This is a genomic window from Glycomyces arizonensis DSM 44726, assembly GCF_000482705.1.
Taxonomy (GTDB): domain Bacteria; phylum Actinomycetota; class Actinomycetes; order Mycobacteriales; family Micromonosporaceae; genus Glycomyces; species Glycomyces arizonensis.
Genome location: NZ_AXWO01000002.1, coordinates 113,106 through 340,137, shown reverse-complemented (window position 1 = coordinate 340,137; position 227,032 = coordinate 113,106). Strand labels below are relative to the sequence as shown.

Annotated in this window: 215 protein-coding genes, 3 tRNA genes, 1 other RNA gene, 2 pseudogenes and 1 riboswitch (2 of these 222 only partly in view); of the genes and pseudogenes, 69 read left to right on the top strand and 152 right to left on the bottom strand. The window is 70.2% G+C overall.

The genetic code is table 11. The features are described 5' to 3' along the window. Positions 1 to 714, bottom strand: partial view of a nitrite reductase large subunit NirB gene (nirB, locus tag H613_RS0104320; RefSeq protein ID WP_026922841.1) — the start only. Its footprint begins 1,773 nt before the window's first position; only the first 714 of its 2,487 coding nucleotides appear in the window; it begins with the start codon at positions 712 to 714; its stop codon lies beyond the left edge, outside the window. Then, positions 711 to 2,132: an FAD-dependent oxidoreductase gene (locus H613_RS24330; protein ID WP_084546336.1), complete on the bottom strand. Its 1,422-nt coding sequence runs from the start codon at positions 2,130 to 2,132 to the stop codon at positions 711 to 713. Before H613_RS24330 ends, nirB begins: the two co-directional genes overlap by 4 nt. Before the next feature lie 332 nt (positions 2,133 to 2,464). Between H613_RS24330 and H613_RS24325 the strand changes: the two genes are divergently transcribed. Next, positions 2,465 to 4,654 carry a terpene synthase family protein gene (locus tag H613_RS24325; RefSeq protein WP_211234694.1) on the top strand — a complete coding sequence of 730 codons (2,190 nt, stop codon included), beginning with the start codon at positions 2,465 to 2,467 and terminating at the stop codon, positions 4,652 to 4,654. Here the strand turns inward: H613_RS24325 and H613_RS30635 are convergent. Further along, a complete protein-coding gene (locus H613_RS30635) occupies positions 4,608 to 5,189 on the bottom strand; it encodes a hypothetical protein (protein ID WP_156925812.1) in 582 nt (193 codons plus the stop codon). The two genes, H613_RS24325 and H613_RS30635, sit on opposite strands and share 47 nt — an antisense overlap. A gap of 36 nt (positions 5,190 to 5,225) precedes the next feature. On the opposite strand from H613_RS30635, the gene H613_RS0104300 reads away from it, so the two are divergent. From H613_RS0104300 to H613_RS0104275, 6 genes are all read left to right on the top strand, one after another. Beyond that, complete coding sequence (locus tag H613_RS0104300; protein ID WP_084546334.1) at positions 5,226 to 6,011, top strand: bestrophin-like domain; 786 nt, start codon at positions 5,226 to 5,228, stop codon at positions 6,009 to 6,011. Positions 6,012 to 6,101: 90 nt separating this feature from the next. Next, positions 6,102 to 7,520, top strand: coding sequence for a family 2B encapsulin nanocompartment shell protein (locus H613_RS0104295; RefSeq protein ID WP_026922839.1), 1,419 nt, complete (start codon positions 6,102 to 6,104; stop codon positions 7,518 to 7,520). A gap of 128 nt (positions 7,521 to 7,648) precedes the next feature. Next, positions 7,649 to 8,662, top strand: a complete 1,014-nt coding sequence (locus tag H613_RS31935; protein ID WP_051392926.1) for a polyprenyl synthetase family protein — start codon at positions 7,649 to 7,651, stop codon at positions 8,660 to 8,662. After that, entirely contained in the window at positions 8,659 to 9,627 is a 969-nt protein-coding gene (gene ispH / locus H613_RS30625) for a 4-hydroxy-3-methylbut-2-enyl diphosphate reductase (protein ID WP_051392925.1), read from the top strand. Before H613_RS31935 ends, ispH begins: the two co-directional genes overlap by 4 nt. 23 nt (positions 9,628 to 9,650) lie before the next feature. After that, a complete protein-coding gene (locus H613_RS0104280) occupies positions 9,651 to 9,884 on the top strand; it encodes a hypothetical protein (protein ID WP_026922838.1) in 234 nt (77 codons plus the stop codon). Then, positions 9,884 to 10,285 (top strand): TA system VapC family ribonuclease toxin, encoded by a 402-nt coding sequence (locus H613_RS0104275; RefSeq protein ID WP_026922837.1) that lies wholly within the window; start codon positions 9,884 to 9,886, stop codon positions 10,283 to 10,285. Before H613_RS0104280 ends, H613_RS0104275 begins: the two co-directional genes overlap by 1 nt. A 149-nt stretch (positions 10,286 to 10,434) precedes the next feature. On the opposite strand, the gene H613_RS0104270 is transcribed toward H613_RS0104275, so the two are convergent. The 3 genes from H613_RS0104270 to H613_RS0104260 all read right to left on the bottom strand — a co-directional run bounded on the left by H613_RS0104270 (position 10,435) and on the right by H613_RS0104260 (position 15,268). After that, positions 10,435 to 11,565, bottom strand: a complete 1,131-nt coding sequence (locus H613_RS0104270; RefSeq protein WP_051392924.1) for an alpha/beta hydrolase family protein — start codon at positions 11,563 to 11,565, stop codon at positions 10,435 to 10,437. A 188-nt stretch (positions 11,566 to 11,753) separates the two neighbouring features. Next, positions 11,754 to 13,817, bottom strand: a complete 2,064-nt coding sequence (locus H613_RS0104265; RefSeq protein ID WP_026922835.1) for a molybdopterin oxidoreductase family protein — start codon at positions 13,815 to 13,817, stop codon at positions 11,754 to 11,756. 98 nt (positions 13,818 to 13,915) lie between these two features. Beyond that, positions 13,916 to 15,268, bottom strand: coding sequence for an MFS transporter (locus tag H613_RS0104260; protein ID WP_035735986.1), 1,353 nt, complete (start codon positions 15,266 to 15,268; stop codon positions 13,916 to 13,918). A 180-nt stretch (positions 15,269 to 15,448) separates the two neighbouring features. On the opposite strand from H613_RS0104260, the gene H613_RS0104255 reads away from it, so the two are divergent. The 4 genes from H613_RS0104255 to H613_RS31285 all read left to right on the top strand — a co-directional run bounded on the left by H613_RS0104255 (position 15,449) and on the right by H613_RS31285 (position 18,179). Continuing rightward, complete coding sequence (locus H613_RS0104255) at positions 15,449 to 16,366, top strand: ABC transporter ATP-binding protein (RefSeq protein WP_051392923.1); 918 nt, start codon at positions 15,449 to 15,451, stop codon at positions 16,364 to 16,366. Further along, positions 16,363 to 17,457: an ABC transporter permease gene (locus H613_RS0104250; RefSeq protein ID WP_084546333.1), complete on the top strand. Its 1,095-nt coding sequence runs from the start codon at positions 16,363 to 16,365 to the stop codon at positions 17,455 to 17,457. Before H613_RS0104255 ends, H613_RS0104250 begins: the two co-directional genes overlap by 4 nt. Positions 17,458 to 17,526: 69 nt before the next feature. Continuing rightward, the gene (locus H613_RS31290; protein WP_169731945.1) at positions 17,527 to 17,775 is read left to right on the top strand and encodes a hypothetical protein; all 249 of its coding nucleotides are present in this window, start codon (positions 17,527 to 17,529) and stop codon (positions 17,773 to 17,775) included. Beyond that, on the top strand, positions 17,772 to 18,179 hold the full coding sequence (locus H613_RS31285; RefSeq protein WP_026922830.1) for a type II toxin-antitoxin system VapC family toxin: 408 nt from the start codon (positions 17,772 to 17,774) through the stop codon (positions 18,177 to 18,179). Before H613_RS31290 ends, H613_RS31285 begins: the two co-directional genes overlap by 4 nt. Here the strand turns inward: H613_RS31285 and rsmI are convergent, their stop codons facing one another. Continuing rightward, a complete protein-coding gene (gene rsmI, locus H613_RS0104235) occupies positions 18,180 to 19,103 on the bottom strand; it encodes a 16S rRNA (cytidine(1402)-2'-O)-methyltransferase (protein ID WP_084546330.1) in 924 nt (307 codons plus the stop codon). Positions 19,104 to 19,242: 139 nt separating this feature from the next. Here rsmI and H613_RS0104230 point away from each other — a divergent pair, with 139 nt between their 5' ends. After that, positions 19,243 to 19,890 carry a restriction endonuclease gene (locus H613_RS0104230; protein ID WP_245598464.1) on the top strand — a complete coding sequence of 216 codons (648 nt, stop codon included), beginning with the start codon at positions 19,243 to 19,245 and terminating at the stop codon, positions 19,888 to 19,890. Between the two features lie 58 nt (positions 19,891 to 19,948). Here the strand turns inward: H613_RS0104230 and H613_RS0104225 are convergent, their stop codons facing one another. From H613_RS0104225 to H613_RS0104215, 3 genes are read right to left on the bottom strand one after another with little or no spacing between them, the layout of a single operon-like run. Continuing rightward, positions 19,949 to 21,430, bottom strand: a complete 1,482-nt coding sequence (locus H613_RS0104225) for a trypsin-like peptidase domain-containing protein (RefSeq protein ID WP_026922827.1) — start codon at positions 21,428 to 21,430, stop codon at positions 19,949 to 19,951. Between the two features lie 56 nt (positions 21,431 to 21,486). Further along, on the bottom strand, positions 21,487 to 23,007 hold the full coding sequence (locus H613_RS24305) for a sensor histidine kinase (protein WP_051392920.1): 1,521 nt from the start codon (positions 23,005 to 23,007) through the stop codon (positions 21,487 to 21,489). Continuing rightward, positions 23,004 to 23,711, bottom strand: coding sequence for a response regulator (locus tag H613_RS0104215; protein WP_035736174.1), 708 nt, complete (start codon positions 23,709 to 23,711; stop codon positions 23,004 to 23,006). The genes H613_RS24305 and H613_RS0104215 overlap by 4 nt, the downstream gene beginning before the upstream one ends. A 352-nt stretch (positions 23,712 to 24,063) precedes the next feature. Between H613_RS0104215 and H613_RS24300 the strand changes: the two genes are divergently transcribed. From H613_RS24300 to H613_RS0104190, 5 genes are all read left to right on the top strand, one after another. Then, positions 24,064 to 24,423 (top strand): STAS domain-containing protein, encoded by a 360-nt coding sequence (locus tag H613_RS24300; protein ID WP_051392919.1) that lies wholly within the window; start codon positions 24,064 to 24,066, stop codon positions 24,421 to 24,423. A gap of 384 nt (positions 24,424 to 24,807) precedes the next feature. Beyond that, a complete protein-coding gene (locus H613_RS0104205; RefSeq protein ID WP_026922825.1) occupies positions 24,808 to 28,533 on the top strand; it encodes a multifunctional oxoglutarate decarboxylase/oxoglutarate dehydrogenase thiamine pyrophosphate-binding subunit/dihydrolipoyllysine-residue succinyltransferase subunit in 3,726 nt (1,241 codons plus the stop codon). A gap of 280 nt (positions 28,534 to 28,813) precedes the next feature. Then, positions 28,814 to 30,136, top strand: a complete 1,323-nt coding sequence (locus H613_RS0104200) for an extracellular solute-binding protein (RefSeq protein WP_035735984.1) — start codon at positions 28,814 to 28,816, stop codon at positions 30,134 to 30,136. A 22-nt stretch (positions 30,137 to 30,158) separates the two neighbouring features. Continuing rightward, on the top strand, positions 30,159 to 31,100 hold the full coding sequence (locus H613_RS24295; RefSeq protein ID WP_084546327.1) for a carbohydrate ABC transporter permease: 942 nt from the start codon (positions 30,159 to 30,161) through the stop codon (positions 31,098 to 31,100). 1 nt (position 31,101) lies between these two features. Continuing rightward, entirely contained in the window at positions 31,102 to 31,992 is an 891-nt protein-coding gene (locus H613_RS0104190; RefSeq protein WP_026922823.1) for a carbohydrate ABC transporter permease, read from the top strand. A gap of 117 nt (positions 31,993 to 32,109) precedes the next feature. Here the strand turns inward: H613_RS0104190 and H613_RS0104185 are convergent, their stop codons facing one another. Together H613_RS0104185 and H613_RS0104180 are read right to left on the bottom strand one after the other, a co-directional pair. Further along, entirely contained in the window at positions 32,110 to 32,595 is a 486-nt protein-coding gene (locus H613_RS0104185) for a hypothetical protein (RefSeq protein WP_156925811.1), read from the bottom strand. Positions 32,596 to 32,746: 151 nt separating this feature from the next. After that, positions 32,747 to 33,709, bottom strand: a complete 963-nt coding sequence (locus H613_RS0104180; protein ID WP_026922821.1) for a zinc-binding dehydrogenase — start codon at positions 33,707 to 33,709, stop codon at positions 32,747 to 32,749. A 191-nt stretch (positions 33,710 to 33,900) separates the two neighbouring features. Here H613_RS0104180 and sodN point away from each other — a divergent pair, with 191 nt between their 5' ends. Both sodN and H613_RS24290 read left to right on the top strand, forming a co-directional pair. Further along, positions 33,901 to 34,311 (top strand): superoxide dismutase, Ni, encoded by a 411-nt coding sequence (gene sodN, locus H613_RS0104175; RefSeq protein WP_035697133.1) that lies wholly within the window; start codon positions 33,901 to 33,903, stop codon positions 34,309 to 34,311. Positions 34,312 to 34,576: 265 nt separating this feature from the next. Further along, positions 34,577 to 35,020: an ATP-binding protein gene (locus tag H613_RS24290; RefSeq protein ID WP_156925810.1), complete on the top strand. Its 444-nt coding sequence runs from the start codon at positions 34,577 to 34,579 to the stop codon at positions 35,018 to 35,020. A gap of 290 nt (positions 35,021 to 35,310) precedes the next feature. Here H613_RS24290 and H613_RS0104165 read toward each other — a convergent pair whose 3' ends face one another. The 17 genes from H613_RS0104165 to proS form a co-directional block, all read right to left on the bottom strand. Then, on the bottom strand, positions 35,311 to 35,577 hold the full coding sequence (locus H613_RS0104165) for a WhiB family transcriptional regulator (RefSeq protein WP_026922819.1): 267 nt from the start codon (positions 35,575 to 35,577) through the stop codon (positions 35,311 to 35,313). A gap of 828 nt (positions 35,578 to 36,405) precedes the next feature. After that, a complete protein-coding gene (locus H613_RS0104160; RefSeq protein ID WP_035735981.1) occupies positions 36,406 to 37,362 on the bottom strand; it encodes a diacylglycerol/lipid kinase family protein in 957 nt (318 codons plus the stop codon). A 473-nt stretch (positions 37,363 to 37,835) separates the two neighbouring features. Next, positions 37,836 to 38,510: a sirohydrochlorin chelatase gene (locus H613_RS0104155; protein WP_026922817.1), complete on the bottom strand. Its 675-nt coding sequence runs from the start codon at positions 38,508 to 38,510 to the stop codon at positions 37,836 to 37,838. Beyond that, complete coding sequence (locus H613_RS0104150; protein WP_026922816.1) at positions 38,503 to 39,210, bottom strand: phosphoadenylyl-sulfate reductase; 708 nt, start codon at positions 39,208 to 39,210, stop codon at positions 38,503 to 38,505. The genes H613_RS0104155 and H613_RS0104150 overlap by 8 nt, the downstream gene beginning before the upstream one ends. A gap of 3 nt (positions 39,211 to 39,213) precedes the next feature. Next, positions 39,214 to 39,459, bottom strand: a complete 246-nt coding sequence (locus tag H613_RS29820; RefSeq protein WP_084546326.1) for a hypothetical protein — start codon at positions 39,457 to 39,459, stop codon at positions 39,214 to 39,216. Continuing rightward, positions 39,456 to 41,117 (bottom strand): nitrite/sulfite reductase, encoded by a 1,662-nt coding sequence (locus tag H613_RS0104145; RefSeq protein ID WP_281171168.1) that lies wholly within the window; start codon positions 41,115 to 41,117, stop codon positions 39,456 to 39,458. Before H613_RS0104145 ends, H613_RS29820 begins: the two co-directional genes overlap by 4 nt. A gap of 548 nt (positions 41,118 to 41,665) precedes the next feature. Next, positions 41,666 to 43,147, bottom strand: a complete 1,482-nt coding sequence (locus tag H613_RS0104140; RefSeq protein ID WP_026922814.1) for a sensor histidine kinase — start codon at positions 43,145 to 43,147, stop codon at positions 41,666 to 41,668. Between the two features lie 206 nt (positions 43,148 to 43,353). After that, positions 43,354 to 43,656, bottom strand: a complete 303-nt coding sequence (locus H613_RS0104135) for a DUF2469 domain-containing protein (RefSeq protein WP_026922813.1) — start codon at positions 43,654 to 43,656, stop codon at positions 43,354 to 43,356. A gap of 230 nt (positions 43,657 to 43,886) precedes the next feature. Next, positions 43,887 to 44,528: a ribonuclease HII gene (locus tag H613_RS24285; protein WP_439330236.1), complete on the bottom strand. Its 642-nt coding sequence runs from the start codon at positions 44,526 to 44,528 to the stop codon at positions 43,887 to 43,889. A 5-nt stretch (positions 44,529 to 44,533) separates the two neighbouring features. Then, the gene (gene lepB, locus H613_RS0104125; protein WP_026922812.1) at positions 44,534 to 45,232 is read right to left on the bottom strand and encodes a signal peptidase I; all 699 of its coding nucleotides are present in this window, start codon (positions 45,230 to 45,232) and stop codon (positions 44,534 to 44,536) included. Beyond that, a complete protein-coding gene (gene lepB, locus H613_RS24280; RefSeq protein ID WP_245598454.1) occupies positions 45,229 to 46,638 on the bottom strand; it encodes a signal peptidase I in 1,410 nt (469 codons plus the stop codon). The genes lepB (H613_RS0104125) and lepB (H613_RS24280) overlap by 4 nt, the downstream gene beginning before the upstream one ends. Positions 46,639 to 46,719: 81 nt before the next feature. Further along, positions 46,720 to 47,070, bottom strand: coding sequence for a 50S ribosomal protein L19 (gene rplS, locus H613_RS0104115; RefSeq protein WP_026922811.1), 351 nt, complete (start codon positions 47,068 to 47,070; stop codon positions 46,720 to 46,722). Between the two features lie 88 nt (positions 47,071 to 47,158). Then, positions 47,159 to 47,944: a tRNA (guanosine(37)-N1)-methyltransferase TrmD gene (gene trmD / locus H613_RS0104110; protein ID WP_026922810.1), complete on the bottom strand. Its 786-nt coding sequence runs from the start codon at positions 47,942 to 47,944 to the stop codon at positions 47,159 to 47,161. After that, on the bottom strand, positions 47,944 to 48,444 hold the full coding sequence (gene rimM, locus H613_RS0104105) for a ribosome maturation factor RimM (protein ID WP_026922809.1): 501 nt from the start codon (positions 48,442 to 48,444) through the stop codon (positions 47,944 to 47,946). Before rimM ends, trmD begins: the two co-directional genes overlap by 1 nt. A gap of 90 nt (positions 48,445 to 48,534) precedes the next feature. Then, a complete protein-coding gene (locus tag H613_RS0104100) occupies positions 48,535 to 48,765 on the bottom strand; it encodes an RNA-binding protein (RefSeq protein WP_026922808.1) in 231 nt (76 codons plus the stop codon). A gap of 2 nt (positions 48,766 to 48,767) precedes the next feature. After that, on the bottom strand, positions 48,768 to 49,301 hold the full coding sequence (rpsP, locus tag H613_RS0104095) for a 30S ribosomal protein S16 (RefSeq protein WP_026922807.1): 534 nt from the start codon (positions 49,299 to 49,301) through the stop codon (positions 48,768 to 48,770). Positions 49,302 to 49,461: 160 nt separating this feature from the next. Then, positions 49,462 to 50,868, bottom strand: a complete 1,407-nt coding sequence (gene proS / locus H613_RS0104090; RefSeq protein WP_026922806.1) for a proline--tRNA ligase — start codon at positions 50,866 to 50,868, stop codon at positions 49,462 to 49,464. Positions 50,869 to 51,445: 577 nt separating this feature from the next. Between proS and H613_RS32525 the strand changes: the two are divergent. From H613_RS32525 to H613_RS28895, 4 genes and pseudogenes are all read left to right on the top strand, one after another. Further along, positions 51,446 to 51,751 (top strand): annotated as a pseudogene (locus H613_RS32525) (transposase); the annotation flags it as partial. A 161-nt stretch (positions 51,752 to 51,912) separates the two neighbouring features. Then, entirely contained in the window at positions 51,913 to 52,296 is a 384-nt protein-coding gene (locus tag H613_RS32520; protein WP_342673005.1) for a zinc ribbon domain-containing protein, read from the top strand. Between the two features lie 157 nt (positions 52,297 to 52,453). After that, entirely contained in the window at positions 52,454 to 54,817 is a 2,364-nt protein-coding gene (locus H613_RS0104080; protein ID WP_026922805.1) for an HAD-IC family P-type ATPase, read from the top strand. A gap of 376 nt (positions 54,818 to 55,193) precedes the next feature. Continuing rightward, positions 55,194 to 55,595, top strand: a complete 402-nt coding sequence (locus H613_RS28895) for a hypothetical protein (protein WP_026922804.1) — start codon at positions 55,194 to 55,196, stop codon at positions 55,593 to 55,595. A gap of 71 nt (positions 55,596 to 55,666) precedes the next feature. Here the strand turns inward: H613_RS28895 and dapC are convergent, their stop codons facing one another. Both dapC and fdxA read right to left on the bottom strand, forming a co-directional pair. Beyond that, complete coding sequence (gene dapC, locus H613_RS0104070) at positions 55,667 to 56,815, bottom strand: succinyldiaminopimelate transaminase (protein ID WP_026922803.1); 1,149 nt, start codon at positions 56,813 to 56,815, stop codon at positions 55,667 to 55,669. A gap of 5 nt (positions 56,816 to 56,820) precedes the next feature. Then, positions 56,821 to 57,141 carry a ferredoxin gene (gene fdxA, locus H613_RS0104065; RefSeq protein ID WP_026922802.1) on the bottom strand — a complete coding sequence of 107 codons (321 nt, stop codon included), beginning with the start codon at positions 57,139 to 57,141 and terminating at the stop codon, positions 56,821 to 56,823. 97 nt (positions 57,142 to 57,238) lie between these two features. Between fdxA and H613_RS0104060 the strand changes: the two genes are divergently transcribed. Then, positions 57,239 to 58,189 (top strand): GNAT family N-acetyltransferase, encoded by a 951-nt coding sequence (locus H613_RS0104060; protein WP_156925809.1) that lies wholly within the window; start codon positions 57,239 to 57,241, stop codon positions 58,187 to 58,189. A gap of 6 nt (positions 58,190 to 58,195) precedes the next feature. Here H613_RS0104060 and H613_RS0104055 read toward each other — a convergent pair whose 3' ends face one another. Both H613_RS0104055 and H613_RS0104050 read right to left on the bottom strand, forming a co-directional pair. Continuing rightward, positions 58,196 to 58,681: a hypothetical protein gene (locus tag H613_RS0104055; RefSeq protein ID WP_026922800.1), complete on the bottom strand. Its 486-nt coding sequence runs from the start codon at positions 58,679 to 58,681 to the stop codon at positions 58,196 to 58,198. Then, positions 58,678 to 59,097, bottom strand: a complete 420-nt coding sequence (locus tag H613_RS0104050) for a hypothetical protein (RefSeq protein WP_026922799.1) — start codon at positions 59,095 to 59,097, stop codon at positions 58,678 to 58,680. Before H613_RS0104050 ends, H613_RS0104055 begins: the two co-directional genes overlap by 4 nt. A gap of 108 nt (positions 59,098 to 59,205) precedes the next feature. Between H613_RS0104050 and H613_RS0104045 the strand changes: the two genes are divergently transcribed. Beyond that, positions 59,206 to 60,930 (top strand): SulP family inorganic anion transporter, encoded by a 1,725-nt coding sequence (locus H613_RS0104045; RefSeq protein ID WP_035735973.1) that lies wholly within the window; start codon positions 59,206 to 59,208, stop codon positions 60,928 to 60,930. On the opposite strand, the gene H613_RS24265 is transcribed toward H613_RS0104045, so the two are convergent. Then, positions 60,877 to 62,415 (bottom strand): heparinase II/III domain-containing protein, encoded by a 1,539-nt coding sequence (locus tag H613_RS24265; RefSeq protein ID WP_051392914.1) that lies wholly within the window; start codon positions 62,413 to 62,415, stop codon positions 60,877 to 60,879. The two genes, H613_RS0104045 and H613_RS24265, sit on opposite strands and share 54 nt — an antisense overlap. A 103-nt stretch (positions 62,416 to 62,518) precedes the next feature. On the opposite strand from H613_RS24265, the gene H613_RS24260 reads away from it, so the two are divergent. The 3 genes from H613_RS24260 to H613_RS28890 all read left to right on the top strand — a co-directional run bounded on the left by H613_RS24260 (position 62,519) and on the right by H613_RS28890 (position 65,434). After that, positions 62,519 to 63,181 carry a MerR family transcriptional regulator gene (locus H613_RS24260; RefSeq protein ID WP_035736151.1) on the top strand — a complete coding sequence of 221 codons (663 nt, stop codon included), beginning with the start codon at positions 62,519 to 62,521 and terminating at the stop codon, positions 63,179 to 63,181. A gap of 34 nt (positions 63,182 to 63,215) precedes the next feature. Continuing rightward, positions 63,216 to 64,025, top strand: a complete 810-nt coding sequence (locus H613_RS0104030; RefSeq protein ID WP_026922797.1) for a spermidine synthase — start codon at positions 63,216 to 63,218, stop codon at positions 64,023 to 64,025. 225 nt (positions 64,026 to 64,250) lie between these two features. Then, positions 64,251 to 64,432: riboswitch (cyclic di-AMP (ydaO/yuaA leader) on the top strand. A 6-nt stretch (positions 64,433 to 64,438) separates the two neighbouring features. Beyond that, the gene (locus tag H613_RS28890) at positions 64,439 to 65,434 is read left to right on the top strand and encodes a C40 family peptidase (protein ID WP_051392913.1); all 996 of its coding nucleotides are present in this window, start codon (positions 64,439 to 64,441) and stop codon (positions 65,432 to 65,434) included. Between the two features lie 199 nt (positions 65,435 to 65,633). Here the strand turns inward: H613_RS28890 and H613_RS0104020 are convergent, their stop codons facing one another. Then, positions 65,634 to 66,590, bottom strand: coding sequence for a sigma-70 family RNA polymerase sigma factor (locus tag H613_RS0104020; protein ID WP_026922796.1), 957 nt, complete (start codon positions 66,588 to 66,590; stop codon positions 65,634 to 65,636). Positions 66,591 to 67,217: 627 nt separating this feature from the next. Between H613_RS0104020 and orn the strand changes: the two genes are divergently transcribed. The 3 genes from orn to H613_RS0104005 all read left to right on the top strand — a co-directional run bounded on the left by orn (position 67,218) and on the right by H613_RS0104005 (position 68,686). Continuing rightward, on the top strand, positions 67,218 to 67,832 hold the full coding sequence (gene orn, locus H613_RS0104015) for an oligoribonuclease (protein WP_084546317.1): 615 nt from the start codon (positions 67,218 to 67,220) through the stop codon (positions 67,830 to 67,832). Positions 67,833 to 67,930: 98 nt separating this feature from the next. Continuing rightward, positions 67,931 to 68,006, top strand: a tRNA-His gene (locus H613_RS0104010). 260 nt (positions 68,007 to 68,266) lie between these two features. Continuing rightward, positions 68,267 to 68,686 (top strand): VOC family protein, encoded by a 420-nt coding sequence (locus tag H613_RS0104005; RefSeq protein WP_026922794.1) that lies wholly within the window; start codon positions 68,267 to 68,269, stop codon positions 68,684 to 68,686. A gap of 58 nt (positions 68,687 to 68,744) precedes the next feature. Here H613_RS0104005 and H613_RS32760 read toward each other — a convergent pair whose 3' ends face one another. The 14 genes from H613_RS32760 to H613_RS0103940 form a co-directional block, all read right to left on the bottom strand. Continuing rightward, positions 68,745 to 68,840: a ribbon-helix-helix protein, CopG family gene (locus tag H613_RS32760; RefSeq protein WP_084546350.1), complete on the bottom strand. Its 96-nt coding sequence runs from the start codon at positions 68,838 to 68,840 to the stop codon at positions 68,745 to 68,747. A gap of 105 nt (positions 68,841 to 68,945) precedes the next feature. Next, positions 68,946 to 69,419 carry a DUF1707 SHOCT-like domain-containing protein gene (locus H613_RS28885; protein WP_026922793.1) on the bottom strand — a complete coding sequence of 158 codons (474 nt, stop codon included), beginning with the start codon at positions 69,417 to 69,419 and terminating at the stop codon, positions 68,946 to 68,948. Positions 69,420 to 69,448: 29 nt separating this feature from the next. Next, the gene (locus tag H613_RS28880) at positions 69,449 to 69,922 is read right to left on the bottom strand and encodes a DUF1707 SHOCT-like domain-containing protein (RefSeq protein WP_026922792.1); all 474 of its coding nucleotides are present in this window, start codon (positions 69,920 to 69,922) and stop codon (positions 69,449 to 69,451) included. A gap of 26 nt (positions 69,923 to 69,948) precedes the next feature. Continuing rightward, positions 69,949 to 70,440, bottom strand: a complete 492-nt coding sequence (locus H613_RS28875) for a DUF1707 SHOCT-like domain-containing protein (RefSeq protein ID WP_026922791.1) — start codon at positions 70,438 to 70,440, stop codon at positions 69,949 to 69,951. Between the two features lie 23 nt (positions 70,441 to 70,463). Continuing rightward, complete coding sequence (gene map / locus H613_RS0103985) at positions 70,464 to 71,303, bottom strand: type I methionyl aminopeptidase (RefSeq protein ID WP_026922790.1); 840 nt, start codon at positions 71,301 to 71,303, stop codon at positions 70,464 to 70,466. Positions 71,304 to 71,308: 5 nt separating this feature from the next. Beyond that, positions 71,309 to 71,950 carry an adenylate kinase gene (locus tag H613_RS0103980; RefSeq protein WP_026922789.1) on the bottom strand — a complete coding sequence of 214 codons (642 nt, stop codon included), beginning with the start codon at positions 71,948 to 71,950 and terminating at the stop codon, positions 71,309 to 71,311. Between the two features lie 37 nt (positions 71,951 to 71,987). Next, positions 71,988 to 73,325, bottom strand: a complete 1,338-nt coding sequence (gene secY / locus H613_RS0103975) for a preprotein translocase subunit SecY (RefSeq protein ID WP_026922788.1) — start codon at positions 73,323 to 73,325, stop codon at positions 71,988 to 71,990. Between the two features lie 291 nt (positions 73,326 to 73,616). After that, on the bottom strand, positions 73,617 to 74,090 hold the full coding sequence (rplO, locus tag H613_RS0103970) for a 50S ribosomal protein L15 (RefSeq protein ID WP_026922787.1): 474 nt from the start codon (positions 74,088 to 74,090) through the stop codon (positions 73,617 to 73,619). A 2-nt stretch (positions 74,091 to 74,092) separates the two neighbouring features. After that, positions 74,093 to 74,275 (bottom strand): 50S ribosomal protein L30, encoded by a 183-nt coding sequence (rpmD, locus tag H613_RS0103965; RefSeq protein ID WP_026922786.1) that lies wholly within the window; start codon positions 74,273 to 74,275, stop codon positions 74,093 to 74,095. Between the two features lie 16 nt (positions 74,276 to 74,291). Beyond that, positions 74,292 to 74,927, bottom strand: coding sequence for a 30S ribosomal protein S5 (rpsE, locus tag H613_RS0103960; protein WP_026922785.1), 636 nt, complete (start codon positions 74,925 to 74,927; stop codon positions 74,292 to 74,294). Positions 74,928 to 75,425: 498 nt separating this feature from the next. After that, entirely contained in the window at positions 75,426 to 76,322 is an 897-nt protein-coding gene (locus tag H613_RS24235) for a carbohydrate ABC transporter permease (protein WP_051392912.1), read from the bottom strand. 11 nt (positions 76,323 to 76,333) lie between these two features. Next, positions 76,334 to 77,257 carry a carbohydrate ABC transporter permease gene (locus tag H613_RS0103950; RefSeq protein ID WP_026922784.1) on the bottom strand — a complete coding sequence of 308 codons (924 nt, stop codon included), beginning with the start codon at positions 77,255 to 77,257 and terminating at the stop codon, positions 76,334 to 76,336. Between the two features lie 29 nt (positions 77,258 to 77,286). After that, entirely contained in the window at positions 77,287 to 78,687 is a 1,401-nt protein-coding gene (gene ngcE / locus H613_RS0103945) for an N-acetylglucosamine/diacetylchitobiose ABC transporter substrate-binding protein (RefSeq protein ID WP_026922783.1), read from the bottom strand. 67 nt (positions 78,688 to 78,754) lie between these two features. Continuing rightward, entirely contained in the window at positions 78,755 to 79,684 is a 930-nt protein-coding gene (locus H613_RS0103940; protein ID WP_026922782.1) for a MurR/RpiR family transcriptional regulator, read from the bottom strand. 134 nt (positions 79,685 to 79,818) lie between these two features. Here H613_RS0103940 and H613_RS0103935 point away from each other — a divergent pair, with 134 nt between their 5' ends. Next, positions 79,819 to 80,775, top strand: a complete 957-nt coding sequence (locus H613_RS0103935; protein WP_035736132.1) for an N-acetylglucosamine kinase — start codon at positions 79,819 to 79,821, stop codon at positions 80,773 to 80,775. Between the two features lie 76 nt (positions 80,776 to 80,851). Here H613_RS0103935 and murQ read toward each other — a convergent pair whose 3' ends face one another. Next, a complete protein-coding gene (gene murQ / locus H613_RS24230; RefSeq protein ID WP_084546314.1) occupies positions 80,852 to 81,802 on the bottom strand; it encodes an N-acetylmuramic acid 6-phosphate etherase in 951 nt (316 codons plus the stop codon). Positions 81,803 to 81,858: 56 nt separating this feature from the next. Between murQ and H613_RS0103925 the strand changes: the two genes are divergently transcribed. Further along, a complete protein-coding gene (locus H613_RS0103925; protein ID WP_439330235.1) occupies positions 81,859 to 82,779 on the top strand; it encodes a MurR/RpiR family transcriptional regulator in 921 nt (306 codons plus the stop codon). Between the two features lie 42 nt (positions 82,780 to 82,821). Here the strand turns inward: H613_RS0103925 and H613_RS0103920 are convergent, their stop codons facing one another. The 38 genes from H613_RS0103920 to H613_RS24215 form a co-directional block, all read right to left on the bottom strand. Next, complete coding sequence (locus H613_RS0103920; RefSeq protein ID WP_026922779.1) at positions 82,822 to 83,598, bottom strand: GH25 family lysozyme; 777 nt, start codon at positions 83,596 to 83,598, stop codon at positions 82,822 to 82,824. Positions 83,599 to 83,748: 150 nt separating this feature from the next. Further along, positions 83,749 to 85,584 (bottom strand): glycoside hydrolase family 3 protein, encoded by a 1,836-nt coding sequence (locus tag H613_RS24225; RefSeq protein WP_035735967.1) that lies wholly within the window; start codon positions 85,582 to 85,584, stop codon positions 83,749 to 83,751. Between the two features lie 115 nt (positions 85,585 to 85,699). Beyond that, complete coding sequence (gene rplR, locus H613_RS0103910) at positions 85,700 to 86,095, bottom strand: 50S ribosomal protein L18 (RefSeq protein WP_026922778.1); 396 nt, start codon at positions 86,093 to 86,095, stop codon at positions 85,700 to 85,702. After that, on the bottom strand, positions 86,095 to 86,634 hold the full coding sequence (rplF, locus tag H613_RS0103905) for a 50S ribosomal protein L6 (RefSeq protein ID WP_026922777.1): 540 nt from the start codon (positions 86,632 to 86,634) through the stop codon (positions 86,095 to 86,097). Before rplF ends, rplR begins: the two co-directional genes overlap by 1 nt. A gap of 18 nt (positions 86,635 to 86,652) precedes the next feature. Then, complete coding sequence (rpsH, locus tag H613_RS0103900; RefSeq protein WP_026922776.1) at positions 86,653 to 87,060, bottom strand: 30S ribosomal protein S8; 408 nt, start codon at positions 87,058 to 87,060, stop codon at positions 86,653 to 86,655. 220 nt (positions 87,061 to 87,280) lie between these two features. Then, positions 87,281 to 87,466: a type Z 30S ribosomal protein S14 gene (locus H613_RS0103895; protein ID WP_026922775.1), complete on the bottom strand. Its 186-nt coding sequence runs from the start codon at positions 87,464 to 87,466 to the stop codon at positions 87,281 to 87,283. After that, on the bottom strand, positions 87,466 to 88,035 hold the full coding sequence (gene rplE, locus H613_RS0103890; RefSeq protein ID WP_026922774.1) for a 50S ribosomal protein L5: 570 nt from the start codon (positions 88,033 to 88,035) through the stop codon (positions 87,466 to 87,468). The genes H613_RS0103895 and rplE overlap by 1 nt, the downstream gene beginning before the upstream one ends. Next, complete coding sequence (gene rplX / locus H613_RS0103885) at positions 88,035 to 88,349, bottom strand: 50S ribosomal protein L24 (protein ID WP_026922773.1); 315 nt, start codon at positions 88,347 to 88,349, stop codon at positions 88,035 to 88,037. Before rplX ends, rplE begins: the two co-directional genes overlap by 1 nt. A 2-nt stretch (positions 88,350 to 88,351) precedes the next feature. Beyond that, a complete protein-coding gene (gene rplN / locus H613_RS0103880) occupies positions 88,352 to 88,717 on the bottom strand; it encodes a 50S ribosomal protein L14 (protein ID WP_026922772.1) in 366 nt (121 codons plus the stop codon). Positions 88,718 to 88,729: 12 nt separating this feature from the next. Then, positions 88,730 to 89,002, bottom strand: a complete 273-nt coding sequence (rpsQ, locus tag H613_RS0103875) for a 30S ribosomal protein S17 (RefSeq protein WP_026922771.1) — start codon at positions 89,000 to 89,002, stop codon at positions 88,730 to 88,732. After that, positions 88,999 to 89,232, bottom strand: coding sequence for a 50S ribosomal protein L29 (rpmC, locus tag H613_RS0103870; RefSeq protein WP_026922770.1), 234 nt, complete (start codon positions 89,230 to 89,232; stop codon positions 88,999 to 89,001). Before rpmC ends, rpsQ begins: the two co-directional genes overlap by 4 nt. Before the next feature lie 2 nt (positions 89,233 to 89,234). Next, positions 89,235 to 89,660, bottom strand: coding sequence for a 50S ribosomal protein L16 (gene rplP / locus H613_RS0103865; protein WP_026922769.1), 426 nt, complete (start codon positions 89,658 to 89,660; stop codon positions 89,235 to 89,237). Positions 89,661 to 89,665: 5 nt separating this feature from the next. Next, the gene (gene rpsC / locus H613_RS0103860) at positions 89,666 to 90,499 is read right to left on the bottom strand and encodes a 30S ribosomal protein S3 (protein WP_026922768.1); all 834 of its coding nucleotides are present in this window, start codon (positions 90,497 to 90,499) and stop codon (positions 89,666 to 89,668) included. Then, positions 90,499 to 90,984: a 50S ribosomal protein L22 gene (gene rplV, locus H613_RS0103855; RefSeq protein WP_026922767.1), complete on the bottom strand. Its 486-nt coding sequence runs from the start codon at positions 90,982 to 90,984 to the stop codon at positions 90,499 to 90,501. The genes rpsC and rplV overlap by 1 nt, the downstream gene beginning before the upstream one ends. Before the next feature lie 36 nt (positions 90,985 to 91,020). Then, positions 91,021 to 91,302, bottom strand: coding sequence for a 30S ribosomal protein S19 (gene rpsS / locus H613_RS0103850; protein ID WP_026922766.1), 282 nt, complete (start codon positions 91,300 to 91,302; stop codon positions 91,021 to 91,023). 3 nt (positions 91,303 to 91,305) lie between these two features. Continuing rightward, complete coding sequence (gene rplB, locus H613_RS0103845; protein WP_026922765.1) at positions 91,306 to 92,148, bottom strand: 50S ribosomal protein L2; 843 nt, start codon at positions 92,146 to 92,148, stop codon at positions 91,306 to 91,308. Between the two features lie 17 nt (positions 92,149 to 92,165). Further along, positions 92,166 to 92,480: a 50S ribosomal protein L23 gene (gene rplW, locus H613_RS0103840; RefSeq protein ID WP_026922764.1), complete on the bottom strand. Its 315-nt coding sequence runs from the start codon at positions 92,478 to 92,480 to the stop codon at positions 92,166 to 92,168. Continuing rightward, positions 92,477 to 93,127, bottom strand: coding sequence for a 50S ribosomal protein L4 (gene rplD, locus H613_RS0103835; RefSeq protein ID WP_026922763.1), 651 nt, complete (start codon positions 93,125 to 93,127; stop codon positions 92,477 to 92,479). The genes rplW and rplD overlap by 4 nt, the downstream gene beginning before the upstream one ends. Next, positions 93,124 to 93,777 carry a 50S ribosomal protein L3 gene (rplC, locus tag H613_RS0103830; protein WP_026922762.1) on the bottom strand — a complete coding sequence of 218 codons (654 nt, stop codon included), beginning with the start codon at positions 93,775 to 93,777 and terminating at the stop codon, positions 93,124 to 93,126. Before rplC ends, rplD begins: the two co-directional genes overlap by 4 nt. An 8-nt stretch (positions 93,778 to 93,785) precedes the next feature. Further along, on the bottom strand, positions 93,786 to 94,094 hold the full coding sequence (gene rpsJ, locus H613_RS0103825) for a 30S ribosomal protein S10 (RefSeq protein WP_026922761.1): 309 nt from the start codon (positions 94,092 to 94,094) through the stop codon (positions 93,786 to 93,788). A 448-nt stretch (positions 94,095 to 94,542) separates the two neighbouring features. Next, positions 94,543 to 95,736 (bottom strand): elongation factor Tu, encoded by a 1,194-nt coding sequence (gene tuf, locus H613_RS0103820; RefSeq protein WP_026922760.1) that lies wholly within the window; start codon positions 95,734 to 95,736, stop codon positions 94,543 to 94,545. Positions 95,737 to 95,855: 119 nt separating this feature from the next. After that, positions 95,856 to 97,961 carry an elongation factor G gene (gene fusA / locus H613_RS0103815; protein WP_026922759.1) on the bottom strand — a complete coding sequence of 702 codons (2,106 nt, stop codon included), beginning with the start codon at positions 97,959 to 97,961 and terminating at the stop codon, positions 95,856 to 95,858. 21 nt (positions 97,962 to 97,982) lie between these two features. After that, positions 97,983 to 98,453, bottom strand: a complete 471-nt coding sequence (rpsG, locus tag H613_RS0103810) for a 30S ribosomal protein S7 (protein ID WP_026922758.1) — start codon at positions 98,451 to 98,453, stop codon at positions 97,983 to 97,985. A 2-nt stretch (positions 98,454 to 98,455) separates the two neighbouring features. Then, positions 98,456 to 98,827, bottom strand: coding sequence for a 30S ribosomal protein S12 (rpsL, locus tag H613_RS0103805; protein WP_026922757.1), 372 nt, complete (start codon positions 98,825 to 98,827; stop codon positions 98,456 to 98,458). Positions 98,828 to 99,419: 592 nt separating this feature from the next. Beyond that, positions 99,420 to 99,791: a hypothetical protein gene (locus tag H613_RS0103800; protein ID WP_026922756.1), complete on the bottom strand. Its 372-nt coding sequence runs from the start codon at positions 99,789 to 99,791 to the stop codon at positions 99,420 to 99,422. A 9-nt stretch (positions 99,792 to 99,800) separates the two neighbouring features. Then, positions 99,801 to 99,968, bottom strand: coding sequence for a hypothetical protein (locus tag H613_RS30620; RefSeq protein ID WP_156925807.1), 168 nt, complete (start codon positions 99,966 to 99,968; stop codon positions 99,801 to 99,803). A 69-nt stretch (positions 99,969 to 100,037) separates the two neighbouring features. After that, positions 100,038 to 100,334 (bottom strand): hypothetical protein, encoded by a 297-nt coding sequence (locus tag H613_RS29810; protein ID WP_211234692.1) that lies wholly within the window; start codon positions 100,332 to 100,334, stop codon positions 100,038 to 100,040. Beyond that, the gene (locus tag H613_RS0103790) at positions 100,334 to 100,684 is read right to left on the bottom strand and encodes an AbrB/MazE/SpoVT family DNA-binding domain-containing protein (RefSeq protein WP_211234691.1); all 351 of its coding nucleotides are present in this window, start codon (positions 100,682 to 100,684) and stop codon (positions 100,334 to 100,336) included. The genes H613_RS29810 and H613_RS0103790 overlap by 1 nt, the downstream gene beginning before the upstream one ends. A gap of 39 nt (positions 100,685 to 100,723) precedes the next feature. Further along, the gene (locus H613_RS30615) at positions 100,724 to 100,912 is read right to left on the bottom strand and encodes a hypothetical protein (RefSeq protein WP_156925806.1); all 189 of its coding nucleotides are present in this window, start codon (positions 100,910 to 100,912) and stop codon (positions 100,724 to 100,726) included. Between the two features lie 121 nt (positions 100,913 to 101,033). Then, positions 101,034 to 104,918: a DNA-directed RNA polymerase subunit beta' gene (locus H613_RS0103785; protein ID WP_026922753.1), complete on the bottom strand. Its 3,885-nt coding sequence runs from the start codon at positions 104,916 to 104,918 to the stop codon at positions 101,034 to 101,036. Between the two features lie 135 nt (positions 104,919 to 105,053). After that, positions 105,054 to 108,485, bottom strand: coding sequence for a DNA-directed RNA polymerase subunit beta (gene rpoB / locus H613_RS0103780; RefSeq protein WP_026922752.1), 3,432 nt, complete (start codon positions 108,483 to 108,485; stop codon positions 105,054 to 105,056). Between the two features lie 1,891 nt (positions 108,486 to 110,376). Next, entirely contained in the window at positions 110,377 to 110,760 is a 384-nt protein-coding gene (rplL, locus tag H613_RS0103775) for a 50S ribosomal protein L7/L12 (protein ID WP_026922751.1), read from the bottom strand. A gap of 34 nt (positions 110,761 to 110,794) precedes the next feature. Further along, on the bottom strand, positions 110,795 to 111,334 hold the full coding sequence (gene rplJ, locus H613_RS0103770) for a 50S ribosomal protein L10 (RefSeq protein WP_026922750.1): 540 nt from the start codon (positions 111,332 to 111,334) through the stop codon (positions 110,795 to 110,797). A 251-nt stretch (positions 111,335 to 111,585) separates the two neighbouring features. Beyond that, positions 111,586 to 112,284 carry a 50S ribosomal protein L1 gene (rplA, locus tag H613_RS0103765; RefSeq protein ID WP_026922749.1) on the bottom strand — a complete coding sequence of 233 codons (699 nt, stop codon included), beginning with the start codon at positions 112,282 to 112,284 and terminating at the stop codon, positions 111,586 to 111,588. Positions 112,285 to 112,373: 89 nt separating this feature from the next. Beyond that, positions 112,374 to 112,802, bottom strand: a complete 429-nt coding sequence (rplK, locus tag H613_RS0103760; protein ID WP_026922748.1) for a 50S ribosomal protein L11 — start codon at positions 112,800 to 112,802, stop codon at positions 112,374 to 112,376. 413 nt (positions 112,803 to 113,215) lie between these two features. Next, positions 113,216 to 113,989, bottom strand: a complete 774-nt coding sequence (gene nusG, locus H613_RS0103755) for a transcription termination/antitermination protein NusG (protein ID WP_026922747.1) — start codon at positions 113,987 to 113,989, stop codon at positions 113,216 to 113,218. A gap of 237 nt (positions 113,990 to 114,226) precedes the next feature. Continuing rightward, on the bottom strand, positions 114,227 to 114,511 hold the full coding sequence (gene secE / locus H613_RS24220; protein ID WP_051392910.1) for a preprotein translocase subunit SecE: 285 nt from the start codon (positions 114,509 to 114,511) through the stop codon (positions 114,227 to 114,229). A 76-nt stretch (positions 114,512 to 114,587) separates the two neighbouring features. Next, positions 114,588 to 115,127: a GbsR/MarR family transcriptional regulator gene (locus H613_RS24215; RefSeq protein WP_211234690.1), complete on the bottom strand. Its 540-nt coding sequence runs from the start codon at positions 115,125 to 115,127 to the stop codon at positions 114,588 to 114,590. 87 nt (positions 115,128 to 115,214) lie between these two features. On the opposite strand from H613_RS24215, the gene H613_RS0103740 reads away from it, so the two are divergent. From H613_RS0103740 to H613_RS0103710, 7 genes are all read left to right on the top strand, one after another. Continuing rightward, a complete protein-coding gene (locus H613_RS0103740) occupies positions 115,215 to 116,135 on the top strand; it encodes an ABC transporter ATP-binding protein (protein WP_026922746.1) in 921 nt (306 codons plus the stop codon). Between the two features lie 2 nt (positions 116,136 to 116,137). Further along, positions 116,138 to 117,784 carry an ABC transporter permease gene (locus H613_RS0103735; protein ID WP_035735959.1) on the top strand — a complete coding sequence of 549 codons (1,647 nt, stop codon included), beginning with the start codon at positions 116,138 to 116,140 and terminating at the stop codon, positions 117,782 to 117,784. Between the two features lie 46 nt (positions 117,785 to 117,830). After that, positions 117,831 to 120,932: an ATP-dependent helicase gene (locus H613_RS0103730; RefSeq protein ID WP_084546306.1), complete on the top strand. Its 3,102-nt coding sequence runs from the start codon at positions 117,831 to 117,833 to the stop codon at positions 120,930 to 120,932. Continuing rightward, positions 120,925 to 123,963 carry an ATP-dependent helicase gene (locus H613_RS24210; protein ID WP_051392909.1) on the top strand — a complete coding sequence of 1,013 codons (3,039 nt, stop codon included), beginning with the start codon at positions 120,925 to 120,927 and terminating at the stop codon, positions 123,961 to 123,963. The genes H613_RS0103730 and H613_RS24210 overlap by 8 nt, the downstream gene beginning before the upstream one ends. 231 nt (positions 123,964 to 124,194) lie before the next feature. Further along, complete coding sequence (locus tag H613_RS0103720) at positions 124,195 to 124,689, top strand: Rv0361 family membrane protein (protein ID WP_026922743.1); 495 nt, start codon at positions 124,195 to 124,197, stop codon at positions 124,687 to 124,689. A 138-nt stretch (positions 124,690 to 124,827) separates the two neighbouring features. Next, positions 124,828 to 125,019: a ribbon-helix-helix protein, CopG family gene (locus H613_RS0103715; RefSeq protein WP_211234689.1), complete on the top strand. Its 192-nt coding sequence runs from the start codon at positions 124,828 to 124,830 to the stop codon at positions 125,017 to 125,019. Next, complete coding sequence (locus H613_RS0103710) at positions 125,016 to 125,402, top strand: type II toxin-antitoxin system death-on-curing family toxin (protein WP_211234688.1); 387 nt, start codon at positions 125,016 to 125,018, stop codon at positions 125,400 to 125,402. Before H613_RS0103715 ends, H613_RS0103710 begins: the two co-directional genes overlap by 4 nt. Positions 125,403 to 125,460: 58 nt before the next feature. Here the strand turns inward: H613_RS0103710 and ileS are convergent, their stop codons facing one another. Next, entirely contained in the window at positions 125,461 to 128,607 is a 3,147-nt protein-coding gene (gene ileS / locus H613_RS0103705) for an isoleucine--tRNA ligase (RefSeq protein WP_026922740.1), read from the bottom strand. A 484-nt stretch (positions 128,608 to 129,091) separates the two neighbouring features. On the opposite strand from ileS, the gene H613_RS0103700 reads away from it, so the two are divergent. The 3 genes from H613_RS0103700 to H613_RS0103690 are packed head-to-tail and all read left to right on the top strand — an operon-like array spanning position 129,092 to position 132,088. Then, on the top strand, positions 129,092 to 131,218 hold the full coding sequence (locus H613_RS0103700; protein WP_026922739.1) for an anthranilate synthase component I: 2,127 nt from the start codon (positions 129,092 to 129,094) through the stop codon (positions 131,216 to 131,218). Between the two features lie 46 nt (positions 131,219 to 131,264). Further along, a complete protein-coding gene (locus H613_RS0103695) occupies positions 131,265 to 131,738 on the top strand; it encodes a hypothetical protein (RefSeq protein WP_026922738.1) in 474 nt (157 codons plus the stop codon). Next, a complete protein-coding gene (locus H613_RS0103690) occupies positions 131,735 to 132,088 on the top strand; it encodes a hypothetical protein (protein WP_026922737.1) in 354 nt (117 codons plus the stop codon). The genes H613_RS0103695 and H613_RS0103690 overlap by 4 nt, the downstream gene beginning before the upstream one ends. Positions 132,089 to 132,105: 17 nt before the next feature. Here the strand turns inward: H613_RS0103690 and H613_RS24205 are convergent, their stop codons facing one another. Then, positions 132,106 to 132,714, bottom strand: coding sequence for a PadR family transcriptional regulator (locus H613_RS24205; protein WP_084546303.1), 609 nt, complete (start codon positions 132,712 to 132,714; stop codon positions 132,106 to 132,108). Positions 132,715 to 132,851: 137 nt separating this feature from the next. Here H613_RS24205 and H613_RS0103680 point away from each other — a divergent pair, with 137 nt between their 5' ends. The 4 genes from H613_RS0103680 to H613_RS0103665 all read left to right on the top strand — a co-directional run bounded on the left by H613_RS0103680 (position 132,852) and on the right by H613_RS0103665 (position 136,257). Then, positions 132,852 to 133,724 (top strand): SDR family NAD(P)-dependent oxidoreductase, encoded by an 873-nt coding sequence (locus H613_RS0103680; protein ID WP_026922736.1) that lies wholly within the window; start codon positions 132,852 to 132,854, stop codon positions 133,722 to 133,724. Between the two features lie 93 nt (positions 133,725 to 133,817). Next, positions 133,818 to 134,396, top strand: a complete 579-nt coding sequence (locus H613_RS0103675; RefSeq protein ID WP_026922735.1) for a dihydrofolate reductase family protein — start codon at positions 133,818 to 133,820, stop codon at positions 134,394 to 134,396. 67 nt (positions 134,397 to 134,463) lie between these two features. After that, positions 134,464 to 135,369 (top strand): 2-hydroxyacid dehydrogenase, encoded by a 906-nt coding sequence (locus H613_RS0103670; RefSeq protein ID WP_026922734.1) that lies wholly within the window; start codon positions 134,464 to 134,466, stop codon positions 135,367 to 135,369. Positions 135,370 to 135,408: 39 nt separating this feature from the next. Beyond that, positions 135,409 to 136,257: a hypothetical protein gene (locus H613_RS0103665; protein ID WP_026922733.1), complete on the top strand. Its 849-nt coding sequence runs from the start codon at positions 135,409 to 135,411 to the stop codon at positions 136,255 to 136,257. A gap of 6 nt (positions 136,258 to 136,263) precedes the next feature. Here the strand turns inward: H613_RS0103665 and H613_RS0103660 are convergent, their stop codons facing one another. Together H613_RS0103660 and ndk are read right to left on the bottom strand one after the other, a co-directional pair. Beyond that, positions 136,264 to 136,629 carry a tRNA-binding protein gene (locus H613_RS0103660; protein ID WP_051392938.1) on the bottom strand — a complete coding sequence of 122 codons (366 nt, stop codon included), beginning with the start codon at positions 136,627 to 136,629 and terminating at the stop codon, positions 136,264 to 136,266. Positions 136,630 to 136,950: 321 nt separating this feature from the next. After that, positions 136,951 to 137,358 carry a nucleoside-diphosphate kinase gene (gene ndk, locus H613_RS0103655; protein ID WP_026922731.1) on the bottom strand — a complete coding sequence of 136 codons (408 nt, stop codon included), beginning with the start codon at positions 137,356 to 137,358 and terminating at the stop codon, positions 136,951 to 136,953. Between the two features lie 192 nt (positions 137,359 to 137,550). On the opposite strand from ndk, the gene H613_RS28870 reads away from it, so the two are divergent. Continuing rightward, complete coding sequence (locus tag H613_RS28870) at positions 137,551 to 138,816, top strand: VOC family protein (RefSeq protein ID WP_156925804.1); 1,266 nt, start codon at positions 137,551 to 137,553, stop codon at positions 138,814 to 138,816. Between the two features lie 22 nt (positions 138,817 to 138,838). On the opposite strand, the gene H613_RS0103645 is transcribed toward H613_RS28870, so the two are convergent. The 7 genes from H613_RS0103645 to H613_RS24190 all read right to left on the bottom strand — a co-directional run bounded on the left by H613_RS0103645 (position 138,839) and on the right by H613_RS24190 (position 147,103). After that, entirely contained in the window at positions 138,839 to 139,360 is a 522-nt protein-coding gene (locus tag H613_RS0103645) for a GNAT family N-acetyltransferase (protein WP_026922729.1), read from the bottom strand. Next, positions 139,357 to 139,719: a DUF4233 domain-containing protein gene (locus tag H613_RS0103640; protein WP_026922728.1), complete on the bottom strand. Its 363-nt coding sequence runs from the start codon at positions 139,717 to 139,719 to the stop codon at positions 139,357 to 139,359. Before H613_RS0103640 ends, H613_RS0103645 begins: the two co-directional genes overlap by 4 nt. Then, positions 139,712 to 141,049, bottom strand: a complete 1,338-nt coding sequence (locus H613_RS0103635) for a bifunctional folylpolyglutamate synthase/dihydrofolate synthase (protein ID WP_026922727.1) — start codon at positions 141,047 to 141,049, stop codon at positions 139,712 to 139,714. Before H613_RS0103635 ends, H613_RS0103640 begins: the two co-directional genes overlap by 8 nt. A gap of 52 nt (positions 141,050 to 141,101) precedes the next feature. Further along, positions 141,102 to 143,720 carry a valine--tRNA ligase gene (locus tag H613_RS0103630; RefSeq protein WP_051392907.1) on the bottom strand — a complete coding sequence of 873 codons (2,619 nt, stop codon included), beginning with the start codon at positions 143,718 to 143,720 and terminating at the stop codon, positions 141,102 to 141,104. 3 nt (positions 143,721 to 143,723) lie between these two features. Continuing rightward, entirely contained in the window at positions 143,724 to 144,683 is a 960-nt protein-coding gene (gene meaB / locus H613_RS24195) for a methylmalonyl Co-A mutase-associated GTPase MeaB (RefSeq protein WP_051392906.1), read from the bottom strand. After that, entirely contained in the window at positions 144,683 to 145,840 is a 1,158-nt protein-coding gene (locus H613_RS0103620; protein ID WP_026922725.1) for an acetyl-CoA C-acyltransferase, read from the bottom strand. Before H613_RS0103620 ends, meaB begins: the two co-directional genes overlap by 1 nt. Positions 145,841 to 145,954: 114 nt before the next feature. Then, positions 145,955 to 147,103, bottom strand: a complete 1,149-nt coding sequence (locus H613_RS24190) for an RNA-guided endonuclease InsQ/TnpB family protein (RefSeq protein WP_051392905.1) — start codon at positions 147,101 to 147,103, stop codon at positions 145,955 to 145,957. Positions 147,104 to 147,166: 63 nt separating this feature from the next. On the opposite strand from H613_RS24190, the gene mce reads away from it, so the two are divergent. The 3 genes from mce to H613_RS0103600 all read left to right on the top strand — a co-directional run bounded on the left by mce (position 147,167) and on the right by H613_RS0103600 (position 151,062). Continuing rightward, on the top strand, positions 147,167 to 147,610 hold the full coding sequence (gene mce, locus H613_RS0103610; RefSeq protein ID WP_026922724.1) for a methylmalonyl-CoA epimerase: 444 nt from the start codon (positions 147,167 to 147,169) through the stop codon (positions 147,608 to 147,610). A 185-nt stretch (positions 147,611 to 147,795) separates the two neighbouring features. After that, complete coding sequence (locus H613_RS0103605) at positions 147,796 to 149,007, top strand: coiled-coil domain-containing protein (RefSeq protein ID WP_026922723.1); 1,212 nt, start codon at positions 147,796 to 147,798, stop codon at positions 149,005 to 149,007. Between the two features lie 159 nt (positions 149,008 to 149,166). Beyond that, positions 149,167 to 151,062 (top strand): hypothetical protein, encoded by a 1,896-nt coding sequence (locus H613_RS0103600; RefSeq protein WP_026922722.1) that lies wholly within the window; start codon positions 149,167 to 149,169, stop codon positions 151,060 to 151,062. Positions 151,063 to 151,155: 93 nt separating this feature from the next. On the opposite strand, the gene mmsB is transcribed toward H613_RS0103600, so the two are convergent. From mmsB to chvE, 3 genes are all read right to left on the bottom strand, one after another. Then, on the bottom strand, positions 151,156 to 152,478 hold the full coding sequence (gene mmsB, locus H613_RS24185; RefSeq protein ID WP_051392904.1) for a multiple monosaccharide ABC transporter permease: 1,323 nt from the start codon (positions 152,476 to 152,478) through the stop codon (positions 151,156 to 151,158). Further along, on the bottom strand, positions 152,475 to 154,028 hold the full coding sequence (gene mmsA / locus H613_RS0103590) for a multiple monosaccharide ABC transporter ATP-binding protein (RefSeq protein ID WP_026922721.1): 1,554 nt from the start codon (positions 154,026 to 154,028) through the stop codon (positions 152,475 to 152,477). Before mmsA ends, mmsB begins: the two co-directional genes overlap by 4 nt. 107 nt (positions 154,029 to 154,135) lie before the next feature. Further along, entirely contained in the window at positions 154,136 to 155,224 is a 1,089-nt protein-coding gene (gene chvE / locus H613_RS0103585; RefSeq protein ID WP_035735954.1) for a multiple monosaccharide ABC transporter substrate-binding protein, read from the bottom strand. A 353-nt stretch (positions 155,225 to 155,577) separates the two neighbouring features. Here chvE and H613_RS0103580 point away from each other — a divergent pair, with 353 nt between their 5' ends. Further along, entirely contained in the window at positions 155,578 to 156,879 is a 1,302-nt protein-coding gene (locus H613_RS0103580) for a protein kinase domain-containing protein (RefSeq protein WP_026922719.1), read from the top strand. Here the strand turns inward: H613_RS0103580 and H613_RS0103575 are convergent. The 5 genes and pseudogenes from H613_RS0103575 to ilvA form a co-directional block, all read right to left on the bottom strand. Further along, positions 156,868 to 157,673 (bottom strand): annotated as a pseudogene (locus H613_RS0103575) (alpha/beta hydrolase); the annotation flags it as partial. The gene H613_RS0103580 and the pseudogene H613_RS0103575 overlap by 12 nt on opposite strands. Before the next feature lie 121 nt (positions 157,674 to 157,794). Then, the gene (locus tag H613_RS0103570; protein WP_026922717.1) at positions 157,795 to 158,076 is read right to left on the bottom strand and encodes an Rv1322 family protein; all 282 of its coding nucleotides are present in this window, start codon (positions 158,074 to 158,076) and stop codon (positions 157,795 to 157,797) included. A 12-nt stretch (positions 158,077 to 158,088) separates the two neighbouring features. Further along, positions 158,089 to 158,310 carry a hypothetical protein gene (locus H613_RS24180; RefSeq protein WP_051392903.1) on the bottom strand — a complete coding sequence of 74 codons (222 nt, stop codon included), beginning with the start codon at positions 158,308 to 158,310 and terminating at the stop codon, positions 158,089 to 158,091. Positions 158,311 to 158,333: 23 nt separating this feature from the next. After that, on the bottom strand, positions 158,334 to 159,020 hold the full coding sequence (locus tag H613_RS0103560) for a uracil-DNA glycosylase (RefSeq protein WP_026922716.1): 687 nt from the start codon (positions 159,018 to 159,020) through the stop codon (positions 158,334 to 158,336). 3 nt (positions 159,021 to 159,023) lie between these two features. Further along, the gene (gene ilvA / locus H613_RS0103555) at positions 159,024 to 160,238 is read right to left on the bottom strand and encodes a threonine ammonia-lyase (protein ID WP_026922715.1); all 1,215 of its coding nucleotides are present in this window, start codon (positions 160,236 to 160,238) and stop codon (positions 159,024 to 159,026) included. Positions 160,239 to 160,704: 466 nt separating this feature from the next. On the opposite strand from ilvA, the gene H613_RS0103550 reads away from it, so the two are divergent. Then, a complete protein-coding gene (locus tag H613_RS0103550; RefSeq protein ID WP_026922714.1) occupies positions 160,705 to 161,982 on the top strand; it encodes an ABC transporter ATP-binding protein in 1,278 nt (425 codons plus the stop codon). Between the two features lie 149 nt (positions 161,983 to 162,131). On the opposite strand, the gene greA is transcribed toward H613_RS0103550, so the two are convergent. Both greA and H613_RS0103540 read right to left on the bottom strand, forming a co-directional pair. Beyond that, complete coding sequence (gene greA, locus H613_RS0103545; protein ID WP_026922713.1) at positions 162,132 to 162,626, bottom strand: transcription elongation factor GreA; 495 nt, start codon at positions 162,624 to 162,626, stop codon at positions 162,132 to 162,134. Between the two features lie 120 nt (positions 162,627 to 162,746). Then, positions 162,747 to 163,190 (bottom strand): DUF4307 domain-containing protein, encoded by a 444-nt coding sequence (locus H613_RS0103540; RefSeq protein WP_026922712.1) that lies wholly within the window; start codon positions 163,188 to 163,190, stop codon positions 162,747 to 162,749. Positions 163,191 to 163,376: 186 nt separating this feature from the next. Here H613_RS0103540 and mca point away from each other — a divergent pair, with 186 nt between their 5' ends. Next, positions 163,377 to 164,231 carry a mycothiol conjugate amidase Mca gene (gene mca / locus H613_RS0103535; protein ID WP_035736104.1) on the top strand — a complete coding sequence of 285 codons (855 nt, stop codon included), beginning with the start codon at positions 163,377 to 163,379 and terminating at the stop codon, positions 164,229 to 164,231. 289 nt (positions 164,232 to 164,520) lie between these two features. Then, positions 164,521 to 165,105, top strand: coding sequence for a YqgE/AlgH family protein (locus tag H613_RS0103530; RefSeq protein WP_026922710.1), 585 nt, complete (start codon positions 164,521 to 164,523; stop codon positions 165,103 to 165,105). A gap of 5 nt (positions 165,106 to 165,110) precedes the next feature. On the opposite strand, the gene H613_RS0103525 is transcribed toward H613_RS0103530, so the two are convergent. From H613_RS0103525 to H613_RS0103480, 9 genes are all read right to left on the bottom strand, one after another. Then, the gene (locus H613_RS0103525; protein WP_026922709.1) at positions 165,111 to 165,554 is read right to left on the bottom strand and encodes a DUF2269 family protein; all 444 of its coding nucleotides are present in this window, start codon (positions 165,552 to 165,554) and stop codon (positions 165,111 to 165,113) included. 230 nt (positions 165,555 to 165,784) lie between these two features. Then, positions 165,785 to 167,656 carry an MFS transporter gene (locus H613_RS31615; protein WP_084546301.1) on the bottom strand — a complete coding sequence of 624 codons (1,872 nt, stop codon included), beginning with the start codon at positions 167,654 to 167,656 and terminating at the stop codon, positions 165,785 to 165,787. Positions 167,657 to 167,752: 96 nt separating this feature from the next. Beyond that, a complete protein-coding gene (locus H613_RS0103510; protein WP_026922708.1) occupies positions 167,753 to 168,412 on the bottom strand; it encodes a response regulator in 660 nt (219 codons plus the stop codon). Further along, on the bottom strand, positions 168,409 to 169,557 hold the full coding sequence (locus H613_RS0103505) for a sensor histidine kinase (protein WP_035735949.1): 1,149 nt from the start codon (positions 169,555 to 169,557) through the stop codon (positions 168,409 to 168,411). Before H613_RS0103505 ends, H613_RS0103510 begins: the two co-directional genes overlap by 4 nt. Next, on the bottom strand, positions 169,554 to 170,387 hold the full coding sequence (locus H613_RS0103500; protein ID WP_026922706.1) for a CPBP family intramembrane glutamic endopeptidase: 834 nt from the start codon (positions 170,385 to 170,387) through the stop codon (positions 169,554 to 169,556). The genes H613_RS0103505 and H613_RS0103500 overlap by 4 nt, the downstream gene beginning before the upstream one ends. 172 nt (positions 170,388 to 170,559) lie before the next feature. Next, the gene (locus tag H613_RS28865) at positions 170,560 to 171,876 is read right to left on the bottom strand and encodes a pectin acetylesterase-family hydrolase (RefSeq protein ID WP_051392901.1); all 1,317 of its coding nucleotides are present in this window, start codon (positions 171,874 to 171,876) and stop codon (positions 170,560 to 170,562) included. A 52-nt stretch (positions 171,877 to 171,928) separates the two neighbouring features. Then, positions 171,929 to 172,951 (bottom strand): ABC-2 membrane transporter-related protein, encoded by a 1,023-nt coding sequence (locus H613_RS0103490; protein ID WP_026922705.1) that lies wholly within the window; start codon positions 172,949 to 172,951, stop codon positions 171,929 to 171,931. Next, a complete protein-coding gene (locus H613_RS0103485; RefSeq protein WP_026922704.1) occupies positions 172,948 to 173,847 on the bottom strand; it encodes an ABC transporter ATP-binding protein in 900 nt (299 codons plus the stop codon). The genes H613_RS0103490 and H613_RS0103485 overlap by 4 nt, the downstream gene beginning before the upstream one ends. Beyond that, positions 173,844 to 174,236: a GntR family transcriptional regulator gene (locus tag H613_RS0103480; RefSeq protein WP_026922703.1), complete on the bottom strand. Its 393-nt coding sequence runs from the start codon at positions 174,234 to 174,236 to the stop codon at positions 173,844 to 173,846. The genes H613_RS0103485 and H613_RS0103480 overlap by 4 nt, the downstream gene beginning before the upstream one ends. 217 nt (positions 174,237 to 174,453) lie before the next feature. Between H613_RS0103480 and H613_RS0103470 the strand changes: the two genes are divergently transcribed. Next, entirely contained in the window at positions 174,454 to 176,403 is a 1,950-nt protein-coding gene (locus H613_RS0103470) for a hypothetical protein (RefSeq protein ID WP_026922702.1), read from the top strand. A 67-nt stretch (positions 176,404 to 176,470) separates the two neighbouring features. Here the strand turns inward: H613_RS0103470 and H613_RS32855 are convergent, their stop codons facing one another. Beyond that, positions 176,471 to 176,665: an excalibur calcium-binding domain-containing protein gene (locus tag H613_RS32855; protein WP_439330234.1), complete on the bottom strand. Its 195-nt coding sequence runs from the start codon at positions 176,663 to 176,665 to the stop codon at positions 176,471 to 176,473. On the opposite strand from H613_RS32855, the gene H613_RS0103465 reads away from it, so the two are divergent. The 3 genes from H613_RS0103465 to H613_RS0103455 all read left to right on the top strand — a co-directional run bounded on the left by H613_RS0103465 (position 176,664) and on the right by H613_RS0103455 (position 181,003). Beyond that, positions 176,664 to 177,494, top strand: a complete 831-nt coding sequence (locus tag H613_RS0103465) for a Rossmann-fold NAD(P)-binding domain-containing protein (RefSeq protein ID WP_026922701.1) — start codon at positions 176,664 to 176,666, stop codon at positions 177,492 to 177,494. The two genes, H613_RS32855 and H613_RS0103465, sit on opposite strands and share 2 nt — an antisense overlap. A 288-nt stretch (positions 177,495 to 177,782) precedes the next feature. Then, a complete protein-coding gene (locus H613_RS24165; RefSeq protein ID WP_051392900.1) occupies positions 177,783 to 178,250 on the top strand; it encodes a hypothetical protein in 468 nt (155 codons plus the stop codon). After that, a complete protein-coding gene (locus H613_RS0103455; RefSeq protein ID WP_026922700.1) occupies positions 178,247 to 181,003 on the top strand; it encodes a M48 family metalloprotease in 2,757 nt (918 codons plus the stop codon). Before H613_RS24165 ends, H613_RS0103455 begins: the two co-directional genes overlap by 4 nt. An 86-nt stretch (positions 181,004 to 181,089) precedes the next feature. On the opposite strand, the gene H613_RS24160 is transcribed toward H613_RS0103455, so the two are convergent. After that, positions 181,090 to 183,597 (bottom strand): ABC transporter permease, encoded by a 2,508-nt coding sequence (locus tag H613_RS24160; RefSeq protein WP_035735945.1) that lies wholly within the window; start codon positions 183,595 to 183,597, stop codon positions 181,090 to 181,092. Beyond that, positions 183,594 to 184,355 carry an ABC transporter ATP-binding protein gene (locus H613_RS0103445; protein ID WP_051392899.1) on the bottom strand — a complete coding sequence of 254 codons (762 nt, stop codon included), beginning with the start codon at positions 184,353 to 184,355 and terminating at the stop codon, positions 183,594 to 183,596. Before H613_RS0103445 ends, H613_RS24160 begins: the two co-directional genes overlap by 4 nt. Before the next feature lie 138 nt (positions 184,356 to 184,493). Here H613_RS0103445 and H613_RS0103440 point away from each other — a divergent pair, with 138 nt between their 5' ends. After that, positions 184,494 to 185,780, top strand: a complete 1,287-nt coding sequence (locus H613_RS0103440; RefSeq protein WP_084546297.1) for a sensor histidine kinase — start codon at positions 184,494 to 184,496, stop codon at positions 185,778 to 185,780. Beyond that, a complete protein-coding gene (locus H613_RS0103435; RefSeq protein ID WP_156925803.1) occupies positions 185,768 to 186,427 on the top strand; it encodes a response regulator transcription factor in 660 nt (219 codons plus the stop codon). Before H613_RS0103440 ends, H613_RS0103435 begins: the two co-directional genes overlap by 13 nt. Before the next feature lie 140 nt (positions 186,428 to 186,567). Here the strand turns inward: H613_RS0103435 and ssrA are convergent. From ssrA to H613_RS28855, 8 genes are all read right to left on the bottom strand, one after another. After that, positions 186,568 to 186,939, bottom strand: a transfer-messenger RNA (tmRNA) gene (gene ssrA, locus H613_RS29795). Positions 186,940 to 187,067: 128 nt separating this feature from the next. Continuing rightward, the gene (smpB, locus tag H613_RS0103430; RefSeq protein ID WP_051392898.1) at positions 187,068 to 187,571 is read right to left on the bottom strand and encodes an SsrA-binding protein SmpB; all 504 of its coding nucleotides are present in this window, start codon (positions 187,569 to 187,571) and stop codon (positions 187,068 to 187,070) included. Between the two features lie 140 nt (positions 187,572 to 187,711). Next, positions 187,712 to 188,953 (bottom strand): M23 family metallopeptidase, encoded by a 1,242-nt coding sequence (locus H613_RS28860; protein WP_051392897.1) that lies wholly within the window; start codon positions 188,951 to 188,953, stop codon positions 187,712 to 187,714. Between the two features lie 136 nt (positions 188,954 to 189,089). Continuing rightward, positions 189,090 to 189,965, bottom strand: a complete 876-nt coding sequence (gene ftsX / locus H613_RS0103420) for a permease-like cell division protein FtsX (protein ID WP_026922695.1) — start codon at positions 189,963 to 189,965, stop codon at positions 189,090 to 189,092. A gap of 23 nt (positions 189,966 to 189,988) precedes the next feature. Beyond that, positions 189,989 to 190,669: a cell division ATP-binding protein FtsE gene (gene ftsE, locus H613_RS0103415; protein ID WP_026922694.1), complete on the bottom strand. Its 681-nt coding sequence runs from the start codon at positions 190,667 to 190,669 to the stop codon at positions 189,989 to 189,991. 196 nt (positions 190,670 to 190,865) lie between these two features. Further along, positions 190,866 to 191,978: a peptide chain release factor 2 gene (prfB, locus tag H613_RS0103410; protein ID WP_026922693.1), complete on the bottom strand. Its 1,113-nt coding sequence runs from the start codon at positions 191,976 to 191,978 to the stop codon at positions 190,866 to 190,868. 129 nt (positions 191,979 to 192,107) lie between these two features. Then, positions 192,108 to 192,617, bottom strand: a complete 510-nt coding sequence (locus H613_RS0103405) for a PadR family transcriptional regulator (protein ID WP_026922692.1) — start codon at positions 192,615 to 192,617, stop codon at positions 192,108 to 192,110. Between the two features lie 252 nt (positions 192,618 to 192,869). Further along, positions 192,870 to 194,195, bottom strand: coding sequence for a serine/threonine-protein kinase (locus H613_RS28855; protein WP_051392896.1), 1,326 nt, complete (start codon positions 194,193 to 194,195; stop codon positions 192,870 to 192,872). A 261-nt stretch (positions 194,196 to 194,456) separates the two neighbouring features. Between H613_RS28855 and H613_RS24145 the strand changes: the two genes are divergently transcribed. After that, the gene (locus tag H613_RS24145; protein ID WP_051392895.1) at positions 194,457 to 195,266 is read left to right on the top strand and encodes a PP2C family protein-serine/threonine phosphatase; all 810 of its coding nucleotides are present in this window, start codon (positions 194,457 to 194,459) and stop codon (positions 195,264 to 195,266) included. Between the two features lie 56 nt (positions 195,267 to 195,322). Here the strand turns inward: H613_RS24145 and H613_RS24140 are convergent, their stop codons facing one another. After that, the gene (locus H613_RS24140) at positions 195,323 to 195,844 is read right to left on the bottom strand and encodes a hypothetical protein (protein WP_035735940.1); all 522 of its coding nucleotides are present in this window, start codon (positions 195,842 to 195,844) and stop codon (positions 195,323 to 195,325) included. Positions 195,845 to 195,926: 82 nt separating this feature from the next. After that, complete coding sequence (locus tag H613_RS0103385) at positions 195,927 to 196,616, bottom strand: TetR/AcrR family transcriptional regulator (protein ID WP_026922691.1); 690 nt, start codon at positions 196,614 to 196,616, stop codon at positions 195,927 to 195,929. A gap of 123 nt (positions 196,617 to 196,739) precedes the next feature. Between H613_RS0103385 and H613_RS24135 the strand changes: the two genes are divergently transcribed. Then, complete coding sequence (locus H613_RS24135) at positions 196,740 to 197,402, top strand: hypothetical protein (RefSeq protein WP_051392894.1); 663 nt, start codon at positions 196,740 to 196,742, stop codon at positions 197,400 to 197,402. 60 nt (positions 197,403 to 197,462) lie between these two features. Here the strand turns inward: H613_RS24135 and H613_RS0103375 are convergent, their stop codons facing one another. The 4 genes from H613_RS0103375 to eno form a co-directional block, all read right to left on the bottom strand. Then, a complete protein-coding gene (locus tag H613_RS0103375; protein WP_035735937.1) occupies positions 197,463 to 198,380 on the bottom strand; it encodes a Ppx/GppA phosphatase family protein in 918 nt (305 codons plus the stop codon). After that, on the bottom strand, positions 198,377 to 198,907 hold the full coding sequence (locus H613_RS0103370) for a DUF501 domain-containing protein (RefSeq protein WP_026922689.1): 531 nt from the start codon (positions 198,905 to 198,907) through the stop codon (positions 198,377 to 198,379). Before H613_RS0103370 ends, H613_RS0103375 begins: the two co-directional genes overlap by 4 nt. Then, positions 198,904 to 199,422 carry an FtsB family cell division protein gene (locus tag H613_RS24130; protein WP_051392893.1) on the bottom strand — a complete coding sequence of 173 codons (519 nt, stop codon included), beginning with the start codon at positions 199,420 to 199,422 and terminating at the stop codon, positions 198,904 to 198,906. Before H613_RS24130 ends, H613_RS0103370 begins: the two co-directional genes overlap by 4 nt. A gap of 161 nt (positions 199,423 to 199,583) precedes the next feature. Continuing rightward, complete coding sequence (gene eno, locus H613_RS0103360) at positions 199,584 to 200,870, bottom strand: phosphopyruvate hydratase (RefSeq protein ID WP_026922688.1); 1,287 nt, start codon at positions 200,868 to 200,870, stop codon at positions 199,584 to 199,586. A 238-nt stretch (positions 200,871 to 201,108) separates the two neighbouring features. Between eno and H613_RS0103355 the strand changes: the two genes are divergently transcribed. Both H613_RS0103355 and H613_RS0103350 read left to right on the top strand, forming a co-directional pair. Beyond that, the gene (locus tag H613_RS0103355) at positions 201,109 to 201,741 is read left to right on the top strand and encodes a hypothetical protein (RefSeq protein ID WP_156925802.1); all 633 of its coding nucleotides are present in this window, start codon (positions 201,109 to 201,111) and stop codon (positions 201,739 to 201,741) included. A 200-nt stretch (positions 201,742 to 201,941) separates the two neighbouring features. Beyond that, positions 201,942 to 202,014: transfer RNA gene (locus H613_RS0103350), tRNA-Glu, on the top strand. A gap of 57 nt (positions 202,015 to 202,071) precedes the next feature. Here the strand turns inward: H613_RS0103350 and H613_RS24125 are convergent. From H613_RS24125 to cobA, 12 genes are all read right to left on the bottom strand, one after another. Beyond that, entirely contained in the window at positions 202,072 to 203,337 is a 1,266-nt protein-coding gene (locus H613_RS24125) for an endonuclease Q family protein (RefSeq protein ID WP_035735932.1), read from the bottom strand. Between the two features lie 43 nt (positions 203,338 to 203,380). Then, positions 203,381 to 203,794, bottom strand: a complete 414-nt coding sequence (locus tag H613_RS0103340) for a hypothetical protein (protein WP_051392892.1) — start codon at positions 203,792 to 203,794, stop codon at positions 203,381 to 203,383. An 83-nt stretch (positions 203,795 to 203,877) separates the two neighbouring features. Beyond that, the gene (locus H613_RS30605; RefSeq protein ID WP_156925801.1) at positions 203,878 to 204,402 is read right to left on the bottom strand and encodes a hypothetical protein; all 525 of its coding nucleotides are present in this window, start codon (positions 204,400 to 204,402) and stop codon (positions 203,878 to 203,880) included. A gap of 9 nt (positions 204,403 to 204,411) precedes the next feature. Further along, positions 204,412 to 204,627, bottom strand: coding sequence for a DivIVA domain-containing protein (locus H613_RS0103330; RefSeq protein WP_026922684.1), 216 nt, complete (start codon positions 204,625 to 204,627; stop codon positions 204,412 to 204,414). 92 nt (positions 204,628 to 204,719) lie between these two features. Further along, positions 204,720 to 206,852, bottom strand: a complete 2,133-nt coding sequence (locus tag H613_RS24120) for a transglutaminase TgpA family protein (protein ID WP_051392891.1) — start codon at positions 206,850 to 206,852, stop codon at positions 204,720 to 204,722. After that, a complete protein-coding gene (locus tag H613_RS0103320; RefSeq protein ID WP_035735929.1) occupies positions 206,849 to 208,057 on the bottom strand; it encodes a DUF58 domain-containing protein in 1,209 nt (402 codons plus the stop codon). Before H613_RS0103320 ends, H613_RS24120 begins: the two co-directional genes overlap by 4 nt. Continuing rightward, complete coding sequence (locus H613_RS0103315; protein ID WP_026922682.1) at positions 208,054 to 209,034, bottom strand: AAA family ATPase; 981 nt, start codon at positions 209,032 to 209,034, stop codon at positions 208,054 to 208,056. The genes H613_RS0103320 and H613_RS0103315 overlap by 4 nt, the downstream gene beginning before the upstream one ends. A 53-nt stretch (positions 209,035 to 209,087) precedes the next feature. After that, positions 209,088 to 211,727, bottom strand: coding sequence for a fibronectin type III domain-containing protein (locus H613_RS24115; protein WP_051392890.1), 2,640 nt, complete (start codon positions 211,725 to 211,727; stop codon positions 209,088 to 209,090). A gap of 229 nt (positions 211,728 to 211,956) precedes the next feature. Beyond that, positions 211,957 to 212,376: a type II toxin-antitoxin system VapC family toxin gene (locus H613_RS0103305; RefSeq protein WP_026922681.1), complete on the bottom strand. Its 420-nt coding sequence runs from the start codon at positions 212,374 to 212,376 to the stop codon at positions 211,957 to 211,959. Next, entirely contained in the window at positions 212,369 to 212,638 is a 270-nt protein-coding gene (locus H613_RS24110; RefSeq protein ID WP_035735926.1) for a type II toxin-antitoxin system Phd/YefM family antitoxin, read from the bottom strand. The genes H613_RS0103305 and H613_RS24110 overlap by 8 nt, the downstream gene beginning before the upstream one ends. Positions 212,639 to 212,724: 86 nt before the next feature. Further along, positions 212,725 to 213,813: a hypothetical protein gene (locus H613_RS24105; protein WP_051392889.1), complete on the bottom strand. Its 1,089-nt coding sequence runs from the start codon at positions 213,811 to 213,813 to the stop codon at positions 212,725 to 212,727. A 228-nt stretch (positions 213,814 to 214,041) separates the two neighbouring features. Further along, positions 214,042 to 215,238 carry a uroporphyrinogen-III C-methyltransferase gene (gene cobA, locus H613_RS0103290; RefSeq protein WP_026922680.1) on the bottom strand — a complete coding sequence of 399 codons (1,197 nt, stop codon included), beginning with the start codon at positions 215,236 to 215,238 and terminating at the stop codon, positions 214,042 to 214,044. Positions 215,239 to 215,455: 217 nt separating this feature from the next. Here cobA and H613_RS24100 point away from each other — a divergent pair, with 217 nt between their 5' ends. Next, entirely contained in the window at positions 215,456 to 217,639 is a 2,184-nt protein-coding gene (locus tag H613_RS24100) for a transglycosylase domain-containing protein (RefSeq protein WP_245598450.1), read from the top strand. On the opposite strand, the gene H613_RS24095 is transcribed toward H613_RS24100, so the two are convergent. Continuing rightward, entirely contained in the window at positions 217,599 to 218,417 is an 819-nt protein-coding gene (locus H613_RS24095; RefSeq protein ID WP_084546294.1) for an SURF1 family cytochrome oxidase biogenesis protein, read from the bottom strand. The genes H613_RS24100 and H613_RS24095 overlap by 41 nt on opposite strands. A gap of 36 nt (positions 218,418 to 218,453) precedes the next feature. Between H613_RS24095 and H613_RS0103275 the strand changes: the two genes are divergently transcribed. After that, a complete protein-coding gene (locus H613_RS0103275; RefSeq protein ID WP_035735923.1) occupies positions 218,454 to 219,794 on the top strand; it encodes a dipeptidase in 1,341 nt (446 codons plus the stop codon). 44 nt (positions 219,795 to 219,838) lie between these two features. Here H613_RS0103275 and H613_RS24090 read toward each other — a convergent pair whose 3' ends face one another. Continuing rightward, positions 219,839 to 220,849 carry a M48 family metallopeptidase gene (locus H613_RS24090; RefSeq protein ID WP_051392886.1) on the bottom strand — a complete coding sequence of 337 codons (1,011 nt, stop codon included), beginning with the start codon at positions 220,847 to 220,849 and terminating at the stop codon, positions 219,839 to 219,841. A gap of 387 nt (positions 220,850 to 221,236) precedes the next feature. Here H613_RS24090 and H613_RS0103265 point away from each other — a divergent pair. Beyond that, positions 221,237 to 221,313: transfer RNA gene (locus H613_RS0103265), tRNA-Arg, on the top strand. 236 nt (positions 221,314 to 221,549) lie between these two features. Next, entirely contained in the window at positions 221,550 to 223,658 is a 2,109-nt protein-coding gene (locus H613_RS0103260) for a catalase (protein WP_026922678.1), read from the top strand. Between the two features lie 56 nt (positions 223,659 to 223,714). On the opposite strand, the gene H613_RS0103255 is transcribed toward H613_RS0103260, so the two are convergent. The 3 genes from H613_RS0103255 to mshB form a co-directional block, all read right to left on the bottom strand. Next, positions 223,715 to 224,380 carry an MgtC/SapB family protein gene (locus tag H613_RS0103255; RefSeq protein ID WP_026922677.1) on the bottom strand — a complete coding sequence of 222 codons (666 nt, stop codon included), beginning with the start codon at positions 224,378 to 224,380 and terminating at the stop codon, positions 223,715 to 223,717. 52 nt (positions 224,381 to 224,432) lie between these two features. Then, positions 224,433 to 226,223, bottom strand: a complete 1,791-nt coding sequence (locus H613_RS0103250) for a thiamine pyrophosphate-requiring protein (RefSeq protein WP_026922676.1) — start codon at positions 226,221 to 226,223, stop codon at positions 224,433 to 224,435. Between the two features lie 72 nt (positions 226,224 to 226,295). Next, positions 226,296 to 227,032: the 3' portion of an N-acetyl-1-D-myo-inositol-2-amino-2-deoxy-alpha-D-glucopyranoside deacetylase gene (gene mshB / locus H613_RS0103245; protein ID WP_026922675.1), read on the bottom strand. 145 nt of this gene lie beyond the right edge of the window; only the last 737 of its 882 coding nucleotides appear in the window; its start codon lies beyond the right edge, outside the window; the stop codon is at positions 226,296 to 226,298.

Genomic DNA, 227,032 nt, shown 5'->3' with positions numbered 1-227,032 from the left:
GCGGGGGCGCACGCCCGCGGCGAAGACGATGAGGTCGGTGTCGAAGGCGAGTCCTTCGACGTTGGTCTCCATGAGCAGGCGGTCGCCCGCCTGCTCGATCCTGGTGCCGCCGGTGGAGCAGGCGACGTCGATGCCGAGCTTCTCGATGTGCTGCTTGAGGACGCCGCCGCCGGCCTCGTCGAGCTGGCGGGCCATGAGCCAGGGCGCGAACTCGACGATCTGGGTCTCCAGGCCGAGCAGGCGCAGCGCGTTGGCGGCTTCGAGGCCGAGGAGGCCGCCGCCGATGACGACGCCGTGGCGGCGGCCCTCGGCTCGGGCCTTGATGGCTTCGAGGTCCTCGATGGTGCGGTAGACGAACACGCCGTCGAGGCCGGCGCCTTCGACGGGCGGGACGAACGCGGCCGAGCCGGTGGCGAGCACGAGCTTGTCGTAGGCGTATTCGCCGCGCTCGGTGCGGACGGCGCGGGCGGCGCGGTCGATCGCGGTCGCCGGTTCGCTCAGGCGGACGTCGACGCCGGGCAGCTCGGTGGCGAGGGAGAGCTCCTCGGCGCTGACGCCGTCGAAGAACGCCGAGAGGCGCACCCGGTCGTAGGCGGGCCGGGGCTCCTCGGCGAGGACGGTGACGTCCCAGGACGGGTCGCGCTCGGCGATCGCCTCCAGGAACCGGCGGCCGACCATGCCGTCGCCGACCACTACCAATCGCTTGTCGCTCATGCTGGCACCTCTTTCAAGATCGCGGCGGCCTCACCGAGGCCGGCGACGGTTCCACTCAGCCATTTGCACACGCTCGCGACGTCGTCGACGCAGGTGCCGCAGCCGGTCGACGCCTGGGTGGCGTCGGACAGCGCTTCGGGGGTGCGCGCTCCGGACCGGAACGCGTCGGTCAATGCCTTCTTGGTGACGTTGTTGCACCGGCACACCACAGCCGCCTCGGGCATGGACTCGGGTGTGGCGGGGGCGACGGACACCGATTCGCCGGGTCGTCCCATCAGGAGGGTGCGGCGGTCGTGCGGGACGGGATCGCCGGTGTCGAACAGCTGCACCACCTGGCCGACCATGGGGTTGTCGCCGAGCATGACGGCCCCGGCAAGGCGACCCTCCTCGTCGATGACGAGGCGGGCGTAGGTGCCGCGGCCGGGGTCGGCGAAGGAGACCACCTCGTCGCCGTCGACCTCGCCCATCGCGGCGAGGTCGATGCCGGTGGCCTTGAGGCGGGTGACGAGCCGCGAGCCGGTGTAGGCGGCGCCGGGGTCGGCTCCGGAGAGGAGGTCGGCGACGACGTCGGCCTGCTCCCAGGCGGGTCCGACGAGGCCGTAGGGGATGCCGCGGTGCTCGGCGCAGTCGCCGACGGCGAACACGTCGGGGTGGGAGGTGCGGCACTGGTCGTCGATGACGACGCCGCGGCCCACGTCGAGGCCCATGGCGCGGGCGAGGCCGGTCTCGGGGCGGATGCCGCAGGAGACGACCATGAGCTGGCCGGTGACGGTGCGGCCGTCGGCGAGGACGAGGCTCAGGCCGTCGTCGCCGTGGATGACGCGGGTGGTCTGGGCGTCGGTGACCGAGCGGACGCCGAGTTCGGCGTAGGTGGCGGCGAGGACCTGGGAGCCGAGCGGGTCGAGCTGGCGCTCCATGAGGTGGCCGGCGGCGTGGACGACGGTGACGTCGAGGCCGCGCCCGGCGAGGCCGCGGGCGGCTTCGAGGCCGAGGAGGCCGCCGCCGAGGACGACGGCGCTGGCGCGGTTCTCGGTCTCGGTGAGGATGCGGCGGGCGTCGTCGATGGTGCGGAGCACATAAGCGCCGGTGGGGAGCGGCAGGAGCCCGGGAATGGGCGGGACGAAGGCGTCGGCGCCGGTGGCGAGCACGAGCTTGTCGAAGGCGGTGCCGCCCACGGTCTTGGCACTGAGGTCGACGGCTTCGACGGCCTCGCCGAGGCGCAGTTCGACGTGGTCGGGGGGCGCGGGCAGGGCGATCTCGGCTTCGGACTGCTTTCCGGCGATCATGCTGGAGAGCAGGATGCGGTTGTAGGCGGCGCTGGACTCGGCGCCGAACACGGTGACCTCGAGGCCGCGGCGCCCGAGTTCTCGGGCTATGCGGGCCCCGGCCATGCCGTAGCCGACGATGGCGACCTTCACGCGCTGGACCTCCCCGGTTGTCGGCGGGTGTTGCTGGCGGCGCGGCTCGGGGCCGCGCTGTCGTGGCGACCGCGCTGTCCGGCCTCGACGGAACTCCAGGGTTGCCCGGTGCTGTTACACAGTGGCGCGGCCTTTGTTTCGCGCGTGCTAAGTAGTGCTCACTCCGGACTTTCAGGGCGCGGACAGGTGACGCGTCGGACGGGGGTGTGCGATTCGCACACAGGGTGTCTAGACGCTTTCTGCACGTGACGGTCTCGGGGGTGGCGGCGGGCGACTTCGGCTCTTACAGTGTTATTCGACGTAATCCGAAGGTTTCACCCATTTGGAGTACTATGTCTGCTGACGACCCGTTCGATCTGCCCGTGTTCTACCTGCCGTACCCGGCCCGGCTCAACCCCAACGTCGAGGGGGCCCGCACCCACGCCCGCATATGGGCCAAGGAGATGGGGATGCTCGACGCCCCGGCCGCGGACGGCGGCGTCATCTGGGACGAGGCCGAGCTGGAGCGCCACGACTACGGGCTGCTGTGCGCGTACACGCACCCCGACTGCGGCGCCGAGGCGCTCGATCTGATCACCGACTGGTACGTGTGGGTGTTCTTCTTCGACGACCACTTCCTCGACGCGTTCAAGCGCACGCGGGACACCGCCGGGGCGAAGGCGTACCTCGACCGGATCGGGCTGTTCATGCCGATCGACATGAGCGAGACTCCCGAGCCGACGAATCCGATCGAACGGGGGCTGGCGGACCTGTGGGAGCGCACCGCGCCGTCGATGTCCGTCGGGTGGCGGCGCCGCTTCACCGTCAGCACCGAGGGGCTGCTCATGGAGTCGCTGTGGGAGCTGGCGAACATCGCCGCCGACCGGGTGGCGAACCCGATCGAGTACATCGCGATGCGGCGCAAGGTCGGCGGGGCGCCGTGGTCGGCGGGTCTGGTGGAGTACGCCGTCGGCGCCGAGGTGCCGGACGCGATCGCCGCCGAGCGGCCGCTGAAGGTGCTGAGGGACACGTTCGCCGACGGCGTGCACCTGCGCAACGACCTGTTCTCGTACCGGCGGGAGGTCACCGAGGAGGGCGAGAACGCCAACGCGGTGCTCGTCTTCGAGCGCTTCCTCGGCTGCGCGACGCAGCGCGCCGCCGAGCTGGTCAACGACGTGCTGACCTCGCGGCTGCACCAGTTCGAGAGCACCGCGCTCACCGAGATGCCGCTGCTGTGCGCCGAGCGGGGCGTCACGCCGCCCGAGCAGCTGGCGGTCGCCCTGTACGCCAAGGGGCTCCAGGACTGGCAGGCGGGCGGACACGAGTGGCACATGCGTTCGAGCCGCTACATGAACGACGCGGCCGACCGGGTGCTGGGCGGGCCGAACGGCCTGGGGACCGGGGCGGCCCGCGTCGCGGTCTCGGGGCCGCGGCAGCACTCGCGGGCGCCGTTCCGGCGGGTGGGGCCGACGCGGCTGCCCGAGATCTACATGCCGTTTCCGCTCAAGCTCAGTCCGCACACCGACGCGGGGCGGCGGCACTGCTGCGAGTGGACGGCCAGGATGGGCATGACCGAGCGCGACCCGCTGGTGCCCGGCTCGGGCCTGTGGACGGCACAGCAGCTGGCGTCGTTCGACTTCCCGCTGTGTTCGGCGGGCATCGACCCGGACGGCACGGTCGAGGAGATCGAGCTGTCCTCGGACTGGTTGGCGTGGGGCACCTACGGCGACGACTACTACCCGGTGATGTTCGGGCGGTCGCGGAACCTCGCGGCGGCCGTGGCGCAGAACCGGCGGCTCGGGCGGTGCATGCCGCTCGACATGGGCCCGGTGCCCGAGGCGGCGGGTCCGCTGGAGGCGGGCCTGGCGGACCTGTGGGAGCGGACGGCGAGCGGCCTGGAGGAGACCGGGCGGGCGGAGCTCAGGCGGGCGGTGGAGGTGATGCTCGAAGGCTGGCTGTGGGAGCTGCACACCGCGGCGCAGAACCGCATCCCCGACCCGGTGGACTACGTCGAGATGCGCCGGGCGACGTTCGGCTCGGACATGACGATGAGCCTGGCGCGGCTCACCACGGGGCGGCTGGTGCCCGACGAGGTGTACGCGTCCAGGCCGGTGCGGGAGTTGGAGAACAGCGCCGTGGACGCGGCGTGCCTCATCAACGACGTCTTCTCGTATCAGAAGGAGATCGAGTTCGAGGGCGAGCTGATCAACAGCGTGGTGGTCGTCGAGGAGTTCCTCGAATGCCCCAAGGACGAGGCCGTCGCGGTGGTGTGCGACCTGATCCGCGCCAGGATCGAGCAGTTCGAGCTGATCGCGCAGGCCGAGATCCCGGTGGTGGCCGAGGAGTGCGGACTGGAGGCGGAGGCGCGTGCGGCCTTGGACGCCTATGTCGAGGAGCTGCGCAACTGGGTGCCGGCGATCCTCAACTGGCACTTCGAGACGAGCCGCTACCGCGAGGAGGAGCTCAGGCGGCTGCCGGACGTGGGCCCGGGGTCGGTCAGCGCCGGCGCCCGGCCACCGCTCCCGCTCCAGAGGCGACGGTGAACGCGAGCATGACGACCATCATGCGGCGCTTGGTCTCGACGGTGTCGTCCGCGTCGGACACCGCGACGGGGGCGGGGTCGTCGATCGCGAGGTGCTCCGGCAGTGGGCCGGGGAGGGTCGGCGACGGCGTCGGTGAGGGGGACGGGGACTCGGGCGTCGGTCCGGGTTGTGTGGGTTCCGGTTGCGGCGGCGCGGAGGAGGCCGGTTCGGTCGGCTCCGGGGCCGCCGGTGACGGGGTGGGCGATGGAGTCGGCGTCGGGGTCGGGGTCGGTGAGGGGCTCGGCGACGGCGAGGGGGACGGCGACGGGCTGGCGGAGTGCGGCGGCTCGGAGGAGGGGGGCGCGCTCGGCGTCGGCTCTGGGGACGGGCACGGCAGCAGCGGAGGGAGCAGCGGCAGGTCGAGGCACAGGCGGATCTCGATGTCGATGACGGGTCCGGCCTGCGCGGGCGCGGCGCTGGGGAAGGCCAGCGCGGCCGCGGCCGTCACGGAGGCCGCGGCGAGCACGAGCGCGATCGGGGCATATATCTGCTTCATGACTGAGATTCTGTTTTACGAACTTTAGGGCTGTCAATGGCAATCTGGTGGGAAAGTCTGGCATTCACTCTCGCGGTGGTGGCGGTGGTCAGCGTGCTCGTCGCGCTGCTCCAGCGGTTCGCCCCGCCGACCGGGCGCGAGCGCAACAACGAGATCGGCACGACGCTGTTCGAGCTGCTCACGGTGCTGTACGCGGTCGTGCTCGCCTTCGTGCTCATCACCGCCTGGGAGAACCGAAACGAGGCCGGGCACGTCACGTACCAGGAGGCCGGCGCGCTGGTCGAGGTGTACTGGGCGGCCGGGGTGCTGCCGCCGGAGGGGCGCGACGAGGTGCGGGACGCGGTGCGCGACTACACCGCGCTGGTCGTCGGCGACGAGTGGGAGGCCATGGACGAGCTGGACCCGCTCGGCTCGGAGGGACTGCTGCTCATCGACCGGATGCGAGCCCCGTTCGCGGCGGTCCCCGACGCGGACGAGGCACTCCAGGCGCAGCTCGACGACGCCAGGGACCAGGCGAGGGCGCTCGCCGAGTACCGCACCGACCGGACCCTCCAGGCGCAGCGGGGGCTGTCGGGGCCGATGTGGGCGGTGCTGCTGGCGGGGGCGCTGCTGGTGCTCGTCGTCTCGCTGACGCTCGGCACGCCGACGCGGCGGTTCCAGTTCGTCCTGGTGGGGCTGATCTCGGGCATGGTCGCGCTCATGCTGTTCGCCACCTACCAGCTGGAATACCCGTTCAGCCGGGGCGAGGCCGTGCGGGCCGACGCCTACCACAGCGCGATGGACCGCTACGACGAGATCGACGCGCATTATACGGACCTATGAGCATATTGAGGGTTGATATTTCTTTTATAGCCATATAGAACCTATAACAACTGAAGCGAACTATACGCCCTAGCGTGAGGAATCATCACCATGTCCGATTCGGTTCTCAACGACCCGACGCCGCCGACGCAGACCGACAACGGCCAGGAGCAGACGAGCCTCTCCACGGCCGCGGCCCGCAACCTCGCCTCCACCACCAAGTCGGCCCCGCAGATGCAGGAGATCACCTCCCGGTGGCTGCTGCGGATCCTGCCGTGGGTCCAGACCACCGGCGGCACCTACCGCGTCAACCGGCGGCTCACCTACACCGTGGGCGACGGACGCGTCCAGTTCACCACCGAGGGCGCAGCGGTCCGCGTCATCCCGTCCGAGCTCGGCGAGATCGCGCAGCTGCGCGGCCTCGGCGACGAGGCCGCGTTCGAGGCCATCGCCGACCGCTTCGAGCAGCGCGAGCTCTCGCCCGGCGAGCGCCTCGCCACGAGCGGCGAGCCCGTCGACGGGCTCCACCTGATCGCCCACGGGCGCGTCGACCAGCTCGTCTCGGGGCCCTACGGCGAACAGGCCACCGTGGACGTGCTCGTCGACGGCGACCACTTCGGCGCCCAGGCCCTGACCGAGGACGGGCCCGTGTGGGACGGCGACGCCGTGGCCTCCGTGCCGACCACGGTGCTCACGCTGTCGTCCGACGCGATCGCCGAGCTCACCGAGCGGATCCCGGCCCTGGCCGAGCACCTCGAGCACTACCGCTCCGAGTCGTCGGCCAGGTCCAACAAGTACGGCGAGGCCGCCATCGACATCGCCGCGGGGCACTCGGGCGAGCCCGACCTGCCGCGGACCTTCGTCGACTACGAGCGCTCGCCGAGGGAGTACGAGCTGTCGGTGGCGCAGACCGTGCTGCGGGTCCACACGCGGGTCGCCGACCTCTACAACAAGCCGATGAACCAGATGGAGCAGCAGCTCCGGCTCACCGTCGAGGCCCTCCGCGAGCAGCAGGAGGAGCAGATGGTCAACAACCGCGAGTTCGGGCTGCTGCACAACGCCGCGCTGGAGCAGCGCATCCCGACCCGCACCGGGCCGCCGACGCCGGACGACCTCGACGAGCTGATCAGCCGCCGCCGCAAGCCCGAGTACCTGCTCGCCCACCCGAAGGCGATCGCCGCGATCGGGCGCGAGTGCAACAAGCGGGGCCTCTACCCGTCGACGGTCGAGTTCGGCGGCCACCACCTCCCGGCGTGGCGGGGTCTGCCGATCCTGCCGTGCAACAAGCTCCCGATCTCGGCCAACCGCACCACCTCGATCCTGTGCATGCGGACCGGCGAGGACGAGCAGGGCGTGGTCGGCCTGCACCAGACCGGCCTGCCCGACGAGTACGAGCCGGGCCTGTCGGTCCGGTTCATGGGCATCGACGACAAAGCCGTCACGTCCTACCTGGTCAGCGCCTACTATTCGGCGGCGGTGCTGGTGCCGGACGCGCTCGGCATCCTCGAGAACGTCGAGATCGGCCGGTAGCGGAGCACCCGGGTGCCCGCGGGGTACCCGGGACTTCGCGAACCGAGCCGCGCCAGCGCCGGGCGCCCGCGGGGCACTCCCCCGGGCGCCCGGCGACCCGATCCCGAACAGCTGACCTGGGAGGCCACATGACCGTGCTGACCGACCGCTACGCCGCCGAACGCGAGGCCATCGACACCGGACTGCGGTCCGCCGTCGAGCGGCTCCCCGCCGCTGCGGCCCGCGTCGCCGCCTACCACTTCGGATGGACCGATCCCGCCGGCCGACCGGCCGCGGGCGAATCCGGCAAGGCCGTGCGGCCGCTGCTGACGCTCCTGGCGGCCAAGGCCGTCGCGGGCCAGTGGCGGTCCGCCGTCCCCGCGGCGGTGGCCGTGGAGCTGGTCCACAACTTCTCGCTCGTCCACGACGACATCATCGACCGCGACACCATGCGGCGGCACCGCCCGACCGTGTGGAAGGTCTTCGGCACGACCGACGCGATCCTCCTCGGCGACGCCATGCACGCCTTGGCGTTCGAGGTCCTCGCCGACGCGGGCGGCGCGTGGGCCGCCGAGGCCGTCGGCCGACTGGCCTCGACCGTCCGGTCGCTCATCGAGGGCCAGCTGGCCGACACCGGGTTCGAGGACCGCGAGCAGGTGGGCCTGGCCGAGTGCACCGCCATGTCCGAGGCCAAGACCGCCTCGCTCATGGGCTGCGCCACCGGCCTGGGGGCGCTGTACGCGGGCGGGAGCGCCGCGCAAGTGGCGGTGCTGCGCGACTTCGGGCTCCGGATCGGGCTGGCGTTCCAGCACGTCGACGACCTGCTGGGCATCTGGGGCGACCCGGAGGCCACCGGCAAGTCGGTGTACTCGGACCTGCGCAACCGCAAGAAGTCGCTGCCGGTGGCGGCCGCGCTCGGCTCGGACCGCCCGGAGGCGGCCGAGCTGGCGGGGCTGTACCGGCGCCCCGCGCCGCTGGAAGAGGCCGAGCTGCGCCGCGCCGCCGAACTGGTGGAGGCCTGCGGCGGCAGGCAGGCCAGCGAGTTGGCGGCGGCGACGCTGACGGCGGCGGCCTCGGCGGGGCTCGCTGGCGCACAGCTGCGCCCGGAGGCGGTCGTGGAGCTGAACGACCTGGCGGCGAGCACGGTCGGGAGGACGAGGTGAACGGACCGAGGCGGGTCCTGCTGCCGTCGCCGCGCTCGTTCTGCGCGGGTGTGGAGCGGGCGATCGACATCGTGGAGCGGCTGCTGGAGCGGCACGGGCCGCCGGTGTACGTGCGCAACCAGATCGTCCACAACGCGCAGGTGGTGGGCGACCTCGAATCTCGCGGGGCGGTGTTCGTCGGCGAGCTCGATGAGGTGCCCAAGGACGCGCTCGTGGTGTTCTCGGCGCACGGCGTGGCCCCGGCAGTGGAGGCCGAGGCGGCGCTGCGCGGGCTGGACGCGGTCGACGCGACGTGCCCGCTCGTCTCCAAGGTGCACATGGAGGCGAGGCGGGCATCGGGGGCGGGTGACACCGTGGTCCTCATCGGGCACGCCGGCCACGAGGAGGTCGTGGGCACCATGGGCGTCGCTCCGGAGCGGACGGTGCTGGTGGAGGGGGTCGAGGACGTCGAGAGGCTGGACGTCCCCGACCCCGGCCGGCTCACGTACCTGGCGCAGACGACGCTCGCGGTGGCCGAGGTCGAGCGGATCGCGGCGGCGCTGCGGCGGCGGTTCCCCGGCATCAAGGCGCCGAAGACCGACGACGTCTGCTATGCCACCACGAACCGGCAGAACGCGCTGGCGGCCGTGGTGGAGGAGGCGGACGTGGTGGTCGTGATCGGCTCGGTGAACTCCTCGAACTCGAACCGGCTCGTGGAGCTGGCGCGGAACGCGGGCACCGAGGCGCACCTGATCGACGGGGCGGGCGAGATCGAGCGGGCGTGGATCGAGGCGGCGGGGACGGTGGCGGTGACGGCGGGGGCCTCGGCGCCTCCGGCGCTGGTGGACGAGGTGGTGGAGGCGATCGCGGCGTTCGGCCCGATCGAGGTGATCGAGCGGAGCGTCGCCGAGGAGCACCTGGAGTTCCTGCTCCCCCAGCGGCTCCGCGGCCCTGGACAAAACGTGAAAAGTGAGAAATCATCATGATGCACAGATGATATGATGTATCCATGCGTACTACCGTCGATCTACCCGCCGACCTGCATCAGCAGGCACTCGCCATCGCACGGGACACCGGGACGACGCTCAGCGACGTCGTCGCCAAACTCATGCGCGAGGGGCTGGGTCGCCACACCGAACCGAACGGCACCATCTCTCACGACGAGTTGACCGGCTTCCCGCAGTTCTTCACGGGTCGAGTAATCACCTCCGAGGACGTGCGCAGTCTGGAGGATGAGGAATAGTGGCGGCGCTGCTGGACCTGAACGTGCTCATTGCGCTGGCCTTTCCCGAGCATGTTCACAACAAGGACGCCAGTGAATGGCTCACCTCGAACAAGGAGGACGGATTCGCCGTCTGCCCTATCACCGAGGGCGGCCTGGTTCGGTTCCTCCTGCGTCAAGGAGCCTCGGCGGCTATCGCGCGCCAGGGCTTGAGCGATATCTCGGCGGTCCCCGGCTATGAGTTCTGGCCGGACGACCTGCCTTACAGCGCGGTCTCGCTCACCGGAGTCGTCGGGCACCGGCAGGTGACCGACGCGTACCTGGCCGGCCTCGCCCGAGCGAGGAACGGGAAGCTCGCGACCTTCGACTCGGGGTTGTCGAGCCTGCACAGCGATGTGGCGGTGCTCATCCCAAAAGGTTGAGCAGCCGCCGCCGACCGCGCGCCGCCGGTGCCGGCAGCAGCGGCCGAAACGACGGCTCCGAACAGATCGAGGAGATCCCGGCCCGACCAGACCAGTGACCATCGCCGGCCCGCCGACGCTTTTCGTCGGCGGGCCGGCGTCTTGCGGCGCTACGGGTTGTGGAACTCGACTTCGGGCCAGTCCTCGTTCTCGCCGTCGAGGATCGGCTCGTCCTCGCCGCGCAGGTGCTCGTCGGCGAACGCGGTGACGTAGGCGCGGGTCAGCCGGTCGGCATAGAACCCGTCCAAGTCCTGGATCGGCATGCCCGCCTGGACGCCGAGCGGGGCGAAGTCGGTGAAGGAGCTGTGCGTGGTGTCCTCGACGGTGACCCAGCGCTTCCAGCCGTCCAGGTGCTTCCAGGCCTTCGTCCAGGTCTTGTCCTCGCCGGGCTGGCCGTGCTCGGCCGCGCCGACCATCATGAACGGCCGGTCGAGCTTGTGCCGGTCGAGCCCGAAGAAGGTGCCGTCGAGGTTGAACCCGGCGTCGAAGCGGTCGTCGGCGAGCATGACTCGGTGGCTGCTCGCGCCGCCGATCGAGTGGCCGCCGACCATGACGCGGTCGGCGTCGACGATTCCCGCGTCCTCCCAGGCGGCGTCGTCGCCGGTCAGTTCGTCGAGCACGAACGACAGGTCCTCGGCCCGGTTCGGGACGATCGCGTCGTAGTCGTCGGTCGTGCAGGCGAGGCATTCGGTGGTGCGGTCGGGGAAGGTGATCGGGGCCTCGTAGTTGTGGCCGACGGCCGCGACGGCGTACCCCTGGCTGGCGAGTTCCTCGGCGAGGCCGGTGAGCGTGGCGCGCGGGAAGGAGAAGCCCGGCGAGAGCACCACCAGCGGCAGCGAGCCGTCGTCGGCGAGCGGCTCGGCGCCCGGCACCGAGTTCGTCTCGACGCTCGCGAGCAGGTCCGGCGGGATTTCGAGCTGCACGGCGAACAGGGCCGACTCCTCGGCGGTCATGTACGGCGCGCTCTCGCCCTCTTCCTCAGTGGGGTACCACATCGTCACCATGAGCTCGCGATCCTCTTCGGGCGCCCACGGGTCCGCGCGGCCCTCGTCGACGAGGTGGAGCGCGGTGGTGCCGGTGGCGAAGGGGCCGGAGGGCTCGGGGATCGCGAGGGCGGGCGGGTGGATCGGCTCGGCGTCGGCGGTCTCGGCGTTGGCGCCGGTGAGCGCGAAGGCGCCGGTGGTGGCGGCCACCGCGACGGCGGTGGTCCCGAGCAGCGCCCGTTTGACGTTGCGTTTCAAGGTCGTGCTCCCATTCGGATGGAGTGTGGTCGGCCCGGCCCGTGTCAGAACCGGGCCGCACTGCCAATCTATGAGCGCACTGGGGTTGCCTCCCTGGGTAATTCGACCATTTCGCCTCCGTCTTTCTACCGAGCTGTCGGCGGCTGGGGTGATCTCGACGGCGCGGGCCCCGCCGCTCTGGCGGCGTCTCAACCCCCAGGGACCGGGGCGATCTTGACGGCGCAGACCTTGAACTCGGGCATGCGCGAGATCGGGTCGAGCACGTCGGAGACGGCGGCGTTGGCGTTGGCCGCGCCGGGGAAGTGGAACGGGGAGAACACCGTGTCCGGCCTGATGTCGGCGCTCAGGCGGGCCGGGGCGGTGTAGGAGCCGCGGCGGGAGGTCACGCGGACCTGGTCGCCGTCGGCGATGCCGTGGCGCACGGCCGTGTCCGGGTGGATCTGGAGGAACGGCTCGCCATCGAGGGAGGCGATCAGGCGGGTCTGGGCGCCGGTCTGGTACTGGGTGAGGACGCGGCCGGTCGTCAGGTACAGCGGATAGACGTCGTCGCGGCGTTCGGCGGGGTGCCGGTGGTCGACGGCGATGAATCTGGCCCGGCCGTCGGGGGTGGGGAACTTGCCGTCGGCGAACATGCGGGGCGTGCCGTCGTGGTCCGGGGAGGGCACGGGCCACTGGAAGGTCCGCTCGTCGAGCCGGTCGTAGGTGAGGCCGGAGTAGTCGGCCCGGCCACCGGCCGAGGCGCGGCCGAGCTCTTCGAAGACCGCCTGGGGGTCGGCCGAGTAGGCGCCGGGTGCGTCGAGTCGGTCGGCGAGTGCCTTGAGGACCCACAGGTCGGAGCGGGCGAGGCCGGGCGCCGGGCGCAGCGCGCGGCGCCGGATGACACGGCCTTCGAGATCGGTCATGGTGCCGTCCTCCTCGGCCCACTGCGCGACCGGGAGGACGACCTCGGCGAGCGCGGCGGTCTCGGACATGACGAAGTCGAACGAGACGAGCGAGTCGAGGGCCCGCAGGCGGTCCGAGACGCGGGCCGCGCGCGGGGCGGAGACGGCCGGGTTCGAGCCGAGCACGAACAGCATCTTGACCTCGTCGCCGCATTTGCGCAGCAGCTCGACGGCCGAGACGCCCGCGCCGGGCAGCGTGCCGGGGTCGACGCCCCAGACGGCGGCGACGTGCTCGCGATCGGCCGGGTCGTCGATCGAGCGGTAGCCGGGGAGCTGGTCGGCCTTCTGGCCGTGCTCGCGCCCGCCCTGGCCGTTGCCCTGGCCGGTGATGCAGCCGTAGCCCGAGGAGGGCTTGCCGGGCAGGCCGAGGGCGAGCGCGAGGTTGATCCAGGCGGTGACGGTGTCGACGCCCTTGGCGTGCTGCTCGGAGCCACGGGCGGTCAGGATCGCGGTCTTGGCGGGGGCCTTCGCGTCGCCGATGCGCCCGGCGAGGAGGCGGGCGGCGGCGTACAGGTCGGGGACGCCGACGCCGGTGATGCGCTCGACGAACGCGGGCCAGTAGCCCGCGGCGGTCTGGCGGACCTCGTCGAAGCCGGTGGTGTGAGCGTCGATGTAAGCGTGGTCGAGGTAGCCCTGCTCGATGCAGATGTGCAGCAGGCCGTTGGCCAGCGCGAGGTCGGTGCCGGGCTGGGGCTGGAGGTGGAGCTGGGCGGCCTCGGCGGTGGCGGTGCGGCGGGGGTCGACGACGACGAGCTCGGCGTTCTGGAGGTGGCGCATGAACGGCGGCATGGTCTCGGCGGGGTTGGCGCCGACCAGGAGCACGACGTCGGCCTCCCTGAGGTCGGCGGCGGGGAAGGGCAGGCCGCGGTCGACGCCGAGGGAGCGGTTCAGCGCGGCGGCGGCCGAGGACATGCAGAAGCGGCCGTTGTAGTCGATGTGCCTGCTGCCGAGGGCGAGGCGGGTCCACTTGCCGAGCTGGTAGGCCTTCTCGTTGGTGAGCCCGCCGCCGCCGATGGCGCCGACGGCGTCCTTGCCGTGCTCGGCCTGGACGGCGCGGATCCGGTCGGCGACGTGGTCGAGCGCGGTCGCCCAGGAGACTGGTTCGCCCCTGAGCAGCGGGGTGGTGATCCGGTCGGGGTGGTCGAGGAGCTCGGGGGCCGTCCAGCCCTTCTTGCACATGCCGCCGCCGCGCGGCGAGGCGGTGACCTCGCCGGACTCGTCCTCTTCGAGCCGCATGCCGCACTGGAGGGCGCAGTAGGGGCAGTGGGTGTCGGCGGCGCGGACCACGGGGAGGCGGGTGCGAACGGTCATGCGGCGAGTGTGCCGGGGCGCCGTTACATCGCCACGAGCCGGATGTTTCGGGGAGGCTAAGCGGCCCGCAACGCGCCGATCCGGCGATTGCCGGACGGTCAGACTTTCGCGTGGGCGAGGCTGGGGATCCGCTCGGCGAACACGGTCCGCTGGTAGCACCACCAGTTCAAGGCGAGGAGGACCGCATAGGCGGCGAGGAAGGCGACCATAGCGGCGACGACCGATCCGGTGGCCTCGTTCGCGATGCGGAAGCCCTGGTTGATGAGGAAGCCGCCGAACGCGCCGACGGCGGAGATCCAGCCGAGCGCGGCGGCGGTGAGCCGCTTGGCGCCCAGGATGTCGGCCTCGGTGGGGCGGCCGCCCGCCGCGGCGGCGGCCTCGGCTTGGAAGATCGCGGGGATCGACCGGTACGTGGAGCCGTTGGCGATCCCGCTCATGAGGAACAGGACCATGAAGGAGGCGAAGAACAGCCCGAAGGAGCCGGTGCCGATCCCGGCGACCGCGCCGGTCGCGCCGAGGCCCATGGCGCAGAGCGCCAGGCTCGTGATGGGGGCGCCGGAACGCCGGTCGGCCAGGCGGCCGCCGAGCGGCCTCGCCAGCGAGCCGACGAGCGGGCCGAGGGCGGCGAGCCACAGCGCGTCGAACGCGGGGAACTCGATCTTGATGACCAGCGGGAACGCGAACGAGTAGCCGATGAACGAGCCGAACGTGCCGACGTAGAGGGCGCTCATGATCCACGTGTGCCCGCTGGCCAGGGCGGGCAGCTGCCGCCGGAGCGGGGTGCGCGCGACGGCGAGGTCGTCCATGCCGCGCCAGGCCATGACGGCGGCGAACAGGCCGAGGACGAGCCACAGCAGCGGGATGTTGTGGAGATGGAGGGCCTCGCCTTGGGAGGCGCCGAGGCCGATCACGAGCGGGCCGGTGAACTGCATGGCCGGGACGCCGATGTTGCCTCCGGCGGCGTTGACGCCGAGCGCGGCGCCGCGGTGGCGTTCGGGAAAGAAGTAGGAGATGTTGGCCATCGAGGAGGCGAAGTTGCCGCCGCCGAACCCGGCGGCCGCTCCGGCGAGGACGAACATCCAGTAGGGCGTGCCGGGCGTCGTCAGGCAGTGGGCGAGCAGGGCGGTGGGGACGACCAGCAGCGCGGCGGAGACGGCGGTCCAGGTGCGGCCGCCGAGGAGGGCGACGGCGGCGGTGTAGGGGATGCGCAGGAGCGAGCCGACGAGGTTGGGGACGGCGGTGAGCCAGAACAGCTGGCCGACGGTGAAGTCGAATCCGGCCGCGGCGAGGTAGGGCGTGACGATGCTGAACATCACCCACACCGAGAAGCCGAGGTGTTCGACGACGACCGACCAGAGCAGATTGCGTCTGGCGGTCCTGCGGCCGGTCGAGCGCCAGAAGGCCTCGTCGTCGGGGCGCCAGTCGGTGATCCAGCCGTTCTTCGTCGTCATGTCCGCCACGATCGCCCGGCGGGGTTGCCGACGCGTGCGGCGGCCGTGCCGGTGCGGTGAAGTCCGGCGCACGGCGCCGATGAGCGGAAGGTGCGGGGCTCCGCCGGGAGGCGTACCGGTCCGCTACACCCGCAAGGCGAGAAGCCGGTCACATCGGCCGATGGCATAGCGTTGACCGTTATGGACGCCGCCATCGAGGTCAACGACCTCCAGAAGACCTACCGCGGCCGCAGGACCGGGGAGGTCCGCGCCGTCGACGGGGTGAGCTTCCGCGTCGAGGCGGGCGAGTTCTTCGGCATCCTCGGCCCCAACGGAGCCGGGAAGACGACGACGCTGGAGATCGTGGAGGGCCTGCGCAGGCCCGACGGCGGCGAGGTGCGCCTGCTCGGGCAGTCGCCGTGGCCGCATTCGCCGGCGCTGTCGCAGCGCATGGGCGTGCAGTTGCAGGCGTCGTCGTTCTTCGAGTTCCTGACGGTGCGCGAGCAGATCGAGACGTTCGCCGAGCTCTACGGCGCGAGCAGGGCCCGCGCGGCCGAGATGCTCGAGCAGGTCGGGTTGAGCGACAAGGCCCGCACGCGGTGCCAGAAGCTCTCGGGCGGGCAGCAGCAGCGCCTGTCGATCGCGTGCGCGCTGGTCGGCGACCCGGAGCTGGTGTTCCTCGACGAGCCGACCGCGGCGCTCGACCCGCAGGCGCGGCGGAACCTGTGGGACCTGATGCGCTCGATCAACGACGAGGGCCGCACCGTGGTGCTGACGACGCACTACATGGAGGAGGCCGAGGCGCTGTGCGACCGGGTGGCGATCATGGACGCCGGGAGGATCCTCGCCGTGGACTCCCCCGCCGAGCTCATCCGCGGCTTGGACGCGCCGACGCGCGTCACGGTGGCGGCCGGGCAGTTGAGCGAGGAGCGGGCCAAGGAGCTCGCCGAGGGCGAGACGGCGGCCTCCGATGACGAGGCGGTCGTGTTCGAGACGCGCGACCCGCAGCGACTGCTGACGGCGCTGGCCGCCGAGGGGGCCCTGGACGGCTTGGCGGTGCGCACGGCGAACCTCGAAGACGTGTTCTTGAACGTGACCGGACGGGAGTGGCGGGAATGAGCGTGGAGGCGCCGGTGCGGGCCGAGACCGGGACGCGCCGCCCGCGCGCGTTCGCCAGCCTGGTGAAGGCGCTGGGGATCAGCTGGGTGCGGGACCGCTCGCAGGTGTTCTTCAACCTGATCCTGCCGGGGATGTTCCTGGTGCTGCTGGTGAGCGTGTACGGCTCGAACGAGACGCCGGTGCCGAGCGTGCTCGAAGTGGGCGACGTGCCGGTGCTCGAACGGGCCGAGCCGGGCGACTTCGAGGTGAGCGGCGCGGCGGACCTGGACGCGGCGCTGGAGGCGTTGGAGGAGGGCGACGCCGACGCGGCGATCGTCCAGGACGGCGAGGCGGTGACGGTCTACTACTCGCAGACGAACGCCACGACCGGCGTGATCGCACTCGAGCAGCTGTCGGCGCTGGTCGACGACGTCAACGTCGCGGTCCTCTCCGAAGCGGCACCGGACACGCCGGTCCTGGAGCTGGAGACCGACGCCGCCGAGGACAACTCGCTGGAGCCGGTCCAGTACCTGGCTCCGGGCATCCTGGCGTGGGGTATCGCGATCTCGGGCGTGTTCGGCGCGGCCGGGACGCTCGTGGACTGGAAGCGCGACAAACTCATCCGGCGACTGCACCTGACTCCGGCGTCGGCGGGGACGTTCGTGGGCGCGCGCATCACCGTGAGCCTCTTGGTGGCGCTGCTGCAGACGGCGCTGTTCCTGGCGGTGGCGGTGGCGATGGGCATGGAGCTGTCGGCGTGGACGTGGTTCGCGGTGCCGCTGGTGCTGCTGGGCACGGCGGCGTTCCTGGCGATCGGCGTGGTGATCGGCGGCATCGCCAAGACCGGGCCTGGCGCGGCGGGCCTGAGCAACATGGTCACGATGCCGATGGCGTTCATCTCGGGGGCGTTCTTCCCGCTGACGGCCGCCCCGCAGTGGGTCCAGTGGCTGTCGGTCATCTCCCCGATGCGGTATTTGAACGACGGCCTCCAGGCGGTGGTCGTCCAGGGCGCGTCCCCGGCGGCGGTGCTCCCGGAAATAGCCTTCATGGCGGTCTTCGCCGCCGTGGTGGCCGTATTCGCATGGAAGACCTTCAAGTTCGACGAGTTGTAGGCGTGTCGCCGTCAAAACATGAACAGCATTGAAAGCTAAAATGCTTGCATGCAGAGTTACCATGATTGCATGCCGAATGTACTGATCCGTTCGATCTCGGAAGAAGAGCTCTCCCAGCTCCGGGCGATGGCCGAAGCCCGCAGCCAGTCGCTTCAGGCCTTCATGACGGACATGGTCCGCAAAACGCTCTCGGCCGATCACAACCGGAAGAAGCTGGCCGAGATCGAGGCCCGTCTCAAGAGCATGCCGTCCGCGACTTACACCACGGAAGACCTGATGGCGGCCAAGGACGCTCCCCGCCATGGAGTCGCCACGTGATCACCGTCGACGCCAGTGCCCTCATTCGCGCGCTCACCGATGATCGCGAGCTCGGCAACAAGGCCCGCGGTGCCTTGTCGATGCATGAGCAGTGGGTGGCTCCAGGACACCTCACCGCCGAGTTCTGCCATGGCCTCCGGGGCATGGTCATGGGGAACAAGATCGATCAGGAGCGCGCGGAATGGGCGCTTCGCGAGTACTTCGACCTCGATCTGCAGCTCATCATCCCCGACGCCTCCGCGGTGGAATGCGTTTGGAAGCTGCGCCACAACCTCAGCGCGTATGACGCGCTCTATGTCGCGGTGGCGGAGCAGCTCGGCACGCCGTTGCTGACCGCAGATGCCCGGATCGAGAGGTCGGGCATGGCGCAGTGCGAGGTCACGACGCTCCGGTCAGGCGAGTGATCAGTCGGTCGTATTGATCAGCGCGTTGTAGACGGTTCGGCGGGGCACGCCGAAGCGGGTCGCCACCTCCTTCATCGCGGCTTTGCGATCCGTGCCGCCGCTCGTCAGGGCGGTCACGGCCGCCGCGAGCGCCCCGGGGGTGGCGTCCTGCGGATCCGGACCAGGCCAGCCTTCGACCACGAGGGTGATCTCGCCGCGCGGCGGGTCGGTTTCGGCTTCGGCAGCGAGTTCGCCGAGGCCGCCGCGGCGGACCTCCTCGTGGGTCTTCGTCAGCTCCCGGCACAGCGCCGCGGGGCGGCTTTCGCCGAAGGTCTCGGCCATGGCGCGCAGCGTGCTCTCGACGCGCCGGGGGGATTCGAAGAAGACCATCGTGCGTCGCTCCTCGGCCAGGGAGGCGAACAGGCGGCGCCGCTCGCCGTTCTTGCGCGGCGCGAAGCCTTCGAAGCAGAACCGGTCGCACGGCAGCCCCGACAGCGCCAGCGCGGTCGTCACCGCGCTCGCCCCGGGGGCCGCGGTCACCGCGATGCCCGCGTCGATCGCCGCGCGCACCAGGCGGTATCCGGGGTCCGAGACCGACGGCATGCCGCCGTCGGTGATGACGGCGATCCGCTTGCCGTCGTACAATTGTTCGATAAGTGGCTCGGTCTTCCCCACCTCGTTGCCTTCGAAGTAGGACGTGATCGACGCCGCCGACGACACGCCGAGTTCGCTCAGCAGCCGCTGGAGCCGCCGGGTATCCTCTGCGGCGATGACGTCGGCGCGCGCCAGCTCCGACGCCACGCGAGGTGAGGCGTCCTCTGGATTTCCCAGTGGCGCACCGAGAAGCACGAGAACGCCGGTCGATGATGTTGACACACGGCCAGTATCCACTACCGTAGGCGAGGGCAACCGGGCTCGGTGAGCATGCGGCGACACGGCGCACATGCATGCTGCGGAGCCATGTTGTCGGGTACCGGACAGTGCCCTTACATATGAGCGAAGGGTAACGGATACTCGGTGTAACACCACAGGCGACATAACGCAGCTGAACGCCCTCTCGAACACAGTGGAGGCCGCCTTGTCCGTGATCCTAAGAGTGGGAGCGGGACTCGCCGTTCTCATCATCGGTTACCTCGCCATCGGTTTCGTCGCCGAATACTGGGCCTGGTTCGCGTCAGCAGCGATCCTGTTGGGGGGCACGGCACTCGCAACCTGGGTACTGCTGCGCAGCCGCGGTCACCACGACCACCTCGACCGCGTCACCACCGCCGAGCGCCAGCAGCTGCTGCGGGGCATCGACAAGATGAACATCCCGACCTACGACGCGATGGTCGCCCAGCTCCTCGTGCGCCTCGACGCCAAGCGCGTCAAGAAGTTCGGGCACCGCCAGAACGACCTCGGGTGCAACTTCGTGGTGACGTTCAACAACGGCAAGCGCATCATCGTGCGCGCCAAGAAGGACGACCACGCCATGAAGCGCCAGAACGGCACCCGCCACGTGCAGATCCTCGGCGGGGAGATCAAGGCGCGCTGGGACTGCGACGCGGGCGTGCTCATCACCAACGCCAACCTGCACTGGATGCACCACGCCGCCCGCAACGAGGCCGTGGCCGCCCAGCTCGGCGTCCTCATCGTCGACCGCGAGCACCTCGCCGAGTGGATCGACACCGGCGAGCCGCCCGCCGAACTGCGCCCGGTGCGCGCGGCGCTCCAGAGCACCGCGAACCAGTAGCGCCCTCGGAGCGTCGGAGCCCCGGCGCGTCGCGCGCCGGGGCTCCGCATTCGCGTGCTCACCTCGTGGCGAGGGTGGCCTCGGTGTCGTGCTCCGAGTTGTCCCGCACGTACGTGATGCCGATCGTGTCGCCGCTGGCCTTGCTCTGCACCGCCGCGACCACCTCGGAGGCGCTCGCGACCTGGGTGCCGTCGACCGCGGTGATGACGTCGCCCTCCTGGAGTCCGGCCTCGTCGGCCGGGGAGCCGGCCTCGACGGCGAGGACCATCGCCCCGTTGCCCTGCGTGTCGGTGACCGACACGCCGAGGTAGCCCTGCTCGACCGAGCCGTGCTCGATGAGCTGCTCGACCACGTCCTTGACGGTGTTGGACGGGATCGCGAAGCCGAGGCCGACGTTGCCCGACTCCGGGGAGAGGATCGCGGTGTTGATGCCGATCAGCTCGCCGTTGCCGTTGACGAGCGCGCCGCCGGAGTTGCCCATGTTGATCGCGGCGTCGGTCTGGATCAGGCCGCTGAGGGTGTGGCCGGACGACTGGCCCATGCTCTGCTCCTCGTTGCTGACGGACATGGAGCGGTTGAGCGCCGAGACGATGCCGGTCGTGACGGTGCCTTCCAGGCCCAGCGGGGAGCCGATGGCGACCGTGGCGTCGCCGACCTGGAGCGCGTCGGAGTCGCCGAAGGCGATCGGCTGGAGATCGTCGACGCCGGAGACCTGGACGACGGCGAGGTCCTGCGTGGGGTCGGTGGCGAGGACCTCGGCGTCGGCGACGGTGCCGTCGGGGAAGCGGACCTGCACGGCGCTGGCGCCCTCGACGACGTGGTTGTTGGTGACGATGTAACCGTCCTCGGAGTAGACCACGCCCGAGCCTTCGGCCGAGTCGGTCACGATGGTGACCACCGAGGGGCTCACGTCGTCGACGATCTCGGTGTAGGTCATGCCGCCGCCCGCGTCCATCGACACGGACTCGACGACCGTGGTCGAGGGCTCGTCGTCCGACAGGTACCACCCGACGAGGCCTCCGGCGCCGCCCGCGAGGAGGGCGAGGATCACCGCGCCCGCGAGGATCACGCCCCAGCCGCGCTTCGGCCGCCGCTGCGGGCCGGGCCCGTGCGGCCCGTAGTGGGGCGGCCGGCCGGGCGGGACGGCGCCTCCGGGGACCCAGCCGGGCGGGGCCTCGTGCGGGGCCGTCATATGCGGCGCGGCGTGGTGCTGGCCGGGCGGGAGGACCCGCGTCGGCTGCTCGTGGGAGGGCTGCTGGGCTTGGCTCGGCCGGGGCGCGTGCTCGGGCTGGGAGCCGTGGTTCGGCTCGGGCGGGAGGGCGCTGCCGGGCTGGGAGGCACTGCCGGGCTCGGGCGGGCCGGAGGGGGCCTCGGACGCGGACTGGGCCGGCCCGGGCGCGGGCGGAGTCGTCTCGGGCTGGGCGGTGGGCTCGACGCCGGGGGTCTGGGGTTTCGGATCGGCGTCCGGGGTCGTTCGAACCCGCTCCGGGCTCGGCTCCGGTCCGCCTTCGGAACGCGGGTTGCTCTCAATATTGCTCATGATTGCAGCATGCAGCCCGCAGCTCTCGCTTCGCTGCAAAAACGCCTTAAAACCCTTTAAGGATCCGAACGGCGTTCAGGGGGCGTCTCGGCAGCTAGTCGCACCGTGAAGACGGTGCCTTCGCCGGGCGCGGAGCGGACCGAGACGGTGCCGCCCTGGGCCTTGACGATCGTGGAGACGATCGCCAGGCCGAGCCCCGATCCGGGGTGATTCGCGCTGTCGGAGCGGAAGAAGCGCTCGAAGACCCGCTCGGTCGTCTCCGCGTCCATGCCGGGGCCGTCGTCGGCGACCCGCAGGACCACGCAGTCGGCGTCGGAGAGGAGCTCGACCGTGACGCGGGTGCCCGGCGGGGTGTGCCTGACGGCGTTGGACAGCAGGTTGTCGAGGACCTGCCGCATCCGGGCGCGGTCGGCCACGACCACGGTCGAGGCGCCGGGCACGGCCTTGAACTCGAATTCGTAGTCCTCGGCGACGACGGCGTGGGCCGCGACGGCCTCGTGTCCGAGAACGGCCAGGTCGACCGGTTCGACCTCGACGGGCCGCTCCTGGTCGAGCCGGGCGAGGTGGAGCAGGTCCCCCACGAGCAGGCCCATCCGCTTGGCGGCCTCCTCGATCAGTCCGATGTAGTGCTGCCGGTCGGCCTCGGGCATGCCGGGGTTGGCCCGGACCAGTTCGGCGTAGCCCCTGACGCTGGTCAGCGGGGTGCGCAGCTCGTGGGAGGCGTCGGCGATGAACTCCCGCATGCGCCGCTCGGAGTCGTGGGCGCGCTCCTCCGAGTACTCCCTGGCGCGGATCGAGCTCTCGATCTTGCCGAGCATCATGTTGATGGCGTAGCCGACGCGGCCGACCTCGGTGACGCGGTCGGGATCGGGCACGCGCTTGGCATAGCTCCCGGCCGCGATCATGGCCGCGGTGTTCTCGATCTGGCGCAGCGGCGAGAGGCTGGCGCGCACGAGGCCGACACCGAGCGCGGCGAGCCCGGCGAGGACGCCCGCACCGATGAAGATGTCGACCCACACCAGACCCGCGACGGTCTTGTCGAAGTGGGAGAGCTTATAGGACAGCGCGTAGTAGGCGGCCCGGTTGCCTGCCTCGGCCTCGGAATCGGGGTCGGGGTCGAAGTCGGGGTTCTCGGTGCCGACCTCGGTCCCGGGCAGGGCGAGGACCCGCCAGCGGGTGGTGCCGTCGGCGGCCAGCGCGGTGAAGGCCTCGCCGCCCGCCTCGCGGAGCTGCTCGAGGGTGAACACCGGCGCGTACGAGCGGTCGGGCACGTCGAAGCGGTTCCCGTTGTCGTAGACCAGGCTGAAGACGTACTGGTTGGGCCGCACACCGAGGTCGGCCGTGCCCTCGTCGTCGGGCACGGCGTTGAACGAGGCGGGGTCGCCCTTGAGGAGCACGTCCCTGAGTTCGTCGTCCACTGTGCCGAGGAAGTAGGAGTGCAGCGCGAGGATCGTGGAGACGCTGATGAGGATGAGCGATCCGGCGACGAGCGCGAGCACGGCGGAGGTCAGCCTGACCCGCAGCGGGGTCCGGTCCCATCGCCTCCTGGCGACCTCGACGAAGTGGGGCGCGCTCAACGATTCTGCTCCCGCAGGACGTAACCGATCCCGCGCAGCGTCTGGATGAGCTTGGGGTCGCCGGTGTCGACCTTGCGGCGCAGGTAGGAGACGTAGGACTCGACGATGCCGTCGTCGCCGCGGAAGTCGTAGCGCCACACGTGGTCGAGGATCTGGGCCTTGGAGAGCACCCGCCCGGCGTTGATCATGAAGTAGCGCAGCAGCTTGAACTCGGTGGGCGAGAGCTGCACGGCCTCCCCGGCGCGCCAGACCTCGTGGGTCTCCTCGTCGAGTTCGAGGTCGGCGTACTTGAGGCGCGAGGGCCTGGGGAGTTCGCCCGCGGAGCGGCGCAGGACGGCGTGGATGCGGGCGACGACCTCTTCGAGCGCGAAGGGTTTGGTGATGTAGTCGTCGCCGCCCGCGGACAGGCCGGTGACGGCGTCGGCGGTGCCGTCGCGGGCGGTGAGGAAGAGCACGGGGGTGTGGTCGGAGCCCGAGCGCAGGCGCCGCACGACTTCGAAGCCGTCGAGGTCGGGGAGGTTGACGTCGAGGACGACCAGGTCGGGGCGGTGGCGCGCGACCGAGCGCAGCGCCTCGTCGCCGGTGCCGACGGCGTGGACGGCGAAGCCCGCGTAGCGCAGGGAGGTCGCGAGCAGCTCGCAGATGTTCTCGTCGTCTTCGACGACGAGCAGTGTGGCCTCGGACTCGGTGTTCGGCTGGGGCATGGACCTCATCTTCACATGATCGTCGAGACGCGGCCGACAAGCCCTCATGGCGCGGCTTGCCCGCGGCGGTGCGGTCTCGCCGTCGGCGCGGCGCTGGTCGAGGGGTGGTGCTGTGGCGAGAATACGTCGAGGCGGCGGGCGCGCCAAGATCCCGGGATCGATCCCGGGCTCCGCAGCGATAGTGACGATTCCGATGCGGTCGGTCACAGTGGGAACGGTCACCTCCGCGCTTTCGCGGGTTGGCGGCGTGCGCGCCCTGTTTTCGGTCGCCGTAGTCGGATAGACTTTGTCTCGCAGCCGAGTACGGCAGGTGCTCGGGCCGTGACGCCCTACCAGTCTGTTAGGTGAGTTCATGACGCTGTCAATCGAGACCGGCACGACCGAGAACGGGATCGTCACCGTCGAGTTGGCCGGCGAGGTCGACTACGCGACGGCTCCGCAGATCCGCGAGACCATCACCAACGCCCTCGAGGCCGGCGGTGCCACCGCCATCCGCGTGGACGTCGCCAAGGTGACGGTGCTGGACTCGACGGGTATCGGCACGATCGTGGTGGCCTATCGCATCGCCCGCGAGATGGGCGTCGAGCTGGCCGTGGTCAACCCGAACCGGTTCATCACCCGCCTGTTCACCGTGGTCGGGGCCGAGGAACTGCTCGAAGAGCCGACGGAGACCTTCTCCGCGCAGGAGCGCAGCGCGACCCACACCGCCTAGGGAGGCCGTTCGGGCGGGCGAGGCCCGCCGATGCTCTCACCGAGCGCGGCAAGCGCGCACCGAACGCATGGACCCGGTGACGCCGACCGGGCGGGTTCGATTCCGTCCGGTCCGTGAGACGGCCTGAGCGTCGCAGCCGAGGGCCCGACGGCGCAGCGGCGCCCGGATCGGGTGGCGGTCAACGGGGCGGCGGGGCGGATAGCGCCCGCCCGGCGCTCATGGAAAGGCCCGAGGGTGGGCCACGACGCACGGGATCGACCCGGTCGGGTGACCGGCCCCGCAACGGCCTTGCCGGTACTGCACATTCCACGCCCCACGGTTACCCTTGACCGGGGGCTACTGCCTCCATCCACGCAGCGTCTGCAAAGAAGAGGCGATTAAGCTGTGTCGAGTTCGACTCAGGGCAGTCCGTTGACCGATTTCGGAGCCAATGAGTGGCTGGTCAACGAGATGTACGAGCGTTACCGCGAAAATCCCGACAGCGTCAGCGCCGGATGGCGCGAATTCTTCGGCGGCGACTCGGTGAGCGCCGCCGACGGCGAGGCCGGGGGGACCCCCGCGGCGGACGCGTCGGCGAAGGCGGCGACCGCGATCGAGGCCGAGACCACCGCGGCGGGCAAGCCCGCGGCGCAGGCGGAGAAGCCCAAGGTGGTGACCAAGCCGCCCGTCGAGGCGGCGACGAAGCCCGCAGCGCCCGCCCCCGAACCGTCCCAGAAGGCGAACCCCACCGTGAACGAGTCCGACTCCGCCGAGGCCGTCGAGGCGAAACCGCTCAAGGGCGTGGCGGCCAAGGTCGCCCAGAACATGGAGGCGTCGCTGGAGATCCCGACGGCGACCTCCGTACGGGCCGTGCCCGCGAAGCTCCTGTTCGACAACCGCGTGGTCATCAACAACCACCTCAAGCGCAGCCAGGGCGGCAAGGTCTCCTTCACGCACCTCATCGGCTACGCCCTGGTGCAGGCGATCAAGGCCCACCCGAGCATGAACGCCTCGTACAAGCTCGTCGACGGCAAGCCGCAGCTGGTCGCCCCCGAGCACGTCAACCTCGGGCTGGCGATCGACCTCGCGAAGCCGGACGGCTCGCGCACCTTGGTGGTGCCCTCGATCAAGCACACCGAGTCGATGGACTTCCGGGAGTTCTGGCACGCCTACGAGGACCTCGTCCGCAAGGCGCGCACCGGGAAGCTCACGATGGAGGACCACGCTGGGGCGACGCTGACGCTGACCAACCCCGGCGGCATCGGCACCGTCCACTCCGTGCCGCGGCTGATGAAGGGCCAGGGCCTCATCGTCGGCGTCGGCGCGATGGAGGTGCCCGCCGAGTTCGCCGGGGCCTCGGACGAGACCCTCGCCGACCTGGGCGTCTCGAAGATCATGACGGTCACCTCGACGTACGACCACCGCATCATCCAGGGCGCGGAGTCCGGCGAGTTCCTGGCGACGCTGCACCGGCTGCTGCTCGGCGGCGAGTTCTTCGACTCGGTCTTCCGCAGCCTGCTCATCCCCTACGAGCCGGTGCGCTGGGTCAGGGACGTCGCGAAGACCCACGAGGGCCAGATCGACAAGAACGCCCGCGTCATCGAGCTGATCCACGCCTACCGGGTGCGCGGCCACCTCATGGCCGACACGAACCCGCTGCACTACGAGATCCGCCACCACCCCGACCTCGACGTCCTCTCGCACGGCCTGACGCTGTGGGACCTGGACCGGACGTTCCCGGTCGGCGGCTTCGCGGGTCAGCAGCGCATGCGCCTGCGCGACATCCTCGGGGTGCTGCGCGACTCGTACTGCCGCCGCATGGGCGTGGAGTACATGCACATCCAGGACCCGGAGGAGCGGGAGTGGCTCCAGCGGCGCATCGAGGTGCCGTTCGCGAAGCCGAAGGTCGAGGCGCAGAAGCACATCCTCGGGCGCCTGAACGCCGCCGAGGCGTTCGAGACGTTCCTGCAGACCAAGTTCGTGGGGCAGAAGCGCTTCAGCCTCGAAGGCGGCGAGTCGCTCATCCCGCTGCTGGACCAGGTGCTGCACTCGGCGGCCGACGCCGAGCTCGACGAGGTCGTCATCGGCATGCCGCACCGCGGGCGCCTGAACGTGCTGGCCAACATCGTCGGCAAGAAGCTCTCGAAGATCTTCACCGAGTTCGAGGGGCACATCGACCCCAAGACCATCGGCGGCTCCGGCGACGTCAAGTACCACCTGGGCATGACCGGGCAGTTCACCACGCCGGACGGCAAGGGCGAGACGGTCGTGTCGGTGACGGCGAACCCGTCGCACCTCGAAGCGGTCAATCCGGTGCTGGAGGGCATCGTCCGGGCCAAGCAGGACCGGCTGAACCTCGGCGAGGACGGCTTCACGGTCCTGCCGGTGGCGATCCACGGCGACGCCGCGTTCGCGGGCCAGGGCGTGGTGGCCGAGACGCTGAACCTGTCGCAGCTGCGCGGCTACCGCACCGGCGGCACCGTGCACGTGGTGGTCAACAACCAGGTCGGCTTCACCACGGCTCCGGCCTACTCGCGTTCGAGCCTGTACTGCACGGACGTGGCCCGTATGATCCAGGCGCCGATCTTCCACGTCAACGGCGACGACCCCGAGGCGGTCTGCGAGGTCGCGAAGCTGGCCTTCGCCTACCGGCAGCAGTTCCGCAAGGACGTCGTCATCGACATGGTGTGCTACCGCAGGCGCGGGCACAACGAGGGCGACGACCCGAAGATGACCAACCCGCAGATGTACCAGGTGATCGACGCCAAGCAGTCGGTCCGCAAGCTCTACACGCGGGCGCTGATCGGGCGCGGCGACATCACCATGGAGGACGCCGAGGAGGCCCTCGCCGACTACCAGTCGCAGCTGGAGCGGGTCTTCCGCGAGACGAAGGAGGCCCTGGCGGGGCAGACGGGGCCGATGCCGTGGCGCCACCAGCCCGAGCCGGTGGCCGACATCGACACCTCGGTGGACGCCGAGACGATCGCGATGATCGGCAAGGCCCACACCACGCTCCCGGAGGGCTTCCGGCCGCACAAGGCGGTCCGCAGGGTCCTGGAGAAGCGCAGCGAGATGTCGACGTCGGGCAACATCGACTGGGCGTTCGCCGAGACGCTCGCGTTCGGGTCGCTGCTGATGCAGAACAAGGCGATCCGCCTGGCGGGGCAGGACTCGCGGCGCGGGACGTTCGTGCAGCGCCACGCCGTCGTCATCGACCAGGACTCGGGCGAGGAGTACACGCCGCTGGCCCACCTGGGGCAGCACACCGAGCGGTTCTTCGTCTACGACTCGCTGCTCTCGGAGTTCGCCGCCATGGGCTTCGAGTACGGCTACTCGGTGGAGAACCCGGGGATGCTCGTGGCGTGGGAGGCGCAGTTCGGGGACTTCGCCGACGGCGCCCAGACGATCGTCGACGAGTTCATCTCCTCGGGCGAGGCCAAGTGGGGCCAGCACTCCAGTCTGGCGCTGCTGCTGCCGCACGGCCACGAGGGCGCGGGCCCCGACCACACCTCGGGCCGCATCGAGCGGTTCCTGCAGCTGTGCGCGGACGAGAACATGCGCATCGTGAACTCCACGAGCCCGGCGAACTACTTCCACCTGCTGCGGCGCCAGGCGCTGGATCCGGTGAAGAAGCCGCTGGTCGTGTTCACGCCGAAGTCGCTGCTGCGGCACAAGGCGGCCGTGAGCCAGCTCGACGAGTTCACCAGCGGCCGGTTCCAGCCGGTCATGCCGGACCCGGCGATCGCCTCGGGGCAGATCCGCGCCGAGGACGTGCGCAAGGTGCTGCTGTGCTCGGGCAAGGTGTACTACGACCTGGCCGCGGCGCGGGACCAGCGGGGCGTCACCGACATCGCGATCCTGCGGGTCGAGCAGCTCTACCCGCTGCCGGCCGAGGAGCTGCGCGCGGCGCTGGGCGCGTTCGGGGCCGCCGAGGACATCGCGTGGGTGCAGGAGGAGCCGGCGAACCAGGGCGCCTGGTCGCACATCGCGCTCAACCTGCTCGAGGAGCTCGGCGGGGTGCACCTGCGGCGCATCTCGCGTCCGGCGGCCGCGGCGCCCTCGACGGGCTCGCCGAAGGTCCACGAGGTCGAGCAGCAGGCGCTCATCGACGTGGCCGTGCCGCGTCCGTAGGGGCGCGGCCCGCGCTGAGGAGCGCGACGCCGGATACGCCGCCTGCGGGCGGACGGTTCGGGCGCGCCTGAGGAGCGCGCTTCAGCATCGAAGGGGGAGGCCGTACGGCCTCCCCCTTTTTCTCGTGCATCACTTTCGCACCATGCGAATCAATCGAATCATGGATTGACAACTATAAGCGCGGACTCTCTTGACGGCTCGCGCGTTAGCGATAACAATGTTGTCATGGTCACGCGAGTAGCGCGGCCGCGACATCACATCACATTGGAGTGACACATCGATGATGAACAATCCCTCACCCCCGGGAGTCCTCCCCCGGCGGACACTCCTCGCGGGCTCGGCAGCGCTCGCGGGCCTGGGCCTGGCCGGCTGCGGCGCGGCCTCGGAAGCCTTCGGCGGCAAGACCACCGTGAAGCAGTGGAACCTCCTGGCCGGCTCCGACGGCGCGGTCATGACCGCGATGCACGAGGAGTTCACGGCCGAGACCGGCATCGACCTCCAGGCCACCACCTTCGCCTGGGGCACGCCGTTCTACACGAAGCTGGTCATGGGCGCCTCGGGCGGCAACGCCGCCGACGTCGCCACCGCCCACCTCTCACGGCTCGAAAGCCTCTCGCCGTGGACCCTGATGGAGCCCTACGGGCTCGACGAGATCGCCGAGTTCGGCCTCAAACCCGAGGACTTCCCCGCCGACGTCTGGGAGAAGTGCTTCTCCCACGACGAGCTCTACGCGCTGCCGCTCGACACCCACGCGCTGATCAACTTCTACAACCGCACCGTCTGCGAGCAGGCGGGCGTCCTCAATCCCGACCGGACGCTCCTGGAGACCCACGGCGTCGAGGAGTATTTCGACCTGCTGCGGGCCGTCAAGGAGGTCACCGGCGAATACGGCACCTCCCTGGACACCAACGCCGGCTGGCGCCAGTTCTGGGCCTGGTACCGCCAGCAGGACGGCGAGTGGATCTTCCACGAGGACGGCTACGAGCTCGACGACGACAAGGCGCTGGCGGCCATCGACGTCATGTACCGCATGGCCGACGAGGGCCTGTGCCCGCGCATCGCCGACGGCGCGCAGTGCGCGGCCAACTTCGAGAACGGCTCCGGCGGGCTCGTCCAGGTGGGGAACTGGGAGGTCACCCGCTTCCGGGCCTTCAACGAGGCGCAGGGCCTCGACTTCTCGGCCACCGAGATGCCCGACTTCTTCGGCAACCGCCGCACGCAGGGCGACAGCCACTCCTTCGTGCTGCCCCGCCACAACACCTGGTCCGCCGAGAGCCGGGCCGCCACCATCCAGTACGCCGCCTGGATGATCAAGCACAGCCTCGAATGGGGGGCCGGAGGCGGCCACACCCCGGCCTACCTGCCGGTGACGCAGAGCCAGGAGTACCAGGAGCTCGAGCCGAACGCCGAGTACTCCGGCGTGGTCGACAACGTCCAGTTCGACCCGGCGGTCTGGTTCTCCGGATCGGCGGCGCGGCTGGCCAATGAGGTCTCCCTGGTCCTCGCCGGCGTCTACGGCGGCCGCACCACCCCCGAGCAGGCGCTCGAAGACATCAAGGGGCGGACGCAGACGCTGGTCGAACTCCCCAACCCGATCGATTGAAACGATTTAAGGGACCTCTCCGATGACTACTGACATCAAGGCGCCCGACCAGGCGCCCACGGCGGAGCAGCCGCCGTCCCGCACAACGGCCCGCGCGCCGAAACGCCGCTCCTGGACCGGACTCTGGTTCGTCCTGCCGTTCACCGCCGTCTACGCGGTCTTCCTGCTGTGGCCGATGGTGCTCGGCCTCTACTACTCCTTCACCGACAAGAGCCTCACCGGCCGCCCCGTCTCCTGGATCGGCCTGGCGAACTGGGCCGAGGCCTTCGCCGACGAGAAGGCCTGGGACTCGCTGTGGAACACGGCGTGGTTCACCATCCTCAGCACCCCGCCGCTGGTGATCCTCGGCCTCGTGTTCGCCCTCCTGGCGCACCGCGCCCGCAAGATGGGCTGGTTCCTGCGCCTGTCGTTCTTCGCGCCGTTCGTCATCCCCGTGTCCGTCGTGACCATGATCTGGGTCTGGATGTACCAGCCCGACGGCGGCCTGATCAACCACTACCTCGCCGAATGGGGCCTGGGCGGCGACCGCCTGTGGATCTTCCAGGAGGACGCGATGGGCTCGGTCGTCATCACCACGGTGTGGTGGACGATGGGCTTCAACTTCCTGCTGTACCTGGCCGCGCTCCAGACCATCCCGCCCGAGGTCTACGAGGCGGCCGACATCGACGGCGCGAACTGGCTCCAGAAGCTGTGGAGCATCACGCTCCCGCTGCTCAGGCGGACCACCGTGCTGGTGATCGTGCTCCAGATGATCGCCTCGCTGCGGATCTTCGACCAGTACTACCTCATGGCCGGCGGCGGCATGAACCTCTCGCCGGAGAACGTCTTCATCCAGTACATGTACAACTCCGGCTTCGTGGGGTTCCGGGTCGGCTACGCCTCGGCCCTGTCGTACATCCTGTTCGTCTTCATCCTCCTCATCGCCTTCGTCCAACTCCGACTGCTGTCGAGAAAGGAGGACTGACGTGACCACCGTGCAGGAGAGGCCGCCGGCCTCCGAGAGCAAGCCCCGCACCATCGCCAGGAAGCGCGGGCGGATCACCGCCGGGGGCGCCCTGGTCTACTTCGCCGCCTTCTTCCTGGCCCTGCTGTGGCTCGTGCCGTTCCTGTGGGCCCTGTCGACCTCGTTCAAGGCCGAGACCGAGGCCAGCCTCGGCCAGCCGATCCACTGGCTGCCCCAGGACTGGTCCCTGGAGGGCTACCGGGTCCTGTTCGAACGCGGCGACCACGTCACGTGGATGCTCAACTCCACCGTGGTCTCCACGATCGTCACCGTCCTGACCCTGGCGCTGTGCGTCCTGGCCGCCTACGGCTTCTCGCGCCTGGACTTCCCGGGCAAGAAGGTCGTCTACGGCGTGATCGTGGCCGGGATCATGATCCCGCCGCAGGCCCTGATCATCCCGCTGTTCGACGTCGTCAGCGACCTGAAGATGGTCGACACCTACTGGGGCCTGGCGCTGCCGCAGGTCGTCGCGCCGGTGATGATCTTCATCCTCAAGCGCTTCTTCGACGCCATCCCGCGCGACTACGAGGAGGCCGCCACGCTCGACGGCGCGAACCACCTGCGCATCCTGTGGAGCGTCATCCTGCCGCTGTCCGGCCCCATCCTGGCCGCCGTCGGCATCTTCACCTTCATCGGCTCGTGGAACAACTTCCTGTGGCCGCTGCTGGTCGGCAACGATCCCTCGATCATGACCCTGCCCGTCGGGCTCGGCGTCGTGGCCGGGGGCTACGGCCTGCTCTACGCCCAGAACATGGCCGCCGCCGTCCTCGGCGCGCTGCCGCTGCTCATCGTGTTCATGCTGTTCCAGAAGCAGATCGTCAAGGGCGTCGCGGGCGTCGGCCTCAGCCGCTGACACCGACCGACGCTGTCGCGCCGGTGCGGGAGCGGGGCGTCCCGCTTCCGCACCGGCCGCAGCGTCCAGTGCCGCCGAACCGCGCCGCGCCTCCGTCCGCTCCGCCTCCGCACCGGCTCACAGCTCGCCGAGCCGCTCGAAGCACGAGACCGGACTCCAGCCCAGAGTGGTCCCCGAGCGGACCCTGATCCACTCGTGCTCCCACGACAGGCCCGAGCATCCGATCGTGTCGCCGCCGTCGTAGGCGAAGCAGGAGCCGGAGAGCTCGTCGCCCTCGTCCATGCGCGCCAGGAGCCCCGCGCTCATCTGCCGGTCGGTGAAGATCGAGACCCCGAAGGTCGCGTGGACCTCGTAGTGGCACTGCATCGCCTGCTCGCGGGCCCGCTCGACGGGCAGCACCGCCGGGATCACCTCGATGAGGTGCGGCTGGTACACGTCGGCCTCCGATCCGGGCGGTTCGGAGGCGGCGCCTTCGCCGTGCCCGATCACCGCCACGGTCAGGACCACGATCGCCGCCGCTATCGCGAGCCTGGCCACGGCCCGCTTCACGGCCGACCACGCGCTGCGGGCGCCGAATCGCACCCCGTCTCTGCACCGTCCCATGGCCCTCCCCCTCCGGACGCCTCGGACCTCGGCGCTCACGGCCGTGAGCCCGACTCATCTCCAGAGTGCGGGCCCGCGGTCCGGCCGGCGGGGAAACGGGCGACAAAGTGCGGGCCGGCGAGGGGAATCGGCGGCGATTCCGTCGTCCTGCTTACGACGCTGTGACCACGACCTTGCCGAAGGCCTCCCCCGAGGCCAGGCGCCGCAGCGCCGCCTCGACGTCGGCCAGCTCGTGGCTCGAGTCGATGACCGGCCGTATGTCGTGTTCCTCGCAGAACGCGATGAGTTCGGCCAGCTCGTCCCTGGTGCCCATGGTCGAGCCGATGATCTCCAGTTGCCTGAAGAACACGTGCCGCAGGTCGCCCTTCGGCACATGGCCGCCGGTGGTGCCGCAGATGACCAGGCGTCCGCCGGGCTTGAGGGACCGGATCGAGTGCTCCATGACCGGCTCGCCGACCGAGTCGACCACGACGTCGACGCGCTCGGGCAGGCGCGCGCCCGCCTCGACGGCCTCGGCGCCGAGCGCGGCGGCCTTCTCGCGGCGGTCGGCGGCCCGGCCGGTGGCGTAGACGCGGGCGCCCAGGGCCTTCGCCAGCACGATCGCGGCGGTGGCGACGCCGCCGCCGGTGCCTTGGACGAGGACCGCGCCGCCTTCGGGGAGGCGGCCGCGGGTGGTGAGCATCCGCCAGGCGGTCAGGTAGGCGGTGGGCAGGCAGGCGGCCTCGGCGGCGCTCCAGCCCTTCGGCTTGGGCAGGAGGTTGCGGGCCGGGACGGCGACGGTTTGCGCGAGCGTGCCGGGGTAGTACTCCGACAGGAGGGTGCGCTTCGGGTCGAGGGTCTCGTCGTCGAGGGAGGGATCGGCGATGACGGGGTAGACGACGACCTCCTCGCCGTCGGCGGTGGTGCCGACGGCGTCGGTGCCGAGGATCATCGGGCACTGGTCGGCGCGGAGACCGACCCCGGCGAGCGACCACAGTTCGTGGTGGTTGACCGAGGCGGCGGTGAGCGAGATCCTCGCCCAGTCCTCGGGGACCTCGGGCGGGTCCGTCTCGCCCACGGTGAGCGCCGAGAATGGATCGTCTGGATTCACGTTGCGGGCGTAAGCGGCGAGCATCGGGTATCGACCTCCGTCTTGGCGGATCCGGCCTGCCGCAACGCGGCTCGGGCCGGTGAACACGCTGTCCATCATGGTTGTCAGAGTGGTTGGTGTTGCGTCTCTAACTGTAGGGGTACCCACGGAATGGGCCCTGCGAGAGGTAGGGTCGGCGTTGGAATCACACCCACTGGAAAGAAGCTGGAGGGGCAATGTTGAAGCCTCTGTTCAAGCGGCTGCTGCCGCAGATCTCGGCTTCGGCTCACTGCGACCTGCCGTGCGGGGTCTACGACCCGGCCCAGGCGCGCATTGAAGCGGAGTCGGTCAAGGCGATCTGCGAGAAGTACCAGGCAAGCGATGACCCTGAATTCCGCACTCGCGCACTCATCATCAAAGAGCAGCGCGCCCAGCTGGTGAAGGAACACCTCTGGGTGCTGTGGACGGACTACTTCAAGCCGCCGCACTTCGAGAAGTACCCGCAGCTGCACACGCTGGTCAACGAGGCGACGAAGCTCGCCGGCGGTGGCGGCGGCTCCAAGGCGAGCACCGACCCGAAGGTGGCCGAGGAGCTCCTGGCGAAGATCGACCAGATCGCCGAGATCTTCTGGGAGACCAAGAAGTAGGGCGCCCACCGGTTCACCGCCAGCGCGCGTCGGCGACGCGCGCTCGCGAAACGGTGGACCGCCGGGTCCCATCCGACACGACGGAGCGCCCGTCCGGCCTGGACATCACCAGCGCGGACGGGCGCTCCGTCGTGTGCGGCGATGACGGCGGCCGGAAGGGGCCAATCGGACGGGGCGGTCCCCGTTCGTGGGACGCTCCCACTATTCTTTGCACCTGGAGGCGGATCAAGCGGTCTGCACAACGTCACAGGGAGCGGCTATGCCGGTGAGCGAAGAACGCGAGGACGTGCTGCTGCTCGATGTCCCGACGGCGGGCGACTACCTCTCGGTGCTGCCCACCGCCACCGCCGCGGTGGCGACCCGCCTCGGCTTCTCGCTCGACGCGATCGAGGACCTTCGAGCGGCGGTCAATGCCGCCGTGACCCTGCTGCTGCCCGAGTCGGGCCGCGGGCGGGCGCCGCGCAGGCGCGCGGGCGAGGACTCGCTGCACTGCCGTCTGGAGGTGCGCGATGAGGTCCTCCAGATCGTGCTCAGCCGCCCGAAGGGCGATCCGCTCCCCGAACAGGGCAACTACCAGTGGCAGGTGCTCAGGGCGCTGACCGACGAGGTGGAATCGGACATCGAGGGCGCGCTGTCGACGATCAGGATCCGCCAGCGGCGCCCGTCCTCGGAGACGGACGCCGAGACGGAGGCCTACCGCATCCGCTGAACCCGCGAACGGCGCCGTGTCCTTCCCGGCCCCGGCCGCTTCCTGCTCGCACCGCGCCACCGAAGCCCCGCCGACCTGATCGCCGGGTTCGCGACGTCTCGGGCGATATGCGTCACGCTCTCGGAGCGGCAATGCGGACCATTGCAATGACCGTTCGAGCGGCATTCGGGGTGCGCATTGCTCCCCGGACAGCTTGAAGGCCCGGCTCATGGCCGGGCCTGTCAAGCTTTTCCGTGTTCAATTCGAGGGATGGTCTGGCTTCAAGGGACTGCGAGCCGGGCGGCCCGGTGCTAGCCGGCGGCCGCCTGGGCGACCAGCGGGCGCAGGGCCCCCGAGCGGCGCTTGAGCTCGCGGCGCTCCAGCTCGCTCATTCCACCCCATACGCCGGCGTCCTGACCGGTCTCGAGCGCCCACCGCAGGCACTCCTCGGTCACAGGGCAGCGCCGGCAGACGTTCTTGGCCTGCTCGATCTGCGTCAAAGCCGGGCCGGTGTCCCCGATCGGGAAGAACAGTTCGGGGTCCTCGTCACGGCAAATGGCCTCGTGGCGCCAATCCATCAAAACTTCTCCTTGCTGAACTCAAAGCGGTTGCTTACACGGTGTTATGAACAGTTTGCGGTTCGAGTGAAATGCGGCTCGATCGCCAACGCGCGCAATCTCGTCCTGCAATGCACTGAGGACGGTTGCACCCTCGCGCGCGATCGCGTCGACCCTTCGCGGTGAGTGCCGGGAACCCGACTGGGGAACCGTTGTCACCGCGAGTGCGCGGCTGCGCTCTTGGCATCAGCGTCATTGCCAACGCCTGGGCACAGGTGGAGAGCATCCGCCGTGCACTGGGTCGGCCGGTCGACAATCGACGGCCCGCACTTTGACCCGACTACCTTGTGAATACTTTCACAAGGATGGGATTTGTCAAGAGTTCGACTCCGGAAATCAGCTCGAAGTGAGTGAACTCACCGCGCTACCTCGACGAAGACTCAACACCGTGAGCCGTGAGTGGTCGAGTTCCACCTTCCGGACGCCGCCGGGATCCCTACCGCGGATCCGCGGGGCGGCTCCCATTGCGCCTCTCAGCTCTGGCGCGGCTTGCGGGCCTGGCCGTTGACTGGGGGGCGATGACAGCGAGTCGAACCGGTTTGACACACTGGTACTCAGACTGGACGGAATCATGGCCCGCAAGCGGCGCCAAGAGTGAGCACTCGGCAAAAAGCACTCGTCCGATGTCCGGTCAGAACGCACCGAAAACACAATATTCGTTTGTGAAGTCTCACGCTACCTTCCTCGGCGAAGCCCGCGAGCCATAAATTGGCCGGGTAAGGCGGCGAAATCAACCTTGCCCGCTCCGCGTCGACTTGTCAACACCCGCGCTCAGGTTTTCCCAAGTTGTTAGCAGGCCACCCGCAATGCTCCGGGAACCGAAGTCAATTCGAGTTCCGTTCGCTCTCCGAGATAGTCGCCGTCGAGCTGGAACGCCTGCGGGAGCGATGCGCGCAGACGAATCCAAGAGAGATCGTGATGCGTGATCGCGTGCTTACCGTCCGGACCTTCCCGGCCCACTAGGAGCGAGGCGGCGGTTCGGGCTGCAGCCGACAACCCAAGTTTACGCAGAACCAGGACGTCAAGTCCAGCATTAAAGGACGCCCGCGAGTTGAGATTCACCGGAAGGGTGCCGAGATAGGTCCACGGCGCGCAGTTCTGGACCACGACCATGCCGGTCGAGGAGTCGACCTCACCCGAGGACAACTCGACTTCCATCGACTCGCCTTCCACGCCATGCTCGTTCACCTCGGCCATGACGGCCCTGGCGTAATGCGCCCCGATGTTGCGGCCGTTGCGGCGGTACGACTCGACCCGCTTGATGACCGAGGCGTCCCAGCCGAGTCCGGCGCAGAAGGTGAACAATCGCTCCTCCTTCTCGTCGGCGACGCGCCCGAGGCTCACCGTCCGGGGGCGGCGGGTCCGCAGCGCCTCGACGATCTCCTTGACGGCCTTGCGGCGGTCCCAGGGCAGTCCCAGGGCCCTGGCGAAGACGTTGGTGGACCCGCCGGGGATGGGGACGAAGACGGGCGCCTCGGCGGCGGTGCGGCCGTCGGCGAGCAGGCCGTTCACGACCTCGTTGACCGTGCCGTCGCCACCGAGGCTCAAGACCACCTCGAAGCCCTCGTCGGCGCCGCGTCTGGCGAGTTCCTCGGCGTGGCCGCGCGAGTCGGTCTTCCGGACCGTCACCTCGAGCACTTCTTCGAGCTTCTTCACAACGCGTTTGAGCCGGCGTCGAGACGTGCTCGATGCCTTCGGATTCGCTATGACCAATCCACGCTGTGGCGCCGGTTGCAGGGCGTGCATAAGCGCAGCGTAGCCCGGGATACGGTTGATGTGTGAACGAATCCGACGCGGACATGGGCGCCGTCACCGAAACGCCGGGCGACGACTACCGGCCTTGGACTGCGGTCGCGGCCGCGGGACTGTTCTGGCTCCTCGCAACCGCACTGGTGGCGGCCGGTGCCTGGGGGATCGCGCAAGTGGTCACCGGCGGGGTCGACTCGGCAAGAGCGGCAATCGGGGTGTCGGTGGTCGCCTGGCTCCTGGCCGCGTACTACTGGCTCATCGGACGGCGGTTCCTTCAGAGTCGCAACGTGATCGCCCAAGCGGTGTTCCAGTCGCTGCTGTGGCTGCCGGTCGGGTACTACTTGCGGGAGGCCGCGCATCCGGCCATGGGGCTGGCCGCGTGGGGACTGGCCGCGGTGATGCTGGCCATGATTCTGGCGCCGCCGACGCGCCGGGCCGTCGGCTTCGGTGAGGGACGCCCGTTCGGCGGGTTAGACCTCAGTGATCCTGGCCGCTATGGAGGCGAGCAGTTCGGGTGCGACACCGAGCGGATCACCCACATGGACGACACCGGCCGAGCGGGCCGAGCCGACCGCCGCGTCGCAGAGCTTGCCCGGGGCGATGAAGTAGCAGACTGCGGCGATGCGTTCGCCGCCCGCGGCCCGGAGTTCGGCCACGGCTTCGGCGCCGCTGCGTCCGGGCCCGGACGCGAAACCCGCGCGGGCGGGGACGCCGAGGCGCCTGCCGGCCTCGGCGGCGACGGCCTCGACATGGGCGCGCCCGGCGTCGACGCGGGTGCCCGCCGCGAGGACGGCGAGGCCGTCGACGCCGCCCGGAAGACCGCGGAGGAGCGCCGCCGCCAGCGACTCGTCGCCGACGGGCCGGGCCACGTCCACCGTCAGGCCGGGGCGAGCCGCGGCGGCGCGCCCGGCGACCTCGGGCAGATCGGTCCGGGAGTGGTAGGCGTCGGTCAGCAGCAGCGGCAGCGCCACGGCCCGCGTGGCGCCCTCGTCGGCCAGAGCGCACAGGACGTCGACCGGGTGGGGGTCGTTGAACTCGAGGAAGCCGACGCGGGCGCCGGCGGCCTCGGCGATCGCGCGCACGGCCGCCGCCGATCGGGGATCGGGGCTGCCATGCGCGACCAGGACCACGGCCTGGTCAGACATGCAGTCCGCACTCGGTCTTGTCGAACGCGGCCCAACGGCCCGCCCGCGGGTCCTCCCCCGGGGCGGTGCGCCGCGTGCACGGCCAGCAGCCGACGGAGCGGTAGCCGTCCTTCAGCAGCGGGTTGACCGGGATGTCGTAGCGCTCGATGTAGGCGAGCTGGTCGGCCTCGGTCCACCTGGCGATCGGGGAGACCTTGACCTTCCTGCGGGTCACGTCGAAGTCGACGACGCGGGTGCTCGCCCGGGTCGGACCCTCGTCGCGCCGCAGGCCGGTGGCCCAGGCGTCGTAGTCGGCCAGCGCGGTGTTCAGCGGCAGCACCTTGCGCAGCGCGCAGCACTCGTCGGGGGCGCGCTCGAACAGCCTGGGTCCGAACTCGCCGTCCTGGGACAGCACCGACTGGTCGGGCTGGATCGAGCGCACGTTGACGTCCATGGTCGAGGCCACGAAGTCGCGGACCTGGAGGGTCTCGGGGAAGTGCAGCCCGGTGTCGAGGAAGACCACGTCGATGCCGGGGGCGACTTTCGAGGCGAGGTGGACGACGGCGGCGTCGGCCATCGACGAGGTCACACAGAAGCGCTCGCCGAACTCGCCGACGGCCCATTCGAGAATGTCGGTCGCTGAGGCGTCTTCGAGCCGCTTGCCCGCGTCGGTGGCGAGGTCGCGGAGCTCAAAGGGGTCCCGGTTCGTCGTAACAGTCATGCTTTACTCCGGTTCGGGGTCGGGCGGCTGGTGGCCGCCTGGGTGGTGCGGGTCGGTCGCGGAGGGCGATGGCGGCGCTGCCATGGCCCGCGGTGCGGCCATTCCGCGGTATTCGAGCGTGAAGACGCGGGTGCAGCCCCGGCAGTGCCAGGCGCCGCTTACGACGTCTTCATCGCCCTCTGGTTCGTAAGGCCTGAGGTCTTCCTCGCCGCAGTAGGGGCACTGGTAGGGGACGACCCGGCCGCTCATTTCAGTTCCGCTTCTTCAGCTCGATTGGCCCAGTGCGCGAACGTCTCGCCTTCGGTCCTCCCTGCGAGGAAACGGCGGGTGATGCGCTCGATGTACTCGCCGAGGTCGGCGGAGGCCACCTTGAGGCCGCGGGGCTTGCGTCCCAGGGCCGCGTCGACGGCGTGCCCGCCGCCGAGGTGGACCTGGAAGCCCTCGACCTGGCGGCCGTCGACCATGACCAGCTGGCCCTTGAGGCCGATGTCACCGGTCTGGGTGCGGGCGCAGGCGTTGGGGCAGCCGTTGAAGTGGACCGAGATCGGCACGTCGAGTTCGGGGACGCGCTTCTCGAGCTCGGCGACGAGCTCCCGCGAGCGCTCCTTGGTGTCGACGATGGCCAGTTTGCAGAACTGGATGCCGGTGCAGGCCATGGTGGACTGGCGCCAGGGCGACGGGTTGGCGGTCAGCCCGATGCCGTCGAGGTCGGCCACGGCCTCGTCGACGCGGTCGGCGGGCACGTCGAGCAGCAGGAGCTTCTGCAGCGACGTGGTGCCGATGCGGTCGGAGCCGTACTTCTCGGCGATGTCGGCGAACTGCCCGAGGAGGGTGCCGCTGACGCGCCCGACGACCGGGGCGGTGCCGATGTAGTAGTTGCCGTCGCGCTGCTTGTGGACGCCGATGTGGTCGATGAGCTTCTCGGGCAGCGGCGGGGCGTCGAGGTCGGGGAGCTTGCGTCCGAGGTAGGCCTCGGACTCGAGGACCTCACGGAACTTCTCCACGCCCCAGTCCTGGACGAGGAACTTCAGGCGGGCGCGGTTGCGCATGCGCCGGTAGCCCCAGTCGCGGAAGATGCTCGTGACCCCGAGCCAGACGTCGACGATGTCCTCTTGCGCGACCCACACGCCGAGACGCTGGGCGAAGATCGGGTTGGTCGACAGGCCGCCGCCGACCCACAGGTCGAAGCCCGGCCCATGCTCGGGATGGTGGGCGCCGACCAGCGAGAAGTCGTTGGTCTCGTAAGGGTTGTCCGGCAGCCAGGAGATCGAGGTCTTGTACTTGCGCGGCAGGTTCGCCAGGCTCTTGTCGCCGATGTAGCGGTCGTGGAGCTCGCGGATCTGCTCGGTCGGGTCGATGACCTCGTCGGCCGAGACCCCCGCTACGGGAGAACCGATGATGACGCGCGGGCAGTCGCCGCAGGCCTCCTGGGTGTCCAGGCCGACCGCTTCGAGGCGGCGCCAGATCTCAGGGACGTCCTCGATGCGGACCCAGTGGAACTGGATGTTCTGGCGGTTGGTGAGGTCGGCGGTGTCGCGAGCGAACTCCTGGGAGATCCCGGCGATGACGCGCAGCTGCTCGGCGGTGAGCTGGCCGCCGTCGATGCGCACGCGCATCATGAAGTAGCGGTCTTCGAGCTCCTCGTCTTCGAGCATGGCGGTCCTGCCGCCCTCGATGCCGGGACGGCGCTGCGTGTACAGGCCCCACCAGCGGAAGCGGCCGCGCATGTCGGCCGGGTCGATCGAGTCGAAGCCGCCGTGTGCGTAGATGCCCTCGATGCGCTGCCGCACGTTGAGCGGGTGGTCGTCCTTTTTGGACTGCTCATTCTTGTTGAGCGGCTCCCGGTGGCCCATGGCCCATTGGCCCTGGCCTTTCGGGCGGCTGGGTTTGCGCGTTGAGGTTGGCACAGTACTCCTGAATGCAGACACGGGTGTGGCACGGTTCGACGGCGGAAAGCCGGAAGCGGTTTAAGCGCGCATCAGACAGGCGGCGCTGAACACACGGCAGAAGTCGACGTGGCGACGTGCCACCAGTCGGAGTCCGTGTGCGCGAGACATGCCTGCAAGCATGACATAGTTCCCGGCGAAGAGCACCCGCTGTCCCGGTTACTGGACACGGCGCGACGAACGGGCACCGGGCTTGTGTCCGAGGACACGCCGGTCGCGAGCACTGCGGACGCCGTGCAGTGGATAGAGAGCCGTCGATCTTGGCGTGGTGAGCTCAGCGAAGGGTGCCGCACCCGCCGCGATCTTCCCCGGGAGGGCACGGCGCCCCGATTCGTTCTTCGCCGCTGGAGGGCACTGTGCCCTCCGCTCCTCCGTCACTGGAGAGCGCCGCGCCCTCTGCTTCGCCCTCCGCTCCTTCGCCACTGGAGAGCACTGCGCCCTCTGCTTCGCCCTCCGCTCCTTCGCCACTGGAGAGCACTGCGCCCTCTGCTTCGCCCTCCGCTCCTCCGTCACTGGAGAGCGAAGTCGACGACGGCCTCAGTGCCGCCGCCGTCCGCCCTCGGATGCATGTCGATGGTGCCGCGCAACTCCCCCGTGACGAGGGTGTGGACGATCTGGAGGCCGAGGCGGTTCGAGCCCGCGATCCTGAAGCCTTCGGGCAGGCCTTTACCCTGGTCGGAGACGGTGACGCGGAAGCGGTCGCCGTCGCGGGCGACGCCGATGACGACCTCGCCCTCCTGCCCGGGCGGGTAGGCGTGCTCGACGGCGTTCTGGATGAGCTCGTTGACGACCATGACCAGCGGCGTGGCGTACTCGCTCGGCAGCACCCCGAAGGTGCCCTCGCGCCGGAGCGTGACCTTCGACTCGGCGACGGAGACCTCGACGGCCATGGACGCGACGCGGTCGACGATCTGGTCGAAGCCGACCGACTCATCGGAGGACTGGGCGAGCGTCTCGTGGACCAGTGCGATCGAGGCGACGCGGCGTACCGACTCCTCAAGGGAGACGCGCGCCTGCGGCGAGCCGACGCGGCGCGCCTGGAGGCGCAGCAGCGCGGCGACGGTCTGGAGGTTGTTCTTGACGCGGTGGTGGATCTCGCGGATCGTGGCGTCCTTGGTGACCAGCTCGCGGTCGAGGCGCCGGACCTCGGTGATGTCGCGCACGAGGACGAGCGCCCCGGCGGCCTTGCCGCCGGGGCGCAGCGGCAGGGCGCGCATGAGCACCGTCGCGCCTTTGGCCTCGATCTCCTTGCGGCGGGGCGTGCCGCCCGCGAGGGCGCCCGCGATGCGGCGGGCCGCATCCGCACCGGCCTCGGGGTCGGCCGGGAGGCTGCGGGTGAGCTCGGCGAGGTCGCGGTCCCTCAGGTGACCGGTGACGCCCATGCGGCGATACGCCGAGAGGGCGTTCGGGGAGGCGTAGCGGACCAGGCCGTCGGCGCCGATGCGGACCAGGCCGTCGCCGATGCGCGGCGCCGTGGTCGGCTCGCCGGGCAGGAGCGGCGGCGGGAAGCCGCCGTCGGTGAGCATCTGGACGAGGTAGTCGGCGGTCTTGAGGTAGTTGAGTTCGAGGTGGGAGGGGCTGCGCGTGTCGGAGAGGTTGGTGTCGCGGGCGGCGACGGCGATGATCTGGCTGCGGTCGCGGCGGCGGACCGGGATGGCCTCGTGGCGGGCGGCGACGTCGCCGCGCCAGACCGGGTCGCCTTCGCGGAAGATGCGGCCTTCGGTGAAGGCGACGTTCAGGTGCGCCGCGTCCTCGCCTTCGAGGAGGCGGCCGACCTGGTCCTCCTCGTAGGCGGTGGGGCCCGTGGTGGGCCGGACCTGGGCGAGGCAGACGAACCGGCCCGGGTGGTCCTTGACCGCGCCCCACAGCAGGAAGTCCGCGAAGGAGAGGTCGGCGAGCAGCTGCCATTCGGCCACGAGCCGCTGGAGGTGGGCGGCGGAGTTCGACGACAGGTCGGTGTGGGCACTGACGACATCACGGAGTGTTGACACCGGACAATATTAGCCGCGCACCCGGCCGAGGCCCGTAGACGGTTTTCGCCGCCGAAACGGCGCACTCCAGGAGATTATAGGATATATTTTATAATCTATAAGTTCATTCTCGCTATATCTTATAGAATATAGAGTATGTCCTATAATTATGAGTGCGATAGATATTTCCTATACAATATATCCTATAGGATTTGAAGCAGGCGCTGTTAAGGCAGCGTCATGTCCGGTTTGTCGAGTTCTTCGACGTTGACGTCCTTGAAGGTCAGGACGCGCACGTGCTTGACGAAACGGGCCGGGCGGTACATGTCCCACACCCACGCGTCGGTCATCTCGACCTCGAAGTAGGTCTCGGCGTCCGCGCCCCTGACGTTGACCTCCACCGCGTTGGCCAGGTAGAACCGCCGCTCGGTCTCGACGACGTAGGTGAACTGCCGCACGATGTCGCGGTACTCGCGGTACAGCTGGAGTTCCATGTCGGTCTCGTACTTCTCGAGGTCCTCGGCGCTCAACACTGCTCCTTCGTCTCAACGGCCATTCCCACGATAGTGCGAGCGGGAAAGCCTGTCCCCGCAGGCGTCGACATGACGGCCAAGGCATGTCCCCACGTGCGGCGACGGGCCGGCGAACGCGGGTGTCCGCAGACGGCGCCTCGGTGGTCGATGCGGGCGCGGCGACCACCTCGTTCGCGCCGCCGCCTCCGGCAACGGCCTCATTGGGCGCCGCGGTCTCGATCCGCCTCTCACGCCGCACGGTGCGCCGCCACGTTCGCATACGACATCCGGTGCTGCTCGCACGGGCCCCACCGGCGCAGCGCCGCCTCGTGCGCGGCCGTCCCGTAACCCTTGTGCACGGCGAAACCGTAGCGGGGATAACGCTCGTCCAACTCCCCCATGAGGCGATCGCGAGTGACCTTCGCGACCACCCCCGCGGCGGCGACGCACGCGGCGGTCCGGTCGCCCTTCACCACGCCGAGGCCGGCGGCGGGCATCCCGGCGACGGGGAAGCCGTCAGTGAGGACGTAACCGGGCCTCGTAGCGAGCCTCGCGACGGCCAGGCGCATCCCTTCGAGGTTGCACACCCCGACGCCGCGCCGGTCGATCTCGTCCGGGCCGTAGGCGACGACGGCGGTCTCGGCGCGGCTGCGGCGCAGCCGCTCGAAGACGCGCTCGCGGGCGGCCTCGGTCAGCAGCTTGGAATCGCCGAGCTCGGCGAGGCGCGCGTTCGGCGGCAGGCGCACCGCGGCCACCACGAGCGGGCCGGCGCAGGCGCCGCGCCCGGCCTCGTCGACGCCGGCGACGGGTCCGAGGCCGCGCCGTTCCAGGGCCGCCTCGAGCGCGTACAGGTCGCCGTCGCGGCGCATCGGGGAAGCGGTGGGGCGCAGCACGGTCAGGACGGGTCGGGGACGTCCTCGAAGGTCTCGGGGATCGTGAACCAGTTGCCGTGGTCGAACGGCCAGAACAGCAGGAAGGCCTTGCCGATCACGGCGTCCACCGAGATCGTGGAGGCCTCGACGTCGCCGCCGGTGCGGATGTAGCGCTCGCGCGAGTCCCCGGAGGCCTGCCGGTGGTCCCCCATGACCCACAGGCGCCCTTCGGGCACCACGACGTCGAAGGCGTCCTTCGAGGGCACGTCCTGCTCGCCGGTCAGCGGATTGACGTAGATGTAGCCGTCCTCGTCGAGCGGCTCGCCGTTGACGGTGATCCTTCCGGAGTCGTCGCAGCACACTATGTGATCGCCGCCGGTGGCGATGACCCGCTTGATGAACTCGTCCTCGTCGGGATCGGAGCGCCAGGACTCGGGGGCGGTGAACACGATGATCTCACCGCGCTCGGGCTCCGAGAAGTCGTAGACGAGCTTGTTGACCAGCACCCGGTCGTCGAGATCGAGCGTGGTCTCCATCGAACCCGAAGGGATGTAATAGGTCTGGATGACGAACGTCCGCACCACGACGGCCACCAGGATGGCCACGCCGAGCAGGATCGGCAGTTCTTTCCAGAACGATCCCTTCTTCTGGTCGGGCTGCTGTTCGGATGAGTCCTCGGCGTCACCGCTGTCCGCGCCGGGTGCTTGCCCTTCTTCGATCACGGTGCGAGTCTACGCGGTCGCACTGCGGCCGCCCGGACGCCCACGCGCGGTGAGACTTTCCTGCGCCGGGCCAGGACGGCCGCGGGCGTCGAGCGGTCCTGGAGCCCCAGGCCGGGCCAGTGGTCGAACGCCACGTCCGCCGCTTCGTTCCCCGTGGACTCACCGCCCCCGCCGGGGTCCTGCCCGGTGGTGCCCTGCACCGGATCGAATGACGAGGGAATCTCGAGTTCCCTTGCGCGGTCGGTCGGCCACACCAGGGCGATCGCCCTACCGATGATGTTCTCGATCGGGACCGGCCCCTGGCAGCGCGAGTCCTGCGAATTGCCGCGGTGGTCGCCCATGACCCACACGTGTCCTTCGGGGATGGTCACCGGATCGAAGCGCCTGGAATGGCAGTTGCCGGGCTCGACGTCGAGCGGCGCGTTGTCGTAGACGTACTCCTCCTCGTGCAGGGAGACGCCGTTCACCTGGACGTTGCCGTCGGCGTCGCAGCAGGAGACGGTGTCGCCGCCGATCGCGATGACCCGCTTGATGAAGTCCTTCTCGTCGGGTTCGGCCAGGCCGATCAGGTCGAGCACGGCGGTGCCGAAGTCGGACAGGAACGTGCCGCCGCTCTTGGGCCGGTACTCGGGGTCCCACTCGTCGGTGCCGCGGAAGACGACGATCTCGCCGCGCTGCGGGGTCCGCAGCGAGGCGGTGAGCTTGAGGACGAGGACCTTGTCGCCGACGTTGAGGGTGTGCTCCATCGAGCCCGAGGGGATGTAGAACGGCTGGACGGCGAAGGTGCGCAGCAGGACCGCCGCGGAGAAGGCGACCACCAGCAGCAGCGGCAGCTCGACCCACAGCGACAGGTAGTGGCGCTTGTGCGGCTGCGACAGGCGGCTCTCGGGCTCGCCGTCCTTGCCGGTGCGGCGCTTCCCGGACCGGCGCGCCGAGGCCGGGTCGACCTGCTCGTGGGCGCCGGTCACGCTGTTGTAGGCGCCGGTCACCTGCGGGTGGGAGCCGGTGCGGCCAGCTTCGGCGACGCTTGCGAGCCGTCCATTGGCACTGCCGGCGCGTGGCATGCCTCCGCGCGGGGGCGTCTCGGGGCGCTGGCCACTGTCGCGTTGCCGAGACCGTCTCGGGATGCCGCCGGAGGGCGTCGAGGCGCGTCGGGGACGGCCTCCGGCCGACGGGGCGCCGCGCCGCGGGATGCCGCCCGACGGGGTGGCGTCCCGCCTGGGGATGCCGCCGGAGGGCGTCGAGGGGCGGCCGGGCGTGCCTTCGGGCGGCGTGTCGGGGCCGCGCCGCGGGCGGCTCTGCGAGGACAGGGGCTCGTCCGAACCGTTGCCTGGACCGGGGAGTCGGCTCCAATCGATGCGACGAGGCCCTTTGGACCCGCGGTCGTCGGGGGAACCAGGACTCATGCAGCCGAGCCTAACCGAAAAGGGGAGGAAAGCGGAAGCCCCGGACCGGATCGGTCCGGGGCTGAAAGCTCTTGGCGCCGACTAGATGTCGCGCTTCTCCTTGATCTTGGTGGCCCGCTTGCCCTTGCGCTCGCGCAGGTAGTACAGCTTCGCGCGGCGGACCTTGCCTCGGGAGGCGACCTCGATCTTGTCGACCATCGGGCCGTGGACCGGGAAGGTGCGCTCGACGCCGACGCCGAAGCTCAGCTTGCGGACGGTGAAGGTCTCGCCGAGGCCCGCGCCGTGGCGGCGGATCACGACGCCCTGGAACACCTGGACGCGCGACCGGGCGCCTTCCTGCACGCGCACGTGGACGCGGACGGTGTCGCCGGGGCGGAAGTCGGGCACGTCGGCCCGCATGGAAGCAGCGTTCAGCTCATCCAGAACGTTCATGGTCTACAACCTCGTTGAATAACAGTGCTCAGCGGCTTTTCGCCGGGAGAGGTACCGGTTGAACGGACGGCACATCACGGCAACTTCACTACTCTGCCACATCTTCGTCGGGCAGTGCGACGCCGGCCTCGCGAAGTAGGCGCCGGTCACGTTCGTCGAGGTTATCGCGGCCCTCGGGCCCGAGCAAATCGGGACGGGTGCGCGCGGTGCGCAGGAGCGCCTGGTCACGGCGCCAGCGCTCGACTCTGCCGTGGTCGCCCGAAAGGAGGACCGGCGGGACGTCGTGGCCGCGCCAGGAGGCGGGCTTGGTGTACGCCGGGGCCTCCAGGAGGCCGTCGTTGTGGGACTCGTCGGCGAGCGAGGCGGCGTTGCCGAGCACGCCGGGGAGCAGTCGCGCGACGGCCTCGACGATCGCCAGGACGGCCACTTCGCCGCCGAAGAGGACGTAGTCGCCGATGGAGACCTCGGTGACCTCCATGCGCTCGGCGGCGTAGTCGACCACGCGCTGGTCGATGCCCTCGTAGCGGCCGCAGGCGAACATCAGCCACGGCTCGGCCGCGAGCTCGTGGGCCATCGCCTGCGTGAACGGCTTCCCGGCGGGGCTGGTCACCAGCAGGCGCGGCTTCGCCTCGCCCGGTCCCTGCTTGTCGAACACCAGTTCGTCGAAGCACTCGCCCCAGGGCTGTGGCTTCATGACCATGCCCGCGCCGCCCCCGGCCGGGCTGTCGTCGACGGAGTGGTGCACGTCGTGGGTCCAGCGGCGCAGGTCGTGCACGTCGAGGTCGAGCAGGCCGCGAGCGCGGGCCCGGCCGATCAGGGACAGCTCGAGGGGCTGGAGGTACTCGGGGAAGACGGTGACGATGTCGATGCGCATCACAGCTCCAACAGGCCCGAGGGCGGGTCGACGGTGATCGTCTCGGCGTCGAGGTCGACGCCCGCGATCATCTCGTCGACGAACGGGATCAGCAGCGGGTGCGTGCCGCGCCGCTTGACCACGATCGACTCGTAGGCCGGGCCGTGGTCGACCGCCGTGACCGTCCCGACCGGCTCGCCGTCAGCGGTGACGACCGCCAGGCCGATCAGGTCGGTGTCGTGGAACTCGTCGGAGTCGAGTTCCTCCTCGGGGTCCACGTCGAGGCTCAGCAGGGTGCCGCGCAGCGCCTCGGCGGCGTCGCGGCCGCGCACCCCTGCGAAGGTGAGCATGGGGCGGCCCTGGTGCCAGCGCACCGTCTCGGCGCGCAGCGCGCCTTTCGGCGTGTCGTATTCGGTGCCGGGCTGGAACCGCTCGTCGGGGTCGTCGGTGCGGACCTCGACGATCACCTCGCCGCGCACGCCGTGCGGGCGCACGATCCGGCCGACCACGACCTGTACCAATGGAACTCCCTCTCGAGTGGGGCGCGCGGAGCCGCCCGCGGCGGGCAACGCAACGGCCCCGAGGCGAACCCCGGGGCCGTGCCGTTGAACCTAATAGGAATCGACGACCTCAACGCGGATGCCGCGGCCACCGATCGAGCCGATGACCTGCCGCAGGGCGTTGACGGTCCGACCACCCCGGCCGATGACCGTCCCGAGGTCGTCGGGATTGACCCGGACCTCGAGCCGTTTACCGCGACGGGAGTCGACCAGACGGACCCGGACGTCGTCGGGGTGGTCGACGATGCCCTTCACAAGGTGTTCAAGCGCTGGCCGCAACACGGTTACTCCCCTTTGTCTTCAGAAGCGGGGGCCTCGGTGCCCTCCGCCGCGGCGGGAGCCTCGGCGGTCTCCTCGGCCTTGACCTCTTCAGTCTTAGCCGACTCGTCCTTCTTCTCGGCGGACTTCTTGGACTTCGAGGCCGTCTTCTTCGCGGACTTCTTGGCCTCGGCCTCCTCGGCGGCCTTCGCCGGGTCGATCCCGGCCTCCTTGAGCGCGCCGTTGTAGAGGTCGGCCTTGTCGGCGCGGCCCTCGGCGGTCTTCAGCGGCGCGGGGGCCGGCAGGCCCTTGAACTGCTGCCAGTCACCGGTCTTGCACAGCAGGCGCTTGACCGGCTCGGAGGGCTGGGCGCCGACCGAGAGCCAGTGCTGGACGCGCTCCGACTTGACCTCGATGCGGGACGGGTTCTCCTTCGGGTGGTAGATCCCGACGTTCTCGATGACCTTGCCGTCGCGCTTGACGCGCGAGTCGGCGACGACGATGCGGTACTGGGGGGTACGAATCTTCCCCATCCGCGTGAGTCGAATCTTTACTGCCACGTTCTTGTAACTCCTGTTGTAAGGATCACGTCGGCGCAGCCGCGTTCCAAGTGGAGAAGCTGGATTGCTGCGGCGCCAAAACCTGGCTTTGCGTCACGGTTGTTGAGAGGGCACCCGTCCCAAAGCTCATTACAGCGTCGAAGTGTATCGCACCGGGCGTTCAGTACGACCGGGCGAGGTAGGCGATGAGACCGTCCTCATCCAGCGAGTCCGGCACGGAGCCGTCGGCGCGCTGGAGGGCGCGGACCGTCACGCCCGACTCGGCGGCCTTCGTCTCGCCCTCGACGCCGCAGGCGTCCCACGGCAGGCGCCCGTAGCCGGTCTGGGCGGCCTCGACGGCCTCCTCGACGCTCGCGACGTCGGCGATGCGCTCCTCGCGGTGCCGGAGCGCCTCGTCCCACAGCTCCTGCTGGGCCGCTTCGAGCGCGGTGGCGACGGCCTCGGCGAGCATCCCGAGCGGGACGGTCTCCTTGGTGCCCTCGACGCGGCTGACGAGCGTGGCCTCGCCGTTCTTGAGGTCGCGGGGACCGATCTCGATGCGGACGGGGTAGCCCTTGAGCTCGGCGTCGACCGCGCGGCGCCCGAAGGCCACGTCGCCGCGGTGGTCGAGCTTGACGCGCAGGCCGTCGGCCTTGAGCTCCTCGTAGACCTTCCTGGCGGCGGACTGGACCTCGTCGGTGTCCTTGACGACCATGACGCAGACCTGCACGGGCGCGAGGTTCGGCGGGACGCGGAGCCCGGCGTCGTCGCCGTGGCCCATGATGAGGCCGCCGACCATGCGGGTCGAGACGCCCCACGAGGTGGTCCAGCCGAACTGCTGCTTGCCGTCCTTGCCCTGGAACTGGATGTCGAAGGCCTTGGCGAAGTTCTGGCCCAGCTCGTGCGAGGTGCCCATCTGGAGGGCCTTGCCGTCGCGCATGAGCGCTTCGCACGTGTACGTGTTCAGCGCGCCCGCGAAGCGCTCGGCCTCGGTCTTGATGCCGCGCAGGACCGGCAGGGCCAGTACGTTCTCCATGAAGTCGGCGTAGACGTCGTGGAGGATGCGCAGCGTGAACGCGTGGGCGTCCTCATAGGTCTCGTGGACGGTGTGGCCCTCCTGCCACAGGAACTCCGAGGAGCGCAGGAACAGGCGGGTGCGCAGCTCGTAGCGCAGGACGTTGCACCACTGGTTGAGCAGCAGCGGCAGGTCCCGGTAGGAGTTGACCCACTTCGACATGTACTCGCCGATGACGGTCTCGGAGGTGGGGCGGACCGCGAGGGGCTCCTCGAGCTCCTTGCCGCCGCCGTGGGTGACCATCCACAGCTCGGGGGCGAAGCCCTCGACGTGGTTGGCCTCCCGCTGGAAGTAGGACTCGGGGATGAGCAGGGGGAAGGAGGCGTTCTCGGTGCCGGTCTCCTTGATGCGCGCGTCGAGCTCGTCGACCATGCGCTCCCACAGCGCGTACCCGGACGGTCGGATCACCTGCGAGCCCTTCGCCGGGCCGTTCTCGGCCAGCTGGGCCTTGGTGATGACGTCCTGATACCAGCGAGGGAAGTCCTCGCTCTGCGGTGTGAGTACTTTGGCCATGTTCAGCAGTTTCCCACAGGATTCTCGGGGCTTTGGTTTCGGGAGGAACGCAGGCCGAGTGCTCACTCACGTCCCCAAGGAACGGACCGCGAACTGCAAGTGGTGCCTATCACTTCGGCTAGCCGGAGTCCAAGCCGAAGTTCTTGTCATACCGTGCCTCTAGCGTTGGAATCGCGGGCAAGCAGACCGTGCAGGTGAAGCTGCTACCGACGCCGGATCAGGCGCGGGCATTGGCAGCGACGCTTCGCTGCGCCAACGAAGCGGCGAACTGGGCTCATATGTCGCTTTCACTCACGAGATACCGCGTGAGTATGCGTTGCGTCAGCACACCTACACCGAGCTGAAGGACCGCGGTCTGGGCTCTCAGGTCGCGCAGCTGCTCATCAAGAAGACCTGCCATGCCTACGCCACTCTCGCCGGCCTGGTCAAGGCCGGACGACCGCAAGGCGAACGCGCAGCGAAGGCGACGGCGAAACCGGTGGTCTTCCGGCCTGATGCGGCGCAGGCATTCGACGACCGGTGCCTGTCCTGGCAGCACGACGCGGGCACGGTCTCGATCTGGACCGTCACCGGTCGTATGCGGAATCTCGCCTTCACCGGCCACCGTGACCACCTCAAGGTCGTGGAGCAGTACCGCCAGGGCGAATCCGACCTGGTCTTCCGCGACGGGAACTGGTATCTCATGGCGACCGTCGAAGTCGCCGACGCCGAGGCCAACACCGACTCGGTCGATTTTCTCGGTGTGGACATGGGCATCGTGAACATCGCCACCAGCTCCGATGGCGACAACTACTCCGGCGCCAGCCTGCGCCGCTACCGCAAACGCATGGCCAAGGTCCGTGCCGAACTCCAGGCCAAAGCCACGAAATCAGCGAAGAGGAAACTCAAGGCCCGCGCTCGCCGGGAGGCGCGTGCGGTTGAAGACGTCAACCACCGCATATCGAAACAGCCCGTCACACAGGCTGAACGCCCCCGCCCGTCTCCCACCGCCACCCGAACCGGAGGCCGCTGCGCGGCCGCAAGCCATGTGAGCGCGGCATCGGCATGGAAGACCTTGCCGGTATCCGCGACCGGGTACGGCTCCCAGCCGCCCGGCGAGGCGAGCTCAACGCATGGTCCTTCCACCAACTCCAGGCGTTCATCGCCTGCAAGGCGAAGCGGGCCGGCGTGCCGGTGGCGACCATCGATGCCCGGTACACGTCGCGGCGGTGCTCGCGGTGCGGGCGCACTGCGAAGGCCAATCGGCCCGCTCGTGATCACTTCGCCTGTGTCGGCTGCGGACTCGCTGGGCCCGCCGACCAGGTGGCCGCGGTCAACGTTCGTGCCCGCGCACGCATGATCTGGGCTGTCGCCAACCAGCCTATTGTCGCCGATACACCGCAGCCGGCGGCGGACACGAGCGACAAACCGCCGGCTGAACGCCGGTAGTAGTTGACGGATTCTACGGGCTGCCCGGCGGGGGTTTCCATGCGGTTTTCCCGGCAATTCGGCCGGGTCGAACTCGTCCGGCCGAAGGAGAGGCGACACCGCCGAACCGGTCTTACGGCGGAACTCCGGATGGGCCGCCATCGCATAAGCTGGCGGCGTGACAACACCCATGCTCGCCGGTAACCGCGGCCTGACCGCCGCCGAGGTGGCCGAGCGCGTCGAAGCAGGAGCCGTGAACCAGGCCAAGCGGCACACCAGCCGGCCGCTGTCGGCGATCCTGCGCGCGAACTTCTTCACGCCCGTCAACGGACTCATCGGCGTGCTCGCGGTCATCGCCCTCACCTTCAGCGACTTGAAGCAGACGCTGTTCGCGGGGGTCATCCTCGCGAACATCGCGATCGGGACCGTCCAGGAGCTGCGCGCCAAGCGCACCCTCGACAAGCTGTCGCTGGTCAACCAGGCGAACGCGAGGGTCATCCGCGACGGCGAGACGATCGAGATCGACCCGGCCCAGATCGTGCGCGACGACCTGGTCGCGGTCGTGCCCGGCGACCGCATCGTCGTCGACGGGCCCGTGGTGGAGTCCAGGAACCTGGAGATCGACGAGTCGCTCCTGACCGGCGAGGCCGACCCGGTGGCGAAGGCGACGGGCGACGAGGTGCAGTCGGGCTCGTTCGTCGTCGCCGGGACCGGCGTGTTCCGGGCCGACCAGATCGGCGCCGACTCCTACGCCGCCAGGCTCGTGGAGGAGGCCAGCCGGTTCAAGCGGACGAACTCGCAGCTCCAGACGGCCATCAACCGCTTCATCAAGCTCATCTCGTGGCTGATCGTCCCCGTCGCCGCCCTGCTCATCGTCAGCCAGCTGGCCGACAACGAGAACTGGCAGGACTCGATCGTCTCGACCGTGGCCGGGATCGTGCCGATGATCCCCGAGGGCCTGGTCCTGCTCACCTCCGTCGCGTTCGCCGTCGGCATCATCCGGCTCGGGCGGCGGCAGTGCCTCGTCCAGGAGCTGCCCGCCATCGAGGGCCTGGCCCGCACCGACGTGCTGTGCCTGGACAAGACCGGGACGCTCACCGAGGGCGGAATGGACGTCGAGGAGATCCGGCCGCTGAGCGAGGACGCCCACGACGCGCTCGCGGCGCTCGCCGCGGCCGACGACAGCCCGAACCCGACGATGCAGGCCGTGGCCGACCACCTCGCCGAGCGCGGCGGGGGCGACCCGGGGTGGCGGGTCATCGAGTCGATGCCGTTCTCCTCGGCCCGCAAGTGGAGCGGGGTGCGGTTCACCGACCACGGCACGTGGCTGCTGGGCGCGCCGGACGTCCTGCTCGCCTCGGAGGACCCGGTGGCGCTGGAGGCGGACATGCTCGCGGCGCAGGGCCTGCGGGTGCTGGTGCTGGCGACGGCCGAGTCCGCGTCGACGACCGGCGGCGCCGAGGGCATCGAACCGAAGGCGCTCGTGGTGCTGCGGCAGCGGCTGCGCTCGACCGCGGCGGCGACGCTGGAGTACTTCAAGGAGCAGGGCGTCGCGATCAAGATCATCTCCGGCGACTCCCCCGCCGCGGTGGGCGCGGTGGCGGCGCAGCTGGGCGTCGAGGGCGCCGGCGACACGGTCGACGCGAGGCGGCTGCCCGACGACCCGGACGCGCTCGCCGAGGTCCTGGAGAACAACACGATCTTCGGGCGGGTCAAGCCGCACCAGAAGCGGGACTTCGTCAAGGCGCTCCAGGCTCGGGGCCGCACGGTCGCGATGACCGGCGACGGCGTCAACGACGTCCTGGCGCTCAAGGACGCCGACCTCGGCATCGCGATGGGCTCGGGCTCGCCGGCGGCGCGCTCGGTGGCGCAGGTGGTGCTGCTCGACGACGAGTTCGCGACGCTGCCGCACGTGGTGGCGGAGGGCCGGCGCGTGCTGGGGAACATCGAGCGGGTCTCGAACCTGTTCTTGACCAAGACGGTGTACGCGATCTCGCTGGCGCTGCTGGTGGCCGTCGGCGCGATCATCGCGTGGATCGCCGGGGGCGACCCGCTGCCGTACCCGTTCAACCCGCTGCACCAGAGCCTGCTGAACATGTTCACGATCGGCATTCCCGCGTTCTTCCTGGCGCTGGCGCCGACGTTCGACCGGGCCAGGCCGGGCTTCATCAACCGGGTGCTGCATTTCGCGGTCCCCGCAGGGTTGGCGTGCGCGATTCCGACGTTCATCGTCTACCTCTTGTCGCTGAGCCACGGCGGGCCGCACATCGACACGCAGACGACGGCGGGGATCACGCTGTTCTCGATCGCCCTGGCGGCGCTGGCGATCGTGGCGAAGCCGTACACGCTGTGGAAGTTCGCACTGGTGGTGGCCTGCGGGGTCGCGTTCGTGACGGTCCTGTCCGTGCCGATCCTGGCCGATTTCTACGACCTGCGCCTGCCGGGCGTGTGGAACACGACCGCGGCGCTCATCGCGATCGCCTCGGGCATAGCGGCCCTGATCCTGTGGCTGGTGGTCCGCCCCAAGCGCCACGCCGTCTGAGGCGGTGTCCCCGCACCCGGTTTCGCCGCCGACCTCACGGCCGCCGCGGGCGTCCAAGCGCCACGCCGTCTGAGGCGGGGCGTTCCCGCACCGGCGGACGAGAGCCGGTGACCGAGCGGAGGCGACCTCGGCGCTCGAGCCACCGTCCGGTTTGCAACTCGGTGTCACGTATGGCGTGATAGAGCCTTAACGGGTGGTACACGCCGTATTACCCCGAGTCGTTTCGGTGAATCTCCACACGGGCCTGAGGCGGTGCATATAGTCCAGTCGGAGGAGACACCTCGGCAATGCTCGGGCGGCCGGGCCGCACGCCGCGGCCCGCACACACACGGCCGCCCCTGCGCCGGGACACCGAACACACACGGGGGAAGTCCGAATGACACAGTCCACAACGAGCAAGTCACGAAAGATCCGGCGAATCGTCCTCGCGGCGGCGGCCGCCGTCCCGATCGCGCTCGCCGCCTCTCCGGCCGTGGGGGCGGCCGAGGCGGCACCGGCCGCGAGCGCCGAGCAGCTGCCGCCCGCGCCGGGCGCTCCTGACCCGACCGCGCTGCTGGACCTCCAGACGTGCCTGACGGAGGTCCAGGAACTCGTGGGCACTCCCGCGCCCGTTCCGGGCACGCCGCCGGCTCCCGCGAGCGAGACCGAGCAGGCGCCACCGGCACCGCCGACGCAGGTGCCGGACGTCAACGCGCTGCTCGACACGTGCGAGTCGATCCTGGCCACCTTGCAGGGCACGGCACCGCCCGCACCGGGGACCCCGGCACCGGCCGGATAGACGAGACGCCGTCGCAGGCGCGCGACGGATCGGAAGGGCCCGCGGCTACGGCCGCGGGCTTTTCGCTGCGCTCAGGAGAGGCGTTTGGCGGCGCCCGCCACGGCTTCGTCGGTGGCCGTCAGCGCCACACGCACGTGCTCGGCGCCCTTCGCACCGTAGAACTCGCCCGGGGCGGCCAGGATGCCGCGCTCGGCCAGCCACGCGACCGTCGCCCAGCAGTCCTCGCCTCTGGTGGCCCACAGGTACAGGCCCGCGTGGGAGTCGTCGATGCGGAACCCGGCGGCCTCGAGCGCCCCGCGCAGGACCGCGCGCCGCGCCTCGTAGCGCGCCCGCTGTTCGATCGCGTGCTCCTCGTCCTGGAGGGCCGCGATCGTGGCCAGCTGGACCGCCCAGGGGACCATGAAGCCCGCGTGGCGGCGGATCTCGAGCAGGTCGGCGATGATCGCGGGGTCACCGGCGAGGAACGCCGAGCGGTACCCGGCGAGGTTCGACCGCTTCGAGAGCGAATGCGCGGCGAGCAGCCCGGTGAGGTCGCCGTCGTTGACCGCGGGGTCGAGGATCGACACCGGCGGGCGGGCCTGGTCCCAGCCGAGCGTGTGGTAGCACTCGTCGGAGGCGAGCACGACGCTGTTCTCACGGGCCCAGCGCACCAGGCCGCGCAGGTGCCGGGCGGTGGCGACCGCGCCGGTGGGGTTGGCCGGGTAGTTGATCCAGGCCAGGCGCAGACGGCCTGACCGCGTCGTCCCGTTCGCGAGCTTCACCGGGTCGGCGGCGTCGCGCGGGTCGGCCACCGGCAGCGCCTCGGCCCGCACCAGCAGTGCGCCGATCTCGTACGTCGGGTAGGCGATCTCGGGGAACGAGACCGCGTCGCCGGGGCCGACGCCGAGCTGGGCGGGCAGGTTCGCGACGAGCTCCTTGGAGCCGACGGTGGGCAGGACCGCCACCTCGGGGCCGACGCCGGTGTGGCGGTGCAGCCACGACCGGATCGCCTCGCGCAGTTCGGGCGGGCCCGCCACGGTCGGGTAGCCGGGCCGGGCCGCCGCCTCGCACAGCGCCCGCCGGATGGCGGGCGCGACCTCGTCGACGGGCGCGCCGACCGACAGGTCGACCAGGCCGTCGGCGCAGGCCGCCGCGCGTTCCTTGAACGGGGCCAGCCGGTCCCACGGGAACTCGGGGAGGCGCCTCGCCGGGGAGGCGCTGTGGAGACGGCGGTAGGCCAAAGCGGCTAGCCCTCGTTCTTCGGCTGCTTGGCCACGAATGGGTCGTCGCGGTCGATCTTGCCGACCTTGGAGGCCCCGCCGGGGCTGCCGAGCTCGTCGAAGAAGTCGTAGTTGGCCTTGGTGTAGCCGTCCCATTCGCTGGGGACGTCGTCTTCGTAGAAGATCGCCTCCACCGGGCACACCGGCTCGCACGCCCCGCAGTCGACGCACTCGTCGGGGTGGATGTAGAGCATCCGGTTGCCTTCGTAGATGCAGTCGACGGGGCATTCTTCGATGCAGGCCCTGTCGAGCACGTCCACGCACGGCTCAGCGATGATGTAAGTCACGAGTCGTCCTTCCTACGGCGCGCAATCGGGCGGACTGCGCTGCGATGAGCGTAAAGCGTATTCGTTGTAGTAAACCCGAAGGTAAGGGGTGCGCCAGATGCTGGGACCAGAACACGTGGGTCGTCGGGTGGTGGTCAGGGTGCGCCTGGCTGACGCCGCTCCCGGTCGCCGGTTCCGCGATGTCATCGGCGAGCTTATCGACGTCGGCGGGAACCGGCTGCGGGTGCTGCCTCCCGAGGGGACTGTCGTCACCGTGGACGCCGCGGACGTCGTGGCGGCGCGGGCCGTCGGGCCGAGGCCCACCCCCTTCTCCCAGATCCTGGAACTGGAGCGGCTGCTGGCCGCCACCTGGCCCGCCGTGGAGACGGCGGAGGCGGGCGGCTGGCTCCTACGGTACTCCGAGGGGTACTCCCGGCGCGCGAACTCGGCTCTGCCGATTTACGGCTCCGCAAGCGTCGCCGTGGGCGCTTTGACGCAGCCCGACGCGGGGCTGGACGCGGCGCTTGCCCGGGTCGAGCGCTGGTACGCCGAGCGAGGCGCCAGGGCGCTGGTATCGGTGGCGCTGCCGCTGTCCAGGCGGCTCGACAAGGCGCTCGCCGCGCGCGGCTGGAAGGCCGAGGGCGAGACCGCGGTGCTCACCAAGGACGCCGAAGGCGGCGACTACACGAGCGACGCAGTCATCACACATATCATAAGTGATGACCTGTTGGAGCAGATGGGGCGCGGGCGACCGGACGTGGCGGCGAAGGTCCTCGGCTCGGGACCGAATCGGGCATACGCCGAGATCAGGCGAGACGGCGCCTTGGTCGCACGCGGCAGGGCCGCGATCGAGGGCGGCACCGCGGCGGTCACGGGGATCGGCACGCTTCCGGCCTACCGGCGCCGCGGACTGGGCGGAGAGGTCTTGGAGGCGCTGACGGCGTGGGCCGCGGATGCGGGGGCGAGGCGGATCGCCTTGCAGGTCGAGACCGACAACGCCGCCGCGCTCGCCCTGTATGCGCGGCTCGGCTTCACCGAGCGCTACCGGTACCACTACCGCGGTCGGTGAGCCCGGTCAGGCGCGAGCGGGGTTCGCCTTCTTCTCAAAGGCGATCTTCGTGGCCTTGAGCTCGCGGCCGTAGTGGTCGACGCCGAGGGCCATGACGATGAGGTAGCCGACGAACGCGCCGACGATGAGCGACACGAAGTAGAGCAGCACCTGCGAGAAGACCGCGTCGAGCGTGGGGTAGTCGTCACGGGCGATGACCGGGTTGACCAGCACCGAGAACAGCGTGGTGGCCACGAAGACCGGCAGCAGCTCGGGCACGATCTCCTGGCGGCGGCGGCGCACGCCCCACCAGATGCCGGCCGCCAGCGCCACGGCGACCATCGACAGGTACGTGGCCGTCGCGACGAGGTCGAAGGCGTCGGTCACCACTTCGGCCTCGTCGTAGATCCGCACCGCGATGATGCGGCCGACGAGGTTCGCGGCGATGAGCGCCAGCGCGAAGCCGTAGATCGAGGGCCAGTGCGGGATGAGGAGCCGTTTGAAGAGGTTCACGGCCGGGTCTCCTTCGCGGGTTCGTCAGGGGTGTACGCCTTTGCCCGTACCGGACGAAAATACCGCCACAGCGAGACCGCGATACCGGCGGTCCCCGCCAGCAGCAGCGCGTAGCCGTTCGTGCTGCTGACGATCACCAGCGATCCGCCGTCGGAGGGCATCGAGGCGGTCAGCACGACGGCGAACCAGGCGAACGCGGTCAGCAGCACCGCCGAGCGGGCCCGCACCCACCACACGGCCAGCGCGGCCAGCGCCCAGTTGAGGGCGAAGGCGAGCGCTCCGGCGAGCGGTACGGCGGTGGCGCCGATGTAGAAGGGCACCAGGAACGACTCGATGACGGCGGCGAGCACCGCCGCGGCGACGGCGACGATCGCGCCGCCGACGCGGATGGCCGTCTCGGCTCCTCGCTCTCGCACGGATGCGATCCTACGGCAGCGCCACTCGGGCGAGCGGCGGCGGCATTGGTCGCCGCGGGCGGCGCGGCAGAGCGGGGTTCGGCCGCTCCGGCTTGGGACAATACGCCCATGACTGCGGTGCGGGCAACAACGACGGCGAGGATACGACATATAAGACAGCTGCTGCCGGACCGGGCCGACTTCGCGCCCGCGCGGCGCCACTGGCACACCGACCTGCTCGCCGGGGCCACGGTCGCGGTCGTGGCGCTGCCGCTGGCGCTCGGCTTCGGCATGGCGTCGGGACTCGGCGCCGCCGCCGGGCTCGTCTCGTCCATCGTGGCCGGCGCGCTCGCGGCGATCCTCGGCGGCTCGAACCTCCAGATCACGGGCCCGACCGGGACGATGGCGGTGGTGCTGGTGCCGGTGGCGGCCGCCCACAGCCCGGGCGCCGTCCTCATCGTCGGCTTCCTCGCCGGGATCGGACTGGTCGCGCTCGCGGTCACGGGCGCGGGCCGGTACGTGCGGTACGTGCCGGTGCCGGTGGTCGAGGGCTTCACCGCCGGAGTCGCGGTGGTGATGATCCTCCAGCAGGTCCCGGCGGTGCTCGGCGTGCACGTCTCGGGCGGGCGGGTCGTCGGCGGCGCGTGGGAGGCCGTCCGCGGCTTCGCCGCCGACCCCGACTGGGCCGCGGTCGGCGTCTCGACGGGCGTGGCGGCGGTGATCCTGCTCGGGTTCCGGCTGCGGCCGGTCATCCCGCTGCCGCTCATCGCCGTCACGATCGCCACGTTCGCGACCTGGTACCTGAGCGCGGGCGTCGACGTCATCGGGGCCCTGCCGTCGACTCCGCCCGCACCCAGCCTCGATTTCCTGGACCTGGGCGAGGTGCCGGACCTCGCGGCCGCCGCGGTGGCGATCTGCGCGCTGTGCGCGCTCGAGTCGCTCCTGTCGGCCACGGTCGCCGACAACATGACCGTCGACCAGCACCACCACCCGGACCGGGAGCTCTTCGGGCAGGGCGTGGCGAACCTGGTGGCGCCGATGGTCGGGGCGATGCCCGCCTCGGGGGCGCTGGCGCGCACCGCCGTGAACGTGCGGGCCGGGGCGGCCGGACGCCTCGCCTCCCTGTCGCACGCGGCGATCCTGGCGCTCATCATGCTCACGCTCGCGCCGGTCGTCGCCCACGTGCCGCTGGCCGCGCTGGCCGGGGTGCTCATCGCGACCTCGGTGCGCATGATCGAGGTCAGCTCGCTCTTGGCGCTGGCCCGCTCGACGAGGGCCGACGCGGCGGTCATGGCCATCACCTTGGCCGCGGCGGTGCTGTTCAACCTGGTGTGGGCCGTCGCGGTGGGCATCGCCCTGGCGGGCATGCTCGCGCTCGGGCGCATCTCCAGGGCCACCAGCGTCGAACGCGAGCCGATCGACACCGGCGACCACCACGACGAGGAGGCGGCGCTGCTGCACGAGCACATCGTGGCCTACCGGCTGGAGGGGCCGCTGTTCTTCGCGGCGGCGCACCGGTTCCTGCTCCAGCTGCTGGAGGTGGCGGACGTGCGGGTGGTGGTGCTGCGGATGAGCCGGGTGTCGACGTTGGACGCGTCGGGGGCGCTGGTGCTGGCCGACGCGATCAAGCGGCTGGAGCACCGCGGCATCGCCGTCTACCTCTCGGGCCTGGAGCCGATCCACGCCAGGCCGCTGAAGGCCCTCGGCGTGCTGGAGCCGCTGTGGCAGCAGGGCCGGCTGTTCGAGCACACCGGCGAGGCCATCGAGGCCGCGCGGCAGCGGCTCAAGGCGGACGGGCTGCTAGAGCAGCTCGAAGCGGAGCGCGCCGCCCAAGGGGAAGCGGAGCGCCCATAGCCGGTCGGGCGCGCCGTCGTGAGCGGCGGCGTCGACGTGCTCGACCGTCGCGGCCGCGGCGTCGACGCCGTGGAGGACGACGGTGCCGCGCTCGCCGGTCCAGACGGCCCTGTCGCCGTCGATCTCGGGCCTGAGGCGGCTGACGAAGGACTCGGTGATCTCCGGCCCCGAGTCGTCCAGGGCGATGCCGCCGTCGGTCCAGGTGAAGGCGCGGCCGAGCGCGCCGTCGCCGTAGGCGTCGATGGCGACCGCGACGCCGTCGCCGGTGTCGGTCAGCTCGGCCCGCGAGTCCTCCCCCGGCTGCTGCTCGGCGCCTTCGAGGACGGGCACCGAGTGCCAGGCGGCCGACGGGTGGGTCTGCTCGTAGCGCTCGGGCCCGAAGTAGGCGGCGGTGTACTCCCCCGCGCCCGGGTCGCACAGCAGCTGCTCGCCGTCGACGGCGATGATGAACGAGCCGAGGTCGAGGTGGTTGTGCGGCTCCTCGTTGTAGCCGCCCTTGACGGCGAGGGCCCACATGCGGCCGTCGATCCGGCGGCGCTCGACGAACCAGCCGACATCGGGCAGGAGGGTGCGGCCGGGTGCGATCCGCCCGCCGAGCTCCCGTCCCCATTCGAGGGTGCGGGTGAGGTGGGCCCAGCGCGCGGTGTGGTCGTCGGCGAAGGACGGCGTGCGTTCGATCGCGGGCAGCGCCACGCCGAGCCGGTCGGCCAGGCGGGCCAGGAGCCCGGGCGGGAGCACCGGGTCGGGGCCGGAGTCGCCGAAGGTCGCGAAGGAGCCCGGCGCCAGCTGGACGGCGGCCGGGAACGACGCGATCGCCTCGTTGCCGGCCAGGAGGTCCTCGCCGGTGGCGTCGCGCCAGGCCTCGGCGAAGTAGGTGAAGTAGCCGAAGCCGTAGACCCAGTAGTCGACGCCTTCGACGCAGCCGCCGTCGGGCCCGAAGGAGAACAGGTAGCTCTGGAGGGCCGGGATGATGCGGGCGCGGATCCGGTCGTGGTCGACGCCGAGGGCGAGCGCGGCCGTCCCGGCGGCGCCGGCGCACACGGCCGTCCAGTTCGAGATGCGCTCCTCCCACCAGAACGGGGACTCGGAATCGAACAGCGGCGCGATGACGCGGCCCTCGATCTCGGCGCGGACGTTGTCGCCTTCGGTGATGTCGTGGCGCAGTGCGAGGATCTCGGCGAGGGTCTGGGCGGTCTCGCAGGCGAACAGGTCGACGCAGCGCAGCGGGTCGTCTTCGCCCCAGTGGGCGGGCAGCGCCCAGGAGCGCTCGTCGCAGACTGCGGTGAGGACCTCGTCGAGGGCGCGGGCGTCCCCGGCGATGGCGACCGCCGCGAGGTGGCGGCGGCGCGCGAAGTACTGGGTCTCGTAGGGCAGGCGGCGGCCGGTGGCGGCGAAGTCGTCGGCGAGGGCGGGGTCGAAGTCGGGCAGGGGCCCGGCGGCGAGCTCGCGCAGTTCGCCCATCAATGCGATCCGGGGGTCGGTCATGGACCTGCGCCTTTCCGCGTCGGGGCCAGTGGTGGGGCGGATGGGGCATCCTGCCGTGGCTCAACGGTAACGCGCGGGCCCATTCCGTCCTAGACTCCGTCTTATGCGAATCGGGGAACTGGCGGAGCGGACGGGCGTACCTGCCGCCACGATCAAGTTCTACCTGCGCGAGCGCCTGCTCCCGCCGGGCGAGCACGGCGAGGGCAACGTCGTGGAGTACGGGCCGCTGCACGTCCACCGGCTCATGCTCATCCGCGCGCTCTCAGAGACGGCGGGCCTGTCGGTGGCCCAGATCGGCGAGGTCCTCACCGTCCTGTCGCGACACTCCGAGTCGGCGTTCCAGGCGATGGGCGCCACGCTGGCCGCCACGCACCGGGAGCCGAAGTTCTCGCTGGCCAGCGAGGACGCCGTCGAGCGGGCGGAGCGGGCCGTCGACCGGCTGCTCGCCGCCTACGACTGGGCCGAGGTCACGCCGCCCATGTACCGCGACGCGCTCATCACGTCGCTGACGGCCTACTTCCGGCTCGGGAACTCCGATCTGGGCGAGGTGCTGACCCACTGGGCCGACGCGGCCACGCAGCTCGCGTCGGCGGACATGGAGTCGATCGTCGAGGCCGCCGGAGACGGCGGCGTCGACGTCGAGCAGACCGTGGTCACCACGCTCCTGGGAGAGACCGTGGTCGCGACGCTGCGGCGCATCGCGCACATCGCCGCCTCCGCGCGGTTCCAGGCCGAGCGGGGGCCGTCGGGCACAATAGGGCCGTGAAATCCGCACTCCCCCGAACCGGGACGGCCTAGCCGTGCCGGACGCGATCCGCTTCGACGCCGACCCCGACCGCCCGAGCCTGCTGCACCTGGTGGCCGACGAGGTCGTCCAGGCCACCATCGACCTCGACGACCCCTCGCACCTCGACGCCGAGTACATGCAGCGCATCTCCTACCTCGTCGACGCGGCCGCCGAGCCGAGACGGCCGCTGCGGGTGCTGCACTTGGGGGCCGGCGCTCTGGCGATGGCCCGCTACGTCGCCGCGACGCGACCCGGGTCGTACCAGCAGGCGGTGGAGACCAACACCGAGCTGGTGGCGCTCGTGCGCGCCGAGGCGCCGCTGCCGCGGCGCGTGAAGGTCAAGATCCGCCACGCCGACGCCCGGGAGGCGCTCGAGGCCGCGCCCGATGGGAGCTACGAGCTCATCGTCACCGACGTCTACGACCGGGCCCGCGTGCCCGCGCACGTCACGACCGTCGAGTTCCTCGGCCACGCGCGGCGGGTGCTGCGCGCGGGCGGGCACTACGCGGTGAACCTGTGCGACGGGGGCCGGATGCGGTTCCTCAAGCCCGCACTGGCGGCGATGGGCTCGGTGTGGGACCACGTCGCGGTCATGGCCGAGCCCGCGGTGCTGCGCGGGCGCCGCTTCGGCAACGTCGTGGCGGTGGCGGCCGACGTGGAGCTGCCGGTCGACCGGCTGCGCCGCCGCTGCGCGGGGGCGCCGTTCCCGTGCCGCGTCCTCGAAGGCTCCGAACTCGAGGAGTACATCGGGGGCGCCGTGCCCGCCACCGACGCGAAGGCGAGCGCCTCGCCGCCGCCTCCGGCGTCGCTGCGCAGTTTCTGACCGCACCGGCCTCGCACACGGAACCGCAGGATAGAGACCCTATCCGCCAGGGCGTCCTCGCTGTCCGTTACCGGTTTATGGAACATTTCACAGGGCGCTTGGCAGTGGTGGCGCGGTCGGCTAGCGTCGTGGCCGTTCCGGACGGGACGTCAGGGCCTCCCCCAGAGGCCCACCCGACCGGACCGCCGAACTGCGCGCACGTGAGCGTCGAGCCTGCTCCCTCCGGTTCCGTCCTCGCCACTGCGCAGACCGGGAACCCACCGCGTCCGGGGGCGCGCATGACGCCGCCCCCTTCCTTCCTCTCGACGCCGGGGTGAATCCCGCCCAGGGCCCTGTCCTGGACGGGTAGGGCGCCCTTCCCAGCCCGAACCCGACAGCTAACCCGGTAGGCGGCCGAGGAAGAAAGGCCACTCGTGCATCGAGCGTGCTCAGCAATTGAACAACCTTCACGCACAAGCGCTGTCATCCGCCGCACCGCCGTCTACGCGGGCGTCAGTGTCGTCACGGCCGGAGCCGCGGCCGTCTTCGCGGCCTCACCCGCGGAGGCGGCCGAGACGGACGACATCGACCTCGACGAGGCGACCTCGGCTGAGATCGAGGACCACGTCGAGGAGCTCGAGTCCGAGCGCGACGACACCGCCGACCGCCTCGCGGTGCTCGAGCGGCGGCTCGTCTCCGCGCAGGCGGTCGTCGACGCGGCAGAGACCGAGTACGGCTCCACCGACGCGCAGCTCGACCAGGTGACCTTGGTCGTCGACGCGGCCGAGGAGAACCTGGGGGCGAAGATGTCGTCGCTGGTCGGCTTCGCCAGAGAGCAGTCCGAGTCCTTCGACCGGGCGCAGGCGGCCTCCGCGGAGGCCGAGGCGCTCGGGACCGAGATCGACGCCGCCGAGGCGGACATCGCCGAGCTCGACGAGCGGATCGGCGAGGCCGAGGACGCGGCGCAGGAGGCCGCCGAGGAAGAGGAGGCCGCCGCGGCGGCTGCCGCGGAGGCGGAGGCCGAGGCGGAAACGGATTCGAGCGGCTCCAGTGGGTCCGGCGGCTCCGCGACCGCGAACTACAGCTCCGACGCGGCCACTGCGGCCGTCGAGTTCGCCTACGACCAGCTCGGCGAGTCGTACGTCTTCGGCGCGGCGGGCCCCGACACGTGGGACTGCTCGGGCCTGGTCCAGGGCGCCTACGCCGTCTCGGGGGTGTCGGTGACCCACTCGACGTCGGCGATCTGGAGCGAGACCGCCGAGATCGGCCGCGACGACCTGCGCCCCGGCGACCTGGTGTTCTACGCCGGAATCGGCCACGTGGCCATCTACATAGGCGAGGGCCAGGTCATCCACGCCCCGCACACCGGCGACGTCGTGAAGATCTCCGACATCGACATGATGTCCATAGACGGCTACCGCAGGGTTTGACCGAGCCATATATTCTATAACTTATATCATATAATCTACAAGCAGGTATATTTTATATCCTATAAGATATACTCTACACACTTCCCCCCTTATAGGATATATAATATAAGATTGTCGCGGCACGGCGGCACGCGAACGGCGGGCCGGGGCTTTCGCCCCGGCCCGCCGTTCGCGTTTGTCGTCCCTATCGCCTACGCAGTCAAGCCGCTTCCGCCATGACTTGGTCGTTGGCCAGCTCCTTCAGGCGAGCCAGCGCCTGGATCTCCAGCTGCCGGATGCGTTCGCGCGACAGGTGGAACCGGTGGGCGACCTCGGTCAGCGAGTGCTCGCGGCCGTCTTCGAGCCCGTATCGGGCCTTGACGATCCCCGCCGAGCGCTCGTCGAGGTGGTTGAGCATCATCTCGATGCGCTGACGCTCCATACCGGCGAGCACGACGTCCTCAGGGCTCGGCTCGTCGGAATCGGCGACCAGGTCGCCGAGGTTGGTGTCGCCGTCGTCGCCGATCGGCGTGTCGAGAGAGACCGTGTCCTGGCTCCATCGGATGAGCTCGTTGACCCGCTCGACGGTGACGCCGAGTGCCTTCGCAACTTGATCGGGCTCGGGGTCGCCGCCCAGCTCACGGGTGAGCTGACGGGTGACGTTGCGCATCCGGTTGACGTCCTCGACCAGGTGGACCGGCAGGCGGACCGTCCGCTCCTGCTGCGCGATCGCGCGGCTGATGGCTTGGCGGATCCACCAGGTCGCATAGGTCGAGAACTTGAATCCGCGCTGGTAGTCGAATTTCTCGACGGCGCGGACCAGGCCGGTGTTGCCCTCCTGGATCAGGTCCAGCATGGGCATCCCGGAGCGGACGTAGCGGCGGGCGATCGACACGACCAGGCGCAGGTTCGCTTTGATGAACTGCTCCTTGGCTCGTGCGCCGTCCTCCACCAGGCGCTTCAGATCCTTCTCGCTCGCCCCCGAAATGGTCTCGCCTTCGCCGAGCAGGTGCTTGGCGAACAGGCCGGCCTCGACGGCCTTGGCCAGGTCGACCTCTGCGGCCGCGTCAAGCAACGGCGTCTTCGAGATCTCGTGCAGGTACACACCTACCAGATCTCGCTCCTCAGCGACCTCTTCGGTGGTGAGGGTGGGTGTAGTCGTAGTCTCCACGCTCAAGGTCTCCTCCAGCTTCCTCGTCCCCCGACACCGCGTGAACGGTGTACCAGTTACAACGACCGCTTCGTTGCGTGGAATTCCGTGTCCAAGTGTTCGATACACCACGGTTACAAAACCGATGCTCGCCGGAGGCCCTTGGAGGGCCGCCGCACCGACCCGGTAACCTGGCCCTCCTCAGAAGGTCTCGTTCACGGCTCCTGTTCCCGATACGGGGGTACGGACCGTTCATGATGCCTGTGAGACGCGGATCACTTTGCCTCAGGTGAGGCCGTATGGCCCTTGGCCCTGGTCACGGTATTTCCCGGCCTGCTTCATCGCAAACCTTCAATCTATAGGGGTACACGCGCGTTACCTGGAAAACGTTGAGAGATAATCTCAATGCGGTCCCTATCACTGCGATGTCGACCGCACAGGCGACGACGCTCTGATGCCTGCACCATAGCGGACCGTAGCCGTGACGAGCAACACCTTTTCGGGCCACCAGGGGTCGGATGTCCGGCACAGAGCGTTCTCCATTCGTCGCTACGAGTGTTCGACTCGTGATCCGGACACGGACCCCATGCGGGCCGGTGGGCCCCGTCTCGACGAAGATCACTATCCGGGTCGGTTGCGCGTAGAGTTGTCCTGGTGACTGGAGAACGCCTAGTGTGGGTCGACTGCGAAATGACCGGCCTCGACCCGGAGACCGAAGCCCTCATCGAAATCGCCGCACTCGTCACCGAGCCGGACCTCACCCCTCTGGACGGCGGGCTCGACATCGTCATCGGCTGCGATCCGGCCCTGCTCGACGCCATGGGACCCGTGGTGACCGACATGCACGCCAAGTCCGGGCTCACCGAAGAGGTCAGGGCCTCGAAGACGACGCTGGAGCAGGCCGAGGACGCGGTGCTGGAGTACGTCAAGCAGTATGTGCCCGAGGCGCGCACGGCACCGCTGTGCGGGAACTCGATCGCGACCGACCGGACGTTCATCACCAAGTACATGCCGCGGCTGGACGACCACCTGCACTACCGGATGATCGACGTCTCCTCGATCAAGGAGCTGGCCCGGCGGTGGTACCCGCGCGTGTACTACAACCAGCCGCCGAAGGGCCTCGCGCACCGGGCGCTGGCGGACATCAAGGAGAGCATCGGGGAACTCGAGTACTACCGCCGGACGGTGTTCGTACCGCTGCCCGGCCCGTCATCGGACGAGGCGAAGCAGGCCGCGGCGGACATCGGCGATGTCGGCGACGCGGCATAGCGGCTGAGACGGCGAACACCGAACCCGGTTGACGGAATGGGCCCGGCTCTGGCTATGATTGTCGGCGGTTGAAGGAGATTGCCTTCAGAACCGACATGGTGGTCGTAGCTCAGCTGGTAGAGCGCTTGGTTGTGGTCCAGGAGGTCGCGGGTTCAAGCCCCGTCGATCACCCCAGTGAAGGAAGCCCCGCAGGAGACTGCGGGGTTTTCTGCGTCTCCAAGCGCCTGACCGTGGTCCAGGAGGTCGCCGCGCGAAGCGCCCTTGGCAGGGCAAGCCCCGTCGACCACCCCAGTCCTCAAGGCCCCAGGGGACTCCCGTGGGCCTTCTGCATTTCCAGGCGTCCGGCGTTGAGGTCCGTTGAGCCGGCCGACCTGTCTTGTCGGAGGCGGGCAATAGTGTTGGACGCGCGACAACGCACCACTTCAAGGAGAACCATGCTGCACGGTTTCACGACCACTACGCTCATCGCCGCCGACGTGCCCGCCGCCAAGGCGTGGTACACCGAGGTCCTCGGTACCGAGCCGTACTTCGATCGCGACGGCGTCTATGTCGAGTTCCGCTTCGGCGACTACCAGCACGAGCTGGGCATCCTCGACGCCAGGTTCGCACCGCAGCTCGGTCTCGACCCCTCCCCCGACAGCCCGCCTTCCGGCCCGATCGTCTACTGCCACGTCGACGACGTCGAAGCCGCCTTCGAGCGGCTGCTCGCCTTGGGCGCGAAGGAACTCCACGCGCCGCGCGACTTCGGCGAGGGCTTCGTCGGCGCCGCCGTCCGCGACCCGTTCGGGAACGCCCTCGGCGTCATGCGCAACCCGCACTACGCCGAGGTGCTGGCTGGGCTTCGGCCCGCATAGGACTCAACACCCGTTGAGAGCCGGCGGTCGCCCGATGCGGGATCGGGCGACCGCCGATTCATTCGGCGCCCTTGGCGCCCCTATGCCTTTCGGTGTAACGGGCGATGGCCTCGCGCACGAATGCCGAACGGCTCTTGCCCGTACGAGTCGCCAGCCTCTCGGAGCGCGGCGTCGAGCTCGTCCGGTAGGTACATGCCGATCTTCTTCATGAAAGGAGCTTCATGCTCCGCTTACGGTCCGGGCCGGTGCGATCCACGGGTCACCGGCGGTACCTTTGGCGCTGCCTGCGCTCGCGGCGGCGCTTCTCTTCGGCCGGGCGCATGATCGTGCGCTCCGCCACGGTCAGCGATCCAGCGACCACCAGCAGCGGCACGATGACCCACACCGGCCAGAAGTACACCGGCCCCACGGTCCCCAGCAGGATCAGCCACACGCCGAGGTTGATGCCGATCGGGATCGAGATGCCGAACCACAGCCACTTGACCCACGGCGGCGTGCCGAGCGAATCGGGCTCGTTGGCGTCGAGGATCTGCTGGTAGGTCGGCAGGTCGTCGAGCACCTCCTCGGCGTCGCCGAGGGTCTTGGCCTCCATGAGGACGCCGACGCGCTTCTCGTACTCCTCAAGGGTCAGATAGCCGCGGTCGACGGAGGACCTGAGCAGCTCGGACAGCGCGGTGCGTTCGGCGTCGCCGATCCGCAGGCTGCGATCGCCGTAACGCTCCAGAGCGGACATGTGGGCTCCTAATTCGGGATGGGTGTCGGTCAATCGCGGCTGATGCGGTCGGACAGCCAGGAGGCGATCGTGATGGCGAGGAGGATGCCGATCGGGAACGCGGGCCAGAAGTTGCCCCATTCCGGGTCGTCGGAGGTGAGGTTCGAGACGACGTAGACCGTCATGGTGATGGTGCCGACCCAGATCAGCCAGTGGGCGATGGCCGGTGCGCCGTGTCGCTGCCCGTCGGCTTCGCGCTCCTCCGCGCTCCGCTCACCGGTGTAGGCGGCGGGCTGGGCGGCCGCCTGGGTGCGCTCCAGCGTCCGGCCGAGATCCCGGGTCACCGGGAGGTCCTCGAAGATCAGGTCGAGCTCGGCGTTGGTCTTCGCCTCGTATACCGCCTGCGAGCGGCTGTCGAACTCGGACAGATCGAGGCGTCCTTCGTCGAGGGCCTGCTTGAGGAGGGCAACCGCTTCGTCCCGATCGGCGTTCGAGATCCGAAGCTTTCCTTGGTCTTCACTCACGGAATCAGTATGTCATTCGCACTCGATCAGTAGCGGCGGCGATCCCGGCGGCGATCTCGGCGGCGGTCCCGACGTCGGGGGCGCCCGTCGTCGCCGGTCAGTCTCCGGGCCATCGTGACCCCTCCGAGGGTCAGCAGCGGCCACAGCGGCCAGAATCCCTGCGTCTCGCCCGTTTCGATCATGACGTACAACCAGACCGGGATGGTCGTGCAGGCGACCCAGATCATGGCGCGCGACAGACCGGATATGCGGTGGTCGTCGTCCTCTTCGGCGGACGCGGTGCCATCGGCGGGGGCCGGCTCGGCCTGCTGGACGGCCTTGCCGTCGTCGCGGCCGACCGGGAGGTCCTCGAAGATCAGGTCGAGTTCGGCGTTGGTCTTCGCCTCATAGGCCGTCTTGGAGCGCTCGTCGAATTCGGCGAGGTCGATGCGCCCCTCGTCGAGTGCGCTCTGGAGCTGCTCGATCGCGTTGTCGCGGTCGTCGTTCGAGATCCGCAGCCTGCCCCGGTCGTCATTCATGACGTCATTATGGCATCGTGCCGTCAACCATTGCGAGCCGCGCTCGCGGCCAGCTCACCGAGCTGCTCCACGCCGCCGTCGGGCGCCGTCAGAACCCACACGCCGTCCTCGCACAGCGCGATCGTGTGCTCAGTGTGGGCCGCGGCCGAGCCGTCGTCGGTGACGATGGTCCAGCCGTCCTCGAGTTCGGCGGTGTCCGGCTCGCCGAGGGTGATCATCGGCTCGATGGCCAGGGCCATGCCCGCGCGGAGCTTCGGCCCCTCGTTCGGGGGCCCGTAGTTGAGGATGTGCGGATCCTGGTGCATCTCGGTGCCGATGCCGTGCCCGCCGAAGCCGGTGACGATTCCGTACTCCCCCGCGGCGTCGACGGCGCGCTCGATGGCGTTGGAGACGCCGCCGAGGCGCCGGACGGTGGCCGCGGCGCGGATCCCCGCCCACATCGACGCCTCGCAGGCCTCACGGAGAGCGGTGCGTTCGGGGGCCACCTGGCCGACCTCGATGGTGATGGCCGCGTCGCCGTGCCAGCCGTCGACGATGGCGCCGACGTCCACCGAGATCAGGTCGCCTTCGGCGAGGACGGCGTCCTCGCTGGGGATGGCGTGGACGACCTGCTCGTTGACCGAGGAGCAGATCGAGGCCGGGTAGGGGCCGAAGCCGATGTCGTAGCCCTTGAACGAGGGGACCGCGCCCGAGGAGCGGATGACGTCCTCGGCGATCCGGTCGAGTTCCGCCGTCGACACCCCGGCCTTCGCGGCCTCGCGCATGGCCTGGTGGACCGCGGCGACGACCAGACCCGCCTCGCGCATCTTGGCGATCTGCTCGGGGGTCTTGTACTGGATGCTCTGGCGGCGACGGCGGAACACGGCGGCTACTCGGCGGTGCGGTCGCGGATGGCGGCCATGGCCCGATCGGTGACCGAGCCGACCTCGCCGACGGCGTCGATGCGCACGAGCTTGCCCTGCGCCTCGTAGTGGCCGATGATCGGCTCGGTCTGCTCGGCGTAGACCTTGAGGCGGTTCTTGATCGTCTCGGGCTGGTCGTCCGAGCGCTGGTACAGGTCCGGCGATTCGGGATCTTCGGGCGGGTCGAATTCGAGGTGGTAGACCTTGCCGGTGGACTTGGAGACGCGGCGGCCCGAGAGGCGGCGGACGACCTCGTCGTCGGCGACGGTCAGCTCGAGGGCGAGGTCGAGTGCGTGCCCCTGCTCGGCGAGCAGGCGGTCGAGGACTTCGGCCTGCTCGGTGTTGCGGGGGTAGCCGTCGAGCAGGAAGCCGCCCTGGGCGTCGTCCTGGGCCAGGCGGTCGGCGACCATCCTGTTGGTGACCTCGTCGGGCACGAGGTCGCCGGCGTCCATGTAGCGCTTGGCCTCCAGGCCGAGCGGCGTGCCGCCGGAGACGTTGGCGCGGAAGATGTCGCCGGTGGAGATCTTCGGGACGCCGAGCTCGTCGGCGATGACCTCCGCCTGGGTTCCCTTACCGGCCCCGGGCGGGCCAACCAGTACCAGTCGCAAGTGTGCTCCTCAGTGTTTCGCAGAGGCACTGCCCGCGTCAGCGCAGGAAGCCCTCGTAATGGCGCTGCATCAGCTGGGACTCGATCTGCTTGACCGACTCCAGTCCGACTCCGACCATGATCAGCACGGAGGTGCCGCCCAGTGGGAACTGGGCGAACAGCTGTGTGTTGCCGAACGCGATGATGGCCAGGTTGGGAAGGATAGCGATCGTGGCGAGGTAGAGCGAGCCCGGGAAGGTCAGGCGTGACAGGACTCGCGCCAGGTAGGTGGCGGTGGGCTTGCCCGGGCGCACGCCGGGGATGAAGCCGCCGGCCTTCTTCATGTTCTCGGCGACGTCGTCGACCTTGAAGGTGATCGACACGTAGAAGTAGGTGAAGAAGATGATGAGCGTGGCGTAGACGAGGATGTAGACCCACGAGCCCTGGTTGATCAGGTACCGGTCGACGAACTGCGCCCACCACGAGTCGGTGTTCTGGTTGAGCTGGAGGAACAGCGTCGGGATGTACAGCAGCGACGAGCCGAAGATGACCGGGATGATGCCGGCCTGGTTGACCTTGAGCGGGATGTAGGTGGAGGTGCCGCCGTAGGAGCGGCGCCCGATCATCTTCTTGGCGTACTGGACGGGGATGCGCCGCTGGGACTGCTCGATGAAGATGACCGCGACCATGATCGCCAGGCCGACCGCGAGGATCGCGACGAACATGAACCAGCCTTCGGACTCCTTCAGGGCCCAGAACTGGCCGGGCATCTGCGCGGCGATCGAGGCGAAGATCAGCAGGCTCATGCCGTTGCCGACGCCGTGCTCGGTGATCTGCTCGCCGAACCACATGATCATGGCGGTGCCCGCGACCATGACGGCCACGACGGTGACGACCGAGAGCCAGTACGGCGCCCCGGCCTCGCCGGTGGACAGGTCGGGCAGGATCGGCTGGGGGCATTCGGTGTTGAACAGGATGCCCGAGCGGGCGAGCGCGATGTACCCGGAGGCCTGGAGCAGCGCCAGGCCGAGCGTCAGGTAGCGGGTGTACTGGGTGATCTTGACCTGGCCGGGCTGGCCTTCCTTGCGCAACTGCTCCAGGCGCGGGATCACGACCGTCAGCAGCTGCATGATGATCGAGGCGGTGATGTAGGGCATCACGCCGAGGGCGAAGACCGACAGCTGTAGGAGCGCTCCACCGGTGAACAGGTTCAACAGGCCGAACACGCCCGAGCTGTCGTCGGGGGCGGCGTTCAGGCAGCTCTGCACCGCGGCGTAGTCGACACCGGGACTCGGCATCTGCGCACCCAGACGATACAGCGCGATGATCATCAAGGTGAACAGGATCTTCTTGCGCAGATCGGGGGTCCGAAACGCGCTTATGAAGGCGGAGAGCAAAGCAGTTCCTCCTGAACAAGCCCCTTGGAGGGGCCTCCCGGCAGGACCGCTGGAGGCGGGACCTGACGTGGTTACCAGTGGGCGTGTTGAGTTCCAAGCGAGGGTCACACGCCGAGGTAGACGGTGATCCCCGCTACGGGAGCCTAGCAGGCGGGCACGGACGCTGAGTATTCGGCATTCACCATGACGAAGCGGGCCGGAGTTCCCTCCGGCCCGCTTCACCGATCGCGTGTTCGGTCCCGATCGTATTGACCGACGTCACTGGGGCCGTATGCTCGGTCCCAGCGCAGGCTACTCGCCGAGCGCCTCACCGGTCTTCTTGTCCACGACCGTGGTCGTGCCGCCGGCGGCGGTGACCTTGGTGGTGGCCGAGGCGGAGAACGCGTGGGCCTTGAGGTCGAATTTGACCCCTTCGACCTCGCCGGAGCCGAGGACCTTGATGAGCTCCTTCTTGTTGAGCACACCGGCCTCGATGAGCCGCTCCGGGCCGATCTCGCCGCCGTCGGGGAAGAGCTCGACGAGACGGTCGAGGTTCACCACCTGGTAGACGGTCCGGTTGTGCGGCTTGAAGCCCTTGAGCTTCGGCAGTCGCACCTGGAGCGGCATCTGGCCGCCCTCGAAGCCGGGCTTGACGTTCTTGCGGGCCTTGGTGCCCTTGGTGCCGCGCCCGGCGGTCTTGCCCTTGGAGCCTTCACCGCGACCGACGCGGGTCTTGGCCTTCTTGGCGCCGGGGGCGGGCTGCAGGTCATGAATGCGGATCGCCATGACTACTCGACCTCCTCGACTTCGACCAGGTGGCGGACACTGTGGACCATGCCGCGGAACTCCGGGCGGTCGTCCTTGACGACCGTCTGGCGGATCTTGCGCAGACCGAGCGTCTGCATGGTGGCCCGGTGCTTCGGCTTGGCGCCGATCACCGACTTCACCTGGGTGATCTTCAAACGTGCCATGAGTCTTCGATCCCCCTTACGCCTGCGCGGCCTGAGCGGCCTCGGCGCGGGCGCGCAGCAGGCCCTGGGGAGCGATGTCCTCCAGCGGCATGCCGCGGCGGGCCGCGACGGCCTCCGGGCTCTCGAGCTGCTTGAGCGCGGCCACCGTCGCGTGGACGATGTTGATCGCGTTCGACGAGCCGAGCGACTTCGACAGGACGTCGTGCACGCCGGCGCACTCGAGGACGGCGCGGACGGGGCCGCCCGCGATGACGCCGGTACCGGCGGAGGCGGGCTTGAGGAGCACCTGGCCCGCGGCGTCCTCGCCGAGGACCTCGTGCGGGATGGTCCCGCCGATGCGCGGGACCTCGAAGAAGGCCTTCTTGGCCTCTTCGACGCCCTTGGCGATCGCCGCGGGGACTTCCTTGGCCTTGCCGTAGCCGACGCCGACCTTGCCTTCGCCGTCGCCGACGACGACGAGCGCGGTGAACGCGAAGCGGCGGCCGCCCTTGACGACCTTGGCCACGCGGTTGATGGTGACGACGCGCTCGATGTGCGGCGACTTCTCCGCGCGGTCGCGACCGCGACCGTCACGGCCACCGCGACCGCCGCGACCGCCACGTCCGCCGCGGTCACCGCCGTCCCTGCCGCCTTGTTGCTGTTGATCAGCCACGAGACTGATTCCTTTCACTGCTCAACGCCGGCCGCTTGGGGCCGACTCGCTTTGCATGCCCGGGTCTGAGCCCGGCAGAACGCTGCGCCTGGGCGCAACCTCTCGATTATGCCTGCTAGTGCCCGGTGCGCCCAACGGCGGGGTGGAGGTGAGGCAGCGGACACAGCGAATCGCCGCAGCGCGCGTGCGGCGAATACACGAGGCGGTGGCCGCTGCACACGGTCGAACGCTCCTGGCGGCGGCGCGCCGTCGGGCGCACGGAGGAGACCGACGGCGACTTCGATTTCGGCGCCGCGATCCCGCCGCGCGACCGGACGCGCGGAGCATGCGCACGAGCGGCGGCCACCGGCTGGCGGCCGCCGCTCATTCAGGTCGGTGACCTGAACCTTATAGGATATAGAATATAAAATATATGTTATAAGTTATATTTTATCCAGTATAGATTATATGATATAAGCTATATGCTATAGCGAGTACTTGGTTTTCATGCCGCGCGACTCACTTGATGGCTCCGGCGGTCAGTCCCGCCTGGATCTGGCGCTGGAAGATGACGTAGGCGATGAAGATCGGCACCATCGCCAGCACCGTCCCGGCGAACAGGGCTCCCTGATCGCCCTCGTAGCCCTGGCGCAGTGCCAGGTTCGCCAGGCCCTGGGAGATCACCGCGTCCTCGGGGTCGCTCATCAGCACCAGCGGCAGCAGGAACTGGTTCCACTGGCCGATGATGTTGAAGATGGTGATCGCGATCAGGCCGGGTTTGGCCATAGGCAGCATGACCTGGAAGAACAGCCGGTAGTGCCCGGCGCCGTCGATGAGGGCGGCCTCGGCCACGCCGGTGGGGAGCGTCCGGAAGAACGCGGTCAGGAAGAACACCGTGAACGGCAGCGAATAGGCGATGTAGACGAGGATCAGGCCCGGGTAGGTGTTGAGCATGCCGACGTTGTCGAGGATCTTGAACAGCGGGAACAGCGCCAGGAAGACCGGGAACATCATGCCGCCGGCGAAGGCGAAGTAGACGAGCCGGTTGCCGCGGAACTCGTAGCGCGCCAGGACGTAGGCGGCCATCGCGCCCAGCAGCATCGTGCCGCTGATGGAGAACACCATGACCTGGAGCGTGTTGATGAAGTAGGTGCCGATGTTGCCGTTCGTCCAGGCGCTGGCGTAGTTGTCCCACTGCGGCGCCGCGGGCAGGCCGAGCGGGTCGCCGGCGATCTCCCGGGTCGTCTTGAACGAGCTCAGGACGATCCACACGACGGGGATGATGACCATCAGCCCCCACAGCCACAGGAAGGCGTGGGAGAAGACGTTCATGACCGCGCCCTCGCGGCGGGGCTCGCGGGTCGGCGCGGCCGGAGCGGGGGGCTTCCGGGTCTCGATGGAGGTCTGGGTGGCCATGGGGTCGCTCCTCAGAATTCGATCCGCTCGCGGCGCCCGAACCGCAGCGAGACGACGGCCAGGGACAGGGCGGCGAAGAACAGGACGACGCCGAGCGCCGAGGCGAAGGCCTGCTCGCCGTGGGTGAACGCGTACTTCCAGATGACGCCGCCGACGACCTCGCTGGCGCCGTCGGGGCCGCCCTTCCCGGGCGTCATCATGTAGACCAGGACGAACACGTCGAGCGCGATGATCGACAGGTAGATCCAGGCGGTCTGGACCGACTCCCACAGCAGCGGCAGGGTGATCCTGAAGAACGTCTGGAAGCGCCCGGCGCCGTCGACGATGCCCGCCTCGTAGAGGTCCCTCGGGATGGAGGCCATCGCCGAGGAGAAGAACACGAGGTAGAAGCCGACGGCGCTCCACACCAGGACGGCGATGACGCTGGCGAGGACGAAGCGCTTGTCCGCCAGGAAGCCGTTGACCGGCGAGGGCAGCCCGAACGCCTCGAGCCCGCCGGTGATGAGTCCGCCGAAGTTCTCGGGCGCGTACACCTGCTTCCAGAGGATGCCGATGATCGCCAGCGACAGCACCTGCGGGAAGAAGAAGACGATCTTGTGGAAGCGCGAGCCGCGCACGCCCTCGATGCGGCCCTGCCGCGAGCGCCCGCCGATGTTGAGCATGAACGCGAAGAACAGGCCCAGCGCGATGGTGACGACCGGCAGCACCACCAGGATGATCCCGGTGTTGCGCAGGGCCGGCAGGACGAGGCGGTCGTCCTTGAACAGATTGACGTAGTTGTCGAACCCGATGTACTCGAACTGGTTCGACGATCCGCTCCAGTCGGTGAACGAGATCTGGAAGGCCTGGGCGAACGGCAGCAGCACCAGCCAGGCGTACAGCCCGACCGGCAGTGCCAGAAAGCTCAGGATGAACGGGTACTTGCCGTGTCTCATGATCGGTCCGCTCTCCTCAGGCCCTCCTCCTACGCGTCGTGGTGGAACTTCTCGATGCTGTCGTCGGCGGCGGTCTCGTCCGCGACGGTCTGCATCCGCTCGATGAACTCCTCGGGGGTGTTCTCACCGGACATGAGCGCCCCAAGCGCGGGCCGCACCTCATCGTTCATCTTCGTGTACCAGAAGCGGAACCGCGGCTGGAACAGGTCCTCGGGGTTGGAGACGAGCTCGTCGGTCATCTTCGCCGCCGGGTTGTCGAGCTCGACGCCCTTGACCACGGTCGCGGCCTGCACGGTGTCGCCGAAGATCTGCGCGCCCTCCTGGGAGAGCATGATGCGCAGGTACTCGTAGGCGCCGGGCTTGTTGGCGGCCTTCTCGGGCACCACGAACGGCTCGTCGCCGCCGGCGCTGATGAGCCCGGGCTGCGCGCTGCCTTCGAGGTAGGGCACGCCCATCGGCGCGTACTCGAAGCCGTCGGGCGCGATGCCCTTCTGCTCGTTGGGGAGCCAGGAGCCGACGGGGATGAACGCGGCCTCGTGGTTGTTGAACGCCGTCTGCGACTGGATGTGGTCGATGCCCGGCGTGCCGTCGAGGATGTAGCCGGCCTCCCAGAGCCCGTACATGGCCTCGGCGGCGGCCACGACCGAGGCGTTGTGCCACGCGTCGGGCTTGAGTTCGTCGATGTCCTTGAGGACCTGGACGCCTCCGTGGCGCCCGGCGAGCATGAGGAACATGTCGTAGAGGTACACCGGGTGCTGCCCGGCGTAGGTCCACGGCGCGATGCCCTCGGCCTGGATGTCGGGGCACAGGGCGAGCATCTGGTCCCACGTCTCGGGCGGGGTCCATCCCTTCTCGCGGAACAGGGCCGCGTCGTACCAGATCGTCCACGCGGAGAACACGTAGTTGAGCGCGTAGACCTTGCCGTTGAAGGTGCCGGCGGTCAAAACGCCGTCGCGGAGGGTGTCGAGGACGGTGACGTTCGGGTCGTCATAGGAGGGGGCCTCCAGCAGCGGGGTGAGCTCGGCGAGCTCGCCGTCGGTGACGAGGGCGTCCATCGGGATCTGCTGGGCGCCGGAGTTGTCGAGCACGTCGCAGGGCTCGCCCTGGGAGAAGCGCGGCTGCTGGGTCTCGGCGATGGCCTGCGTGGCCGTGTGCTTGATCTCGGCGTCGGGGAAGGCGCGGTTGTAGATCTCCTCGTGCTGGACGGCGTACTCGTTGCCGAAGCCGCCGTCGAAGATGACGACTTCGAGCGGTGCCGAGCCGTCGACGCCGAAGGGGTTCTCGGCGTCGTCGCCGACGCTGACGTCCTCGGTGTCGTCGTCGCCACCGCTGGTGGCGCAGGCGCCGAGCGAGGTCGCCGCCAGTCCGGCCGCGGTGGTCCCCAGGAGGCGGCGGCGGCTGACGTTGGGGGTTGTGGGTGGCTTCCTCATGGGATCTTGCTCCTCGGGCTCTCTTGTGGATCGGTGTGGTCCTGCGGAACGGCGGATCCGTGTTCCGTCAGGTTCGTGGCGCGGGCCGGTGGCCCACGACCGCCCTGGCGCGTGATTCCAGCGCCTCCATCGTCTCGGGGAACCGCAGCTGCGCGACGGCGATGTGGACCAGGTCGGCGACGAGCAGCTGCGAGTGCCGGGTGGCGAGCATGTCGGCGCGGAACCCGGTGCGGCGGGCGGCCGAGAGCAGTTCGACGTCGGCGACCTCGGCGATGGGCGAGTCGGGGCAGGCGGTGACGGCGACGGTCAAGGCGCCGCGGCTGGCGGCCTCGGTGAGCATCTCGATCGTCTCGGCGGTGGCCCCGGAGTGCGAGACGGCGATGGCGACGTCGTCGCCGCCGAGCAGGGCGGCGCTGGCGAGGGCGTCGTGGACCTCGGTCCAGGCCCAGGCGGCGACGCCGGTGCGGTAGAAGCCCATCTGGAGTTCGCGGGCGACGATGGCGCTCGAGCCGACGCCGTAGACGTCGACGCGCCGGGCCGATGCGACCTTGGCGGCGACGCGTTCGACGGCGTCGAGGTCGAGGGTGTCGACGGTGTCGCGCAGCATGGCGGCGTCGACGGTGACGAGCTGCTTGAGGACGCGGTCGAGGGAGTCGCCGGGGGCGATCTCCTGGCCGATGTTGACGTCCCAGCCGGTCTCTGAGCGGGCGGAGGCGCGGCCGGTCTCGGTGGCGATGGCGACGCGCAGGGCCGCGTAGCCGTCGTAGCCGAGGTGGCGGCAGAAGCGGGTGATGGTGCCCGGTGAGGTGCCGGAGAGTTCGGCGAGGTCCATGATGGTGGCGTGCGCCGCGGCCTCGGGGTCGGCGAGGACCTGCTCGGCGACTCTGGACAGGGCCTCGGAGAACTCGCCGGCCTGGCTGCGGATGCGGTCGAGCACACCGGCGGCCGACGGCACGAGGACGGCGTCGTCGGGCGTGTCGGCGATGCTTCGGCTCATGTGTGGTCTCCCTCACGAAGGGTATGAACAAAAACTATTATTCGAAAGACGAGAATGTCAAGGTCTCAAGAATTATTTTTACAGGCGGCCGGGCCGCGCACTCCGGCACGCCGCTCTTGGAGAGAATGGCCCCCATGCATTCACCTCTGTTCCTCGGCATCGACGCCGGAGGCACGCGCACGCGCGCGCTGCTCGCCGACTCCGGCGGCGCGGTCCTCGGCACCGGCGAGTCCGGCCCGGCCAACATGGTCGGCGTGGAGTCCGACACGGCGCTGCGGCGCATGGCCGATGCGGCCGCGGCCGCGCTCGGCCCGGTCGGGCCCGAGGCGGTCGGCGCGGTCTGCGCGGGGGCGGCCGGGATGCTGTCGATGCCCGGCGCCGCCGAGCACTTCGGCGGCGAACTGCGGGCCGCGCTCGGCGTCGGGGCGCCGGTGTCGTTCGTCTCAGACGCCGTGACCGCCTTCGCGGCGGGCACGGACGAGGCCGACGGCGCGGTCGTCGTCGCCGGGACCGGCGCGGTCGCGCTGGCGGTGCGCGGGCACACCGAGATCGCCGGGCGGTCGGACGGCTACGGGTGGCTGCTGGGCGACGAGGGCTCGGGCTTCTGGCTCGGGCGCGAGGCGGTGGCGGCGACGCTGCGGCACTTGGACGGAAACGGGCCGGGCGGCTGGATGGCGCAGGCCGTCATCGCCGCGATCGGGGCGCCGAACCGCACGTCGGCGGCGGTCATCGGGCGCTGCATGGCCGAGTCGCCGGTCCGCTTGGCGCGGTTCGCCCCGGTGGTGTGCGAGGCGGCCGAGGGCGGGGACGCGCTCGCGCGGGACATCGTGGACCGGGCGGTCGGGCACCTGGCGGCGACGGCCGGGGCCGTGGCCGAGCGGGGCCGCCCGATCGTGCTGGCCGGGAGCCTCTTGATCGAGGCGACGCCGGTGGCGCTGGGCCTGCGGGAGCGCTTGGCCGAGGACCTCCCCGGCACGCCGGTCGCGCCAGCGGCCGAGCCGGTGTGCGGCGCGGCGTGGCTGGCCGGGCGCGGCTTCGCCCGCGACGCGGCGGCGAGGCGGGAGCTGCACCGGCGGCTCACCGGCGCTTGAGCCTTGGAATCTATAGCATATAAATTATAGATATAAGTTATAGGATATAACCTCGTCAGTGTAGATGTGTGGCCGCTCAGGCGCTGTGCCGCTGCACCGAGTCGGCGGTCAGCGCGGCGGCGAGGCGGCCGTCGGCCTCGGTCAGGCGCCGGTCGGCCTCGGCCGCGTCGACGCCGAGCTCGATCATGACCACGGCGGTCTTGATGCGGTTCCCGGCCGACGCGAGCGCCGCCTGGGCGGCGGGGCGGTCGGCGCCGGTGATCTCGCCGATCATGCGCACGGCGCGGTCGGCGAGCTTGGAGTTGAGCACCCGCATGTCCACCATGTAGTTGCGGTAGACCTTGCCGAGCCTGACCATGGTGATCGTCGAGATCATGTTGAGCACGAGCTTCTGGGCCGTCCCGGACTTGAGCCGGGTCGACCCGGCGACGACCTCCGTGCCGACCCGGACCTCGATCGCGTGCTCGGCCTCGGCCGACAGGACGGTCCCCGCGTTGCACGACAGGCCGACGGTGAGGGCGCCGCGGCGGCGGGCCTCGCGGACGGCGGCCACGACGAACGGGGTGCGGCCGCTGGCGGCCAGGCCGACGACGACGTCGGCGGGCCCGATGCCGTCGGCCGCGATCGCGGCGGCCCCGGCCTCGGCGTCGTCCTCGGTGCCCTCGACGGCGCCGCCCTCGGCGGCCCTGCCGCCGGCGAGGATGGCCGCCACGAGCTCGGGCGGAGTGGAGAACGTCGGCGGGCACTCGGCGGCGTCCATGACCGCGACCCTCCCGGCGGTGCCCGCGCCGACGTAGCGCAGGCGCCCGCCGGAGGCGAGGCGCTCGACGACGGCGTCGATCGCGTCGGCCAGTTCGGGGAGGACGGCGGCGACCGCGTCGGGCACGGTAGCGTCGGCCTCGTTCATGGTCCGCGCCAATTCCAGGGTCCCGAGCCGGTCGATCGCGGCGTACCTGGGGTCGGCTCGTTCGGTCGACAGCGTCGCCAATGCGGCGTGCGCGTCGCGGTCCTCGCTCGTCTCACTCACAGTTGCGAGCCTAGCTCGGTGAAGATAAATTTCATCGCAGTCATGATTTGTGAAGAATTGTACCGTTGCTTCGGGTGTACCGTGAGCACATGCCTGCCAGCCGCACCGACACGCCGAACCTCCTGGTGCTCATCAAATCCCTCCTCCCCTCGCTGTCGAAGGCCGAGACGAAGGTCGCCCAGGAGATCATCCGCGAACCCGAGGCAACCGCGACGCGCACCATCACCGAGCTGGCGCGCGCCGCCGGGACCTCGGAGGCCACCGTCGTCCGGTTCTGCCGCTCCCTCGGGCTGGCCGGTCACCGCGAGCTGCGGATGCGGGCCGCGCAGGCCGTCATCTCGACCGACGAGGGCCCCGACCGGGAGATCGCCGGGGGCGACATCCCCACCGGCGCCGACATGGCCCGCGTCATCGCCACCGTCAGCTACGCCGACGTCGGCGCCATCACCGACACCGCCGACGCGCTCGACACCGACGCCTGCGAAGCGGCCGTCGCCGCGCTCGCCGCGGCCGGGCGCGTCGACGTCTTCGGCGTCGAGGCCTCCGGGATCGTGGGCGCGGACCTGACCAAGAAGCTCCACCGCATCGGCTGCACCGCGTTCTGCTGGCCCGACGTCCACTCGGCGCTCGTGGCCACGGCGCTCGCGGGAAGCCACGACGCGGCCGTGGGGATCTCGCACTCGGGGGCGACGACGGAGACCGTCGAGTTCCTGGAGGCGGCGCGGGCCCGCGGCTCGGCGACGGTGGCGATCACCAACCACGCCCGCTCGCCGCTGGCCTCGGTGGCCGACCACGTGCTCACCACCGCCGCGCGCGAGACGACGTACCGCTCGGGGGCGACGGTGAGCCGCATCGCCCAGCTCATGGTGGTCGACTGCCTGTTCGTCGGCGTCGCCGCGCGGCTGCGGCGGCGCAGCGTCAAGGCGCTGGCCGCCACCGCCGCGGCCGTCTCCGGCCGCCAGCGGGCGGCGCAGTAGCCGGAGACCGGACCGCGGCGGGCCCGGCCTCCGGGACGGGGACTACGTGTTGTTCGCCAGGGCCAGCAGGCGCGCCTGCGAGCCGTTGAAGTGGTCGCGGTCGACGTTGCCGGCGATGCCCGAGACCGATCCGCTCGAGGTGTACTGCCAGAACGTCCAGGTGGTGTTGCTCCAGCCGGCGGGGAGGGCCGGACTGGAGGCGCCCCAGTGGGCCACCCACAGCGGGCTCTTGGCGGCCATGCCGGTCCATGAGCCGGTACAGGAGTTCCACCATGAGGCGGTGGTGTAGATGACGACGTCGCGGCCGGTCCGGGACTTGTACGTGTTGTAGAAGTCGGAGATCCAGTTGCGCATCTGGGTGGTGGAGAGGCCGTAGCACCGCGCGCCCGAGGGCGGGGCCTCGAGGTCGACGGCGCCGGGGAGGGTCAGGTTGTCGGCCGACCAGGCCCCGCCGTTGGAGGCGAAGAAGTTCGCCTGCGTCGAGCCGGACGAGTACGAGGGCCGGGCGAAGTGGTAGGCGCCGCGGATGACGCCCGCGTAGTAGGCGCCCGGATAGTTGTCGTCGAATCGGGGGTCCCGATAGGAGGTGCCCTCGGTGGCCTTGATGTAGGCGAAGTCGATCCCGGCGTTCTTGACCGAGGTCCAGTTGATCGAGCCCTGCCAGTTCGAGACGTCGACGCCGGTCGGGCTGGACTGGGCCGAGGCCGGGCTCGCCACGGCCATGAGCGCCGCGGTGAGCGCCGCCGAGGCGAGCAGGCCGATGAGCGCCTTGAGGCCGCGGCGTCTTGGGCGGATTTCGTCGCTTGAGAAGTGGTTCACACGAGACTCCCTGCTTGTAAGGAGATCTACCGATTGGGGGAGAGTGCGAGGTATCGCACTCGGACCCAGTATGGAGAGAAGTTCCATACGGCGTCAAGCGTGTGAAAATAACTTTCTTCGACTTCTCGGGAAAATCGGGATGACCCGGCGCTACCAGCCCGAACCGGAACCGAACTCGAACAGGACGTTGCCGGAGCCGTCACCTGCGGGAACGTCCACCGGGAGGCGGCCCTGCGGCGTGATCTCACCGCGGACGGCCTCCGCCAGCGACCGCAGCGCGCCATCGGTGTAGGAGTACGTCGCCAGGTACGCGTTGACGCCGGTGAGGTGCGCGATGTCGTAGGGAGTGCCGACCGCCGCCGCGACCACCGGGACGCCCGAGTCCAAAAGGGCGTCGACGAGGTCGATCTGCGGCGAGCCCGCGGCGACCGAGAACGTCGACACCACGACGAGGTCCTTGCCGCCAGCCGCGGACACCGCCGAGGCGATGGCGTCGCCGCCCGGCTCGTCGCCGGTCAGGAGCACCTCGGCCTGGGCGCCGAGGCGGTTCAGCTCGTCGGCGATGACGGCGGTCGTGTTCTCGCCCCAGCCGGTCACGAGCACCGACGCGCCGTCGGCCGCGAGCGGGAGCACGCCGTCGTTCTGCAGCAGCGTGATGGCGCGGTCCGAGATGTCGTCGGCCGCCGCGAGGTGCTCGTCGGTGCCGACGACGTCGGGCGCGGCGCCCGCGTCGGTCATCGGACCGGTGACGATGCCGCGCCGGTACTTGAGCTCCAGGAGCCGCCGCACCGAGGCGTCGACGCGGTCCTCGGTCAGCTCGCCGGATTCGACCGCCGCCAGCACCGCGTCGCGGGCCAGCACGAAGTCCGGCGGCATGAGCAGCATGTCGACCCCGGCCAGGAGCGCCATGACCGGCACGCGCTCGTCGCCGAACTCGGTGCGCACGCCCTCCATCTCCAGGGAGTCGGTGATGACCACGCCGTCGAAGCCGAGCTCGTCGCGCAGCAGGCCGGTGAGGATCGGCTTCGAGAGCGTCGCGGGCTTGAGGGAGTCGTCGAGCGCGGGGAACTGGAGGTGCGCCGACATGATCATGTCGACGCCGGCCTCGATCGCGGCCTTGAACGGCGGCGCGTCGATCTCGGCCCACTCGTCGGCGGAGTGGGTGATCACCGGCAGGCCGACGTGGCTGTCGACGTCGGTGTCGCCGTGGCCGGGGAAGTGCTTCGCCGAGGCCGCGACGCCGCCGGTCTGGTAGCCGGTGACCTGCGCGGCCGTCAGCTCGGCGGTGAGCGCGGGGTCGGAGGAGAACGAGCGGACGCCGATGACCGGGTTCGCGGGGTTGACGTTGACGTCGGCGTCGGGGGCGAAGTTCAGGTTCAGGCCCATGGCCCGCAGCTCGGCTCCGGCGATCTCGGCGGCCCGCGAGGCGGCCTCGGCGTCCCGGGTGGCCCCGAGCGGCATGGCGCCGGGGAACTGCGTGGCGGGCTCGCCGATGCGGGCGACGACGCCGTACTCCTGGTCGACGGCGACGAACAGCGGCACGCCGTCGCCCGCGGCCTCCTGGAGGCCGTTGGAGAGTTTCGCGGTCTGCTCGGGATCGTCGACGTTGCCCGCCCACGTGAAGTAGATGATCCCGCCGGGCCGGTGGGCCTCGATGAGCTGCGCGGCGTTGTCGACGCCGAAGCGGTCCTGGTTGGCGGCGACGTCGTCGGGATCATCGGTGTCGGCGCTGGAGCCGTTGACGTACACCATGAACAGCTGGCCGACCTTCTCCTCGATGGTCATGGACGCCAGCCGGTCGGTCGCGTACTCCTTCGCTTCGTCGATGGCCTCATCCTGCCCGGTGCTCGGATCGGTCGGGTCATCGGATCCGGACTCGTCCTTGGAGCATCCGGCGGCCGCCAGGGAGGCGGCCACGCCGGAGGCGAGCACCGCCTTGCGGGTCATCTTCGGGGATCGCACCGGACCAGTCTTCCTTACGCCCATCGGGCGTTCAAGGCAGGTCGGCCGTGTCGTTCACCATCCACACCGAACCCCGGCACGAACGGAAGAGCCGGGAAGGAGCAAGGCTCCCTCCCGGCTTTCGAGCCGTGCTATGCGGTTAGAACTTCAGGCCGTTGTCGCGGGCGGCGTCGGCCAGGGCCGCGATGCGGCCGTGGTACTGGAGTCCGCCGCGGTCGAACACGACCGCTTCGACGCCGGCTTCCTTCGCGCGCTCGGCGACGAGCTTGCCGACCTCCTTGGCCTTCGCGGTCTTGTCGCCCTCGAAGGCGCGCAGGTCGGGCTCGACCGTCGACGCGGCGGCCAGCGTGTGGCCCTTCACGTCGTCGATGACCTGGGCCACGATGTGCTTCGAGGAGCGGAACACCGCCAGGCGCGGCTGCTCGGCCGTGCCGGTGACCTTCTTGCGGCCACGGAAGTGGCGCCGGTTCTTCGCGATCCGACGGCGCTGGGAGACCGACCCTGACGGGCGACGGCGCTCGAGTTTGCTCGCCATTACTTACCTGCCTTCCCGGCCTTGCGGCGGATGCGCTCGTCGACGTACTTCACGCCCTTGCCCTTGTAGGGCTCCGGCGGACGCAGTCGGCGGATGTTCGACGCGACCTGACCGACGAGCTGCTTGTCGATGCCCTCGACGTGCAGCAGGGTCGGCCGCTCGACCTGGAACGAGATGCCCTCCGGCGCGTCGACCTGGATGGTGTGGGAGAAGCCGAGGCTCATCTCCACGCCCTTGCCCTTGGCCTGCGCGCGGTAACCGGTGCCGTTGATCTCCAGGGACTTCTTGTACCCCTCGGAGACGCCGACGACCATGTTGTTGACGAGGCTGCGCGCCAGGCCGTGCAGGGCCCGCGACTTGCGCTCGTCGTTCGGGCGGGTCACCTGGAGCGAACCGTCCTCGTTCTTCTCGATGCCGATGGGCTCGGGCAGCTCGCGGACGAGCTGGCCCTTGGGGCCCTTCACGGTGACCGTCGCGCCGTCGATCTTCACGTCGACGCCGGAGGGCACCTGGATCGGCTGCTTCCCAATGCGGGACATGCTTCATACCCTCCTTGACTACCAGACGTAGGCGATGACTTCGCCGCCCACGCCGCGCTTGCGAGCCTGGCGGTCGGTCAGCAGGCCGTGGGAGGTGGACACGATGGCCACACCCAGACCGCCGAGCACGCGCGGCAGCTCAGTGGACTTGGCGTAGACCCGCAGGCCCGGCTTCGAGACACGGCGCACGCCCGCCAGGGACCGCTCGCGGTGCTCGCCGAACTTCAGGTCGACGACGAGTTTCTTGCCGACTTTGCCTTCCTCGGGGTCCTCGACGCGCCAGTCGGCGATGTAGCCCTCCTGCTTGAGGACCTCGGCGATGGAGGCCTTCATCTTGGAGTGCGGCATCGACGTGGTGTCGTGGTAGGCCTGGTTGGCGTTCCGCAGACGCGTCAGCATGTCTGCGATCGGGTCGGTCATTGTCATGCTCTTGATGTACCTTTCTCACCCCGGTTCCCCCGCGATGGAAGGGGGCCTGTGGCGATCGATATGGATTTTGAAGCCCGGCTCCAACAGCTGGTGGCTGGAGCCGTTCCAGGGCGAATCTGACAAGGTTCTCGCAGGAGCTAGTCCTTAGGCGGAGCGCCAGCGGAGCGGACTTGCGACGAGAGAACCGCAGCTCAGATTCGTTCTGGGGCGGCTCCAGTTACCAGCTGGCCTTGTGGACGCCTGGGAGTTCGCCGGCGTGGGCCATCTCGCGCACGCACACACGGCAGAGCCCGAACTTGCGGTAGACCGCCCGGGGGCGACCGCACTTCTGGCAGCGGCTGTAGGCCTGCACTGCGAACTTCGGCTTGCTCTTGGCCTTCGCGATGAGCGCTTTCTTCGCCATTAGTCGTTCTCCTTGAACGGGAAGCCGAGGTGCTTGAGCAGCGCCCGACCTTCGTCGTCGGTCTTCGCGGTGGTCACCACCGTGATGTCCATGCCGCGCACCCGGTCGATCTTGTCCTGGTCGATCTCGGGGAACACCGCCTGCTCGGTCAGGCCGAACGTGTAGTTGCCGTTCCCGTCGAACTGCCGGTCCGACAGGCCGCGGAAGTCGCGGATGCGGGGCAGCGCGATCGACAGCAGCCGGTCGAGGAACTCCCACATGCGGTCGCCGCGGAGGGTCACCTTCGCGCCGATGGCCTGGCCCTCGCGCAGCTTGAACTGCGCGATCGACTTCTTGGCGCGACGCACGATGGGCTTCTGCCCGGTGATCGTCGCCAGGTCCTCCAGAGCGCCGTTGATGAGCTTGGAGTCGCGAGCGGCCTCGCCCACACCCATGTTCACCACGATCTTCGTCAGACCGGGGACCTGGTGGAGGTTCACGTACTTGAACTCGTCGGTCAGCTTCGGCCTGATGTCGGACTTGTAGGTCTCCTTCAGGCGCGGAGCGATCTTCTCTGCAACGTCAGTCATCACAGGTCCTTACCCGTCCGCCTCGAGACGCGGACCTTGCGGCCGTCGTCGCCGACCCGGTAGCCCACGCGGGTGGGCTGGTTGTCGGCGTCGAGCACCATCACGTTGGACACGTGGATCGACGACTCCTGGGTGACGATCCCGCCGGTGCGCGAACCGCGCGCCGTCTGTCCGGCCTTGGTGTGCTTGGTGATCCGGTTGACGCCCTCCACGAGCACGCGCTCGCGGGTCGGGTACGCCTCCAGCACCAGGCCCTCGGCTCCCTTGTCCTTGCCCGCGATGACGCGGACGCGGTCGCCTTTCTTCACCTTCATCTCTACAACACCTCCGGTGCGAGGGAGATGATCTTCATGTACTGCTTGTCGCGCAGTTCACGGGCGACCGGCCCGAAGATGCGGGTCCCTCGCGGTTCGCCGTCCTTGACGAGGACCGCGGCGTTCTCGTCGAACTTGATGTACGAGCCGTCCGGGCGGCGGCGCTCCTTGACGGTGCGCACGATGACGGCCTTGACGACATCGCCCTTCTTGACACCGGCACCCGGGATGGCGTCCTTGACGGAGGCCACGATCGTGTCGCCGATACCGGCATAGCGTCGGCCCGAGCCGCCCAGCACCCGGATGCACAGGATCTCCCGCGCACCGGTGTTGTCGGCGACCTTCAGCCGCGACTCTTGCTGAATCACGTCCCGATCTCCCTACTTGGCCTTCTCAAGGATCTCCACGACGCGCCAGCGCTTCGTCTTCGACAGCGGCCGGGTCTCCATGATGGAGACGCGGTCGCCGACGCCGCACTGGTTGTTCTCGTCGTGGGCCTTGTACTTCTTGGTGGACCGGAGCACCTTGCCGTACAGCGGGTGCTTCTTGCGGTCCTCGACTTCGACCACAGCGGTCTTGTCCATCTTGTCGCCGACGATGACGCCCTCGAGCACCTTGCGCCGGCCGCGAGTCTCTACAGTCTCCTCGCTCATTCCTCATCCCCTTCCGGCGTGGCGCTGAGGCCCAACCGGCGCTCGTTCATGACGGTGTAGATCCGCGCGATCTCCTTGCGGACCAGGCCGAGCATGTGGTTGTTCTCCAGCTGCCCGGTGGCACCCCGGACGCGCAGGTTGAACAGCTCTTCCTTCTTGTCCAGGAGTTTCGCCTGGAGCTCCTTGTCGCTGAGCTCGCGGAGCTCACCGGCGTCGATACCAGTCGCCATCACTACTCACCTGCGCCTTCACGCGTCACGATGCGGCACTTCATGGGCAGCTTGTGGATCGCCCGCATGAGCGCCTCGTGGGCGATGGTCTCGGTCGGGAACGACAGTTCGAACATCACCCGGCCGGGCTTGACGTTGGCCACCCAAAACTCGGGCGAGCCCTTGCCGGAGCCCTGACGGGTCTCGGCCGGCTTCTTCGTGATGGCGCGGTCGGGGAAGATGTTGATCCAGACCTTGCCGCCACGCTTGATGTGGCGGGTCATCGCGATACGGGCCGCCTCGATCTGGCGGTTGGTCACATAGCTGTGCTCCAGCGCCTGGATGCCGTACTCGCCGAACGTCACTCGGGTGCCGCGAGTCGCCTTGCCCTTGCGCCCCGGCACGTGTGGCTTGCGGTAGCCGCGCGGCGGTTTCCGTGGCATGAGCATGTCGCTTAGCCCTCCTGCTTCTTCGTCTCGACGGGGCCGGCGGCACCGACGTCGGTCGCCGGAGCGGCCGACTCGCCCGAAGGCTGGGCGCCCTGCGGCGTGCCCGTGTTCGCGGTGCGGCCCCGGTTCCCGCGGCCACCGCGGCTGCGGCCGGGACGGCCCCCGCGGTCGCCGGTGTCGCGGCGGCGCTGCACCTGCTCGGCCTGCTCCTTGAGCGTGGCCTCGCCCTTGTAGATCCACACCTTCACGCCGATGCGGCCGAAGGTCGTGTGGGCCTCGAACAGGCCGTAGTCGATGTTCGCGCGGAGCGTGTGCAGCGGGACCTGGCCCTCGCGGTACTGCTCCGAACGGCTCATCTCGGCGCCGCCGAGGCGGCCGGCGCACTGGACCTTGATGCCCTTGACCGTCGGATTGCGCATGGCCGACTGGATGGCCTTGCGCATGGCACGGCGGAAGTTGACGCGGCTGGCGAGCTGCTCGGCCACGCCCTGGGCGACGAGCTGGGCGTCGACGTCGGGGTTCTTGACCTCGATGATGTTCAGCTGGACCTGCTTGCCGGTCAGCTTCTCCAGGCGTCCGCGAAGCCGGTCCGCCTCGGCGCCCTTGCGGCCGATGACGATGCCCGGGCGGGCGGTGTGGATGTCGACGCGGACCCGCTCGCGGGTGCGCTCGATGTCGACCTTGCTGATGCCGGCGCGCTCGAGACCCTCGGTCATGAGCTTGCGGATCTTCACGTCCTCACCGACGTAGTCGGCGTATTCCTTGTCGGCGTACCAGCGCGACGTCCAGTCACTGCTGATGCCGAGGCGGTACCCGTGCGGGTGAACCTTTTGACCCATTACTCGGTCTCCTCCTTTTCAGCGGACTCGGACTTCTCGTCGGTCTGGGCCGGCTGCTCGGTCTTGGGCTCCGCCTTGGGGGCGGCGGCCTTGGGCCGGCGGATCGAACCCGCGTCGACCGGGGCGGCCTGCACGGACTCCACCACCACGGTGATGTGGCTGGTGCGCTTGTTGATCCGGTAGGCGCGGCCGTGAGCCCGAGGGCGGTAGCGGCGCATCGTCGGGCCTTCGTCGACCTTGATCTCGGCGATCAAGAGCGACTCGGGGTCCAGACCCAGGTTGTTCTCCGCGTTGGCCGAGGCCGACGCGATGACCTTGTACACGACCTCGGCCGCGCTGTAGGGCGCGAACTCGAGGGTCGTCAGGGCCTCGTCCACGGGCAGGCCACGCACGAGGTCGACGACGCGGCGCGCCTTGCGCGGAGCGACGCGGACGTACCGCGCCACCGCGCGCGCCTGCGGAGCCTCCTGCTCCAGTGTTGCCATCGTTCTATTCCTTCGTTCGTTCTTGAAGCCCGTGGCCTAGCGGCGACGGCTCTTGCGGTCGTCCTTCTCGTGGCCGCGGAACGTGCGGGTGGGCGCGAACTCGCCGAGTTTGTGCCCCACCATGTTCTCGGTGACGTACACCGGAACGTGCTTCCGCCCGTCGTGGACCCCGAAGGTCAGCCCGATGAAGTCGGGCGTGATCGTGGAGCGACGCGACCAGGTCTTGATGACGGTCTTGGACTTGGACTCGATCGAGGCGTCCACCTTCTTCTGGAGGTGGTCGTCGACGAAGGGCCCCTTCTTCAGGCTGCGACCCATGGCTTACTTACCCCGCTTCCGGCTGGCCTTGCGACGACGGACGATGAGCCTGTCGTTCGGGTGGTTCTTCTTCCGGGTGCGACCCTCGGGCTTGCCCTGCGGGTTCACCGGGTGGCGACCACCGGAGGTCCGGCCCTCGCCGCCGCCGTGCGGGTGGTCGACCGGGTTCATGACGACACCGCGGACGGTCGGGCGCCAGCCCTTCCAGCGCATGCGGCCGGCCTTGCCCCAGTTGATGTTGCCCTGCTCGGCGTTGCCGACCTCGCCGACGGTGGCGCGGCAGGTCACCTGGACCAGGCGGATCTCACCGGAGGGCATGCGCAGGTGCGCGTACTTGCCTTCGCGGGCGAGCAGCTGGATCGAGGCGCCGGCACTGCGGCCGAGGGCCGCGCCGCCGCCGGGCTTGAGCTCCACGGCGTGGACGGTGGTACCGACCGGGATGTGGCGCAGCTCCAGCGAGTTGCCCGGCTTGATGTCGGCCTCGGGGCCGTTCTCGATCCGGTCGCCCTGCTTGACGCCCTTCGGCGCGAGGATGTAGCGCTTCTCGCCATCGGCGTAGTGCAGCAGCGCGATGTTCGCGGTGCGGTTCGGGTCGTACTCGATCTCCGCGACCTTCGCCGGCACGCCGTCCTTGTCGTGGCGGCGGAAGTCGATCACGCGGTAACGGCGCTTGTGGCCGCCGCCGCGGTGACGGGTCGAGATCTTGCCCGAGTTGTTGCGGCCGCCGGTCTTGGTGATCGGGCGGACCAGCGACTTCTCTGGCGTGGAGCGCGTGATCTCGGAGAAATCGGAGACGCTGGAACCGCGACGCCCGGGCGTCGTCGGCTTGTATTTGCGAATGGCCATTGTTACTCCCTGCGTCCCTACGAGATCTGTCCGCCGAAGATCTCACCGAGACGACCGGGGTCGCCCTCGACGGTGACGATCGCGTGCTTGACGCTCTTGCGCTGTCCCCAGCCGTCACGGGTGCGCTTGCGCTTGCCGTCCCGGTTGAGGGTGTTGACGCTCTTGACGTCCACACCGAAGATCTGCTTGACGGCGATCTTGATGTGGCTCTTGTTGGCGCGCGGGTCGACCTCGAAGGTGTACTTGCCCTCGCCGAGGAGGGTGTAGGTCTTCTCCGAGATGACCGGCTTGATGATGATGTCGCGCGGGTCGGCGACGGTCACTTCGCTCATGCCGCGACCTCCTGCTCCGTCCGGTCGGCGATGAACGCCTCGAGGGCGGCCTCGCTGAACACGATGTCCTCGTTGTTGAGCACGTCGTAGGTGTTGACCTGGCCCCAGTCGAGGATGTGGACCTGGGGGAGGTTGCGGAGGCTGAGCTTCGCGGTCTCCTCCTCGCGGGACAGCACCACGAGGACCTTGGCGGACTCGGTGGTGGCCGCGAGGGCGGTCTTGGCGTCCTTCGTCTTCGGGGTCTCCCCGTCGACGATGGCGCTGACGACGTGCAGGTTGCCGCCCCGCACCCGGTCGGTGAGGGCGCCGGCCAGGGCCGCGGCCTTCATCTTCCGGGGGGTGCGCTCGGCGAACGACCGCGGCTTGGGGCCGTGGACGACGCCGCCGCCGTTGAACTGCGGCGCGCGGATCGAGCCCTGGCGGGCGCGGCCGGTGCCCTTCTGGCGGTACGGCTTCTTGCCGCCGCCGCGGACCTCGCCGCGGGTCTTGGTGCTCGCCGTGCCGCTGCGCGCGGCGGCGAGCTGCGCGGTCACGACCTGGTGCATGAGCGGGATGTTCGGCTCGACGTCGAAGATCGACGCCGGGAGCTCGATGGTCTTCCCGGTCTCCTTGCCAGCGGCGTCTTTGACTTTGATCTCAAGGCTCATTTGGTAGCCACCTGCTTCACTGCGCTGCGGACGAGCACCAGGCCGTTCTTGGGGCCGGGGATGGCGCCGACGATGAGCAGGAGCCCGCGCTCGGCGTCGACCGCCTGGATGCGCAGGTTCTGCGTCGTGTGGCGGTTGCCGCCCATGCGGCCGGCCATGCGCATGCCCTTGAAGACGCGGCCCGGCGTGGCGCAGCCGCCGATCGAACCGGGGGCGCGGTGGACCTTGTGCGCACCGTGGCTGGCGCCGAGGCCGCCGAAGCCGTGGCGCTTCATGACGCCGGCGAAGCCCTTGCCCTTGGTCGTGCCGGTGACGTCGACGATGTCGCCGGCCTCGAAGGCCGTGGCCTCCACGGTCTGGCCGAGCTCGTAGTCGGCGGCGTCGGAAGTGCGCAGTTCGACCAGGTGGCGACGCGGAGCGACGCCGGCCTTCTCGAAGTGGCCCTGAATCGGCTTGGTGACGTTCTTGAGTTTGACGTCGCCGAAGCCCAGCTGCACGGCCGAGTAGCCGTCGACGTCCGGTTTACGAATCTGGGAGACGACGCACGGGCCGGCCTGCACCACGGTGACGGGCACGGCGCGGCCGTTCTCGTCCCAAACCTGGGTCATGCCGAGCTTGGTGCCCAGGATTCCCTTGATCTGCCTGTCCATTGGTGCCCCTACAGCTTGATCTCGATGTCGACGCCGGCCGGCAGGTCGAGGCGCATCAGCGAGTCGACCGTCTTCGGGGTCGGGTCGAGGATGTCGATGAGTCGCTTGTGCGTGCGCATCTCGAAGTGCTCGCGCGAGTCCTTGTACTTGTGCGGCGACCGGATAACACAGAAACGGTTGATCTCGGTCGGCAGCGGCACCGGCCCGGAGATGGCAGCACCGGTACGGGTGACCGTCTCCACGATCTTGCGGGCCGAGGAGTCCACGACCTCGTGGTCGTAGGCTTTCAGCCTAATGCGGATCTTCTGTCCCGCCATGTTTCCTTACCTTACGTAAATTGGCTGTTCAGACCGCTCCACGCGGTCGGGCGTGTCGCGAGCTTCAGGTACATGTGGACACAGTCGTGACCGTGCCTCGATGTCTTTTGGCTCGCCCGCCTGCCCGCCGTGAACGGTCCCTCTCGGCGCCTGGTGGTGCCTACTTGGGCCCGCGGGCCGGGCGTGAGCATCGGCGGCGCCGAGCCGCCGGGCGGCTCGCGGGCTTCACCTGGGGCGAAGGCGCGCTGATGCGAACGCAACCTGCATATTATGCCGGACCCCATGTTTCGCCAGCAAGCGGGGGCCGGGCGGCAGTGGGGCAGGTTACGCGTATGGAGCTGTCGTACCGTCCGCGGCGCGGGCGGCAGAAAAACCGGGGCGATCCCTCGGCTGTGCCAATGCAAGGCTCGCAAGCTTCACCTTGGAAGGATCGCCCCGGTGTGCGGTCTTACTTGATGACCTTGGTGACGCGGCCGGAGCCGACCGTGCGGCCACCCTCGCGGATCGCGAAGAGCAGGCCGTCGTCCATGGCGACCGGCTGGATGAGCTCGACCTTCATGGAGGTGTTGTCACCGGGCATGACCATCTCGGTGCCCTCGGGGAGGGTCACGACGCCGGTCACGTCCGTGGTGCGGAAGTAGAACTGCGGACGGTAGTTGTTGAAGAACGGCGTGTGGCGGCCACCCTCGTCCTTGGACAGGATGTACACCTCGGCCTCGAACTCCGTGTGCGGGGTGGTGGTGCCGGGCTTGGTCACGACCATGCCGCGCTCCACCTCCTCGCGCTTGGTGCCGCGGAGCAGCAGGCCGACGTTCTCACCGGCGCGCGCGTCGTCGAGGGTCTTGCGGAACATCTCGATGGCGGTGACCTTGGTGTTGATCGAGCCCTCGCGGATGCCGACGATCTCGACGTCCTCGTTGGGCAGGAGCACACCGCGCTCGACGCGGCCGGTCACGACGGTGCCGCGGCCGGTGATCGTGAAGACGTCCTCGACGGGCATGAGGAACGGCTTGTCGATCTCGCGCTCGGGCTCGGGGATCGAGTCGTCGACGGCCTGCATGAGCTCGGCGACGGCGTCGACCCACTTCTCCTCGCCCTCCAGGGCGCCGAGAGCGGAGACCTTCACGACCGGGGCGTCGTCGCCCGGGAAGTTCTGGTCGGACAGCAGCTCGCGGACCTCCATCTCGACGAGCTCGAGGATCTCCTCGTCGTCGACCATGTCGGCCTTGTTGAGCGCCACGACGATGTACGGGACACCGACCTGGCGGGCGAGCAGGACGTGCTCACGGGTCTGCGGCATCGGGCCGTCGGCGGCCGACACGACCAGGATCGCGCCGTCCATCTGGGCCGCGCCGGTGATCATGTTCTTGATGTAGTCGGCGTGGCCGGGGCAGTCGACGTGCGCGTAGTGCCGGTCCTCGGTCTGGTACTCGACGTGGGAGATCGAGATGGTGATGCCGCGCTGCTTCTCTTCGGGCGCGTTGTCGATCTCGTCGAACGGCGTGTACGGGTTGAGGTCCGGGTGCTTGTCGTGCAGCACCTTGGTGATGGCGGCCGTGAGCGTGGTCTTGCCGTGGTCGACGTGACCGAGCGTGCCGATGTTGACGTGAGGCTTAGTCCGCTCGAACTTTTCCTTAGCCACTTCGTCCTCCTGTGGACTGAATAAATCTGGTTTGACTTAACTGACCCATTGCGTCGCGGAGACCCCGCGGCAACAGGTGGGTTCACGGGCGGGAGGGCAGGCTTGCCCTCCCGGTCCGATTACTCGCCTGTCGCCTTGGCGATGATCTCCTTGGCGACGTTCGCCGGGACTTCGGCGTAGGTGTCGAACTGCATTGAGTAGTTCGCGCGGCCGGCCGTCTTCGACCTGAGGTCGCCGACGTAGCCGAACATCTCCGACAGCGGCACCTGGGCCTTGACCGTCCGGTCGTTGCCCCGCTCGCCCATCTCCTGGACGAGACCGCGCCGAGAGTTGATGTCGCCGATGACATCGCCCATGTTCTCTTCAGGGCAGATGACCTCGACGGCCATCATCGGCTCGAGCAGCACTGGCTTCGCCCGCTTCGCGGCCTCCTTCAGCACCATCTTGCCTGCGATCTTGAAGGCCATCTCCGAGGAGTCGACCTCGTGGTACTGACCGTCGGTCAGCTCCAGCTTGACGCCCACCAGCGGGTAGCCCGCCAGGACGCCGTCCGGCATCGCGTCCTCCGCGCCGGCCTTGACCGACGGGATGTACTCGCGCGGGATGCGGCCACCGGTGATCTGGTCGTCGAACTCGAAGATCGGGCTCTCGTTCGACTCCATCGGGAGCGGCTCGACGTTGACGATGACCCGCGCGAACTGACCGGAACCACCGGTCTGCTTCTTGTGCAGGTACTCGATCTTCTCGACCCGCTGGGTGATGGTCTCGCGGAACGCCACCTGCGGCTTGCCGATGTTGGCCTCGACGTTGAACTCCCGCTTCATGCGGTCGACCAGGATGTCGAGGTGCAATTCGCCCATGCCGGAGATGATCGTCTGGCCGGAGTCCTCGTCGGTCTGGACCCGGAAGGTCGGGTCCTCCTCGGCGAGGCGCTGGATCGCGGTGGCCAGCTTGTCCTGGTCGGCCTTCGACTTGGGCTCGATGGCCACGTCGATGACCGGCTCGGGGAAGATCATCGACTCCAGGATCACCTGGTTGTTCGAGTCGGTCAGCGTGTCACCCGTGGTGGTCTGCTTCAGACCCTGGATCGCGATGATGTCGCCGGCCTGGGCGTCCTTGCGCTCCTCGCGCTTGTTGGCGTGCATCTGGTAGATCTTGCCGATGCGCTCCTTGCGGCTCTTGGTCGAGTTCATGACCTGAGTGCCGGTCTCGATGGTGCCCGAGTAGATGCGGGCGTAGGTGAGACGTCCGAGGTGCTTGTCGGTCTGGATCTTGAACGCCAGGGCGCTGAAGGGCTCTTCGACGTCCGCGTGGCGCTCGGCGTGGGTCTCGTTGTCGAGCAGCGTCCCCTGAATCGCCTGGATGTCCAGCGGAGAAGGCAGGTAGTCGACCACCGCGTCGAGCAGCGGCTGCACGCCCTTGTTCTTGAAGGCCGTGCCGCACAGCACCGGGTTGATCTGGTTCGCGATGGTGCCCTTGCGGATCGCGGCCTTGACCTCGGCGGCGGTGATCTCCTCGCCCTCGAGGTACTTCTCGGCGAAGTCGTCGTCGACGTCCGCGAGGGTCTCCAGGAGCTTCTCGCGGTACTCCCCGGCCTGGTCGGCCAGGTCCGCGGGGATCTCCTCGGTCTCGTACTCCTCGCCGAGGCCGGTCTCGCCGCGCCATACCTTGGCGTTCATCTCGACCAGGTCGACGACGCCGATGAAGTCGGATTCGGCCCCGATCGGGAGCTGCAGCACCGCGGTGTTGGAGTTGAGGCGATCCTGCATCATGTCCACGCAGCGGAAGAAGTTCGCGCCGGTGCGGTCGAGCTTGTTGACGAAGCACATGCGCGGAACGCTGTACTTGTCGGCCTGGCGCCAGACGTTCTCGGTCTGGGGCTCCACGCCCGCGACACCGTCGTAGACGGCGATCGCCGAGTCCAGAACACGCAGGGACCGCTCGACCTCGACGGTGAAGTCGACGTGGCCGGGCGTGTCGATGATCTGGATGACGTGGCCGTCCCACTCGCACTTGGTGGCGGCGGAGGTGATGGTGATGCCCCGCTCCTGCTCCTGCTCCATCCAGTCCATGGTCGCGGCGCCGTCGTGGACCTCACCGATCTTGTGCGACACGCCCGTGTAGTACAGGATGCGCTCGGTGGTGGTGGTCTTGCCAGCGTCGATGTGGGCCATGATGCCGATGTTGCGGAGCTTGGCCAGGGCCTCGTTCGCTTTGTTAGCCACGTTTGCCTTCTCTTGAGGTCACTACCAGCGGTAGTGGGCGAATGCCTTGTTGGAATCGGCCATCTTGTGAGTGTCCTCGCGCTTCTTGACCGCGGCGCCGAGGCCGTTGGAGGCGTCGAGGATCTCGTTGGTGAGCCGCTCGACCATGGTCTTCTCGCGGCGGTCGCGCGCGAAGCCGACCAGCCAGCGCAGACCCAGCGTGGTGGCCCGCTGCGGACGGACGTCGACCGGCACCTGGTAGGTCGCGCCGCCGACGCGGCGGGAGCGGACCTCGAGGGTGGGCTTGACGTTGTCCAGGGCGCGCTTGAGGACGACCACCGGGTCCTGGTCGGCCTTCTGGCGGCAGTTCTCGAGGGCCTCGTAGACGATGCGCTCGGCGAGGCGGCGCTTGCCGTCCTTGAGGACCTTGTTGATCAGCTGGGTGACGAGCACCGAGTTGTAGACCGGATCGGCAGTCAGCGGCCGGCGCGGTGCGGGACCTTTACGCGGCATGTCTACTTCTCCTTCTTCGCGCCGTAGCGGCTGCGGGCCTGCTTGCGGTCGCGGACACCCTGGGTGTCGAGCGCGCCGCGGATGATCTTGTAACGGACGCCGGGCAGGTCGCGGACACGACCGCCGCGGACCAGCACGATGGAGTGCTCCTGCAGGTTGTGGCCCACACCAGGGATGTAGGCGGTGACCTCGGTGCCGTTCATGAGCCGGACGCGGGCGACCTTGCGCATGGCCGAGTTCGGCTTCTTGGGCGTCGTGGTGTACACGCGCGTGCAGACGCCGCGGGCCTGCGGGCTGCCCTTCAGCGCGGGCGTCTTGTTCTTGTTGGTCCTGGCCTTGCGGCCTTTGCGGACCAGCTGCTGGATGGTTGGCACTGAGCCGAACCCCTCTCAACACGATGGCTGGTTGCGTATTCCTGTCTTGGCGGCGTCATCTGAAAGTCCTGCTCAAAAGAGCCGGATCCCGTCCCCCGCGTTCGGGCGTGTCGCGCCTCTCCGGACCCATGCCAGCCATGCGCGCGGCGCGAAGTGCGCCGCTCAGGCTGGTTCAGACGCGTTCGTGAGTGATCTCAAGCGAGACTGACTATGCGAGTCAATATTCACGAAGCCCCCAGTACGAGGGTGTGCGTGCCGATGACGCCCGGAGACTCGGCCTAATGAGGGCCTCGCCGCCTTGCAGGCACGCAACCTGGCCTGGCTCTCACGGGGACCGAGCTGCCGGAGTAGACAGGGCCACCATGCCGCTCAAAGCGGTGTCCAGGCGCAAGGGAAAAGCCTACCTAGCCTAACGAACGGCGTCAAAGCCGTATTCGGCCCGCAAGGCGCCCGTGTTCGGAATCACGGGAAGACGGGCGGGGCGAAGGGCATTGGCGTTGTTCGCGCGGTGCGGTAGACACACCGTGGCCTATCTTATCTCGCCGAACGCAGGTCGCACGGGCGGGCCGCCGATTGGCGGGCGTATCCCGCCTCACGTCCCGAGCAGGGCGAGGGCGACGTCGCCGTCGTAGCTCGGCTCTCCTGCCGAGCGGGCCATGGAGACGACCCACACCAGCAGGAGCGCGACGACGACCGCGGCGGCGATCCCGATGGCGATCCAGGACAGGCGCCTGATCCGGGGCAGCTTCCCGGCGCCGAGGAGGAAGCCCTCGGAGGCGCGGATGTCGGCCTCGGCCTGGCGGGCGAGCATGAGCGCGACGAGCGCGGGGATGGCGCCGCCGACGAAGGGCGAGAACACGACGGCGAGGACCGCGAGGGTCAGCGCGGCCACCACCTTGGTCGACTCGACCGGATCCGGATCATCGGGATGCCGCACCCCGCCCCCCTGCTGCGCCTCGATCACGGGCCCATCCTATTCATCCGGTGCCGACGGCTCCTCCCCGGCAACCGGACGTTCACGGTTCAGGTACGCGAGGAACTCATCGGTGCTGTAGAAGATCCGCCTCGGTTCAAGACCTGCGATCTCATGCGTGACGCCGTCCGATGAACGCTGCCGCTCTGCCTGCTCATTTTCCGCCATCCGCTCATCTTATGAGCCGGACAGGACTACCGACCGATTCGACACGCCATGCTCAGCGACTTGTGGCGGTCACGGGTTCTTGAAGATGCCGTGCGTGCCGACCCGGCGCCATATCACGTGCGGTTCGCCATCGCGTCGTTCATCACCGTACTCCCATGTCGCGCGCCCATCGGGAGCCCAGGTCATCTCGTAGACGCCATCGATTCCCTGGACTCCTTTGACACGGAGACCCGGGCGCGGCTGCCGTTTTTCCCGCAAGTCCTCGATGAAGTCCTTGACCGCGCTCCGAAAGCGGGCATTCTGGTCTTCATCGAGCTTTGCAAAGTCGCGTTTGAACTTGTCGGTTCGGTCGTAGGTCGGTGACATCAGGCAGAGTTCTCACGGTCCAGGTCATCGAACATCTCGTCGATGTCGTGGTAGCGCTTGACTCTTCCGGCGGCGATGTCTTCAGACGCCTCTCGTTCACCGGCCTGCCACTCGGGAGTCCAGAACCATCGCTGGTCGGTTGGAACCACCATGAGTCCTTCCATGGTGACTCGGCCGTCCTTGTAGACGTTGAACTGGATCTGATCACCTTCTTTGACATGCAACGCTTCTTGAACTTCCTTCGGGAGCGTGATCTGCCCCTTCTGGCGGATTCGAGCCGTGTAGGAAGCGATCACCTTCCGCTCCTCATCGTGATCTTCGACCATGGACACCCTTCCCAGGATTTTCATACTTTATGATTGTACCATATTTATAATAGACGATGATTCTCACCCTGCTCCGTTCTCCTCGTCCGCCGAATCGAGCCGCTTCCGCGGTTCCGAGTTCCTTCCCCGCTGCGCCGCTTCCTTCAGCAGTGCCAGCAGGGAGGAGTGCATGGATTCGCCGCGCTCCCTCGCGGCGGCGACGAGCTCGGCCCAGGTTTCCTGCGGAACATCGCAAATATGAATGGTCGACATGACTGTGTTCTACTGTGCGGGCCGCCGCATAGCCGATGCGACACGCAGAAGAGGGGCCGGGCGCTGCGCGCCCGGCCCCTCTTCTCGTACAGCCGTCGGGAATCGGCTTGGTGTTCAGCTTCTAGTAGGTGCCCAGGTCGTAGGAGTCCTCGAGGCTCACGGCCGGGCCGGTTCCGTAGGAGAACGTCGGCGTGGCCGTGTCCTCGTAACCGCCCAGCGAGTACACCGCGGCCTTCGCCTCCTCGGTGGGCTCCACCGAGACGTTCCGGTACTTCGCGATGCCCGTGCCCGCCGGGATCAGCTTGCCGAGGATCACGTTCTCCTTCAGGCCGACGAGGCTGTCGGACTTGCCGGAGATGGCGGCCTCGGTGAGCACCCGGGTGGTCTCCTGGAAGGAGGCCGCCGAGAGCCACGACTCGGTCGCCAGACTCGCCTTCGTGATGCCCATCAGCTGCGGGCGGCCCGAGGCCGGCTCGCCGCCGTCGGCGATGATCTTGCGGTTCACCTCTTCGAACTCCAGGCGGTCCACCAGCGAACCGGGCAGGAACTCCGCCGTGCCCGAGTCGATGATCGTGATCCGCTTGAGCATCTGGCGCACGATGATCTCGATGTGCTTGTCGTGGATCATCACGCCCTGCGAGCGGTACACGTCCTGGACCTCGCCGACCAGGTGCCGCTGCACCTTCCGCGGGCCCAGCACGCGCAGCAGCTCGTGCGGGTCGATCGTGCCCTCGACGAGCTTCTCGCCGACCTCGACGTGCTCGCCGTCGACCGCCCGCAGGCGCAGACGCCTGGGCACCTTGTCGACCACGATCTCCTCGGAGCCGTCGTCCGGCGTGATGATGATCTTCCGGCTCTTCTCGGCGTCCTCGATGCGGACGGTGCCGCTCGCCTCGGCGATCGGCGCCTTCCCCTTCGGGATGCGGGCCTCGAAGACCTCCTGCACGCGCGGCAGGCCCTGCGTGATGTCGTCCCCCGCCACACCGCCGGTGTGGAAGGTCCGCATCGTCAGCTGGGTGCCGGGCTCGCCGATCGACTGGGCCGCGATGATGCCCACCGCCTCGCCCAGGTCGACCTTCTCGCCGGTCGGCATCGAGCGCCCGTAGCAGGCCGCGCACACGCCCTGGCGGGACTCGCACGTCAGCACCGAGCGGACCTTCACGGTCGTGACGCCCGCGGCGATGAGCGCGGCGATGTTGTCCGAGTTCAGCGCCGTGTTCCGCTCGAGGATGACCTTGCCGTCGACCTCGACGTCGTCGCCGAGGGTCCGGGCGTCGACCGCGGTCTCGACGATGTCGGACTCGACGAGCCGGCCGTCGATCTCGATCGCGATCGGGTAGTCCAGCGCCCGGTCGGTGCCGCAGTCCTCCTCGCGGATGATGACGTCCTGCGACACGTCCACCAGGCGCCGGGTCAGGTAACCCGAGTCGGCGGTGCGCAGCGCGGTGTCGGCCAGGCCCTTGCGGGAGCCGTGCGTGGAGATGAAGTACTCCAGCACCGTCAGGCCCTCGCGCAGCGAGGACTTGATCGGGCGCGGGATGATCTCGCCCTTCGGGTTGGCGACCAGGCCGCGCATGCCGGCGATCTGCCGGAGCTGGAGCATGTTGCCCCGCGCGCCGGAGTTGATCATCTGCCACAGCGGGTTATCCGGCTGGAGGGTGTCGTTCAGGTCCTCCATGACCTCGGCGGTGGCCTTGGTCCAGATGTCGGTCAGCTCGCCGCGGCGCTCCTCGGCGGTCATGAGGCCGCGCGCGTACTGCTTGTCGATCTTGGACGAGTCGGACTCGTACTTCTCGAGGATCTCGGCCTTGTGCGCCGGCTCGATGACGTCCTCGATGCCGATCGTGACGCCCGACCAGCCGGCCCACTTGAAGCCGGCGGACTTCAAGGCGTCCAGGCAGGCGCCCAGCTGCACCTTCGAGTGGTGCTCGGACAGGTCGTGGATGATGTCCGAGAGCTGGCCCTTGCGGACCTCGTAGTTGACGTACGGGAAGTCCGGCGGCAGGCACTCGTTGAAGAACACCCGGCCCAGCGTCGTGGAGACGAGCAGCGGCTGCCCGGGCTCCCACTCCTCGGGGGCCTCCCAGGCGTCGCCGGGGCCGTTGTCGACCGACGTGACGTCGTCGAGGCGGATCCGGATCGGCGCCTGGAGGTTGAGCTCGCGGCGGTCGTAGGCCATGATGGCCTCGCCGACGTCGGCGAACGCCCGTCCCTCGCCCGGCAGCCCGTCCTTGGTGTGGGTCAGGTAGTACAGGCCGATGATCTGGTCCTGCGTGGGCAGGGCCACCGGCTTGCCGTCGGAGGGCTTGAGGATGTTGTTCGACGCCAGCATCAGGATGCGGGCCTCGGCCTGGGCCTCGGCCGACAGCGGCACGTGGACCGCCATCTGGTCGCCGTCGAAGTCGGCGTTGAACGCGGTGCACACCAGCGGGTGCAGCTGGATGGCCTTGCCCTCGACCAGCTGCGGCTCGAACGCCTGGATGCCGAGGCGGTGCAGCGTCGGCGCGCGGTTGAGCAGCACCGGGTGCTCGGAGATGACCTCTTCGAGCACGTCCCACACCACCGGCCGGGCGCGTTCGACCATGCGCTTGGCCGACTTGATGTTCTGCGCGTGGTTGAGATCGACCAGGCGCTTCATCACGAACGGCTTGAACAGCTCCAGCGCCATCTGCTTGGGCAGGCCGCACTGGTGGAGCTTCAGGCGCGGGCCGACGACGATGACCGAGCGGCCCGAGTAGTCGACGCGCTTGCCCAGCAGGTTCTGGCGGAACCGGCCCTGCTTGCCCTTGAGCATGTCGGACAGGCTCTTGAGCGGGCGGTTGCCGGGCCCGGTGACCGGGCGGCCGCGGCGGCCGTTGTCGAACAGCGCGTCCACCGACTCCTGGAGCATCCGCTTCTCGTTGGCGACGATGATCTCGGGCGCGCCGAGGTCCATGAGCCGCTTGAGGCGGTTGTTGCGGTTGATGACGCGGCGGTACAGGTCGTTGAGGTCCGAGGTGGCGAACCGGCCGCCGTCGAGCTGCACCATCGGGCGCAGTTCCGGCGGGATGACCGGGACGCAGTCGAGGACCATGCCCAGCGGCGAGTTGCCGGTGGCCTGGAACGCGGCGACGACCTTCAGGCGCTTGAGGGCGCGCAGCTTCTTCTGGCCCTTGCCGGTGGCGATGATCTCGCGCAGGTTGATCGCCTCGGCGTCGAGGTCGAGGCCCTCGAGCAGGTTCTTGATGGCCTCGGCGCCCATGCCGCCGGTGAAGTACTCGCCGAAGCGCTGCTGGAGCTCCCGGTAGAGCATCTCGTCGCCGATGAGCTGGCGCACCTCGAGCTTGCGGAAGGTGTCCATGACCTCGTCGAGGCGGTCGATCTCCCGCTGGGCCTTGTCGCGGATCTGGCGCATCTCGCGCTCGCCGCCGTCCTTGACCTTGCGGCGGACGTCGGCGCGGGCGCCTTCGGCCTCCAGTTCGGCCAGGTCGCCTTCGAGCTTGGAGGCGCGGTCCTCGATCGCGGCGTCGCGCTGCTGCTCGAGCGTGCGCTTCTCGGCGACGATCTCGTTCTCCAGCGTCGGGATGTCCCGCTGGCGGGTCTCCTCGTCGACGCCGGTGATGACGTAGGCGGCGAAGTAGATGACCTTCTCCAGGTCCTTCGGCGCCAGGTCGAGCAGGTAGCCCAGGCGCGAGGGCACGCCCTTGAAGTACCAGATGTGCGTGACCGGGGCGGCCAGCTCGATGTGGCCCATTCGCTCGCGGCGGACCTTCGAGCGGGTCACCTCGACGCCGCAGCGCTCACAGATGATGCCCTTGAAGCGGATGCGCTTGTACTTGCCGCAGTAGCACTCCCAGTCCCGGGTCGGGCCGAAGATCTTCTCGCAGAAGAGGCCGTCCTTCTCGGGCTTGAGGGTGCGGTAGTTGATGGTCTCGGGCTTCTTCACTTCCCCGTGCGACCACTGCCGGATGTCCTCGGCGGTGGCGAGGCCGATCTTCAACTTGTCGAAGAAGTTGACGTCGAGCACTGAACTCTTCCCCTTGGATTTTCTTTAAGCTTTGGCTCATGTACGGCTCCGCAGGCGTCGCCGTCGTGGGTTGAGACGTTGGGGAGGGCGGGCGGCCGTGCGAATGCACGATATGATGCCCGCCCTCGCTCGACGTCAGGCGCTTTCGAAGTCGACGCTGTTGGGCTCCTCGTGAGACAGGTCGATCCCCAGCTCCTCGGCCGCCCGGAACACCTCGTCGTCGGTCTCGGTCATCTGGATGGCCTGCCCGTCGGCGGACAGCACCTCCACGTTGAGACACAGCGACTGGAGCTCCTTGAGCAGCACCTTGAACGATTCCGGAATGCCCGGCTCGGGGACGTTCTCGCCCTTGACGATGGCCTCGTAGACCTTCACGCGGCCGACCACGTCGTCGGACTTGATCGTCAGCAGCTCCTGCAGCGCGTAGGCCGCGCCGTAGGCCTGCATGGCCCAGCACTCCATCTCACCGAAGCGCTGGCCGCCGAACTGGGCCTTGCCGCCGAGCGGCTGCTGGGTGATCATCGAGTACGGACCGGTGGAGCGGGCGTGGATCTTGTCGTCCACCATGTGGTTCAGCTTCAGGATGTACATGTAGCCGACGCTGATCGGGTCCGGGAACGGCTCCCCGGTGCGCCCGTCGAACAGCTGGGCCTTGCCGGTGGGGGCGACCATGCGCTCCCCGTCGCGGTTCGGCAGCGCGTTCGCGAGCACGCCCTGGACCTCCTCGGGGTGGGCGCCGTCGAACACCGGCGTCCCGACCTTCGAGTCGGCCGGGGCCTGGTCGGCCCCGATATCGCGGAGCGCCTGCGCCCAGGCCTCGTCGAAGTTCTCGATCTTCCAACCGGACTTCGCCGCCCAGCCGAGGTGGACCTCGAGGACCTGGCCGATGTTCATGCGCCCGGGCACGCCCATCGGGTTGAGCAGCACGTCGATCGGCGTGCCGTCGGGCAGGAACGGCATGTCCTCCTGCGGCACGACCTTCGAGATGACGCCCTTGTTGCCGTGGCGGCCGGCGAGCTTGTCGCCCACGCCGATCTTGCGCTTCTGCGCGATGTAGACGCGGACCAGCTCGTTGACGCCCGGCGACAGCTCGTCGCCGTCCTCGCGGCTGAAGGTCCGGACGCCGATGACGGTGCCGGCCTCGCCGTGCGGGACCTTGAGCGAGGTGTCGCGGACTTCGCGGGCCTTCTCGCCGAAGATCGCCCGCAGCAGGCGCTCCTCGGGGGTCAGCTCGGTCTCGCCCTTCGGGGTGACCTTGCCGACCAGGATGTCGCCGTCCTCGACCTCGGCGCCGATGCGGATGATGCCGCGGTCGTCGAGGTCGGAGAGCATCTCCTCGCCGACGTTCGGGATGTCCCGGGTGATCTCCTCGGGGCCGAGCTTCGTGTCGCGGGCGTCCACTTCGTGCTCGTCGATGTGGATCGAGGTGAGCACGTCGTTCTCGACCAGGCGCGAGGACAGGATGATCGCGTCCTCGAAGTTCTGGCCCTCCCACGAGGTGAAGGCGACGAGCAGGTTCTTGCCCAGGGCCATCTCGCCCTTGTCGGTCGAGGGGCCGTCGGCGATCGGCTGGCCGGCCTCGACGCGCTCGCCCTCGGTGACCAGCGGCACCTGGTTGGTGCACGAGCCGGCGTTGGAGCGGCGGAACTTGTGCAGCAGGTAGGTGCGGCGCATGCCGTCGTCCTGGGCGATGGTGATGTAGTCGGCGCTGGCGTCCTCGACGAGGCCGTCGGCCTCGGCGATGACGACGTCGCCGGCGTCGACCGCGGAGCGGTACTCCATGCCGGTGCCCACCAGCGGCGAGTCGGGCTTGATGAGCGGCACGGCCTGACGCTGCATGTTCGCGCCCATGAGGGCGCGGTTGGCGTCGTCGTGCTCCAGGAACGGCACGAGCGCGGTGGCCACGGAGGTCATCTGGCGCGGCGAGACGTCCATGTAGTCGATCTGGCCGCCGGGCACCAGCTCGGCCTCGCCGCCCCGGCCTCGGGCCAGGACCTGCGAGTCGGTGAAGGTGCCGTCGGGGTCGAGCTTCGCGTTCGCCTGGGCGATCGTGAACTTGTCCTCTTCATCGGCGGTCAGGTAGTCGAGATCGTCGGTGGCCCGGCCGTCGACGACCTTGCGGTACGGCGTCTCGATGAAGCCGAACGGGTTGACGCGCGCGAAGGTCGACATGCAGCCGATGAGGCCGATGTTCGGTCCTTCGGGCGTCTCGATCGGGCACATGCGGCCGTAGTGCGAGGTGTGGACGTCGCGGACGTCCATGGCGGCGCGGTCGCGCGAGAGGCCGCCCGGGCCGAGCGCCGAGAGGCGGCGACGGTGGGTCATGCCGGCGACCGGGTTGACCTGGTCCATGAACTGCGACAGCTGGGAGGTTCCGAAGAACTCCTTGATCGCGGCCACGACCGGGCGGATGTTGATCAGCGTCTGCGGCGTGATCGCCTCGACGTCCTGCGTGGTCATGCGCTCGCGGACGACGCGCTCCATGCGGGACAGGCCCACCCGGATCTGGTTCTGGATGAGCTCGCCGACGGTGCGCACGCGGCGGTTGCCGAAGTGGTCGATGTCGTCGGGCTGGTAGCCGGGCTCGGCCGAGTGCAGGCGGAGCATGTACTCGATCGTGGCGGCCAGGTCGTCCTCGGTGAGGATGCCGGTCGAGATCGGCGAGTCGAGGTCGAACTTCTTGTTGACCTTGTAGCGGCCGACCTTGGCCAGGTCGTAGCGCTTCGGGTTGAAGAACAGGTTCTCCAGGAGCGTCTGCGCGTTGTCCTTGGTCGGCGGCTCGCCGGGACGGAGCTTGCGGTAGATGTCGAGCAGCGCCTCGTCCTGCGAGTTGATGGTGTCCTTCTCGAGGGTCGCCATCATGAGCTCGGACCAGCCGAAGCGCTCGCGGATCCGATCGGCGTCCCAGCCGATGGCCTTGAGCAGGACCGTGACGGCCTGGCGGCGCTTGCGGTCGACGCGGACGCCGACGGTCTCGCGCTTGTCGACGTCGAACTCGAGCCAGGCGCCGCGGCCGGGAATGACCTTGGCGCTGGTGAGGTCGCGGTCCGAGGTCTTGTCGGGCTGCTTGTCGAAGTAGACGCCCGGCGAGCGGACGAGCTGCGAGACGACGACGCGCTCGGTCCCGTTGATGATGAACGTGCCCTTGGAGGTCATCATCGGGAAGTCGCCCATGAACACCGTCTGGCTCTTGATCTCGCCGGTGGTGTGGTTGATGAACTCCGCGGTGACGAACAGCGGGGCGCAGTAGGTGAGGTCCTTCTCCCGGCACTCCTCGATCGGGGCCTTGACCTCGTCGAAGCGCGGGTTGGAGAAGGAGAGGCTCATGGTGCCCGAGAAGTCTTCGATCGGGCTGATCTCTTCGAGGATCTCGTCCAGACCGCACTTGGCGCCCTCACCGACTCGACTCTTGTGGGCCTCGTTGCCGATGAGCCAGTCGAAGGAGTCCGTCTGGAGCGCGAGTAGGTTCGGGACTTCCAGTATTTCTTCGATCCTGCCGAACGAGGTCCGGCTGGGTGCGTGCTTGCTCTTGCTGGAGCTGGTCTTGCCAGTGCGGGAAGCTGCCAAGATTCGTCCTTCCGAGGACCTGAGTGTTACGACGGCCGGCGCATGCCAGGGTCACGACCCGAGCGGATCGGCGAGGGCGGCCGGAGGCAGGCTTCGGAGAACATGTTCGTGCCGAGCACGAGATGTTCGAGCGTTGATAGCCTTGAATCCCCACCGTCCACGCCCCTCACCGCGTCAAGAAGGCGTGAAGGAGGCAGCGCAAATTAATAGCTTAGTGTAAGCTTCGGCAACTGTCAACCCCCCGCCGGGTCAGCGGGGTAAGTGGTGACGACGATCTCCTTGGCTGCCGAAGCCCCTCCCAACTCAGGGTCGAATCTCACCGGGCCGCCGAGGCCCGGGCCTGCCTTGCGCCGCGTCGCACCGGCGGTGTGCCGTCACCCCGCCGATGAACGTTGCGCGCGCCACGTTGTGGCGCTTGAGCCCCTAGTTTGCAGGATGAAGTCACACTTCGTCAAGTCAACCGACGCATGCGGTGGGGTGCGAACCTTCGCACCGCCATTCCCGCGGTGGGCGGAACGGCCCCGCACGGCGGGTTCGCGGTCGAGGCGAAGCGGCGATCGCCGGGCCGGTCGTGGCGGCTGACCGGCGGACCGCCGCGGGCGTGCCGGGTGCCATGGTCGAGACCCCCGCTTCCGACGATCCGGCGGGTGGACTCCCCCGGTCCGCACAGCGAGGCCGGGACCGACCGCGACCACCGTGGGCGAGCGCCGGGCCCGCACCTGCCGTCCCGCTCGTTCGGCGCCGTGTCGGCCCGTCATCGCCGCCTGCGGCGGTGCGCGGCCGTTCATGGAGTTGTGCGTGGAAAGGCCCAGCGCGTCGGGATCGCGCCGGACCGGCGTCGCCGGACTCGTGCGCGTCCCGAACCGCCCGCGCTGATACCGATGGCTTGGCATTTGCGGACGGGGGCCGTGCGCCGTCGCCCTCGAAACGGCGCGGGCTCCATGCGCTGGGTCGGCCGATGGGTATCCCGGGCGGTGAAGCGCCAAACATCGCCGTACAGGGCTGCGGTGCCGCGGCGCGGCGAGCCGTCCCCTCCTCGGCTCGCCGCGCCGCGGCAGCGCTGGGAAACCGCGCGCCGGCGTGGCCGGTGCGGTGGGCTTGTGGCACGGCCGCGGCCTGAAAGTCGTTGAGGCCTCCGGGACACGTGCGTGTCCCGGAGGCGCTCGCGAGCCTGGGCTGCTCGCGGGCGCAGTGCACCCGGGCCGACTCCGAACGCGGGGACGGGCGCCGTTGCGTCGCCAAGTTGCCTTGCGGCGCCGCGCCTTCCGCGCATCGGGCCGACCTGCGGCCGCGGCCTGCGCCGCGGACCGGATCGCTCCGCACCTCCGGCGACCACCGGGATGGCCGCCTCACCGAGTACAACGAGTCCGCGCGATGAAGGTGACGCGGGCTCAGGCGACTTTTTCACGCGGCCTCGGCGGTTTAGCGGTGCTGCCGCCATCGCCTGCGGCGGGTGCCCGCCGCTGTGGAGCGCCGGTCGGGTGATGAAGTGCCCGGGCCGCGCCCCATCTGCGCGGCCCGGGCGGTTTCCCCATGCGGTCAAGTCTCAGACGCCGTTCGGGGGCGAGGCACGCTCCGGCCGGGCGCGCGCTTCGAGCGCGGCGCGGGCGTCGACGTGGATCTCCTCGCGCGAGTCTCCTACCCAAAGACGCTGCGGGCGTTCGGAACGGTTGCCCGCGCGCGGCGGTTTTATCCCTAGGGCGGATACGGCGAAACCGGGGCCGCACCGCCTTTCGGCGGCGCGGCCCCGGTCGTACAGGGCTGGGAGTCCCCACTGTGCTTCATGCAGGACTCGCAGGCTTCACCCGTGCTCATGCAGGACTCGCAAGCTTCGTCCTGTTGTCGCTCATCCGAGGCCCGCGGAGCGCGCCTCGTGTCGCTGAGCGGTCCCTTACTTCAGGGAGACGGTGGCGCCGGCGCCTTCGAGGGCCTCCTTGGCCTTCTCGGCGTCATCCTTGTTCACGCCTTCGAGGACGGCCTTGGGCGCGCCTTCGACGAGCTCCTTGGCTTCCTTCAGACCGAGGCTGGTGATGCCGCGGACTTCCTTGATGACCTTGATCTTCGAGTCACCGGCGGACTCGATGACCACGTCGAAGGTGTCCTTCTCGGCCTCGGCCTCGCCACCGGCGGCCGGAGCACCGGCAGCGGCGACGGCGACCGGGGCGGCGGCGGTGACGTCGAACTCTTCCTCGAACGCCTTCACGAACTCGGAGACCTCGAGGAGGGTCATCTCCTTGAAAGCGTCGAGCAGCTCGGCAGTGGACAGCTTAGCCATGGTGTTTCCTTTCTAAAGTCTTCGGGCCGCGGGGCTACTCCCCACTGGCCGCCTTCTTGTCCTGCAGTGCCGCGCCGAGCCGGGCCACCTGCGCGGCAGGGGCGGCGAGGACGGCGGCGGTCTTCTGCGCGTTGGCCTTGAGCGCACCGGCCAGCTTCGCGAGGAGCACTTCGCGCGACTCGAGGTCGGCGAGCCTGGTGATCTCTTCGACGGAGAGGGACTTGCCCTCCATGAATCCGCCCTTGATCACCAGGGCTTCGTGGTCCTTGGCGAAGTTGCGCAGGCCCTTGGCGGCTTCCACCGGGTCGCCTTCGATGAAGGTGATCGCGGTGGGGCCGGTGAACAGGTCGTCCAGACCGGTGACACCGGCCTGGCTCGCGGCGCGCTTGGCGAGGGTGTTCTTGGCGACGCGGTAGCGCGCCCCCTCGCCGAGGGAACGCCGGAGCTCACGCAGCTCCTCGACGGTCAGACCGCGGTACTCGGTGAGCACGGCGGCCGACGAGTTCGAGAAGCTCTCGGTCAGCTCGGCGATGGCGGACTGCTTGTCCGCCGGGAATTCCGTTCGTTCAGCCATGTTTCCCTCCTTTCTCGGCTGATGCATCCTCAACCGTCTGGAGGCGACAGAAAAGGCGCCCTCGCGGACGCCTCAAAGGAAATTCGACACCATGGTCGTTTCGAGTCGCCCTACGTTGGTCCCGGATGGTTTACAACCGCTCAAGGCGGTGACCGACGGTCTTCGGGTTGTGGAAAACGAATGAATTCTAGCAGGTGGAAAAGGACGAGCCCCGGCGCAGGAGCCTGCGTCGGGGCTACGTCACACGTGTCCTACTTGGCGGCCTTCACGGCCGAGGGGTCGACCGGGATGCCCGGGCCCATCGTCGTGGTCAGCGTGATCTTCTTGATGTAGATGCCCTTGGAGCTGGACGGCTTGAGCCGCTGCACCTCGTCGAGGGCGGCGGCGTAGTTCTCGGCGAGCTGCTCGGCCGAGAAGCTCGTCTTGCCGATCACCAGGTGCAGGTTGGCGTGCTTGTCGACGCGGAAGGCGATCTTGCCGCCCTTGATCTCCGTGACGGCCTTGGCGACGTCCGGGGTGACCGTGCCCGTCTTCGGGTTCGGCATCAGGCCGCGCGGGCCCAGAATCCGCGCGATCCGGCCGATCTTGGCCATCTGGTCGGGCGTGGCGACGGCGGCGTCGAAGTCGAGCCAGCCTTCGGAGATCCGCTTCACGAGCTCGTCGGAGCCGACCTCGTCGGCGCCGGCCGCGATGGCGGCCTCGGCCTTGTCGCCCTCGGCGAAGGCGATGACGCGGACGGTCTTGCCGGTGCCGTTGGGGAGCGAGACGGTGCCGCGGACGAGCTGGTCGGCCTGGCGCGGGTCGACGCCGAGGCGCATGGCGACCTCAACGGTGGCGTCGAACTTCGCCGGCGAGGTCTCCTTGGCGAGCTCGGCCGCCTGCAGCGGCCCGTACAGCTGCGTCCGGTCGACCTTCTTCTGAAGGTCGGAGTATTTCTTGCTGCGCTTCATGGTCCATCCTTCGGATGTCGTGGTGAGGACGAGCGCTCGCCCTTCCACAGGGTTGGTCGGTTCTGCTGTGCCGCTACTCGGCTGTCCCGCTACTCGACAGTGATGCCCATGGAGCGGGCGGTGCCGGCGACGATCTTCGCGGCGGCGTCGAGGTCGTTGGCGTTGAGGTCGGGGAGCTTCTTCTCCGCGATCTCGCGCACCTGGGCCTCGGTGACCTTGCCGACCTTGTCGCGGTGCGGCTCACCGGAGCCCTTGGCGACACCGGCGGCCTTGAGCAGCAGCTTGGCCGCGGGCGGGGTCTTGAGGACGAACGTGAACGAACGGTCCTCGTACACCGTGATCTCAGCGGGGAGGATCTCGCCGCGCTGCGACTCGGTGGCCGCGTTGTAGGCCTTGCAGAACTCCATGATGTTGACGCCGTGCTGGCCGAGGGCGGGACCCACCGGCGGAGCCGGGGTGGCCTGGCCACCCGCGAGTTCCAGCTTGAACGTCACAACGGCCTTCTTGTTAGGAGCCATCGTGTCCTTCTCTTCCTGGGCTGATTCGCAGCTCGCAGGCTTCGCTGCGGCTGGCTTGCGACGGGGCGGACCGCCCCGTTCCTTACATGGTCCGCGCCCGCGTTCCCGGCAGCGCCGGTGAGCCGCCGAGCGGCTCGGGAGCGGGCACGCAACTTCTCCACGATACTCGTCGGCGAAGCGAGCACTGCAAGCGAGGTGTGTGAGCTGGGCCAAGTCGCCGGACCATCGGAGGTACCCGCACCGGCGGCGCTTCGCGCCGTCCGCGGAGCCGTGCCGATCGGTCCGGGCCTGCGCGTGCGTCGCCTGGGGGCCGTGTTCGCGAAGAGCCGCTGCGGAGCGGTGCCCGCGACGAGCGGGCCGAGTCGTGAGTCCGGTGACGCTCCTTCAGGCGGCCCCGCCGGCCCGGAGCCTCACTACAGCTTCGAGACCTGGTTGAAGTTCAACTCCACCGGGGTCTCGCGTCCGAAGATGGAGACGAGGACCTTGAGCTTCTGCTGCTCGGCGTTGATCTCGGCGATCGTGGCGGGCATCGAGGCGAAGGCGCCGTCGACGACGGTCACGGACTCGCCTTCGGCGAAGTCGACCTTGATCTCGGGCTCGGCCGCGGCGGACTCCTCGGCGGCGGCCTCGGTGGCGGACTTCTGCTCGGGCGGCAGCAGCCACTGGATGACCTCGTCGAGCGGGAGCGGGCTGGGCCGGTCGGTGCGGTCGACCACGCCCACGAAGCCGGTCACGCCGGGCGTGTTGCGCACGACCGAGTAGGACTCGGGGGTCATCTCCATGCGGACCAGCACGTAGCTGGGGAAGACCTTCGCCTCGACCTTGGACCGCTTGCCGTTCTTGATCTCGACTTCGGTGTGGGTGGGGACCTCGATCTGGTAGATGTAGTCCTCCTGGTCGAAGGACTGGATCCGGTTCTCCAGGTTCGAGCGCACCCGGTTCTCGAAGCCGGCGTAGGAGTGCAGCACGTACCATTCGCCGGGCGCGAAGCGCAGCTTGGCGCGCAGCGCCTCGGCCGGGTCGACCTCGGGCTCCTCGGGCTCCTCGTTCTCGGGGTCCGCGGCCTCGACCTCGGCGGTCATGGTCTCGACGGCCTCGAGGTCGGTCTCCTCGTCGGCACCCGCGCCCTTCGCCGCGGCCGCCCGGGCCTCGGCGTCGTTCTTGAAGGCTTCGTCGAACTCAGACACGCTTAGCTCACATTCCGGCTCGTCCCCGCACGGCGGGGATCCACATTTCTCTCTTGGCTGCGGTGGAACTCTCCGCAGATGGTACGACTCGGGCGGCGTCGCCGCGGGCCCGTAACAGGCACGCGCCGGCAGGACCGGCGCGCGTTATACCCCTAGGGTAACCGGTTGTCCGGTGGAGACACCTCAGGCACCTCGGAACAGGCGCAGGTCACGTGTGCGGTGCGGCGCGGGCCGCCCCTAGGCGCCGTCGGCGCCGAAGGCGCGGCGGACCAGGTCGCCGAAGAGCAGGTCGAGCCCGCCGATGAAGGCCATCATGATGGCCACGAAGACCATCACCACGATGCTGTAGGTGATCAGCTGGCGGCGCGTGGGGTAGACGACCTTGCGGAGCTGCTCGACGACCTCGCGCAGGAAGCGGCCGAGTTTCTTGAAGGGGTTGCGCTCGGACTTACCCTCGCCGCGCTTGGGCGTGGGACGACCTTTGCCCGCGGTCGTGTCGGAGCGGCTGGTGTCGTCGGCCACGTCGGCTTCCTCCAGGGTTCGTCAGCTGAGTGAATTCCAGCGGTTTCTGAACGGGGGGCTCAGACCTGCAGCATACCTAGAAGGTGTCCCGCGGGCCAGACCGGGCGTTATCCGACGCGTCCGCGGCGCCGCGCTCTTCGCGCAGTCGCCGACGGTGCTCGTTCCAGCGCTCGCGCGAGGCCGCCAGCTCGGTCTTGATGAACTCCATGTAGTCGGCGGTCTGCCGGAGGCGCTCGCGGCCCGCGCCCGCGGGGAGGGCGCGGACGCCGTCGAGGGCCACGTCTCGGTAGCGGTCGAGGATCGGGCTGCGATCGAGCATGATCGAGCCCCAGATGTCGTCGTCGTTGAGCTGGTAGACGTCGGCGCGGGTGCCGGGGCGGCGGCCCTTGAACAGCAGGCCGATGCCGGTGAGCTCCCGGACGGCGCCGGAGATGGCGGCGAGGCTGACGTCGAGGCCGTCGGCGAGTTCGGCGGCGGTGTAGGTGACGGCGTCGTCGATGAGGATGTAGCTGAAGACGCGGGCGGACATCCGCTGCATGCCGCTGGCGACGAGGATCTCGGCGAACCGCTCGACGTAATCCCGCAGATCGGCGCGGTCTCTCAGGCGGTCCGGCATCGTGTTCCCCCTCGTTAGCGGCCTCAATGGTATGCCAACCGATCATACATTTTACAAATTTATGAAAACTGTGATAGTTTTTATGCCATGACCGCTGTCATCCGAACCGAGAAACTGGTCAAGCGCTTCGGTCACGTGACCGCGCTCGACGAACTCGACCTCGAGGTCGTCGAAGGCCAGACGCACGGCTTCCTCGGCCCGAACGGGGCCGGCAAGTCCACCACCATCCGCGTCCTGCTCGGGATGCTCCGCGCCGACGGCGGCACCGCCCGACTCTTCGGCGCCGACCCCTGGAGCGAGGCCGCCGAGCTCCACCGGCGCCTCGCCTACGTGCCCGGCGACGTCGCCCTCTGGCCCGGCCTGACCGGCGGGGAGACCATCGACGTCCTCGGGCGCCTGCGGGGCGGGATCGACAAGCGCAAACGCGACGAGCTGCTCGAGCGCTTCGACCTCGACCCGCGCAAGAAGGGCCGCTCCTACTCCAAGGGCAACCGCCAGAAGGTCGCCCTCGTGGCCGCCTTCGCCGCCGACGTCGACCTGCTCCTGCTCGACGAGCCCACCTCCGGGCTCGACCCGCTCATGGCCGCCGTGTTCAACGAGTGCGTCCGCGAGGTCGCCGCCCAGGGCAGGACCGTGCTGCTGTCCAGCCACGTCATGAGCGAGGTCGAGCAGCTGTGCGACCGCGTCAGCATCATCCGCAAGGGCGTCATCGCCGAGACCGGGACGCTCGCCGAGATGCGCCACTTCACCCGCTCGCAGGTCCACGCGGTCCTCAAGAACCCCGTCAGGGGCCTGGGCGACCACGAGGGCGTCCACGACCTCAAGACCGACGGCCTGGAGGTCCGCTTCCAGGTCGACGGCACCGCGCTCGACGACGTGCTCGCGCAGCTGGCCGTCGCCGGGATCGCCAGCCTGACGTGCGAGCCGCCGTCGCTGGAGCAGATGTTCCTGCGCTACTACGGCGACGAGCTGGCCGCCAAGGGCGTCGACAACGGCGGCGAGGAGTAGCCATGGCAACCGCAACCGCCGCCCCGGCAGTGCGGGAGGACGGCCTCGGCACGCTCGCCGGGACCGGGAAGCTCCTGCGCTTCCACGCCAGGCGCACCCGCGTCTACCTGATCGGCTGGTTCGCCGGCATGGTGGGCGGGACGCTGGCGATCGCCGCCTCGTTCCCCGAGCTGTACGCGACCCCCGACGAGCGCGCCCAGTTCGCCACCACGATGGACACTCCGGCGATGCGGTCCATGACCGGTCCCGGCGAGTACATCGACGCCTACGCCGGCAGCGGCTCGGCGATGTTCGCCCACCAGATGATCCTGTGGTCGACCCTCGTCGTCGCCGTCATGTACATCCTGCTCATCACGCGCCTGACGCGGGCCGACGAGGAGACCTCGCGGCTCGAGGTGATCAGGTCCGAGCCGGTGGGGCGGCGCGCCGACCTGGCCGCCGCGCTGCTGCTGGCGTGCCTCTCGGCCGTGGCGCTCGGTGTGCTCATCGGGCTGAGCACCCTGGTCATGGGGGACGCCGACGTCGCCGGCGCGATGCTCTACGGCCTGCTGCACACCGCCGTCGCCGTCGCCTTCGCCGCGATCACCGCGGTGACCGCCCAGATCGCCGGCTACAGCTCGACTGCGAACGCGTTCGCCTTCGGCGTCCTGGCCTTCGGGGTGCTGATGAGCATGGTCGGCAACGCGCAGGAGAACGCCGCGCTCTGGCTCTCCCCGTTCGGCTGGGCTCAGGCGACCTTCGTGTTCACGCCCGAGCAGAACTGGGTCCCGATCGGCGTCGCCGCCATCGTCTCGGCGCTGTTGATCTGGCTGGCGTTCGCCTTGGTCGCCCGCCGGGACTTCGGGCAGGGGCTCATGGCCGCCCGCCCGGGGCCTTCGAGTGCGGGGGCCGGGCTGCGCTCGATCGGCTCGCTGACCTTCCGCCTCAGCCGCGGCCTGCTGTGGGCCGGGATCGTCACCATGGTCCTGCTCGGCGCCGCGTACGGCTCGGTCGTCGGCGGCGCCGACGACATATTCGACACGCTCTCGGACACGCAGCGCGAGATCTTCACGCAGCAGGGCGCCTCCATCACCGAGGGCTTCGTGGTGACCATCTCGCTGATCGACGCGTTCACCGCCACCATCTTCGGGCTGCTCGTGATCGGGCGGGCCCGGAAGGAGGAAACCGGGGGGCGCGGCGAGCTGCTCGCCGCCGCGCCCATCCCGCGGTCGGGATGGCCCGGCTCGTACCTGCCGATGGCGCTCGCCTCGGCCACCGTCGCCACCGTCTGCGGCGCGGTCTTCCTGGCGCTGACGGGGGCTGGCTCGGTCGGCGACTGGTCGTTCTTCGACGACATGCTCGTCGGCGGGCTGGTCCACCTGCCCGCGATCTGGATCATGGTGGCGCTCGCGTTCGCCTGCTTCGGCTGGCTGCCGCGGGCCGGGTGGCTGCGCTGGCTGCCGTGGGCGTACGTGTTCATCGCGGGGTACTTCGGGCCCATCCTGGAGCTTCCGGACGTGATGGTGAACCTCTCGCCGTACGAGCACGTACCGTCCTATCCGGTCGCCGACCTGGACTGGCTGCCGCTGATCGTGTTGACCGCCATAGCCGCCGCGCTCTGCGCCCTCGGCTACCTGGGGGTGCGGCGCAGGAATCTCCAATTCGCCTAGCGGCCTGCTAGCGGTCTGTCAGGCCCCTGTGATTGGGTAGGGACCCATGAGGGGAGCAGCCGAGCTTCGATACGAACTGATCGATCCGCCCGCTGCGCTCGCCGAGCCGGTGCTCGACGAGGCGCAGCGGGCGGTCGTCGCTCACACCGCCGGGCCGCTGCTGGTCCGCGGCGGGCCCGGCACCGGCAAGACCGAGGCCCTCATCCGCAGCGCCGCAGCGAAAGTCGAGGACGGCGCCGACCCGGCCTCGATCCTGGTGCTGGGGCTGCGCCGCCCCGACACCGCGTATCTGCGCGACCGGATCAACGCGCTCACGGCTCCGCACTCCGCTGCCGAGGTCGGCGTGTTCACCTTCGCGGCGCTCGCGTTCGCGGTGCTGCGCGCCGCGGCGGTGGCCGACGGCCGCGACGAGCCGCGGCTGCTCACCGGCCCCGAGGCGGACGCGCTCATCCGGTCCATGCTCGCCGCCGAGGACTTCTCGTGGCCCGAGGGCCTGTCGGAGGCGTTGGGCACCTACGCGTTCACGCAGCAGCTCCAGGACCTCATCATGCGCTGCGGTGAGCGCGGGATCACCGAGAGGGACCTGGCGCGGCTCGGCCGCGAGCACGACCGTCCCGAGTGGATAGCCGCGGCGCGGTTCTACGACCGCTACGTCACCACCCTCGCCGTCCAGTCCATGGCCAGTGGCCTGTACGACGCGGCCGAGCTCATCCGCGCCGCCTCGGCCGAACTGCGCGCCTGGCCCGATCTGGTGCCGCGCCCGGCGTGGGTGTTCGTCGACGACCTCCAGGACGCCACGCCCGCCCACGTCGAACTGCTCGAGCTCCTGGCGGGCGAGGGCGGGAACCTCGTCGCCGCCGGGTGCCCCGACGAGGCCGTGTTCGCCTACCGGGGCGGCGATCCGGAGTCCGTGCGCGACTTCCCCGACCGGTTCGCCGCGACGGGCGGCGAGGACGCGCCGACCGTGCGGCTTTCGAACACGCACACCGTCGCCCTCGCGCCGCTGTCGGCCACCATTCGGCTCTCGGGGCGGCTGCGGGGCCCCGACCGGGACCGTAGGAGGGGCACCGACTCCGAAGCGGACGGTTCGGCCGCGGTCGTGCACCTGCCCTCGCCCACCCGCGAGGCCGTCCACATCGCCGACACGCTCCGCCGCGCCCACCTGCTCGAGGGCACCCCCTACGCCGACATGGCCGTCGTCGTCAAGTCCGCCTCGGCCATCCCGCAGCTGCGCCGCGCCATGCAGCACGCGGGCGTCCCGACGCATCAGGCCTCCGACGACGTGCCGCTCCCGGCCCACCCGACCGTCCGCGACCTGCTCCGCATCGTCCTGATCGGACGGCACATGGACCGGCTCGACGAGACCACCGCCGCCGGTCTCCTGCACTCCGCGTTCGGCGGCGCCGACCCGTTCGCCGAACGGCGGCTGCGCCAGGAGCTGCGCCGCATCGCCATCGCCGCCGACGACTTCTCCCCCACCGCCGACCTCCTCGTCCAGGCCCTCGCCGACCCCGGCGAGATCGCCTCCCTGCCAGACGAGGAGTGGGCCGCGCCCGCGCGGCGGCTCTCGGCCCTGTTCGAGGCGGCCAGGGGCCCCGGCGGCATCGGCGACGTCCTGTGGCGGGTGTGGGAGACCTCCGGCATGGGCGAGCGCCTCAAGCGCCGCGCCCTGTCGGCCGACCGGCGCGCGCAGCGGGCCGACGCCGAGCTCGACGCCGTCATCGCCCTGTTCGACGTCGCCGCCGACTACGAGCGCAAGCAGCCGGGCGCCCTGGTCGACGTGTTCGCCGAGCACGTCCTCCACCAGCAGCTGCCCGGCGCCTACCGGTCGCAGGCGGCCGACGTCGGCGACGCGGTCACCCTCACCACCGCCCACGCCGCCCACGGCCGGCAGTGGGACTTCGTCGTCGTCGCCGGGGCGCAGGAGGGCCTGTGGCCGAACCTGCGCCCGCGCGGTTCGGTCATGGGCGCCGAGGCCCTGGTCGACCTCCTCGAAGGCCGCGCCGACGTCGACGCCGTCGCGCAGCTGCTCGACGAGGACCGCCGCCTGTTCTACGTCGCCTGCACCAGGGCCCGCACGCGCCTGCTGGTCACCACCGTCGACTCCGACGACCTGCAGCCCAGCCGGTTCTGCGCCGAACTCGGCATCGAGGCGAGCAGCCCGCCGCGCGGCGTGCGGCCCCTGAGCCTGGCGGCGCTGGTGGCCCGGCTGCGGGAGATCGTCGTCGACGCCGGGCATCCGGGCCGGGCCGCCGCCGCGGCGCAGTTGCAGCGGCTCGCCTCGGCCGTCGTGCCCGGCGCGAGCCCGGCCGCGTGGTGGGGCCTGGCCGAGCTGTCCGACGAGCGCGCCCTCGCGCTCGCGGGCGAGACCGTGAAGATCTCGCCCTCGCAAGTGGAGAAGACCCAGCAGTGCGGCCTGCGGTGGGTCCTCGAATCCCACGGCGGCGACTCGAGCGAGCCGCTCCCCCGCCACATGGGCACGCTGCTGCACGCCGCCGCCGAGGCCGTCGCCGAGACGCCCGACGCCGACCCCGCCGAGGTCATGCGCCACGTCGTCGACCAGCACTTCGACCGCCTCCCGTTCGAGGCGCCCTGGCAGGCCGAGCAGGAGCGGCGGCGCATCGCCGGGGCGGTGGAGCGGTTCGCCGCCTGGCTGCGGGCCAACAAGCGCGAACTGCTCGGCGCCGAGCGCTCCTTCCGCGTCAAGCTCGAACTCGGCCCGCCCGGCGTCGAGGTCGTCATGTCCGGGCAGGTCGACCGGCTCGAACGCGACGAGGACGGCCGCCTCTACGTCGTCGACCTCAAGACCGGCAAGCACACGCCCAGCCAGAGAGACGCCGAGCAGCACTCGCAGATGGGCGCCTACCAGCTCGCCGTCACCCAGGGCGCCTTCGAGGAGGGCACCGAGGCGGGCGGGGCCGAACTGGTCTACCCGAGCGTGGAGAACAAGACGAAGACGAAGGCGCTCACGCAGGGGCCGCTCGGCGACGCCGCGAACCCCGAGTGGGCCGCCGACCTGGTCGACGACACCGCCCGCCAGATGGGCGCGGCCGCGTTCGAGGCCAGGCACTCGGGCAAGTGCGCCACCTGCTCGGTCAGGAACTGCTGTCCCATCGCCGATGAGGGACGGCAGGTCACCGATGAGTGAGGGCGTCTACAGCGCGGTCGGCCTCGCGAACCGGCTCGGCGAGCACACCCCCACCGAGGAGCAGCGGGCCGTCATCGAGGCGGGGACGGCGCCGCTCCTCGTCGTGGCCGGGGCCGGGTCGGGCAAGACCACCACGATGGCCGACCGGGTGGTGTGGCTCATCGCCAACCGCGTCGTGCGGCCCGAGCGCATCCTCGGGCTCACCTTCACCCGCAAGGCCGCCGCCGAACTGGCCGCGCGGGTGCGCGAGAAGCTCCGCAAGCTCGCCGAGAGCATCCCCGAACTGTCCAAGATGCACGGCGAGCCGACCGTGTCCACCTACAACGCGTACGCCGCGAGCCTGGTCACCGAGCACGGCATCCGCATCGGCGTCGAGCCGAGCACGCGCGTGGTCACCGAGACCGGCCGCTGGCAGCTCGCCCGCGACGTGGTGACGGCCTGGGACGGGGAGATGACCGAGTTCGACGTCGGCATCGACAAGGTCACCGAGCTGGTCCTGCGCCTCGCCGGCGAACTGGCCGAGCACCTGCGCGGCGGCGAGGACCTGCGCGGCTTCGGCCGCGGCCTGGCCGCCGAGCTCGCCGAACGGCAGGCGGCGAAGGACAACGAGGACTACCGCTCGTTCGTCGGCCTGCTGCGCAAGCACCGGCAGCTGCTGCCGCTGGTCGAGGCGTGGGAGCGGCGCAAGCGCGAGCTCGGCGTCATGGACTTCGCCGACCAGCTCTCGCTCGCGGCCGACCTCGTCGCCGCCTCGCCCGAGATCGTGCGCACCGAGCGCGACCGGTGGCGGGCCGTCCTGCTCGACGAATACCAGGACACCTCGCATTCGCAGGTGACGCTGCTGCGCGACCTGTTCGGCGCCGGACACCCCGTGACGGCCGTGGGCGACCCGAACCAGTCGATCTACTCCTGGCGCGGGGCCTCGGCGGGCACCTTGCAGCGCTTCCCCGCCGACTTCCCCGGCCCCGGCGGCGAGGCGGCGTCCACGGTGTACCTCACCACGTCGTGGCGCAACCGGACCCGGATCCTCGACGTCGCCAACGCGGTCTCGGCGCCGCTGCGCGCCGGGACCGTGCCGCCCTTGACCGCGGGCGTCGACGGCGGCGGCCGCGTCGAGGCGGCCATGCACCTGACCGCCGACGACGAGGCCGAGTGGATCGCCTCTCGCCTGGTCGAGACGTGGGACCCCGAGGGCGAGGCGACCGCGGCGGTGCTCGTGCGCAAGCGGCGCCAGATCCCCGCCCTCCACCGGGCCTTGACGGCCGCCGGGCTGCCGGTGCAGGTCGTCGGCTCGCTCGGGCTGCTGTACTACCCGGAGGTCGCCGAGGTCGTGGCGATGCTGCGGGCCGCCGCCGACCCGACGAACGGCCCGGCGCTCATGCGGCTGCTCACCGGCACGCGGTGGCGCATCGGCCCCAGGGACATCGGGGCGCTGTGGAACCGGGCCAAGGAGATGGCCCCGGGCGTGCGCGGTTTCGAGCCCGACGCGGGCGTCGAGGCCGAGGCGTCCCTGGCCGACGCGCTGGCCGACCCGGGCGACGCCGAGCAGTACTCGGCGCTGGGGCTGCTGCGCTTCGCCCAGCTGCACGAGGAGCTCACGTGGATCAGGAGCCGCCTGGGCCAGAGCCTGCCCGACATCGTCGGCGACGTCATCGGCTACACCGGCCTGGACGTGGAGGTCATGCTCCACCGCGGGGACCTGGCGAACCTGGACGAGTTCACCGACATCGCCGCCTCGTACGAGAACGACACGAGCGGCGCGAGCGTCCCCGGGTTCCTGTCCTACCTGGAGTCGGCGGCCGAACGCGAACGGGGCCTGGTCATCGAGGGCGCGAAGGCCGCCGGCGGGGTGGTGCAGCTGATGACGGTGCACGCCGCGAAGGGCCTGGAATGGGACACGGTGGCCGTGCCGGGGCTGTGCGAGGGCATCCTGCCGAGCGGCGGCGCGGCCTCGACGTGGGTGACCGATCCGTCCCGGCTGCCGTACCCGCTGCGGGGCGACGCCGCGAACCTGCCCGTGCTGTACCTGGACGAGGCCCGCACGCCCGCCGAGGTCAAAAAGGCCCTGACCGCCTTCAAGGCGGACGACAAGGAGGCCCGGCTCGACGAGGAGCGGCGACTGGCCTATGTGGCGTTGACGCGGGCGAAGCACCTGCTGCTGGCGGGCGGCTACTGGTGGGACGCCGACTCCAGCCGGGCCAGGAAGCCCGCCCCGTACCTGGAGGAGGCGCGCCTCGCCGGAGCCGAGGCCGCCGTCTGGACCGAGTCGGGGCCGTCCAACCCGCTCGAGGAGCAGGGGCGCACGGCCCAGTGGCCGAAGGCCGCGCCGCTGGGGTCGCGGCAGGACTCGTTCGCCGAGGCGGCCGAGCTCGTCGCCGCCTCGGGCGAGCTGAGCGACGCCCCGGCGGCCAGGCGCTGGGCCGAGGAGGCCGCGCTGCTGCTGGCCGAGCGGGACGAGCGCGAATCCGGCGTGGTCAAGCTGCCGCGCCCGCGTCGCCTCTCGACGTCCCAGCTGATGGCGATGCGGGCGGACGAGGCGGCGTTCGCCGCCGAGCGGCGGCGCCCGATGCCGCGGCCGCCGCATCAGGCGACGCGGCGGGGCACCGAGTTCCACGCGTGGGTCGAGGAGTTCTTCGGCGGCGGGACCCTGTTCGACCCGGACGACCTGCCGGGCGCGGCCGACGAGGCGGTCGGCGACGAGGAGCTGGACCGGCTCAAGGACGCCTTCAAGCGCTCGGAGTGGGCGGGGCGCGCCGTCGTCGCCCAGGAGGTGCCGTTCGTGATCGAGTACGAGGGCACGCTGGTGCGGGGCCGGATCGACGCGGTGTTCGCCGCCGAGGACGGCGGCTTCGACCTCGTCGACTGGAAGACCGGCCGCCCGCCCGAAGGCGAGGCGGCCCAGAACGCCGCGCTGCAGCTGCGCGTCTACCGCAAGGCGTGGGCGAAGCTGCGGGGCGTCCCCGAATCGCGGGTGCGGGCCGCGTTCTACTACGTGGGCGCCGACCGCACGTGGTGGCCCGACCTGGACTGAGCAGCCCCCCGCCGCCCGCCGCGCCCGGCTCGCGCCCGAGTGGGGCCGTGCGCGCCGGACGACGCCACCGCCACAAGCATCCCGACCAGCGGCGGAGCGGGTCCCGAGCAAACAAGAGTGTGGTCCTGTGGTGCTAATGTCACGGCGGGCCTTGAAGCCGGCCGAGAACGACTGCCGGTCCGCTTCTACCCGACGGGCCCGATCCGATGCTTCCCAATTCGATTGGAACTCATGATGCACAGCAAGCTGACCCCTGTCCGCCGGGCGGCGGCCGTGGCCGGCGGCGCCCTCGCCACCGCGCTGGTACTCGCCGCCTGCGGCGGCGGCGCGGACACCCCCGAAGCGGCGGTGGAGAACTTCTACGACAACGGCGCCGAGGACTTCCTGGGCGCCTTCGCCGAGGGGGACTTCGACAAGGTCGCCGAGGTCGGCGCCGACTACTTCTGCGAGGAGGACGTCACGGACATCCAGTCGACCGCCGACGAGATGAAGTCGATGTCGGACGAGGAGATCGACGCGATGATGGGCTCGATGCCCGACTTCAGCGAGGTCGACTTCGAGTACGACATCCTCGAGACCACCGAGGACGGCGACACCGCCACCGTCGAGGTCGAGGTGACCGGCCCGGACTTCGCGACCGGCGAGGAGTCGACCGAGACCTCGACGATGAACCTGGTCAAGGAAGAAGACGAATGGAAGATCTGCGGCGGCGACTTCCTCTCCTGACCCGCAACACCATCTGACACAAGGGGCCCGGCGGCTGGCGCCGCCGGGCCTCGGCACTACGCCTGAAACGGCACGCCAGCGAACAGGCGAAATAAGTCAATACCAAGGAATATCACGCGGTATCATTACCGTATGGCCATGACGTTGAGACTCTCAGAAGAAGACGACCGCATGCTCACCGAGCGGGCCGCCAAGGAGCACCGCTCCAAGCACGAGCTCGCGGTGGAGGCCATCCACGGCTTCCTGACCGAGCGGCAGCGCCGGTTCGACGACCTGCTCGCGCGCAGCTTGGAAGAAGACAGCGAGCTGCTGGATCGGCTCGCCAAGTGATCTACTACCTCGATCTCGATGACCTGATCAAGATCGCCAAAGTGGTCACCGGAACCGAACGGCCCCCAGTGCGCGACTGGGGTCTGCTCGAGTCGGCTCTCGCCCGGCCCCGGGCCGCAGCGTTCGGTGTGGAGGCGTACACGGAACTGCACGAGAAGGCCGCCGCACTGCTGCATTCGCTCGCGCGGAACCACGCGATGGTGGACGGCAACAAGCGTCTCGCGTATCTGGGGACCAAGCTGATGTTCGGCATGAACGGGCTCCACCTCAAGGTCCCCTCGCCCGAAGAAGGCGATGACTTCATACGTGCCGTGGCTCAAGGCGACCACGAGGTCCCCGAGATCGCCAAGGTGCTCGCGGGTTGGACCGCTCCGCTCGAATAGCACGAACCCACAGCGAGGGCCCGGCGGCTGGCGCCGCCGGGCCCTCGCTGTGTCGGTCCTACCGTTTGCGGACGGCGGCCTTGACCGTTCGGCCGTCTCCGGCGTCGCCGGTGGTGGCCTCGGGCGGGAGGTCCGCGAAGGACAGCTCCAGGGCGAGCGTCTCGCCCTTCACGAAGTCGGCGTGGGTCTCCACGGCGGCGCGCACGTCGGCGTCGGCGTCGACGGTGACCGCGACGCGGTCGCTGACGTCCAGGTCGGCGTCCTTGCGGGCCTGCTGGACGACGCGGACCACGTCGCGGGCCAGGCCTTCGGCGGCCAGCTCCGGGGTGACCTCGGTGTCGAGCACCAGGACGCCGGTGTCGTTCGGCAGCGCCTCGGTGTGCTCGGCGTCGACCGCCACCAGGGTCAGCTCGTACTCGCCGTCCTCCAGGACCACGCCTCCGGCGGTGACGACGCCGTCCTCGGCGGTCCAGTCGCCGGTCTTGACGGCCTTGATGACCCGCTGCACGTCCTTGCCGAGCCGGGGCCCGAGGACCCTGGGCACGAGCTTGAGGTCCGCCTTGCAGTAGGCGTCGACGTCCGAGTCGAACTCGACGGCCTTGACGTTCAGCTCGTCCCGCAGCAGCCCCGCGAACGGTTCGAGGCGTTCGGCGTGGCCGGTGGCGACGGTGACCTTGGCCAGCGGCAGGCGCACGCGCAGTTTGCGGGCCTTGCGCATGAACAGACCGACCGAGGCGATCTCGCGCACCGCGTCCATGCCCTCGACAAGGGCGCGGTCGGAGGGCAGGTCGTCGGCCGAGGGCCAGTCGACCAGGTGCACCGAGCGCCCGCCGGTCAGGCCGCGCCAGATGTCCTCGGTGATGAGCGGCAGCAGCGGCGCGGCCACCTCGCACGCGGTCTTGAGGGCCGTGGCGAGGGTGGCGAAGCCGTCGGTGTCGCCCTCCCAGAAGCGGTCGCGGGAGCGGCGCACGTACCAGTTCGTGAGCGACTCCAGGTAGGCGCGGAACGCGGCCGTCGCACCGGCGAGGTCGTAGGCGTCCATGGCCTCGGTGGCGGTCTCGACGAGCTCGCGGGTCTTCGCGAGCAGGTACTTGTCGAGCCGGTGCTCGCTGGCGAGCGCGGCGGCGCGGGCCTGGTCGGGCGTGGCCTCGTAGCCGGCGGCGCCGGCGTAGAGCGTGTAGAAGTACCACACGTTCCACAGCGGCAGGACGACCTGGCGCACCGCGTCGCGGAAGCCGGACTCGGTGACGGGCATGTCGCCGCCGCGCAGCACCGGCGAGGCCACGAGGAACCAGCGCATCGCGTCGGAGCCGTACTCCTCGAACGACTCGCGCACGTCCGGGTAGTTCCGCAGCGACTTGGACATCTTCTGGCCGTCGGCGCCGAGCAGCGTCCCGTGGACCAGGGCGGTGCGGAACGCGGGCCGGTCGAACAGGGCGGTCGCCAGGACGTGCAGCAGGTAGAACCAGCCGCGGGTCTGGGCGGTGTACTCGACGATGAAGTCGCCCGGGTAGTGGTCCTCGAACCAGTCGGCGTTCTCGAACGGGTAGTGGACCTGCGCGAACGGCATGGAGCCGGACTCGAACCAGCAGTCGAGGACCTCGGGGACGCGGCGCATGGTCGACTTCCCGGTCGGGTCGTCCGGGTTCGGCCGGGTCAGCTCGTCGATCGCGGGCCGGTGCAGGTCGGTGACCTCGACTCCGAAGTCGCGTTCGAGTTCGGCGAGGGACCCGTAGACGTCGACGCGCGGATGGGCGGGGTCGTCGGAGACCCACACCGGGATCGGCGCGCCCCAGAAGCGGTTGCGGCTGATGTTCCAGTCGCGGGCATTGGCGAGCCACTTGCCGAACTGGCCGTCCTTGATGTGCGAGGGGGTCCAGTCGATCTCCTGGTTGAGCTCGACCATGCGGTCGCGGAACTGCGTGACGGCCACGAACCACGCCGAGAGGGCGCGCTGGATCAGCGGCGAGCCGCAGCGCCAGCAGTGCGGGTAGTTGTGGTTGTAGGTGTCGTGGCGCAGCAGGCGCTCGGTGGCCTTGAGGTCCTTGATGATCGCCTTGTTGGCGTCGAAGACGTGCATGCCGGCGTAGGGCGGGACCTCCTCGGTGAAACGGCCGGATTCGTCGACGGGCACGACCGGTTCGATCCCGGCGGCGTCGGTGACGAGCTTGTCCTCCTCGCCGAAGGCGGGGGCGATGTGGACGACGCCGGTGCCGTCCTCGGTGGTGACGTAGTCGGCGGCGAGGACGCGGTGGGCGCCTTCGCGGCCGGTGAAGAAGTCGAACGGCGGGTGGTAGCGCAGGCCGACGAGGTCGGCGCCCTTGTGGCGGCTGAGGACCTGCGGCTCGTCGCCGAGTTCGCGGGCGTAGGCGGCGAGGCGCGCCTCGGCGAGGAGGTAGCGGGCGCCTTCGGCCTCGACCACGACGTAGTCCACCTCGGGGTGGACGGCGGCGGCGAGGTTCGAGGGCAGCGTCCAGGGCGTGGTGGTCCACACCAGGAGCTTGACGCCGCCCAGCGGGCCGTCGTCTGCGACGTCGATGCCGACGGTGACGGCCGGGTCCTGCCGGTCCTTGTAGGTGTCGTCCATCTTGGTCTCGGTGGCGGCCAGCGGCGTCTCGCAGCGCCAGCAGTACCACAGGACGCGGTAGCCCTCGTAGACCAGGCCCTTGTCGTACAGGGACTTGAAGGCCCACATGACGCTCTCCATGTAGGGGAGGTCGAGGGTCTTGTAGTCGTTGCCGAAGTCGACCCAGCGGGCCTGGCGGGTGACGTAGTCCTCCCACTCGCCGGTGAACTGGAGCACCGAGGCGCGCGCGGCGGCGTTGAAGCGGTCGACGCCGTACTCCTCGATGTCGGCCTTGGACTTGAGGCCGAGCTCGCGCTCGGTGGTGACCTCGACGGGCATGCCGTGGGTGTCCCAGCCGAAGCGGCGTTCGACGCGGCGCCCGCGCATGGTCTGGTAGCGCGGCACGATGTCCTTGACGTAGCCGGTGAGGAGGTGCCCGTAGTGGGGCAGGCCGTTGGCGAACGGCGGGCCGTCGTAGAAGACGAACTCGCCCGCTCCTTTGTCGCCGGCCTCGCGGCGCTCGATGGAGGCGTTGAAGGTGTCGTCTTTGGCCCAGAAGTCGAGGACGCGGCGTTCGACCTCGGGCAGGTTCGGGCTCGCCGGCACGCCCCGTCGGGGGTCGTCGAGTGGATAGGCCATGGGCTCGGTGTCTCCGTCTCCTCGTCACACCTGATGGTTATGCGGTGTGCGAGGACGAACGCCGTGCCCGGTGAGGGCAGTGGTCCGCGGTACCACCTCGCTTGGCGCGCCGCAGGGGCGCGCCCGCTCGATTCGGCGGCGGTGACGGGCCGCGTCCGTCCGGGTCTAGTGGGGCTCCGCCAATGTACGGCTTCGCGTGCTCCGCCGTGGTGGGCCTGTTCTTCCGGAAGCTCGCCGGTGATGGCCGGGTCGGTGCTTTGCGTCCAAGTGTAACGCCGCTCGAAAGGAGGCTCCCACCGGTTTTCGCCCCGCCCTGGGGGCATGTAAGATCGGCCACGTGAATATTCACGTGCGTAGCTGGTGGTGGCGTCGCTGAGGCGGCGTCGGTGCTCCTGCGTGCAGTAAGCAAGCGACCGCCTCGATGGCGGTCGCTTCGTCGTATCCGGGGTCGGCCGCCGCGGGGCCCGAATGAGATCGAGGCCGAATGAACACCTTTGAGACCCCTTGCGGGGTGGCGATCCGGCGGTCCGTGGAGGATCTGGCCGACGGGGACCTGACCGAGGTCGTGGAGCGGGTCGAGACCCGCCGCGGCGGGGTCCTGTCCTCGGGCATGGAGTACCCGGGCCGGTATTCGCGGTTCCACCTGGCCTATGTCGACCCGCCGGTCGAGGTCGTCGCGCGCGGGCGCGACGTGGAGGTGCGCTCGCTGAACGAGCGCGGCTCGGTGCTGGTGGAGGCGCTGGGGCGGGCGCTGCGCGAGGCCGAGATCGGGGACGTGTCCGGCGGGGGCGACGCCGTGCGCGTCCGGGTACCCGAGCCCGTCGGGCGGGTGCCGGAGGAGCGGCGGTCGAAGCAGCCGACGGCGTTCACCGCGCTGCGGGTGCTACTGCGGGCGCTGGCCTGCGACGACCCGTACCTCGGGCTGTGGGGCGCGTTCGGCTACGACCTGGCCTACCAGTTCGAGCCGGTCGAGCCGGCGAAGGACCGCCCGGCCGACCAGCGGGACCTGGTGTTGCATCTGGCCGACGAGGTGTACGTCGTCGACCGGAAGCGCGAGACCGCGCAGGTGTACCGGTACGAGTTCGACTTCGGGGGCAGGTCCACCGACGAGCTGGGCAGGGAGACCGAGAAGCGCGCGTATGTGGCGGCCGGGGAGGTCCCCGCGGGGCCGGTGCCGGGCGTGTACGCGGACACGGTGCGGCGCGCGAAGCGGGAGTTCAAGGCGGGGAACCTGTTCGAGGTGGTGCCGGGCCACGAGATGTACGCGGCGTGCGATTCGCCGACGGCGTTCTACGAGCGGCTGCGGGCGGCGAATCCGGCGCCGTACGAGTTCATCTTCAATCTCGGCGAGGGCGAGTACCTGGTGGGGGCGTCGCCGGAGATGTTCGTGCGGGTGCGGGGGGACCGGGTGGAGACGTGCCCGATCTCGGGGACGGTCGCGCGCGGGGACGATCCGCTGCACGACGCGTCGCAGATCGCGGAGTTGATCGGCTCGCCGAAGGAGGAGTCGGAGCTGACGATGTGCACCGACGTGGACCGGAACGACAAGGCGCGGGTGTGCGTGCCGGGTTCGGTGAAGGTGCTGGGGCGGCGGCAGATCGAGATGTACTCGCGGCTGATCCACACGGTGGACCACGTGGAGGGGCGGCTGCGCGAGGACATGGACGCCCTGGACGCGTTCTTGACGCACATGTGGTCGGTGACGGTGACCGGGGCGCCCAAGACGTGGGCGATGCGGTTCATCGAGGAGCAGGAGACGACGCCGCGGCGCTGGTACGGGGGGGCGGTCGGGTTCGTCGGGTTCGACGGTTCGATGAACACGGGGCTGACGCTGCGCACGGCGCAGATCCGCGACGGGGTGGCGTGCGTGCGGGCGGGGGCGACGCTGCTGTACGACTCCGACCCGGACGCGGAGGAGGCCGAGACGCATCTGAAGGCGCGGGCGCTGCTGGAGACGGCCGAGGGCGGTCTGGGGGCGGCGGCGCCGGTCCCGGAGCCGATCGAGGTGGCGGGCGGTCCGGCGGGGGTCGGCCGGAAGGTGCTGCTGGTGGACCACGAGGACTCGTTCGTGAACACGCTCGGGGACTACTTCCGGCAGCACGGCTGCGAGGTGACGACGCTGCGGTTCGGGTTCGACGTCGGCGAGGTGCTCGACGAGCTCGCGCCCGACCTGGTGGTGCTGTCGCCGGGGCCGGGGCGGCCGGGCGATTTCGGGACGGCCGGGCTGCTCGACGAGGTCGAGCGGCGGGGCCTGGCGGCGTTCGGGGTGTGCCTGGGGCTCCAGGCGATGGTCGAGCACGCGGGGGGCGAGCTGTCGCTGCTGCCGGAGCCGAGCCACGGGAAGCCGGGACGGGTGAAGGTCGGCGGAGGCGGCCTGTTCGCGGGGCTGCCCGATGAGGTGACGGCGGCGCGGTACCACTCGCTGTACGCCACGGCCGACCAGGTGCGGGGCGATTTCGCGCCGACGTCGGCGATCGGCGAGGTGGTGATGTCGATCGAGGCGCCGGGGAAGCGCTGGTTCGGCGTCCAGTTCCACCCGGAGTCGATCCTGACGGCGGCCGGGGCGCACGGCCACCGGATCATCGGCAACGTGCTGCGCTTGACGGCCTGAGCGGCATCCCTGGCGCGCGGGCGTACTTCCACGGTAGTGTGGAGGTATGTCCGCGCAGTATGCCGAGATGCCGTTCTCGGAGTTCCTCCACAAGCCGGCGGCCACCGCCGAGCGCCTGAGCACGCTCGGTGCGATCAGGCTTCGCCGCCGGGGCAGTGACGACTTGACGCTGTCGCGGGCCGATCAGGCCGAGCGCGATGCGACCGTCATCGACTTCACCTCCCGGTTGCTGGCCGGACTGGCACGGTCGGGGGCGACGGACGCCATCCGCGAGGTCGTCCCCGAGGCGCTCCCATGGTCGACGTTCCTGCCCGAAGAGGACATCGACCGGATGCTCGCCGAGCTCATCGAGGTGGCGCAGGGAGCCGCGTCGCTGCGCAATCTCGCGCCGATGGCGACCTTGCTCGAACAGTGGAGGCATTCGGCCGAGATCTACGCGGACGCCGACCTGCACGCCCGGTTGACCGCCGAGCCGGAAGGCGACCTCGGCTCCGTTCGGGCGCCGGAGGAGCGGACTTGAGCCCGAAACGCGGCGACCGTGTCGCGCCGCCGCCGACCGCCGACGAGTTCGACCTCCGTTTCTCCGACACCGCGGCGATCAAGGGCTGGGAGGAGTTGGAGCGGCAGGCGGCGGGGAATCTTCGCCGCGCATGGGAGGATCTGCGCTCGGACCCGCGTTCCAAGAAGCACCCCGGTCGGCAGCACCGGCTCAAGGGGACGCTGGGGCAGGCGGAGTGGAAGGGTGCCGTGTTCGAGCGCTGGCAGTGCGAGGTCACCGGCGGCGGCCGGATCTGGTACCTCGTCGATGACGAGCGCAGGACGGTCTGGCTCGTCTACGCGGGGACCGGTCATCCCAAAGCGACCGAGTAGGCGATTCGCGGCCGCGTTCAATCGGTTCCGAACCCCTTGAGGAGTTCATCGGTTCGCGATGCGAACGGCTCTCCCGCGTCGACGCGGGGCATCTCGCAGGAACGGCCGGACGAGGCGGTCTCGGCCCATTCGGCCCAGTCGGCGAGGGCTTCGTAGAGCCGGATGCCCGCCTCGACGGTGATCCGCATGGATTTGACGTGGGGGGCGTCGCCGTAGTCGCCGCGGTCTTTGGCGGCGGCGACCTGCTTGAAGACCTCGGCCTGCTCGCGGTAGTAGGCGGCCTCGCGCTCCAGGTGCCTTTCGAGGTCGTCGGGTTCCATCAGCCAGTAGAACAGCGAGCGGAGTATCGGCTCGATCCGCATGGTGTGGTCGACCGGCTCCTCGGTGAGCCAGCGGCGCATCTCGGCGCGGCCGGCGTCGGTGATGCGGTAGACCTTGCGGCCGCGCGGCCCTTCGCTGTCGATCTCGATGGATCCGGCGTCGGCGAGTCGGGACAGCTCGCCGTAGATCTGCGGGTGCTTGGCGGGCCAGATCGTGGCGAGCTGCTGCTCGAACCGCTGCGTGAGGTCGTATCCGCTGGCCGGTTGCTCGGCCAGGAGTCCCAGCAGGGCGTACCGCAACGACATCGCTTCTCCTTCGAGGTTCGGGCTGCTCGGCGAGTGTATCCGTCGGCGGGTGGAAGGGCGCGTTGACGAGCTCCACGCTTGAATGTATCGTTCGACATGTCACTACTTACATGTTGGGTCCTACTGTTGGAGGCATCATGAACACCACTCCAGCCGTCCTCCTCACCGGAGCGAACGGCGGCATCGGCACCCCGGCGGCGCTGCGGCTGGCCGAGGCGGGCCGCATCGTCTACGCCGGGATGCGCGGCACCGACCGGCACGGCGCGTTCGACGGCGTCGAGCGGATCCGGCCGCTGCCCCTCGACGTCACCGACCCCGCCTCGGTCGCCGAGGCGCTCGGCCGCATCGCCGCCGAGCGGGGCGAGGCCGGGCTCCAGGCCGTGGTCAACAACGCGGGCGTCATCGTCCAAGGGCCGCTCGAACTCGTCCCCGACGCCGAGCTGCACCGCCAGTTCGACGTCAACGTCTTCGGCCCGGTCCGCGTCATCCGGGCCGCGCTGCCGCTGCTGCGCGCAGGCCGGGGCCGAATCGTCAACGTCGGCGCCCCGACCGCCTACGTCCCGGTCCCGTTCCACGCGCCCATCGCGGCGAGCAAGGCCGCGCTGCACGCGATGACCACGGCGCTGCGCACCGAACTGGCCGCCTGGGACCTCCCGGTCACGGCCGTCGTGCCGGGCCTGGTCGACACCCCCCTGTTCAAGAAGGCCGCGGAGGCGCGGCGGGCGGTCGCGATCGACCCGGACCGGGCCGCGCTCTACCGCGAGCAGCTCGCCGCGGTGAAGCGGGCGGAGTCGGGGCAGCGGGCCGCACCGCCGGACCGCGCCGCCGAGGCCATCGTGGAGGCGGTGACCGCCCGGCGCGTCAAGGCGCGCTACTTCGGCGGGTCCGACGCGCGCACGATGGTCACGCTCGTGGCGAAGCTGCCCGCCGGGCTGCGGGAGCGCCTGATCGCGCGCGTCCTCGGCGTGCGGGGCGTCAAGGCGCCGACGACGGTGGCGCCCGCGTCCTGACGCGGGGCGGGGCGCGTGCGTCCCGCCCCGCGCTGTCGGTGCCTCGTGTTGTCGGTGCCTCGTGTTGTCGGTGCCCTGTGGTTGGGTGGGCCGATGGCGAACACGATCTACAACACCGCGACGAGCCTCGACGGCTACATCGCCGACTCCGGCAACTCGCTCGAGTGGCTCTTCGGCGTCGAGGGCGGCCATCCGGACGATCCCGCGGCGGAGGAGGGCCCGCTGGACGAGTTCGGCGATTTCATGGCGGGCGTCGGCGCGGTCTGCATGGGCGCGACCACCTACGAGTGGATCGTCGACCACGAGCGATTGGTCGACGAGCCGGGCAAGTGGCCGTACGAGCAGCCGACGTGGGTGTTCACGCACCGCGAGCTGCCGCTCGTCCCCGGCGCCGACCTCCGCTTCGTCTCCGGCGACGTCGCGCCGGTCCACGCCGAGATGGCCGAGGCGGCGGGCGGGAAGGACCGGTGGATCGTCGGCGGCGGCGAGCTCGTCGGGCAGTTCTTCGACGCCGGGCTCCTCGACCGGATCGTGCTGAGCGCGGCGCCGGTCTTCCTCGGCGGCGGCGCGCCGCTGCTGCCCAGGCGGATCCTGTCCGACCGGCTCGAACTGGTCGAGGCCAGGGCCGCGGGGCAGTTCGCCTCGCTCACCTACCGGGTGCGGCAGGCCTGAGGCGGGGGCCGTCACCCGCGCGCGGACCATGGACGGCGGCGGAGCCCGGGAATCCTACGATGAGCCCGTGAAAGTCTGGATTTCCCACGCGGACGCCCTGCCGTTCCTCGGCGCCCTCCCCGATGGCGTCGATGTCGAGGTCTGGGACGGCGGCGAGTACCCCTCCGACCCGGCCGACGTCGAGTTCTGGGTGCCGCCCTCGCTCAGGCAGGACCCGGTCGAGGTGGTCAGAGCCATGCCCGCGCTGCGGGTGGTGCAGCTGCTCAGCGCGGGCGCCGAGGTGTGGGTGCCGCACGTGCCGGACGGCGTGGCGCTGTGCGACAACCGGGGCGCGCACACCGAGGTCACCGCCGAATGGGTCGCCGCCGCGACCCTGGCGTCGGTGCGCGAGCTGGACTTCTTCGCGCGCAAGCAGGCCGAGCACGAGTGGTCCCCGAGGCTGACCGGGACGCTGTCGGGCCGGACGGCGCTCATCGTCGGCGCCGGTTCGATCGGCGAGTCCGTCGCGCGGCGTTTCGAGGCCTGCAACGTGACCGTCGCGAAGATCGCGCGCACGGCCCGGCCCGGCGTCGGGACGCTCGCCGACCTGCCCGAGCTGCTCCCAGCGGCCGACGTCGTGGTCATCATCGTGCCGCTCACGCCCGAGACCGAGGGCATGGTGGACGCGGGCTTCCTGACGCGCATGAAGGACGGGGCGCTGCTGGTCAACGCCGCCCGCGGCAAGGTCGTCGATACCGGCGCCCTCACCGCCGAGGTCGCCTCGGGGCGGCTGCGCTGCGCGCTGGACGTCACCGAGCCCGAACCGCTGCCCGCCGAGCATCCGCTGTGGGGCCTTGAGGGCGCGCTCATCACCCCGCACGCCGGCGGCGCGGTCGAAGGGCTCCTGGAGCGGTGCTATCCGCCGGTGGGCGACCAGATCCGGCGTCTGGCGGCCGGGGAGCCGCTCGCGAACGTGGTCGAGCACGGCTACTGACCCGGGTCGGGCGGGCGCGCCGCGGCTACCATCGAGGGCATGAGCTTCCCCACGGCATCGCCGCACGACGTGCCGCCGGACGCGGCGCGCGACCGGCAGTGGGAGTGGCACGCGCCGCAGACGATGTCTGAGCGGGCGGCGCCCGAGCCGGTGGAGGCGAAGCCGGGCGGGACACCGGGGCGCGGCGCGCTGGTCGCCATCGCGGTCGTCGCGGTGCTGGCGCTGGCGGTCGCCGGACTGGTCGCCGTGCTCGGCGACGGCGGCTCGCCGGAGGGACCGGCCGCCGAAGGCTGCGAGGGCGCCGACTGCGGGCCCGAGACGGCGACGAGCCCCGGCCCGCAGACGATGGAGATCCCCGACGGCTACCTCGGGGTCGCCTCGCTCGGGGCGCTCACGCCCGCGCCGGGGCCGCCGTGGGCGCCGTACGCCGGGCCCGGCGCCGACGAACTGCTCGCCGAGGACGCGCACGCGCTGGAGATCCAGCACACGGCGACGTGGATCTCGTACCTCATGGTGGGGCGCCTCGGGGAGTTCGGGCTCGTGGCCGATCCGGAGAACCTGCGCGAGGCCGCCGCCGAGATCGTCGACACGTGGGTGTTCGACTACCCCTACAGCGGCACGACGGGGCTGGAGCGGTCGGAGCCGGTCCTGACCGACACCCGCGTCGACTCCCACCCGGCGGTGCTGCTGGAGACGCGCGTCACCTGGGACACGCTCGACGCCTCCCCCGACATGTACGAGGACGTCGCGCTGCTGCTGGTCGATCCCGGCGAGGAGGGAATCTTCCTCGGGGTGGCGGCGGTGCCCGAGTCGGGCACGGCCCACTACGCGGGGGCCGTCGACGCGCTCATGCAGACGACCTTCCGGCACAACACGTACCTGCCGTAGGCCGCCTCAGGAGACGCGCGCGCCGAGCGGGACGTCGGCGTCGGGCGCGAGGAGCACGACCTCGTCGGTGCCCGGGACGGGGACGCCGAGGACGAGGATCTCGGACATGAAGTCGGCGATCTGGCGGGGCGGGAAGTTCACGACGGCGACGACGGCGCGGCCGACCAGCTCGTCCGCGGTGTAGCGGGCGGTGATCTGGGCGCTGGAGCGCTTGACGCCCAACGGTCCGAAGTCGACCCAGAGCTTGTAGGCGGGCTTGCGGGCCTTGGCGAAGACCTCGGCGCGCACGATCCGCCCGGCGCGGATGTCGGTGCGGAAGAAGTCCTCTGCGGTGGTCGGCTCGGTGGCCGCCGTTTCGGGGATCGATGCCATCGCCACAAGATACCGCCGCCCCGGGCCCCAGGGCGCGCGCATTTCGGTCAGGGCCGCAGTGCGTTCGCGTTTCGGGAGAGCGGACCACACGAGTCTATAGCCTATAATCTTGACTTAAGGCTATAGGCTATATCCCGATATGAGATTATAGGATATAACCTATAGACGTGAATTGGACAGTGAGGAGATTCGCCCTGCGGCATGCTCTCGGCACGTCCTCCGTGATGAGTGTGACGGCGAAGGCGCCCTGCGGCACGCTCCCGGGAGCGTCGGTCGGGCGACGAGACAAGCCCCGAGCGGCGCCGTGGTCGGTGTTCGCTGTCAGGCGTTGAACCAGAGGTCGATCTCGCGCTTGGCCGAGTCCTCGGAGTCCGAGGCGTGGATGAGGTTCCGCTGGTTCGACAGCGACAGGTCGCCGCGGATCGTGCCCGCCTCGGCCTTGCGTCCGTCGGTCGCGCCCGCGAGCGCGCGCACCGCCGGGATCGCCTCGTCGCCGACCGCGATCAGCGCGACCAGCGGCCCCGAGGTCATGAAGTCCTTGAGCCCCTCGTAGTACGGCCGGCCGACGTGCTCGGCGTAGTGCGCGTCGGACAGCTCGGCGTCCATGGTGCGCAGCTCCATCCGCTCGACGCGCAGCCCCTTGCGCTCCAGGCGGGCGAGGACCTCGCCGATGAGTCCGCGCTCGACGGCGTCGGGTTTGATCAACACGAGCGTGCGCTGTTCGGCCACGGTCGCTCCTTCGGGTTCTGTCGGATTGCAGTCGGAATGCACGGCTCCGGGGCTTTGTCGCCGCAGGTGCGAGGGCACGGGGCCGCCCGTGGCGCCGTGGGAGCCATCCTAAGCGATGTTGTGCGGTTTGCCGCAGGCACGTAGCATTCACGGTGAAACCCGGTTTCCCAAGTTGTGGATGAGGTGTCGGCGATGCCTGCGAGACAACCACCCCGCCCCGCCCCCAAAGCCGCGAAGGCGCCGAAGAGCGGCGGCGGCAAGGGCGCGTCGAGAGGTGGAGCCAAGGGCGGCGCGAAAGGCGGCGCCAAATCCCGGGCCGGGACCGCGCGCAAGGTCGCGCCGCCGCCCAAGGGCACACCGAAGGGCAGGCAGCCGCTCGGCAGACCCGCCTCCGCCGAACAGCAACGCCAGCAGCGCATCATGCTCGACCAGCAGCGCCGCGAACGCGAGGCGCGGTGGTGGGCGATCAACCAGGCGGCGATGGACAGGCTCCACTCGAGCCAGCACCACTCCGCGGGCGGCGAGGCGATCGGGACGGTCCTCAACGGCGACCGGCGGATGCGCTGGCGCACCTCGCACGCGGTCGGCGCGATCACTTTACTGGTCCTCGCCGCCTTCTTCGCGTCCATGGCCCTTGGGGCCCAGAGCATCGGCGTCGGCGTGCTGGCGTTCCTGTGCCTCGCGGGCTGCATCGCGTTCATCACCGTCGAGCACTCGGCGCGGCGCTTCCCGCGGCCGGTCCCGGTGCCGCCGATCATCGGCGAGCACCGGCTGGAGGACCTCATCGTCGAGGACGACCCGCCGAAGCCGAAGGCCCCGAACGACACCGCGCCGTCCACGATGGAGGCGCTTGACGACCTGTTCGAAGAGTCCCTGCCCGCTCCGGCGGCGCCTCCGGCACCGGCGGCCCCCGAACCGGAGGCCGCCGCGCCCGAACCGGCCGAGCCCGGCCCGGCGCCCACCGTCGCGGTGACGGAGGTTCCCGCCCCACCGGCGCCGGTGCCGCCGCGGCCGCGCACCTCCCCCGAGCGGACGACGATCCCCGACGACATCGGCGAACTGCTGCTCTCCGACAAGGGCCTGGACGACACGGACGTCACCGACGTCGCCGCCACGCTGGTCGTCGCCGACCTCCAGCGCTCGGTCGAGTTCTACACCGAGGCCCTGGGGCTCCACATCGTCGACCGCACCGGCGAGGCCGCGGTGCTGGAGGCCGGGTTCGGGAAGATCCTGCTGTGGGAGCGGCACGACGCGCCGCCCGGCGAGACCGGCGTCATGCACCTGACCTTCGAGGTCGGCGACCTCGACGCCACGTTCGCGCAGATGAACGAGGCCGGCGTCGAGTTCCTGCACCTGCCGCGCACCGCGCTGCTGGGGCAGAACTACGAGCTGCGCGCCGCCTCGTTCCGCGACCCCGACGGCCACGGCCTGGCCATCACCGAGCACCGCGAGCGGTAGCGGCCCGCCGAAAGGGCCGCGGTCAAGTGCCGTGAATCTCGTAGACGCGGCAGGGGACCTCGAGGCGGGGGACGGTCGTGGTGCGCTCCAGGGTCATGCCGAGCTTCTCGGCGACGCGGACCGAGGCGGCGTTGTCGACGTGTATGCACGAGACGAGGCGGTCCATGCCGCGATCGGCGAACGCGAAGCGGATCGCCTCGCGGGCCGCCTCGGGCGCGTATCCCTTGCCCCAGTGGGCGCGGCCGATGCGCCAGCCCACCTCGACGGCGGGCAGGATCTCCGGCAGGAACTCCGGCACGGCGAGCGCGGTGAGGCCGATGAGCTCCCCCGTGCCTGCGAGGCAGACGGCGAGCGTGCCCCAGTCCTGCTCCTCCCAGCGGCGCGTCATCGTCGCGACGGCCTCGCGGGTGTGCTCGAGCGTGCGGGGACTGCCGTCGCCGATGTAGCGCATGACCTCGGGGTCGGCGTTGATCGCCGCGAAGGGTTCGACGTCGTCCTCGGTGAAGGGCCGCAGGACGAGGCGTTCGGTCCGCAGGCGCGTCATCGCTTCGGGGGCTTGCCGAGCTGGTGCTTGACGTACCAGCAGTACAGCCACACCAGGGCGAATACGAGGCCCGCGACGCCGAGCGCCCAGTGGATCGCCCAGCAGGCGATCAGCGCGGCCTGGACGACGGCCCCGGCGGGCCACACCCACGGTCGCCCCGCCATCCCCGCGAGGACGACGCAGGCGACGGTGAGCACGAGGATCACCCACGTGGCGGTGGTCGCGTCGTCGAGGAGGATCCGCATCGGGACGATGGCGAGCAGCAGCGCCAGCGCCTCGAAGACCAGCGCGATCGCGGCCAGGCCGCGCGCGGCCCGCTGCGGGTTGCGCAGGCCCGACTGTCCTGACTGGTCAGCCACGGCGCCCCACCAGCAGCCTCCTGGCGTCGGCGACGGTGAACACCGAGCCGGTGATGAGGACGCCGCCGCCGCTCTCGTAGACGTCGTCGGCCTCTTCGGCCAACTCGATGCCGCGCGCGATCGCGTCGGCCATGTGCGGCACGACGACGACGCGCTCCTCGCCGAAGACCTCCGCGGCGGTCTTCGCGAGCGTCGCCGCGGGCATGGCCCGGTCGGAGCTCGACCGCGTGATGACGATCTCGTCGACGATCGGCTCGAGCAGTTCGAGCATGTGGTCGACCTCCTTGTCGGCGAGCATGCCGACCACGGCCACGAGCTTGCGGAAGTTGAACTCCTCTTCGACGGCCTTCGTCATGGCCTCCACGCCCGCCGGGTTGTGGGCGGCGTCGAGGACGACCGTCGGCGCGGTGCGCACCACTTCGAGCCGCCCCGGCGAGGTGAAGTCGGCGAAGGCCTCGCCGACGACCCCGGCGTCGAGGGCCTTCGGCTCGCCCGCGCCGAGGAGGACCTCGACCGCGGCGAGTGCGAGCGCGGCGTTGTGGGCCTGGTATTCGCCGTGGAGGGGCAGGAACAGGTCCTCGTAGCGCGCCGCCCTGGTCTCGACGGTGACCAGTTGGCCGCCGACGGCCACGTCGCGGGAGGTCACCTCGAAGCCGCGGCCCTCGGCGACGAGCTTCGCGCCGACCGCCTTGGCGCGGCGCAGCAGCGGCTCCATCGCCGAGCGGTCCTGCGTCGAGGTCACCAGCGTCGATCCCTCGTGGACGATCCCGGCCTTCATGGTCGCGATCTCGGCGATGGTGTTCCCGAGCCACTTGGTGTGGTCGATCGCGATCGGGCTGATGACGGCGACCTCGGCGCCGAGGATGTTCGTCGAGTCGGTCTCGCCGCCGAGCCCGACCTCGACGACGCCGACGTCGATCGGCGTGTCGGCGAACGCGCTCATGGCGATCGCGACGGTCATCTCGAAGTACGTCAGGGACTCCTCGGACCGGGCGTCGACGAGGTCGGCCAGCGGCGCGACCTCGTAGTAGGCGGCGGCGAGCCGGTCGGCGGCGATCGGCTCGCCGTCGATGCAGATCCGCTCGGTGACGTCGTTGAGGTGCGGCGAGGTGAACATGCCGGTGCGCAGGTTGTGGCCGCGCAGGAGCCGCTCGATCATCCTGGTGGTCGAGGTCTTGCCGTTGGTGCCGGTGATGTGCACGGACCTGAAGGCGCGCTGCGGGTCGCCCATGAGGTCGAGCAGCGCCTTGATGCGGTCGAGCGTGAAGTCCCAGCGGGAGAACCCGCGGGCTTCGAGCGCGGCCTCGACCTGCGCCAGTTCGGCGTTCATTGTCCCCCTTTTGACAGGGCGGCCGCGTGGGCGGCCGCCCTCGCTGACGGTGTTAGGCGAGCCGTTCGAGCTGCGCGGCCAGGCGCGCGATGTCGGCCTCGGCGGTGGCCTTGCGGGCGCGGATCTTGTCGACCACGGCGTCGGGGGCCTTGGCGAGGAACGCCTCGTTGCCGAGCTTCTTGGTCGTCCCGTCCAGTTCCTTCTCGGCGGCCCCCAGGGCCTTGGCGAGGCGGGCCCGCTCGGCGGCGACGTCGATCGCGCCGGAGGTGTCGAGCGCGACCGTCACCTGGTCGGACACGGCGAGCTCGGCGGTCGGCGTGAAGTCCTCGCCGGGCTCCTCGAGGCGGACCAGGGCGCGGATGAGCGGCTCGGCGTCGGCGAGCCCGGCCGCGTCCAGGCCGGTCAGGGTCGCGGCCACGGGCCGGCTGGGCTTGACGCCCTGCCCGTCGCGGAAGCGGCGGACCTCGACCACGAGGTGCTGGAGGGCGCCCACGCGGCGCTCGGCCTCGTCGTCGCCTCCGGCCGGGACCGGCCAGGCGGCCACGGTGAGCGATTCGCCGCGCGCTTCACCTCCGGTCAGGGAGAGCCAGAGTTCCTCGGTGACGAACGGGATGACCGGGTGCAGCAGGCGCAGCAGCTGGTCGAACACGTGCCCGAGGACGCGGCGCGTCGCCTCGGCGGCAGGGCCGCCTTCGGCGAGGACGGGCTTGGTGAGTTCGAGGTACCAGTCGAACACGTCGTCCCACGCGAAGTGGTACAGCGCGTCCATGGCCTTGGCGAACTCGTACTCCTCCAGGAAGGCGTCCACGGCCTCGACGGTGCGCGACAGGCGCGAGAGGATCCACCGGTCGATCAGCGACGGCTCGGCGGGCAGCTCGCCTTCGACGGTGGCGCCGCTCATGAGCGCGAAGCGGGTGCCGTTCCACAGCTTGTTGCAGAAGTTCCGGCTGATCTCGGCCAGTTCGATCGACGCGGTGTTGTCGCTGCCGGGCTGGGCGTCGCGCGCGAGCATGAACCGCAGCGCGTCGGCCCCGTAGGTGTCGACGACCTCGAGCGGGTCGATGCCGTTGCCCGAGGACTTCGACATCTTCTTGCCCTCTTTGTCGCGGATGAGCCCGTGGAGGTAGACCTCCTTGAACGGGGCCTGCCCCATCGCGTAGGTGCCGAACATCATCATCCGCACCACCCAGAAGAAGATGATGTCCTGGCCGGTGATGAGCGTCGCGGTCGGGTAGAACTTCTCCAGCGCGGGCGTGTCCTCGGGCCAGCCGAGCGTTGAGAACGGCCACAGCGCCGAGGAGAACCACGTGTCGAGCACGTCCGGGTCCTGGACGTAGCCTTCGGGGGCCTCCTCGCCGGGGCCCACGCACACCTGCTCGCCTTCGGGTCCGTACCAGATCGGGATGCGGTGGCCCCACCACAGCTGACGCGAGATGCACCAGTCGAGCAGGTTGTCCACCCACGAGAAGTAGCGCTTCTCCATCTCCGGCGGGTAGATCTTCGTCTCGCCGTTCCGGACGGCGTCGGCCGCGAGCTTCGCGAGCCGCTCGACCCTCACGAACCACTGCTTCGACAGCCGCGGCTCCACGACGGTGTCGCAGCGCTCGCAGTGGCCGACGGCGTGCATGTACGGGCGCTTCTCGGCCGTGATGCGGCCTTCGGCCCGCAAGGCGGCGGCGATGGCGCTGCGGGCCTCGAAGCGGTCGAGGCCTTCGAACGGGCCGTGCGCGGTGATGACGCCGCGCTCGTCCATGATGAGGATCGACTCGAGGTCGTGCCGCTGCCCGATCGCGAAGTCGTTCGGGTCGTGCGCCGGGGTCACCTTGACCGCGCCGGTCCCGAACTCGGGGTCGACGTGCTCGTCGGCGACGATCGGGATGCGCCGCCCGGTGAACGGCAGCTCCACGGTCTTCCCGAGCAGGTGGGCGTAGCGCTCGTCGTCGGGGTGGACGGCCACGGCGGTGTCGCCGAGCATCGTCTCCAGCCGGGTCGTGGCGACCACGATCGAATCCTCGCCGTCGCCGTAGCGCATCGACACGAGCTCGCCCGCGTCGTCGGCGTGCTCCACCTCGATGTCCGACAGGGCGGTCATGCACCGCGGGCACCAGTTGATGATGCGCTCGGCGCGGTAGATCATCCCGTCGTCGTAGAGGCGCTTGAAGATCGTCTGCACGGCCTGGGACAGGCCCTCGTCGAGCGTGAACCGCTCGCGGGACCAGTCGACGCCGTCGCCGATCTTCTTCATCTGGTTGGAGATGCGCTCGTGGTAGGTGTCCTTCCACTCCCACACGCGCTCGACGAAGGCCTCGCGGCCCAGGTCGTGGCGGGAGACGCCCTCGGCGTCGGCGAGCTGGCGCTCCACCACGTTCTGGGTGGAGATCCCCGCGTGGTCGGTGCCGGGCAGGAACAGGGCCTCGGAGCCCCGCATGCGCTCGCGGCGCACCATCGCGTCGATGAGCGTGTGGTTCAGGGCGTGGCCGAGGTGGAGCTGGCCGGTCACGTTCGGCGGCGGGATCACGACGCAGTACGGGTCGCGGCCCGAGTCGTCGGAGGCCTTGAAGCGGCCGTCCGCTACCCACTCGGCGTAGCGTCGCGCCTCTACGTCTACGGGCGCGTACGTCTTCGACAGGTGGGTTTCACGGATCGTTGGCTGCTTCGCTGCGTCTGTCACCCCTCAAGTGTAAGTAGGCCGCCGCGACGGGGTCGACGCGGTTTCGGGGGTGTCGTCCAGCACTCGGCGGGCCGCGGCGGCGACGTCGGTGCGGCCCTCGGCGACGTCGGCCGCGAGCGCCTCGGTCACGGCGTAGCGGCGCCTGAGCTCGGCGTCGACCAGGGCGCGGATCTCGGCGGCGGCCCGGTCGCGGCGCTTGGCCGCGAGATGGTCGGCGCCCGAGAGCCAGTCGCGGTGCCCCGCGATCGCATCGACGAGCTCGTCGATGCCCTCGCCATCCTGGGCGACGGTCTTGCAGATCGGCTGGCGCCACTCGCCCGGTTCGCGCTTGACCAGGGACATCATGGCGCGCAGGTCGCGCACGGTCGCGTCGGCGCCGGGCCGGTCGGCCTTGTTGACGACGTAGACGTCGGCGATCTCGACGACCCCGGCCTTGACGGCCTGGATGGCGTCGCCCATGCCGGGGGCGAGCAGCAGCAGCGTGGTGTCGGCGAGCCCGGCGATCTCGACCTCGGCCTGGCCGACGCCGACGGTCTCGACGATGACGGCGTCGAAGCCGAGCCCTTCGAGCAGCCGCACGGCCCCGCCGGTGGTGGCGGTGAGTCCGCCGAGGTGCCCGCGCGTGGCCACCGAGCGGATGTAGACGCCGTCGTCGAGGGCGTGGTCGGCCATGCGGACGCGGTCGCCGAGGATCGCGCCGCCCGAGAACGGGCTGGACGGGTCGATGGCGAGGACGGCGACGCGCAGGCCGGCCTTGCGCCAGGCGCCGATGAGCGAGGAGACGAGGGTGGACTTGCCGACGCCGGGCGAGCCGGTGACGCCGACGACGATGGCGTCCCCTCCGGCGACGGCGGCGGCGATCGCCGGGGCGTCCTCGGTGTGGTTCTCGACGGCGGTGAGGAGGCGGGCCACGGCCCGGCGGTCGCCCGCGCGGGCCGCGGCCGTCAGAGCGGCGATGCCCATCAGGCTCCCTTGAGGACGATCGCGTCGCCTTGGCCGCCGCCGCCGCACAGCCCGGCGGCGCCGAGCCGCCCGGGCGCGAGCTGGCGGGCGAGGGACTGGACCAGGCGGGCGCCGGAGGCGCCGATCGGGTGGCCGAGGGCGATAGCGCCGCCGTCGGGGTTGACCCGGTCGAGATCGATCCCGAGAGTCGCCGCCGAGGACAGGACGACGGCGGCGAACGCCTCGTTGATCTCCACGACGTCGAGGTCGGCGACCGTGTGCCCCAAGGGGGCGAGCGCGGCGTCGATGGCGTTCGCGGGCTGGTCGAGCAGGGAGTTGTCGGGCCCGGCGACGGTGCCGTAGCCGAGGATCTCGGCGGTGTAGGCCCAGCCGTTCGCCTCGGCGACGGACTTGCGGGCGAGGACGAGCGCGGAGGCGCCGTCGGAGATCTGCGAGGCGGTGGCGGCGGTGATGGTGCCGTTCTCGGTGAACGCCGGGCGCAGCTGCGCGAGCGTCTCGGGCGTGGACTCGGGCCGGACGCCCTCGTCGGCGTCGACCAGGCCGCGCCGGGTCTCGACGGGCGTGATCTCCTCGGCGAGGCGTTCGGCGGCCTTGGCGGCCCGCTGGTGGCTGTCGGCGGCGAAGGCGTCCTGGGCGGCGCGGGTGATGTCCCTGCCGGCCAGGTGGCGCTCGGTCGACTCGCCCATGGAGATGCCGTCGTAGGCGTCGGTGAGGCCGTCGTGGGCGAGGTGGTCGACCAGGACCGCGTCGCCGTACTTGAAGCCGCGGCGCGAGCCGGGCAGCAGGTGCGGGGCGCGGGTCATCGACTCCATGCCCCCGGCGACGACGACGTCGGCGGCGCCCCCGCGCAGGAGCTGGTCGGCCAGGCCGATCGCGCTCATGCCCGAGAGGCAGACCTTGTTGACCGACAGGGACGGGACGCGCATCGGCAGTCCCGCGGCGACGGCGGCCTGGCGGGCCGGGTTCTGGCCGCACCCTGCGGACAGGACCTGCCCGAGGATGACCTGGTCGACGAGGTCGGGGCCGATGCCAGCCCGTTCGATCGCCGCCCTGATCGCGGTCCCGGCCAGATCGGTGGCGGGTACCTCGGCCAGGGCCCCGCCCAGCCGCCCGATGGGTGTGCGGGCGGCGGCGAGGATGACAGTGCTGTCGTTCATGCGGACCTCCGTTGGTCTGACTACCCTCGATCGTTTGGCCTCCCCGTCCCCGAAGGGATGGGACCGTCCGGTCGCCCAGACGGATTTCCTGCTTCGGCGACGGCCGCCTCCACGCTAAGCGCGCTTCGGTCTCACACCGTCTCCACAGGCTGCAACCGCCAGCCCGGCGGCCAGAATGTTCTTCGCCGCGTTCACATCGCGGTCCTCGGTGTGTCCGCATTCCCGTTCGGGGCATGTGAAGACCCGTTGGCGAAGCGGCATGTCCTCCTTCAGCGTCCCACAAGCCGAGCAGGTCTTCGATGAAGGCAGGAACCGGTCGACCGCGATCAGGGTACGTCCGTACCATTCCGCCTTGTACTCCAACTGCGCGCGGAAAGCCGCCCAAGCCGCATCGGCGATCGCGCGGGCGAGCCGCCCGTTGCCGAGCATCCCTCGCACGCCCAGATCCTCGACGCAGATCACTTGGTTTTCGCGAACCAGTCGAGTGGTGAGCTTGTGCAGGATGTCGTGTCGGCGATCGGCGACACGGGCGTGGGCCCGAGCGAGACGGAGCCCGGCCTTGCGCCGGTTGGATGAACCCGCCTGCTTTCGCGACAGGTCTCGCCGCAGCTTCCGAATCCTTTCCCTGTCACGGCGTTCATGGCGGGGATTGGTGATCGTCTCGCCGGTCGACAGCGTGAACAGCGAGGTCAATCCCGCATCGACACCTACCGATTCCCTACGCTCGGGAAGCGTGGGTATGTCCTGCTCGACGAGCATGGAGACGAACCAACGGCCCGCTCTGTCACGGGAGACGGTCACCGTCGACGGCTCGCTCCCCTTCGGGAGCCGGCGCGACCACCTCACTTCGAGTGGAGCCGTGTGCTTGGCGAGTTTGAGTTCACCATTAGTCCAGGTGAACGCGGACTTCGTGTACTCGGCCGCCCCTGTCAGGCGTTTTTTCTTGAACACCGGGTAGGAAGCGCGTTTCTCCCAGAAATTGACGAATGCCTTCTGCAGGTGGCGGAGCGATTGCTGCAGGGGCACGCTGGAGACATCGTTGAGGAAGGCCAAGTCCTGCCGGTGCTTCCATTTCGTCAGCAGAGCGGAAGTCTGAGCGTAGTTGATCCGCTCCCTGCGCCGGAACCATGCCTTGTGCCGGGATTCGAGGCCCTTGTTGTAGACCAGGCGGACGCAGCCCAAGGTGCGGACCAGGTTGTCCTCCTGCTCGGGCGTCGGATAGCACCGAAACCGAAACGTTCGATGCCTGGAAAGTACCGCCACGCTTAAATACTACACTTTCAGTGTGTAAGTAACTCATCCGAGGGAATCCGGGAGATGAAGGCGATGACATTTGCGGACGGAATCGGATTGCGGCGCATCGACCACGTCGGCGTGGCGGTGCCGGACCTCGACAGAGCACTCGACTTGTACACGGGGACGCTGGGCGGCGAGGCCGTCCACCGGGAGGTCAACGAGGCGCAGGGCGTGGTCGAGGTGATGGTCGCCTGGCCGGACGGGGGCGCCCAGGTGCAGCTGCTCGCGCCCACCGGGGAGGATTCGCCGATCGCGAAGTTCCTCGACAAGCGGGGCCCGGGGCTCCAGCAGCTCGCGTTCACCGTCGACGACGTCGAGGCCGCGGCCGCGGCGCTGCGCGGCAGGGGCGCGGCGCTGCTGTACGAGTCGGCCCGGCCGGGCACGGCGGGCAGCCGGATCAATTTCGTCCATCCGAGGGACGCGGGCGGGGTCCTGGTGGAGCTGGTGGAGCCCGCACGCGAAGCGGCGCAATAGGGGCGCTGTCGGGTTTCCGACGCCGGCGCGGACCGCCGCGCCGGGGGCCGTTCGGGACGCCGGTCGAGTCCTGTTCCATTTCAATGAATTCGCCCGATTTGCAACTGGAGTGACAGATGATGAGGGCTCCACAAACCCCTGACCTTGCTGTCGACAGATCGCGGTGCATCTGCAACTATTAGGCCATGTCGCAGCAGCCCTCCAGCAGTACTTTTTTCGACAACGACCAATCCGTGCCGGAATTCCCCGTGCAGTTGCGGGGTTACGACAGGCACCAAGTGGATGATTTCATCCAGAAGAACCTGGCGAAGCTGACGCAGACCGAGCAGCAGCGCACCGAGGCCGAGCAGCGGATGACCGACTCCCAGCGTCGTCTCCGCCAGGCCGAGCAGCGCATCCAGGGCCTCGAGCAGCGTCTGCAGGAGCAGACCAAGCAGCTCGAGGAGAACTCCCGTCCCACGCTCTCCGGGCTCGGCACCCGCGTCGAGCAGATCCTGCGCCTCGCCGAGGAGCAGGCCAACGAGCACCGCGCCGAGGCCAAGCGCGAGACCGAGGGCATCCTGTCGGCGGCCCGCCTGGAGTCCCGCGAGATCACCGACGCCGCCCGCGCCGAGGCCCAGGGCCACAAGCAGAGCGCCGAGCGCGAGGCGACCACCCTGCGCACCAACGTCGAGCGCGAGGTCGCCGAGCTGCGGACCAACGCCCGCCGCGAATGCGAGACGCTCCGCAGCGACGCCGAGCGCGAGACCAAGCAGCTGCGCACCGCCACCGGCCACGAGGTGGCCGAGCTGAAGGCCTCCGTCGAGCGCGAGGTCGCCACGATGCGCGCCACCGCCGACCGCGAGATCACCCAGCTGCGCGCCAAGGCCGCCCGCGAGGCCGAGGAGAAGCGCGCCGAGGCCGCGAAGCTGTTCGCCGAGGCCAAGGAGAAGCGCGACAAGGACCTCCAGGCCCTCGACTTGGAGCTGGCCGAGCGCAAGGAGAAGTCCGAGCGCGAGGAGTCCGAGCGCCACGCCCGCGCCGTCTCCGAGACGCAGAAGCTCGTCTCCGACGCCGAGAACCGCGCCCGCGACGCCGAGGAGCGCGCCAAGTCCGCCGAGACCCGCGCCGAGGAGAAGCGCAGCGAGGCCGACTCCTACGCCGAGGAGACCACGACCAAGGCCAAGCGGGACGCCACGAAGGCCGTCGCCGACGCCAAGGCCGAGGCCGAGCGGCTCCTGTCGGACGCGAAGTCCGATGCCGAGCGCATCACCAAGGAGGCCGAGGACAAGGTCACCGACCTCACCGCGAAGCGCGACGAGGTGCAGGCGACGCTGCGCAACATGACCCAGACCCTGTCGGGCATGATGGGCAATTTCCCGGGTGCGGACTTCGGAGATAAGTCCGACGACAAGTAAACCTGGCGAATCCGCGTTACCGTCGTACATCAACAACGTCAGATAAGAACCATCTGGACGTTAGGTCGACGGTGGAGGAACCACAGCTTCGGCCGCGTCCCGCCGCCCCTGGTCCCTTAGCCGGGGTGGACGGGACGCGGCTCATGTGAGGATGAGCGTATGGCGCGTGACAACAGACTCAGCGATGACTCGGAACTGCTGACCGGTTTCGATGAGGGTCAGTCCATCGACTACGGGTTCGAGACCGCGCTGCGCGGATACGACAAGCGGCAGGTCAACCGGACCCTCACCAGCATGCAGCTGCAGATCGACACGCTCGCCGGCGAGCGGGCCGAGGCGTTGGCGCAGATCGACCGGCTCGTGGTCCAGGTCCAGCAGTTGCAGGGCCAGATCCAGGAGCTGCGCAGGCGGAGCGCGGCCGGCGACAAGGCCTCGTACCGCCACTTGGGCATCCGTATCGAGCACATGCTGACCCTGGCCGAGGAGCAGGCGGCGGAGATCAAGGCCGGGGCCCACACCGAGACTGAGGAGATACACCGGCACGCCGCGAACAAGCTGCGCGAGGCCGAGGCGCAGATCGAGGAGGCCCGCAAGGACTTCGAGACGACCCTCAAGGCGCGGCGGGCCGCGGCCGAGAAGGCCGAGGCCGACCGGCGGGCGATCATCGACGCCGAGATCAACAAGCGCGCCCGCGAGGCGCAGGCGATGGTCGACCAGGCGAAGGAGCGGGCCGCCGCGCTGGTCTCGGAGGCCGAGCAGGACGCCGAGAGCAAGCGGGCCGCCGCCGACGAGCAGACCCGCCAGCTGGTCGCCCACGTGGAGCGGCTGCGGGCCGAGGCGCAGCAGATCAAGGACGAGGCGGGCGTCGCCGCCGAGCAGTCCGTCGCCGAGGCGCGCGAGAAGGCCGACCGGATCGTGGCCGAAGCCGTGGCCGAGGCCGAGCGCCAGCGGGCCGAGCACGAGGCCGAGATGGGGCGCCTGCGCACCGAGACGGTGGAGAACCTCGACCGGTTCAAGCAGGAGACCGAGACGTTCGCGCAGACCGTCCGCGTCGAGGCCGAGAACGAGGCGACGCGCCTGCGCGCCGAGGCGGCCGATCAGGCGACGCTGACGCGCACCGAGGCGGCCGACGAGGCCAAGCGGCTGCGTCAGGAGGCGCAGCGGCGCGTCGAGGAGGCCGCCGCGGAGGCCGAGGCGCTCATCAAGGACGCCGGAGAGCGGGCCGAGCGGCTCACCGCCGAGGCGGACGAGCGGGCGCGTCAGGTCACCGAGGAGTCCGAGCGGGCCGCGCTGCGGCTGTCTGAGGAGGCCGAGACCGAGGCGCAGCGGCTGCGGGCGGAGACGGAGGCCTCCACCGGCGCCGAGCGCGAGCGGGCCGCTGAGGCGGCGCGCAGGCTCACCGAGGAGACCGAGGTCCGGATCGCCGAGATGCGCGAGCGGGCGGCGGGCGAGGCCGAGCGGATCACCGCCGAGGCGAACACGCAGGCGAAGGAGCTGACCGAGGCCGCGAGCGCCGAGGCCGGGCGGCTGCGGACCGAGGCCGAGAACGACCGGCGGGAGGCGCAGGCGGCCGCCGAGCGGGCCCGCGCCGAGCTGGAGCAGATCGAGAGCGAGCGCGAGCGCCTGCTCGCCGACGCGAAGGCCCAGGCGGCCCGGCTGCTCGAAGAGGCCGAGCTGCGGGCCGAGGAGATCGAGGGACGCCAGGCGGAGATCATCGCCTCGGCCGAGAAGCGCGCCGAGACGGCGAAGCGGCGGGCCGAGGAGCTGTCCAGGGCCGCCAAGCAGACCGCTCGGCGCGACTCCGAGGCGATCCTGGCCACGGCCAGGGCGCAGGCCAAGCGGCTCTTGGAGGAGGCCCGGGGCGGCGGTCAGGACGGCGGTGCCGCCAAGGGCACGGCGTCCAAGAGCGCCGCCAAGAAGAGCGGCACCAAGGACGGCGAGTCCGAGAACCGCTCGCGTCCGCAGAACCGCCCGAACGCGGGCCGCGGCAAGAGCGCGGGCCAGGACGGGCAGTCCAGCGACGCCGAGAGCGAGACCGCCAGGGTCTCCTCGTAGCGAGGACGTGCGAGGGGCCCCGCGGCGATCGCCGCGGGGCCCCTTTCGTATCGCGTCAGCTCAATTCGGCGGCTGAGCTATTTGGCACCGGTGCTACTTGACACCGGCCGGTTCGGGCTCCTTGTCCTTGTCCTTGGAGTCGTCGCCGGAGGGTCCCGAGCCGTCCGGCCCGCCGCCCTTGCGCTTGGCCTCGCCGGAGCCGCCCGGGGTGGTGCCCACGATCGGCCCGGAGGCGCGCTTCTTGTTCCACACGTCGAAGAACACCGCGGCGAGCACGACCAGGCCGAGGATGACCTGGACGGTGTCGGTCGCGACGCCCAGGACGCGCATGCCCTGGTTCATCACGCCCATGACCAGACCGCCGATGACGGCGCCGATGATGGTGCCGACGCCGCCGGTCATCGAGGCGCCGCCGATGAACGACGAGGCGATGGCGTGCAGCTCGAACATGTTGCCCGCGTCCGGCGTCGCCGCCTGGAGGCGGGCGGTCACGATGACGCCGGCCAGGCCCGAGAGGGCGCCCATGTTGACGAACACCCAGAAGGACGTCTGCTTGGTCTTGACGCCCGAGAGCATCGCGGCCTTCTCGTTGCCGCCGCCGGCGTAGATGTGGCGGCCGAACACGGTGCGGTTGGCGACGAACGTGTAGACGACCACCAGCAGCAGGAGGATCCAGCCGATGAGCGGCAGGCCCTTGTAGGAGTAGAACGTGTACGCGGCGACGACGATGACGGCGGCGAGGATGAGGGTCTTAGCCGCCCAAGCGAGCTGCGAGGACCCGGCGATGCCGGCCTTGGCCTGGCGGGAGCGGGCGCGCACCGCCAGGGCGATGTAGAGCGCCGCCCCGAGGATGCCGATGACGAGCGTGGGCACGCGCAGGTCGAAGCCGGCGATGGTGTAGCCGGAGGCGAGCATGTTGTACGTGCCGTCGGTGCCGATGGTCTCGGCGTCGAGGACCTTGAGCGTCAGGCCGCGGAACAGCAGCATGCCGGCCAGGGTCACGATGAACGCCGGTATTCGCACGAACGCGATCCAGAACCCCTGCCAGACGCCGATGAGGGCGCCCGCGCCGACGGCGACGAGGACCGCGAGGTACCACGGCAGGCCCCAGTCGGAGAGCGCGATCGCCGACACGGCGCCGCAGAAGGCGAGCACGGAGCCGACCGACAGGTCGATGTGCCCGTTGACGATCACCAGCATCATCCCGATCGCGAGGATCAGGATGTACGAGTTCTGCAGGATCACGTTGGTGAGGTTCCGCGGCGTGATGAAGTTCGAGTCCTGCAGCACCACGTCGAGGATCTGGAACAGCACCATGATCGACACCAGGGCGATGATCATGCCGTAGGCGCGCAGGTTGATGTTGCGCACGGCCGTCCACAGGCTCGGACGGGCCGCGGTGGTCTTGATGGTCATTGGCGTTGCTCTTCTCCCCCGCTGGCGGTCTCAAGGGTCATGAGACGCATCAGCTCTTCCTGTGTGGCGTTCTCGCGGTCGACCTGCCCGGTGATGTGCCCGGCGCTCATCGCGTAGATGCGGTCGCACATGCCGAGCAGCTCGGGCAGTTCGGACGAGATCATCAGGACACCCTTGCCCTGGTCGACCAGTTCCTGGATCAGCTCGTAGATCTCGTACTTGGCGCCGACGTCGATGCCTCGGGTCGGCTCGTCGAGGATGAGCAGTTCGGGCTCGGTGAAGACCCACTTGCCGAGCACGATCTTCTGCTGGTTGCCGCCCGAGAGGTTCCCGGCGAGCTGGTACACCGAGGGGGCCTTGACCCCGAAGTCCCCGCGCAGGCGCTCGGCGACCGAGGTCACCTTGTGCAGGTCGATCACGCCGTTCTTGGAGACCTTGTCCAGCCCGGGCAGGGTGAAGTTCTCGCGCAGGTCGTAGTCGAGGTGCAGGCCGTACTGCTTGCGGTCCTCGGTGGCGTAGGCGATGCCGGCCCTGATGGCGTCGGCGACGCTGTTCAGCCGCAGCCGGCGGCCGTCGAGGGTGACCTCGCCGGAGATGTTGCCGCCCCAGGAGCGGCCGAAGACGCTCATGGCGAACTCGGTGCGCCCGGCGCCCATGAGGCCGGCGAGGCCGACGATCTCCCCGCGCGCGACGGTGAGCGCGGCGTTGTTGACGACGACGCGCTCGCGGTGCTCGGGGTGGTGGACGGTCCAGTCGCTGACCTCGAAGAAGGTCTCGCCGATGTCGGGCGTGTGCGGCGGGTAGAGGTGGGCGAGGTCGCGGCCGACCATCGACTTGATGAGGCGGTCCTCGGTGACCGCGTCGTCGACGGTGTGGAGCGTCTCGATGGTCTGGCCGTCGCGCAGCACCGTGATCTCGTCGGCGACGGCGAGGACCTCGCCGAGCTTGTGGGAGATGATGATGCAGGTGACGCCGTTCTCACGGAGCTGCTTGAGCAGTTCGAGGAGGTTCTCGGAGTCGGAGTCGTTGAGCGCGGCGGTGGGCTCGTCGAGGATGAGGAGCTTGACCTGCTTGGAGAGGGCCTTGGCGATCTCGACGAGCTGCTGCTTGCCGACGCCGATCTTCTCGACGAGCGTCTGCGGGTGCTCGTGGAGGCCGACCTGCTCCATGAGGCGGGCGGCCTCGGCGTTGGTGCGGTCCCAGGAGATGACGCCGCGCTTGGTCTGCTCGTTGCCGAGGTAGATGTTCTCGGCGATCGACAGCTCGGAGACGAGCGCGAGTTCTTGGTGGATGATGACGACGCCCGATTCCTCGGAGTCGCGGATGTTGCGGAAGCGGGCGGGCCGGCCCTCGAGTTCGATCTCGCCCTCGAAGTCGCCGTGGGCGTACACGCCGGACAGGATCTTCATGAGGGTCGACTTGCCGGCCCCGTTCTCGCCCACGAGGGCGTGGATGGAGGCCCGCTTGACCCGCATGTCGACGCCGTCGAGCGCGAGGACGCCCGGGAACCGCTTGGTGATCCCCCTCATGCGGAGGATGTCTTCAGACATGACTGGTCCTATATGGATTCACGATGCTGCTCTGGGGAGAGGTTTCGGGGGCGCCCCGGGTGGGCGGGGCGCCCCTTCGAGAGGTGGTGCGCTTGCGGGCCCCGCCCCTACTGCTCCAGCTTCGAGGCGTCGACGTACCCGGAGTCGACGACGACCTCCTGGTAGTTGGTGATGTCGACGCTGACGGGCTCCAGGAGCATCGCGGGCACGACCTTGACGCCGTTGTCGTAGGTCTCGGTGTCGTTGACCTCGGGCTTGTCGCCGTTGGCCACGGCGACGACCATGTCGACGGTGACGGCGGCCAGATCGCGGGTGTCCTTGAAGACCGTCGAGGTCTGGCGGCCGTCGATGATGTACTGGAGCGACTCGACCTCGGCGTCCTGGCCGGTCACGACCGGCAGGTCCTCAAGGGTGTAGCCGGCGCTCTCCAGCGAGGCGATGACGCCGCGGCTGATGCCGTCGAAGGGCGACAGGACGGCGTCGACCTTCTTGCTGCCGTAGTGCGTCGAGAGGATGTCGTCCATGCGGGACTGGGCGAGGGCGCCGTCCCAGCGCTCGGTCGCCACCTGCTCCATCTCGGTCTGCCCGGAGACGACGACCAGCTTGCCCTCGTCGATGTAGGGCTGGAGCTGCTCCATCGCGCCACCGAAGAAGTACTTGGTGTTGTTGTCGTCCAGCGAACCGGCGAAGAGCTCGATGTTGAACGGCCCCGCGGCGTTCTCCAGGTCGAGCGCGGTGACGATGTAGCCGCCCTGCAGCACGCCCACCTGCTGGTTGTCGAAGGAGGCGTAGTAGTCGACGTCCTCGGTGCCGAGGATGAGCCGGTCGTAGGAGATGACGGTGGTGTCCTGCTCCTTGGCCTGGGCCAGGACGCCGTTGAGCGCTTCGTTGTTGATGGCGGCGATGACCAGGAAGTCGTGCCCCTGGCTCACCATGGTCTCAATCTGGCTGACCTGCGTGTCGACCTCGTCGTTGGCGTATTGGAGGGTGACTTCGTACCCTTCGTCCTCGAATGAGGCCTTGAGGTTGTCGCCGTCGAGGATCCAGCGCTCGGAGGTCTTGGTGGGCATGGCGATGCCGACCTTCTTGGCATCGCCGTCGCCGCCGCCGTCCTCGGAGGCGCAAGCCGACGCGGTCAGAGCGACCGCGGTGGCACCGATAGAACCGGTCAGCAAATGCCGTCGGTTGACGTTCATGTGTTAGTACTCCTTCGTACCGGATGCCGCGATTGACTGTGTTACCGATAATCACAAGCATCCTGGGGTCAAGACGTCATCGATGCTTCAACGTTTTTCCACAGTCGTCAACACCAGATCGGTCTCGTGTCCGAATCGTTGCATTTCCACGGCGCCGAAACTACGACACTTGAGCCCCCGCCGACACATCGGGCATCATGATCACATGAAAAGGTGGCCGTCCGGCGCCGTTCCACCGTCCGTTCGTGCCACATCCCCTTGGCCCACTACCACTCGATCGATCGGATGGGATAGCCTCACATTTGGTGGCAAATCACGCCAGCCAGTCAGACGAGCCCTCCGAGGAGGTGACCATGTCGAGCATGACGACCGTCGGTGCCGCCACCGTCGACCGTTTACTGCATCGCGACCCGGTATGCAGCGTCTTCAGCGGGATCGTCGCCTCTGACCCCACTCACCTCCTGTGCGTGACCGTCGCCCACGAGCGCGTCGACGGATCCCGCCGCGAAGTCTTCCTCGAATGGGCCTCGAAGCTCACCGGCCTCGCCGCCCACCCCCACCTGTCGCCGTGCAGCGCCGTCGGGCTGACCGAGAACGGCCGCCCCTACCTGGCCGTCGGCGCCACCCGGCGCACCCTCGTCGACCTGCTCGTCGAGCACGGCCCCATGCCCGCCGGGCAGGTGCGCGCCCTCGGCGTGGCGCTGAGCGACGCCGTCGCCGTCTACCACCGCGCCGGCCTCATCCACGGCGCCATCCAGCCCGGCCACCTCCTCGTCGGCTCCGGCCGCCTCCTCCAGCTCACCGCCTACGACGTCACCGCCCCCGTCCTGGCCGCGCCGCTGCCGCCGAGCCCCTACACCGCCCCTGAGCACCTCGACGCCGCCGTCGCGGGCGAGGTCGCCGCCAGCCCGGCCGGGGACGTCTACGCCCTCGCCACGGTCCTCTACAGCGCCCTCGGCGGGCGCCTGCCGTGGGTGCGGTCGGGCCGCGAGGACGTCGCCGACCCGCTCCTGCGGGCCGCGCCGGTCCCCCACGTCCCGGGCGTCGCCACCGACCTGACCGACGTCATCGGCGCCGCGCTGCACCCCGACCCGCGCCGCCGCCCCACCGCCGACGCCTTCCGCGAGCAGCTCAGCGCCGTCGATCTCGGCGGGATGCGGGCCCCCGGCTACAAGGCCGTCACCGTCGCCGCCGGACTGGTGCCGCAGCGCAGGCTGCGGCCCGTCACCGTCTCGGTCTCCACCGAACTGGCCCCCTACCGGCCGGGGCGCGCCCGCACCGGCCTGCGGCCCCGGCTGCGCAAGATCGGCACCGCCAGCGCGGGCGTCGCCCTCACCGGCGCGCTGCTCGGCGGGGCCGCGCTGGCGACGTACGCGGCGACGAACCCCGCCTCCGCGTCGGTGTGCTCGGACCCGGCGGCGCTGGGCGGGCGGATCAGCGAGCAGATCGAGGGCGCCACCGTGGTCGACAGCTGGTGCGCCGGCGACGACTTCGTGGCGGCCACGGTGAACTACCAGGGCGGATCGGGCGGCGGCGACACGACGCCGCACGAGCGGCTCGTGTGGCGCATCGAGGGCGAGGACCTCGTCGCGGTCACCGACTGCGCGGACACGTCCCTGCCCGACAGCATCACCGAGTTCCTCAGCTGCGGTTAGTCCGCTTCGCGGTCCGGGGGCGGCAAGAAGCCGCCGAAGGCCGCGACGGTCTTGTTCGCGTACGCGGAGGTGTCACCGCGCTCCATCGGGCCGTCCCACTCGCGCGGCAGCGGGGCATGATCGGGCAGGATCCTGCCGACGATCCGGTCGAGGGCCTCTTCGGCCTTGCCGACCCACAGGTGGCCGCCGCCGGCGATCTCGACGACCTCGGCCTGCGGGACCGCGGCGAAGCGCTCGCGGGCCTCGGGGTACTGGAGGTAGTCGTCGTTCTCGGGGACGAGGGCCAGGAGCGGGCGGCCGTCCTCGGCCCAGCGCGCCAGGTCCTCCTCGTCGGAGTAGCGCAGGGGCGGGGACATGAGCACCGCGCCCTCCACGCCCGGCTCCAGGCCGTACTTGAGCGTCAGGTCGGTGCCGAACGACCAGCCGAGCAGCCAAGGGCGGGGCAGCTCGGCGAACTCGGCGTACTCGACGGCGGCGGCGACGTCGTAGCGCTCGCCGACGGCGCCTTCGAACTCGCCTTCGCTCTTGCCCTGCTGGGACTCGGTGCCTCGGGTGTTGAAGCGGACGACCGCCATGTTCGCGAGGGCGGGCAGCCGCCAGGCGGCCTTGCGGAACACGTGGGAGTCCATCATGCCGCCGTGGGTGGGCAGCGGGTGGACGCAGACGATCGTCGCCTCCGGTTCGGCGCTGGGGGGCAGGGCGACCTCGCCGACGAGGCTGAGCCCGTCGGCGGTCTCGAGGGTGATCGGTTCCCTGCGGGCGGGCAGCATGCTCGCCGATCTGATGACAGCCATGGCGGCATTATCGCCTCGGAAAGGGGTGCATATCCACCCGCTGTGTCAGAGCTTGCAGTGCGGCGGTGCGGGCACTATCCCGCCCCTTACCCGCTGCGCCGCTCGTTCGGATTCACTCCGTTCATCCGAAGTGGCCCGGGCGTCTGCGGTCCCGGGCGTTCCAGCAGCCGGTGTGCCAGTGGCGGCGGTCGTCGCCGTCGCCGCCGTCGGCCCAGGCCACGACGTGCGGTGTCCCCGGCCTGATCGTGAGATCGCAGCCGGGGCAGCGGTAGGTCTTCTCGGCCGCCGATCCGTTGATGCGGCGGAACTGGAAGCGGCCGTCGGGCCCTTCGACGGTGCTGGAGTCCGCGGAGACGCCCCGCCCGCGCTCAGGCGAGCGCAGGCGGCGGTTCTTTCGGGGCATCGACCCGCGCCCCTACGAGCGGTCGGTGTCGGCGCCGCTCTCGGCCGCGTCAGCGGCGTTCGCCTCCATGGCGGCCTCGCGGTCGAGGCGTTCGTTGAGGCGCCGCACGTGCTTGTTCATCCCCCTGATCAGCATGACCGTCACGATCACGAGCAACACGGTGATGAACAGGCCGAGCGGCCCCGCCAGGGCCTGCGGTCGGTCCGGTCCGAATTCTTGTGCCAGGAACTCCACGTCTACAACGGTAGCGCCGCCGCTCAGGCGTCCTGCAGCGCCGGGAGCCGCCAGTCGACCGGCTCACCGCCCTGCTCGACGAGGAGCTCGTTGGCGCGGCTGAACGGCTTGGAGCCGAAGAAGCCGCGGCGGGCGCTCAGCGGCGAGGGGTGGGCCGACTCGATGGAGGGCACGGAGCCGAGCAGCGGCTTGAGCTTGCGGGCGTCGGCGCCCCACAGGATGGCCACGGCCGGGCCGCCCCTCTCGGCGAGCGCCTTGATGGCCTGCTCGGTGACCGACTCCCAGCCCTTGCCGCGGTGGGAGGCGGGCTGCCCGGGCTGGACGCTCAGGGAGCGGTTGAGCAGCAGGACGCCCTGCTCGGCCCAGGGGGTGAGGTCGCCGTTGGCGGGCAGCGGGTAGCCGAGGTCGTCGCGGTACTCGTTGAAGATGTTGACCAGGCTCTTGGGGATGGGGCGCACGTCGGGGGCGACGGCGAAGGACAGGCCGATGGCGTGGCCGGGGGTGGGGTAGGGGTCCTGGCCGACGATGATGACCTTGACGTCGTCGAACGGCTGCTGGAAGGCGCGCAGGATGTGTTCGGCCGCGGGCAGGTAGCGCCGCCCGTCGGCGACCTCCTGGCGCAGGAACTCCCCCATCTTCGCGACGTCGTCGGCGACGGGGGCGAGGGCCTTGGCCCAGCCGGGCTCTACGAGTTCTTCAAGACTTTTCATGGCTCAGATGCTAGAACCCGCCCCCGTCAAGAAATATCCCGCGTCGCGCAGCACTGCAACGATTTCGGCCGCCTGTTCGGATCCTCGCGTTTCGATCGAAAGGTCCACTGAGACCTCGCCGATGTGCAGGCGCGGGTCGGAGCGCTGGTGGTAGACGTCGACGATGTTGCCGCCGGTGGAGCCGACGAGCTGGAGGATGGAGGCGAGGGTGCCGGGCCGGTCGTCGCAGCGCAGGTTGCAGCGCAGGAAGCGGCCGGAGGCGGCCAGGCCGTGCTCGATGAGGCGCATGAGCAGGAGCGGGTCGATGTTGCCGCCCGAGATGACGGCGACGGTGGGGCCCTCGTAGGTCACGGCGCCGCTGAGCAGGGCGGCGTAGGCGGTGGCACCGGCCGGTTCGGCGACGAGCTTGTTGCGCTCCAGCAGGGACAGCAGGGCGACGCTGATGTCCTCTTCGGTCACGGTGACGATCTCGTCGACGAGGTCGACGACGTGCGCGAAGGGCACCTCGCCGGGTTTGCCGACCGCGATGCCGTCGGCGATGGTGTGCATCGATTCGAGGCGGACGGGCTTGCCCTCGGCGAGGGACTCGGGGTAGGCGGCGGCGCCTTCGGCCTGGACGCCGACGATGCGGAGGTCGGGGCGCAGGTGCTTCGCGGCGGCGGCGATGCCGGCGACCAGGCCGCCGCCGCCGACGGCGGTGACGACGGTGGCCGCCTCGGGCAGCTGGTCGAGGATCTCCAGGGCGATGGTGCCCTGGCCGGCGACGATGTCGCGGTGGTCGAAGGGGTGGATGAGGGTCGCGCCGGTCTCGTCGGCGAAGCGGTGGGCCGCTTCGAGGGCGTCGTCGACGGTGAGGCCGCCGAGGACCACTTCGGCGCCGTAGCCCTTGGTGGCGGCGAGCTTGGGGAGGGGGGCGGCCTCGGGCATGAAGACGGTGGCCCGAATGCCGAGGGTGGAGGCGGCGAGGGCGACGCCTTGGGCGTGGTTGCCCGCGGAGGCGGCGACGACGCCGCGGGCTCGCTGCTCGGGCGAGAGGTGCGAGACGCGCATGTAGGCGCCGCGGATCTTGAACGAGCCGGCCCGCTGGAGGTTCTCGCATTTGAGGAAGACGCCGGGCAGGGCGGGGTCGCGCGAGGGTTCGAGGGGCGTGCGGCGCACGACCGCTTCGAGTTCGGCGGCCGCCGCGCGGATGTCGTCGATGGAAACGAGCTCGGTCACGCCTCGATCGTAGTCACGGGCGCGGTGGCGGGGCCGGGTGCGGAAGACGCGGCGCGCCCGTCCGTGAATCTGAACCGGTTTTCTTCTATTGTGCTTGCGGCGCAAGGAAATGACATATCAGAACGGCGCGAGTGGACGGTAATGGGAGCGATGCGCAAATGGACCATTCACAGAATCAAATATCCTATAGGATATTTTCGCGACCGATGCGCATCTGTTTGAAACCGGTTACGATACTCGGAACATCGCCCGCTCACCCTATAGTGGCGACTTGCGGCGCCATCCGCATCGCACGGAGGGAGACACCTTCCGTAACCTCGGGTTCACCCGGAGCGAGAAGGGTGGGCCCCGACACCCAGCGGCACAGCAAGGCTTAAGCTACGCCTAGTCAACCACGTCGACGCATCGGCCTCACTTGGCGAAGATGCACCTACCGGTCCCCTTTGATGAACCCCTGGAGTTTACGGTGACTGCTGTCACGCTGAAGAACGTCTCGAAGGTGTTCCCCGGCGAAACCCTGGCCGTGGACTCCTTGAACATGGAAGTCAACCACGGCGAGTTCCTGGTGCTCCTGGGACCCTCCGGCTGCGGCAAGTCCACCGTCCTCCGCATGGTCGCCGGACTCGAGGCGCCCTCCGAGGGCGAGATCATGCTCGACGGCGAATACGCGAATGACCTTCCGCCCCGCGAGCGCAATGCCGCGATGATTTTTCAGACTTTTGCACTTTATCCGCATATGTCGGTCGGCGAGAACATCGGCTTCCCCCTCAAACTCGGGAAGAAGAACGGCGGGCAGAGCGTCCCCGAAGCGGTCGGCGACATGGCGGGGGCATTGGGCATCAGCGATCTGCTCGAGCGCAAGCCCGGGCAGCTCTCCGGCGGCCAGCAGCAGCGCGTCGCAATGGGGCGCGCATTGGTGCGCAGGCCCAAGCTGTTCCTCATGGACGAGCCCCTCTCGAACCTCGACATTGGACTCAGAGCCGAGCTGCGCACCGAGATCTCCTCGCTGGTGCGCCGCCACGACGCCACCACGCTGTACGTCACGCACGACCAGACCGAGGCGCTGACGATGGCCGACCGCGTCGCCGTCCTGCGCAAGGGCGTCCTCCAGGACGTCGGCACCCCCGACGAGATCTACGAGCGGCCCGCCACGATGTACGTCGCGGCGTTCCTCGGCACGCCCCGCATGAACCTGCTCGAGGCCCGCGTCAACGTCTACCTCGACCGCTACGTCGCCCTCGACTTCGGCGACCAGGAGCTCCGGCTGCCCTGGCACGACCTCCGCGGCAGGGCCGTCGCCCGCTACCACGGCGAGAACATCGTGGTCGGCATGCGGGCCGAGGCGCTCGCCCCCGTCGCCGAGGGCCAGCCCGGCCAGTCCCTCCAGGGCCGCGTCCGCTTCTACGAGCACCACGGCCACGAGACCCTCGTCTTCCTCGACATCGGCGCCACCGCGATCGTCCCCGACGGCATCGGCGACAAGCCCGATCTCGCCCGCAACGGCTCCAAGCCGCGCAGGCGCCTGACCGGCCTGTTCTCCGGCTTCGGCGCCGGCTCCTCCGAGCGGCGCCCCGACGAGGACACCGGGCCCATTCGCAAGCCCGCCGACCTGGTGTTCCGGCTGCCCCCGCACATCCCCATCTCGGCCGGGCAGCCGATCACCGTGGCCGTGCACATGGACGCGCTGCACTACTTCGACAAGTTCGGCAAGCGCATCGACGTCGGGTGGAGCCAGCGCGCCTGAAAACGCCGGAAGCGCTTGAGGGGCCCGGCGGCCCCTCAAGCGCTTCGTGTTCTGCGGCCGCTCCGGCGGCGTTTTCGAGTGATCAGCAGCTACGGCGACGCTTCCGAGCCGTAAATCAGCCGGCCACGGCGAAGCTTGCGAGCCGTAAATCAGCCCTGAAACAGCTCGGTGCCGACGATCTTCACCGACAGCTCCGCGCCATTGGGTGTCTTGTAGGCGACCGTGTCGCCCTCCTTGTGCCCGAGGATCGCCGACCCGAGCGCCGAGTCGGGGCTGTAGACGGTCAGGTCCGTCGTCGCACCGATCTCGCGGGAGCCGAGCAGGAACTTCTCGGTGTCGTCCGGGTCGCCGTCGAAGGCGATCGTGACGACCGTGCCGATCTGGATCTCGTCGCTGGCCTTGACCTCGCCGACCTTCGCGCCCCGCAGCAGGTCCTCGAGCTGGCGGATGCGCCCCTCCTGCTTGCCCTGCTCCTCCTTGGCGGCGTGGTATCCGCCGTTCTCGCGCAGGTCGCCCTCTTCGCGCCGGGCGTTGATCTCGGCGGCCATCGCGGGTCGGTTCGCGATGAGCTCGTCCAGCTCGCCCTTGAGGCGGTCGTAGGCCTCCTGGGTCAGCCACGTGCCCTGGTTGCTGTGAGTAGCCATGGTTCCAAATCCTCCGAAATGTTGCGATCCGTGCTCTGTACGGGTCCGCTGCGTAGCGGTATGCGAGTAGCAAAATGCCCGCCGACCTGGATACGGTGCGGCGGGCCGAAGATGAAGTGGTCAGTCCGCCTGCCAACACCGCTGGACTTCGCCGGTGTTGGGCTCTCCCGTCACCGTCAGCGTGTAGGTCGTCTCGACTCGGGTCGATTCGTCCGCTGGGATCTCGACTTCAGCGGACCCGATCTCGGCGCCGTTGATGTCGCGCGACCTCACGCGGCAGACGGCGCCCTCGCCGGCCGGTTTGAACACCTCGAAGGTGACCGACACCCGGCCTTCCGCCGAATCGTCGAACGCCAAGAGGTTCGACGTGTAGTCCCCGTGCCCGTACTGGTCGTAGAGGCGCCACGACGCGGCCGCGCCCGCGGCGATCACCGCCAGGGTCAGCACCGCGACCACCACCGGGCGGGCGCGCCGACGCTCACGACGGCGACCGTAGCGACCGGCGGGGAAGGCGATGTCGTCCCGGGCGGACGCACGCCTATCCGTGGTCTTGGTCTCAGTCATTCGGCCGCTTTCTAGCGCAGATGTCGTCGGGCTGGGAAGAAACGATTATCGAGTATCGTTGCACAGAATGCCAGAGCCGACAACCTTCATGCCGGCGCGAGTCGGCTCTTCGGCCCCAGCCGCTGTACTCCGCACCCACCAGTGAGGTCATACGCCGTGTCGAACGCGTCCACCAGTCTGCGCCTGATGTGTGTCCATGCGCACCCCGACGACGAATCGAGCAAGGGCGCCGCCACGATGGCGCGCTACGTCCGCGAGGGCGTCGAGGTGCTGGTGGTCACCTGCACCGGCGGCGAGCGCGGCGACGTGCTCAATCCGAAGATGGACCGGCCCGAGGTCCAGGCGAACCTGCCGCGGATCCGCACCGAGGAGATGGACCGGGCGCGGGCGATCCTCGGCGTCGACCAGCACTGGCTCGGCTTCACCGACTCCGGGCTCCCCGACGGCTGGCTCCCCGGCTCGGGGATCCCGCTGCCCGCCGACGCCTTCTATCTCGTGCCCACCGAGAAGGCCGCCGCGCCGCTGGTGGAGATCATGCGCTCGTTCAAGCCGCACGTCGTCACCACCTACGACGAGGAGGGCGGCTACCCGCACCCCGACCACGTCAAGACCCACGAGGTGTCCGTCGCGGCCTTCCGGGCCGCCGGGGACCCGGCGCTGTACCCCGACCGGGGCGAGGCGTGGCAGCCGCTGAAGCTGTACTACGGCCACTCGTTCGGCAAGGCGCGGATCGAGGCGCTCCACCAGGGCATGGTCGACGCCGGGCTCGAATCGCCCTATGCGGACTGGATCGCGGGCGACCGCGACTGGGCGCGCGACAAGAGCGAGCGGGTCACCACGCGCGTGGAGTGCGCCGAGTGCTTCCACATCCGCGACGAGGCGCTCAAGGCGCACGCGACGCAGGTCGACCCCGACGGGTTCTGGTTCGCCGTGCCGCGCGAGATCCAGGAGAAGGCGTGGCCCACCGAGGACTACGAGCTCGTCGAGTCCCACGTCGACTCGGTCCTCCCGGAGGACGACCTCTTCGCCGGAGTGCGCTGACCCCACCGTCCCCTGTGTCCCCGTTACGCCACGGGAACCCCACCGGTCTCCACCCATCACGTTCGCGATGCCGGAACGTCCCCGCCCATGCACCCTCCGTAGGGCACGAACTGTCGGTCTCCCGACACCACGGTGTAATTCCTCGGAAAGTGCGGGAACGTTGTTGCAAGCGCGCCGCCGCGGGATACCGTGCCAAGGAGAAGGCCCGAGCCGTTCACACGGTTCGCAGGCTTCGCCATGAAGGGCCACGGGCGCGTAACGACGGCGGCGGCAGAACGGAGGTGGAGCCATGGTCAGTCGCGAAACTTCACCGGCGCCGACGGTGTCGTTCGTCGGAAGTCTCCTCGTCGCCACGCCAACGCTGCAGGACCCCAACTTCGATCGGACCGTCGTGATCGGCGTCGGGCACGAGTCCGACGGCGTCCTCGGCGTCGTCCTCAACCGGGCCACCGAGCTGCCGGTGGCGGACGTGCTCGGCGACTGGGGCGGCCTGGCGGGCGACCCGGCGGTGCTCTTCGAGGGCGGCCCGGTGCAGCCGGAGGCGGCCATCGCGCTGGGCTGGCGCAAGGCCGACGCGCCCTCCTCGGACGCGTTCCGGCCGGTCACGGGCCGCCTGGGCACCCTCGACCTGTCGCGGGACCCCGGCGAGGTCTCCGACCTGCTGGACGGGATGCGCGTGTTCGCCGGGTACGCCGGGTGGGTGCCCGGGCAGCTGGAGTCGGAGATCGACGCGGGCGCGTGGATGGTGTTCGACGCCCTCCCCACCGATCCATTCTCGACGAACCCCGAGGAGCTGTGGTCGATGGTGTGGAAGCGCCAGGGCGGCCTGCTCTCGGCGGTGGCGCACTACCCCGCCGATCCGGCCTTGAACTGAGCCGTTCACGGGCGCCAGACCATGAGGACGATGACGGCGGCGTAGAACACGAGGTTGAGGCCCGAGAGCGCCAGCAGCCGGCCGCGGTGCTGCTCGAGCGTCTCGCCGTCGAGGACGCCCTCGGAGTCCTGGAGGTCCTTGCCGATGCGGGCCAGGACGCCGGGGATGACCGCGGCGCCGTTGACGAGGGCGATGACGTACAGGGTCGAGGCGATGATGAGCCAGGGGTCCCCGAAGGAGTAGTAGTCGCCCGTGGACACCACGAGCGCGCCGAAGACGGCCGCGAGGAGCGTCAGCGCGTTGAAGGCCATGGCGCGGCGGCCCGCCGCGTGGACGGCGTCGCCGTCGCGGGCGCGCAGCGCCCGCTCGCCGAGCCACGGAACGAGCATGGCGGGACCGACGAGGACCACCACGCTCAGCACGTGGAGGACCTCCAGCAGTGTGTGCATAGGGTGATTCTACGGACGCATGAGGTCACATTCGCCCAAAACGGTGATCGCGCCGGGAACGAGCGGTTCGACGCGGGTCGAGCGCCGTCGTGGGACGGTTCCTGATCGCAAAGCCGCGTCCCGCGCCGTGGGCGGGAACTTCGGGTCGCTCCGGCGGCTTCGGGCCGACCGTGCCCGGCCGGTGGCGCGGGCCGGTCAGGAGCGGGAGCGCGATCCGATGCCGAGAGCCGTCATTGCGAGCCTTCGAAGCCGGACGCCATCGTCGTCGCGATGGCCTCGGCCTCGTCCAGCGTGTCGAAGCCGCCGATGTTGAGGACGTCATTGCGGCTGAGATCGATGGCGAGCGGCGGGAGCGGCCGACCGTCGACCAGTATGCGCACGGGCGAGTACAACGGCTCCGCCTCCACCTCGGCCTTCCAGGCCGAGACGCCTTCGTCGTCGAGCACCACGTACACCGCCGGGATCCCCGCCGTCCCGTAGTCGAAGTCGATGTACTCCACGTGCTCGCCGGTCACGACCGCCGGAGCGAGGGTCATCTCGAACGGGACGCCTTCGAACTGCGCTCCGGCGACTTCGGCGCACACGGTGGCCGGCTCGTCGGGGCCCTCGTCGACGTGCGTGGTGAGGCCGCCGCTGTCGGGGTTGAGCGCCAGGCACTCCTTCTCGTCCGAGGCGCCCTCGGCGCCCTCCGCTATCCGGAACTCCAGTTGCACGGCGTCGTCCACGGCCATCGCCGTGTCGCTGCCGAAGTCCTCTCCGGCTTCCTCACCGCCGAGGAGGCCGCACGAGGAGAGGAGGGAGGCCAGCAGGAAGGCGATGAGCGGGGTCGTCTTCTTCACAGTGTCCGTCTTTCCAGAGGGGAGGATGTCTCCCGAGGATAAGGCACGGCCCTCTCGCCCGGTGGCCGTGCGGCGCTCGACGGCGCCGGAGGCCGCGGCGACGGCGAGCGCGGCGGCGCCCAGGGCCACGCCGATCCACACCGGCGCGGTCAACCCGAGGCCGCCGTCGATCGCCAGGCCGCCGAGCCAGGCCGAGGAGGCGATGCCGACATTGAACGCCGCGGCGTTCGTCGAGGAGGCGAGCGACGGCGCGTCCTTGGCCGCGTCCATCACGCGGGTCTGGAAGACCGGGACCATCGCGAAGCAGGCGGCCCCCAGCACGAACACCATCGCCACCGCCGACGCCTGGTGGTGCACGGCGAAGGCGAAGGCGACCAGCGCGGCGATCGCCGCGGCCATGGTCCCGTACATGGCGGGTGTGAGCCCGCGGTCGGCGAGCCTGCCGCCGAGCAGGTTCCCGGCGGTGAGCCCCACGCCGAACAGCAGCATCAGCCACGGCACCGCCGCGTCGTCGAAACCGGCCACGCGCGTCAGGATCGGTTCCAGGAAGGTGATCGCGGCGTACGCCGCGCCCCAGGCGAGCATCGTGACCGCCAGCACCAGCCACACCTGGACGCGGCGGAACACCGCCAGTTCGCCGCGGAGCGTGCCGCCCGCCTCGTTCGCGCGCGAGGGCAGGAACGCGGCGATCGCGGCCAGCGCGGCGCCGCCGATGATCGCGATGGCCCAGAACGCGGCCCGCCAGCCGAGCTGCTGGCCCAGGGCCGTCCCGAACGGCACGCCGACCACGGTCGAGAGCGTCAGGCCGGTCATCATGAGCGCGATGGCGCGCGAGCGCCGCTCGGGGGCGACCAGGCTCGCGGCCATGACCGGGCCGATGCCCATGTAGGCGCCGTGGCACAGGGCCGAGACGACGCGGCCGGCCATGAGCACCCAGTACCCGGTGGCGACGGCGGCGAGGGCGTTCCCGGCGATGAACAGGCCCATGAGCACGATGAGCATGGTCTTGCGCGGCAGGCGCGTCCCGGCGGCGGTCATGATCGGCGCTCCGATCGCCACCGACGCCGCGTAGCCGGTGACCAGGAGCCCGGCGGTGGGGACCGACACGTGGAGGTCCTCGCCGATCGGCCCGAGCAGGCCGACGACGACGAACTCGGTCAGCCCGATGCCGAAGGCCCCCAATCCGAGCGCGCCGATCGCCAGCGCCCGTCGCCGCTTCGAGGACTCGGTGGCCGGGCGGCCGGGGGTGGTGAGGGTGGACATGCGTGCGGTCCTTTCGGCGGGGCGCGGGGTGCCGCCGTCGAGTATGTGCCGGAATGGCGCCGCGCGTCCAGGCGGTTCGCGGCCGCTGGGAACGCCTCAGGTCACCAGGCCGTGGCGGTAGGCGTAGACGACCGCTTGGACGCGGTCGCGCAGGCCGAGCTTGGCGAGGATGCGCGAGACGAAGGTCTTCACGGTCTCGGGGCTGATCACCAGGGCCGCGGCGATCTCGCCGTTGGAGCGGCCGTCGGCGATCAGCCGCAGGACCTCCATCTCGCGCGGGGTCAGCGGCGTCTCGTCGGCGGCGCCTTCGGCGGGCCGGATGCGGGCGGCGTACCTGCCGACGAGCTGGCGGGTGACCTCGGGGTCGAGCAGCGCCGCGCCCGTGGCGACGGTCCGGATCCCGTGCAGCAGCTGGCTCGGCGGCGCGTCCTTGAGCAGGAAGCCGCTCGCCCCGGCGCGCAGCGCCTCGTAGACGTACTCGTCGAGGTTGAACGTCGTCACCACCAGGACCTTGACCGGGTTCGCCACGGCGGCACCGGCGAGGCGGCGGGTGGCCTCGATGCCGTCGAGCACCGGCATGCGCACGTCCATCACCACGACGTCGGGGCGCAGCCGCTCGGCGAGGTCGAGCGCGGCCTGGCCGTCGCCGCACTCGCCCGCGACCTCGAGGTCGGGCTGGGCGTCGATGATCGTCACCAGGCCGGTGCGGATGAGCATCTGGTCGTCGCAGACCAGGACCCGGATCGGGGCGGTCACGACGGGCTCCCGGCGGGCAGGCGCGCCCGCACGACGAAGCCGCCGCCCGCCCGTTCGGCGCTGAAGTCGCCGCCCAGGACGTCGACGCGTTCGCGCAGGCCCGCGAGGCCGCGCCCGCTCCCGCCGCGGATCGGCGAGGACGCACCGGACCCGTCCGTGCTGACTTCCACGCTGATCTCCCTTTCGCGGTGGCGCACCCGCACCGAGGTGCGGCTGCCGTGGGCGTACTTGAGGGCGTTGGTCAACGACTCCTGCACGATCCGGTAGGCGACGAGGTCGGCGCTGCCGGTCGAGGCGGCCGGGGTGCCCTCCTCGGTGAACTCCACCGGCTGCCCGGCCCGTCGCGTCTGCTCCACGAGCGTGAGGAGCCTGCCGACCGGCGGCGTCCGGGGTTCGGTGCCGTGGTCGGGGTTGAGCAGGTCGAGCAGGTGCCGCAGGTCGGTGACGGCCAGGCGGCCGGTGTCGCTGACGGCCGTCAGGGCCTGGTCGAGGCGGTCGGGCGCGGCGGTCAGATAGCGGGCGGCCTCGGCCTGCACGACCATCGCCGTCACATGGTGGGTCACGACGTCGTGGAGTTCGCGGGCGATGCGGGCGCGCTCGGCGGTGCGGGTGGCCTCGGCGACGAGGCGGCGGCGCTCGGCCTCGGCGGCTCTGGTGCGACGCAGCCAGGCCCCCATGCACCATGCGGCGGCCATGAGGAGGTAGAACGCCGTGAAGCCGCCGACGCCCTCGTTCGAGCCCAGGTGGACGAGCGCGAACGCCACCGCCGCGTAGACCGCCGTCAGGACGGCCGCGGCCGTCCGCCGGTGGCGCTCCAGGTGGGCGCCCGCGCTCAGCAGCGCGATGGCCACTGCGGTGCCGGCCACCGTGTGGTAGCTGCCGAGCAGCGAGATGACGAAGCCGAGCGACACCAGGCCGAGGCAGACGGCGGGATACTTGCGGCGCACCGCGAGCGGGAGGCATTCGAGGACGAGCACCACGACGGTCATGGGGCCGAAGGGGCTCGCGGGCAGGTCGCCGACCTGCGTCTCGTGGCCTTGGAGCGTCGGCAGGAACGACAGGGCGGCGAGCAGCAGTCCGAGGGGGAGGTCCCGGACCGTGACGTCGAGCCTTCGCCACCGGTCCGGGATCCGCTGGAGCTTCACGCGGGCAGTGTAGCGGCGGGCTCGGCGCGGTCGGCGCGGCGGCGGGGCACCAGGTTGCCGCGTCGCTTTGCGACCCAGAGGAAGATGACCGTCAGCAGCAGGCCGAACACGACCGTGTAGAGGCTGCCTTCGGGGCCGAACTCGCCGCCGGTGATCGGGCTCGGGCCGGAGGTGGCGGCGTCGAGCAGTCCCTTCGGAGTGCCGTTGCCGGAGACCTCGGTGCTGAAGACGGCGGACGCGGCGAAGTTCCATCCGAAGTGGAGTCCGATGGGCAGCCACAGGTTGCGGGTGGCGATGTAGGCGGCGCCGAGCATGCCGCCGGCCTCGATGGCGATGGCGATGGCGCCCCACAGGCTGGCGTTCGGGTTCGCCAGGTGCGACGCTCCGAAGAGGAGGCTGATGAGCACCAGGGCGATCCAGGTGCCGGTCCACCCTTCGACGATGCGGAACAGGATGCCGCGGTACATGATCTCCTCGGTCACGGCGGCGGCGGCCATGAAGCCGAACAGCCCCACCATGCCCATCGGGTCGCCGATGCCATCCACTGTGTAGTACCCGAGGAACGCGATGTTCACGATGACGAAGCCGAACATCGCGAAGCCGATCAGCGTCCCCCAGCCGGTCTTGGCGGGAGCGCCCTCCCAGGCGAGCTCGGTGACCTCGCGACGCTCGGTGCGCCGCACCACCCATCGGTAGACGGGCACTATGAGCGCGGCCGTGGCGAGGCCGATCAGCAGGGTGAGCCATATGTTCTCTTGGAGTGCCATCGCGGCCCTGCCGCCGATGAGGGCGATCGGGGCGGTTGCCAGGAGCTGCCAGACCAGTCGCATGAAGCGTCCTTCCTCAGTTGCGCGGCGGGGGTGCCGCGGCTGAGTTGAACGCTACGGATCGGGCGGCGCGGCGTCGTCACCGTGAAGTGGGCACTTGCGCGTAGCTCGCGCGGGGGACAGCGGGCGGGGCGGCGGGCCTTCGAAGGCCCGCCGCCCCGCCCGGAGGGAGGCGTCAGTCGCAATCGGTGCAGTGGACGTCCTCGGCCTGCCCCGTCTCGACCACCTCGGCGACCCAGTCGACCAGCGCCCGGCCGTCCACGGTCTCGGCGTAGAACCGGTCGCCGTCCAATGCGAGGTGATGGGAGCCGGGGGCGACGTAGCTGAGCACGTTCACCCCCGCGTCCTCGATCATGGCCTCGTTGGCGTCGATGAGGGCCGTCAGGTCGTCCACGGGGACGCCCGCGGTCTCCAGGCGCACCGTCTGCTCCTCGTCGTGGGCGTAGTCGTGGCGGGCGAACACGATATCGGGGTCGTGCAGTCCGCTCTGGATGAACAGGCCCGGGATGCTCCACTCCTCGGCGGTCATCCCGTCGTACTCGGGCCAGTCGGGGACGGCGTCGAGGACGCCCCAGGCGGCGGTGGCCTGCTCGTTGACCACGGGCGCGTCGGGGTAGGACCCGGAGCTGTCGGCGATGACGGTGACCTCGGCGTCGGGCAGCAGGTCCGCGGCCAGGCCGCCGTACAGCGGCGCCGCGGCCGAGCCGGAGCTGGCGCCGATCACGACGACCTCGGCCGCGTCCGGGAAGGTCGCGGCGAGGTAGTCGAGGGCGGCGGTGCCGTTGGCGTAGCCGTCGTGGTGGACGGTGAGGCCGGGCTCGTACTCGGTGGTCGCGTTGCCGAGGTGGAGGTCCGCGGTGCAGTACGGGACGAAGACGAACGAGTGGTCGGCGAACGGGTTGCGCTCGTCGGCGAAGTCGAACAGGCCGTCCCCGCCCGGGTCCTCGACGCCGCTCTGGTAGCCGCCGCCCTCGCCCGCGCAGGTGGCCGCGGACCAGCAGGCGCCGCCGCCGTCGAGGTAGAGCACCACCTTCTCGGGGTCGGCCTCGCGGGCGTAGAAGCCGTAGTCGGAGCCGTCGGCGCACTGGCAGTCGCCGTCCGCTCGGACCTGCTCCCATCCGGCGGCGGCGGGGTTGATCTCGTGGCGTTCCTCGCCGCCCTCGGAGGGCGTGACGGCCTCCAGGATGTGATGGCAGGTGTCCTGCGCCGCCTCGACTTCCTCTTGCGGCGCTTCGAGTTCGGAGAGGTTGGTGAACATGACGCTGCCGTCGTCTTCGACCTGCGGGTCGGGGTAGTCGGCGATCCCTTGGCCGCGCACGCATTCGGCGTACTCGGCGGCCGCCGCCCGCACCGCTTCGAGGTCGACGGCCGCGGGCGGCTCGGTCTCGTCGCCGCCGAAGACCGCCAGGGCGGTGCCGGCGGCGATCAGGACCAGGGCTGCGGCGAGGGCGACGGCGAGGCGGCGGGGTCGCCGCTCGGGTGTTTCATCCATGAAGGAGTGTCCTGCTTTCTGTTCGGAGGGCAGATGATTCGGTTCCCGGGGTTCAGCAGGCGCGGCGGACGCGCCACAGGCAGAAGGCGGCCAGGGCGGCGGCAAGGGCGGCGTAGACGCCGGTCTCGATCCACTGGAGCGGCCAGAAGTGGTCCGCGGGCTGGTAGACCACCTCCAGCCGGTAGCCGAGCCGGTTCATCTCGGTGAAGCAGGCGTCGATCGCGGGCTGCGGGCCGCACGGCCCCGAGGCGGTGGGGACGTCGACGGCGTCGACGGGCTGCCCCGAGGGGTCCAGCAGCCGACTGGACAGCAGCCATGCGCCCGAGTCGCCCGTGTCGACGGCCACCTGGTCGGGGCCGACCCGCACCACGTCGAAGTCGGCCGCGTTGCGGTCGCTGATCTCGATGACGGCCTCGACCGGCTCGATCAGGTGGGGCCGGACCAGTTGCGGCATGGCGACCTGGACGGCGGCGAAGACCAGCAGCGTGACGGCCATGGCGGGCAGGGTCCGGCGCGCCACCAGCCCCGATGCGACGCCGAGGGCGAAGGCGAAGGCCGCGTATCCGATGGGGACGATGCCGCGGGCGGCGAACAGGAGGGGCTCCATGCGCGGGAAGTCGCCCGCGGCGGCGGTGTCGATGGGGTGGGCCCACCAGGTCACGGCGAGGGTGGCCAGTCCGGCGGTGAGCGCGGCGGCCCCGCCGACGACGCCGAGCTTGACCGCGAGCCACCGGACGCGGGTGACGCTCTGGCCCCATGCCAGGGCGCGGGTGCCCGACTCGGTCTCGCGGCTGATCAGGGGCGCTCCCCAGAACAGCCCGATGAGCGCGGGCACCAGGAGCGCGAGGCCGGTGACGAGCAGGAACTCGGCCCGGTGGTCGTGGAAGAAGGTCTGGCCGATGGCGGCGCAGGCGCCGCCGCGGCCGGTGCTCGCGGCGGTGCAGGCCGCGAAGTCGTCGGCGAGGCGGTCGGCCAGCGCCGGTCCGGTGGCGGCGAAGACGATCGCCAGGAGCGCGAGCGCCGCGGCCGCGGCGGCGGCCGACGCGCGGAACTGTCGCCAGGTGAGCCAGATCATCGCAGTACCTTCAGGTTCGGTCCGGTGGCGGGGGCGGCATGGTCATGGACGGCGCCATCGCGCATGTAGGCGATGACGAGGTCCTCGAGGCTGAGGCGGTTGACCGTCCACGACGGGTCGTGGACGGGGGCGTCGGTGCGGACGACCAGGCTGCTCTGCCGGTCGGTGTGGCTGGCGGTGACGAGCCGCTGCTCCGCGGGGAGCTCGGCCGGGTCGCGGCGCGATCCGGTGAGCAGGCGGTGGGACTCCAGCAGCTCGTCGAGCGGGCCCGCCAGGCGGACGCGGGAGTCGACCAGCACGATCAGGTAGTCGCAGACCCGCTCCACATCGGAGACGAGGTGCGAGGACAGGACCACGCTGAGCTCCGACTCGACGGCGGCCTCCATGAGCGTCTGGAGGAACTCGCGGCGGGCCAGCGGGTCCAGGGCGGCGACCGGCTCGTCGAGGAGGAGCAGCTCGGGGCGTTTGGCGATGCCGAGGGTGAGCGCGAGCTGCGCGCGCTGCCCGGCGGAGAGCTGCCGCGCCTGCATCGCGGGGTCGAGGCCGAGCCGCCGGATGCGGTCGTGCGCCATGTCGGCGTCCCAGCGCGGGTTCATTCTGGCGCCGAGCCGCAAGTGGTCGGCGACGCCCAGGGTGCCGTACGTCGGCGTCCCCTGGGCGACGAAGCCGACCTTGGCCAGGGCGGACTTCGAACCGGGTTCCTCGCCGAGCACGGTGATCTCCCCCGCCGTGGGGGTCAGCTGACCCGCGGCCAGGTTGAGCAGGGTCGTCTTGCCGGCGCCGTTGGGGCCCACCAGCCCCACGATGTGCCCGGCGGGAATGTCCAGGGTGCAGTCGCTCAATGCCGGACGGCGGCCGTAGCGCTTGGCGAGATGCTGCGTCTGTAGTGCGGTCATGCTATGTCCTCGTGCGTGTCGTCCCGAAGCGTCGTCGCGAACAGCGCTTCGATGCCCTCGTCGTCCAGTCCTTCCCGATGGGCCTCGGCCAGCCAGCGCCGCAGCTGGCCCCGCAGCCGCTCGGTCGCCTCGGGCGAGGCGACGGCGAGTGAGGCGGTCACGAAGGTCCCCACGCCGGCGCGCGCGGCGACCAGGCCCTCGTGTTCGAGCTCGCGGTACGCCTTGAGCACCGTGTTGGGGTTGATCGCCAACTGCGCCACGACCTCCTTGACGGTCGGGAGCTGCTCGCCTTCGCGCAGCAGCCCGAGCCGCAGCGCCTGGCGGACCTGGCGGACCAGTTGCCGGTACGGCGAGAGGCCGGTCTGGGGGTCCAGATGAAACTCGATCACCTCGAGCACTCCGTTCAAATAACTAGTTAGCTAGCACTATAGCAATATAATGAAAACCGGCAAGCCCCGCCGGAACCGCAGGCCGATCCGCAACAGGGAGCCCGAGAGCGCCGCCACCCAGAAATACATCCCTGGTATGCAACTCGACTCGCGCCCTACCGCGTATGCAAGGAAGAGGCCGAACGGCCTTTTTGATTGAACTGCAAAGGAAGTCAGCATGCGCAGACAACTCTCCCTCGGCTTCGCGGCGGTGGCGGCGTTCGCCGCCACCGCGCTCGCCGGAGGGGCGACCGCTCACGCCGAGACCGGCGGCGAACCGGTCGGCACCCCGATCGACACCGTGGTGCTGCCCACCGGCGACACGGTGGCCGTGCTCCCCGACGGCGGCACCGGACTGCTGCCCGCCGAAGGACGCGAGGACGTCGGATTCCTCACCATCCCCGCGCCCGACGGCTCGGGCGACACCCTCGTCATCCCCAGTGACAGGGCCGACGCAGTCAAGACGGGCCGGGAGGACCCGCGCCGCTACAACGTCACCGACCTGGCCGCGGCGGGCATCGCCGACGCCGGAACGGCAAGCGAGTCCGAACTGGACGGCATCGGCGACGCCGGGCTGACCGGCGCCGCCGTCGCCTCCGAGGCGGCTGCGGCGCAGCCGTTCACGGTGCGGATCCTCGACCGCTCCGGCGGTGTCCCCGAAGGCGACTTCGTGCTGGTGAGCCAGAACGCGACGGGGGCGTTCGGGATCCTGGAGTTCGACGCGGACGGCCGCAGCACGGTGAGCCTGGAACCGGGCGGCTACACCCTCGTGCACGGCACCTGGAATGACGACGCCGAAGGGCAGCGCACCGAGATCGTCCTCGGCATGACGCCGGTGACCATCGGCTCAGCACCGTACGAACTGGTCCTCGACGCCGCCGACGCCTCGCCGGTGACCGTCGACGTGCCGCGCCCCGACGCCCGGCTGCGGGGCGCGGAGGTCTCCATCGGAGCGACCGGGAACCTCGGGTACACCGACTACTCGGGACCGGACACCGACATCTACCTGATGCCCGGATCGACGCTCCCGGGGCGGGAGGTCGACTTCGCGTTCCGGCCGGTGCTCGACAGCCCCGAGGGGGCGGGCGAGGCGTACACCTACAACCTCGCGTTCCTCGAGCAGGGGTCGTTCCCCCACGACACCTCGTTCACCGTCACCGAGGCCGAACTGGCGGCGGTGCGGACCGAATACCACGACCTCGGGACGCCGGTGCGCGGCTTCACCTGCACCTTTGGCGACCTCATCGGCGAGGACGTCGGGGCGCAGGACTGCCGCATGGTCCCCGTCGAGTTCCCCTCAGAGCGCATCGAGTACTACAACGCCGACTCCTCTGTGGAATGGGCGACCATGGCGATGGGCGGCCGGACCGACGAGGACGGCTGGGGCATCACCGAGGGGTTCGTCAGCACCGAGACAATCGTGCTCGAAGCGGGCGAGCGGACCCACCGCGACATGGTGAACGGCCCGCTCGGCGGCGGCACGGCCGACGGCTGGCTCTTCGGCTTCGACGAGGCCGGCTCCCTCAGTCTCCAGACGAGCCTGGGCGCCGGGCACTCGGGCGAGGACCTGCGGCTCCTCGGTTACGACGCCGCCGCCTTCCTCATCAAGGACGGGGAGAAGCTCGGCGCGTGGCACGGCGACCCGATGGACGGCGTCGACCTCGCGCTGGACGGCGCGGGCCGCTACACGCTCGCCCTCAGCGGCACCCGCGACACCGGCACCGGCCTGTTCGCCACCGAGTCGCGGGCCGCGTGGACCTTCGACTTCGACCCGGCCGACCTCGGCGAGGAGGGCGTGGCGCTGCGTTCACTGCCCACGGTGTCCTTCGACGCCGAGGACGTCGAGGGCGGCTGGGCCGACGCCGGATGCCGCCAGGAGGTCACGCTCGCGCTCGAACCCGGCGACTTCGGCGATCCTGACTCGCATCTCACCGAGCTCGGCCTCGAGGTCTCCTACGACGACGGCCGGACGTGGACCGAGGTCGACCTCGACCGCGACGGCGACACGGCCGAAGCGACACTGCACCATCCCTGGAACGCCCGGTTCGTCTCCATCCGCGTGAACGCGGCCGACGACCACGGCAACGAGATCGCCTACACGACGATCCGCTCCTACGGGCTCCGCTGAGCGAACCAGAAGAGCGGCCATCCTCGCGATGGCCGCTCGATGGCTCATGTCCGATGCCGTGCGGCGTTCATTCGCAGGCCACACCGTCACCGTCTCGGTCGAGATGGGAGCCATAGCCGGGATCGCCCCTGCGGACCTGGGCGGCACCCGCGGCGCGAGCGGCGTCGCAGTGCTCGCAGCAGGCCCCTTCTTCAGTGGTGGACGCGGTTGCCCGCGGGTACGCTTCTCCCTCGGTTGGTTTGTCTGTGAAGGGAACTGTCATGTCGGGGACGGACATCCTCGTGGTCGGGGCGACGGGCAAGACCGGTCGGCGAGTGGTCGAGGGTCTGCGCCGCCTGGGTGAGCGGCCTCGGGCGGCCTCCAGGTCCGGCGCCGTGCGATTCGACTGGTACGACCCGTCCGGTTGGAGGGCCGCCCTCGACGGTGTCGATCGCGTCTATATCGCTCCTCCGACGGTGCCCGATCTGGCGGCGAAGCAGGTGGCGGCCTTCGCTCGATTGGCGGTCGACAACGGGGTTCGCAAGCTGGTGCTGCTGTCGGGCCGCAGCGCCCGCGCGGGCAGCGAGCGGATGCTGGCGCTGGAGCGTGCGGTGCGGGTGCCCGGCGCCGAGGGCATCGTGCTCCGGCCGAGCGTGTTCGACCAGAACTTCTCCGAAGGCAACCTCCGGCAGTCCGTCATCGGCGGCACCATTCGGCTGGTGGCCACCGGCAATGCCGCCGTCGACTTCATCGATGCCGCCGACATCGCCGACGTGGCCGTCGCGCTCCTCACCGCAGAGGCACGCCACGAACCGGTCTACGAGCTGTCCGGTCCCGCGGCCATGTCCTATGTCGACGCGGCCGCCTTGATCTCCAAGGCGACCGGCATGGACCTTCGTGTCGTCGAGGTGGAGCCCGAAGCATGGGCGGCCGCCGCGCTCGCCAAGGGCGCGCCCGCTGACGCGGTCGATTGGTCTCTGGAGGCCGCGGACGGCGTCCGTGCCGGGTTCTACGCCACCCCGTTCACCGGCGTCCAGGACGTCCTGGGAAGGGCGCCTGTCACCTTCGACGCGTTCGTGCGCGCCGCGGCCGCTGCCGGCGCGTGGTCTTGACGGCCCCGTTCCGCGCGTACTTCGGCAGGCGGCACTCGGCGACCTGACACTCGTGCAAGCACGCGTGCAGGCGGCCATCGTCGCCGACGTCGACCGCAGCGGTCCGTGTCGTGCGCAGTCCCGTCACCGCCGTCGAGCACCCCGCCGAGCACCCCGTCGATGACGAACACGCACTGTCGGCTATCCGACACGGCTCTGGCCGACGGGCCACGGTCCCATACGATGGAACGTTCCAGTGCCCATCGACGCCGATCGGCCCACGCCCCATGAGCGAACGGGAACCCCGCCATGTCTGAAGACCTCGGCACCCTCTGGGAGGTCGTGCGCGACGTCGTCGCCGACGTCGCCCCCGCTGAACTCGACTATGTCGAAGGGCTGCGGCTCATCGACGACCGGAACGTCACGCGTGCGATGCGCCGCCGCCGCGCCCGGACCGAACCGCTCGGCTTCGGGGCGACCGACCTGGTGCTGCTCGCGACGCCGATCGTGTGGATCGTGGTCGAGCACCTGGTGACCCGCGGCACGGACACCCTGATCGACCGGATCGTGAAGGGCACTCGGTCGCGGTTCGGGAAGCGGCAGGCCGACCGGAGGGTGCCGCGGCAGGAGCACCGGCAACTCGCCCGCCTCCGCCGCAAGGTCGAGGCCGAGGCGAAACGGCGCGGCCTGTCGGAGGAGCAGGGCAGGGCGATCGCCGACGCGCTGCTTCGCCGCCTGGAGCTGGAGGACGAACGCACCGGGCCGCCGGAGCGGTGAGCGGCCCCCGTCTCGCCGTCGACGCCGCCACGACGCTCCGGTTCGTCCAGCTCGTCGCGCTCATGCTCGTCAGCACCGGCGCGACCATCCTGGAGGCGCGCAACCTGCTCGGCGGCAACCTCGAACGGCAGGACTGCTATCGGGCCGCCGGCGTCAACGCCGAGATCGACACGGCGGCGAACTCGATGGACAGCTTGAGCCGCAACGCCGACGCGGTCGCGGCCTGCCTCGAGCGGTACCCGGCGCCGTCGATGTGGCTGGCGGCGGTGTGGATCGGGCTGCTGCTCGTCTCGACCCTCGTCCTGTTCAAGGCCATGCCGAAGTGGAAGTCGCGGCGCGGCAGGTACGTGCCGCTCGAACTCGTGCCCGGCGGCGACGCGGCTCGGGAACGACTCGACGAGCTGGCGGCCGCGTTCGGATTCGCGAGCGGGTTGCGGGTCGTGGTCGATCCCGTCGCGGCGACGGAGAGCGCGGTCATGTTCGGGAGCAACGGCCGACCGCGGATGCGGATGCACCGAGGGCTCGTCGACGCCCGGAGGACCAGGCCCGAGACGTTCGACGCGGTGGTGCTGCACGAGCTGGCGCACCTGAAGAACCGCGACCTCACCGTCACGTTCCTGGTGATCGCGATGTGGCGCGTGTTCCTGTGGCTCGTGCTCGTCCCGTACCTGGTCATACGTTCGGACCTGTTCCTCGACTCGGTACGGCACTACTCGTGGGCGACGAACCTGATCGGCATCAACCTCAAGAGCATCGCGGCCACCGGGGTCCTCGCCGTTCTCGTGTACCTGTCGCGGACGGAGGTCCTGCGGGTCAGGGAGATCCGGGCCGACCAGACCGCCAGGTCGCGCCCCGATGTCTGGCCCGCCGCGGCGGCGCGGTCCGAGCGGGGCCGCTGGGAGCGGTTCCTGCGGATCTGGCGGGTGCATCCCGACTGGGACATGCGCCGCGCCTCGCTGGAGGAGCCCGAGTCCATCCAGCGGATCAAACCGTTCGCGCTGGCGCTCACCGGGCTCGCGACCTCGATCATGCTCTACCGGCTCCAGTTCGCGTTCACCGAGATCCCCTGGTCCCCGGTCCCGTCGATGCTGGCGGCCGCGCTGATCGGCGCCCTCGCCGCGTCCGCGATCGTCGGCGTCTACATCGGCCAGGCGGCGGCGCTGGGCGACGGCGGGCAGGGGGCCGCGGCGGGATTCTGGTTCGGTCTCGGCATGATGCTCGGCCTTCCGTTCGTGGACGGCGCGTTCTCGTTCACGCGTCTGCCGCCGCACCCGGAGTTCGCGCTGGCGCTGGTCGCCATGGCGGTCCTCTTCGGATGGTGGTTCTCCGAGACCGCGCGGCAGTGGGCCGGCTCCGGTGCCTCCGTCCCGCGGCTGGCGGCGGTCATCGCGCTGTCGCTGCCGGTCCTGTCGGTCATGCTGGTGGCCTGGCGGTACTCCTCCGGATTCTTCGACGGCCTGTACCCGTACTTCGACACCGACTACGTCCAATCGGAATGGGGGGCCACCGTCGAGTCGAAGGGCGGCGATCCCGACGGCTGGGCGGTCAGAGTGTTCTACGCGCTCACTCCAGCGCTGCTGACGACCGCCGGGCCGCTCCTGTTCGCGATGGTCGCGCTGATGTGGGGTGCGGCGCTCCTGCCGCGGATCGCGCCCCCGCTGCGGCGGTGGGGATTCGAGCCGCTGCCCCGCGGCCTCAAGCCCGCGATCGCGGGCGCCGCCACGGCGCTCCTCGGGATCGTCGCGATCCGGCTGGTGCTGGGCGGACTCGGCTTCACGGACGCCGTGAACCCTTACTCGATCGAGCACTCGCTCTACTACTGGTCCAGCGCCGCGGCGCTGTTCGCCGGCGCGATCGTCGCCGCGGTCGCGGCGAACGCCGGCCGCCCGCGGCTGCGCCTGCTCGGCACGCTCGTATCGGTGTACCTGGGGATCTGGGCGGGTGTCGCCGGATTCATCGCGCTCACGGCGGCGGACGGCTGCCTCGGGCCGCTGAACGTGTACGAGACCGACTGCGGCTGGCGCACCGATCTCGCCTGGCCGGAGCTCTCCATGCCGCTCAACCTCCTGGTGGTCGGCTCGCTCGTCCTCGCGGCGATCACCGCCGCGATCGGCGCGGCGGTCCAGCGCCTCGCGCGGCGGAGGCCGGGACCCGAGAAAGCCGCCGGCGAGACGAAGCGCCTCGGTCCCGCCGCTGTCGCGGTCGCGGCGGTCCTGGCGCTGGCCCTGTTCTTCAGCGGCTGGCGCGACCGGTACTACCTGGAGATGCTGCTCACGACGAGCACCGATCCCGGGGTGCTCGAAGGCTGGATCGAACGCGAAGGCGAGCGGCCCCCCGAGCTGGTGGCCGAACAGGTCCGCGCGTGGCTGAACGGCGGCGGCATGGACCTGCTCGAGCGCTTCGCCGAACACCTCGGAACGGTGGACGAGGCCGTCGCCGAATACGCCTCGACCCCCGAGTCCGAGCGCACGCTCGACCCTCTGTACGCCGTCCCCGAGGCATGCGACCGCCTCACCGAGACGGTCCTCGACGCCGACGACTACTTCGAGATCCCCGACGCCGAGCTCCAGGCGCTGTGGAGCGACTTCCTCGATGGCGTCTACGACCGTGCCGTCACTTGCGCCGACGAGTTCCAGTCCTCGATCGACAGCGGCGACGGCACGGTCTGGGCGACGGCCGTGCGTGAGCTCAGGGAGGAGACCATCCCGGAGTACCTCGCGTTCGCCGAGGCCTTCGGCGCGGTCTTCGAATAGTGCGCCTTTCGCAACCGCAGGCTCACCGAGGACACCGTGATCGGCTTCTTTCGGGCCGCGGCGTTCGGCCTGGGGATCGTCGTCCGTCACTGTCGCGGCACTGATCGCCGGGGCTTGACCGTTCGCTCGGTGCCGGTGTGGCCGCGCAGCAGGCGGGAGGTCGTGGCGGTGTCGGCGACGAGCGCGATGACCGCGCAGCAGGCGGTGATCGCCGCGATGGCCGACCACGGTATCCGGACCGACATCGCGTCGGTGCGGCTGCCGAGCGCCACGACGACGGCGACCAGCGTGGCGCAGGTGACCAGGCCGCCGAGCGCGAGGCCGACGCCCCCGACGGTGAGGGCCTCGCGTGCGGCGAGGCGCAGTACCTGGCGCCGGGTCGCGCCGAGCCTGCGCAGCAGGATCAGTTCGTCGGCCCGGCCGGCGGCGGTCATCGCCTGCGTGTTGGCGATGGAGACGGCGGTGTAGACCAGGGCGGCGCCGAGGACCGCGAGCAGGGACATCCGGTTCAGCCGATCGAACTGCGCGTCCAGCGACCGCAAGTGGGATTCGGGGTCGGTCACGGTGGCGCCCCAGGATCCCGCCGCGGTCGCGGCGGCGGCGGGTCCGGCTTCGCCCGAGAACGCCAGGTAGAGCGTGTCGGGCAGCGGAGCCGTGGAGTGCGCGGTCGCCAGATGCCACGGAAGGAAGTAGTCCGGCAGTCCGAGCCGGTCGGTGAACACGGCGGCGATCCGGAGCTCGACGACCGCGCCGTCGCCCAGCCACAGGCGTCCGCGGTCGCCGACGCCCCAGCCGTGCGCGTCGGCGATCGAGGCGGCGACCGCGACGGTCCGGCCCTCCAGTCCGGTGAACGAGCCGTCGGCGACCGGCACGCGCAGCACGTCCGTCACCTCGGGTCCGTCCACATACCAGGCCGTGCGCTGCCGCACCGCCTCCTCGCTCGCATCGAACACGGTGGTGGTCTTGACCGGCACCGCGGCGGCGACGTCCGGGAGTGCCCGCAGTCGATCCGCCGCGACGCCGGGCAGCCGCGAACCGCTCTCCGGGACGACCATGGCCGGGGCGATGAGCTGGTGGCGCAGCGACGACGCCTCGGTGGCGGCGATGGTGGCCGTGCCGACGAGCGCGCCGCCGGCCAGGCCGATGGTGATGAGCACCGGGGCGATGGCGGCCGCGTATCGGCGGCGTCCACTCCCGACGGCGGCTCGGGACAGCTCCGCTGCCGCACTGCGCCCGCAGGTCGCCAGCCAGGCGAACGGCCGCATCAACGACGGCAGCAGCAGCGCGCACCCGCCGATCAGCAGCATCACCACCAGCAGCAGGTAGGCCGGTCCCGCCGGGCCGGACATCAACCCTGCCACGGGGATCGCACCACCGAGCACGGCGAGCCCGAGGATCCACCGGGTCGCGGACATGCCGGACCGCTCGACCGAGGACTCCCGCAGCGCCTCGACGGGGCGGATCGCGCCCGCGCTGCGGGAGGCCGCCCACGACCCCGCCGATGCCACGATCAGGCAGAGCGCGCACGCCACGACCGCGGGCCACCAGCGGTAATCGACGGTGAAGCCGGACGGCGCCAGGCCGTAGCGCGCCAACCACCAGGCGAACACGGGGGCGAGGACGGCGCCGAGGGCGGCCCCGGCCGGTCCCGCCACGAGCCCGACGAGGAGCGCCTCGCCGACGACCAGGCGGCGGACCTGCGCAGGCGTGGCACCGGCAGCGCGCAGGAGCGCGAACTCCCGCCTGCGCTGGACCACGCCGAACGCGAAGGTCCCGGCCACGACGAAGGCGGCGGCGAATCCCGCCACGCCCGCCGTCGTGCCCACAAGGGACGTAGTGCCGATGATCAGCCCGGCCTCGGGGTCGAGTTCGGCGCTCCGGCGCTCGTCGCCGGTGAGGACCCGCATGGTCGGGATGGCTTCGAGCGCCGCGGCGACGTCCTCGGCCAGCCGCTGCGTATCGGTGCCGGGGGCGGGCAGCAGCGCCACCGCCGAGATCCGGTCGTGCGCGAGCCGCGCCGCGGTGGCGTCGCTGAAGTAGAGCGCCGGTTCGGCGGGCGTGTCGATGACGCCGCTGACGGTGAAGCGCCGCGGGCCGTCGGCGGTGGCGACCGTGACGGTGTCGCCCGGCTCGGCGCCGGTCGACGCATCGAGCACCACGTGGTCGGCGTCGGTGGGCGGGGCCCCGGCCACCAGCTCGACCGGGTGCAGCGCGCTCGCCGACCACGGATGGCCCCAGGTGGCCGAGCCGAACCGGGCGTAGCCGATCCGGTCGACCACGACGGTCGCCGAGCCGGCGACGGACGACACCGACGCGGGGACCTCGGCCGGGACGAAGCCCGGTTCTCCCGCGGGCAGTGGCGGCGCCGCGAACGGTCCGTCCGGGTCGTCCGCGGCGGCGCCCGCGATGTCGGGCCCGGCCACGACGACCGACGGCTCCATGAACCAGCGGGGCGCGTCGTCCGCATCGTCGAGCGCGACCGCCAGTGTCAGTCCGGCGGTCGTGAACAAAGCCGCGCCGAGCGCGAGCGCCAGGAACGAGCCGACGAAGGTCGTCCATCGGGCGCGCAAGGTCTGCCACGCGATCGCGGTCACGGCCGCTCCTCCAGCTTCGTCATGCGCTCGGCGACGCGCCGCGGCGCGGGGTCGCGCTCCTCACCGGCCACGCGGCCGTCGGAGAGGAAGACGACCCGGTCGGCGTAGGAGGCGGCGACCGGGTCGTGGGTGACCATGACGACGGTCTGGCCGCGGTCGTCGACCAGCGACCGGAGCAGGGTGAGCACCTCCTGGCCCGTCCGGGAGTCCAGCGCGCCGGTCGGCTCGTCGGCGAAGACGACCTCCGGCTCGGTGATCAGCGCCCGGGCGATCGCCACGCGTTGGCGCTGACCGCCGGAGAGTTCGCTGGGGCGGTGCCGGATCCGGTCGGCGAGGCCGACCGCCGCCAGCGCCTCGCGGATCCGGCCGCGCTCGGGCCTGCGCCCGGCCAGGCGCAGCGGCAGGGCGACGTTCCGCTCGGCGGTCAGCGAGGGCAGCAGGTTGAACGACTGGAAGACGAATCCGATCCGTTCGCGGCGCAGCCGCGTCAGCCCGTTCTCGTCCAGATCGTCCAGGCGGACCTGTCCGATCGCGATCTCACCTTCCGAGGGGCGGTCGAGACCGGCGGCGCACTGCAGCAGCGTGCTCTTGCCCGAGCCGGAGGGGCCCATGACCGCGGTGCAGGTGCCGGCCCCGAAATCGAGCGTCACCCCGTCAAGGGCGGTGACCGCGGCCCGCCCGGCACCGAAGACCTTGCGCACCGCGTGCAGTCGAATGAGCGGCGCCGCTGTACGGCGCTCGTCGGCGAAATTCGTCATGGGAGCACCATCGCCGACACACCGGGGCCGTGTCACTGGCGCGCAGGCGAGCGACTCGGGTAGAGCCTGCCCCACCTCCGTCGGTAGCACCCGCGCGAGTGACGCGCGGGGCCGCGATCGCGTACCGTCGCAACCGAGATGACCCCCACCGATCACCCGCCCCACGGAGCGGGGCAGCAGCAGGCCCGCCGGCGGACGCCCGTCGGCGAGCCGCTGCGCCTGCTGCGGTCCGCCCGGCCGTGGCGTTCGATCGCTTGGCTGCTCACCGGCTGGGTCACCGCGTCACTGTGGATCGCCGGGACCCTCGCCCTGCTCGTCGTCCCGGCGTTGGGGGTCGTGCTCCTGCTCGGCGGCGTCCCCTTCGGCGGTGTCGAGCGATGGCGCCTGCGCATGGTCGACCCGGCGCCCGCGCCGTCACCGCACCGGCCGCCGGACCGCTCGGGGGTGTGGAGGTGGATGCACACCAGGATCGGGGAGCCCGCGACCTGGCGGTCGCTGGGATACGCGCTGGTGTTCTCGCTGGCGCTGTCCTGGGTGGATCTCGTCGTGGGCCTGCTGGTCGTCTGCGTCGCTCAGGTGATCTGCTGGCCGCTGCTCGCCGCGGTGATCCCCGAGTTCGAACCCGACGCGCTCTTCGGGCTCATACCCGGCGAAGGTCCGGCGTCGTACGCGGCGACCGTGCTCGGGCTCGCGCTGCTTCCCCCGGTGCTGTACCTGATCACCGCCTATGCCGCCGCTCGGGCGGCGCTCACCCGGTACTTCCTGGTCGACCGGGACGAGGCCGGAGCGGACCGGCGGGTGCGCGAACTGTCGCGGTCCCGGGAGCGGATACTCTCGGCCATGGACGCCGGGCGATCCCGCATCGAACGCGACCTCCACGACGGCACCCAGCAGCGCCTCACCGGCCTGATCATGACCCTCGGCATGGCCAGGCTGCGGCTCGCGGACGCCTCCGAAGAGGCCCGGGCGGCCGTCGAGGACGCCTATCGGCAGGCGCGGACGACGCTCGCTGAACTCCGCGAACTGGTGCGCGGCATCCACCCGCAGGTGCTCACCGTCCGAGGGCTCTCCCCTGCCGTGGCCGACCTCGCCGAGCGCTGCGCGGTCCCCGTCGACGTCAGGATCGACCTGCCGCAGCGCCCTCCCGAACCGATCGAGGCCGCCGCCTGGTTCGTCATCAGCGAGGCGCTCACCAATGTCGCCAAGCACAGCCGCGCCTCCCGCGCCTGGGTCCATTGCCGCCGACGCGGCTCCACACTGGTCCTGGAGATCGGCGACGACGGGATCGGCGGCGCCGACCCGGCCGGGGGCACCGGACTGCTCGGCCTGAGCGACCGCGCCTCGGTGCTGCACGGCACGATCGTCTTCGACAGCCCGAAGGGCGGGCCGACACGGGTGCGAGCGGAGCTGCCATGCGATTGGTGATCGCCGAGGACTCGGCGCTGCTGCGCGAGGGACTGGCCCTCATCCTCGCGGGGGCCGGACACGACGTCACGGCGGTCGGCGACATGGACGGGCTGCTCGGGGCCGTCGCCGCCGACCCGCCCGACGCGGTCGTCACCGACATCCGCATGCCGCCCGGATACCGCGATGAGGGCCTGCGCGCCGCCCTGCGGCTGCGCCGGGAGCACGCCGAGCTGCCCGTCCTGGTGCTGTCCCAGTATGTCGAGCACGCCTACGCCACCGAACTGGTCGAACTGGGCGGCGGTGTCGGCTACCTCCTCAAGGACCGGGTCGGCGAGGTCCCCGAGTTCCTCGCCGCGGTGGAGGAGGTCGCCGCAGGCGGCACCGTCATCGACCCCGACATCGTCCGCAAGCTCCTCGGCCGCCGCCGGATACAGACCACATTGGAACGCCTGACTGACAGAGAACGCGAAGTCCTCGCGCTGATCGCCCAGGGCCGGACCAACGCCTCCATCGCCGCGCAATTCGCGGTCACCGACGCCGCGATCGCCAAGCACATCGGCAACATCCTGACCAAGCTCGACCTCCCGCCCGAAACCGACGGCCACCGCCGCGTCCTCGCCGTCCTCGCCTACCTCCGCTACGACAGCAACGGTGAGGCTCCCTGAACGACGACCTCGCCGGCGAATCGGACCCGCCATCGGCCACGCCTCCGATACCGGGTCATCGGCAGACAGGGCTGAACCACAGTCGCCTGTGACCGAGGACCGGTCACAGGCGATCATATGGGCCCGCGAGGGGGCCGGTGGTGTGGAGCTGCAGGGAATCGAACCCTGGTCCTCCGCTGTGTCAGTGAGACTTCTCCGGGTGCAGTCCGCTGTGCCTTTTCTCGAGCCCCACCGCTCACGCGGACAAGTCGGTGAGACGGGCTCCAGCCGCTGAAAGTGTCGTGCGACGACCCAGCGACCAAGTCATCGACCTAGCGTCCTCAATGATGCCGCTGATCCGGAACGGACGCGCTTCCGGTGCGGCAACTTCACTGTCGCTTAAGCAGCGAGGGCGAAGTCAGTGCGTTTTGCGTTGGCACTTGTTGGTTTCCAACATCGGTTTACGAGACGGCGTTGGCTTCCTCGACCCGCTTCCCTCACATCAACCTACGGAGTCGAAACCGATCAGCCCCTCAGTTGAGGTGAGATACCTCTGTTCAGTTGTGCTCGGCAATTCTAACTCAATGCCGCGAGCGGGGGCCACCGTATATCGGCGGCCGCCACACGCTGCAACAAGACCCGCTCGGGGGATATTCCCGGGTTACTGGCCGCGCTTGGCGGCCCTGCCGACGGCCTTCTCGATCTCGCGGTCGGCCTCGCGCTTGGCGATGGCCTGGCGCTTGTCGTAGGTCTTGCGGCCCCTGGCCAGGCCGAGCTCCATCTTCGCCCAGCCGTTCTGGAAGTACACCGACAGCGGCACCAGCGTCAGCCCGGCCTCGTCGAGCTTCGGCCCGAGCTTGGCGATCTCGCCGCGGTGCAGCAGGAGCTTGCGGATGCGCCTCGGCGGGTGGTTCGTCCACGTCCCGTAGTCGTACTCGGGGATGTGGAAGTTGTGCACCCGCGCCTCGCCGTTGCGGACCTCCGCATAGGCGTCGACGATGTTGCCCCTCCCCTGGCGCAGCGCCTTGACCTCGGTCCCGGACAGGACCAGCCCGGCCTCATAGGTGTCCAGGATGTCGTAGTCGTGCCGCGCCTTGCGGTTCGTGGTCACGACGGTGCGTTCGGGGCCGGAGTGCTTGGCCTTCGGCTGTTTCTTCTTGGACACGGGCCAAGCTTAACGATCGAACAAATGTATGTCGACGCCAATTTACAGCTCGCAAGCTTCGCCGTGAGTGCCAATTTACAGCTCGCAAGCTTCGCCGTGAGTGCCGATTTACGGCTCCGCAGGCGTCGCCGTGGGTCCGATCAGCGGCACAGGCAGGACGGCAGGTAGTCCAAGGGCTCGACCGGTTCGCCGTCCACTCGGACCTCGAAGTGCAGGTGCGCGCCGGTCGAGGCTCCGGTGGAGCCGACCGCTCCGATCTCCTCGTCCTGGTCCACGTGCTCGCCGTTCTCCACCCAGATGCTCGACTGGTGGCCGTAGCAGGTGGTCAGGCCGTCGCCGTGGCTGATGCAGGTGAGCATCCCGTAGCCGCCGTTCCAGCCCGCCTGGACGACGGTGCCCGAGTCGGCGGCGTGGATCGCCGTGCCCTTCGCTGCGGCGAAGTCGGTGCCGCTGTGGAAGCGGGACGTGCCGTAGATCGGGTGCGTGCGCCACCCGAAGTTCGAGGACTTCCAGCCGCTGACCGGCTGCACGAACCCCGAGGACGCATCGTCGCCGGAGGATGAATCGTCGCTGGAGGAGTCGTCGCCGGAGTCCTCGTCCTCGTCGGGAGGGTCGGCCTCTCGCAGTGCGTCGGCGAGCCGCTCCGAGGCGGCCTCGAGCTCCTCGTATTCGGCCTGGGCCTGGGCCTCGGCGGCCTCGGCCACGGCCAGGGCGTCGGCGCGCTCGTCGACGAGCTCCGTGACGGTCTCGCGCGCGACCTGGGCCTCGCTGTAGCGCTCCTCGGCCGCGTCCAGGGTCGCGGCGGCCTCGGCTTCGGCCACGGCGGCCTCGGTCCGGGCGCGGGAGGCGGCCCCCTCCGCGTTGGCGGCGTTCCTGCGGGTGAGGGTGACCTCCTCGACCGCGGCGTTCTTGGCGTCGATCAGGAACTCGAGATAGGAGAGCCGGTCCATGGCCTGCAAGGTGTCGTCGGAGGCGAGGATCGCGTCGACGGTGAGCAGCTCGGCACCCCGATAGGTGGCCGTGAGCACCGTGATCCTGTTGTTCTTGGCCTCCTCGACGGCCGCGGCCGCCGCCTCCAGCTCGTCCTCGGCGGCTTCGAGCGCCTCCTGGGCGGCCTCGGCCTGCTCCTCCGCTTCCGTGGCGACGGCCTCGGCTGCGGCGACGCGTCCTTCGGCCGCCGCGACGGCCTCCTCGGCGTCCGGCAGGAGGGCCTCGGCCTCGGCGAGGGTCTGACCGGCCTCTTGGACCTCCTCGGCGGCGCCTTCGAGCTGGGCGGCCATGCGGGCCTTCTCGCGTTCGACCGCGTCGAGCTCCGCTTCGGCGGAGTGTCCCAGAACAGGGCTGCTCGCAGCCGCTCCGAGGAGCAGGGCCGCGAGCAGCAAACCGATTCGTCCATTCCACCCGTCACCCCGCCCACGGTTCCGAATCCGTGTGCACGCAGTGCTCATAGGGCCCGAAGTTAATCCACCAGTGATAGACCTTCGGCATTTCGGGGCAAGCTACCCCATTTGGGTGAATTTACACCTTTATGTTGAATCTGAGGGTGATCCATGCAGTGATCGCCGAGATGGCCGCGGAGATGCCGACCAGGATCGGCAGCAGGAGCAGCACCGAGTTCCATTCGACGGGCGGCATCAGGCTGAACAGGTTCTTGAACTGGCCTTCCATGACGAAGACCTTCGCGGCGGCCACGATGCCGAAGGCGAACAGGGCGCCGATGACGCCGGCGAAGACCGCCTCCATGACGAACGGGGCCTGCACGAACCAGTTCGGGGCGCCGACCAGCTTCATGATCGCGACCTCGCGGCGCCGCGAGTAGGCGGCGACCTGGATCGTGTTGGCGACCAGCATCAGGGCCGCGACGCCCTGGACGAGCGCGACGATGAGCGTCAGGCGCTGCCCGCCGCCCAGGATGTCGAAGACCTGCTGGAGGATCTCCTTCTGGTTCGTGGCCTGGTAGACGCCCTCGCGGTCGGCGAACTGAGCGATGAGCTCCTCGGCCTGGTCGATGTTCTTCATCTTGATGCGGAACGCGGCGGGCAGGACCTCGGCGTCCACGGAGGCGACCAGGTCCGGCGACTTCTCGAAGGTCTCCTGGAACCGTTTCCAGGCGTCCTCCTTCGACTCGTACTCGACCTGGGCGACGAGGTCGTTCGACTTCAGGTCCGACTCGATCTGCGCCGTGACCTCCTCGGTCACGTCGCGGTCCAGGTAGATGACCACTTCGAGGCTGGTCTGGTAGTACTCCTCGATGACGTCGACCTGGTTGTACAGCAGCAGGCCGAATCCCAGCATCGACAGCGACACCGTCATGGTGATGATCATCGCGACGGTCATGGAGATGTTGCGCCACAGTCCGAGGAAGACCTCGGACATCACGTACTTCGCGCGCATGTGCTCTGTTCTCTGCCTTCCGCTTAGCCGTAGACGCCGCGAGCCTGGTCGCGGACGATCTGGCCGTTCTCGATCTCGATGACGCGACGGCGCATCTGGTTCACGATGTTGGAGTCGTGGGTGACCATGACGATGGTGGTGCCGGTCCGGCTGATGCGGTCGAGGAGCCGCATGATCTCGATCGAGGTGTCCGGGTCGAGGTTACCGGTGGGCTCGTCGGCCAGCAGCAGCAGCGGCCGGTTGACGAACGCGCGGGCCACGGCCACGCGCTGCTGCTCGCCACCGGACAGCTCGTTGGGGTAGCGGTGCTCCTTGCCGCCGAGGCCGACCAGTTCGAGGACCTCGGGGACGACGCGCCTCGCCACCGAGCGGGGCTTGCCGATGACCTCCAGCGCGAACGCGACGTTCTCGGCGGCGGTGCGGTTCGGCAGGAGCCGGAAGTCCTGGAAGACGCAGCCGATGCTGCGCCGGTAGGCCGGCACCTTCCACCGCCGCAGCCTGGTCACGTCCATGTCACCGACGGAGATCTTGCCCTTGTCGGGGATCTCCTCGCGCAGCAGCAGCTTGATGATCGTGGACTTTCCCGCGCCGGTCGGACCGATGAAGAAGACGAACTCTCCCTTGTCGATGAAGACGTTGACGTCCTCCACCGACGGGCGGTTCGATCGGGGGTAGTGCTTGGTTACGCCCTCGAGCTCAATCACGAGCCGGAGTCTAGCCGCCTGAGTGGCGCGCCGCTCGGGCGGCTCCAGTACATGCGTGGCATACCGTGGCACTTACGGCCCATATGTCCCGCGTGTGGTCCAGTGACGACGCGATTTCGCCCGAACGGATGAAGCCACTATGGTCACGCGGCCCATGGTAGGCCGTCCGGGGTCGAAAATCGGGGCGTGACGCGCGTTAGGCGGCCTTCTCAGCGCTGCGGCGCCAGCGGATGCCCGCCTCGAGGAACGGGTCGATATTGCCGTCGTAGACGCCCTGGACGTCGGCGGTCTCGTGGCCGGTGCGCAGGTCCTTGACCATCTGGTAGGGGTGCTGGACGTAGGAGCGCATCTGGTCGCCCCACGAGGCGGTGGCCGAGCCGCGCAGCTCGTCGACCTTGGCCTTCTCCTCCTGGCGCTTGAGCTGGAGGAGCTTGGCCTTGAGCAGGGCCATCGCTGTGGCCTTGTTCTGGATCTGGCTCTTCTCGTTCTGGCAGGTCACGACCACCCCGGTCGGGAGGTGGGTGATGCGCACGGCGGAGTCGGTCGTGTTGACCGACTGACCGCCGGGTCCCGAGGAGCGATAGACGTCGACGCGGATCTCCTCGTCGGGGACCTCGATCGAGTCGGTCTGCTCGAAGGCGGGGACGACCTCGACGGCGGCGAAGCCGGTCTGGCGGCGCCCCTGGTTGTCGTATTTGCTGATGCGCACCACTCGGTGGGTGCCCTGCTCGACCGAGAGGTGCCCGTACGCGTAGGAGCCCTTCACCGCGAAGGTGGCCGAGCGGATTCCGGCCTCCTCGGCGTAGGAGACGTCGTAGACCTCGGTGCCGAAGCCGTGCTCCTCGGACCAGCGCAGGTACATGCGCATGAGCTGCTCGGCGAAGTCGCAGGCGTCGGCGCCGCCGGCCCCCGAGCGGACGGTCACGACGCAGTCGCGCTCGTCGTACTCGCCCGACAGAAGGGTGCGGACCTCCAGCTCGTCGACGGCCTTGCGGACGGCGGCGAGCTCGGTTTCGGCCTCGGCGGCGGCGGACGGATCGTCCTCGGCCTCCGCCAGCTCGAACAGGACCTCGACGTCGTCCATGCGCTCGTGCAGGCCCGCGAGCTTCTTCAGCTCGGCCTGGACGTAGGACAGGCGGGAGGTGATCTTCTGGGCGTGCTCGGCGTCGTCCCACAGCCCCGGGTCGGCGGCGGCGGCCTCGAGCTCGTCCTTCTCTCTCCGCAGCGACGGCAGGTCGAGGACGGCCTCGACGCTCGCTAGGGTCGTCTTCAATTCGCGCAGATCGGCGGAAACATCGACACTGGTCACAACAGATCAGGGTACGCCTGTATTCGCGCTCATACGAAACGGGACGCTGGACCAGATGTGGTCCGGCGTCCCGTTTCGCGCTTGAAGTGATCGTCTGCGGTCGAGTGCGCTGCCTCCTAGTGCTTGAAGCTAGGAGGTGCGCTTCTTGAGCCAGTTGAGCGCGGCGCGGTGGTAGCCGACGGCGAAGTCCATGGCCGTCGCGGCGCCGTTGTCCTCGCTGGCGTAGTCCTTGGCCGCGGCGCGGGCCTCGGCGAGGGCTTCCTGGTGCTGCTCGGTGGCGTCGGCGAACATGTCGTTCACGGTGTCGGCGGCCATGTAGTCGGTGAATGCGGTGCGCAGCGCGACGGGGTCGCGCAGCTGGCCGATGCGGGCCGGCTCGTTGAGCCAGCGGGTGAAGGCGCGCTTGCCGTTGGCGCTGATCGTGTACGGCACCGAAGCGCGCGGTCCCGGCTTGCCGACGCGGACGAGGCCCGCCTCGGCCAGGGCCGGGAGTTCGCGGTAGACCTGGGAGCGCGTCATGGTCCAGTACGGACCGAGGCGACGGGTCGCCTCGGCCATGAGTTGCCCACCGGTCATTGGACCTTCATGTAGCAAGCCCAGCAATGCCGCTGAGGTTGCGTTCAGTTCTTTTCCTGCCATGCCCGACAGGATGCCATGTGGATGCTGTTCTGACAAGTGGACAGCTCCAATGTGTCGATTGACCGTTACCTATACATACTCGCGTACGGTCCATCGTTTGCCTTGCAAGGCTTGTCAATCGACGGGAAGCGCATAGTTCAGTGGAACGCGTGTTTGGAGAATTTCAATCGTGTGATCCCGATCGCCTCGGCAAATCGCGAGACGGAGTGTCGCGCTCTAGTTACGGAGCATTATCGACTGTCGTTGTCGCATTCAGTTGCCTGGCATATGGGAGCCGATGATGTCGGATCCGGGGAACTGGTCCACAGGAGTGCCCTCATTGGAGTCATCGGGGGCGTCCGCGCCCTCATCTGAATCGGACAAACCGTCCGTTTCGGTTCCGGGAGTGTCGCTATCCGTCTCCGAGCCTTGCGGTCCGGGCGCCGGGGTCGTCTCGTCGGGCTCCTCCTCCGCCGGTTCGGTGGGCTCGACGCTCCCCTCCGGCTCAGCGGGTTCGGGGCTCTCACCGGGCTCGGTGGATTCGACCGTCGGGGACGGGTCGGCCACATCGGCGCCATCGTCGCCTTCGGCACCGGGGAGAGCGAAGAGGACGAACGCCGCGACGGCGAGCAGACCCAGCGCCCCCGCGCCGGCGAACGCCATGGCGCGGCGCCGGGACGGCCTCGCCGCCGAGCGCACCTCGGCGGCCGCGATCTCGGGGACCGGCGGGGTCACCGGCGAGTAGGCGATGGGCGCCGGGGCGCCGCGGTCGCGCAGCTGCGGCTCGATCGGGGCGGTCGCCCGCTCGGACAGGCCCGGGGCCAGGCGCCGCAGTTCGGCGGCGATGTCGTCGAGGTCGCCGCGCTCGGTCGGGTCGAGCGCGAGGAGCGTCTCGACGATCGCCCACAGCTCGGCGTCCACGGCGGCCGGCCTGACGGGGATCTTGGCGAGGTGGCGGTCGAGCACGTCGGTGATCGAGCCGCCCCGGTAGGCGCTGCGCCCAGTGAGCGCCTCGTACAGGACCAGGCCGAGCGCGTAGTTGTCGATGCCGGGACAGGCCGATTCTCCGGCGGCGACCTCCGGGGCGATGTACTCGGGGGTGCCGTGGGAGGGCGTCGTGGTGCGCTCGGCGGCGCGGGCGATGCCGAAGTCGATGAACTTGACCGCGTCGTCCCCGACGAGCATGAGGTTGCCGGGCTTGACGTCGCCGTGGAGGTAGCCGGCGCGGTGGACCGCGGCGAGGGTCTCGGCGGCGAAGGCGCAGCGGCGGGCGGCCTCGGCCGCCGGCAGCGGCCCGTGGAGGCGCAGGTGCTCGCGCAGGTCGGCGCCTTCGGCGAACTCGAGGACGATGGCCAGGACCGCGTCGGTGACGATGAAGTCGCGCACGCCGATGACGCCGGGGTGCTCGATGGCGTTGAGGATCTCGGCCTCGGCGAAGAAGCTCTCGACGATGTCGCCTTCGCCGCGCAGCTCCCCGCGCAGGACCTTGACGGCGACGCGCTCGCCGGTGACGCGGTCGAGCCCGCGCCACACGACGCCGACCGCGCCACGGGCGAGCTCAGTCTGGAGCTCGAAGCGGTCTGCCAGAACGGCATTCATGGCGCCTCCTCGTGGTGCGGCCGCGTCCCTTGGGCATTCCACTGTAAATCGGATGGCGACGCTGGTCAGAAGCCGGATGGAAGCGTGGCACGATCCGGGGATACACGAGTTCGCGCACGTCGGGGCGGGCGGCGGGGGCCTCGGGGAATCGACGGTCGCCTGTTGTGATCGGCGGGCCACTACACTTGCGCCCATGTCCCTCGAACGGCCATGCTTCATACGGAATGCCGAAACCCGGTGCGAACTCAGTGGTGATCGCCTGTGACCGAATTGCGTTGGCGCTACGGCGCCGCCACCGACGTGGGCAAAGTCCGCGATCTCAACGAGGACTCGCACCTCGCGTCGCGGCGCCTGCTCGCGGTCGCCGACGGCGTGGGAGGGGCCGCCGCCGGTGAGGTCGCCAGCGGGGTGACCATCGCCGAGGTGACGAAGCTGGCCCGCCGCTCGCCGGTCGAGGCCGAGGCCGAGCTGGGCGAGGTCGTCGACGCCGCGCGCGACCGGATCCGCGCGGCGGTGGCCGAGAACCCCGAGTCGGAGGGCATGGCGACGACGCTGACGGCGCTGTGGCTGGGCGACGACGCCGTCGACATAGTCCATATCGGAGACTCACGGGCGTACCAGGTGCGCGGCGAGGACTTCGTGCAGGTGACCGTCGACGACTCCTACGTCCAGCACCTGGTCGACGAGGGCGCGATCACTCCCGCTGAGGCGCAGGACCATCCGTACAAGTCGGTGGTGACCCGCGTGCTGCAGGCCAATCCCGCGCCCGCGCACTTCGAGACGCGCCCGGCCGCGCTCGGCGACCGGTACATGCTGTGCTCGGACGGGCTGAGCGACGTGGTCGGCGAGGAGGTCATCGAGGCGGCGCTGCGGGACTTCACCGATCCGCAGGCGGCCGCGGACGAGCTGGTGCGCCTGGCTCTTGAAGGCGGCGGCCCGGACAACGTGACCGTGGTGGTCGGCGACGTCTCGGAGCACAAGAAGCTCAAGCGGTGGCCGTGGGTCGCGGCGGCGATCGCGGTGGTGCTGGTGGTCGCGGCGATCGTGGTCGGCCTGTACCTGCGCGGCTGACTCCTGCCCGGGTGGCGACCGGGCCGGATCGGGGTCAGCCGGTCATTGAACGCGGCCTAGGCTTCCCTGACGAACTCGCGCTCGTAGACCGTCCCGTCGTCCCTGGTGTCGTAGACGCGGATCGCATCGGCCGGGGGGTGGTACTCCAGCTCCCAGTGCATCGCGGCGGGCGGGCTGCCGCCCGCGGTCGACACGAGTTCGAGCTGATGCCGGTGGCCGTCGCCGAGGACGATCGTGCCTTCGAACGAGCCGCCCTCACCGGTCAGGACCACGAAGCCGTCGCCCGTGACGGTGAACGAACTGCCCATCATCGGGACGTCCTCGGTCCATGCTCCGATGAACGGTTCCATGCGCGGGTCGGTCCCGTCGTCGTCGCTCGGGGCTTCGGTGGGCTCGGGCGCTTCGGTGGTCTCAGTGGTCTCGCTCGCGGTGGCTTCGGCGCTGGGCGATTCGCTCGCGGTAACCGCGGCGGTGGGCGATTCGCTCGCGGGGTCGCCGGGGTCGCCGTCGCAGGCGGCGAGGCCGACCGCGAGGGCGCAGGCGCACAGGGCGGCCGCGAGAGGGGCAATGGTTCGCACGGGGGCTCTCCGGATCTTTCGGGCTGGGCATACAGCTCGATCCTAAGTCCTGTGCGCCGTGCCGTGGGTTCGTGAGCAGGCGCTAGAGCGGGAGTCCGGCGAAGGCTCCCGAAGTCCTCGCGGCATAGTCGAAGAAACCGGCGTCGTCGGCGGTCACGCCGACCAGGTGGCCGTGGAGTTCGTAGGAGACGATGCCCACCAAGCGGTTCCACGCCAGGAGGATCCGCGCGGTCTCCTCGGCGGTGAACACGACGTCCGGCAGCAGCGTCGTCAAGTCGAGCTCGATGAGCGCGGGGTCGCAGGGCGGCGCGGGCGGCAGATCGAGGACCCCGGCCGCCTTCGCGTCGGCGACCACTCTGGCCAGTGCCAGCGGCATCCGGCCCGCTGCTGCGGCGGTCTCCTGCGGCGCGGCGTATCCGGGCACCGGCGTGCCGAAGAGCAGCGCGAACTCGTGGGGGTTGTCGAGCGCCCACGCGCGCACGCCGCGCCAGATCGCCGTCCACCGCTCGGCCGGTTCGGCCGCCGGGTCGTCGGCGCTTTCGGCGGCGTCCCCGATGTCGTTGTAGGCCGCGAGGATGAGCGCGGTGAGCAGCTCGTCGCGGCTCTTGAAGTAGCGGTAGATCGCCGAGGAGGCCATCTCGAGTTCGCGGGCGACGGCCCGCAGCGACAGGGCCGAGGGGCCGACCTCGCCGAGCTGGCGTCTCGCGGCGGCCAGGATCTCGCGGGTCAGCTCGGCTCGGGCGCGTTCGCGGGCGGTTCTCGGTGCGTTCATAGGATCAGTGTACATAAATCAGAGCACCGCTCTTGCACTTTCCCCGAACATGTGCGATCATCGTTTCACAACGAGAACACCGCTCGCGAAATTGCGAGCGGTCGACCCCCACCAGGAGCACCCATGAACCGCCACCCGTCCCGGACCCGCTTCGGCGCCATCGGCATCGCCCTCGCCGGTGTCCTCTTCGTCCTCTACGAGGCCGTCGCCCCGCGCGCCGACCAGACCACCCTCGAAGGCGCCGAGTCGTGGACCTCGGCCGGCTGGTCCTTCGCCCACATCGCCGCGATCGTCGGCCTCATCCTCATCCCCATGACCTGGAGCGCCCTGCGGGGCCACCTCGAAGGCGCCGGGAAGGCCGAGCGGACCGCCTTCCTCGCTACCGCCGTCGGCGCCGTCGGCTCGGGCCTGACCATCTCGTACTACGGCGCCGAGGTCTACGGCCTCAAGGCGATCGGCGGCCTGGCCGTGGCCGAGGGCGACGCGGCCCTGACGTCGGTCGGCGAGGACTTCCGCATGGACCCGACCGCCGTGACCGTCTTCGCCATCGGCCTGGCCCTCATCGCGGTGGCCGCGGTCCTCGCCGCGGTCGCGGTGTGGCGTTCGGGCACCATGCAGCGCTGGAGCGCGGTCCCGATGGCCGCCGCGATGGTGCTGTACCTGCCGCAGTTCTATGTGCCGCATCCGGTCCGCATCGCCTGGGGCGTGCTCGTCGCCGTCAGCGCACTGTGGATCGCCTTGGAGCTGTGGCGGACCGCCGGGAAGGCCGGGGCCGAGCGCGCGTAGGCGCCCCCGGACACGCGCATCGCGCCCGCCGATTCGGCGGGCGCGATGCCTTGCGTTTCGTCAGGCCGACAGGGCGATGCCGTCCAGGATGTCGTGCTCGCTGACGAGCACGCTGCTCAATCCGCTGCGCTCCATGATCGTCCGCAGCACCAGCGCCCCGCCGACGATCACGTCGGCCCGGCCCGGGTGCATCACCGGGATCGCCAGGCGCGCCGCGTGGTCGGCCGAGGCCAGATCGCCGGTGACCTTCGCCACCTGCTCGTAGCTCAGCTTCGTGCCGTCGATGGCGTCCGCGTCGTATGCCGCCAGGTCCAGCGCGATCCCGGCGATCGTCGTCGCCGTCCCCGCCACCGCCACGAGTTCGCCCGCCACGCGGTCGGGGTCGGCCACCGCCAGCGCAGCGTCCACGATCGAGTGGATGTCCGCCACGGCCGCCTCGATCTCGGCCGGAGCCGGAGGGTCGGAGCGCAGGTGGCGCTCGGTCATGCGCACGCAGCCCACGTCGACCGACTTCGCGGCCAGGACCTCGGCGCCCGAGCCGCGCACGAACTCGGTCGAGCCGCCGCCGATGTCGACCAGCAGGCGCTGGCCGACCAGCTCGGGCAGCGTGGCCACCGCGCCGGTGAACGAGAGGCGCGCCTCCTCGTCGCCGGTGATCACCTCGGGGGCCGTCCCGAGCACCGATTCGACCATCGCGGTGAACTCGTGGGCGTTCGCGGCGTCCCGCGACGCCGACGTCGCGACCATCCGCACCGCCTCGGCACCGTGGCCGCGGATCTGGGCGGTGTAGTCGGCCAGCGCCGCGCGGGTGCGCTCCAGCGCGGCGGCCGAGAGCCGCCCGGTGTCGTCGACGCCTTCGCCGAGGCGCACGACCTCCATGCGGCGCACCACGTCGTGCAGGCGACCGGCGTCGTCGACGTCCGCGATGAGCAGACGGATCGAGTTCGTGCCGCAGTCGATTCCCGCTACGCGCCTCATGCGCCCTCCTCTTCTGGGACGCAGCTGCCGCGCCGCCACCACTGGGGAAGCCGCTCGATCGCCTCGTCGCCGAGCGGGTCGACGCCCGGTCCGGCGGCCAGGGCGTGCCCGACGAGGGCGTGCAGGCATTTGACGCGGTCGGGCATGCCGCCCGCCGAGACGCCGTCGATCTCGGGCACGTCGCCGAGCTTCGCGCGCCTCGCCAGGTAGTCCTCGTGGGAGCGCCGGTGGGCCTCGGCGAGATGCTCGTCACCGGCCAGGCGCTCGTTCATCTCCCTCATGACCCCGCCGCCTTCGAGCCGCCCGATGGCCGAGGCGGCCTTCGGGCAGGTCAGGTAGTACGTGGTCGGGAAGGGCGTCCCGTCGCTCAGGCGCGGCTCGGTCTCGATGACGGCCGGGCGGCCGCACGGGCAGCGCCAGGCGACGGCGTGCGCGCCGCGGATCGGGCGTCCGAGCTGGGCGGAGACCGCGGCCGCGTCGGCGTCGGTCACCGGCTGCGGCTCTTGGGGCCAGGAGTCGGGCTTCAATCCTCTGCTTCCTCTTGTTCGAGCTGGTCGGCGTCTTCAAAGGTAGCGGCCAGCTCGTCGTACCAGGGGCGCTCGGCGCCCTCGGCGTCCTCGCCGCCGTCGCCGCTCTCGGAGTCCTCGGCCTCGTGGACGATGACGAGGTCCTCACCCGGCTCCACGAGCAGCAGGCTCGAGCGGATCTGGGCCTTGACGTACTCCGGGTCGTCCCATTTGGCGCGCTCGGCCTCCAGGGCCTCGATGTGGTCGCGCTGCTCGTCCTGCTCGGCCTCGAGCTGGTTGATCTCGATGCGCTGCTCGACGTAGGTCCGCAGCGGGTAGGCGTAGGCGAGGGCGAGCGCGGACAGCACGAGCGCGATGACGGCGGCGCGCCGGGAGATCCGGCGCTGCGGGCGGACGCGGACCCGCTTGACCTTGGGACGCGCCGCGTTGCCGGGGGCGGGCCTGCGACCGGCGCGGGTGCGGCCGGGTCCGGTCGATCGTCCTCCGGGGTGGCTGGGTCGTCGGCTGGCGCTCACCCGCTCAGCCTAGTCGATGGCGGCGCGGATAAGGCCCCCGCGCCGATCGCGCGGGGGCCTTCGCAGTGCGGGTCTTAAGCGGCCTTGTACTTCGACTGCGCTCACTTTCCCTCAGTGAACTTCGACTGCGCTCACTTTCCCTCAGTGAACTTCGACCGTGCTCACTTTCCCTCAGTGAACTTCGGGAATGCCGACGTGCCGGCGTAGCGGGCGGCGTCGCCGAGGCTCTCCTCGATGCGCAGGAGCTGGTTGTACTTGGCGACGCGGTCCGAGCGGGCGGGAGCGCCGGTCTTGATCTGGCCGGTGCCCATGGCGACGGCCAGGTCGGCGATCGTGGTGTCCTCGGTCTCACCGGAGCGGTGGCTCATCATGCAGCTGAAACCGGCGCGGTGGGCCATCTCGACCGCGTCGGTGGTCTCGGTGAGCGAGCCGATCTGGTTGACCTTGACGAGCAGGGCGTTGGCGGCCCGCTCCTCGATGCCGCGGCGCAGGCGCTCGGGGTTGGTGACGAACAGGTCGTCGCCGACGATCTGGACCTTGCCGCCGATCTTCGCGGTCAGCGCGGACCAGCCGGACCAGTCCTCCTCGGAGAGCGGGTCCTCGATGGACACGAGCGGGTAGGCGCCGAGCAGCTCCTCGTAGTAGGCGCTCATCTCCTCGCCGCTGCGCTTCTGGCCCTCGAAGACGTAGGCGCCGTCGGAGTGGAACTCGGTGGCGGCGACGTCCATCGCGAAGGCGATGTCGGTGCCGAGCTTGTAGCCGGCCTTCTCGACGGCGACGGCGATCAGGTCGAGCGCCTCGCGGTTGGAGCCCAGGTTCGGCGCGAAGCCGCCCTCGTCGCCGAGGCCGGTGTTCAGGCCCTTGTCCTTGAGCACCGCCTTGAGCGCGTGGTAGGTCTCGGCGCCCCAGCGCAGGGCCTCTTTGAAGGTCGGCGCGCCGATGGGCGCGATCATGAACTCCTGGACGTCGACGTTGGAGTCGGCGTGGGAGCCGCCGTTGAGGATGTTCAGGCACGGCACCGGCAGCAGGTGCGCGTTCGGGCCGCCGACGTAGCGGTAGAGCGGCAGCTCGGAGGAGTCCGCGGCGGCCTTGGCGACGGCCAGGGAGACGCCGAGGATCGCGTTGGCGCCGAGGTTCGACTTGTCGGGGGTGCCGTCGGCGTCGAGCAGGGCCTGGTCGACGAGCCGCTGCTCGGAGGCCTCAAGGCCGATCAGGGCGTCGCGGATCGGGCCGTTGACGTTGTCGACGGCCTTCTCGACGCCCTTGCCGAGGTAGCGCTTCGGGTCCTTGTCGCGCAGTTCGAGGGCCTCGAAGGCGCCGGTCGAGGCGCCCGAGGGCACGGCGGCCCGCTGGAGCGTGTCGTCGTCGAGGAGGATCTCGACCTCGACGGTGGGGTTGCCGCGGGAGTCGAGGATCTCCCGTGCCCGAATGTCTTCAATTGCAGCCACTACTGTCACTCCTGAAATAGCCGAATCTGACTTCCGGCCCGATTAGGGGCCTGCGTCGCGAGGATTTCGACCGACCCGACACTGCGCCGGCCACAGCTCCTTAGCGTACGCCCCGGGGGGTCGACGGCACGCTATAAGGTGGAGTCGAACCTCAGATCCGACACCTGTGCTAGGCGCGCCCCGCGATGCCACGCCACTGGCCTCTTCGAACGCCGGCACCACCGGGAATTGGAGTCCCATGCCCATTTGGAAGCCCATATGCCGCTGCGCTGCCCTCGGCGCGGCGGGCGTGCTCGCGCTCTCCGGCTGCATGAACGGCGCCGGCGGGGGCCCATCGGACGTCGCGGAGGACCAGGCGGCGCTGATGGAGCTCAGCGAGCGCGTGGCGAGCGCCGAGGAACACGCCTACACCGCCGAGTACCTGGTGGAGGGCACCGGCGAGTCGGTGGTCGTCGCGGTGGACCCCGAGGGCGGGACCGGCGCGGTGGTGATCGGCGAGCAGCCGCGGTTCTGGGCCGGGGAGGACACCGACGAGCTGACCGACTGGCTGAGCGGGGAACTCGCGGCGGTCCTGCCGACGGGGCGGGACGTGTCGGCCTGGCTGACGGCGACCTCGGAGGACCCCTCGGCCACGACCGAGTTCTCCGACACGACGCTGGCCGGGGAGCTGGCCGACTGCGTCAAGGTGCAGGGCGCGGCGGACTCGCCCGTGGGCGCCTACGAGGTGTGCGTGACGACGGTCGGGGTGGTCGCGAGCGTCACCGCCGACGTCGGCGACGTCGGCTATACGGCGAAGCTCGTGACCTATCACGACGGGGTGGACGACGGGTGGCTGGACGAACTCGTGGACACCGGCAGCGAGAACGAGTAGTTCGGGAGGCCCCGGACGCGTTAGAGTCTCCCGGCGGGCCGGGCTCGGCGTTACGGGGGTTCGTCCGGAAGGGCGGCAGCGCCGTCCCGGTCCGCCTCGGCGCGTATGCCGCGTCACAAGCGGTATCCCAGTGGAGGGACCGGGAAACGGTCGGGTAAGCTTGTCGACGTTGCCGCGCCGCATGGTGCGGAACAGGCCAAGCTCCCGTCGTCTAGGGGCCTAGGACGCCGCCCTCTCAAGGCGGAAACGGCGGTTCGAATCCGCTCGGGAGTACAGATGGATATTCAGGGGTCGACTTCGGTCGGCCCCTGAGTGTTTTTCCGGCGGGCCTCAATCGAAGAGCTCCGGGTCGTCGAGTTCGCCGGGTTCGAACAGGCGGATCGTGCCGAACTCGCCGTCGAAGCCGGCCTCGCGGATCACTTTGCCCTCGCGGAGGCGGGCGACGGCCTCGGCCAGCGGCGCCGAGTGGGGCTCGATGTCGCCGGTGGGAATCGATTCGAGGATCGCCAGTTCCGGCCCGAGTTCGGCGGTCAGGCGGTCGACCTCGGTGCGGACGCGCTTGGTCTTCGGGCCGGTGCCGACGATCTCGCTCACGATCTGCGGCAGCGGCACCAGGTGCTCGACGTCGCCCGCGGTGGGCGGCGGCGTCCCTTCGGGCCGGTCCGCCAGGTCCTCGGTGCGGCTGAGCACGCCGACGGTGAGGGGCCTGCCGCACACCGGGCACCGGCCGCCGAGCTTCCGGGTCTCCTCCGGGTCCAATCGCACGCCGCACTTGCGGTGGCCGTCGAGGTGGTACTTGCCGCCTTCGGGGAAGAACTCGACCGTGCCGACGTAGCCGTCGCCGGTCTCCAGCGCCCCCAGGACCGCGTCGTAGGCGAGGCCGGTGTCGAAGACGGTGGTCTCGCGGGCGACCATCGGCGGTGAGTGGGCGTCGGAGTAGCTGACCATGCGGTAGCGGTCCAGGCCGGAGACGCGCCAGTTCATCTCGGGGTCGCTCGACAGGCCGGTCTCCAGGGCGAAGACGCGGTCCGACAGGTCGCCGTAGCACTCCTCCACGCCGTCGAACCCGGACTTGGAGCCGAGCAGGCCGAACCAGGGCGTCCACACGTGCGCGGGCACGAGGCAGCCGCCGCTGTCCAGGGCGGCCGCCAGGAGGTCGCGGGAGTCCATCCCCAGGGTGGGGCGCCCGTCGGAGGCGAGGTCGGCGACGCGGCCGAGTCGGTCGTTGAAGGCCGCGGCGGTCTCGAAGTCGGGCATGTGGACCAGGTGGTGGAGCTTGCGGGTGCGGCCGTCGCGTCTGTAGACGGTGGCGACCTCCACCGAGAGCATGAACCGCACCCGCGCCTCGGCGAGGCTCGGGGCGAGGTCCCCGTCGACGTCGGCCTCGATGTCCTCCCGCAGCCGGAACAGGCCCGGCTCGTCGGCTTCGAGGCTGCCGCGGAGGTTCGCGAACCACTCGGGGTGGGTGAAGTCGCCGGTGCCCATGAGGGTGACGCCCTTGCGCTTGGCCCACCGGGTCAGCTGGACGAGGTCTGAGTCCTTGCTGCACGCCCGGGAGTATTTGGAGTGAATGTGCAGATCGGCATGGAAACGCATATGAGGAATGCTTTCACAGCCGCTCGCGGGCGTGTGCGGCTTCTCACCGCTCGAGCAGCCGGATGCCCTCGACGACGGCCTTGACGTCGGCCGCGCCGCGGCGGTCGAACGGGTCGCGGACCTCGACGGCCAGGCCCCGCTCGATGAGCACCGCCGTCTGGCCCTCGGCGCTGAAGCCGTCGTCGCCGAACGGCTCGGTGGCCCAGCCGTCGTCCTTCTCGTGGTATTCGATCAGGAAGCGGCGCATGGCGTCCTTGTCGCTCAGGCGGGCCCCGCGCATCGCCTGGACCTGGAGGTCGACGCGCCACACGCCGTCCTCGACCTCGGATTCCCACACCCGCTGGGTGAACCGCACCTCGCCCCACTCGAACTCGAAGTCCGAGGGCGCGCCGAGGCCCTCGGGCAGGTAGGTGATGGCGAGGCCGTCGATGACGTCGTCTTGCTGCCTGGTGGTCATGTCGGCATTGTACGTTCCGGCACCGATGGGAATGTTGTTCCGCGCAATCGCGTATGCCGCGAAGATGCGTATTCGCGCGGCGGTCAGATCGCGGTGAAACTGATCACGGCCGTCAGCCCCGCCAGCGAGGTGGCCACGATGCCGAGGATCAGGCCCGTGGTGGCCAGCCCCTTGCCGGAGATGCCGCCAGCGGCCTGCTTGAGCTGGCGTTTCGCGTAGCTGCCCAGGAAGATCGAGCCGATGCCGAGCAGCGCCGCCATCATGAAGAACGTCAGGCCCGCCCAGGGGCTGAACGCGGCGAACAGCAGTCCAGGCAGCGCGCCGAGGATCCCCCCGATGCCCGCCACCAGCGACCCGACCGCCGGTCCCGAGGGGATCGGCTTGAGCCGCGGCTGCACCATGTAGAAGCCGTCGACCATGACAGGTGCTGGGACTGCCATCGGCGGCCACTGGACCGGTTGCATCTGGTAGCCGTGCCAGGGGTACGCGGCGTACGGGGGGTTTCCCGGGGCGTAGGCCTGCTGCGGTCGGCCCTGCTGCGGCTGCCCCGCCGGCCCGGGGGCCGGGGGCGGCTGCATGTGGGGCTGGTAAGGGTCCTGAGCGGTCACTCCTCCAGCCTATCCATTGCGAAGCGAACGCGCGATTTCCGCGAAGTACTCGTCGACCTCCTTGGGGTCGTAGCCGCGCATGGTCAACTGAAAGCCGAGGTCGGACAGCGAGTCGGGGTGCGGGGGCGTGCCGGTCTCCATCGCCTTGCGAATGCGCGCGACGGCTCGGTCGACTTGGGCTCTGTCGTATCCGCGGAACCGGACAGAGAAGAAGGGGTTCTCCATAGGTCACAGTGTGCCAGGTCAACACCACCCGCAGAGATCGACCCACCCGTATGTCACGACCCGTTCACATATCAACCATTAACGGACACAAGCTATGTCAGGAAGCGCTTCCACCGCTTGACGCGTGTGCGGGTGGCGCGCGCGAAGCCGGTCGCGATCCGGCCGGCCGCCTCGGCGTCGGCCGCGTCCACCGAGCCGGGGGCGAACGCCGCCTGGTTCACCAGGCGCGGCAAAGCGTCGATCCCCACCTCTACCAGCACCGACACCTGCGCGGCGGCCTCTTCGGCGGTCGCGTGCGGCTCGACCTTCACGCCCGCGCGCGCGGCGGCGGCGAGCACCTCGGCCCACGCCCCGGCCACCCGCTCGGCGGGCGTCCCGCGAGCGAGCCTGCGCCGCTGCCGCAGCCGCCTGCGGGCCTTGAGCGCCAGCGGGACGCAGGCGAGGGCGAGCGCGCCGAGCGCCCACCACACCCACGCCGGGATCCGCTCGTCCTCGGCCCCCGCCGCGGTGTCGAAGTCGCCCTCGTCGTTCTCCAGCGCCGGGTCGTTGTAGTCCTCGCCCTCGCCCTCGCCGGCGGAGTCCTCGGGCTCGGTGGTGGGCTCCTCTTCGAGCTGTTCGAGGGTCTCCTGCGGCGGGATCGGCACGACGCCCTCGGCGGGCATCGGGTCGAACGGGACCCAGCCGACGCCGTCGAAGGCGATCTCCGGCCAGGCCAGTCCCTGGGCGGCGGTGACGGTGGAGGACCCGCCGGGCACGTCGAAGCCGACCACGACGCGGCTCGGCAGGCCGACGAGGCGGGCGATGATCGCGTACGCGGCGGCGAACTGCTCGCTGGTGCCCCGCTGGCCCCCGGCCTCGACGGGCGACTCCAGGAAGAATCCGAGCGCGGGATAGTCGTGGCCCGAGGGCGCCTCGGCGTCGAAGGCGTAGTGCTCGCCGAGGAACGCGGCCAGGCCCTGCGCGCGCTCGTACGGCGTGTCGTAGGTGGTGGTGATGTACTCGGCGATCATCGTCATGATCTCAGGGGCGCCGGGCGGGACGGCGACCGTGGCGGGGTCGGACAGGTCGACGCGGGCGCTCTCGGCGCTCGCCGGATCGACGGTGAGGAGGTCGGAGTCGACGCTGTAGCGGTCGCCGGTGGCCAGTCCGTCGGGCGTGAGCAGGCACCGCGTGTCGAGGTTGACCGCGATCTTCATGTCGGTGACGGTCGAGGGGTCGGCGACGGCGGGCACGAGCTTGCCGCCGAGTTCGATGATCTCGACTTCGGCCGAGAAGCCGCCCTCGCCCGAGCCGGGCAGCACCGACCCGGCGGTGCGGAAGTCGCCGCCCGCCTGCCAGGTGACGCCGTCGTACTCGTCGAGGACGGCCAGGCGCATCGTCGCGTCGCCGTCGAGGTCGGCGCGGAACAGCTCCTGCTCGGGGTATTTGGCCCACTCGGCGATGCGGACCAGCGGGTTGAGGTCGATGTCGGTCAGCTGCGGCGGCTCGACCAGCTCGCGCGGGTCGCCAGGGCTCGTGGTGACCAGCCGCGTCGCCATCGGCGCGAGCGCGGCGACGGCCGCGAGGAGGACGGTCGCGCCGATCACCGAGCCGATCATCGTCGCGCTGCGGCCGGGGACGCCGCCGTCGACCTGGGCGTCACGGTCGGGCCGCCTGCTCGGCGGCGCGGAGGTCGCGGCCAGCGCGATCCCGGCGACGACGCAGTAGGCGACGGTGACGGCGATCGCGGGCCCGGCGTTGGGGCCCACGAGGTAGAGCCCGGCGGCGTACAGCAGCGTCGGCGGCAGGCAGCCCAGCAGCGTCCGGCCGTAGCGGATCGCGAGCTCGCACGCGAGCGAGGCGGCCAGCCAGGTGAGGAAGACGGGGACGCCGACGGTGTCGGGCGCGGGCTCGACGGGGATGAGCGCGGTGAGCGTGCGCGGGACGGCGTTGACGATCGCGTCGACCACGACCTGCGGCAGCGGCTCGTTGCCGTCGCCGGTGAGCGCGAACGAGCCGAGGAGGTAGGCGGCCAGGCCCCAGAACGAGACGGCCGCCGAGAGCCAGGACGGCTTGTTGCGCAGCAGGAATCCGATGGCGAAGGCGGCGAGGGCCGCCCCGGCGGCCAGGCCGGTGAGGACCATGCCGTGGTAGACGCGGGCGGCGACGGTCCCGGCCAGGGCGCACAGGACCGTCAGGCACACGGCGACGGCGGCGACGCGGAATCGGTAGCGGTTCAGCCTCACAGGGACGTGCCTCCCCCGTCCCAGGCCGCGGCGAACTGCTCGCCGTCGGCGGCCCTGAGGAAGGGCAGGCCGCCCACGAGCGCCGCGGAGGTGGGCAGGTCCGGGGCGAGGTGCACGGCGATGACCACCGGATAGGCGCGTTTGAGGGCCGCCAGGCGCGCGGTGGGCGGCTCGGCGCCGGTGATCCACACCAGAGTGTCGCCGAAGCGGCCGGAGGTCAGGCGGGCGACGTAGGCGTCGAGGGACTCGGCCGCGTCGCAGGCGAGCTCGGCGAGCAGGTCGCCGTAGGCGTCGCGCCCGGCACCGGAGACCGCGCCGCCGGAGGCCGGGACGAGCGCGGCGTGGTACTCGGCGCGGAAGCAGGCGGTCAGGATCGAGTAGGCGGCCTCGCAGGCCGCCTCGAAGGCGTCGGGGCCGGACGCCCTCGGCGAAGCTTGCGAGCCGTCAATTTGCCAAGCTTCGGGCCGGTCGTCGAGGGCGACGACGACGGTCGGCAGCGAGGTGTCGACGTGCTCTTTGACCATGAGCTGGCCGATGCGCGCCGAGGTGCGCCAGTGGACGTGCCGCAGCTCGTCGCCGATGACGTACTCGCGGAGCGAATGGAACGTCAGCGAGCCCTGCTCGACCTTGTCGGCGGTGCCCTCCAGGGACCTGGCCAGGCCGTCGGGGGTACGGGCGAGGTTCCACAGTCGGGGGTGGACCCACAGCCGGGCGCTCGGCCCAAACGAGCCGGCGGTGGCCGCGAGCCCGAGGATGTCCCTCTTGCCGATCCCGAGCGGCCCGGCGTCGACGACGCCGCGCCGCTCGGCCGTGATCGGGTAGGTCGCGTTCGCGGACTTGCCGGGCCGCAACCGCGCCAGCGGCACCGCGACGCGCCTGGTGGCGTGGGTCGGGCCGCCGTAGGCGTCGACGGCGCGGGCGTTGACCGCCCGGAAGCGCCCGGTGTTGCGCACCTCGAGCGCGACGGTGGCGCTCTCCCCCACCGAGACGCGGTCGGGCTGGATGCTCCGGTCGACGTCGAGGCTCGGCTTGGCGGCGATGACGCTGGCCGCGGCGACGCAGGCGAGCACGGCCGCCGCGCCGATCGCGACGAGCTCGGGGTAGCCCCACTGCCAGCCCGCGAGCAGCAGCACCGCGCCCGCGGCGGCCAGGCCGACCCCCCGCGCCGTGACCGGGACGGCGCGGAGGAACTCCAGCCGGTTCATGCCGCCGATGCGGGCAGCGGGACGGGGACGGACTCGAACACGTCGGCCACGACTCCGGCCCCGGTGGCGCCGCGCATGGCCGCGTCCGGGGCCAGCTGGATGCGGTGCGAGAACACCGGTTCGGCGAGGGCCTTGACGTCCTCGGGGATGATGTAGGTGCGGCCCTGGGAGAGCGCGAAGACCGCGGCGGCCCGGGTCAGCGCGATGAGCCCGCGCGGACTGACTCCGACCGCGACCTGCGGGTGCGTGCGGGTGGCGTTCGCCAGCTGCACCAGGTAGGCGTAGAGCGGATCGGCGATGTAGACGTACTTGGCGAGCTCGGCCATCTGCGCCACCGTGTCGGTGTCGACCACGGCCGGGATGCTCTCCGGGGAGCGCTGGTGCGTGCCGCGCAGGACCTCGATCTCGGCGGCCTCCACCGGGTAGCCGACCGAGAGCTTCACCAGGAAGCGGTCGAGCTGGGCCTCGGGGAGCCGGTAGGTGCCGTCCATCTCGACCGGGTTCTGGGTGGCGACGACGACGAACGGGGACGGGACCGCGTGCGGGTGGCCGTCGACGGTCACGCGGCCTTCTTCCATGACTTCGAGGAGCGCCGACTGGGTCTTCGGGCTGGCCCGGTTGATCTCGTCGGCGATGACGATGTTGGCGAACACCGGCCCGGGGTGGAACTCGAAGCCGCCCGAGGCCTGGTTGAAGATCGTGACGCCGGAGACGTCGGAGGGCAGGAGGTCCGGGGTGAACTGGATGCGGCGCCACTGGCCCGAGACCGCCGAGGCGATCGTGCGGGCCAGCGTCGTCTTCCCGGTGCCGGGCACGTCCTCCAGGAGGATGTGGCCCTCGGCGAACATGGCCGTCAGCGCCAGGCGCACCACTTCGGGCTTGCCGAGCACGACGGTGTCCACCGCGGCGGCGAGGCGCTCGAACGTCGACGCGAACGCCTCGGCCTGCCCGGCGTTGAGCGTGACCGGCTGCTGCATGGCCCTGGGGACCTTCAGCGGGTGGGTCTGCTCGGTGTCCATCGTTGCTCCTGCTAACACTTCGGGAGATCGCCGGTCGAGTTCGCGCCCACGCCGTTGATGTCGAACCACGCGAACGGGATGTAGCTCCTGGACTCGTAGTTGATCCTGATCCACTTGTTGGTCGCGTCCTTGTGGGAGTGGTAGTCCTGGTAGCGGGTGCCACCGCCGACCACCTGCTGATCGGGTCCGCGCGGGGTGATCTTGATGCCGGTCGTCCAGCAGAGGGCCTCGAAACTGTCGCCGCTCTGTCCGTGTCCTTGCAGGTCGGTCTGCTGGGTGTTGCCGTGGATGCCGATGCCGTCCGGGTTGTTCTGGCAGTAGACGAGATCGCTGGGGCAGTCCCAGTGGACCTTGCCGCTGATGACCTTCGTCGACACGGTCCCCGCATCGGCGTTGTCCGAACCCACGGGGTTCTCGACCACCACATTGAAGTAGTCGTAGTCGTGTGATGCCAGCAGGCCGGTAGCGGTGAGGCTGTCGCACGGGCCGGAGTCGACGGGGCTCTTCGTTCCGTACAGGTAGCAGGTGGCGTCGCCGCCGCCGTCGTCGGCGACCACGTTGAACGTGATCGAGGTGGGCGTCGACGAGGTGCTCTGGATCTGGACCGAGGGCTTCTTCATGGTGTTCGAGGTGGTCGTGGACGGTTCGGACTCCCCGGCCTCGTTCACCGCGGTAACGCTGACGGTGACCTCAGCGCCGTCGGCGAAGCCGTCCAAGCGCACCTTCGTCTTGTTGGAGACTTCCTTGGTCTGCTCCCCGGCCCGCACGATGTACTTCTGGATCGCGCTGCCGTTGTCCTCAGGCTGGCTCCAGGTCACGTCGATCGACCCGGCCGCGTCCGAGGCGGTCTCGGCGAGCAGGTCGGTTGGCGCCTCGGGGACGTTGAACGGGACCACCGACTTCGACAGCTCCGACGGCGCGGACGCCGCCGCACCGGCCAGGGTCGTGACCGAGAAGGCGTATTGGACGCCGTAGGTCAGCGTGTCCTCGGGCACCACGAACGTGGTGCCGTCGGACTGGCCGACCACGCGGCGATCGCCCTCGCCGGTCACCGCTTCGACCTGGTAGCCGGTGACCTCGTTGCCCTGGCCGTCGGCCTCGTCCCAGGTGACCTCGACGGTGCCGTCGGGATTGGCGACGGCCTCGGGCTTGCCGACCGGGTCGGGGACCTCGGCCGATGGTGTGATCGACGGCGAGGTGGCCGTGTCGCCCGGTCCGTACTCGTTGTAGGCGGTCACGGTGAACGTGTAGGCCTCGCCGTTGGCGAGCCCGTCGATCTCCAGGACGCGCTGGCCCGGGGCGATCTCCCACGAGTCGTCGGCGCCTTCGATGACGTACTTGGTGAGCGCCGAGCCGTTGTTCGGGGCGGCGTCCCACGACAGGTTGATCAGGCCGTCGCCGACGGTCCCGGCCAGGTTGGTGACCGCGCCGGGCGGGCCGACCTCTTCGCCGCCCTCGCCTTCGTCGCCGTCTTCGCCCTCGTCGCCGGAGCCGTCCTCGTCGTCGTCTTCGGGCGGGGCGTTGCCGCCGAGGATGTCGTCGCGGTCCTTGGGGGCGAGGCGGGCGTCGCCGTCGGAGGAGATGACCACGGCGCTGTTGGTGTTCACGGCGTTGGCGAACAGGGTGTCGCCGGTGTGGTAGAGCTCGATCGGGCCGCCGCCCGCGTCGATCTCGATCTGGTCGAGCTCGTTGCCCTCCAGGTCGTAGACCCACACGATCCCGGCCGCGCCGTCGGGGACGTAGACGCGCTCGTGGAATTCGAGCGAGGCGCCGAGCAGCTGCGAAGAGCCCGCGGCGATGTCGAAGCGCCGGGCGTCCTCGTCGTCGACGGTGATGACCGAGGGCGGGTCGGTGACGGTCACGGCCGCGATGGTGCCGGGGCTGGTCTCGGCGGTCTCGGTCGGGCCGAGCAGTTCGACCCCGGTCTTGTGCCTGCTGCCGTCGCTGCGCAGCGTCGTCATCTCCTGCGCGGTGGAGTTGAGGACGGCGACGCCGTCGCCGAGGACGGTCAGGGCGAGTTCCTGGCGCGGTTCGGCCACGACCTCGGTGGTGACGGCCTTGGCGCCGGACTTGCGCGGCTCGATCTGGACGATGGTGCCTTCGCGGGGGACGCCGACCCACAGCTTGCCGTCGGCGTCGAAGGCGCCGCCGGTCAGGCCCGGCGGGAAGGACAGGGATTCGCCGATCTGCTCGAGGGTGGTGGGGTCGACCTGGCTGACCACGCCCTGCGTCTGGTCGACGATGAACGCGCCGTCGTCGTGGAGGGCGACGCGGACGCCTTCGCCGGGGACGGTCTCGGCCGAGCCGGTGAGCGCGAGGGTGGCGAGGTCGATGGCGCTGACCTGGCCGGTGGCGATGTTCCGCAGCAGCAGGTGGGTGTCGGTCTGCTCGATCTGGACGGCGTTGCCGGCGGCGTCCTCGACTTCGAAGCGGGCGTCGGTGGCGGCGGTGAGCCCGTTGACGCGGGCGATCTCACCGGCCGGGGTGGTCCACAGCCACAGGCTGGCGTCTTCTCCTTGGCTCTCACGGCTGAAGGCGCCGGTGCCGAGGAGGGTGGCGACCAGCGCGCCGACGAGCACGACCGGGAGTCCAACCGCGATGAGGAGGCCCTTGACGTTCAGTCGTCGGGCATCGGAGTTGAGAGTGGTCATTGTTGAGGCGGTTCCTCTGCGGGATCAGCTATGGTCAGGGCGCTTGAGCGCGGGGGCTCGGCTCCGGAGGGGTCGATCGTGTCCCAGAGCCGTCAGCACATGGGGTTGAGCCTAATTCGCCCGCGCAACCCGTACCAGGGTGCCAATGTCACAAGAAGGTCTCAGAGGCGGGTAGCCCGGAGTGGGACCTGCCTTATGCGGGCGGCGCGCTGCGCGCCGCCCGGCTGTTTCAGACGGGACAGATCTCCAGCAACGACTCGAGCGGCTCGAAGTCACGCGGATTCCTGGTGTAGAACGGCAATTGATTGCGTATCGCGATCGCTGCGATCATCATGTCCGGCACGTACTTGCGAGGTTTTCGTCCGGATTCTTGGATCAGGAGGTAGACGGAACCATAGGTTTGCGCTGAGATCTCATCGAATGGCAGCGGGTTGCGAAAGATCCGCTGAGCCCAGTTGAGCATCTGCTGTCGCTGGGCTTGTTTGAGCGCATTGTTGCGGGCGGCGCTGGGGCCGGCGTGCAGTTCGGCCAAGGTCACTGTGCTGATCGTCCGATATCGGGGCAGCAGTTCATCGCCCAGCTCTTGGTAGTCGATGACGACCGATGTGTCGAGGAGGCCGAACTCGTGCTGTGACTCGGCCTCAGGCATTGCGCTCATATGGGTCACGGAATTCGCTGTCAACGACCTCGTCAAGATCATGGCGGAACTCGTGGAAGTCGATCTTCGGCAGTCCGACCGCGCTGTTCCGCATGACCTCGGCGGAGACGAAAGGACTTTCGTCCACGAGCGGCGTCAACCGTGCGATCGGCGTGCCGTTCCTGGTCACGATGAACTCCTCGCCCTGTTCGGCGGCACGGAGGATACTTCCGCTCTCATTGCGCAGCTCTCGTTGAGTAATGGTGCGACTCATGCACTCAAGATACCACGATGTGCTCCACGATGCTACGACACGGGAAGTAGGGCGGCGCGCGTAGCACGCCGCCGCTGCTCTGTTCTTTATGCGGCCTCGCCGACTTCGAGGACGCCGGCCCGGCGGTCCCTGCTGACCTCGGCGAGGTGCAGGAGGGCCATGGCCACGTCGGCCTGCGCGAGTTCGGCGGGCGTGTAGACCGGCGCGTCCATGCCCGCGGCGGCCTCCCTGACGGCCAGGGCGGACTGGGTGAGCCGGCCACTGGCGGCGATGACGGGCAGGCCGAGGCCCCGCAGGTGCTGGGCCCCGTAGCGGGCGCCCGCGGCGTCGGCGGCGGCGAGGACGACGCCGTCGACGAGCTCGCGCAGCACCGGGTACTCCAGCAGCGCGGAGGTCTCGGTCTGGAGGATGCCGTCGGCGATCTCCATGACCACGGCGTCGACGTCGCAGGCGGCGGCGTGGTGGTAGAGCGTCTGGGCCAGCTCGGCGAGCTCGGGGACCGGGACCCCGGCGGTGGTGGCGTAGCCGCCGTCGGTGAAGTCGGCGGCCACGGCGGCCCCGGCGTCGCGGAACATCCACGGGTCGCCTCCGGCGCCGGTGCCGGTGACCTTGATTCCGGCGACGCGGCGTCCGGACCTGGTCAGGCCGCGGATGACGGAGGCGGCGGTGGTGCTCTTCCCGGCGTTCATGGAGGTGCCGACGACGGTGATGACCGGCGGGTGGTCGCCGAGGCCGAACGGGTTGAGCACGGAGTAGCGGCGCAGGTCGAGCGGGACGCCTTCGCGGTCGGCGAGGAGGCCGATCGCTTCGAGCGCGGTCGGCGGGGCCATGTCGGCGTGGCGGCCGATGACCTTCCCGGCGACGCCGCCCGCGGCGACCAGTTCGACGCCGGTGAGGTCTGCCGGGACGGCGGCCTCGTACTGGTCGGGGGCGTAGCGCTCGCCGAAGGCCAGGAGCAGTTCGTCCCCCGGGTAGATGACCGACTTGCGTCCTGATCCGAGTTCGAGCCAGTTGTGGTGGCCGATGGCGTCGACCCGGGCGGCGAGGATGTTGCCGGGGCGGGGCGCGCATCCGTCCACCAGCGTGAGCCCGGCCGCGGCCGGGTCGACGTGGCGGACGGTATAGGCGATTTTCAATCGGGACACGAGGTCGCCGGGGAATTCACTGATGCGCATGCACACTCCTAATAGGACAAAAAGGGGACGACGATCACGCCCCTGTTCACGGAAGACACAAACGGTCAGATTTCGAGACCGTGGTGGCAGGCTGCGAGCGCAGCGCTGTTGATGAGCGAATAGTACGGTCTGCGGTCGGCCTTTGTAAAGAGCGGATCAGGTGAATGTGCAAAGGCGTCTAGACGGCGCCTCGGCAAGGGGCCGGTTCCCGCCTCTGAGCTGCGGAGACTACAGCTCGCGGCGGCGCCCGGCGACGGCGCCGACGACGATCACGGCCGGGTGGTTGGTCTCGGCCCGACCGAGCGAGTCGAGCGTGCAGGCGCGCACGGTCTGGTTCTTGGTCGTGGCGTTCTCGACGATGCGCACCGGGCTGGCCGCGTCGCGCCCGCCCGCGATGAGCGCCGCGGCGATCGCGTCGCGGTTCTTGACGGCCATGAGCAGCACGAGGGTCCCGTTGGAGGCCGCGAGCGCGTCCCAGTTGACGCGGCTCTTGGGGTCGCCGGGCGGGACGTGGCCGGTGACGACGGTGAAGTCGTGGACGACGCCGCGCTCGGTGACGCTGATGCCCGCGGCGGCGGGCCCGGCGATCGAGGAGGACAGGCCGGGGACGACCTGCACGGGCACCCCGGCGTCGAGGCAGGCATCGAGCTCTTCGGCGCCGCGGCCGAAGACGAACCCGTCGCCGCCCTTGAGGCGCACGACGAACTTCCCGGCGAGGGCGCGCTCGACCATGACCGCGTTGATCTGCTCCTGCGTGGTGTGGCGCCCGTAGGGCAGCTTGGCGGCGTCGACGATCTCGACGTCGTCGGCCAGCAGGTCGAGCAGTGCTTGGGGGGCGAGCCGGTCGGAGACGACGACTTCGGCCCGGCGGAGCAGTTCGAGGCCCCGCAGCGTGATGAGGTCGGCGTCGCCGGGCCCGGCGCCGACGAGGGCGACCCCGGCCGGGCGGGAGTCGCGGGTGCGGGGCGCGTCGATCTCGCCGGAGCGCAGCCGTTCGGCGACGGCGTCGCGGACGGCGGCGGCGCGGGCGGGGTCGCCGGAGGCGGACACGGCGACGCTGACGCCGTCGAAGGCGGCGCGGGCGAGCGTCCAGGCGCCCGAGGCCTCGGCGTCGTCGGCGCGGACGCACCAGACGCGGTCGGCCTCGGCCTCGGCGGCGACGGCGGCGTTGACGGCCGGGTCGTCGGTCGCGGCGAGGACGAACCACGCGCCGGCGGTGTCACCGCTCGCCCAGGGCCGCCGTTCCCATTGGAGTTCGCCGGCGTCGGCGTAGTCGCTGAGGGTCGTGGTCACCTCGGGGGCGACGAGCCTGACGAGCGCCCCCGCGTCGAGCAGGCGGGGAATGCGCCGGGCGGCGACGGTGCCGCCGCCGACGACGAGGACCGTCTTGCCGCGCAATCGCAGGCCAACCTCGTAGATCGACACGTCTGCCTCCTCCACTCCGTGCAGCTGAGGACAAGCGTAAGCGGCATCCGTCGCTTCCATCTAACCGGCACGTTGCGGGTCTGTTACGTGTCACGAGGAATTCTCACGCCTCGCGGCGCGGCGCCCGCGCGCACCGCCATGCGCGCCTTCACGAAAGCTTCGCGGACAACCGTGAGTTTTTTCACCTTCCGTCGTCGGTGTGACCTAGGGTGGATACATGCGCGATCGATTCCGCCCGCGGCAGATGACCGGCTCAGGCACCAAAGGCGCCGGCGGTCCGAATTCGCGCGCCGAGGGTGCCTACGCCCTGCTGCGCACCAGCCTGCTGTGCGGGCTGGCGCTCGCCGCCCTGCTGTTCCCGCTGGTGGCGATGGGGGGATTGAGCGCCAAGGCCGGGTTCGACGCGATCGACGTCCTCTCCGAGGAGGTCGCCGAGACCGACCCGCCGCTCACCTCCTATGTATACGCCGCCGACGGCGAGACGCTCGTCAGCCTGTTCTACGACGAGTTCCGCCGCAAGGTGAGCCTCGACGAGATCGCGCCGGTGATGCAGCAGGCGATGGTCGCGGCCGAGGACATCCGCTTCTACGAGCACAACGGCGTCGACTACCGCGGCATCATGCGCGCCGCCGTCGCCAACCAGTCCTCCGGCGGGGTCGAGCAGGGCGCCTCGACGATCACCATGCAGTACGTCAGGGGCGCGCTGCGGCTCAACGCCGACTCGATCGACGAGGTCCTGGAGGCCACCGAGGAGACCGCCACGAGGAAGCTGCGCGAGGCCAGGCTCGCGCTGGCCGTCGAGGAGCAGCTGACCAAGGACGAGATCCTCGAGCGGTACCTCAACCAGGTCTACTTCGGGCACAACGCCTACGGGATCTTCGCGGCCTCCCAGGTGTACTTCTCCAAGGACCCCTCGGAGCTGGACGTCCAGGAGGCGGCGATGCTCGCCGGGCTCGTGCAGGCGCCCTCCGCCTACGACCCGATCACCTCCGACCAGACCCAGGCGCTCCAGCGCCGCAATTGGGTGCTCGACCAGATGGTCGAGATCGGCTACCTGTCCAGGGGCGACGCCTCGGAGGTGCGGGACCTGCCGATCGCGCTCGACACGTCCAACCCGCCGAACTCGTGCGTCGGCGGCGACGAGCCCAACCCGTACGGCTTCTTCTGCGACTACTTCCGGCGCTGGTGGCGGGCCCAGGACGCCTTCGGCGACACCCCGGCCGACCGGGAGAAGGAGCTGCGCCAGGGCGGCTACACCATCATCACCTCGCTCGACCCCGACCTCCAGGACCTGGCCGACGGCACGGTCAACGAGGCGGTGAGCAAGCACAACCCGCTCGCGCACGGCGCGGTGGTGATGGAGCCGGGCACCGGACGCATTAAGGCGCTCGGGCTGAACCGGACGTTCTCCTACGACCAGTCGAACAACGGCCCGCACTCCAACCCGAGCTTCGGCGACCGGAAGGGCAACTACCCCAACACGGTCAACCCGGTGCTCGGCGGCGGGGAGACCGGCGGCTACCAGGCCGGTTCGACGTTCAAGGTCTTCACCATGCTCGCGGCCCTCGACGCGGGCTATCCGCTCAACCACCACATCTACTCGCCGAACCGCGTCGTCACCAGCTTCGTCACCGGCGGCGGCTCGGCCAGCTGCGGCGGCCACTGGTGCCCGAAGAACGGCAACCCGTCGATGTCCGGCGACCGCACCATGTGGTCGGGCTTCGGCATGTCGGTCAACACCTACTTCGCGCAGCTGATCGACCAGGTCGGGGCGGGCAAGGCCGTGGAGATGGCCGAGCGGATGGGCCTGAAGTGGCGCAGCGAGGGCGATGCGTACTACGCCTCGGAGGAGCACCGCGACGGCTGGGGGCCGTTCACGCTCGGCGTCTCCGACGTGCAGCCGATCGAGATGACGAACGTGTTCAACACGCTCGCGGCCGAGGGCGAGTACTGCGAGCCGATACCGGTGATGCGGGTCATCGACCCGAAGGGGCAGGAGCTGGAGGTGGCCTCGCCGCGCTGCCATCAGGAGCTGGACGTGGACGTCGCGAGAGCGGCCACCGACGCGGCCCGGTGCGTGACCGAGAAGCAGCGCAAGGGCGTGGACTGCGGCGAGTGGGGCACCTCGCGCGTCGTCGGCGAGCTCGTCGGCGACCGGCCCGTGGCCGGCAAGTCCGGCACGACCGACGGCGACCGGGCCTCGTGGTTCCTGGGCTACACGCCGCAGCTGACGGTGGGCGCCTTCATGGCCGATCCGGACTACATATTCAACGCCGTGGGGCACTCGAACTCGGTGATCTCGAAGGAGACGGTCGGCACGATCCTCCACGGCGCGCTGAAGGACGAACCGGTGGAGGACTTCACGACGCCGTCGAAGGAGATCCAGTTCGGGGACGACTGACCGGCTCGGCCTCGGTATCGGGGTCGTCCTCGTCTTCGTCCTCGGGGCCGGGATCGGCCTTGTCGTCGCCGCGCAGCTCGCGGCGGACCAGGACCACCCAGCCGACCGGGATCATCACCGCGAACAGCGCCCACTGGACGGTGTAGGAGTAGTTCTGCCAGGCGCGGAACGAGGGCGTCTGAAGCGGCTGGAGGCCCTCGGGCGGTTCGAGCAGGCCGATCCAGGCGCCGCGCAGCTCGTAGCCGAGATGGGGGCCGAGCTGGTCGAGGCTGAGGCGCCTGCTGGAGAGGACGCCGTCCTCCTCGGTGACCTCGCCGCCCGAGGGCTCGCTCTCGAAGACGCGGCCGACGACGGTGGTCGCACCGGCGGGGGCGGCCGGGTGGTCGGGGACGTCGCCGGTGGCGCTCCGGGCGATGAAGCCGCGGTTCACCAGCAGCGCGGTGCCGTCGTCGAGGATGAGCGGGGTGACGATCTCGAAGCCGTTGACGCCGTCGTTGGTGCGCGCGCGCAGCACGATCTCGTTCGCGGGGTCGAAGGTGCCGGTGGCCTCGACGAGCGTCCAGCGGTCGTCGTCGTCGAGCGCGGCACCGGCGGCCAGGACGTCGTCGAGCGCGGCCGGGTCGTCGGCCGCCTCGATCCTGGCGTTGGCCTCGGCGCGCTGCTCGGCGCGACCCCACTGCCACTGCGACAGCAGCGCGCACACCACCACCGCGCAGATCGCGGCGGCGGTGAGCCCCAGCCAGCGGGCGGAGGCCAAGAACCGATATCGCTCCAACACGCCGCCGAGTCTAGTCCGGGCCTATCATTGCCTCCCATGAGCGATGTCGTGAATGCGGTGCGCGCCGCGATGCCGGGCGTGCGCGCCGACCTGGAGCAGCTGGTGCGGATCCCCGGGATCGCCTTCGACGGGTTCGACCACGAGCCGGTCCGCCGGGGCGCAGGCGAAGTGCAGCGGCTCCTGGCGGAGGCCGGGGCCGCCACGGTCAGGCAGGTGCGGCACGACGGCGGGCAGCCGAGCGTGCTGGCGCACTTCCCGGCCCCCGAAGGGCAGCCGACGGTACTGCTGTACGCCCACCAGGACGTCCAGCCCGTCGGGGACCTGGCGCTGTGGCGCCAGGACGACCCGTTCGAGCCGGTCGAGCGCGGCGGGCGCCTGTACGGGCGCGGCGTCGCCGACGACAAGGCCGGGGTCATGGCGCACCTGGCGGCGCTGCGGGCCCACGGCGGCAGGCCGCCGGTGGGCGTGAAGCTCCTCATCGAGGGCGAGGAGGAGTTCGGCTCCCCCACCTTGGAGGCGCTGCTGCGCGAGTACCGCACCGAGCTGGCCGCCGACGTCGTGGTCATCGCCGACTCGACGAACTGGCGCACCGACGTCCCGGCGCTCACCACGTCCCTGCGCGGGGTGATCAACGTCTACGTGGAGACGGCGGTGCTGACCGGCGCGGTGCACTCCGGCATCCACGGCGGGGCCGTCCCCGACGCGCTGACGGCGCTGTGTCGCCTGCTCGCGACCCTGCACGACGACGAAGGCGACGTGGCCGTCGAGGGGCTGGTCTCGGGCGAGGCCGCCGAGCTGGACTATGACGAGGAGCAGCTCCGCGCCGAGGCCGGGATGCTCGGCGGCGCCGAGTTCATCGGGAGCGGGCGGCTGACCGACCGGCTGTGGACGAAGCCGACCGCGACGGTGCTGGGCATCGACTGCCCGGGCGCGGCCGAGGCGGCGAACGCGCTCCAGCCGACGGCGCGCGCGAAGGTCTCGTTCCGGCTGGCGCCGGGCGACAGCGCCGCGAACGCGGTCAAGGCGGTCCGGGAGCACTTGGAGGCGCACGCCCCGTGGGGCGCCGAGGTGCGGATCGCGCCGGAGGCGGGCATGGGCGACCCGTGCGTGATCGACTCGACGGGCCCGGCGTTCGACGCGGCCCGTGCGGCGTTCGCCGAGGCGTGGGAGGGGACGGCGCCGGTGGAGATCGGCATCGGCGGCTCGATCCCGATGATCGCCACGTTCCAGGAGCTGTTCCCCGAGGCGGCGATTCTGGTGACCGGCGTGGAGGACCAGCTGTCGAACCCGCACGGCCCCAACGAGTCGCTCGATCTGGTCATGTTCGAGCGGGTCTGCGTCGCCGAGGCGCTGCTGTTGGAGAAGCTCAGGCGCTGAAGGGCTCCGGCGGGGCGCTGCGCCGCGGAGCCCTCAGCGTCGTCTCAGAAGCTGTCGCGGAGCTTGCGCAGCAGCTTGGCGAGCGGGTCGCCGGAGGTCTCGAAGACGTCCTTGTAGGACTTGGCGGCGGCCTTGGCCTCGGCGGAGATGGAGGCGTCGGCGTCGCCCTCGCGCCTGGGGTAGTCCCCGGCGAGGTATTCGCGGTACTCGCCCTCGTCGATCCACTGCTTGAGAGAGGCGGCGCGGGCCACCGAGAAGTCGTGGCTGCGCTGCTCGAGCAGCATGAGCTTGAGGAAGCTGTCGCGAAGGTCGCCCGAGGTCTCGAACTCCCCCGCCTGCGCCAGGAACGCGGCGGTATCCACATCGGACAGATCGCCGCCGCCGGCCATCTTGGCCATGACGCGGATGGCGGCCGCGGGGTCCTGGACGGCGAGCGCCCCGGCGCGGTCGGCCGAGAGCTCGGACTTGCGGCTCCACTCGGACAGGGCGGCGGTGATGACGCGCAGGCCGACGACGCCGACGGGGATCCACGCCACCGAGGTGGTCAGGCGCAGCAGCACCATCAAGAGCGTGCGGTACAGGCCGTGCCCGGACAGGGCGTGGCCGAGCTCGTGGGCGAGCAGGAAGCGCAGCTCGGTCTCGTCGAGGACGTCGAGGGAGCCGGAGTTGACGACGATCATCGGCTTGTCGATGCCGATGCACATCCCGCCGAGGTCGGGGTTGCGGGTGATGTAGAGCTCGGGCAGCTCGCCCTCGACGTCGAGGGTGGCGGCGACGGAGAGATAGGCCTCGTGGACGCGCGCGTACTGGTGGCGGTCGACCTTGATGGCCGAGCCGAGGAAGGTCAGGCGCAGGGCGCGCTCGGAGACCAGGCCGGAGAGCTTGCGGAGCACGATGTCGAAGCCGCGCAGCTCGCGGAGGGCGACCAGCGCTCCCCGGTCGGCCGGGTGCTCCCAGGCCCTGGTGGAGATGCCGCGCAAGACCACCGGTTCCCGGGGCGACTCGCGTGGCTCGACTGGACCGCCGCTGGGGGTGGATGGCTGCTGGTCGGACATGCCCGCTCCTAACCGATCGTCTGAGGCCAGTGTGACACAACGTCCCCACCCGGTGGCCTCGCGCCATCTCCGGCGCCCGATGCCGTTCGGCCCGAGCGGGAGCCGCAGTGGCGTCATCGTGGTCCTGTTCCGGCTCGCCAAGGGCCGCAAGCGTTTCCCGAGCGGAGGCGAGCGTCTTCCCACTTTGGCCTTGGTAACAACTTGGCGACAACACGCGGCGCGGCGCTTGACACTCGCGCGGGGGGAGACTATCCATTGACTTGGGTCAGCAATTCCGGGGCGTCGTGAAGAATCATTTGGGGTGTTCTTCCGACGCCCCGTATCCGTGTGCCCGCCGTCGGCGGGTATTCTTGCGCTGGCGCGGCGTCCGCATGAAGACCCCGCCGGGCGCCAGTAGCTCAGCTGGATAGAGCACCGGACTTCTAATCCGACGGTCGCAGGTTCGAATCCTGCCTGGCGCGCCATGCCCGCAGGTCAGAGCACCATCGGCGGGCCATTTTGCTGTCCGGGGCGGTTCGGAGCGGCGCTGGTCGCACTCCCCCTGCGGAACGCCGCCTCGCCGAGCCGGTCCGCCTCGGCTCCCGGCCCCTGCTCAGGCCTCCCGAAACCCTCGGCGGGCATCGCTGTGCGCGTCCGGCGTTTGCCGCGGGCGAATCGGGGTATCGCCCGCGTCCGCACAGGAACGATGGAGGCGCTTGCCATGCAGGACCGCGAAGCCCGCGACAGCAAAGACCGGCAACTCGACCGCGATCGGGCCGTCGATGACGACCAGGCACTGACGACGCAGCAGGGCGTCAGGGTCGACCACACCGACGACTCCCTCTCCGCGGGCGAGCGCGGCCCGACCCTGATGGAGGACTTCCACGTCCGGGAGAAGATCACCCATTTCGACCACGAGCGCATCCCCGAGCGCGTCGTCCACGCCCGCGGGGCGGCCGCCTACGGCGAGTTCAGGCCCTACGACTCCTGGCTGTCCGAGTACACGGCCGCCTCGTTCCTCACCGACCCGGGCAAGACCACGCCGGTGTTCGTCCGGTTCTCCACCGTCGCCGGGTCCCGCGGCTCGTCCGACACCGTCCGCGACGTGCGCGGCTTCGCGACGAAGTTCTACACCGAGCAGGGCAACTACGACCTCGTCGGCAACAACTTCCCGGTGTTCTTCATCCAGGACGGCGCGAAGTTCCCCGACTTCGTCCACGCCGTCAAGCCCGAGCCGAAGAACGAGATCCCGCAGGCCGCCTCCGCGCACGACACGCTGTGGGACTTCGTGTCGCTCCAGCCCGAGACGCTCCACACGATCATGTGGCTCATGTCCGACCGGGCGCTGCCGCGAAGCTACCGGATGATGCAGGGCTTCGGCGTCCACACCTTCCGCCTGGTCGACGCGGCCGGGCACGGGACCTTCGTCAAGTTCCACTGGACGCCCACGCTCGGCACCCACTCGCTGATCTGGGACGAGGTGCAGAAGGTGGCGGGCGCCGACGCCGACTACAATCGCCGCGACCTGTGGGACGCCATCGAGGCCGGGGCCTTCCCCGAATGGGAGCTGGGCGTGCAGCTCGTCCCCGAGGAGGACGAGTTCGCGTTCGACTTCGACCTGCTCGACGCCACCAAGATCATCCCCGAGGAGCAGGTGCCGGTCCGGCCGGTCGGGAAGCTGACGCTCAACCGCAACCCCGACAACTTCTTCGCCGAGACCGAGCAGGTCGCGTTCCACACCGCGAACGTCGTACCGGGCATCGACTTCACCAACGACCCGCTGCTCCAGGCCCGCAACTTCTCGTACCTGGACACGCAGCTGATCCGCCTCGGCGGCCCGAACTTCGCGCAGCTGCCGGTCAACCGGCCCCTCGCCGAGGTCCACAACGACCAGCGCGACGGCTACGGCCAGCACCGCGTCCACACCTCGGCGACCTCCTACAGCAAGAACTCGATCAGCGCCGACTACCCGCATCCGGGCGAGGCGGGCTCCTACACGCACTACACCGAGAAGGTCGAGGGGACCAAGATCCGGGCGCGCGCGGAGAGCTTCAAGGACTTCTACAGCCAGGCCACGCTGTTCTGGAACTCCATGACCAAGGTCGAGGCCGAGCACATCGTCGCCGCCTACCGGTTCGAACTCGGCAAGGTCACCGACCGCGACATCCGCGCCCGCGTCGTCGACCAGCTGCGCCACGTCGACCTCGACCTGGCCTCCAGGGTCGCCGAGGGCATCGGCGTGCCGGCCCCGACCGAGGCCGGCAGGCCCAACCACGGCCGCAGCTCCCCGGCGCTCTCGCAGCTGACCGATCCGGTCTACTCCTGCGCGACCCGCAAGGTCGCGATCCTCGCCGCCGACGGCGTCGACGGCGCAGGGCTCGCCCGCCTCGTCCACTCCCTGCGCGAGCGCGGCGCGATACCCGAGGTCATCGGCATCACCGACGGGACCATCCGGGCCGCCTCCGGCCCCGACGTCCAGGCCGACCGGGCACTGCCGACCATGGCCTCGGTCCTGTACGACGCCGTCGCGGTCCCGTGCGGGCCCGACAGCGTCGCCGCGCTCGCGCGCGACGGCCGCGCCGTCCACTTCGTGACCGAGGCCTACAAGCACGCCAAGGCCGTCGCCGCGTTCGGCGCTGGCCGCGATCTGCTGCGCGCCGCCCGCATCGACACCGACTACGCCGATGGGGCCGAGACCGTCGACGACCAGGGCGTCGTCACCGTCGCCTCGCACGGGGCCGAGCTGCCGAAGGCGTTCATCGACGCCTTCGCCGACGCGATCGCCGCTCACCGCTGCTGGTCGAGGCGCACCGAGGGCGTCGCCGCCTGAAGCGCGCGACTCCGGAGCGGCGAGCCGCTCCGGAGTCGTGTTCGCTCCCGTGGAGGTCAGAGTTCTTCGAAGGTGACGCCCACGACGCCGGTCTGCTTGCTCAGCAGGGCGGTCAAGTCGGCCATCGCGCCCCTGCCGTGCAGCGTCAGGACGGTGCTGCGCTCGTCGCTGTCGTGGTCGCGCTCGGCGCTGATCTCGGTGACGGTGAAGCCCTGCTCGGTGCAGGTGGCGAGGGCCTCGGTGAGCGCGCCGGTCGAGGTGTAGTGCAGGCGCAGCTTCCCCGAGTGCTGGGCGTGGCGGGCGATGACGCGCTCGATCGGGTTGAGGCCGGTGACGACGGCCAGCTGCAGGACCGTCACGACGGCCGCGAGCAGCGGGAGCCCGGCGGCGCAGGCCATGCCGATGGCGGTGGTCACCCAGATCGAGGCGGCCGTGGTCATGCCGAACACGAGGTTGCGCTGGATGAAGATGACGCCCGCGCCGAGGAAGCCGACGCCCGCCACCACCTGGGCGGCGATGCGGGCGGGGTCGACGCCGGGCGTCCCGGCGGGAACGTCGCCGAAGCCGAAGCGCCCGGCGGTGACGAACAGGGCCGCGCCCACGGCGATGAGCGCGTGGGTGCGCATCCCGGCGGCCTTGCCCTGGTACTCGCGCTCGGCGCCGACCAGGACGCCCAGCACCATGGCCAGCGCCATCAGGCCGAGCTGCTCCCAGAAGCCCATGTGCGTTCCCGTCTTTCCAGTCTCTCGGGCGCCGGAGAGCGCGCCCCCGCCGCTAGCCGCGGCCGGGCATCATCCCCCCGACCTTGGTCTTGGCGCCCTGGACGAACACGCGCCAGGCGTCGGGATCGCCCTTGAGCAGGGCTTCGGTGGTCGATGTGATCTGCGAGAGGGTAGCGTGCGGCGGGATCGGCGGCACGGACGGGTCGCAGCGGACGTCGAGGACGACGGGCTTGTCGGCCGCGAACGCCCGATCCCAGGCGCCCGCGAGATCGGCGGGGTCGTCGACGGCGATGCCTTCGAGGCCGATGGCGAGCGCGAAGTCCGCGTAGGAGATCTGCGGCAGCGACTGCGACTCCTCGAACTTGGGCGCGCCGCCCAGGGCCCGCAGCTCCCACGTCACCTGGTTGAGGTCGCCGTTGTTGAACACGCACACGACCAGGCGCGGGTCCTCCCACAGCTTGCGGTAGCGCCCGGCGGTGATGAGCTCGGCGAGGCCGTTCATCTGCATGGCGCCGTCGCCGACGAGGGCGACGGCCGGGCGCCTGGGGAAGGCGAACTTGGCGCCGATCGCGTACGGCACGCCGCAGCCCATGGACGCGAGCGTCCCGGACAGGGACCCGCGCATGGTGCCGCGCATCTTGAGGTTGCGGGCGTACCAGTTGGTGGAGGAGCCGGAGTCGGCGGTGACGACGGCGTCCTCGGGGATCCGCAGGGACAGCTCGTGGACCACGCGCATGGGGTTGACCGGGTGGGCGTCGAGCATGGCCTGCTTCTCGAGGGTGTCCCACCAGTCGGCGACGCCCTTCTCCACGGCCTCGGCCCAGCGGTGCCTGGAGCGGCGGTCGAGCTTGGGCAGCAGCGCGGCGAGCGTGGCCTTCGCGTCGCCGACGAGGTTGACCTCGGTGGGGTAGCGCATCCCGATCATGGCGCCGTCGCGGTCGATCTGCACGGCCCCCGCCTGCCCGAACTCGGGCAGGAACTGGCTGTAGGGCATGTTGGAACCGACGATGAGGAGCGTGTCGCAGTCGCGCATGAGCTCGTAGCTGGGGCGCGTGCCGAGCAGGCCGATCGAGCCGGTGACGTACGGCAGCTCGTCGGGCAGGACGTCCTTGCCGAGCAGGGCCTTGGCCACCCCGGCGTCGACGGCCTCGGCGACGAGCATGAGCTCCTCGGCGGCGCCGCGGGCGCCCTGGCCGGCGAGGATGGCGATCTTCTCCCCGGCGTTGAGGATCTCGGCGGCGCGGTCGAGGTCGCGCTCGTCGGGCGTGACGCGGGCGTGGTCGTGCGTGGGCTCGGAGGAGGGCACCTGCTTGAACTCGTGCTCGGGCGGGCGGTACCGTTCTTCTTGCACGTCGCCGGGGATGATGACGGCGGTCGGGGCGCGGTGGGCCTCGGCGGTGCGGAAGGCCCGGTCGAGGGCGATGGGCAGCTGCTCGGAGACGTTGACCTCGGCGAGGTACTCGGAGGCGACGTCCTTGAACAGCGCCTGGAGGTCGACCTCCTGCTGGTAGGCGCCGCCCATGGCGCTGCGGGCGGCCTGGCCGACGACGGCGACGACGGGCACGTGGTCGAGTTTGGCGTCGTAGAGCCCGTTGAGCAGGTGGATCGCGCCGGGTCCGGAGGTGGCCATGCAGACGCCGGTGCGGCCGGAGAACTTGGCGTAGCCGACGGCCTCGAACGCGGACATCTCCTCGTGGCGGGACTGGACGAACCTCGGATCGTTGCCGGCCTTGTCGAAGGCGGCGATGATGCCGTTGATGCCGTCCCCGGGGTAGCCGAAGACCTGTTCGACGCCCCATTCGCGGAGCCGTTGGAGGATGTAGTCGGCGACTGTCGCGGCCATGGCGGGCCTCCTTGGATCGCTGCGTCCGGAGCCGGTCGGTTACCCGGGCGCGGACGCGCTCAATCCTCGCGTTCAGGCCAGTAGGTCGTCCTCCCAGCCGTGGGGGCCGGTACCGGGGCCTTTGACGCCCTTGACGAGCCGGTAGTGCTCGGCGCCCATGGATTCGGCGCCGAGGCGCTCGCCGAGGACGGTGAGCCAGTCGCCCTCGGCGATCTGGGTGGGGTAGGCGCGCATGGCGGCCATCTTGCGTTCGGCGGCGGCCCGGTCGCCCCCGACGCAGGCGTCGACCTCGTCGTCGCCGACGCCGAAGGGCAGCTCGTCGACCGACGCGACGCCTTCGAAGGGGTTGTCGGTGGCGCCGGTGAACGCGTCGAAGTGCTCGGCGAGGACGCTCCTGGGAATGGTGGTCCAGTAGAGCTTCCGGACCTCGTGGGCTTCGCCGAGCTCGGGCCGCCAGGCGGGGTCGGCGGCGAGTTCGGCGGCGCGCATGGCGACGCGGTGGGCCTGGATGTGGTCGGGGTGGCCGTAGAAGCCGTCGGGGTCGTAGGTGACCAGGACTTCGGGGCGCCGGTCGCGGACGATCTCGGCCAGGAGCGCGGCGGCCTCATCGACGTCGGCGCGCCAGAACGCGCGCGGGTGGTCGTTCGAGGGCAGGCCCATCATCCCCGAGTCCCGCCAGCGGCCGACGCCGCCGAGGAAGACGGTGTCGGCGACGCCGAGCGCTTCGGTGGCGTGCCGGTACTCCCAGTAGCGGAAGCCGCCGAGCTGGTCGGCCTCGGCGGCGGCGAGCATGGCGAGCTCGGGGACGC

Excerpts from the sequence above, each read along its gene's own strand:
- H613_RS0103445 (WP_051392899.1), bottom strand. The coding sequence starts at position 184,355 with ATGACGAATTTCGCCGACGAGCGCCGTACAGCGGCGCCGCTCATTCGA.
- H613_RS0104165 (WP_026922819.1), bottom strand. The coding sequence starts at position 35,577 with ATGGATTGGCGCCACGAGGCCATTTGCCGTGACGAGGACCCCGAACTG.
- H613_RS0103330 (WP_026922684.1), bottom strand. The coding sequence starts at position 204,627 with ATGGAGAACCCCTTCTTCTCTGTCCGGTTCCGCGGATACGACAGAGCC.
- H613_RS28870 (WP_156925804.1), top strand. The coding sequence starts at position 137,551 with ATGCCTGCGAGACAACCACCCCGCCCCGCCCCCAAAGCCGCGAAGGCG.
- H613_RS0103935 (WP_035736132.1), top strand. The coding sequence starts at position 79,819 with ATGCATTCACCTCTGTTCCTCGGCATCGACGCCGGAGGCACGCGCACG.
- H613_RS0103695 (WP_026922738.1), top strand. The coding sequence starts at position 131,265 with ATGTCCGCGCAGTATGCCGAGATGCCGTTCTCGGAGTTCCTCCACAAG.
- rplE (WP_026922774.1), bottom strand. The coding sequence starts at position 88,035 with ATGACTGACGTTGCAGAGAAGATCGCTCCGCGCCTGAAGGAGACCTAC.
- H613_RS0103530 (WP_026922710.1), top strand. The coding sequence starts at position 164,521 with ATGGTCAGTCGCGAAACTTCACCGGCGCCGACGGTGTCGTTCGTCGGA.
- H613_RS24295 (WP_084546327.1), top strand. The coding sequence starts at position 30,159 with ATGACTACTGACATCAAGGCGCCCGACCAGGCGCCCACGGCGGAGCAG.
- H613_RS0103485 (WP_026922704.1), bottom strand. The coding sequence starts at position 173,847 with ATGACCGCACTACAGACGCAGCATCTCGCCAAGCGCTACGGCCGCCGT.
- H613_RS0103385 (WP_026922691.1), bottom strand. The coding sequence starts at position 196,616 with ATGAACGCACCGAGAACCGCCCGCGAACGCGCCCGAGCCGAGCTGACC.
- H613_RS24325 (WP_211234694.1), top strand. The coding sequence starts at position 2,465 with ATGTCTGCTGACGACCCGTTCGATCTGCCCGTGTTCTACCTGCCGTAC.
- greA (WP_026922713.1), bottom strand. The coding sequence starts at position 162,626 with ATGGCTACTCACAGCAACCAGGGCACGTGGCTGACCCAGGAGGCCTAC.
- H613_RS0103660 (WP_051392938.1), bottom strand. The coding sequence starts at position 136,629 with ATGGCATCGATCCCCGAAACGGCGGCCACCGAGCCGACCACCGCAGAG.
- H613_RS0103355 (WP_156925802.1), top strand. The coding sequence starts at position 201,109 with ATGCCCATTTGGAAGCCCATATGCCGCTGCGCTGCCCTCGGCGCGGCG.
- H613_RS0103600 (WP_026922722.1), top strand. The coding sequence starts at position 149,167 with ATGGCGCGTGACAACAGACTCAGCGATGACTCGGAACTGCTGACCGGT.
- H613_RS0103675 (WP_026922735.1), top strand. The coding sequence starts at position 133,818 with ATGGCGAACACGATCTACAACACCGCGACGAGCCTCGACGGCTACATC.
- ngcE (WP_026922783.1), bottom strand. The coding sequence starts at position 78,687 with ATGAGGAAGCCACCCACAACCCCCAACGTCAGCCGCCGCCGCCTCCTG.
- H613_RS0103700 (WP_026922739.1), top strand. The coding sequence starts at position 129,092 with ATGAACACCTTTGAGACCCCTTGCGGGGTGGCGATCCGGCGGTCCGTG.
- H613_RS0103525 (WP_026922709.1), bottom strand. The coding sequence starts at position 165,554 with ATGCACACACTGCTGGAGGTCCTCCACGTGCTGAGCGTGGTGGTCCTC.
- rplS (WP_026922811.1), bottom strand. The coding sequence starts at position 47,070 with ATGAACGTTCTGGATGAGCTGAACGCTGCTTCCATGCGGGCCGACGTG.
- H613_RS31290 (WP_169731945.1), top strand. The coding sequence starts at position 17,527 with ATGCCGAATGTACTGATCCGTTCGATCTCGGAAGAAGAGCTCTCCCAG.
- H613_RS30620 (WP_156925807.1), bottom strand. The coding sequence starts at position 99,968 with ATGGCGGAAAATGAGCAGGCAGAGCGGCAGCGTTCATCGGACGGCGTC.
- H613_RS0103500 (WP_026922706.1), bottom strand. The coding sequence starts at position 170,387 with ATGCGACTGGTCTGGCAGCTCCTGGCAACCGCCCCGATCGCCCTCATC.
- H613_RS0103730 (WP_084546306.1), top strand. The coding sequence starts at position 117,831 with ATGAGGGGAGCAGCCGAGCTTCGATACGAACTGATCGATCCGCCCGCT.
- sodN (WP_035697133.1), top strand. The coding sequence starts at position 33,901 with ATGTTGAAGCCTCTGTTCAAGCGGCTGCTGCCGCAGATCTCGGCTTCG.
- ileS (WP_026922740.1), bottom strand. The coding sequence starts at position 128,607 with ATGGCCTATCCACTCGACGACCCCCGACGGGGCGTGCCGGCGAGCCCG.
- rpsS (WP_026922766.1), bottom strand. The coding sequence starts at position 91,302 with ATGGGTCGCAGCCTGAAGAAGGGGCCCTTCGTCGACGACCACCTCCAG.
- H613_RS0103720 (WP_026922743.1), top strand. The coding sequence starts at position 124,195 with ATGATGCACAGCAAGCTGACCCCTGTCCGCCGGGCGGCGGCCGTGGCC.
- H613_RS0103470 (WP_026922702.1), top strand. The coding sequence starts at position 174,454 with ATGCGCAGACAACTCTCCCTCGGCTTCGCGGCGGTGGCGGCGTTCGCC.
- rpsJ (WP_026922761.1), bottom strand. The coding sequence starts at position 94,094 with ATGGCGGGACAGAAGATCCGCATTAGGCTGAAAGCCTACGACCACGAG.
- rpsG (WP_026922758.1), bottom strand. The coding sequence starts at position 98,453 with ATGCCGCGTAAAGGTCCCGCACCGCGCCGGCCGCTGACTGCCGATCCG.
- H613_RS31935 (WP_051392926.1), top strand. The coding sequence starts at position 7,649 with ATGACCGTGCTGACCGACCGCTACGCCGCCGAACGCGAGGCCATCGAC.
- H613_RS0103790 (WP_211234691.1), bottom strand. The coding sequence starts at position 100,684 with ATGAAAATCCTGGGAAGGGTGTCCATGGTCGAAGATCACGATGAGGAG.
- H613_RS0103570 (WP_026922717.1), bottom strand. The coding sequence starts at position 158,076 with ATGCCCCGAAAGAACCGCCGCCTGCGCTCGCCTGAGCGCGGGCGGGGC.
- rpsQ (WP_026922771.1), bottom strand. The coding sequence starts at position 89,002 with ATGAGCGAGGAGACTGTAGAGACTCGCGGCCGGCGCAAGGTGCTCGAG.
- H613_RS24225 (WP_035735967.1), bottom strand. The coding sequence starts at position 85,584 with ATGGGCGTAAGGAAGACTGGTCCGGTGCGATCCCCGAAGATGACCCGC.
- H613_RS24300 (WP_051392919.1), top strand. The coding sequence starts at position 24,064 with ATGACGCTGTCAATCGAGACCGGCACGACCGAGAACGGGATCGTCACC.
- rplA (WP_026922749.1), bottom strand. The coding sequence starts at position 112,284 with ATGAAGCGCAGCAAGAAATACTCCGACCTTCAGAAGAAGGTCGACCGG.
- H613_RS0104295 (WP_026922839.1), top strand. The coding sequence starts at position 6,102 with ATGTCCGATTCGGTTCTCAACGACCCGACGCCGCCGACGCAGACCGAC.
- rplX (WP_026922773.1), bottom strand. The coding sequence starts at position 88,349 with ATGAAGGTGAAGAAAGGCGACCGCGTCCGCGTCATCGCGGGCAAGGAC.
- mca (WP_035736104.1), top strand. The coding sequence starts at position 163,377 with ATGTGTGTCCATGCGCACCCCGACGACGAATCGAGCAAGGGCGCCGCC.
- H613_RS0103740 (WP_026922746.1), top strand. The coding sequence starts at position 115,215 with ATGACCGCTGTCATCCGAACCGAGAAACTGGTCAAGCGCTTCGGTCAC.
- H613_RS0103440 (WP_084546297.1), top strand. The coding sequence starts at position 184,494 with ATGACCCCCACCGATCACCCGCCCCACGGAGCGGGGCAGCAGCAGGCC.
- H613_RS0104280 (WP_026922838.1), top strand. The coding sequence starts at position 9,651 with ATGCGTACTACCGTCGATCTACCCGCCGACCTGCATCAGCAGGCACTC.
- H613_RS0103950 (WP_026922784.1), bottom strand. The coding sequence starts at position 77,257 with ATGAGACACGGCAAGTACCCGTTCATCCTGAGCTTTCTGGCACTGCCG.
- rplR (WP_026922778.1), bottom strand. The coding sequence starts at position 86,095 with ATGGCGAGCAAACTCGAGCGCCGTCGCCCGTCAGGGTCGGTCTCCCAG.
- H613_RS0103315 (WP_026922682.1), bottom strand. The coding sequence starts at position 209,034 with ATGCAGCAGCCGGTCACGCTCAACGCCGGGCAGGCCGAGGCGTTCGCG.
- H613_RS24165 (WP_051392900.1), top strand. The coding sequence starts at position 177,783 with ATGTCTGAAGACCTCGGCACCCTCTGGGAGGTCGTGCGCGACGTCGTC.
- H613_RS0103635 (WP_026922727.1), bottom strand. The coding sequence starts at position 141,049 with ATGAACGCCGAACTGGCGCAGGTCGAGGCCGCGCTCGAAGCCCGCGGG.
- H613_RS0104265 (WP_026922835.1), bottom strand. The coding sequence starts at position 13,817 with ATGACCGTTCGCACCCGCCTCCCCGTGGTCCGCGCCGCCGACACCCAC.
- H613_RS0104005 (WP_026922794.1), top strand. The coding sequence starts at position 68,267 with ATGCTGCACGGTTTCACGACCACTACGCTCATCGCCGCCGACGTGCCC.
- rpsH (WP_026922776.1), bottom strand. The coding sequence starts at position 87,060 with ATGACAATGACCGACCCGATCGCAGACATGCTGACGCGTCTGCGGAAC.
- H613_RS0104180 (WP_026922821.1), bottom strand. The coding sequence starts at position 33,709 with ATGCTCGCCGCTTACGCCCGCAACGTGAATCCAGACGATCCATTCTCG.
- H613_RS24105 (WP_051392889.1), bottom strand. The coding sequence starts at position 213,813 with ATGCGCATCAGTGAATTCCCCGGCGACCTCGTGTCCCGATTGAAAATC.
- rplO (WP_026922787.1), bottom strand. The coding sequence starts at position 74,090 with ATGGCGATCCGCATTCATGACCTGCAGCCCGCCCCCGGCGCCAAGAAG.
- H613_RS0104225 (WP_026922827.1), bottom strand. The coding sequence starts at position 21,430 with ATGAGCAATATTGAGAGCAACCCGCGTTCCGAAGGCGGACCGGAGCCG.
- H613_RS24205 (WP_084546303.1), bottom strand. The coding sequence starts at position 132,714 with ATGTCGTTGCGGTACGCCCTGCTGGGACTCCTGGCCGAGCAACCGGCC.
- rplF (WP_026922777.1), bottom strand. The coding sequence starts at position 86,634 with ATGTCCCGCATTGGGAAGCAGCCGATCCAGGTGCCCTCCGGCGTCGAC.
- H613_RS0103620 (WP_026922725.1), bottom strand. The coding sequence starts at position 145,840 with ATGAACGACAGCACTGTCATCCTCGCCGCCGCCCGCACACCCATCGGG.
- H613_RS0103940 (WP_026922782.1), bottom strand. The coding sequence starts at position 79,684 with ATGAGCCGAAGCATCGCCGACACGCCCGACGACGCCGTCCTCGTGCCG.
- H613_RS0103275 (WP_035735923.1), top strand. The coding sequence starts at position 218,454 with ATGAGCGATGTCGTGAATGCGGTGCGCGCCGCGATGCCGGGCGTGCGC.
- H613_RS30635 (WP_156925812.1), bottom strand. The coding sequence starts at position 5,189 with ATGAAGCAGATATATGCCCCGATCGCGCTCGTGCTCGCCGCGGCCTCC.
- H613_RS24115 (WP_051392890.1), bottom strand. The coding sequence starts at position 211,727 with ATGACCACTCTCAACTCCGATGCCCGACGACTGAACGTCAAGGGCCTC.
- rpmD (WP_026922786.1), bottom strand. The coding sequence starts at position 74,275 with ATGGCACGTTTGAAGATCACCCAGGTGAAGTCGGTGATCGGCGCCAAG.
- H613_RS0103680 (WP_026922736.1), top strand. The coding sequence starts at position 132,852 with ATGAACACCACTCCAGCCGTCCTCCTCACCGGAGCGAACGGCGGCATC.
- H613_RS24100 (WP_245598450.1), top strand. The coding sequence starts at position 215,456 with ATGCGCGATCGATTCCGCCCGCGGCAGATGACCGGCTCAGGCACCAAA.
- H613_RS0104045 (WP_035735973.1), top strand. The coding sequence starts at position 59,206 with ATGACTGCGGTGCGGGCAACAACGACGGCGAGGATACGACATATAAGA.
- H613_RS24090 (WP_051392886.1), bottom strand. The coding sequence starts at position 220,849 with ATGTCCGACCAGCAGCCATCCACCCCCAGCGGCGGTCCAGTCGAGCCA.
- H613_RS0104250 (WP_084546333.1), top strand. The coding sequence starts at position 16,363 with ATGAGCGTGGAGGCGCCGGTGCGGGCCGAGACCGGGACGCGCCGCCCG.
- H613_RS0104215 (WP_035736174.1), bottom strand. The coding sequence starts at position 23,711 with ATGCCCCAGCCGAACACCGAGTCCGAGGCCACACTGCTCGTCGTCGAA.
- H613_RS29820 (WP_084546326.1), bottom strand. The coding sequence starts at position 39,459 with ATGAGCGGCCGGGTCGTCCCCTACCAGTGCCCCTACTGCGGCGAGGAA.
- H613_RS0104150 (WP_026922816.1), bottom strand. The coding sequence starts at position 39,210 with ATGACTGTTACGACGAACCGGGACCCCTTTGAGCTCCGCGACCTCGCC.
- H613_RS29810 (WP_211234692.1), bottom strand. The coding sequence starts at position 100,334 with ATGTCACCGACCTACGACCGAACCGACAAGTTCAAACGCGACTTTGCA.
- H613_RS0104060 (WP_156925809.1), top strand. The coding sequence starts at position 57,239 with ATGCTGGGACCAGAACACGTGGGTCGTCGGGTGGTGGTCAGGGTGCGC.
- H613_RS31615 (WP_084546301.1), bottom strand. The coding sequence starts at position 167,656 with ATGTCCACCCTCACCACCCCCGGCCGCCCGGCCACCGAGTCCTCGAAG.
- rsmI (WP_084546330.1), bottom strand. The coding sequence starts at position 19,103 with ATGTGCGCCGTGTCGCCGCATGCTCACCGAGCCCGGTTGCCCTCGCCT.
- H613_RS0103645 (WP_026922729.1), bottom strand. The coding sequence starts at position 139,360 with ATGACGCGCCTGCGGACCGAACGCCTCGTCCTGCGGCCCTTCACCGAG.
- H613_RS24235 (WP_051392912.1), bottom strand. The coding sequence starts at position 76,322 with ATGGCCACCCAGACCTCCATCGAGACCCGGAAGCCCCCCGCTCCGGCC.
- rplC (WP_026922762.1), bottom strand. The coding sequence starts at position 93,777 with ATGGACAGGCAGATCAAGGGAATCCTGGGCACCAAGCTCGGCATGACC.
- rplW (WP_026922764.1), bottom strand. The coding sequence starts at position 92,480 with ATGAGCGAAGTGACCGTCGCCGACCCGCGCGACATCATCATCAAGCCG.
- H613_RS0103435 (WP_156925803.1), top strand. The coding sequence starts at position 185,768 with ATGCGATTGGTGATCGCCGAGGACTCGGCGCTGCTGCGCGAGGGACTG.
- H613_RS32520 (WP_342673005.1), top strand. The coding sequence starts at position 51,913 with ATGGAAGACCTTGCCGGTATCCGCGACCGGGTACGGCTCCCAGCCGCC.
- H613_RS0104155 (WP_026922817.1), bottom strand. The coding sequence starts at position 38,510 with ATGTCTGACCAGGCCGTGGTCCTGGTCGCGCATGGCAGCCCCGATCCC.
- H613_RS0103465 (WP_026922701.1), top strand. The coding sequence starts at position 176,664 with ATGTCGGGGACGGACATCCTCGTGGTCGGGGCGACGGGCAAGACCGGT.
- H613_RS0103320 (WP_035735929.1), bottom strand. The coding sequence starts at position 208,057 with ATGAACCGGCTGGAGTTCCTCCGCGCCGTCCCGGTCACGGCGCGGGGG.
- H613_RS0103405 (WP_026922692.1), bottom strand. The coding sequence starts at position 192,617 with ATGGCAGGAAAAGAACTGAACGCAACCTCAGCGGCATTGCTGGGCTTG.
- H613_RS0103735 (WP_035735959.1), top strand. The coding sequence starts at position 116,138 with ATGGCAACCGCAACCGCCGCCCCGGCAGTGCGGGAGGACGGCCTCGGC.
- H613_RS0103605 (WP_026922723.1), top strand. The coding sequence starts at position 147,796 with ATGTCGCAGCAGCCCTCCAGCAGTACTTTTTTCGACAACGACCAATCC.
- ftsX (WP_026922695.1), bottom strand. The coding sequence starts at position 189,965 with ATGCGCGCGAAGTACGTGATGTCCGAGGTCTTCCTCGGACTGTGGCGC.
- proS (WP_026922806.1), bottom strand. The coding sequence starts at position 50,868 with ATGGCCAAAGTACTCACACCGCAGAGCGAGGACTTCCCTCGCTGGTAT.
- H613_RS0103665 (WP_026922733.1), top strand. The coding sequence starts at position 135,409 with ATGAGCTTCCCCACGGCATCGCCGCACGACGTGCCGCCGGACGCGGCG.
- H613_RS24125 (WP_035735932.1), bottom strand. The coding sequence starts at position 203,337 with ATGCGTTTCCATGCCGATCTGCACATTCACTCCAAATACTCCCGGGCG.
- H613_RS0103260 (WP_026922678.1), top strand. The coding sequence starts at position 221,550 with ATGCAGGACCGCGAAGCCCGCGACAGCAAAGACCGGCAACTCGACCGC.
- H613_RS0103540 (WP_026922712.1), bottom strand. The coding sequence starts at position 163,190 with ATGACTGAGACCAAGACCACGGATAGGCGTGCGTCCGCCCGGGACGAC.
- H613_RS28875 (WP_026922791.1), bottom strand. The coding sequence starts at position 70,440 with ATGAATGACGACCGGGGCAGGCTGCGGATCTCGAACGACGACCGCGAC.
- trmD (WP_026922810.1), bottom strand. The coding sequence starts at position 47,944 with ATGCGCATCGACATCGTCACCGTCTTCCCCGAGTACCTCCAGCCCCTC.
- H613_RS28865 (WP_051392901.1), bottom strand. The coding sequence starts at position 171,876 with ATGGATGAAACACCCGAGCGGCGACCCCGCCGCCTCGCCGTCGCCCTC.
- H613_RS28895 (WP_026922804.1), top strand. The coding sequence starts at position 55,194 with ATGACACAGTCCACAACGAGCAAGTCACGAAAGATCCGGCGAATCGTC.
- mmsA (WP_026922721.1), bottom strand. The coding sequence starts at position 154,028 with ATGTCTGAAGACATCCTCCGCATGAGGGGGATCACCAAGCGGTTCCCG.
- H613_RS30615 (WP_156925806.1), bottom strand. The coding sequence starts at position 100,912 with ATGTCGACCATTCATATTTGCGATGTTCCGCAGGAAACCTGGGCCGAG.
- rplJ (WP_026922750.1), bottom strand. The coding sequence starts at position 111,334 with ATGGCTGAACGAACGGAATTCCCGGCGGACAAGCAGTCCGCCATCGCC.
- H613_RS24210 (WP_051392909.1), top strand. The coding sequence starts at position 120,925 with ATGAGTGAGGGCGTCTACAGCGCGGTCGGCCTCGCGAACCGGCTCGGC.
- rplD (WP_026922763.1), bottom strand. The coding sequence starts at position 93,127 with ATGAGCCTTGAGATCAAAGTCAAAGACGCCGCTGGCAAGGAGACCGGG.
- H613_RS24260 (WP_035736151.1), top strand. The coding sequence starts at position 62,519 with ATGCGAATCGGGGAACTGGCGGAGCGGACGGGCGTACCTGCCGCCACG.
- H613_RS0103490 (WP_026922705.1), bottom strand. The coding sequence starts at position 172,951 with ATGATCTGGCTCACCTGGCGACAGTTCCGCGCGTCGGCCGCCGCCGCG.
- H613_RS0103715 (WP_211234689.1), top strand. The coding sequence starts at position 124,828 with ATGACGTTGAGACTCTCAGAAGAAGACGACCGCATGCTCACCGAGCGG.
- rplL (WP_026922751.1), bottom strand. The coding sequence starts at position 110,760 with ATGGCTAAGCTGTCCACTGCCGAGCTGCTCGACGCTTTCAAGGAGATG.
- rplV (WP_026922767.1), bottom strand. The coding sequence starts at position 90,984 with ATGGCAACACTGGAGCAGGAGGCTCCGCAGGCGCGCGCGGTGGCGCGG.
- rplK (WP_026922748.1), bottom strand. The coding sequence starts at position 112,802 with ATGGCTCCTAACAAGAAGGCCGTTGTGACGTTCAAGCTGGAACTCGCG.
- H613_RS0103375 (WP_035735937.1), bottom strand. The coding sequence starts at position 198,380 with ATGAGGCGCGTAGCGGGAATCGACTGCGGCACGAACTCGATCCGTCTG.
- H613_RS0103895 (WP_026922775.1), bottom strand. The coding sequence starts at position 87,466 with ATGGCGAAGAAAGCGCTCATCGCGAAGGCCAAGAGCAAGCCGAAGTTC.
- H613_RS24110 (WP_035735926.1), bottom strand. The coding sequence starts at position 212,638 with ATGAGTCGCACCATTACTCAACGAGAGCTGCGCAATGAGAGCGGAAGT.
- rplB (WP_026922765.1), bottom strand. The coding sequence starts at position 92,148 with ATGGCCATTCGCAAATACAAGCCGACGACGCCCGGGCGTCGCGGTTCC.
- H613_RS24135 (WP_051392894.1), top strand. The coding sequence starts at position 196,740 with ATGAACCGCCACCCGTCCCGGACCCGCTTCGGCGCCATCGGCATCGCC.
- H613_RS0104300 (WP_084546334.1), top strand. The coding sequence starts at position 5,226 with ATGGCAATCTGGTGGGAAAGTCTGGCATTCACTCTCGCGGTGGTGGCG.
- H613_RS0104160 (WP_035735981.1), bottom strand. The coding sequence starts at position 37,362 with ATGCACGCCCTGCAACCGGCGCCACAGCGTGGATTGGTCATAGCGAAT.
- mce (WP_026922724.1), top strand. The coding sequence starts at position 147,167 with ATGACATTTGCGGACGGAATCGGATTGCGGCGCATCGACCACGTCGGC.
- rplP (WP_026922769.1), bottom strand. The coding sequence starts at position 89,660 with ATGCTCATGCCACGGAAACCGCCGCGCGGCTACCGCAAGCCACACGTG.
- H613_RS0104260 (WP_035735986.1), bottom strand. The coding sequence starts at position 15,268 with ATGACGACGAAGAACGGCTGGATCACCGACTGGCGCCCCGACGACGAG.
- H613_RS0104185 (WP_156925811.1), bottom strand. The coding sequence starts at position 32,595 with ATGGGACGGTGCAGAGACGGGGTGCGATTCGGCGCCCGCAGCGCGTGG.
- lepB (WP_245598454.1), bottom strand. The coding sequence starts at position 46,638 with ATGAGTCCTGGTTCCCCCGACGACCGCGGGTCCAAAGGGCCTCGTCGC.
- H613_RS32855 (WP_439330234.1), bottom strand. The coding sequence starts at position 176,665 with ATGACAGTTCCCTTCACAGACAAACCAACCGAGGGAGAAGCGTACCCG.
- rpmC (WP_026922770.1), bottom strand. The coding sequence starts at position 89,232 with ATGGCGACTGGTATCGACGCCGGTGAGCTCCGCGAGCTCAGCGACAAG.
- H613_RS0104255 (WP_051392923.1), top strand. The coding sequence starts at position 15,449 with ATGGACGCCGCCATCGAGGTCAACGACCTCCAGAAGACCTACCGCGGC.
- H613_RS0103340 (WP_051392892.1), bottom strand. The coding sequence starts at position 203,794 with ATGACCACCAGGCAGCAAGACGACGTCATCGACGGCCTCGCCATCACC.
- H613_RS24215 (WP_211234690.1), bottom strand. The coding sequence starts at position 115,127 with ATGCCGGACCGCCTGAGAGACCGCGCCGATCTGCGGGATTACGTCGAG.
- H613_RS0103560 (WP_026922716.1), bottom strand. The coding sequence starts at position 159,020 with ATGAAAAGTCTTGAAGAACTCGTAGAGCCCGGCTGGGCCAAGGCCCTC.
- H613_RS0103250 (WP_026922676.1), bottom strand. The coding sequence starts at position 226,223 with ATGGCCGCGACAGTCGCCGACTACATCCTCCAACGGCTCCGCGAATGG.
- H613_RS28855 (WP_051392896.1), bottom strand. The coding sequence starts at position 194,195 with ATGAATGCCGTTCTGGCAGACCGCTTCGAGCTCCAGACTGAGCTCGCC.
- H613_RS0103580 (WP_026922719.1), top strand. The coding sequence starts at position 155,578 with ATGTCGAGCATGACGACCGTCGGTGCCGCCACCGTCGACCGTTTACTG.
- H613_RS0103305 (WP_026922681.1), bottom strand. The coding sequence starts at position 212,376 with ATGCCTGAGGCCGAGTCACAGCACGAGTTCGGCCTCCTCGACACATCG.
- rpsC (WP_026922768.1), bottom strand. The coding sequence starts at position 90,499 with ATGGGTCAAAAGGTTCACCCGCACGGGTACCGCCTCGGCATCAGCAGT.
- H613_RS24265 (WP_051392914.1), bottom strand. The coding sequence starts at position 62,415 with ATGACCGACCCCCGGATCGCATTGATGGGCGAACTGCGCGAGCTCGCC.
- mmsB (WP_051392904.1), bottom strand. The coding sequence starts at position 152,478 with ATGACCATCAAGACCACCGCGGCCCGTCCGAGCCTGTGGACGGCCGTG.
- chvE (WP_035735954.1), bottom strand. The coding sequence starts at position 155,224 with ATGAACGTCAACCGACGGCATTTGCTGACCGGTTCTATCGGTGCCACC.
- H613_RS0103255 (WP_026922677.1), bottom strand. The coding sequence starts at position 224,380 with ATGGGCTTCTGGGAGCAGCTCGGCCTGATGGCGCTGGCCATGGTGCTG.
- meaB (WP_051392906.1), bottom strand. The coding sequence starts at position 144,683 with ATGGGCATCGCCGCTCTGACGGCCGCGGCCCGCGCGGGCGACCGCCGG.
- H613_RS0104200 (WP_035735984.1), top strand. The coding sequence starts at position 28,814 with ATGATGAACAATCCCTCACCCCCGGGAGTCCTCCCCCGGCGGACACTC.
- H613_RS28885 (WP_026922793.1), bottom strand. The coding sequence starts at position 69,419 with ATGTCCGCTCTGGAGCGTTACGGCGATCGCAGCCTGCGGATCGGCGAC.